177 protein-coding genes, 1 tRNA gene, 4 pseudogenes and 1 riboswitch (1 of these 183 running past the window's edge) are annotated in these 201,503 nt (G+C 69.3%); of the genes and pseudogenes, 85 read left to right on the top strand and 97 right to left on the bottom strand.

The genetic code is table 11. The features are described 5' to 3' along the window. Window positions 1-74 precede the first annotated feature (74 nt). From ACYVLQ_RS19650 to ACYVLQ_RS19635, 4 genes are all read right to left on the bottom strand, one after another. Window positions 75-1,130: a DNA polymerase domain-containing protein gene (locus ACYVLQ_RS19650; RefSeq protein WP_460698941.1), complete on the bottom strand. Its 1,056-nt coding sequence runs from the start codon at window positions 1,128-1,130 to the stop codon at window positions 75-77. After that, window positions 1,127-2,209, bottom strand: a complete 1,083-nt coding sequence (locus tag ACYVLQ_RS19645; RefSeq protein ID WP_460698940.1) for an ATP-dependent DNA ligase — start codon at window positions 2,207-2,209, stop codon at window positions 1,127-1,129. The genes ACYVLQ_RS19650 and ACYVLQ_RS19645 overlap by 4 nt, the downstream gene beginning before the upstream one ends. Window positions 2,210-2,359: 150 nt before the next feature. After that, entirely contained in the window at window positions 2,360-2,740 is a 381-nt protein-coding gene (locus tag ACYVLQ_RS19640; protein ID WP_460698961.1) for a cold-shock protein, read from the bottom strand. 108 nt (window positions 2,741-2,848) lie between these two features. After that, window positions 2,849-4,411, bottom strand: coding sequence for an alpha/beta hydrolase (locus ACYVLQ_RS19635; protein WP_460698939.1), 1,563 nt, complete (start codon window positions 4,409-4,411; stop codon window positions 2,849-2,851). Window positions 4,412-4,605: 194 nt separating this feature from the next. Between ACYVLQ_RS19635 and ACYVLQ_RS19630 the strand changes: the two genes are divergently transcribed. Next, the gene (locus tag ACYVLQ_RS19630; protein ID WP_460698938.1) at window positions 4,606-6,174 is read left to right on the top strand and encodes a DHA2 family efflux MFS transporter permease subunit; all 1,569 of its coding nucleotides are present in this window, start codon (window positions 4,606-4,608) and stop codon (window positions 6,172-6,174) included. Here the strand turns inward: ACYVLQ_RS19630 and ACYVLQ_RS19625 are convergent. Beyond that, entirely contained in the window at window positions 6,158-7,642 is a 1,485-nt protein-coding gene (locus ACYVLQ_RS19625) for an MFS transporter (protein WP_460698937.1), read from the bottom strand. The genes ACYVLQ_RS19630 and ACYVLQ_RS19625 overlap by 17 nt on opposite strands. A 53-nt stretch (window positions 7,643-7,695) precedes the next feature. Between ACYVLQ_RS19625 and ACYVLQ_RS19620 the strand changes: the two genes are divergently transcribed. Further along, window positions 7,696-8,436: a TetR/AcrR family transcriptional regulator C-terminal domain-containing protein gene (locus ACYVLQ_RS19620; RefSeq protein WP_460698936.1), complete on the top strand. Its 741-nt coding sequence runs from the start codon at window positions 7,696-7,698 to the stop codon at window positions 8,434-8,436. Between the two features lie 45 nt (window positions 8,437-8,481). Here ACYVLQ_RS19620 and ACYVLQ_RS19615 read toward each other — a convergent pair whose 3' ends face one another. From ACYVLQ_RS19615 to ACYVLQ_RS19595, 5 genes are all read right to left on the bottom strand, one after another. Beyond that, on the bottom strand, window positions 8,482-9,819 hold the full coding sequence (locus ACYVLQ_RS19615; RefSeq protein WP_460698935.1) for an ABC transporter ATP-binding protein: 1,338 nt from the start codon (window positions 9,817-9,819) through the stop codon (window positions 8,482-8,484). A 14-nt stretch (window positions 9,820-9,833) separates the two neighbouring features. Continuing rightward, a complete protein-coding gene (locus ACYVLQ_RS19610; protein ID WP_460698934.1) occupies window positions 9,834-11,570 on the bottom strand; it encodes an ABC transporter permease in 1,737 nt (578 codons plus the stop codon). Continuing rightward, the gene (locus ACYVLQ_RS19605; RefSeq protein WP_460698933.1) at window positions 11,567-12,322 is read right to left on the bottom strand and encodes an MgtC/SapB family protein; all 756 of its coding nucleotides are present in this window, start codon (window positions 12,320-12,322) and stop codon (window positions 11,567-11,569) included. Before ACYVLQ_RS19605 ends, ACYVLQ_RS19610 begins: the two co-directional genes overlap by 4 nt. Before the next feature lie 191 nt (window positions 12,323-12,513). Further along, a riboswitch (M-box (ykoK) riboswitch) is annotated at window positions 12,514-12,684 on the bottom strand. 71 nt (window positions 12,685-12,755) lie between these two features. After that, entirely contained in the window at window positions 12,756-13,376 is a 621-nt protein-coding gene (locus ACYVLQ_RS19600; RefSeq protein ID WP_460698932.1) for a TetR/AcrR family transcriptional regulator, read from the bottom strand. Window positions 13,377-13,583: 207 nt separating this feature from the next. Further along, window positions 13,584-15,449, bottom strand: coding sequence for a Na+/H+ antiporter (locus ACYVLQ_RS19595; RefSeq protein ID WP_460698931.1), 1,866 nt, complete (start codon window positions 15,447-15,449; stop codon window positions 13,584-13,586). A 99-nt stretch (window positions 15,450-15,548) separates the two neighbouring features. On the opposite strand from ACYVLQ_RS19595, the gene ACYVLQ_RS19590 reads away from it, so the two are divergent. Together ACYVLQ_RS19590 and ACYVLQ_RS19585 are read left to right on the top strand one after the other, a co-directional pair. Then, window positions 15,549-15,842, top strand: coding sequence for a hypothetical protein (locus ACYVLQ_RS19590; protein ID WP_460698930.1), 294 nt, complete (start codon window positions 15,549-15,551; stop codon window positions 15,840-15,842). 52 nt (window positions 15,843-15,894) lie between these two features. Continuing rightward, window positions 15,895-17,361, top strand: coding sequence for an FtsW/RodA/SpoVE family cell cycle protein (locus ACYVLQ_RS19585; protein ID WP_460698929.1), 1,467 nt, complete (start codon window positions 15,895-15,897; stop codon window positions 17,359-17,361). A gap of 3 nt (window positions 17,362-17,364) precedes the next feature. Here the strand turns inward: ACYVLQ_RS19585 and ACYVLQ_RS19580 are convergent, their stop codons facing one another. From ACYVLQ_RS19580 to ACYVLQ_RS19565, 4 genes are read right to left on the bottom strand one after another with little or no spacing between them, the layout of a single operon-like run. Continuing rightward, window positions 17,365-18,693, bottom strand: coding sequence for a pyridoxal-phosphate dependent enzyme (locus tag ACYVLQ_RS19580; RefSeq protein ID WP_460698928.1), 1,329 nt, complete (start codon window positions 18,691-18,693; stop codon window positions 17,365-17,367). Further along, entirely contained in the window at window positions 18,693-20,168 is a 1,476-nt protein-coding gene (locus ACYVLQ_RS19575; RefSeq protein WP_460698927.1) for a type III PLP-dependent enzyme domain-containing protein, read from the bottom strand. Before ACYVLQ_RS19575 ends, ACYVLQ_RS19580 begins: the two co-directional genes overlap by 1 nt. Further along, the gene (locus tag ACYVLQ_RS19570; RefSeq protein ID WP_460698926.1) at window positions 20,165-21,436 is read right to left on the bottom strand and encodes a heavy-metal-associated domain-containing protein; all 1,272 of its coding nucleotides are present in this window, start codon (window positions 21,434-21,436) and stop codon (window positions 20,165-20,167) included. The genes ACYVLQ_RS19575 and ACYVLQ_RS19570 overlap by 4 nt, the downstream gene beginning before the upstream one ends. After that, window positions 21,433-22,737 carry an aminotransferase class V-fold PLP-dependent enzyme gene (locus ACYVLQ_RS19565; RefSeq protein ID WP_460698925.1) on the bottom strand — a complete coding sequence of 435 codons (1,305 nt, stop codon included), beginning with the start codon at window positions 22,735-22,737 and terminating at the stop codon, window positions 21,433-21,435. The genes ACYVLQ_RS19570 and ACYVLQ_RS19565 overlap by 4 nt, the downstream gene beginning before the upstream one ends. A 161-nt stretch (window positions 22,738-22,898) precedes the next feature. Between ACYVLQ_RS19565 and ACYVLQ_RS19560 the strand changes: the two genes are divergently transcribed. Continuing rightward, a complete protein-coding gene (locus tag ACYVLQ_RS19560) occupies window positions 22,899-23,330 on the top strand; it encodes a pyridoxamine 5'-phosphate oxidase family protein (RefSeq protein WP_460698924.1) in 432 nt (143 codons plus the stop codon). A 270-nt stretch (window positions 23,331-23,600) separates the two neighbouring features. Beyond that, window positions 23,601-24,674 (top strand): hypothetical protein, encoded by a 1,074-nt coding sequence (locus ACYVLQ_RS19555; protein WP_460698923.1) that lies wholly within the window; start codon window positions 23,601-23,603, stop codon window positions 24,672-24,674. Between the two features lie 8 nt (window positions 24,675-24,682). On the opposite strand, the gene ACYVLQ_RS19550 is transcribed toward ACYVLQ_RS19555, so the two are convergent. Next, entirely contained in the window at window positions 24,683-25,204 is a 522-nt protein-coding gene (locus ACYVLQ_RS19550; RefSeq protein ID WP_460698922.1) for a DUF2599 domain-containing protein, read from the bottom strand. Between the two features lie 156 nt (window positions 25,205-25,360). Between ACYVLQ_RS19550 and ACYVLQ_RS19545 the strand changes: the two genes are divergently transcribed. Beyond that, window positions 25,361-26,449 (top strand): TerD family protein, encoded by a 1,089-nt coding sequence (locus ACYVLQ_RS19545; RefSeq protein WP_460698921.1) that lies wholly within the window; start codon window positions 25,361-25,363, stop codon window positions 26,447-26,449. A 252-nt stretch (window positions 26,450-26,701) separates the two neighbouring features. Beyond that, entirely contained in the window at window positions 26,702-27,145 is a 444-nt protein-coding gene (locus ACYVLQ_RS19540; RefSeq protein ID WP_460698920.1) for a hypothetical protein, read from the top strand. 114 nt (window positions 27,146-27,259) lie between these two features. Here the strand turns inward: ACYVLQ_RS19540 and ACYVLQ_RS19535 are convergent, their stop codons facing one another. Beyond that, window positions 27,260-28,975: a GMC oxidoreductase gene (locus tag ACYVLQ_RS19535; protein ID WP_460698919.1), complete on the bottom strand. Its 1,716-nt coding sequence runs from the start codon at window positions 28,973-28,975 to the stop codon at window positions 27,260-27,262. Between the two features lie 138 nt (window positions 28,976-29,113). Between ACYVLQ_RS19535 and ACYVLQ_RS19530 the strand changes: the two genes are divergently transcribed. Continuing rightward, window positions 29,114-29,827, top strand: coding sequence for a TetR/AcrR family transcriptional regulator (locus ACYVLQ_RS19530; protein ID WP_460698918.1), 714 nt, complete (start codon window positions 29,114-29,116; stop codon window positions 29,825-29,827). 425 nt (window positions 29,828-30,252) lie between these two features. Further along, window positions 30,253-32,001: an LCP family protein gene (locus tag ACYVLQ_RS19525; RefSeq protein ID WP_460698960.1), complete on the top strand. Its 1,749-nt coding sequence runs from the start codon at window positions 30,253-30,255 to the stop codon at window positions 31,999-32,001. A gap of 54 nt (window positions 32,002-32,055) precedes the next feature. Here ACYVLQ_RS19525 and ACYVLQ_RS19520 read toward each other — a convergent pair whose 3' ends face one another. Then, a complete protein-coding gene (locus ACYVLQ_RS19520) occupies window positions 32,056-32,262 on the bottom strand; it encodes a DUF397 domain-containing protein (protein ID WP_460698917.1) in 207 nt (68 codons plus the stop codon). Further along, a complete protein-coding gene (locus tag ACYVLQ_RS19515) occupies window positions 32,259-32,837 on the bottom strand; it encodes a DUF5753 domain-containing protein (protein WP_460698916.1) in 579 nt (192 codons plus the stop codon). The genes ACYVLQ_RS19520 and ACYVLQ_RS19515 overlap by 4 nt, the downstream gene beginning before the upstream one ends. On the opposite strand from ACYVLQ_RS19515, the gene lexA reads away from it, so the two are divergent. Then, on the top strand, window positions 32,808-33,461 hold the full coding sequence (lexA, locus tag ACYVLQ_RS19510) for a transcriptional repressor LexA (protein WP_460698915.1): 654 nt from the start codon (window positions 32,808-32,810) through the stop codon (window positions 33,459-33,461). The two genes, ACYVLQ_RS19515 and lexA, sit on opposite strands and share 30 nt — an antisense overlap. Before the next feature lie 8 nt (window positions 33,462-33,469). On the opposite strand, the gene ligD is transcribed toward lexA, so the two are convergent. Further along, window positions 33,470-34,432, bottom strand: a complete 963-nt coding sequence (gene ligD / locus ACYVLQ_RS19505) for a non-homologous end-joining DNA ligase (protein ID WP_460698914.1) — start codon at window positions 34,430-34,432, stop codon at window positions 33,470-33,472. A 259-nt stretch (window positions 34,433-34,691) separates the two neighbouring features. Between ligD and ACYVLQ_RS19500 the strand changes: the two genes are divergently transcribed. After that, entirely contained in the window at window positions 34,692-35,717 is a 1,026-nt protein-coding gene (locus ACYVLQ_RS19500; RefSeq protein ID WP_460698959.1) for an alpha/beta hydrolase, read from the top strand. A gap of 76 nt (window positions 35,718-35,793) precedes the next feature. Here the strand turns inward: ACYVLQ_RS19500 and ACYVLQ_RS19495 are convergent, their stop codons facing one another. From ACYVLQ_RS19495 to ACYVLQ_RS19465, 7 genes are all read right to left on the bottom strand, one after another. Next, window positions 35,794-35,928 (bottom strand): hypothetical protein, encoded by a 135-nt coding sequence (locus ACYVLQ_RS19495; protein WP_460698913.1) that lies wholly within the window; start codon window positions 35,926-35,928, stop codon window positions 35,794-35,796. 67 nt (window positions 35,929-35,995) lie between these two features. Continuing rightward, entirely contained in the window at window positions 35,996-37,387 is a 1,392-nt protein-coding gene (locus ACYVLQ_RS19490) for a family 1 glycosylhydrolase (protein ID WP_460698912.1), read from the bottom strand. Window positions 37,388-37,445: 58 nt separating this feature from the next. Continuing rightward, window positions 37,446-38,324: a bile acid:sodium symporter family protein gene (locus ACYVLQ_RS19485; RefSeq protein ID WP_460698911.1), complete on the bottom strand. Its 879-nt coding sequence runs from the start codon at window positions 38,322-38,324 to the stop codon at window positions 37,446-37,448. Window positions 38,325-38,380: 56 nt separating this feature from the next. Continuing rightward, window positions 38,381-39,052, bottom strand: coding sequence for a TetR/AcrR family transcriptional regulator (locus ACYVLQ_RS19480; RefSeq protein ID WP_460698910.1), 672 nt, complete (start codon window positions 39,050-39,052; stop codon window positions 38,381-38,383). Window positions 39,053-39,265: 213 nt separating this feature from the next. Then, entirely contained in the window at window positions 39,266-40,189 is a 924-nt protein-coding gene (locus ACYVLQ_RS19475; protein WP_460698909.1) for a UbiA prenyltransferase family protein, read from the bottom strand. 96 nt (window positions 40,190-40,285) lie between these two features. After that, complete coding sequence (gene idi / locus ACYVLQ_RS19470) at window positions 40,286-40,855, bottom strand: isopentenyl-diphosphate Delta-isomerase (protein ID WP_460698908.1); 570 nt, start codon at window positions 40,853-40,855, stop codon at window positions 40,286-40,288. Further along, window positions 40,855-41,724 carry a geranyl diphosphate 2-C-methyltransferase gene (locus tag ACYVLQ_RS19465; protein WP_460698907.1) on the bottom strand — a complete coding sequence of 290 codons (870 nt, stop codon included), beginning with the start codon at window positions 41,722-41,724 and terminating at the stop codon, window positions 40,855-40,857. Before ACYVLQ_RS19465 ends, idi begins: the two co-directional genes overlap by 1 nt. A gap of 92 nt (window positions 41,725-41,816) precedes the next feature. On the opposite strand from ACYVLQ_RS19465, the gene ACYVLQ_RS19460 reads away from it, so the two are divergent. After that, complete coding sequence (locus tag ACYVLQ_RS19460; protein WP_460698906.1) at window positions 41,817-42,806, top strand: UbiA family prenyltransferase; 990 nt, start codon at window positions 41,817-41,819, stop codon at window positions 42,804-42,806. Window positions 42,807-42,830: 24 nt separating this feature from the next. Here ACYVLQ_RS19460 and ACYVLQ_RS19455 read toward each other — a convergent pair whose 3' ends face one another. Genes ACYVLQ_RS19455 through ACYVLQ_RS19430 form a run of 6 tightly spaced genes read right to left on the bottom strand, consistent with a single transcriptional unit; the run spans window position 42,831 to window position 55,436 of the window. After that, window positions 42,831-43,637 (bottom strand): SDR family NAD(P)-dependent oxidoreductase, encoded by an 807-nt coding sequence (locus ACYVLQ_RS19455; RefSeq protein WP_460698905.1) that lies wholly within the window; start codon window positions 43,635-43,637, stop codon window positions 42,831-42,833. Between the two features lie 5 nt (window positions 43,638-43,642). Next, window positions 43,643-44,602, bottom strand: a complete 960-nt coding sequence (locus ACYVLQ_RS19450) for a DUF1702 family protein (RefSeq protein ID WP_460698904.1) — start codon at window positions 44,600-44,602, stop codon at window positions 43,643-43,645. A 35-nt stretch (window positions 44,603-44,637) separates the two neighbouring features. Further along, window positions 44,638-45,735, bottom strand: coding sequence for an enediyne biosynthesis protein (locus tag ACYVLQ_RS19445; protein WP_460698903.1), 1,098 nt, complete (start codon window positions 45,733-45,735; stop codon window positions 44,638-44,640). Further along, entirely contained in the window at window positions 45,732-47,699 is a 1,968-nt protein-coding gene (locus ACYVLQ_RS19440) for a CRTAC1 family protein (protein ID WP_460698902.1), read from the bottom strand. Before ACYVLQ_RS19440 ends, ACYVLQ_RS19445 begins: the two co-directional genes overlap by 4 nt. 32 nt (window positions 47,700-47,731) lie before the next feature. Further along, window positions 47,732-49,096 carry an aminotransferase class I/II-fold pyridoxal phosphate-dependent enzyme gene (locus tag ACYVLQ_RS19435; protein WP_460698901.1) on the bottom strand — a complete coding sequence of 455 codons (1,365 nt, stop codon included), beginning with the start codon at window positions 49,094-49,096 and terminating at the stop codon, window positions 47,732-47,734. Window positions 49,097-49,106: 10 nt separating this feature from the next. Continuing rightward, a complete protein-coding gene (locus ACYVLQ_RS19430; RefSeq protein ID WP_460698900.1) occupies window positions 49,107-55,436 on the bottom strand; it encodes an SDR family NAD(P)-dependent oxidoreductase in 6,330 nt (2,109 codons plus the stop codon). Window positions 55,437-55,793: 357 nt separating this feature from the next. Here ACYVLQ_RS19430 and ACYVLQ_RS19425 point away from each other — a divergent pair, with 357 nt between their 5' ends. Beyond that, on the top strand, window positions 55,794-56,360 hold the full coding sequence (locus ACYVLQ_RS19425; RefSeq protein WP_460698899.1) for an ester cyclase: 567 nt from the start codon (window positions 55,794-55,796) through the stop codon (window positions 56,358-56,360). A gap of 29 nt (window positions 56,361-56,389) precedes the next feature. Here the strand turns inward: ACYVLQ_RS19425 and ACYVLQ_RS19420 are convergent, their stop codons facing one another. Together ACYVLQ_RS19420 and ACYVLQ_RS19415 are read right to left on the bottom strand one after the other, a co-directional pair. Further along, window positions 56,390-57,097 (bottom strand): TetR/AcrR family transcriptional regulator, encoded by a 708-nt coding sequence (locus ACYVLQ_RS19420; RefSeq protein WP_460698898.1) that lies wholly within the window; start codon window positions 57,095-57,097, stop codon window positions 56,390-56,392. After that, window positions 57,094-58,731: an MFS transporter gene (locus ACYVLQ_RS19415; RefSeq protein WP_460698958.1), complete on the bottom strand. Its 1,638-nt coding sequence runs from the start codon at window positions 58,729-58,731 to the stop codon at window positions 57,094-57,096. The genes ACYVLQ_RS19420 and ACYVLQ_RS19415 overlap by 4 nt, the downstream gene beginning before the upstream one ends. A gap of 265 nt (window positions 58,732-58,996) precedes the next feature. Between ACYVLQ_RS19415 and ACYVLQ_RS19410 the strand changes: the two genes are divergently transcribed. Continuing rightward, window positions 58,997-59,152, top strand: coding sequence for a hypothetical protein (locus tag ACYVLQ_RS19410; protein WP_460698897.1), 156 nt, complete (start codon window positions 58,997-58,999; stop codon window positions 59,150-59,152). A 100-nt stretch (window positions 59,153-59,252) separates the two neighbouring features. Here the strand turns inward: ACYVLQ_RS19410 and ACYVLQ_RS19405 are convergent, their stop codons facing one another. Together ACYVLQ_RS19405 and ACYVLQ_RS19400 are read right to left on the bottom strand one after the other, a co-directional pair. Next, complete coding sequence (locus tag ACYVLQ_RS19405) at window positions 59,253-60,164, bottom strand: cutinase family protein (protein WP_460698896.1); 912 nt, start codon at window positions 60,162-60,164, stop codon at window positions 59,253-59,255. A 157-nt stretch (window positions 60,165-60,321) separates the two neighbouring features. Then, window positions 60,322-61,797, bottom strand: a complete 1,476-nt coding sequence (locus ACYVLQ_RS19400) for an ABC1 kinase family protein (RefSeq protein WP_460698895.1) — start codon at window positions 61,795-61,797, stop codon at window positions 60,322-60,324. 123 nt (window positions 61,798-61,920) lie between these two features. Between ACYVLQ_RS19400 and ACYVLQ_RS19395 the strand changes: the two genes are divergently transcribed. Beyond that, a complete protein-coding gene (locus tag ACYVLQ_RS19395) occupies window positions 61,921-62,694 on the top strand; it encodes a GntR family transcriptional regulator (RefSeq protein ID WP_460698894.1) in 774 nt (257 codons plus the stop codon). 42 nt (window positions 62,695-62,736) lie between these two features. Here the strand turns inward: ACYVLQ_RS19395 and ACYVLQ_RS19390 are convergent, their stop codons facing one another. Next, a complete protein-coding gene (locus ACYVLQ_RS19390) occupies window positions 62,737-63,996 on the bottom strand; it encodes a KasA/KasB family beta-ketoacyl-ACP synthase (protein WP_460698893.1) in 1,260 nt (419 codons plus the stop codon). A gap of 518 nt (window positions 63,997-64,514) precedes the next feature. Here ACYVLQ_RS19390 and ACYVLQ_RS19385 point away from each other — a divergent pair. Then, on the top strand, window positions 64,515-64,694 hold the full coding sequence (locus ACYVLQ_RS19385) for a hypothetical protein (protein ID WP_460698892.1): 180 nt from the start codon (window positions 64,515-64,517) through the stop codon (window positions 64,692-64,694). 36 nt (window positions 64,695-64,730) lie between these two features. On the opposite strand, the gene ACYVLQ_RS19380 is transcribed toward ACYVLQ_RS19385, so the two are convergent. Both ACYVLQ_RS19380 and ACYVLQ_RS19375 read right to left on the bottom strand, forming a co-directional pair. Continuing rightward, window positions 64,731-65,450, bottom strand: a complete 720-nt coding sequence (locus ACYVLQ_RS19380) for a UdgX family uracil-DNA binding protein (protein WP_460698957.1) — start codon at window positions 65,448-65,450, stop codon at window positions 64,731-64,733. Beyond that, on the bottom strand, window positions 65,392-66,501 hold the full coding sequence (locus ACYVLQ_RS19375) for a nitric oxide synthase oxygenase (RefSeq protein ID WP_460698956.1): 1,110 nt from the start codon (window positions 66,499-66,501) through the stop codon (window positions 65,392-65,394). Before ACYVLQ_RS19375 ends, ACYVLQ_RS19380 begins: the two co-directional genes overlap by 59 nt. A 284-nt stretch (window positions 66,502-66,785) precedes the next feature. On the opposite strand from ACYVLQ_RS19375, the gene ACYVLQ_RS19370 reads away from it, so the two are divergent. Continuing rightward, window positions 66,786-68,285 (top strand): flavin-containing monooxygenase, encoded by a 1,500-nt coding sequence (locus ACYVLQ_RS19370; protein ID WP_460698891.1) that lies wholly within the window; start codon window positions 66,786-66,788, stop codon window positions 68,283-68,285. 87 nt (window positions 68,286-68,372) lie between these two features. On the opposite strand, the gene ACYVLQ_RS19365 is transcribed toward ACYVLQ_RS19370, so the two are convergent. After that, a complete protein-coding gene (locus ACYVLQ_RS19365; protein ID WP_460698890.1) occupies window positions 68,373-70,088 on the bottom strand; it encodes a GAF domain-containing sensor histidine kinase in 1,716 nt (571 codons plus the stop codon). A gap of 239 nt (window positions 70,089-70,327) precedes the next feature. On the opposite strand from ACYVLQ_RS19365, the gene ACYVLQ_RS19360 reads away from it, so the two are divergent. Further along, window positions 70,328-70,837, top strand: coding sequence for a hypothetical protein (locus ACYVLQ_RS19360; RefSeq protein WP_460698889.1), 510 nt, complete (start codon window positions 70,328-70,330; stop codon window positions 70,835-70,837). Window positions 70,838-70,843: 6 nt separating this feature from the next. Here the strand turns inward: ACYVLQ_RS19360 and ACYVLQ_RS19355 are convergent, their stop codons facing one another. After that, window positions 70,844-71,512, bottom strand: coding sequence for a response regulator transcription factor (locus ACYVLQ_RS19355; protein ID WP_460698888.1), 669 nt, complete (start codon window positions 71,510-71,512; stop codon window positions 70,844-70,846). A 539-nt stretch (window positions 71,513-72,051) separates the two neighbouring features. Beyond that, a complete protein-coding gene (locus tag ACYVLQ_RS19350) occupies window positions 72,052-73,386 on the bottom strand; it encodes a family 1 glycosylhydrolase (protein WP_460698887.1) in 1,335 nt (444 codons plus the stop codon). Between the two features lie 77 nt (window positions 73,387-73,463). Here ACYVLQ_RS19350 and ACYVLQ_RS19345 point away from each other — a divergent pair, with 77 nt between their 5' ends. The 6 genes from ACYVLQ_RS19345 to ACYVLQ_RS19320 all read left to right on the top strand — a co-directional run bounded on the left by ACYVLQ_RS19345 (window position 73,464) and on the right by ACYVLQ_RS19320 (window position 81,336). Beyond that, window positions 73,464-75,761 (top strand): molybdopterin guanine dinucleotide-containing S/N-oxide reductase, encoded by a 2,298-nt coding sequence (locus ACYVLQ_RS19345; protein WP_460698886.1) that lies wholly within the window; start codon window positions 73,464-73,466, stop codon window positions 75,759-75,761. A 10-nt stretch (window positions 75,762-75,771) separates the two neighbouring features. Further along, entirely contained in the window at window positions 75,772-77,247 is a 1,476-nt protein-coding gene (locus tag ACYVLQ_RS19340) for an AMP nucleosidase (RefSeq protein ID WP_460698885.1), read from the top strand. Between the two features lie 25 nt (window positions 77,248-77,272). Further along, window positions 77,273-77,707, top strand: a complete 435-nt coding sequence (locus tag ACYVLQ_RS19335; RefSeq protein WP_460698884.1) for a helix-turn-helix transcriptional regulator — start codon at window positions 77,273-77,275, stop codon at window positions 77,705-77,707. Between the two features lie 17 nt (window positions 77,708-77,724). After that, window positions 77,725-78,135, top strand: a complete 411-nt coding sequence (locus ACYVLQ_RS19330; RefSeq protein ID WP_460698883.1) for a VOC family protein — start codon at window positions 77,725-77,727, stop codon at window positions 78,133-78,135. 196 nt (window positions 78,136-78,331) lie between these two features. Beyond that, a complete protein-coding gene (locus ACYVLQ_RS19325; RefSeq protein ID WP_460698955.1) occupies window positions 78,332-78,733 on the top strand; it encodes a nitroreductase family deazaflavin-dependent oxidoreductase in 402 nt (133 codons plus the stop codon). A gap of 185 nt (window positions 78,734-78,918) precedes the next feature. Next, window positions 78,919-81,336, top strand: coding sequence for an ATP-binding cassette domain-containing protein (locus tag ACYVLQ_RS19320; RefSeq protein WP_460698882.1), 2,418 nt, complete (start codon window positions 78,919-78,921; stop codon window positions 81,334-81,336). 40 nt (window positions 81,337-81,376) lie between these two features. On the opposite strand, the gene ACYVLQ_RS19315 is transcribed toward ACYVLQ_RS19320, so the two are convergent. Continuing rightward, window positions 81,377-82,600 carry a site-specific integrase gene (locus ACYVLQ_RS19315; protein WP_460698881.1) on the bottom strand — a complete coding sequence of 408 codons (1,224 nt, stop codon included), beginning with the start codon at window positions 82,598-82,600 and terminating at the stop codon, window positions 81,377-81,379. Between the two features lie 141 nt (window positions 82,601-82,741). Continuing rightward, window positions 82,742-83,668 (bottom strand): DMT family transporter, encoded by a 927-nt coding sequence (locus ACYVLQ_RS19310; protein WP_460698880.1) that lies wholly within the window; start codon window positions 83,666-83,668, stop codon window positions 82,742-82,744. 82 nt (window positions 83,669-83,750) lie between these two features. On the opposite strand from ACYVLQ_RS19310, the gene ACYVLQ_RS19305 reads away from it, so the two are divergent. Next, on the top strand, window positions 83,751-84,629 hold the full coding sequence (locus tag ACYVLQ_RS19305) for a LysR family transcriptional regulator (RefSeq protein WP_460698879.1): 879 nt from the start codon (window positions 83,751-83,753) through the stop codon (window positions 84,627-84,629). A 745-nt stretch (window positions 84,630-85,374) separates the two neighbouring features. On the opposite strand, the gene ACYVLQ_RS19300 is transcribed toward ACYVLQ_RS19305, so the two are convergent. The 5 genes from ACYVLQ_RS19300 to ACYVLQ_RS19280 all read right to left on the bottom strand — a co-directional run bounded on the left by ACYVLQ_RS19300 (window position 85,375) and on the right by ACYVLQ_RS19280 (window position 88,128). After that, the gene (locus ACYVLQ_RS19300; RefSeq protein ID WP_460698954.1) at window positions 85,375-86,214 is read right to left on the bottom strand and encodes a class I SAM-dependent methyltransferase; all 840 of its coding nucleotides are present in this window, start codon (window positions 86,212-86,214) and stop codon (window positions 85,375-85,377) included. 18 nt (window positions 86,215-86,232) lie between these two features. After that, the gene (locus tag ACYVLQ_RS19295; RefSeq protein ID WP_460698878.1) at window positions 86,233-86,574 is read right to left on the bottom strand and encodes a VOC family protein; all 342 of its coding nucleotides are present in this window, start codon (window positions 86,572-86,574) and stop codon (window positions 86,233-86,235) included. A gap of 1 nt (window position 86,575) precedes the next feature. Beyond that, the gene (locus tag ACYVLQ_RS19290) at window positions 86,576-86,737 is read right to left on the bottom strand and encodes a ribbon-helix-helix domain-containing protein (protein WP_460698877.1); all 162 of its coding nucleotides are present in this window, start codon (window positions 86,735-86,737) and stop codon (window positions 86,576-86,578) included. Window positions 86,738-86,806: 69 nt separating this feature from the next. Continuing rightward, window positions 86,807-87,439 (bottom strand): hypothetical protein, encoded by a 633-nt coding sequence (locus ACYVLQ_RS19285; RefSeq protein WP_460698876.1) that lies wholly within the window; start codon window positions 87,437-87,439, stop codon window positions 86,807-86,809. A 104-nt stretch (window positions 87,440-87,543) separates the two neighbouring features. Beyond that, window positions 87,544-88,128 carry a hypothetical protein gene (locus ACYVLQ_RS19280; RefSeq protein WP_460698875.1) on the bottom strand — a complete coding sequence of 195 codons (585 nt, stop codon included), beginning with the start codon at window positions 88,126-88,128 and terminating at the stop codon, window positions 87,544-87,546. Between the two features lie 418 nt (window positions 88,129-88,546). Here ACYVLQ_RS19280 and ACYVLQ_RS19275 point away from each other — a divergent pair, with 418 nt between their 5' ends. From ACYVLQ_RS19275 to ACYVLQ_RS19265, 3 genes are all read left to right on the top strand, one after another. After that, window positions 88,547-89,677, top strand: coding sequence for a hypothetical protein (locus ACYVLQ_RS19275; RefSeq protein ID WP_460698874.1), 1,131 nt, complete (start codon window positions 88,547-88,549; stop codon window positions 89,675-89,677). Between the two features lie 51 nt (window positions 89,678-89,728). Continuing rightward, window positions 89,729-91,162 carry a S8 family serine peptidase gene (locus ACYVLQ_RS19270; protein ID WP_460698873.1) on the top strand — a complete coding sequence of 478 codons (1,434 nt, stop codon included), beginning with the start codon at window positions 89,729-89,731 and terminating at the stop codon, window positions 91,160-91,162. Between the two features lie 102 nt (window positions 91,163-91,264). After that, window positions 91,265-91,483, top strand: coding sequence for a hypothetical protein (locus tag ACYVLQ_RS19265; RefSeq protein ID WP_460698872.1), 219 nt, complete (start codon window positions 91,265-91,267; stop codon window positions 91,481-91,483). A gap of 24 nt (window positions 91,484-91,507) precedes the next feature. Here ACYVLQ_RS19265 and ACYVLQ_RS19260 read toward each other — a convergent pair whose 3' ends face one another. After that, the gene (locus ACYVLQ_RS19260; protein WP_460698871.1) at window positions 91,508-92,584 is read right to left on the bottom strand and encodes an esterase-like activity of phytase family protein; all 1,077 of its coding nucleotides are present in this window, start codon (window positions 92,582-92,584) and stop codon (window positions 91,508-91,510) included. A 176-nt stretch (window positions 92,585-92,760) separates the two neighbouring features. Here ACYVLQ_RS19260 and ACYVLQ_RS19255 point away from each other — a divergent pair, with 176 nt between their 5' ends. Both ACYVLQ_RS19255 and ACYVLQ_RS19250 read left to right on the top strand, forming a co-directional pair. Continuing rightward, on the top strand, window positions 92,761-93,558 hold the full coding sequence (locus ACYVLQ_RS19255) for a toxin glutamine deamidase domain-containing protein (protein WP_460698870.1): 798 nt from the start codon (window positions 92,761-92,763) through the stop codon (window positions 93,556-93,558). Further along, window positions 93,555-93,947 (top strand): SDR family oxidoreductase, encoded by a 393-nt coding sequence (locus ACYVLQ_RS19250; RefSeq protein WP_460698869.1) that lies wholly within the window; start codon window positions 93,555-93,557, stop codon window positions 93,945-93,947. Before ACYVLQ_RS19255 ends, ACYVLQ_RS19250 begins: the two co-directional genes overlap by 4 nt. Here ACYVLQ_RS19250 and ACYVLQ_RS19245 read toward each other — a convergent pair. Next, window positions 93,898-94,275 (bottom strand): annotated as a pseudogene (locus ACYVLQ_RS19245) (serine hydrolase); the annotation flags it as partial. The gene ACYVLQ_RS19250 and the pseudogene ACYVLQ_RS19245 overlap by 50 nt on opposite strands. Window positions 94,276-94,309: 34 nt before the next feature. Here ACYVLQ_RS19245 and ACYVLQ_RS19240 point away from each other — a divergent pair. Together ACYVLQ_RS19240 and ACYVLQ_RS19235 are read left to right on the top strand one after the other, a co-directional pair. Continuing rightward, a complete protein-coding gene (locus tag ACYVLQ_RS19240) occupies window positions 94,310-94,921 on the top strand; it encodes a DUF308 domain-containing protein (RefSeq protein WP_460698868.1) in 612 nt (203 codons plus the stop codon). A gap of 292 nt (window positions 94,922-95,213) precedes the next feature. Continuing rightward, window positions 95,214-96,761: an FAD-dependent oxidoreductase gene (locus ACYVLQ_RS19235; protein ID WP_460698867.1), complete on the top strand. Its 1,548-nt coding sequence runs from the start codon at window positions 95,214-95,216 to the stop codon at window positions 96,759-96,761. A gap of 64 nt (window positions 96,762-96,825) precedes the next feature. Here ACYVLQ_RS19235 and ACYVLQ_RS19230 read toward each other — a convergent pair whose 3' ends face one another. Beyond that, entirely contained in the window at window positions 96,826-97,401 is a 576-nt protein-coding gene (locus ACYVLQ_RS19230; RefSeq protein WP_460698866.1) for a hypothetical protein, read from the bottom strand. A gap of 178 nt (window positions 97,402-97,579) precedes the next feature. On the opposite strand from ACYVLQ_RS19230, the gene ACYVLQ_RS19225 reads away from it, so the two are divergent. Then, entirely contained in the window at window positions 97,580-98,071 is a 492-nt protein-coding gene (locus ACYVLQ_RS19225; protein WP_460698865.1) for a peptidylprolyl isomerase, read from the top strand. Window positions 98,072-98,173: 102 nt separating this feature from the next. On the opposite strand, the gene ACYVLQ_RS19220 is transcribed toward ACYVLQ_RS19225, so the two are convergent. Genes ACYVLQ_RS19220 through ACYVLQ_RS19210 form a run of 3 tightly spaced genes read right to left on the bottom strand, consistent with a single transcriptional unit; the run spans window position 98,174 to window position 101,721 of the window. Then, a complete protein-coding gene (locus ACYVLQ_RS19220; RefSeq protein WP_460698864.1) occupies window positions 98,174-98,668 on the bottom strand; it encodes a phosphoribosyltransferase in 495 nt (164 codons plus the stop codon). Window positions 98,669-98,719: 51 nt separating this feature from the next. Then, window positions 98,720-99,430: a metal-dependent hydrolase gene (locus ACYVLQ_RS19215; protein WP_460698863.1), complete on the bottom strand. Its 711-nt coding sequence runs from the start codon at window positions 99,428-99,430 to the stop codon at window positions 98,720-98,722. Window positions 99,431-99,471: 41 nt separating this feature from the next. After that, complete coding sequence (locus ACYVLQ_RS19210; protein WP_460698862.1) at window positions 99,472-101,721, bottom strand: serine/threonine-protein kinase; 2,250 nt, start codon at window positions 101,719-101,721, stop codon at window positions 99,472-99,474. Between the two features lie 255 nt (window positions 101,722-101,976). Between ACYVLQ_RS19210 and ACYVLQ_RS19205 the strand changes: the two genes are divergently transcribed. Continuing rightward, complete coding sequence (locus ACYVLQ_RS19205) at window positions 101,977-102,720, top strand: SCO6745 family protein (RefSeq protein WP_460698861.1); 744 nt, start codon at window positions 101,977-101,979, stop codon at window positions 102,718-102,720. Between the two features lie 163 nt (window positions 102,721-102,883). After that, window positions 102,884-103,744, top strand: coding sequence for a P1 family peptidase (locus ACYVLQ_RS19200; RefSeq protein WP_460698860.1), 861 nt, complete (start codon window positions 102,884-102,886; stop codon window positions 103,742-103,744). Window positions 103,745-104,053: 309 nt separating this feature from the next. Here the strand turns inward: ACYVLQ_RS19200 and katG are convergent, their stop codons facing one another. Then, complete coding sequence (gene katG, locus ACYVLQ_RS19195; protein WP_460698859.1) at window positions 104,054-106,285, bottom strand: catalase/peroxidase HPI; 2,232 nt, start codon at window positions 106,283-106,285, stop codon at window positions 104,054-104,056. Window positions 106,286-106,325: 40 nt separating this feature from the next. Then, window positions 106,326-106,763 (bottom strand): Fur family transcriptional regulator, encoded by a 438-nt coding sequence (locus tag ACYVLQ_RS19190; RefSeq protein ID WP_460698858.1) that lies wholly within the window; start codon window positions 106,761-106,763, stop codon window positions 106,326-106,328. Window positions 106,764-107,359: 596 nt separating this feature from the next. Here ACYVLQ_RS19190 and ACYVLQ_RS19185 point away from each other — a divergent pair. Beyond that, a complete protein-coding gene (locus ACYVLQ_RS19185; RefSeq protein WP_460698857.1) occupies window positions 107,360-107,890 on the top strand; it encodes a L,D-transpeptidase in 531 nt (176 codons plus the stop codon). Between the two features lie 497 nt (window positions 107,891-108,387). Here the strand turns inward: ACYVLQ_RS19185 and ACYVLQ_RS19180 are convergent, their stop codons facing one another. The 5 genes from ACYVLQ_RS19180 to ACYVLQ_RS19160 all read right to left on the bottom strand — a co-directional run bounded on the left by ACYVLQ_RS19180 (window position 108,388) and on the right by ACYVLQ_RS19160 (window position 114,284). Further along, a complete protein-coding gene (locus tag ACYVLQ_RS19180) occupies window positions 108,388-109,305 on the bottom strand; it encodes a TAXI family TRAP transporter solute-binding subunit (protein WP_460698856.1) in 918 nt (305 codons plus the stop codon). After that, a complete protein-coding gene (locus ACYVLQ_RS19175; protein WP_460698855.1) occupies window positions 109,302-110,726 on the bottom strand; it encodes a sensor histidine kinase in 1,425 nt (474 codons plus the stop codon). Before ACYVLQ_RS19175 ends, ACYVLQ_RS19180 begins: the two co-directional genes overlap by 4 nt. A 4-nt stretch (window positions 110,727-110,730) precedes the next feature. Next, on the bottom strand, window positions 110,731-111,390 hold the full coding sequence (locus ACYVLQ_RS19170) for a response regulator transcription factor (protein ID WP_460698953.1): 660 nt from the start codon (window positions 111,388-111,390) through the stop codon (window positions 110,731-110,733). Window positions 111,391-111,519: 129 nt separating this feature from the next. Continuing rightward, window positions 111,520-112,920, bottom strand: a complete 1,401-nt coding sequence (locus ACYVLQ_RS19165; protein WP_460698854.1) for an MFS transporter — start codon at window positions 112,918-112,920, stop codon at window positions 111,520-111,522. A gap of 86 nt (window positions 112,921-113,006) precedes the next feature. After that, entirely contained in the window at window positions 113,007-114,284 is a 1,278-nt protein-coding gene (locus ACYVLQ_RS19160) for an MFS transporter (protein ID WP_460698952.1), read from the bottom strand. Between the two features lie 407 nt (window positions 114,285-114,691). Here ACYVLQ_RS19160 and fadD11 point away from each other — a divergent pair, with 407 nt between their 5' ends. The 4 genes from fadD11 to ACYVLQ_RS19140 all read left to right on the top strand — a co-directional run bounded on the left by fadD11 (window position 114,692) and on the right by ACYVLQ_RS19140 (window position 120,360). Continuing rightward, the gene (fadD11, locus tag ACYVLQ_RS19155; protein ID WP_460698853.1) at window positions 114,692-116,506 is read left to right on the top strand and encodes a fatty acid--CoA ligase FadD11; all 1,815 of its coding nucleotides are present in this window, start codon (window positions 114,692-114,694) and stop codon (window positions 116,504-116,506) included. Window positions 116,507-116,663: 157 nt separating this feature from the next. Further along, window positions 116,664-117,323, top strand: a complete 660-nt coding sequence (locus tag ACYVLQ_RS19150) for a Pr6Pr family membrane protein (RefSeq protein ID WP_460698852.1) — start codon at window positions 116,664-116,666, stop codon at window positions 117,321-117,323. Between the two features lie 297 nt (window positions 117,324-117,620). Further along, window positions 117,621-118,736: a methyltransferase gene (locus tag ACYVLQ_RS19145; protein WP_460698851.1), complete on the top strand. Its 1,116-nt coding sequence runs from the start codon at window positions 117,621-117,623 to the stop codon at window positions 118,734-118,736. A 514-nt stretch (window positions 118,737-119,250) separates the two neighbouring features. Then, window positions 119,251-120,360: a hypothetical protein gene (locus ACYVLQ_RS19140; protein WP_460698850.1), complete on the top strand. Its 1,110-nt coding sequence runs from the start codon at window positions 119,251-119,253 to the stop codon at window positions 120,358-120,360. 94 nt (window positions 120,361-120,454) lie between these two features. On the opposite strand, the gene ACYVLQ_RS19135 is transcribed toward ACYVLQ_RS19140, so the two are convergent. The 6 genes from ACYVLQ_RS19135 to ACYVLQ_RS19110 all read right to left on the bottom strand — a co-directional run bounded on the left by ACYVLQ_RS19135 (window position 120,455) and on the right by ACYVLQ_RS19110 (window position 128,131). Next, window positions 120,455-123,421, bottom strand: a complete 2,967-nt coding sequence (locus tag ACYVLQ_RS19135; protein ID WP_460698849.1) for a crotonase/enoyl-CoA hydratase family protein — start codon at window positions 123,419-123,421, stop codon at window positions 120,455-120,457. A gap of 79 nt (window positions 123,422-123,500) precedes the next feature. Then, window positions 123,501-124,739, bottom strand: a complete 1,239-nt coding sequence (gene mshC, locus ACYVLQ_RS19130; RefSeq protein WP_460698848.1) for a cysteine--1-D-myo-inosityl 2-amino-2-deoxy-alpha-D-glucopyranoside ligase — start codon at window positions 124,737-124,739, stop codon at window positions 123,501-123,503. Window positions 124,740-124,913: 174 nt separating this feature from the next. Further along, entirely contained in the window at window positions 124,914-125,759 is an 846-nt protein-coding gene (locus tag ACYVLQ_RS19125; protein WP_460698847.1) for an SCO1664 family protein, read from the bottom strand. Between the two features lie 4 nt (window positions 125,760-125,763). Further along, entirely contained in the window at window positions 125,764-126,351 is a 588-nt protein-coding gene (locus ACYVLQ_RS19120) for a DUF3090 domain-containing protein (protein ID WP_460698846.1), read from the bottom strand. A gap of 24 nt (window positions 126,352-126,375) precedes the next feature. Then, entirely contained in the window at window positions 126,376-127,137 is a 762-nt protein-coding gene (locus ACYVLQ_RS19115; RefSeq protein ID WP_460698845.1) for a histidine phosphatase family protein, read from the bottom strand. A gap of 55 nt (window positions 127,138-127,192) precedes the next feature. Beyond that, a complete protein-coding gene (locus ACYVLQ_RS19110; protein ID WP_460698844.1) occupies window positions 127,193-128,131 on the bottom strand; it encodes an undecaprenyl-diphosphate phosphatase in 939 nt (312 codons plus the stop codon). A gap of 120 nt (window positions 128,132-128,251) precedes the next feature. Here ACYVLQ_RS19110 and ACYVLQ_RS19105 point away from each other — a divergent pair, with 120 nt between their 5' ends. From ACYVLQ_RS19105 to ACYVLQ_RS19085, 5 genes are all read left to right on the top strand, one after another. Beyond that, complete coding sequence (locus tag ACYVLQ_RS19105) at window positions 128,252-129,214, top strand: aldo/keto reductase (RefSeq protein WP_460698951.1); 963 nt, start codon at window positions 128,252-128,254, stop codon at window positions 129,212-129,214. 119 nt (window positions 129,215-129,333) lie between these two features. Next, window positions 129,334-130,395, top strand: coding sequence for a heme/hemin ABC transporter substrate-binding protein (locus tag ACYVLQ_RS19100; protein WP_460698843.1), 1,062 nt, complete (start codon window positions 129,334-129,336; stop codon window positions 130,393-130,395). Then, window positions 130,392-131,633: a FecCD family ABC transporter permease gene (locus ACYVLQ_RS19095; RefSeq protein WP_460698842.1), complete on the top strand. Its 1,242-nt coding sequence runs from the start codon at window positions 130,392-130,394 to the stop codon at window positions 131,631-131,633. Before ACYVLQ_RS19100 ends, ACYVLQ_RS19095 begins: the two co-directional genes overlap by 4 nt. 157 nt (window positions 131,634-131,790) lie before the next feature. Next, entirely contained in the window at window positions 131,791-132,636 is an 846-nt protein-coding gene (locus tag ACYVLQ_RS19090) for a heme ABC transporter ATP-binding protein (RefSeq protein ID WP_460698841.1), read from the top strand. 250 nt (window positions 132,637-132,886) lie between these two features. Next, the gene (locus tag ACYVLQ_RS19085; RefSeq protein WP_460698840.1) at window positions 132,887-133,399 is read left to right on the top strand and encodes a GNAT family N-acetyltransferase; all 513 of its coding nucleotides are present in this window, start codon (window positions 132,887-132,889) and stop codon (window positions 133,397-133,399) included. A gap of 115 nt (window positions 133,400-133,514) precedes the next feature. Here the strand turns inward: ACYVLQ_RS19085 and ACYVLQ_RS19080 are convergent, their stop codons facing one another. The 4 genes from ACYVLQ_RS19080 to ACYVLQ_RS19065 all read right to left on the bottom strand — a co-directional run bounded on the left by ACYVLQ_RS19080 (window position 133,515) and on the right by ACYVLQ_RS19065 (window position 136,896). Continuing rightward, window positions 133,515-133,679, bottom strand: coding sequence for a hypothetical protein (locus tag ACYVLQ_RS19080; protein WP_460698839.1), 165 nt, complete (start codon window positions 133,677-133,679; stop codon window positions 133,515-133,517). Between the two features lie 49 nt (window positions 133,680-133,728). Then, window positions 133,729-135,822, bottom strand: coding sequence for an MMPL family transporter (locus ACYVLQ_RS19075; protein WP_460698838.1), 2,094 nt, complete (start codon window positions 135,820-135,822; stop codon window positions 133,729-133,731). Window positions 135,823-135,830: 8 nt separating this feature from the next. Then, on the bottom strand, window positions 135,831-136,364 hold the full coding sequence (locus tag ACYVLQ_RS19070; RefSeq protein WP_460698837.1) for a hypothetical protein: 534 nt from the start codon (window positions 136,362-136,364) through the stop codon (window positions 135,831-135,833). A 157-nt stretch (window positions 136,365-136,521) separates the two neighbouring features. After that, window positions 136,522-136,896 (bottom strand): hypothetical protein, encoded by a 375-nt coding sequence (locus ACYVLQ_RS19065; protein ID WP_460698836.1) that lies wholly within the window; start codon window positions 136,894-136,896, stop codon window positions 136,522-136,524. Window positions 136,897-137,173: 277 nt separating this feature from the next. On the opposite strand from ACYVLQ_RS19065, the gene ACYVLQ_RS19060 reads away from it, so the two are divergent. From ACYVLQ_RS19060 to ACYVLQ_RS19050, 3 genes are read left to right on the top strand one after another with little or no spacing between them, the layout of a single operon-like run. Beyond that, entirely contained in the window at window positions 137,174-138,325 is a 1,152-nt protein-coding gene (locus ACYVLQ_RS19060) for a YncE family protein (RefSeq protein ID WP_460698835.1), read from the top strand. After that, complete coding sequence (locus tag ACYVLQ_RS19055) at window positions 138,322-138,588, top strand: DUF5703 family protein (RefSeq protein WP_460698834.1); 267 nt, start codon at window positions 138,322-138,324, stop codon at window positions 138,586-138,588. Before ACYVLQ_RS19060 ends, ACYVLQ_RS19055 begins: the two co-directional genes overlap by 4 nt. Window positions 138,589-138,593: 5 nt before the next feature. Continuing rightward, window positions 138,594-139,673, top strand: coding sequence for a quinone-dependent dihydroorotate dehydrogenase (locus ACYVLQ_RS19050; protein ID WP_460698833.1), 1,080 nt, complete (start codon window positions 138,594-138,596; stop codon window positions 139,671-139,673). A 104-nt stretch (window positions 139,674-139,777) separates the two neighbouring features. Here ACYVLQ_RS19050 and ACYVLQ_RS19045 read toward each other — a convergent pair whose 3' ends face one another. After that, the gene (locus ACYVLQ_RS19045) at window positions 139,778-140,179 is read right to left on the bottom strand and encodes a hypothetical protein (RefSeq protein ID WP_460698832.1); all 402 of its coding nucleotides are present in this window, start codon (window positions 140,177-140,179) and stop codon (window positions 139,778-139,780) included. Between the two features lie 571 nt (window positions 140,180-140,750). Here ACYVLQ_RS19045 and ACYVLQ_RS19040 point away from each other — a divergent pair. The 3 genes from ACYVLQ_RS19040 to ACYVLQ_RS19030 all read left to right on the top strand — a co-directional run bounded on the left by ACYVLQ_RS19040 (window position 140,751) and on the right by ACYVLQ_RS19030 (window position 145,216). Next, the gene (locus ACYVLQ_RS19040; protein WP_460698831.1) at window positions 140,751-142,256 is read left to right on the top strand and encodes a PfkB family carbohydrate kinase; all 1,506 of its coding nucleotides are present in this window, start codon (window positions 140,751-140,753) and stop codon (window positions 142,254-142,256) included. A 174-nt stretch (window positions 142,257-142,430) separates the two neighbouring features. Then, a complete protein-coding gene (gene ribA / locus ACYVLQ_RS19035; RefSeq protein WP_460698830.1) occupies window positions 142,431-143,210 on the top strand; it encodes a GTP cyclohydrolase II RibA in 780 nt (259 codons plus the stop codon). 161 nt (window positions 143,211-143,371) lie between these two features. Continuing rightward, the gene (locus ACYVLQ_RS19030; RefSeq protein WP_460698829.1) at window positions 143,372-145,216 is read left to right on the top strand and encodes an AMP-dependent synthetase/ligase; all 1,845 of its coding nucleotides are present in this window, start codon (window positions 143,372-143,374) and stop codon (window positions 145,214-145,216) included. A 64-nt stretch (window positions 145,217-145,280) separates the two neighbouring features. Here the strand turns inward: ACYVLQ_RS19030 and ACYVLQ_RS19025 are convergent, their stop codons facing one another. The 3 genes from ACYVLQ_RS19025 to ACYVLQ_RS19015 form a co-directional block, all read right to left on the bottom strand. Next, the gene (locus tag ACYVLQ_RS19025; protein WP_460698828.1) at window positions 145,281-145,817 is read right to left on the bottom strand and encodes a YbhB/YbcL family Raf kinase inhibitor-like protein; all 537 of its coding nucleotides are present in this window, start codon (window positions 145,815-145,817) and stop codon (window positions 145,281-145,283) included. A 22-nt stretch (window positions 145,818-145,839) separates the two neighbouring features. After that, window positions 145,840-147,201, bottom strand: coding sequence for a M20/M25/M40 family metallo-hydrolase (locus ACYVLQ_RS19020; RefSeq protein WP_460698827.1), 1,362 nt, complete (start codon window positions 147,199-147,201; stop codon window positions 145,840-145,842). A gap of 149 nt (window positions 147,202-147,350) precedes the next feature. Continuing rightward, on the bottom strand, window positions 147,351-147,707 hold the full coding sequence (locus ACYVLQ_RS19015; RefSeq protein ID WP_460698826.1) for a winged helix-turn-helix transcriptional regulator: 357 nt from the start codon (window positions 147,705-147,707) through the stop codon (window positions 147,351-147,353). A 142-nt stretch (window positions 147,708-147,849) separates the two neighbouring features. On the opposite strand from ACYVLQ_RS19015, the gene ACYVLQ_RS19010 reads away from it, so the two are divergent. The 4 genes from ACYVLQ_RS19010 (at window position 147,850) to ACYVLQ_RS18995 (ending at window position 151,252) form a co-directional block, all read left to right on the top strand. Then, window positions 147,850-148,719, top strand: coding sequence for an NAD(P)-dependent oxidoreductase (locus ACYVLQ_RS19010; RefSeq protein WP_460698825.1), 870 nt, complete (start codon window positions 147,850-147,852; stop codon window positions 148,717-148,719). Window positions 148,720-148,796: 77 nt separating this feature from the next. Beyond that, window positions 148,797-149,588 carry a maleylpyruvate isomerase family mycothiol-dependent enzyme gene (locus ACYVLQ_RS19005; RefSeq protein WP_460698824.1) on the top strand — a complete coding sequence of 264 codons (792 nt, stop codon included), beginning with the start codon at window positions 148,797-148,799 and terminating at the stop codon, window positions 149,586-149,588. 136 nt (window positions 149,589-149,724) lie between these two features. Beyond that, entirely contained in the window at window positions 149,725-150,840 is a 1,116-nt protein-coding gene (locus ACYVLQ_RS19000) for an alpha/beta hydrolase (protein WP_460698823.1), read from the top strand. 34 nt (window positions 150,841-150,874) lie between these two features. Next, on the top strand, window positions 150,875-151,252 hold the full coding sequence (locus ACYVLQ_RS18995; RefSeq protein ID WP_460698822.1) for a hypothetical protein: 378 nt from the start codon (window positions 150,875-150,877) through the stop codon (window positions 151,250-151,252). A gap of 103 nt (window positions 151,253-151,355) precedes the next feature. Here ACYVLQ_RS18995 and ACYVLQ_RS18990 read toward each other — a convergent pair whose 3' ends face one another. Continuing rightward, window positions 151,356-151,577: a hypothetical protein gene (locus ACYVLQ_RS18990; protein WP_460698821.1), complete on the bottom strand. Its 222-nt coding sequence runs from the start codon at window positions 151,575-151,577 to the stop codon at window positions 151,356-151,358. Window positions 151,578-152,062: 485 nt separating this feature from the next. Between ACYVLQ_RS18990 and ACYVLQ_RS18985 the strand changes: the two genes are divergently transcribed. The 4 genes from ACYVLQ_RS18985 (at window position 152,063) to ACYVLQ_RS18970 (ending at window position 155,502) form a co-directional block, all read left to right on the top strand. Then, window positions 152,063-153,001 (top strand): metal ABC transporter substrate-binding protein, encoded by a 939-nt coding sequence (locus tag ACYVLQ_RS18985; protein WP_460698820.1) that lies wholly within the window; start codon window positions 152,063-152,065, stop codon window positions 152,999-153,001. After that, on the top strand, window positions 152,998-153,747 hold the full coding sequence (locus ACYVLQ_RS18980) for a metal ABC transporter ATP-binding protein (protein ID WP_460698819.1): 750 nt from the start codon (window positions 152,998-153,000) through the stop codon (window positions 153,745-153,747). The genes ACYVLQ_RS18985 and ACYVLQ_RS18980 overlap by 4 nt, the downstream gene beginning before the upstream one ends. Window positions 153,748-153,749: 2 nt before the next feature. Beyond that, window positions 153,750-154,616 (top strand): metal ABC transporter permease, encoded by an 867-nt coding sequence (locus ACYVLQ_RS18975; protein ID WP_460698950.1) that lies wholly within the window; start codon window positions 153,750-153,752, stop codon window positions 154,614-154,616. Between the two features lie 109 nt (window positions 154,617-154,725). Then, on the top strand, window positions 154,726-155,502 hold the full coding sequence (locus ACYVLQ_RS18970; protein ID WP_460698818.1) for a glutamine amidotransferase: 777 nt from the start codon (window positions 154,726-154,728) through the stop codon (window positions 155,500-155,502). A 13-nt stretch (window positions 155,503-155,515) separates the two neighbouring features. On the opposite strand, the gene ACYVLQ_RS18965 is transcribed toward ACYVLQ_RS18970, so the two are convergent. The 3 genes from ACYVLQ_RS18965 to ACYVLQ_RS18955 form a co-directional block, all read right to left on the bottom strand. Then, entirely contained in the window at window positions 155,516-155,815 is a 300-nt protein-coding gene (locus ACYVLQ_RS18965; protein ID WP_460698817.1) for a hypothetical protein, read from the bottom strand. Window positions 155,816-155,960: 145 nt separating this feature from the next. Further along, window positions 155,961-156,611 carry an MBL fold metallo-hydrolase gene (locus ACYVLQ_RS18960; RefSeq protein WP_460698816.1) on the bottom strand — a complete coding sequence of 217 codons (651 nt, stop codon included), beginning with the start codon at window positions 156,609-156,611 and terminating at the stop codon, window positions 155,961-155,963. Window positions 156,612-156,690: 79 nt separating this feature from the next. Continuing rightward, a complete protein-coding gene (locus ACYVLQ_RS18955; protein WP_460698815.1) occupies window positions 156,691-159,900 on the bottom strand; it encodes an AAA family ATPase in 3,210 nt (1,069 codons plus the stop codon). A 366-nt stretch (window positions 159,901-160,266) separates the two neighbouring features. On the opposite strand from ACYVLQ_RS18955, the gene ACYVLQ_RS18950 reads away from it, so the two are divergent. The 3 genes from ACYVLQ_RS18950 (at window position 160,267) to ACYVLQ_RS18940 (ending at window position 164,433) form a co-directional block, all read left to right on the top strand. Continuing rightward, window positions 160,267-162,375 carry an amylo-alpha-1,6-glucosidase gene (locus ACYVLQ_RS18950; RefSeq protein WP_460698814.1) on the top strand — a complete coding sequence of 703 codons (2,109 nt, stop codon included), beginning with the start codon at window positions 160,267-160,269 and terminating at the stop codon, window positions 162,373-162,375. 213 nt (window positions 162,376-162,588) lie between these two features. Continuing rightward, window positions 162,589-163,716: an ArsB/NhaD family transporter gene (locus ACYVLQ_RS18945; protein WP_460698813.1), complete on the top strand. Its 1,128-nt coding sequence runs from the start codon at window positions 162,589-162,591 to the stop codon at window positions 163,714-163,716. Window positions 163,717-163,827: 111 nt separating this feature from the next. Continuing rightward, window positions 163,828-164,433: a TenA family protein gene (locus ACYVLQ_RS18940; RefSeq protein WP_460698812.1), complete on the top strand. Its 606-nt coding sequence runs from the start codon at window positions 163,828-163,830 to the stop codon at window positions 164,431-164,433. Here ACYVLQ_RS18940 and ACYVLQ_RS18935 read toward each other — a convergent pair. Continuing rightward, complete coding sequence (locus ACYVLQ_RS18935) at window positions 164,430-164,783, bottom strand: ArsR/SmtB family transcription factor (protein WP_460698811.1); 354 nt, start codon at window positions 164,781-164,783, stop codon at window positions 164,430-164,432. The genes ACYVLQ_RS18940 and ACYVLQ_RS18935 overlap by 4 nt on opposite strands. 79 nt (window positions 164,784-164,862) lie before the next feature. Between ACYVLQ_RS18935 and ACYVLQ_RS18930 the strand changes: the two genes are divergently transcribed. Further along, window positions 164,863-166,842, top strand: coding sequence for a heavy metal translocating P-type ATPase (locus ACYVLQ_RS18930; protein ID WP_460698810.1), 1,980 nt, complete (start codon window positions 164,863-164,865; stop codon window positions 166,840-166,842). Window positions 166,843-166,936: 94 nt separating this feature from the next. Here ACYVLQ_RS18930 and ACYVLQ_RS18925 read toward each other — a convergent pair whose 3' ends face one another. Beyond that, the gene (locus ACYVLQ_RS18925; protein ID WP_460698809.1) at window positions 166,937-167,419 is read right to left on the bottom strand and encodes a cation:proton antiporter regulatory subunit; all 483 of its coding nucleotides are present in this window, start codon (window positions 167,417-167,419) and stop codon (window positions 166,937-166,939) included. Between the two features lie 141 nt (window positions 167,420-167,560). Here ACYVLQ_RS18925 and ACYVLQ_RS18920 point away from each other — a divergent pair, with 141 nt between their 5' ends. From ACYVLQ_RS18920 to ACYVLQ_RS18895, 6 genes and pseudogenes are all read left to right on the top strand, one after another. Beyond that, the gene (locus tag ACYVLQ_RS18920; RefSeq protein ID WP_460698808.1) at window positions 167,561-169,096 is read left to right on the top strand and encodes an aldehyde dehydrogenase family protein; all 1,536 of its coding nucleotides are present in this window, start codon (window positions 167,561-167,563) and stop codon (window positions 169,094-169,096) included. A 282-nt stretch (window positions 169,097-169,378) separates the two neighbouring features. Continuing rightward, a complete protein-coding gene (locus ACYVLQ_RS18915; RefSeq protein WP_460698807.1) occupies window positions 169,379-169,834 on the top strand; it encodes a type II toxin-antitoxin system Rv0910 family toxin in 456 nt (151 codons plus the stop codon). Window positions 169,835-169,875: 41 nt separating this feature from the next. Continuing rightward, window positions 169,876-170,124: pseudogene (locus ACYVLQ_RS18910) on the top strand (DUF952 domain-containing protein); the annotation flags it as partial. Between the two features lie 72 nt (window positions 170,125-170,196). After that, the gene (locus ACYVLQ_RS18905; protein ID WP_460698949.1) at window positions 170,197-170,628 is read left to right on the top strand and encodes a cupin domain-containing protein; all 432 of its coding nucleotides are present in this window, start codon (window positions 170,197-170,199) and stop codon (window positions 170,626-170,628) included. Window positions 170,629-171,834: 1,206 nt separating this feature from the next. After that, the gene (locus ACYVLQ_RS18900) at window positions 171,835-173,460 is read left to right on the top strand and encodes an acyltransferase family protein (RefSeq protein ID WP_460698806.1); all 1,626 of its coding nucleotides are present in this window, start codon (window positions 171,835-171,837) and stop codon (window positions 173,458-173,460) included. Between the two features lie 77 nt (window positions 173,461-173,537). Further along, entirely contained in the window at window positions 173,538-174,494 is a 957-nt protein-coding gene (locus tag ACYVLQ_RS18895; protein ID WP_460698805.1) for an alpha/beta hydrolase family protein, read from the top strand. Here the strand turns inward: ACYVLQ_RS18895 and ACYVLQ_RS18890 are convergent. After that, window positions 174,485-174,622: pseudogene (locus ACYVLQ_RS18890) on the bottom strand (methyltransferase domain-containing protein); the annotation flags it as partial. The gene ACYVLQ_RS18895 and the pseudogene ACYVLQ_RS18890 overlap by 10 nt on opposite strands. A gap of 255 nt (window positions 174,623-174,877) precedes the next feature. On the opposite strand from ACYVLQ_RS18890, the gene ACYVLQ_RS18885 reads away from it, so the two are divergent. Together ACYVLQ_RS18885 and ACYVLQ_RS18880 are read left to right on the top strand one after the other, a co-directional pair. Next, entirely contained in the window at window positions 174,878-175,903 is a 1,026-nt protein-coding gene (locus ACYVLQ_RS18885) for a hypothetical protein (RefSeq protein WP_460698804.1), read from the top strand. 70 nt (window positions 175,904-175,973) lie between these two features. Further along, window positions 175,974-176,663, top strand: coding sequence for a hypothetical protein (locus ACYVLQ_RS18880; protein WP_460698803.1), 690 nt, complete (start codon window positions 175,974-175,976; stop codon window positions 176,661-176,663). A gap of 193 nt (window positions 176,664-176,856) precedes the next feature. Here the strand turns inward: ACYVLQ_RS18880 and ACYVLQ_RS18875 are convergent, their stop codons facing one another. Further along, entirely contained in the window at window positions 176,857-177,441 is a 585-nt protein-coding gene (locus ACYVLQ_RS18875) for a hypothetical protein (protein ID WP_460698802.1), read from the bottom strand. A 655-nt stretch (window positions 177,442-178,096) separates the two neighbouring features. Here ACYVLQ_RS18875 and ACYVLQ_RS18870 point away from each other — a divergent pair. After that, complete coding sequence (locus ACYVLQ_RS18870; RefSeq protein WP_460698801.1) at window positions 178,097-179,440, top strand: uroporphyrinogen decarboxylase/cobalamine-independent methonine synthase family protein; 1,344 nt, start codon at window positions 178,097-178,099, stop codon at window positions 179,438-179,440. 317 nt (window positions 179,441-179,757) lie between these two features. After that, entirely contained in the window at window positions 179,758-180,438 is a 681-nt protein-coding gene (locus ACYVLQ_RS18865; protein WP_460698800.1) for a class I SAM-dependent methyltransferase, read from the top strand. 202 nt (window positions 180,439-180,640) lie between these two features. On the opposite strand, the gene ACYVLQ_RS18860 is transcribed toward ACYVLQ_RS18865, so the two are convergent. Next, the gene (locus tag ACYVLQ_RS18860; protein ID WP_460698799.1) at window positions 180,641-180,778 is read right to left on the bottom strand and encodes a hypothetical protein; all 138 of its coding nucleotides are present in this window, start codon (window positions 180,776-180,778) and stop codon (window positions 180,641-180,643) included. Window positions 180,779-181,767: 989 nt separating this feature from the next. Here ACYVLQ_RS18860 and ACYVLQ_RS18855 point away from each other — a divergent pair. After that, window positions 181,768-182,829 (top strand): dTDP-glucose 4,6-dehydratase, encoded by a 1,062-nt coding sequence (locus tag ACYVLQ_RS18855; RefSeq protein WP_460698798.1) that lies wholly within the window; start codon window positions 181,768-181,770, stop codon window positions 182,827-182,829. 15 nt (window positions 182,830-182,844) lie between these two features. Here the strand turns inward: ACYVLQ_RS18855 and ACYVLQ_RS18850 are convergent, their stop codons facing one another. Genes ACYVLQ_RS18850 through ACYVLQ_RS18840 form a run of 3 tightly spaced genes read right to left on the bottom strand, consistent with a single transcriptional unit; the run spans window position 182,845 to window position 186,177 of the window. Continuing rightward, entirely contained in the window at window positions 182,845-183,936 is a 1,092-nt protein-coding gene (locus ACYVLQ_RS18850) for a DegT/DnrJ/EryC1/StrS family aminotransferase (protein ID WP_460698797.1), read from the bottom strand. After that, window positions 183,933-185,123 carry an NAD(P)/FAD-dependent oxidoreductase gene (locus ACYVLQ_RS18845; RefSeq protein WP_460698796.1) on the bottom strand — a complete coding sequence of 397 codons (1,191 nt, stop codon included), beginning with the start codon at window positions 185,121-185,123 and terminating at the stop codon, window positions 183,933-183,935. The genes ACYVLQ_RS18850 and ACYVLQ_RS18845 overlap by 4 nt, the downstream gene beginning before the upstream one ends. A gap of 49 nt (window positions 185,124-185,172) precedes the next feature. Further along, entirely contained in the window at window positions 185,173-186,177 is a 1,005-nt protein-coding gene (locus ACYVLQ_RS18840) for an NAD-dependent epimerase/dehydratase family protein (RefSeq protein ID WP_460698795.1), read from the bottom strand. A 218-nt stretch (window positions 186,178-186,395) separates the two neighbouring features. On the opposite strand from ACYVLQ_RS18840, the gene ACYVLQ_RS18835 reads away from it, so the two are divergent. After that, on the top strand, window positions 186,396-187,685 hold the full coding sequence (locus tag ACYVLQ_RS18835) for a helix-turn-helix domain-containing protein (protein ID WP_460698794.1): 1,290 nt from the start codon (window positions 186,396-186,398) through the stop codon (window positions 187,683-187,685). On the opposite strand, the gene ACYVLQ_RS18830 is transcribed toward ACYVLQ_RS18835, so the two are convergent. Then, entirely contained in the window at window positions 187,666-188,346 is a 681-nt protein-coding gene (locus ACYVLQ_RS18830) for a Type 1 glutamine amidotransferase-like domain-containing protein (protein ID WP_460698948.1), read from the bottom strand. The two genes, ACYVLQ_RS18835 and ACYVLQ_RS18830, sit on opposite strands and share 20 nt — an antisense overlap. Before the next feature lie 502 nt (window positions 188,347-188,848). Between ACYVLQ_RS18830 and ACYVLQ_RS18825 the strand changes: the two are divergent. After that, window positions 188,849-189,591 (top strand): annotated as a pseudogene (locus tag ACYVLQ_RS18825) (sugar phosphate nucleotidyltransferase). 207 nt (window positions 189,592-189,798) lie between these two features. On the opposite strand, the gene ACYVLQ_RS18820 reads toward ACYVLQ_RS18825, so the two are convergent. The 3 genes from ACYVLQ_RS18820 to mihF all read right to left on the bottom strand — a co-directional run bounded on the left by ACYVLQ_RS18820 (window position 189,799) and on the right by mihF (window position 191,019). Beyond that, complete coding sequence (locus ACYVLQ_RS18820; RefSeq protein ID WP_460698793.1) at window positions 189,799-190,101, bottom strand: hypothetical protein; 303 nt, start codon at window positions 190,099-190,101, stop codon at window positions 189,799-189,801. Window positions 190,102-190,515: 414 nt separating this feature from the next. Beyond that, window positions 190,516-190,601: transfer RNA gene (locus ACYVLQ_RS18815), tRNA-Leu, on the bottom strand. A 103-nt stretch (window positions 190,602-190,704) separates the two neighbouring features. Continuing rightward, the gene (gene mihF / locus ACYVLQ_RS18810) at window positions 190,705-191,019 is read right to left on the bottom strand and encodes an integration host factor, actinobacterial type (protein ID WP_068023498.1); all 315 of its coding nucleotides are present in this window, start codon (window positions 191,017-191,019) and stop codon (window positions 190,705-190,707) included. Between the two features lie 289 nt (window positions 191,020-191,308). On the opposite strand from mihF, the gene ACYVLQ_RS18805 reads away from it, so the two are divergent. Both ACYVLQ_RS18805 and ACYVLQ_RS18800 read left to right on the top strand, forming a co-directional pair. Further along, window positions 191,309-192,301: an LLM class F420-dependent oxidoreductase gene (locus tag ACYVLQ_RS18805; protein WP_460698792.1), complete on the top strand. Its 993-nt coding sequence runs from the start codon at window positions 191,309-191,311 to the stop codon at window positions 192,299-192,301. Window positions 192,302-192,487: 186 nt separating this feature from the next. Beyond that, entirely contained in the window at window positions 192,488-192,688 is a 201-nt protein-coding gene (locus ACYVLQ_RS18800) for a hypothetical protein (protein WP_460698791.1), read from the top strand. 27 nt (window positions 192,689-192,715) lie between these two features. Here the strand turns inward: ACYVLQ_RS18800 and ACYVLQ_RS18795 are convergent, their stop codons facing one another. Further along, window positions 192,716-193,006, bottom strand: a complete 291-nt coding sequence (locus ACYVLQ_RS18795; protein ID WP_460698790.1) for an FAD-dependent oxidoreductase — start codon at window positions 193,004-193,006, stop codon at window positions 192,716-192,718. Window positions 193,007-193,180: 174 nt separating this feature from the next. Here ACYVLQ_RS18795 and ACYVLQ_RS18790 point away from each other — a divergent pair, with 174 nt between their 5' ends. Further along, complete coding sequence (locus ACYVLQ_RS18790; RefSeq protein WP_460698789.1) at window positions 193,181-193,993, top strand: tetratricopeptide repeat protein; 813 nt, start codon at window positions 193,181-193,183, stop codon at window positions 193,991-193,993. Window position 193,994: 1 nt separating this feature from the next. Here ACYVLQ_RS18790 and ACYVLQ_RS18785 read toward each other — a convergent pair whose 3' ends face one another. Continuing rightward, window positions 193,995-194,735: a M50 family metallopeptidase gene (locus tag ACYVLQ_RS18785; protein WP_460698788.1), complete on the bottom strand. Its 741-nt coding sequence runs from the start codon at window positions 194,733-194,735 to the stop codon at window positions 193,995-193,997. A gap of 247 nt (window positions 194,736-194,982) precedes the next feature. Beyond that, window positions 194,983-195,381: a Rossmann-fold NAD(P)-binding domain-containing protein gene (locus tag ACYVLQ_RS18780; protein ID WP_460698787.1), complete on the bottom strand. Its 399-nt coding sequence runs from the start codon at window positions 195,379-195,381 to the stop codon at window positions 194,983-194,985. A 213-nt stretch (window positions 195,382-195,594) separates the two neighbouring features. Between ACYVLQ_RS18780 and ACYVLQ_RS18775 the strand changes: the two genes are divergently transcribed. Both ACYVLQ_RS18775 and ACYVLQ_RS18770 read left to right on the top strand, forming a co-directional pair. After that, window positions 195,595-195,816 (top strand): hypothetical protein, encoded by a 222-nt coding sequence (locus ACYVLQ_RS18775; RefSeq protein WP_460698786.1) that lies wholly within the window; start codon window positions 195,595-195,597, stop codon window positions 195,814-195,816. A gap of 136 nt (window positions 195,817-195,952) precedes the next feature. Then, a complete protein-coding gene (locus tag ACYVLQ_RS18770) occupies window positions 195,953-196,273 on the top strand; it encodes a hypothetical protein (RefSeq protein ID WP_460698785.1) in 321 nt (106 codons plus the stop codon). Window positions 196,274-196,280: 7 nt separating this feature from the next. Here the strand turns inward: ACYVLQ_RS18770 and ACYVLQ_RS18765 are convergent, their stop codons facing one another. After that, window positions 196,281-197,156 (bottom strand): LLM class F420-dependent oxidoreductase, encoded by an 876-nt coding sequence (locus tag ACYVLQ_RS18765; protein WP_460698784.1) that lies wholly within the window; start codon window positions 197,154-197,156, stop codon window positions 196,281-196,283. A 156-nt stretch (window positions 197,157-197,312) separates the two neighbouring features. Here ACYVLQ_RS18765 and ACYVLQ_RS18760 point away from each other — a divergent pair, with 156 nt between their 5' ends. From ACYVLQ_RS18760 to ACYVLQ_RS18750, 3 genes are all read left to right on the top strand, one after another. Further along, the gene (locus ACYVLQ_RS18760) at window positions 197,313-198,530 is read left to right on the top strand and encodes a sigma-54-dependent transcriptional regulator family protein (protein ID WP_460698783.1); all 1,218 of its coding nucleotides are present in this window, start codon (window positions 197,313-197,315) and stop codon (window positions 198,528-198,530) included. A 148-nt stretch (window positions 198,531-198,678) separates the two neighbouring features. Next, window positions 198,679-200,199, top strand: coding sequence for an acetaldehyde dehydrogenase ExaC (gene exaC / locus ACYVLQ_RS18755; RefSeq protein ID WP_460698947.1), 1,521 nt, complete (start codon window positions 198,679-198,681; stop codon window positions 200,197-200,199). Then, window positions 200,199-200,636: a DUF779 domain-containing protein gene (locus tag ACYVLQ_RS18750; RefSeq protein WP_460698782.1), complete on the top strand. Its 438-nt coding sequence runs from the start codon at window positions 200,199-200,201 to the stop codon at window positions 200,634-200,636. Before exaC ends, ACYVLQ_RS18750 begins: the two co-directional genes overlap by 1 nt. Here the strand turns inward: ACYVLQ_RS18750 and ACYVLQ_RS18745 are convergent. Next, window positions 200,603-201,503, bottom strand: partial view of a putative glycoside hydrolase gene (locus tag ACYVLQ_RS18745; RefSeq protein WP_460698781.1) — the 3' portion only. It continues 710 nt past the right edge of the window; only the last 901 of its 1,611 coding nucleotides appear in the window; its start codon lies off the right edge, out of view; the stop codon is at window positions 200,603-200,605. The genes ACYVLQ_RS18750 and ACYVLQ_RS18745 overlap by 34 nt on opposite strands.

Raw genomic sequence — 201,503 nt, 5'->3', positions numbered from 1 at the left:
CCAAACAGGCCCACTACCAGCGCCGACACCGATTACATTACAAAGTGATGCTGGAGTACTAGCCCCGGGGAGGCTTACTCCTTGCGGGCCTTGCTGGGCTGGACGCGCGGGGGCTCGTTGGGCATCTTCGGGTAGACCGGGGGCCACGGGGCGTCCATGAGTCCCGAATCGATGTCCCGGGCGGACATTTTCAGCAGGGGTTCGATGGATTGGGGGGTGCGGTCGGCCCACGGGTCGCCGAGCCGGGCGACGCGGGCGGGGACGGTGGCGATGGTGAGGTCCTCGGGGGCGACGGCGTCGAGTTCGTCCCAGGCGAGGGGCGTGGAGACCTGTGCGCCGACCTTGGGGCGCACGCACCAGGCGCCGAAGACCGTGCGGTGCGGGGCGTTCTGGTTGTAGTCGATGAATACCCGGCTGCCGCGCTCCTCCTTCCACCAGCTCGCGGTGATGAGGTCGCCGTGGCGGCGTTCCAGTTCGCGGGCCAGGGCGATGGAGGCGGCGCGGACCTGGTATCCGTCCCAGCGCGGCTCGAGCAATATGTAGATGTGCAGGCCGCGCGAGCCGGAGGTCTTGATGCGGGCTTCGATGCCGAGTTCGCCGCACAGCTCGCGGGTCAGCACCGCGGCCGCGCGCAGTTCGTCCCAGCCGATTCCGGGGGAAGGGTCCAGGTCGATGCGCAGTTCGTCGGTGACGCCGGTGGGCGGTAGCAGTTGCCCGGCGGCGTCGAAGACGTCGGGGGCCGTGCTCTGTTCGGCCGCGCCCGCGTGGGTGGGCCAGACGTGAAATCCCAAGCAGCCCAGGTTGACCGCCCACAGGATGTGCGCGAGGTCGGCGGCGACGAGCGCATCGCTGGTGGTGCCGTTGGGGGTGGACACGACGGTGGTCTGCAGCCAGTCGGGCACCGATTTCGGTACTCGCTTCTGGAACCAGGACTTTCCGCTCGCCCCGTCCGGATAGCGTTCCAGCAGTACGGGTCTGTCGCGCGCGGTGCGCAGGAAGGGTTCGGCGACGGCCTGGTAGTAGTGCACCAGGTCGAGCTTGGTCTCGCCGCGCTTGCTGAAGTAGACCTTGTCCGGGTTGCTGATCTGGACGGCCTTGCCGTCGACATCCAATTCGATTGCGGCGCTCACTTTTTGGCCTCCGCGAAGATGTCGGCCAGCTCGGCAGGGGCGACCTCGTCGAGCTGGGCGTAGGTGCACGAGGCGGGGGTGCGGTCGTCGCGGAAGCGGACCAGGCGCCCGCCGTGCCGCAGCCGCCCGGCCATCACGTGCTCGTAGCGGACCTCGGCGACCAGTTCGGGCCGCAGCGCTTCCCAGGACAGGTCCTTGCCGCCGGTCCAGCGGCTGAGGCCGCCGGGCATCTTGCCGTCGGCTTTGGCCTGGGCGGCGGCGTCGGCCCACTGCCGCCACGGGTGATCGTCGAGCGCGTTCTCGCGCAGCGGCGCCAGCTCGTCGACCAGTTCCTTGCGGCGGGCGGCGGTGAAGCTCGAGGCCACGCCGACGTGGTGCAGGTTGCCCTCCTCGTCGAACAGTCCCAGCAGCAGCGATCCGACACCCTGGCCGTCCTTGTGCCAGCGGAATCCGGCGATCACGCAGTCGGCGGTGCGCTCGTGCTTGACCTTGACCATGACCCGTTTGTCCTGCTGGTAGGGCACGTCTGTCGCCTTCACCATCACGCCGTCGAACCCGGCGCCCTCGAAGCGGGTGAACCAGTCCTGGGCGACCTGGGGGTCGGAGGTCAGCGGGGTGAGATGCAGTCGCTCGTGGGAATTGCCGACGACCGTTTCCAGGATGCGGCGGCGCTCGGCGAACGGCTGGTCGGTCAGGTCCCGGTCGCCGAGTGCCAGCAGATCGAAGGCGACGAAACTGGCGGGGGTCTCGGCGGCCAGCTTGTTCACCCGGGAGGCCGCGGGGTGCAGGCGCTGCTGCAGGGTGTCGAAGTCCAGGCCCTGCTCGGTGACCATGACGATCTCGCCGTCGATGACGCATTGGTCCGGCAGCGCCTTGGGCAGCAGCTCCACCAGTTCGGGGAAGTAGCGGGTGAGCGGCCGGTCGTTGCGCGATCCGAGTTCCACCTCGTCGCCGTCGCGGAAGACGATGCAGCGGAACCCGTCCCATTTGGGTTCGTAGTACAGGCCCGGATCGTGGGGCAGCGCCGACGCCGATTTCGCCAGCATCGGTTTGACGGGCGGCATGACGGGCAGGTCCACACGATCCTCCTCGGGTCGGTCTCACCCATACCGACGGCGCGGGCCGGCAGGTCCACACGATCCTCCTCGGGTCGGTCTCACCCATACCGACGGCGCGGGCCGGTCGAATTCATCGCCCGCAACCGTCCAGCAAGATCGTAGTCCGATTCGTCAGTTTTCCAGCCATCCGTGCTGTTCGGCGAAGTTTGTCAGGCGGTCGCGGATGGTGAGGATCTCCCCGGCCGTCAGCGCGGGGCTGGCATCGAGCAGCAGTTCGGTGATCAACCGGCGATGTTCGGCGACGGTGAGCGGGCCGGAATTGCGTTCGCGGTTGCGATGGCGCACCGGCGCCGGTGGTGCGGGCTGGCCGCCCACCACGGTGAGATTGACGGCCTTGGGCCCGCGATCGCCCTCGGTCACCTCGAACTCGAACACGCGGCCCTGCCGCAATTCGTCCTCATCCAATCCGATGTCGTTGACGTGCACGAACACATCAGGGCCACCGTCTTCCGGGCGGATGAAACCGAACCCCCGAGAACTATCGAAGGACACCAATTTCCCGATGGACACCTACACCCGCTCCTCGTCGCCGTCCCTGTGCCGGTCACTCTATCCGTCCCGGTGGTCGTTGTCGGGGGGAAAGAACTTTTTGCCTCGCGCTCAACAGACCACGTCCTGTGTGGGCAACCGCAGCGTCACGAGATAGTCGATGACCGGCTGGTCGACGCATAGGGACTTGTCCAGCAGCGCGATCGTGTGCCGGGTGCCCTGATAGGTGATCAGGCGGGCGCGCAGTTGCCGTGCGAGGTCGATCCCGGCCTGATGCGGCGTGGCCGGGTCGAAGGTTGTCGAGACCACCAGCACGGTGGGCAGATCGGGGAGGTTCAAGGTGTGCGGGCGGCCCGTCGGGGGCACCGGCCAGAACGCGCACAGGTCCAGCGGCGCGTGCCCGGTGCCGCGGCCGTCGTCCTGGAACGGGGCGGCCCGGCGCACCTCGACCTCGAGCCTGTCGTTTTCGGCGCGGTCGGTGATGGGTGGCTGGTCGACGCACGTGATCGCGTTGTAGGCGTCGTCGCTGGCGACGAGTTCGGGGTTCGGGTCGCTGCCGAGATGGTCGGCGAGGTCGAGCATCGGGTCCGGGTCGCGGTCGCGCAGCGCGCGCAGGGCCGCGATGAGTCCGTCCCACGATTCGGATTTGTAGAGCGCGACGGCCGTGCGGTTGTAGACGTCGGTGTAGAACAGCTCCCGGGTCGGGTCGCGGGGGGAGCGCAGCGGATCGGTCTGCAGCGGCACGGTGAGGTCGCGCAGGCGCGCCGGCGCCTGGGTGGGATCGGTGCCGAGGGGACAGTCCGACCGGCGGGCGCATTCCATGGCGAAGGAGTCGAATGCCTTCTGGAACGCGCTCTCCTGGTTCAGGGTTCGGGTGTAGGTGTTCTCCTGCGGGGCGACGGCGCCGTCGAGCACCATGGCGCGCACCCGGTGCGGGTAGCGCTCGGCATAGGCCCAGCCGAGCCGGGTGCCGTAGGAGTAGCCGATGTAATTCATCCGCCGGTCGCCGGTCACCGAGCGGATGATGTCCATGTCGCGCACCACCTCCCGGGTGCCGACGTGTGCGAGCAGCTCTGCGCCGCTGTGCTTTTCGCACTGTGCGGCCTGGGTGCGGTTCATCTGCTCGTGTTCGGCGATACCTTCGGGGCTGGTGTCGAAGCGGGGCGCGAAGGGGTCGAAATAGTCCTCGGGGTCGCCGCAGGACACGCGAGGCAGGGAGGCGCCGACGCCGCGGGGATCGAATCCGATGCGGTCGAAGCTCTGCGCCAGCCGAGTGCCGTCGACGCTGTCGACCAGCGACAGCCCGCGCGAGCCCGGACCGCCCGGGTTGAACAGCAGTGCGCCGACGCGGACACCGGTCGCCGGCTTGCGCGACACCGCCAGCTCGACGGTGCGCCCCTCGGGGTGGTCGTAGTCCAGGGGTGCGAGGACCCGGGCGCAGCGGGCCTCCGGACTGGGCCCGGACTGCGGTTCGTCGGTCTGCTCGCAGGCGCCCCAGCGGGGTTTCTGGGTGTAGAAGCGGGCGAGTTCTGCCGGATAGAAGTCGGGCGGCTCCACCACCGGGAGCAGGCCGCAGGCCGTGGCCGCCAGCAGCAGCACCGCGGTCAGTGCGCCGATTCGTCCGGGGGAGAATGCGCGAGATCGACCGAATCCGCGCGCCGTTTGCCCTGCCACGCGCACCTCCCCTCATCCCGGTGCCCGATTCGAGTGTATTTGCGGGCGGGCGGCGGTATCCGGCTTTCGGCGCACCCCGGATGCCGGTGCGGTGCGGAGATTGCGAAACAGTTGCGTTCCGTGGGGCTTTCGCGGCGCGGCGACCCCGGAAAATGGATCTGGTCATTCGGTAGAACAGGTGGCAGGCTGAAGCGGTGACTTCACCTCCGGATACACACACTGGGGCGGATCCGGATCCGACCTCCGACAAGCTCGACGCCGCCGTGTTCAAGGTGGCGGGCGTCGTCGTGCTGGGCGCGATCATGTCGATTCTCGACATCACCGTGGTGATCATCGCCCTGCCCAAGTTCCAGACCGAGTTCCACGCCAGCTACGCCGTCGCCGCCTGGTCGATGACGGGTTACACCTTGGCGCTGGCCAGCGTCATCCCGGTGACCGGGTGGGCGGCGGACCGGTTCGGCACCAAGCGGCTGTACATGATGGCGCTGCTGTTCTTCGTGCTCGGCTCGGTGCTGTGCGCCACCGCCTGGAATATGCAGGCGCTCATCGCGTTCCGGGTGATCCAGGGTCTCGGCGGCGGCATGCTGATGCCGCTGGGCATGACGATCATGACGCATGCGGCCGGACCGCACCGGGTGGGCCGGGTGATGGCGGTGCTCGGGGTGCCGATGCTGCTCGGCCCGATTCTCGGGCCCATCCTGGGTGGCTGGCTGATCGGCATCGATATCGACGGGTTCATCCATCTCGCCGGGTGGCGGCTGATCTTCCTGATCAACGTGCCGATCGGCGTCCTGTCGCTGGCGCTGGCCTTCCTGATGCTCCCGCGGGACCGCCCGGAGCCGTCGCAGTCGTTCGATTTCCTCGGTATGGCGCTGGCCTCGCCGGGGCTGGCGCTGTTCCTCTACGGCGTGTCCACCATTCCGGAGGAGCAGACGGTGCTGGCGGGGAAGGTGCTGATCCCGGCCGCGATCGGGCTGGTGCTGATGGTGGCGTTCGTCTTCCACGCGCTGCGCACCGAACATCCGCTCATCGACCTGCAGCTGTTCCGGAACCGGGCGCTGACCTTCTCGGTGCTGACGATGCTGCTGTTCGCGATCGCGTTCATGGGGTCGGGGCTGTTGCTGCCGAGCTATCTGCAGCAGGTGCGCGGCGAGTCGGCGCTCGACGCCGGATTGCTGCTGGCGCCACAGGGTCTCGGCGCGATGGTGACGATGCCGATCGCCGGGCGCCTGGTGGACAAGATCGGCCCGGGCAAGGTCGTACTGACCGGCGTCGTGGTGATGGCGGTGAGCCTGGCGTTCTTCACGCGGCTGGACGCCGGTACGTCGTATCCGATGATGGGCGCGGCGCTGTTCGTGATGGGTCTCGGTATGGGCTGCACCATGATGCCGACCATGACCGCCGCCATCCAGACGCTGACCCATCAGCAGGTGGCGCGCGGGTCGACGCTGATGAATATCGTGAACCAGGCGGCCGGTTCGATCGGCACCGCGATCATGTCGGTGGTGCTGACGAACCTGCTGAACGACAACGAGCTCGCCGGTGCCGCCATCGCGTCGACCAGCCAGCCGCAGATCGCCGCGCAGTTGCCGCCGGGCGCCCTGGAGACCGGGTTCGACCAGGCCGCCGGGGCGTTCGCCGACACCTACATCATCGCGGTCGTATTGCTGGTCGCGACCCTGGTCCCGGCGGCGTTCCTGCCGCGGACCAGGCCGCGGACCCCCGAGGGGGCGGCGGACGCCCCGGTCATGATGGGGCACTGAGGGTTTCGGGCGCTTGTGTCGCGGTGGGCTTGCGGGTGCGCAGCAGGATCAGGCCGAGCAGGGCGGCGGCGACGGCGAATCCGGCGCTGATCCAGGAGCCGTAGGACATGGCGGCGGTGAAGGCAGCCTTGGCCGGTTCGACGAAGCCGAGCCCGAAGGCGGCCCCGATACTGTCGCGGGCGGCCGCGGGGATGTCGGCAGGCATGTTCTCGGTGAACACCCCGGCCAGCACACTGCCCAGCACGGCGATGCTGATCGCCTGGCCGACCTGCTGCAAGGTGTCGTTCATGGCCGAGCCGACACCCGCGTGCTCGAGCGGGATGGCGCCCATGATCGAGGCGTACGCCGCCGGACCGGCCAGGCCGCCGCCGACGCCCATCACCAGCATCGCGGCCAGCACCCACGGATAGCTGTCGGCGTTGGCCAGGATCGCGAAGGCGCCGCCCATCACCAGCAGGCCCGTGACGATGAGCGTCTTGTTGCTCAGCTTCTTGCCGAGCGTGGCGCCCAGCCCGTTGAACACCGCGGCAGCCACGGCGTACGGGAACAGCGCCCAGCCCGCCTTCATCGGCCCGTAGCCGAGCACGAACTGCAGGTACTGGGTGAGCATCAGCAGCACCGCGCCCATGCCGAACATCATCAGCAGCAATGTCAGGCAGGCGCCGGTGAAGTCGCGGTTGCGGAAGACCACCAGCGGCAGCATCGGATGCGGCGAACGGTATTCCCACCACGCGAATCCGGCCGCGGCGACGACGGCCAGCGCGATCACCGGGATGTTCCACTCCCGCTCGATGATGACGTACACCGTCGAGGTCAGCGCCACGATCGACAGCACGACGCCGACCAGGTCGATCGGCCGCTGCTGGCCGTAGGTCTCGGGCATCAGCGCCAGCGCCGCCACGATCGCGATGATCGCGACGGGGATGTTGAGCAGAAACACCGAGCCCCACCAGAAGTGCTCGAGCAGCAACCCGCCCAGGGTGGGGCCGAGCACGATGCCGACCATCGACACCGTCGACCAGGCGGCGAACGCCTTGCGGCGCTCGTCCTCGGCGAAGGAGGTCATCAGGATCGAGAGGGTCGAGGGCATCAGCAGTGAGCCGCCCACGCCCATGGCCACGCGGGCGGCGATCACCTGCCACGGCTCGGTGGCCAGCACCGCAAGCAGCGACGCCGCGCCGAAGACGGCCAGGCCGGTGATCAGCATCCGGCGGCGGCCGAATCGGTCGGACAGCGCACCGGCGGTGAGCAACAGGCCCGCGAACACCAGGATGTAGCCGTCGAGGATCCACTGGATATCCGATGGGGTGGCGTCGAGCTCTCGGATCAGCGCCGGAATGGCGATATTCAGCACGGTGCCGTCGATCATCAGCACCAGCAGGGACAGGCAGAGCACGCCGAGGATCCACCAGCGCCGCGGGTCGCGGGTGATGTCTCCGGACGGTTCTCGTACATCGTTCGATTCCACTCGCACAGCGTACGATAACCTCGAACGCTGTACCAGTGAATTATGGTGACCCTGTGCCCAAACAGTTCTCCTCGGTGTGGACCCGGCCGCCTCGGCAACCCAAGAGCGCGGGGCTGGGACGCGACCAGATCGTCGCGGCGGCGCTGGAACTGCTGGACGCGGAGGGGATGGAGGCGCTGAGCATGCGCAAGCTCGGCGCCAAGCTGAACGCCGGGGCCACCAGCCTGTACTGGCACGTCGCGAACAAGAACGAGCTGCTCGAGCTCACGCTCGACGAGTTCTGGGGCTGGGTGGAGGTGCCCGAACCGGAGCGGGAGTCGTGGCGGCAGGTGATCACGACCTTCGCCTACAGTCTGCGCGCGACCATGCTGGAACATCCCTGGGTGGCCACACTGGTCGGACAGATGCCGATGGTGGGGCCCAAGGCGTTCGAACTCAGCGACCGGTTGCGGCGGGCGTTCGTGCAGGCCGGATTCACCGGCCTGGACATCTACCTGGCCTCCGGCGCGGTGATCAGTTTCGTGCTGGGCCAGGTGCTTCCGGAGATCAGTCTGAGGCGCGCCTCCGGAGGCGAGGAGTGGGACTACGAGAGCGGGATGGCGGTGTTGGACGAGCTGGCCGCCGACTATCCCGAACTGCTCGCGGACTACCACCGGAGCATGCCCACCAATCCGGAGGCCGCCCGCATGATCGCCTACGACTTCGGCCTGCTGTGCGTATTGGACGGACTGGAGGCGCGGCTGCACGGCCGCCGTCCCGCGATCGAGACGTGGCCGCGCACCGAATCGTCTTGAGGGGATGGGATTCCGGCCGACAGCGTGCCGGAAATGGTGGGTCGTTCAGGTCCAGTTGTCGCGCACGGCCGCGAATTCCTCCGATGCCGGGTCGGCGGTGATCATGTCGTCGTCGGCGTCGTAGTCGTACAGTTCGGCGTAGCGGCCCCAGTCGATGGCGATGTCGAGCTGGCGGCGGGCGTCGTCGGGGGAGAAGCCACGGCGCAGCAGGTCGAGGAAGAACGAGGCGCGGAGTTTGCCGTCGGCGCTGCCCGCCAGGCCCTTGCAGATGGTGCGCACCAGTGGCGCGCGGTGGCGGGCCTGTTCGGCGAAGATCTCCTTGGATTGCTGGATATCGGCGGTGGTGATACCGGTGCCGATGTCGGTGAGGGTGATGTCGCCGGATTCGACGGTGACGAATCCCAGCATGGCGGCGGCGTCCACCAGCGGCAGCAGATCGTCGATCTCGAAGTTCAGCTCGTCGGCGATCTCGGGCAGATCGGCACGGCCGCCGGAGGCGTAGACCAGTTCGACCAGACCGGCGAGTCCGCCCACCGACGCGTCGGGCAGCGGGGTCGCGGTCGGGGTGGCCTTCTCCGGTTCCGGTTGCGCGCGCTGGGTGTCGCGGCCGGTGAGCAATCCGTAGATCTCGTCGACCAGCAGCTCGAAACCCGGGGTGCGGCGGTCGCGCGGGCGCGGCCCGGTGACCGGGATATCGGCGATGATGCGGCCCGGATTGGCGCCCAGCACCACCACCCGGTCGGCGAGCAGCACCGCCTCCTCGATGTTGTGGGTGACAATGCAGATGGACTTGGTGGGGAAATCCGGTGTGTCCCAGAGGTTCACGATCTCTGTGCGCAGGTTCTCCGCGGTCAGCACGTCCAGGGCCGAGAACGGCTCGTCCATCAGCAGCAGATCCGGCCGCAGCACCAGCGCGCGGGCGAATCCGACGCGCTGGCGCATCCCGCCGGAAAGCTCCTTGGGATAGGCGGTTTCGAAGCCGTCGAGGCCGATCATGTCGATCGCGTCGAGGGCCTGCTGCCGGCGTTGGGCCGGGGGCATGCCGCGCGCGGCCAGTCCCAGCTCGACATTGTCCTGCACCGTCAGCCACGGCATCAGTGCGAAGGACTGGAAGACCAGGGCCGCACCGGGATTGGCGCCGTCGAGTTCGGTGCCGCGGTAGCGCACGTGCCCGGAGGTGGGGGCGATGAGACCGGCGATGGTGCGCAGCAGCGTGGACTTGCCGGAGCCGGAACGGCCCAGCAGGGCGACGATTTCGCCGCTGTGCAGGGTGAGGTCGATGTGGTCGAGGACCTGCAGGCGGTCGCCCGCGGCGCCGCGGAAGGACATGCCGACGTCGTCGACCTCGAGCAGTACCTGGCCGATGGTCGTGGTGGTGGTCATCGAATTCTCTCCTGTCACAACGAGTACCGGCGTTCGGCCAGCGCGTAGAGGCGGCGCCAGAACAGGCGGTTGATGCCGACGACGTAGACGCTCATCACCACGACCCCGACGAGCAGCCGCGGCCAGTCCCCGCCCGAGGTGGCCTCGGAGATGTAGGCGCCCAGGCCGACCGCGGTCAGTTCGGTATCGCGGTAGCTGACCACCTCGGCGACGATGGAGGCGTTCCAGGCGCCGCCCGCGGCGGTGAGCGCGCCGGTGACGTAGCTGGGGAAGATGGCGGGCAGAATCAGCCTGCGCCACCACAGGTTTCGCGGCAGTCGCAGGTTGGCGGCCGCCTCGCGCAGATCGTTGGGCACCGCGGAGGCGCCCGCGATGACGTTGAACAGGATGTACCACTGCGAACCCAGGGCCATCAGCAGGATTCCGGCCCAGTTCAGGCTCGCGCCGGTCGCCACCAGCGCGGCGGTGACCAGCGGGAACAGGAAGTTGGCGGGGAAGCTGGCCAGGACCTGCACGACCGGCTGGGCGAAGCGGGATACCCTGGGGTTCAATCCGATCCACACCCCGACCGGCACCCAGACGAGGCTGCACACGATCAGCAGCGCGATCACCCGCAGCAGCGTGACCGCGCCGAGCCCGAAGGCGTGCGCCACCTCGCCGAAGCCGACGGTGTCGGCGATATACCGCACGACGTGGTAGCAGCCGTAGGCGATGATTGCCAGCCAGACCGCCGCGAACACCGCGTCCCCGGCGCGGCGGCGGGCCAACGGCACGTGCAGCGGATGCTCGGCCAGCCCGAAGACCCGCATCGCGCGGTCCAGCGGGTACACCAGCGGCCCGAGTGCCCGGCCGAGCAGATCGGGAATGTGGCTGCGCCGCAACAGGTTCAGCATGACGCTGCGCGGCGCCTCGGCCGGTTCGGAGTCCTCGAACCGGAAACGTTCGGCGAAGGCGGTCAGCGGCCGCCAGAACAGCACGTTCACCCCGATGACCATGACGATCATGACGCCGACGGCGATGAGCACCTTGCCGGTGGCGCCCTCGGAGGTGGCGGCGGCGACGTAGGAGCCGATGCCGGGCAGCGCGTAGTCGTGGTTGTCGACGCTGATCGCCTCCGACGCGGTGAGGAAGAACCAGCCGCCGCCGAAACTCATCATCGCGTTCCACACCAGCGGCACCATGCCGCTGGGAACGTCCACGCGCCAGAACCGTTGCCAGCGCGACAGTCTCAGGTTGCGGGCGGCCTCGTCGAGCTCGCGCGGCTGCGATACCAGCGAATGGTAGAAGGCGAAGGTCATGTTCCATGCCTGCGAGGTGAAGATCGCGAAGATCGACGCGCACTCGAGGCCCAGCTGGGAGCCGGGGAACAGGGCGATGAACGCGGTCACCGTCACCGACAGGAAGCCCAGGATCGGCACCGACTGCAGGATGTCGAGCAGCGGCAGCAGCACCGTGCGGGCGCGGCGCAGCCGGGCCGCGGCGGTCGCGTAGGCGAAGGTGAACGCGATCGCCAGGCCCAGTGCGAGGAACATCCGCAGCAGCGAGCGGGACGCGTAGTAGGGGAGCTGGTCGGCATCGGTGGAGATGTTCGCGCTGGACCGGTTCGGGTGGAAGGGCACGTTCAGTCCGGCCGACAGCCGCACGATCACCCAGATCAGCACCGCGGCGCCGGCGAAGACCGCGGCGTCGGCCCAGCGCGAGCGCGGGCGGTCGAGGGTGCCGCGGGCGGGGAAGGAGCGCAGGGCGGTCATCGGGGCTGTCCCTCCGCCGGTTCCGGAATGCTCCACCCGACGCTGGTCACCGACGGTTCCAGGCTCAGGCGGCTGACCGCGGACTCCATCTGCCGGTCGTCGCGCTGGTCGCCGACCAGTTCGGCGCGGACCTCCACCTGCCCGCGCGGCGGGGCGGTGATCGGCTCGCCGGGCGGGCCGGTGTCGGGCGGAACGATATTGCGGCTCGAGATCGACACCAGCCGAAAGTCGGTGCGCGTCAGCGCCTGCACCAGCAGCGCCCGCACGTGCGCCTCCCCGGCGTCGTCGGTCACGGCGGTGAACAGGTACTCCGCGGCCTGCTCGCGGCCCGATTCGGGCTGCCGATCGACCGCGCGGCCGGCCCAGCGCAGCGCGGTGTTGACCATGACCACCGCGACGGTTCCGGCCGCGGCGGTGTCGTACATACCGGCGCCCGCGAGCGCGCCGACCGCGGCCGAACACCACAGCGTCGCGGCGGTATTGAGCCCGCGCACGCTGAGGCCCTCGCGCATGATCACCCCGGCGCCGAGGAAACCGATGCCCGAGACGATCTGCGCGGCAACGCGTGTCGGATCGGCGGTGCCGCCGGAGAAGCCGTGCGCGGACAGCAACACGAACAGCGTCGCGCCCGCGGACACCAGCGCGTTGGTCCGCAATCCGGCCATTCGGGCGCGGTACTGGCGCTCCAGGCCGATCACCACACCCAGGCCGACACCGGTGGCCAGCCGGAGCAGCATTTCCACAGTCGTCATGACAGCCCTTCCGGAGCTCGTGGCGACCACGTGCCGCAGCAGGCTACCGGGAAATGCGTGGAAAGCCCTGGATTGCGGGGTGGTCGCCAGATGAAGATTCAGCAAACGTGTAGCGATGACTGCCACCGTCGGGCACGACGACCACCTCCCTTCTCACGCGCCAGGGAGTGTTCCGGCTCCGATGGCCGGACAGTTGCCACTCCTCGTAAGACCTTTGGCACTTCGCGGCGTGAACCCAGCGGGTGGGAGCCGATCGGAGTCAACCCTTAATCCGGGAAGACCTGTCCTGACCCGGGGCGTCTCTCGACGTTCGGGGTCGCCGGCCTGTTTCCGCGAAGGAGCCTCAGCGAACGACGGCACCTTGCGTGGGCCAGTAAACACCCGGATGGAAGGGGTTGGCAACCGGGATGTGAGGCGGATCGCTCCGATGCGTTCAGGCGCGGTACATGGACCGGTAGGCCGTGATCACCGCGACCAGGTGCTCGATGATCTGCTCGCGGGTGACCCTCAGTGACCCGTTGAGCCATGCCGAGAACATGCCCGCATTGCCCGACGCCATGGTGACCGCGGCCAGGCGGCGGCGCATCGGATCGTCGATGTGGGTGAACAGGTGGTCCTGGATGAGGCGGGTGAACGTCGGCATCACCGCGATCGTGGTCTGGCCCAGACCGGTGCTCGAGTACGGCTCCACCAGGAACAGCCGCGACTTGCGCGGATCCTCGAGCACCTTGTCGACCAGGGCCTGCGCCAGCTGACGGTCGCGGACCGGATTGTCGAGGGCGGCGAAGGCGGTCATCGGGGTGAGGAATTCGTCGGCCACCTGGCGGTAGAGCACGTCGAGCAGATCGTCGCGGCCGGTGAAACTCTCGTAGAAGTAGCGGTCGGTCAGATTGGCCTTGCGGCACACCGCCCGCATGGTGACCGCGCCCGCCCCGGCCTCCCCGATCAGGTCGAGCGCCGCCTCGAGCAGCGCGGCGCGGCGCGCCTCCCGACGCTCGGTGAGCGTGGTCCCGCCCCAGATGCGTGGTTCGCCGGAGTCCTGGCCAGAATGCACGCGCACAACCCTAACGCCCCGGCGAACCAGGCCCGGAGCACCACCGCCGCCCACCCGCGCCCGCGTCTCCCGCACGTAGGGACGCGCAGACCGTCCGGGTGTCCTCGAGAGCCTCGACGTCACCGGTCGCCTGCGCGATCCGTACGGCGCGGTGGTAGGTCTGGGTGAAGCTGAGCATGCACGGAGTGCGGGTATGCGGGGAGTGCGTCAGCCGAGGAGTTCGTCGACGTAGCACCAGCGCCATTTCTCGCCCGGCTCGACGCTGCGCATGACCGGGTGTCCGGTGTCGCGGAAGTGGTTGGTGGCGTGGTTGCCCGGCGAGGAGTCACAGCAGGCGACGTGCCCGCAGGACAGGCACAGGCGCAGGTGGACCCAGGTGAGGCCCTCCGCGACGCATTCCGAGCACACGTCGGGGGTGTCGGGAGTGCAGGTGTGGGGTGCGGCGCGCAGGTGGTCGCAGTCACCGGCGGCCGGGGCGCGCAGGGGGGCGCTGGAATCGCTGTCTGCCTCGACGATCCGGTCGATGGTCGACTCCTCCATATCCAGCACGGCCATCACGTTCTCGAGCACCTCGTGGTCGACGGTGCCCGAATCCCGCACGCGCAGTACGGTTTCGCGTTCGGCGCGCAGCATCGCCAGCCGCAGTCGCCGATACTCGCCGCTCGGGGTCACGCGCACCGATTCCGAACGGCCCAGTTGTTCCCAGGCGGCGAAGGCGCGGCGCGAGACCCGGTCGCGCAAAGCCGTCACGATCTCCGGCGGGGTCTCGGGGGCGATCTCCGATTCCAGCGCCTCGAGCCCCGCCGCGGTGGCCTGCTGCAGCAGATTCGCTTCCTGCAGCGCGTCCTCGGCGCGGCTGGGCCCGCGCAGCCGCAGCACCCGCACCAGCAGGGGCAGCGAAATGCCTTGCAGCAGCAGGGTTCCGCCGACCACCACCAGTGCCAGCAGCTTCAACGTCGCCAGCTGCGGGGTGTCCTCGGGCAGCAGCAGGGCCGCGGCCAGGGTGACCACGCCGCGCATCCCCGACCACGACACCACCGCCGGACCGGTCCAGGCGGGCTTCGGTTTCCCGCGCGGGCGCGACTCGACGAACCACGCGAAATAGGTGGCCGGGAACACCCACACCGGGCGCACCACGACCACGGTCGCCAGTACCGCCGCGCAGGCGAGCACGATCGTGCCGCGATCGAGGCCGCTGTTCCACGCGTCCTCCACGATATGGCGCACCTGCAGCCCGATCAGCAGGAAAACCGCGCTCTCCAGCAGGAATTGGATGGTGCGCCAGTTGGTGCGTTCGGCGATGCGCGAGGCCGCGGTCTGCCACACCGGGGCGCCCTGGCCCAGGATCAGGCCGCACACCACCACCGACATCACGCCCGAGGCGTGCACGGCCTCGGCGGGCAGATAGGCCGCGAACGGCGCCAGCAGCGACAGGCTGGTATCGAGCACCGGATCGGTGATGCGGCGGCGCAGCACCGCGAGCACCCCGGCCGCCAGCACGCCGATGAGCGCGCCGCCACCGGCCGCGTAGAAGAAGTCGCCGCCCGCCTGCCAGATACTGAAACTCCCGGCCATCGCGGCGATCGCGGTGCGCAGCGACACCAGCGCGGTGGCGTCGTTGAACAGCGACTCGCCCTCGAGCAGCGTCACGATGCGGCGCGGCATGCCGACCCGGCGCGCCACCGCCGTGGCGGCCACCGCATCCGGCGGGGCGACGACCGCGCCGATCGCCACCGCCGCCGCGAACGGCACACCCAGCAGCCACCAGACCACCACGGCCACCGCGAAAGTGGTGAACAGCACCAACCCCACCGACAGCAGCGTGATCGACAGCTTCTTCGGCCGAAACTCGATCAGTGAGGTGTTGATGGCCGCGGTGTACAGCAGCGGCGGCAGCAGACCGAGCAGCACCAGCTCGGGATTGATGTCGACCTGGGGGACCAGCGGCAGGTAGGAGGCGATCACCCCGGCGACGGTGAGCGTCAGGGGTTCGGCCAGGCCCAGCCGTCTCGCCAGCGCCGCCAGCGCGACGGCGACGGCGACCAGGATCACCAATCCCGCTGCGATATGCACTCGCCCATCGTGCCAGGAGGCGTCGCGACCAGCGCAATCGGTTCCGGCCGCGGCGATTCGCGGGGTGCGCGCGCGATGCCGCCGGTCTAAGATCGCTGGATGTCCGCCACTCTCGCCGAACTCGAAGCCCGCGTCGCCGCGCTGGAGGCCGATCGCGCGGATTACAAGGCCGTGCTGTCGATGGTCAACGTGCTGGGCCAACAGACCCGCGAGCGCCTCGCGGTCCTCGACACCACGATCGACGCCGTGGAGCAGCGGCTGTCGGCGCATCTGGACGGGATCGAGGAGCGGCTGGCGGGAAAGCTCGGCGAGACCACTGCCCGCGTGCGCTCCCTCGAGGAGAACGTGGCCGAGATCAAGGACCTGCTGATCCAGGCGCTCGACCACCGCTGAGCGCACCGCCGCCGTCAACGCCCGTTTCACATTCGGACGCATACTGGTTGACGTGAGCGCGTTTCGGGACACCTCGTCGTCGGGGCCGATCGGTGCGATATCCGGGCCGATCGGCCGCCCCCATCCGCGCCGCGCCGAACTGGTGCTCTGCGCGGCCGCGGTGGCGCTGGTGGTGGTCGCCGCGCTCGGTATGTCGGCGGCCGCTGGTGGCGAGGGCGGCGGATCGATGCGGTGGGCGCTGATCGTGTTCGCGGGCCTGGTGTTGCTGGCCCACCTGGCGGTGCGGCAGCTGGCGCCGCGGGCCGATCCGGTGCTGCTGCCGTGCGTGACGCTGCTCAACGGGCTGGGGCTGGTGCTCATCGACCGGCTCGACCGCGCCGAGGCGGCGGCCGCGGTGGCGCTGGGCAAACCGGCGCCCGCACCCGACGCCGCCCACCAACTGATCTGGACCGCGGGCGGAATCGCGCTGTTCGCGCTGGTGCTTGTCGTGGTCCGCAATCACGCCCAGCCCGCCCGCTACGCCTACACCTGCGGGCTCGCGGGCCTGGTGCTGCTGTTGATACCCGCCGTGCTGCCGTCGCGATTCAGTGAGGTCAACGGCGGTAAGAGCTGGATCATGTTCTCCGGGTTCTCGATTCAGCCGGGCGAGTTCGCGAAGGTGCTGCTGCTGGTGTTCGTCGCCGGATTCCTGGTCACCAACCGGGACCTGTTCGGCGCCGCCGGGAAGCGCTTCCTCGGCATGACCGTGCCGCGGCTGCGCGATCTGGGACCGCTGCTGCTGGTGACGTTCGTGTCGGTGCTGGTGCTGGTGTACGAGAAGAACCTGGGATTCTCGCTGCTGGTGTTCGGCACCGTGCTGGCCATGGTGTACATCGCGACGCGGCGCTCGTCGTGGCTGCTGATCGGCGTCGGGATGTTCGCGCTGGGCGCGGTGATCGCCTACAACCTGTTCGGCCACGTGCGGGTGCGGGTGCGGGTGTGGCAGGACCCGATGGACACCTACTACACCAACGGGTATCAGATCGCGCAGGCGCTGTTCGGGCTCGGCACCGGCGGGCTGTCGGGCACGGGGCTGGGGTCCGGCCGCCCGCAGGAGGTGCCGTTCGCCAAGACCGACTTCATCATCTCCACCATCGGTGAGGAGCTGGGGCTGATCGGCCTGGCGGCGGTGATCCTGCTGTTCACCGTTCTCACGCTGCGCGGCTTCACCGCCGCCCTGGCCACCCGCGACTCCTTCGGCAAGCTGCTGGGCGGCGGGCTGGCGTTCTCGCTGGGCTGGCAGCTGTTCGTGGTGGTCGGCGGTGTCACGAAACTGATTCCGCTGACCGGTCTCACCACGCCGTTCATGTCCTACGGTGGTTCGTCGCTGCTGGCCAACTACATGATCGTGGCGCTGCTGATGCGGATCTCCCACGACGCCCGCACCGGTGCGACGCCCGCCCCGCCGCCGGTGGCGCCGATCGCCGAGGCGATGACCGAGCACATCCGGCAGAGCGGGGTCGTGCGCCGCGACCGGTGAGGGTCAGCGCGGCGAGGCCTCCATGTCCAGGCCCGCGTCGCGCCAGGCGACGATGCCGCCGTCGAGGGACGCGGCGTCGTAGCCCGCGCGGCGGGCCAGTGCCGCGAACCGCCGCGACACCTCGCCGACCGGGCACACGAAAACCAGTGGGCGCGAACGGGAGAACGGCACCCCCTGCGCCAGCATGTCGTCGAGCTGGTCGTCGCGGATGTTCAGCGCGCCGGGCACGTGCCCGATCCGGTAGGCCATCGCGCCGCGCGTGTCGACGATCGTCGGCCGCGCCGTGGCGTCCAGGTCGGCCAGCGCCCGCGGCGACAGCGCCGGGACCGCCGCCAGTTCCCGGGTCGTCGGCGGCTCGGCGGCGGCACCGCCGCGACCGAACAGGTCCGGACGGCGTTTCTTGATGTAGGACAGATACGGCTCGAGCCGGTCGCAGACGACGATCACCGCCACCGTCGGGGCATCGACCGTCGAATGGTCCAGGGCGCCGAGGAAATCCAGCGCCGCGGCATAGCTGGCGCCGCTGGTCGGACCGGCGAGGACGCCGTAGCCGGTGGCCAGCTCGAGGGCGGCGTCGATGGCGCGGCCGGACTCGACGGGCAGGATGCGGTCGTAGAAGTCGGGCTGGAACAGGCCCACCTCCCACATCTCGGTCTCCGAGCGGATGCCGGGGATGAAGTCCGACCGTTCCGACACCACCGCCAACGCCCGCAGCTCCGGATTGTGCTTGCGCAGATAGGAGGCCGTGCCGCGGGTCGAACCGGTGGTGCCCAGGCCGCCGACGAGATAGTCGACGCGGTGCACGCCGTCGCGGGCCAGCTCCTCGTGGATCTCGCGGCCGGTGCCGTGGTAGTGCGCCTCGACGTTCTTCTCATTGGTGTACTGCGACGGATGATGGTAGGCGCCAGGGTTTTTCGCCATCGTCGACTCGATCACCGAGTACACGTCGTTGGGGGTGGTGGGGTCCGGGCATTCCGAGAGCCCGGGCAGTTCCTCGATCTCGGTGCCGAACAGCTGCAGCAGTTCGCGCACCTCGCCCACCTTGATCCGGTTGGTGACCGCGCGCAGCCCGACGCCGTGCAGCGCGCCCAGAATGCGCAGCGCCTTGGCGGTATTGCCCGACGACGCCTCGATGAGAGTCTGGCCGCGGGCGGCGACGGCGTCGAGTTCGTCGCGGATCATGCCCCAGGCGACGCGATCCTTCACCGACCCGAACGGGTTGTGGGACTCCAGTTTCGCGTACAGCTCCACGTCGGCCAGTCCGTGCACGGACGGATCCAATCGCAGCAGCGGGGTGTTGCCGATGAGGTCGGTGATGTGGTCGTAGGCCATCACACCATCCTGCGGGGACGCCGATCGGCCGGTGTGTCGGCGGGGGCGAGCGCGGGCTCGTAGTCCGCGTCGCGGCACACCCGGAACGCGCCGGCGCGGTGGGCGACGGCCAGCTTCGGCGGCAGCGGATGCATCGAGGCCGTGGCCGCCGACAGGTCGGTGTGGTAGGCGGCGGTATTCGGGAACACCACCAGGTCGCCGGGATACGGCCGCTCGGCCAGCCATACTTTGTGGTTGGTCACCAGATCGCGTTCCAGGCACAGCCTTCCGGCGAAGAACACCCCGACCGGACCGGGCGGCGGGTCCGGCTCCCGGCGCGCGACGCCGGGCACCACGATCGGGTCCACCATCACCTCCTGATCGGCCGGGGTGACCGTGTCGCGGCTGAGGTCGAGATTGACCAGCACGCTGCCGTCGGCGGCCTGTTTGACGAATTCGACGCGGGCCACGGTGATTCCGGCGTGGTCGACCAGCGCCTTGCCCGGCTCGAGCCACAGCTCCAGCATGTTCTCGACCGCGACTTGGGCGATGGTGCGGCCGCCGTGCGCCTCCAGCGGGGCACCCAGCAGCTCGTCGAGCATCCGGGTGGCGGGCACCGTATTGGCGTACTTGTGGAAGACGGGTGTGCCGTGTACGCCGGTGTCGTCGAGGTGGAAGCCGAAGGTGTTGCCGCCCCAGGCCATCGGCTCGCCGCGGCCCAGCAGCGACTCCCGCAGCGCCGCCACATAGCCGTCGAATCGGTCCGGATCGGCGGTGAACACCTGGCGGAAGCCGCCGCCGATATCGAGCACCGTCGGCGCCAGCCCGTGGCCGTAGGCGCGTTCGATCAGGTCCAGGCAGGCCTCCACGGCACGCACCCGCTCGGCCGGTTCGCCCGAATCCAGGTGGAAGGCGAAGCCGCGCAGCGCGATCCGGTCGCGCTGGGCCGACAGCACCCGCAGCGCCTGCTCGGCCTCGGCCAGCGCGATACCGAATCGGCTCACGGCGCTCGCCTCGAACCCCGAGATGCGCAGCAGCACCGGCACTCTCGCCCGGCCCGCCGCGAGTTCGGCGATGCGTCCCAACTCCCACAGGTTGTCGACGTTGACCGTCACCGCGGCGTCGATCAGCTCGCGCAGGAACGCCTCGCCCTTGGGGCCGGTGACCTCGATGCGCGGCGGCCCGAACCCGGCGTCGACGGCCGAGGCCAGCTCCTGCGCGGACGCCACGTCGATCGCGATACCGGCGTGTTCGGCGGTGCGCAGAAACGCCCGGGACCGATTCACCTTGTGCGCGTAGCAGATCCGGTGCTGGGGCAGCCGCCGGTCCAGGACCGCGCGCAGCCGCCGCAGGTTCTCCGCGAACACCTGCGGGAAGAGGAGGTGGGCCGGGGAGCCGAAGCGGGTCAGCGCGTCCTCGGCGGCGCCGGGGGCATCGAGGTAGGCGCGGACCAGCGGATGGATCTTGGCCGGTAGCGCGGGGGTGGGTGCGGTCATACCGCAGGTTCCGCGGGCCGGGCGGACTCCATGGCGGGCCGGGTCCGCACCGGGTTGTAGCCGCCGTCGCGCAGCGCCTCGAACGCCCGGTGCCGGTTGCGGGGGCTGCGGAATTCGGCGACGACCCGCTTGCTGAGCAGATCGATGTCGTGCACCCGGATCTGCATCGACTCCAGCACGCCGGTGATGGTGCGCACGCAGTGTTTGCAGTTCATGTCGGGGACGTAGAAGACCCGGTCCTCGGCCGCGAGATCGCCCGTGCCCGACTCGGTTTCGCCGGGCGCCTCGGCCACCGTCAGCCGCACCACGGCCGTGCGGAACAACTCCACGAAGCGTTCCACGACCACCGGCAGGATGCTGTAGTGCTCACCCGCGACGTGGTGCGGCATGGCGGCCAGGCAGGCGGGGCGGGTGCCGGGCGGCAGCAGCGCGTACTGGCGGGAGATCAGGTCCAGGTCGTCATGGTACTTCTCGATGGCCGCCTCCACCGACAGCCCTTCGGCGATGGTGGCGCGGCGCATGACGGTGTGGGCCTCGGAGATGGTGGTGTCCTTCATCGCCCGTAGGGTCGCGACGGTGTCGGCGGTGTAGCGGACGGTGCCGTCGGGTTGTGACGCGAAGGTCACCGGGATCATGCCGCGCCGGTAGGTGGAGGCCTGCAGCTCCCAGAACCAGCGCGTGGCGACCGCGCCGAAGATGCCGGAATCGCGCATCCCGCAGGCGAATTCGTCGGGAGTGCGATACGGCGTCCAGCGGGCGAGCAGCGCGTGCTGCGCCAGCGCGCGGCCGCACGCCTCGATGCCGACCCGGAAGATGTCGATCGGCTCGTGGTCGGTGGTGGTCGCGGCCAGCACGGCCCGGTCCCGGGGCGGGACCGCCGATACGCGTTCGGCCAGAGCGGTTTGCGACTCCAGTCCGTGCCACAGGCGCAGCACCGTCTCGCGCATCGCGATGGGCACGATCGGGCCGAGGCCGCCGGAGTGGAAATGGCCGGTGTTGGGGATGCCGTCGGAGTCGGTCCAGGCGATGCGATGGGTGGCGCTGGTGACCTGATCGGCGCGGCACGGGCGCATGAACCGCTCCAGATACAGGCGCTGGGACAGGGTGAGATGGCTGCCGGGTTCGGAATATAAAGGCGCGCAAGTGTATTCGATATGGTTCGGTTCCGGTGGCGGGGGGTCGTCGAACAGTCCGGGCCGGGCCAGTCCGGCCAGGACGCGGGAGGCCGCGCGCCGGTCGTAGCGGGGTGGCGCCTGATCGGTACTCATCGGACCTCCGTGGCAATGGTGGCGAGACGCCGCACGAACCGGTCGATCTCGTCGGCGGTGTTGTACAGGTGAGTGCTTACCCGTACCGAATCATCGTCTGCGGCAGTAGCGTTCGGTGTGTTTGTCGGTTCCGGTACGCAGTGCGCGCCGGTGCGAACCAGGAAGCCGTACTCGGCGAGCACGAATCCCAGATCGGCGGCGGCGATGCCGTCGAGGGTGAACGACACGATGCCGTAACCGGTTTCGCACGGCGCGTAGGCGGGCCCGGGCAGGAATTCCAGGCCCGGCAGCGGGCGCAGGCCGGTGATCAGCTGCTGCGTCAGGGCCCGGTTGTGTGCGGCGACCGCGTCGGGGCCGACCTCGCCGAGGAATTCCAGCGCGGCGCCGAGGGCGAGGATGCCGGGGATGTTGTGGGTGCCGCCCTCGAGCTGTTCGGGCATGCGGGTCGGCAGCAGGCCCGAATCCGACGGCGCCACGCCGGAGTTGCCGCCGGGGAGGAAGGTGCCCAGCTGATCGTGCACGCGGCGACGGCAGTAGAGCACGCCCGTGCCCGGCGCGCCGAACATCTTGTGCGCCGACAGCACGGCGAAGTCGGCGCCCAGTTCGGTGACGTCGACCGGCAGATGACCGGCGCTCTGGCTGCAGTCGAAACACAGCAGCACCCGGGGATCGAGACGTTCGCGCAGCTCCTCGAGGGTGGTGAGCGCGCCGAAGACGTGATGCAGGTGGCTCACGGTGATCAGCCGGGTGCGCGGGGACAGCTTCGCGGCGATGTCGTCGATATCGGCCTCGCCGAGCGCGGTGATCCGGTAGGGGACCAGGCGCAGGCGGCGGCCGAACCTGGCCAGGGTGGCGCGCAGCTGCATCCACGGGTAGACGTTCGACGCGTGATCGCGTGGGCTGTAGAGGATTTCGTCGCCGTCCTCGAGCGCGGCCAGCCCCCACGCCGACGCCACGGCGTTGAGTCCGGCGGTGGCGCCCGCGGTGAAGACCACCTCTTGCGGTGTGGCGCCGAGAAATCCGGCGGTGCGCTCGCGCACGGCTTCCAGCGCGCGGGTGAGGCCGGTGGACCAGGGGTAGCTGCCGCGCCCGGCGTTGGCGGTGCGGCTGCTGTGGTAGCGGTGCACCGCCTCGATGACCGGCGCCGGTTTCTGCGTGGTGGACGCGCTGTCGAGGTAGACGTCGGTGGTCTCGGTCAGTGCGGGGAACCGGGCGCGGACCGCCTCGGGGGAGAACGTCGGCGACGGGTCCGGGACCGCCGGTGGCCCGGCGAGGACAGACCATGGCGCAGGTGACCGCAACGTGACGCTCCCTTCGGGTCGTACGCTCCGACGCCCCCAACGATACGCACTTTTCGTGAGGTGTTCGAAGGTTCTCGCGGACAACGAGTTTCGCCGGGGTATTCGGCGGGCGGCGGAGACGATCGGGCGACGGTGTCGGTACCGCGGAGTACGGTGAGGTCATGGCGTTGACTCCGCGAGAACGTGAAGAGTTCCTGACCGAGGCGCATATCGGTGCGCTGTCGGTCTCCGCAGGCCCCGACCGCGGCCCGCTGACCGTCCCGATCTGGTACGACTACACCCCCGGCGGCGAGGTGTGGCTGCTGACCGGGCCGACGTCGAAGAAGATGGACCTGATCAAGGCCGCCGGGCGATTCAGCCTGATGGTCGACCGCGTGGAACCAACCGTCAGGTATGTCACGGCGGAGGGGCCGGTCACCCGGATCACCGAGTCCACCGACGAACTGCACGAGGCGATGGTGCGCCGCTACCTCGCCCCGGAGAACGTCCCCGGCTACCTGAAGTTCGCCGAGCGCCTCGGCGAGCAGTCCGTGGTCTACATGCGCCCGGAGCATTGGCTGTCGGCGGACCTGGGCGACACACGCGAACTCTGACGAGTCGTACCGCCGCCTGATGCGGGGTGTCGTCGATGCGTGGCGACGGCGTGTGACGTAGCGATCCGGACGTACTCCGAGGGCGCGATGGGGCGCGGCCCCGCATGGCTGGCGGTGCGCGTGCCCAGGTCTCCGCGAGAAGGCGGAGCCGGTCTCGTGAGCTGGCCGACGCACCGATGCGACGGCGTTCGGCGGCCCTCGCGAGGACAGGTCGGCACTGTCGAAACAACTGGGCTGCGCTGTGCAATCGGGCTCGGTACCGTGTGCGCGGTGAGTAACTCGAGCGTGGGGGCGAGGGTGCTGGCGGTCCTCGGCGATCCGCGCCGGGACGGACTGCCCGCGACCGCGCGAGACGATGCCGTCACCGCCGTGCTGTCGGCATGGCTGGTGTGCGGGTTGCTGCTGGATGCCTGGGCGCATGCGAGCGTGCCCGAACCCGAACCGTTCGCCACCCCCTGGCAGGCGGTGTTCTACACCGGAATCCTCGCCCTCGCCGGGTGGACGCTGCTGCTGGCGCGGCTCGGTGCCCGCGGCGGCCTGCGCGGCGCCGCGGCCGTGCCGCTCGGCTACCGCGCCGTCGTGCCCGCGCTGCTCGGCGCCGTGCTGTCGGTGGCGGGGGACCTGCTGTGGCACATCGCCTTCCACGACACCGCCGAGGTCGTGGACGTCCAGTTCGGTCCCGCGCATCTCGGGCTGGCCGCGTCGGTATTCGTCCTGGTCACCACGCCGGTGCGTTCGGCGATGTCGCGCGCCGACATCGGCGCGGCGCCGCCACTGCGGCTGCTGTGGCCCGCGCTGCTGGCCTGCGGGGCGGCGGCCGCGCTGGTGGTGCTGTTCCTCGGCTACGGCAACGCGGCCGCCTACTCCGCGGCGCGGATCGTGGAGGTGCTGTCCCAACCGGGCGGGCCGCCGGTGCGGGCGCTGGCGGCGGCCGTGGTGATCAGCACCGCCGTACTCCTGCTGCCCCTGCTGTTCGCGGCGCGGCGCTGGCGGCTGCCGTTCGGGGCCGCCCTGCTGACCATGCTGCCCGCCGTGGCGATGTCCGCCGCCGAGACCGACGGACGCAACGTGAGCATTCTCGTCGCGTTCGCCGTCGCGGCGGTCGGCGTGGACCTGCTGGCGCTGTGCCTGGATCCGGCCGCGGACCGACCGGCGGCGTATCGGGGTTTCGCCGGCGCCGCCGCGCTGTTCACCTGGGGCCTGTACCTCGGGGTGGCCGCCGCGGCGGCGGGAAGCATGCCCGCCGTGGTCGAACTGTGGACCGGGTTGCCGATCGCCGCCGCCCTGGTCGGCTGGCTGCTGGGCGTGCTGATGCTGCCTGGCCGCGGCGCCGGGGCGCGCTGAATGCGGGTTCAGTTGCCCGCCGGGTCGGGGCCGCCGGGATTGCAGCGCGCCTGCACGGTGCCCTGGTAGTCCAGTGCGGGGCGCCACGGCTCCAGATTCCAGCTCGGCTTGTTCGGGGCGACCAGGCGGGCCCAGTCCCAATGGCATTTGAACTGGTCGTACATCCCCGGGCTGTCGGCGTCGGGGGAGCGGGCGACGACCTCGCCCCATGCCCGGTCCAGGGCGGCCGGGAAGGTGTCGGCACGCCCGGCCGGAGTCGGATAGACGTGCAGGCGTCGCCCGTCGGGATCGTCGGTCCACTCGGTGCGCTCCACCAGCGGGCTGTCGGCGAACTGGTCGACCGTCGGGGTGGCGGCGACCGGCCGCGCCGTCGAGGCAGGGGTGGGCTCCGCGGTGGCTTCCGCGGACGCCGTCGTCGGGGCGGGACCCGCCGCGACCGGCGGGGATCCGTCGGTGCTGCCGCACCCCGCCGCGCCCAGGGCGCCCGCGAGCAGCAGCGCCCCACCGACTCGACTGACGCTCTGCCGCACTCGCCACTCCCTGACCGATCGTGCCTTTCCCAGCGCTCGCCACGCTACCCGGTCGCCCGGCGGGCGACGCAATTCGCTTGCCGCCGAGCCGGATGCGGACAGGCCCGGACGATCGACTCGGCGCCGAGCGGGTTCCGGCCACGTAAAGTAGGACGGGTGGCCGCACAGCTGACCAAGGGGCAGGTCGACCGCTTGAGGGTCGACGACATCGTCGTGTCGGTTCGACACAGCGAATCGGTGGACGTCGCGGCGCTACTGCTCAACGCGGCGGGCCGGGTACGCGGCGAGAACGACCTCGTCTTCTACAACCAGCTCGCGGGCCCCGGCATGCGCCTGGCGCCCGGCCAGTCGACGTTGGCGATCGGGCTGCGCGAACTGCCCACCGACATCGAACACGTGCGGGTGGTCGTCTCGCTCGACGATCCGCAGACCAATTTCGGCGACTTCGCACCACCGCGGGTCCGCATCGAGGACGACGCCGGAAATCCGGTGTACGAGTTCGTGATCGGCGGCCTGGGCCCGACGACGACGGTGATCGCGTTCGATCTGGACCGGGCGGGCGCGGACTGGCAGCTGCGGGTGCAGGGCGAGGGCTATCCGGGCGGATTCCGCGACCTGGTCACCGCGCACGGGGTGCATCTGCGCGGCGCGGAGCCCGAACCGTCCTATATCGGCCCGGCCGTGCTGAACCCCGGCCAGGAGGTGGCGCTCAACGAGATTCGCAAGGGCGAACTGTCGCTGGTGAAGATGGCCGTGGGCTGGGATCCGGTGAAGGTGCACGGCCCGCGCGGGCTGCGCGAACTGGAGATCGACCTGGATGCCTCGGCGCTGCTGTTCGTGGGGCGCAACATTCGTGACGTGGCCTTCCATCAGCAGCTGGCGTCGAAGGACGGCGCGGTGCGGCACTCCGGGGACAATATGACCGGCGAGGGCAAGGGCGACGACGAGGTGATCACCGTCGACCTGGCCCGCCTGTCGCAGGAGGTGTCGGCAGTGGTCTTCGTGGTCACCTCCTACGCCGGGCACACCTTCGAGCGAATCCGAAACGGCTACTGGCGCATGATCGACGGCACCAGCAACGCCGAACTGGCACGGGGCAACCTGCGCGGCGGCGGCCCCCAGACCGCCATGGTGGTGGCGAAGGTGTACCGCGAGGACGGGATCTGGCGGCTGGCCTCGATCGGCGCGCCCATCCAGGCCGGGCATCCGGTGGAGGCGGTGCAGCAGGTGTCGCCGTACCTGTAGCGTCGCTCGGCGGCGCGCGGGTTGCCGGACCGGACATCTCCGGCCGGAATTTGCCGGGACTGGTAGTCGGCGCCCGCCGGGACCTACTATGTGCTGGCGCGAGCACAGGCCCCGGCAGGCGGGCGGCCCTCCGGCGCGCGTTGTCCGGATGGTTGCCGGTGGCCGTGCGTGCGCGGCGGATCGGTGCAGGACAGAGAAGTCGACCGTAGGGGCGAGATGACATCACCGGCTGTGAAATGTCTTGTCTGGGAAGTGGACAACACGCTGTGGGACGGTGTGGTCTGCGATTCGACGAGCGGGGCGCTGCGGCCGGACGCGGTCCGCGCGCTGCGCACGCTGGCGCGGCGCGGCGTGGTGCACGCGGTGGCCAGTCGCGGCGAATGGGCGTGGACCACCGAGAAATTGCACCGGCACGGGCTGGACGCCGCCTTCGCCGCCGTCGAGGTCGGCTGGGGCCGCAAGTCCGCCGCCATCCGGCGCATCGCCGAAGGACTGCGCATCGGTCTCGACGCGGTCGGCTACCTCGACGCCGAACCCCTCGAACGCAGCGAGGTAGGCCACACCCTGCCGCAGGTCCGCTGCTACGCCGCCCGCCACGCCGACATCCTCACCGCCCTCCAGGAATTCCGCCCCACCACGTCCCCCACACCCCCACCCACGTCCCCCATGGGTTTCGCCCACATCTCCGCCCGCTGACCCCCGCACGCACCCCGCGTTGATTCCCGCACCGGCTGCAGCACATGCGGCGAGTGCGAGAACGCGTACGGGGTGCGGGAGGTGGAGGTCGGCACGATGCACTCGCGGGGTGGGTCAGGCTGTGCCGCGGCGGATTTCGACGATGGGGAGGACCAAGGCGGCGGGGGCGTCGGCGGGGACGACCGGGTTGCGCGGTGGGACGGGGGAGATGCGTTCGTAGGGGGCGTGCTGGGGTGGGCGGGTGTCGGTCTCGCCCTTGTTGGGCCACAGGGATGCGGCGCGCTCGGCCTGGGCGGTGATGGTGAGCGACGGGTTGACGCCGAGGTTGGCCGAGACCGCGGCGCCGTCGACGACGCTGAGGGTGGGGTAGCCGTAGACGCGGTGGTAGGGGTCCAGCACGCCGTGCTCCGGATCGGCTCCGATCGGGGCGCCGCCGAGGAAATGCGCCGTGAGCGGGATATTGAAGATCTCGCCCCAACTGCCGCCCGCGGTGCCGCCGATCTTGTCGGCCACCCGCCGGGTGACGTCGTTGCCCGCCGGGATCCAGGTCGGATTGGGTTCGCCGTGGCCCTGTTTCGAGGTGAGCCTGCGCCCGAACAGGCCCCGCTTGGTGTAGGTCGTGATCGAGTTGTCGAGATGCTGCATCACCAGCGAGATGACGGTGCGCTCGCTCCAGTTCCGCACGCTCAGCATCGACACCAGCCGCACCGGGTGGCGCAGCACCTCCAGCAGGAACCGCAGCCAGCGCGGGATGCGCCCGCCGCCGTCGACCATGAGCGTCTGCAGCAGGCCCATGGCGTTGGAGCCCTTGCCGTAGCGCACCGGCTCGACATGGGTGTCGGCGGTGGGATGGATGGAGGAGGTGATGGCGACGCCGCGCGTGAAATCGCGGTCCGGGTCGACCCTGCGGGTCGCGGCGCCGACGATCGACTCGGAATTGGTGCGGGTCAACTCGCCCAGCCGCGGCGACAGCCCGGGCAGAATCCCCTTGTCGCGCATGGCGAACAGCAGCTGCTGGGTACCGCGGGTGCCCGCCGCCAGCACCACCTGACCGGCGGTGAACGATGTCGGCGACTTGCGGAACCAGGCGCCGGTGCGCTCGGTGTCGACCTGCCACGAGCCGCCGTTCAGCGGTCGGATCGCGGTCACCGTCGTCATCGGAATCACCTGCGCCCCGGCCTTTTCCGCCAGATACAGGTAGTTCTTCACGAGGGTGTTCTTGGCGCCGTGGCGACAGCCGGTCATGCACTCGCCGCATTCGAGGCAGCCGGTGCGGTCCGGCCCGACGCCGCCGAAGTACGGATCGGAGACGGTCTCACCCGGCTCGCCGAAGAACACCCCGACCGGCGTCTGCACGAAGGTGTCACCCACGCCCATATCGTCGGCCACCTGCCGGAAGACCTCGTCGGCCGGGGTCATGTGCGGATTGCGCACCACCCCGAGCATCTTGGTGGCCTGCGTGTAGTAGGGCGTGAGCTCGGCGCGCCAATCGGTGATGTCACGCCACTGCGCATCGTGGAAGAACGGGTCCGGCGGCACGTAGAGCGTGTTGGCGTAGTTGAGCGAGCCGCCGCCCACTCCGGCGCCGCCGAGGATCAGCACATCGCGCAGCAGGTGGATGCGCTGGATGCCGTAGCAGCCCAGCTTCGGCGCCCACAGGAATTTGCGCAGATCCCAGCTGGTCTCGGGCAATTGGTCGTCGGCGAACCGGCGCCCGGCCTCGAGCACGCCGACCCGGTACCCCTTCTCCACCAGCCGCAGTGCGGTGACGCTGCCGCCGAACCCCGACCCCACGATGAGGACGTCGAAATCGGTATCGGGCTCGGCCATGTGCAGCTCCTTGCTCGAGGTCGCCGGTGACGTCCGCAACATTACTCCCGAGTACGGGTAGCTGTGTCGCGCGGTACCTCCTACATGATTCCGCCCCGCCTATGGGGAGCGGTGCTCTCGATATGGCAGGGTGGGGGCATGGCCGCCACCACGCCCCGGGCGCGCGCCCGCGCCCGCACCATGGACGACATCGTGCGCATCGGGCGCGAACACCTCGCGGTGCACGGCGCCGCGGCGCTGTCGTTGCGGGCGGTCGCGCGCGATCTGGGCGTGGTCTCCTCGGCGGTCTACCGGTACGTCCGCAGCCGCGACGAACTGCTCACCCTGCTCGTCGTCGACGGCTACACCGAACTCGCCGACGCGGTCGACGCCGAACTCGCCGCCGCGCCCGACGATCCCGCGCGACGGCTGCGGGTCGTCGGGCGCGCCGTGCGGAACTGGGCGCTGGCCGAGCCCGCCCGCTACGGACTGCTGTTCGGCACCCCGGTGCCCGGCTACGAGGCGCCCGCCGAGCAGACCGTGGCGCCGGGCACCCGCGTCATCGGCGCCCTGCTGGCGGTCCTCGAAAGCGCCTATCGCGCGGACCTTCTCACCGCTCCGGACCCGCTGCCGTCCGTATCGGACGCCATGGCAGCGGATTTGGTGCGCATCCGCGGGGAATTCGGTCTGCGACTGCCCGATTGGGTGCTGGTACGGGGCATCGCGGTGTGGACGGGTCTGTTCGGGGCGGTGAGCTTCGACGTCTTCGACATGTACGGGCCGCGCACCTTCGCCGACCGGGCCGAGGTATTCGAGCACCAGCTCGACAGCCTCTGCGCGATGGTGGGATTGGGCGGCGCGCCGAACGGGTAGACACGCAGTGGAATTGTGTTTTCGTCGCGGTCATGGTGCAGGATGTCCGCGATTGTGGTCCAAGATCACAGTCCCGACGACGCGCATTCTCAGCTTCCCCACAGCACGGTGATGTGAAACTGTACGGCGAGATGAACGACGAAACCGATCAGTTCCCGGTGGTGCCCGATCCGCACCGCGGCGGTCGCCATGCCCGCCACGCGGGGCGTGAGCAACCGGACGCCGCTGATCGGCCTGCGCACGCTCGACGCGAGGAGCACGAGGGCAGGATTCGTCGTCGGCGCGACGAGCCGCCGGAATCGGGTGCGCCGGTTCGCCGCCCGCGCGCGGAGGGGGGCGATCCCAGGCCACCGGCCCGTCGCGCAGGTGCGGAGCGGGCCGACGACGAGCGTCCGGCGCGGCGCGGCGCCGCCGAGGGCCGCGCGGTGCGCCGGGGGCGAGTCCGAGGCGCCGGATACCCCGTCCTCGATGTCGGCGACGAGGATTCGGAACATCCTGCCCGCACGGGCCGCCGGGTGGAGACCGGTGAGGCGGTGCCGGCGGCCGGGGGGACTGCGCGGCGCCGCCGCGGAGAGCCGAAGGGCAACGCCGACGGTCCAACCGACCGGTACGTTCCAGCGGCGACGGGGAACCGGCACGCCCGGCGGGCGCGGCGACGCTCCGGCACAGCGGGCCGGGCGGCGCGGATCGGCGGTCGGCTGCTGGCCGCCGCGACGGCCGTGATCGTGGTGTCGGGCACCGGATTCGCCTACTACACCGAGCGCAGCCTCGACCAGGGCTTCACCCGATCCAACGCGATCAGCGCCGAGGACGCCGCGGCGCTGGACGGCGATATGAACCTGCTGCTGATCGGCCTGGACACCCGCAAGGACCAGAACGGCAACGACCTGCCCAAGAACATCCTCGACCAACTGCACGCCGGGGACGGCACCGAGGGCGGCTACAACGCCAATTCGCTGATCCTGGTGCACATTCCGAAGGATCTGAAGAAGATCACCGCCTTTTCCATCCCCCGCGACGACTACGTCGCTGTCAGCGGGATCCCCGGCTACGACCATGCCAAGATCAAGGAGGCGTACGGGCTGAAGAAGGCCCACGTCGAGCAGAAACTCGAGAACCAGGGCGTATCGGACAAGGTCGAGCTGGAACGCAAGGGCCGCGAGGCCGGGCGCGAATCCATCGTGCAGACCGTCAAACAGCTCACCGGGGTCCCGATCAACCGCTTCGCCGAGGTCTCGCTGATCGGCTTCTACGACATCGCCAACATTCTCGGCGGCGTCGACGTCTGCCTCAACGCGCCCGTCGACGACGAGTACTACTCCGGCGCGGTGTTCCCGGCCGGGCCCCAGCATCTCGACGCCGCCAACGCGCTGTCGTTCGTGCGGCAGCGCCACGGCCTGCAGAACGGCGACCTGGACCGGACCCATCGCCAGCAGGCGTTCCTCACCTCGGTTGCCAAGCAGCTCAAGGATTCCGGCACCATGACCAATGTCGGCAAGCTGCAGCAGCTGATCCAGATGGCGCAGGACGACATCGTGCTGTCGCAGGGCTGGAATCTTATCGACTTCGCCCAGACGATGGGCAAGGCGGGCTCCATCCCGATCGAATTCCAGACCCTGCCGGTGAAGGGGTACCAGACCGTCAACGGCCAGGAAGTGAACATCGTCGACCCGGCGCTGATCAAGAAGACCGTGCGCGCCGCGTTCGGCATGCAGGCCCCGCAGCCGGCCGAACCCACCACGACGCCGAGCAGCACCGTGGACGTGGTGAACTCCGGCGGCCCCACCGGGATGGCGGCCAAGGTGTCGGCGGCGTTGTCGGAAAAGGGATTCGCCGAGGGCGAGATCGGCAATGCCGCCTACGGGGACGGATCCAGTTCGGTGGTCTACTACGGTAACGGCGCCGATGTCGACGCCACCCAGGCGGCCGACATGCTCGGCGGGTTGCCCACCGCGCCCTCCAAGACCGTGCGGTCCGGGCACGTGAAGATCGTGATCGGCAGCGATTTCACCATGCCCGACGAATTGAGCACCGGCACAACATCATCCGGGACGTCCACGACATCGGGCAGCTCCGGCTCCGGCGCGTCGACCGCCGCGGCGGGCGATCCACCCCCCGACTCCGGGAAGCCGATGACCACGAGCATCGGGTCCGATATCCCCTGCGTGAACTGACCTTCACGGTGCGGCATCACCCGGACCGGAAGCCGTCCACACGGCCACACTCGATCAGGTACCCCCAGTGACCGCCGCAGTGAACGCATCCCACTCGGAAGCGGAGAAAAGCAGCGCCGCACCCGCCGGATTCTTGGAGTCCCGAACCCCGACCACGCCATCGGGCAGGAAAGCGACCTCCACGCAGTCGCGGCTTGCCGAGCTACGTGTGCTCTTGCGCCATACGGCGGCCGATAGGGCGGTGCTGTTGACATCGATCACGAGATGTACTCCTTGGCGACCCGGCGAATGAGATCCCGGCTCCGAGTCTCATCCAGGGCCGCATGTCGAATGGCCTGGTAAGCCTCATGGTATCGCTGGATGTCCTCTGCGTGCTCGAGATACAAACTGCCAGTGAGGCTCTCGAGGTACACCACGGACGGTTCGACCGGCTGCCCCTTGTTGTCGTACGGGAAGTCGATAATAGTGAACAATCCGACCGGATCCCCGAGTGGAATGCCTGCACGCAATGGAAGAATGCGGATCGAAACATTCGGCAATGTCGAAAGGTCTGCCAGATGGCGCAATTGGGCTGCCATGACCTTCGGATCGCCGACCATTCGGTGCAGGACTGCCTCCAAGAGCACCACGTCCAAGCGGGCGGGATTCCGCTTACGCTTGATGAGCGCTTGACGCTTCTGCTTCAGTGCCACACGCTGTTCGATCTCTTCTGGTGTGCTGTCCGGATAGAAGCTGTGCAGCAGTGTTCGGGTGTAGGCAGGCGGGCGGGGTGTGAAGTACCGAGGGGCAACCTCTACGATTTCCCGGTGACCGGATACGACCATGCGTTCGAGCACCTCGATACCTCGACGCTGCCGCCGCGGCAGCAGCGGATCCTGGCGACCATTCGCGACTGGGTGGTGCGGCACGGGTATCCGCCGAGCACCCGGGAGATCGGGGAGGCGGTGGGGCTGCGGTCCTCGTCGTCGGTGTCCAAACATCTGAAGTCGCTCGAGGACAGGGGTTTCCTGCGGCGCAGCGACAGCATGTCGCGGCCGATCGACGTGCGGCTGTTCCTGCAGTCGGAGGCCCCGGCGCGCGACGAGGAGTCGGTGGCGGTGCCGGTGGTCGGCGATATCGCCGCGGGCGCCCCGATCCTGGCCGAGGAGCACACCGACGACGTCCTCACGCTCTCGCGTCAACTCGTCGGGCGCGGAACGGTTTTCGGCCTGCGCGTGCGCGGCGACTCCATGGTGGACGCCGCGATCTGCGACGGCGACATCGTGGTGGTGCGCCGCCAGCACGAGGCCCACTCGGGCGACATCGTGGCCGCCATGATCGACGAGGAGGCCACCGTGAAGGTCTACCGCCGCCGCGGCGGTCACGTCTACCTCGAGCCCCGCAACCCGGCCTACGACATCATCGACGGCGACCGGGCGGTCGTGCTGGGCAAGGTCGTCTCCGTCATGCGCCGCGTCTGAACGACGCGTCAGGAGGTGGCGTCCGGCTGGGGTTCGCGGGTGACCCGATCCGGTGACTTGTCCGGGCGCAGCCCGCGCCAGGAGGGGTGGCGCAGGCGGCCGTCGCTGGTCCACTCGGTGAAGGCGACCTCGCCGACGAGTTCGGGGGAGACCCAGACCGCGTCGGGGACATCGGCTTTCACCGTCGGCGCGGTGCGGCGCAGCGGGCGCAGATCGGCCGCCAGGTCGTCGAGGACGGCCTCGGTGAACCCGGTGCCGACGCTGCCGGAGTAGACGAGTTTGCCGGTGTCGTCGTGGATTCCGAGCAGTAGCGAGCCGATGCGCCCGGTGCGGCGGCCGGTGCCGGGGCGCCAGCCGACGATCACCACCTCCTGTTCGCGGACGTTCTTCACCTTGGTCCACAGGTCGCTGCGGCGCCCGGGCAGATACCGACTGTCGAGCCGCTTGCAGACGATGCCCTCCAGCCCGCGCCGCCGCGATTCGGCGAGGGCCTCGGCGCCGGTCCCGGACAGCCGCGGCGGCACCTGCCAGTGCGGACCCGCGAGCCCGAGTCCTTCCAGCAGCTCGCGGCGCTGCCGGTACGGCAGGTCGAGCAGCGGCCGATCGCCGATGTGGAGCAGGTCGAAGATCATGTAGGTGACCGGGTCGGCCGCGGCGAGCGCCCGGATCCTGGCCTGATGGCGCAGGTGCATGCGCGGCTGCAGCGCCTCGAAGCTGGTGCGTCCCGCGGCGCCGACGGCCACGATCTCCCCGTCCACGACGAAGCGCGGTACGGCGGGCGCCAGACCGGCCAACTCCGGCCAGGCCGCGGTGATGTCCTTGTCGTTGCGCGACACCAGGCGCAGCGCGTCGTCGATGTATCCGATGGCGCGGATGCCGTCGAACTTGGTTTCGCGGGCCCACCCGTCGTCGTCGGAGGGCAGCGGGCCCGCCACCGCCAGCATCGCCGCGTAGCGCGGCAGCCGACTCATACCCGCCTCCCATCCCTCCCCGAACGCGGATGTTGCTGAAGACTTGCTTGATCATACTCTGTGGTCTTCTTTGTGGCGGGAGCGTCGATCGGCGGTGTTCGGGCACGCGGGGCCGAGATCCGACGCGCACGCCGATCGGGTCGCCAAACGGTAGCTGCTGAATTACAGTCCATGCAGGGCGGAAATGCCCGGTGCGATGGAATCGGCTACGGAGGTGCACGTGGCGGTACGGAATCGGATCGGAACGGCTGTCGCCGCAATGACTTTGGCGGTGCTGTCGACGGCGGTCGTGGCGGGCCCGGCGGCCGCCGATACCGACGACCCCATCATCACCTCGAAAAGCCTGCTCGCGGACCCGCGCGCCGCCGACGGCTCCTACATCACCAAGGCCACCGTCCAGGACGATCGCAATATTCGCCTGTACGTCTATTCGGCGGCCATGAACCAGACGTTCCCGGTCGACGTGCAGCGCCCGCGCGACGCCTCGGCGCCGCGCCCGGTGCTGTACCTGCTCAACGGCGCCGGCGGCGGCGAGGACAGCGCCACCTGGGATCAGCGCGCCCCGGATACGCTGCGGTTCCTGGCCGACAAGGACGTCAACGTGGTGCGGCCGGTGGGCGGCAAGTGGAGCTACTACACCGACTGGCGCGCGCCCGATCCCGTACTGGGCGTGAACAAATGGAAGACGTTCTTCACCGAGGAACTGCCGCCGCTGATCGACGGCGCGCTGGGCGCCAACGGGCTCAATGCCATTGCGGGCCTGTCCACCTCGGGTACCTCCGTGCTGCAGCTGCCCATCGCCAAACCGGGACTGTACAAGTCGGTCGCGGCCTACAGCGGCTGCGCGCAGATCTCCGATCCCACCGGATACACCTTCGTGAATCTGGCGGTCAACCTGTGGGGCGGCGGCAACACCGAGAACATGTACGGGCCCCAGAACGACCCGATGTGGGCCGAGAACGATCCCTATGTGCACGCCGACCAGCTGCGCGGGCTGAATCTGTTCATCTCGAGCGGCTCCGGGCTGCCCGGCCAGTGGGACGGCCTCGACGGCCCCTACACCCTGCCCGGCGTGGGCGGCTGGGCCAACCAGCTCACCATCGGCGGCGTCATCGAGGCGGCGGTCAACTACTGCAGCCACAACATGCAGGCCAAGCTCGATGCCCTCGGCATCCCGGCGACCTACGACTTCCCGCCCACCGGCACCCACTCCTGGGGGTACTGGCACGACGCGCTGATCAAGTCGTGGCCGGTGCTGGCGGCGGGGCTGGAGTTGCCCGCCTGAGCGTGCGGCGAGGCGTGCCGAACAAACCACGGGCGGCCTGCGGGGCACTTGCCGCGGGCCGCCCGTGGTTCGGTACTCAGGCTCCGCAGTGGGTGCCGAACTCCTCCCAGATGTCGTCCTTGATGCGCCCGCCCCAGTCGATGCACTTACCCTCCGCCTCGACCTTGGCGAAGGCGTACTCGGTGAAGGTGCGGTCGTCGTTGATGACCACCCGGTCGCTCGGCGCCCAAACCCCGGACACCCTTGCCGATGCGCGGTGGCGCGGTCGGGGAGGAGGGTCAGGAGCCGGTCGCGGGAGGGTCGACGGTGACCGGCCGGTCGCAGCTCGCGGGCGGGTCCACCTGGGAGCACGGGGCCGGGAGCCGGCTGGGGACGTAATCCGAAGCGACGCCGCCGTTTCCGATGAGCGAGACGTAGGCGTCGACGGCGCCGGTCGGGGTCCGCGTCAGCGTGGGGTCGCTCTCGACGTTCACGGTGTACAGGCCGAAACGCGGTGCGTAACTTCCCCATTCGTAGTTGTCGGTGAGGCTCCAGTAGTTGTAGCCCATGACGTTCATGCCGTCGGCCTTGGCGCGCTGGATCCAGTAGAGGGTGTCGCGCAGGTGGTCGGCGCGGCAGTAGGGCTGCTCGGCCGCGCTCTCGATCGGCGGTTCGTTCGGCGCGCGGCAGGCGCCGTCGGTCCCGTTGTCGGTGGGCATGCCGCTCTCCACCACGTAAATCGGTTTGCCGCCGAGATACTCGTGGTAGTGCCGCAGGGCGTAGTAGATCCCCTCGGTTTGCTGAGGCAGCTCCCACATCTCGGGCGCACCGGCCGAGGTGCCGGTGGCGGCGGCCTGTTCGTCGGGGCCGAAATAGTAGTCGACGCCGACGAAGTCGAGCTTGTCGCGCACCCTGTCGATGAACCCGTGGTTGACCTCGGCCTCCTTGCCGGACACGAAGCCGACGTTGCTGGTGACCAGGGCATCGGGCTGGTTGTTGTGGATGGTGTCGTAGATGTCGTTGTGCGCCTGGGCGAGTCGGTCCACCATGAGGTCCGCCTCCTCGTTGGAGGTGATGGCCCCGATGCGGCGCTCGGCCCCGACATAGGCGAGGGGTTCGTTGATCGTCACCCAGATCGGATCGTAGGTGGCGAAGCGGTTCACGACCTTGCGCGCGCTGGTCAGCCAGTCCTCGACCATGGCCGGATTCAGCCAGCCGCCGCGGTCGGCCGCCCAGCCCGGATACACCCAGTGGTCGAGGGTGATCATCGGCGTCATGCCGTAGGCGTGGATCCGCCTGACCATCTTGTCGTACTTGGCGAATGCCTGCTCGTCCCAGCCGTCGGGACCGGGTTCGGGCTGCACGCGCGCCCACTCCACGCTCATCCGGAACACCTTCACGCCGAGCGCGGCAGCGTGTTTGATGTCGTCCTCGTAGAAGTCGAGGAAACGCACCGAATTCCGGTACTCGTCGACCGCGCCGGAGTCGATGTATCGGGTCCAGTTGCTGTCGGGCGCATAGCCTTCGGACTGGAAGCCGGACGCGGCCACGCCCCACAGGAAGTCGTCGCCGAGCCGCCACGGCCCGCCCGGCCGGTCCGCGGGCGCGGCGGCCACCAGCCCCGGCAGCACCAGGGTCGCTACCGCGGCGGCGCAGGCCGCCAGCGCGTGTCGGCGATTCGACTGTCGCATTCCAGCAAGCGTAGCTGGGCAATTGCTGAAATCCCGGGTGGCGGGCGGCGTGTCGGCGTCAGGCCGTGGTGGCCTCCAGCCCGGCGGCACGGGCGCGCCGGGCGAACAGAGCCGCGGCCACCGCGGCGGGCACGTTCATCAGAACGCCGTAGACCGCGGGTGGCACCGCCATCGCGGAGTTGTGCAGCACCGAGGTCGCCACCGCGATGGCCAGCGCGCCGTTGTGGATGCCGATCTCCATGGCGGCGGCGACGGCCTGATCGGCCGCGATGCCGAACAGTCGGGACACGTAGAAGCCCACCAGAATGCCGATCGTGGCCAGCAGCAGGCACACCGCCGCCAGCGCGCCGACATTGTCGGTGAGGGTGTCGAAATCGCGCGCCACGGCCGCGACCACCACCAGCGCCAGCACGACGATCGACAGCACCTTCACCGCGCCGCCCGCCCGCCGCGACCACTCCGGGAACCGCCGGTGCACCCCCATGCCGAGCGCGACGGGAATCAGCACGATCGCGAAGACCTGCGCGAATTTATCCGGCCGCAGCCCGATGCCGGCGTCCCCGTCGAGGAACAGCGTGTAGGAGAGCCCGACCACCAGCGGCAGGGTGAACACCGCCAGCACCGAATTGACCGCGGTGAGCGTGATGTTGAGCGCCACATCGCCCCCGGCGATGTGGCTGAACAGGTTGGCCGACGGCCCGCCGGGCGAGGCCGCCAGCAGCAGCATGCCCGCCGCCACAGCGCCGTCGAGCCCGAACAGATAGATCAGGCCCAGGCAGACCGCGGGCAGCAGCAGCATCTGGCACACCAGGGCGACCGCGGCCGCCTTCGGATAGCGCAGCACGCGCGCGAAGTCGTCCACCGTCAAGGTGAGCCCGAGGCCGAACATCACCAGGGCCAGCGCGAGCGGCAGGAACACCGCGAACAACGAACCCACTGCAACTCCTCATCTGCGCACCGGCCGACTGCGGTGGTCGGCACCGGCCCTCGACACTAGTGAGTGCGGCGGTGCGCGAGCGAGTCGATATCGGCGCACTCGTGACCAAGAGCACGCGTCGCCGGTTCGGGCGCGGCCGAGATGCGGGCCGCCAGGTCGTCGATGTAGGCGCGGAAAAGTGCTGCCATATCGACGTTTTCGGGGTCGAGCAGCCACTGCAGCTGCAACCCGTCCATCATCGCGGTGACCTGACGGGCGACCGCGGCGGTGTCGGTCGCGGCCGCGACGGTGCCCGCGGCGATGCCCTCGTCGAGCGCCCGCGCGAGCCACGCCCGCAGGCGGCGGTAGCGGTCGACCGCCCAGTCGTGTGCCGGGTGGTCGGCGGTGATCGCCTCGCCGCTGACCACCGTGAACAGCTGCACCAGGCCGGGGATGTGGACGTTGTAGGCGACCAGCGCGGCCAGTCGGTCGAGCGCGGCGGGGCCGCGCAGGTCCTCGGGGGAGCCCAGGCGTTCGTAGTCGACGCGGTCGCGATGTTCGAGCACGGCCGTGAGCAGGGCGGCCTTGCTGGGGAAGTGGTGCAGCAGCCCCGGTTGCGACAATCCGCAGCGGTCGGCGATCTCGGCGATCGAGGCTCCGCGGAAACCGTTGTCGGCGAACGCCTTCAGCGCGACATCGAGAATCCGCTCCTTGCGGGCATCGCCACGGGAACGCCCGGGTGTCGACATGCGCGGAGCGTATCACGAGAATATAACTTCTCCGACCGAGTGCTCGGTTAGCGAGGGGTCGAAGGCGTAATCGGCTGCCGGGGGCCGGTGTGTTCGATCTCCTCGTCCAGCAGCGCCAGCGCGGCCGATGAGGTTCCGGAATCGGCTGCGACATGGACGTATTCGGACAGCGAGTCGAGCAGTCGGCGGTGTCTGATCCCCGCCCCCACGGGGTCAGCGGGCGGCGAACATGGCGGCGGCGGGGAGGACTGTCGTCCAGCCCATGAGGGCCACCATGACGACGAAGAGTTTGGCGCGCGGGCGGACGACGGCCATGGCCTCGTCCAGTGGTTTGCCCCAGACTCCGGCCAGGGTGCTGCCCAGATACCAGAGCACGACCGCCAGCACGGCGGCGTAGGGGATGAGGGTCCAGGTCCAACCCGCCACCGTCACAACGCCTCCGATGACGAGGGCGGCGCCGACGCACACCCGCGTGAAGGACTCGGCGAACGAGGCGCGCAGGCCCAGCGCCCGCACCGAGGTCATGATCCCGTGCTCGGCATCCTCGGGCAGGTCCTCGGCGGTGTTGACCGAGAAGATTCCGGTCAGCGTCAGGCCGAGGCCGAGAATCGCCAGCAGGGCCGGTATCTCGATGGGACGGTCGTAGAGCCGCACGACCACCAGCCCGGGGAAGACCATCGTCGCCACGTAGGTCCACGGGATCTGCCAGAATCCGCCCGCCTTGAAATGCCACGGCGGCAGCGAGTACTGCAGCAGCAGGAAGGTGCCCAGGGGCACGATCAGCAGCAGATCGAAATGTCTTGTCGCCCACGCGAGATAGGCGCCGCCCAGCAGGATGAACGCGGTCATGAGGTAGATCTCCCACGCCACGAACCGCACCCCGAGATCGCGCACCATGCGGGCGAACTTCGATTTGTACTCCATGTCGACCCAGCGGTCGGCCAGGCAGTTGGCGACGTGCAGCACCTGGATGGCCACGGCCAGGATGAGCGCCGCCACCAGCATGGCGACGGTCCAGATCTCGGCGCCGGAGTGCGCGCTGAACAGCACGTCGGCGACCATGACGGCCGCGGACATGGGGGCGATCTCCGGCCGGGTCAGCCACAGCGCGTAGTTGAACCTGGTGCCCAGCGACAACGGCCGTCCTTGTTCGTCAGGGCCGGCCGTGAAGACGCGTCGTAATCGATCGCGTAAGGCGGGGCTCACGCCGTTGTGAGTGGTGGTTGGCAATTGCTATCCGTCCCTTGTCAATTCAGGCCTGGCGACCTCGAGGACCCCGAGCAGCCAGGGGGTGTAGCGGTCGGGTTCGGCCGCGAGCGCGGCGTGCAGGTCGGTGGGGTCGACCCAGGCGCATTCGGACACCTCGGCCGGGTCCGGCCGCAGCGCGCCCTGGGTGAGGGTGCCCACCAGCACGTGGTCCCACTCGTTCTCTTCCTGGTCCTCCAGCGGGTCCAGCGCGCGGTAGCGGTAGACGCCGACCTCGGTGAGGGTGTCGGAGATGGTGCCGAGTTCCTCCTTCAGCCGGATCGTGGCCGCGCCGATCACGTCTTGGCCCGGGGCCGGATGCCCGCAGCACGCATTGGACCACAGTCCGGGAAAGCGTGTCTTGACATCGGCGCGGCGCTGCAGCAGCACCCGCCCCGACGCGTCGTAGAGCAGCACCGAGAACGCGCGATGCAGCCGCCCGGGCCGATGGTGTGCTCGCGCCACCGAACACGAACCGACAGCGAAGCCGTCGCCGTCGACCAGCTCGACGAGCAGCGCCTCGCGATCGGCGTCGAATTGTCCTGTGCCGGAGGCCATCAGGCGACTCGGTCGGCGACGATGAGCAGATACTGGAAGCTGCCCTCGCGGTAGGCGGTGAGGAAGGGCTTCTCCACACCGGTGGCCAGCTCGGAGTGCGAGCGCAGCTCCCAGTACGGGATGGTGGCGGGCGTCAGATCGACGACGCTCACCGGCACCAGCTTGTTCGCGGCCAGTGCCTTGAAGTATTCGCCGCGCGGGTGGATGTTGCAGGTGTAGTGGGCGTCGATCTGGCTGACCGCCGAGGACCTGCCGCCGACGACGTCGTTGGAGCAGCCGGTGATGCACACGTAACGGCCACCGGGCCGCAACAGCCGGGCGAACTCGGCGTAGAGCTCGAACAGGTCGACATACATCGTGGTCTCGTTGGTCCAGATGCCGCGGATCGATCCGGTGTCGAATCCGGTGTCGAGCATATTGCGCAGATGGAAGGCGACCCGATCGGCGATGCCGCGCTGCTCGGCCTGCTCGTTGGCGAAGCCGACCTGGTACTCCGAGATGGAGACTCCGTCGACCCGGCAGCCGAATCGGGCGTGGGCCATGATGCTGGTGCCGCCGCGGCCGGAGCCCGCGTCGACCAGGCGGTCTCCGGGTTCGACGGGCCCGAATTGGTCCAGCAGATAATCGGCCTGCGCGGTTTCCAGCCGATGCATTTCGGTGACGAGGCGCGCCTCGCGAGTCTCGGCGGGGCCGTTCAGTATCTCCGGGTCGTAGTCTCCGATTCCGTAGTGGTGATGGTAGAGGCCGTCGACCTCGCCCAGTCGGACATTGACGCGGTCGTCATTGGGATTGTTATTCCAATAATCGGCGACCGCGCGCTGGTAAGGGGTTCGCAGCACATTGTCTGTTGCCGAGTCGAGCATTGACATTGCCACCATCCTTTCGCACTGTTTTCATCGGCTGGGATTGCTTGTATTATGCGCGGGTGCAGGGGCGTTATCCAGGGATTTGGGAGAATTCGATGTCCATGGGTTCGGTAGCCGAGTTTCGGCGTGTTTTCACGGTTGGCAGGCAGGAGGAGGGACGGAAACTTTCCCGGCGCGAGGTCTTCCGGTTCGGCATGGTCGTCCAGCGAATAGAGGTAATTCCACTGGGCACCGGTGTGATGGTGGCCTCGGTGGTGGTGAGCACGCATTCGTGGGGCGAGGTGTTCTCGATGCGGATGCTCGTCACCATGATCATGCTCACCGCCTATGTGCTGGTCACCAACGTCGTGAATTGCCTTGCCGATCGCTGGCTGGATGTGGAGTTCAAGTCGCGCCTGTCGCAGGCGGTGCACGAGCTCGGGGTGCGGCGGGTGCGCGGATTGATCGGTGCGCGGCTCGCGGTCATCGCGGTGTCCGTGGTCGGGCTGGTGGCCTTGACCGGTCGTCCTGATCTGCTCGTCCTGGTCGGTATCGGGGTCGTCCTGGCGTTTCAGTACTCGCTGCCGCCGCTGCATTTGAAGGGCGCCGGTATCTGGCAGGTTCCGACGGTGCTGCTGATGGTGACGCTCCTTCCCGGAATTATTCTGCTGCGCACTTACGACCGTCCCTTCGAAGGGTTGGCACTGCTGGCGATCGTCGGCATGGCGCTGGCCATCAATTCGGTATTCATCGTGAACGCCGCCGAGGATGTGCCGGAGGATGCCGAACATTCCATCGAGACCGCGCCGCGGGCGCTCGGCCTGATGGCCTCGTTCGCCCTCGGGCTGGCTCAACTGGTGGTCGGAGCCGCCATTTTCGTCGCGGCTACATTTCCCCTGGCGGGATTCTCCTGGACGTACATCCCCTACCTGATCGTGATCGGATTCGCTGCGCACTATTTCCTGCGCCTGTTGGCCGGTATCCGCGGCAAGGAATTGCCGGAGGCGATGGTGGTCGTGCGTGGCGCGAAATCCTGGGCGTTCATGGCCATGCTGCTGGCCTGGATATCGGTGGTCCCCGCTGGGGCGGTATTCGCGGCCCGGTGAATTCGGCCGCCGCCGACGATGCCCTCATGAGGCCGCCCGCGCGGCCCGGCGACGGGCCTGGGCGATATTGCGGCGGAAGAACGGCCGCATGAAATCCTCCGGGAGGTTGGCCCAGCGCATGAGGAAGCTGGTGAGGGGGTCGACCGCGATGTGCGCGCGGCCCCGCTCCAGCCCGCGCACCGCGGCCTCGGCGACCTTGTCGGCGGGCATCGGGTCGATGGAACCCGTGATCGCCTTGGTCTCCGGCGGCTTGCGCAGGTTCTCGCGCACCAGCCCGGGGGTATCGGTATCCGCCGGATACAGCACCGACACCCGCACACCCGCCGGTTCGGCCTCGTACCGCAGGCACAGTCCGAGCTGCCGGATGCTCGCCTTGGTCGGGGCGTAGGCGCCGTATCCGGGGATCCCGAGGAACGCCGAGGTCGAGCTGAGCAGCAGCACATGTCCCGCGCCGCGCTCGAGCATCCCCGGCAGCACGGAGCGGACCGCGTTGACCGAGCCGAGATAGTTGGCGTCGGACTGGACGGCGAACTCGTCGTCGTCCAGTTCGACGAAGAGTCCCGGCAGCGTGAGGCCCGCGCAGCACGCGAGCACCGCGCAGTCGCCGTTGGCGGCCTCCAGTTCCTTGATCGCCGCCGTCAGCGCCGCCCGATCGGTGACGTCGGCGGCGCGATGATCGGCCCCGATGCGAGACGCGGTCTCCCGCAACGGATCCGGGCGCCGGGCGATGATCGACACCCGCGCCCCGCGGCGGGCGCAGGCGGCGGCTACGGCGGCCCCGATGCCCTCGGAGGCGCCGGTAACGATGACATGCTTGCCGGTCCAGTCCATGGCGCTCATTTCGGCGCGGCGAGGACGCCGAGGTGATCGCGCCAGCGCTGATAGGCGGCCGCGGTGCCGTCCTGCGGCACCTCGGCGAAGGCTTGGTCGATGAGTGCGGCCGCCGCGTCGAGGCTGCGGCCGGTGTAGGTGCGCACCGCCGCGTGGGTGTGCGGGATGGCGTTGCCCGCCTGGGTGCGGATCTTGGCGACCATGGCGGACCCGGCGGCCAGCGGCTCCCGGAATTGCGGCACCCGGGTCAGGATCGCCTCCAGGTCACTGGTTTCCACGCCGCCCGCGAACGTGGTCGCGATGCCGATACCGCTCCACAGATCGGCGTGGCGGCTCGCGTCGAACTCCTCGACGAGCTTGGCCACGCCCTCCGGGGAGCCGCCGCTGACGAACCACAGCGCCCGGCCGATGCCCTGGTCGGCCGCGCGCAGCAGCGGTGCGCGATCGCCCATCCAGCGGGGATAGCGCGTGTCGACGTAGTGCCGGCCGACGTACTTCTCGGTGCGGAAGAAGGCGTTGTAGAAGCCGTAGCCGTCGATCGCCAGCCAGCGGTAGGACAGATGCCTGGGCATCACCTTGCGCCAGAACGGCCGCGGGATCCGGCCCATCGCCAGCCCGACGCCGACGTACATGGTCAGGTCGTGCTTGGCGGCGGGCCCGGCGATGAGGTCGTGGACCCGCGTACTGAACGGCGTGATCGAGTCGACCGCGGCCAAACCGGTTGCGGCGCCCTCGAAGGCGAAGCCCTGATACCGCTCGGGGAGCTGGTTGATCGCCGCGATCAGCTCAGTGTTGTCCTTGCTGCGCACCGCGGTGTCGATGCTGTTCGCCAGGTGCGTGGCGACCCGCTCCAGTTCCGCCTTGGTCGCGGGGCTCGGTGTCGCGAATCCCGGACGGCCCAGCGGAGGGACGTCCGCACCGGTTCCCAGGAGTCTCGAGCGTAGTGGTCCGAAGATCGATGGCATAGGTCCTCGATTCTGTTGCGGTGGCGCCGGATCGGTCAGGACGGCGCCGATGCCGGTTCCAGGGGCGCGGGCTCGGCCGCGCGGGCGTCGGCGACCGCTGCCGGTGCGCGATTGTCCAGCCATTCGCGAATATTGCGGTACCACCAGAAGATCCCGCGAGCGGCACAGACGAGCACGAGGGCGAAGAACAGCCCGAACGACACACTGAGCGCGGTCAGAATGCCGTACAGGAGGCCGACCGACGCGCCGAAGGCGATCTGATCCCGCTTCTTGAACGGCGAGGCGGCCGGGTCGGTGATCATGTAGTTGGTGTAGAGCACGAACGCGATCCCCGTCATCGGCACCAGCGCCGCGATGATCGAGATATCCGGGTCCAGCACACCGCGCACGACCGCCTGCAGTACGAAGGCGCCCAGCCACGCCATGATGAGCGGCGTCTTCTTGGTCAGCTTGGCGTTCAACATGGTTCCGGCCATCAACAGGCCGATCACCAGCAGCGCGTCGGCGGCGCCGGAGACGTTCTCCACGAAGTGATACGGGCCGACGACCGCGATCGCGGGGAAGACCAGCAGCGCCACCACGATCCCGAAATTCGAGGGGTTCATGAAGTGCTTCATCTTGCCGTTGATCTTGGCGCGCAGCACCCACTTGGCGCCGACCGCGACGGTGATGCCGAACATCACCGGCCACCACTGGTCCGAGGCGTACACCAGGAAGTTGAACGCGACGCCGGTGATGTGGGCGGGCATCAGGAAGACGAACAGTCCGCGTAATCCGTTGCCGCGGTACGCGGCCGGGCGGCGGTAGGCCCAAGCCGCCAGGGTTTCCAGCACCATTTCGACCACGTAGGCGGTGAAGGCGGACAGGAACGGCCACAGCCACGGCTGCTCGAACCCGAGCCACAGGAAGCCGATGATGTTGAAGAAGGTCAGCGACGCCGCGAAGTTGCGCAGCGCCAAGTAGCGCGGATCGCGTCCTTCCTTGTTGACGCCCAGCCATTTTCGCCGCCAGGCCTGGAACGGGGTCGGGGCAGCGGACTGCTCGTCCGGCGCCGCCCCGTTGCCGTTGGTTTCGGCCGCGGCGACCGCTCTACCGTCGGATTCGGAATGATGGCCGTTGCCTTGGACACTCATTGGTGCACCTCCCGGGCATCGGTGTCGAGAACGAGGGTGTGGGTGCCCGGTTTCAGCCGCAGCTGCTGGGTGTGCGTGGCACCGCGGTTGTCACGCCAGGACAGCTGCACCGGGAGCGGGGTGGCGGGGTCTGTCGCGCCGAGCCCGAGATGGATGTCGGTGGACCGCTTTCCGGCGTGGCCGCTGCCGCCGTCGAGCTGGGCCACGTGCGGTTTGCCGTCGGGGGTGGTGACGGTGACCTGCGCGCCGAGTGCGGGCGAGCCGAGGAGGGGTTTGCCTGCGATCGAGGTGTCATCGGCCGCCGCGGTGGTCGGCGGGGTGAACAGCTGCAGGCCGAGGTACTGGCCGGTGTCCGGGGAATCGTTGCGGTAGTACACCGGAGCGTCCCACTGGCGGGCGACGGCGAAGCCGAGCTTGCCGGTGCCGGTGGAATCGCCCACCGCGACACCGCGGGTGGGCCCGGGCTCGAACACGTCGAGGGCGGGGGAGATGTTGGTGAACTTCCCGTCGTCGTTCTGGGCGAAGAATGCCATCCGGTTGTTTCCGGCGAGGTCACCCTTCTGGGTGAAATTCGGCCAGGCCCAGGGGTATCGAACCAGCAGATCGTTCATCGTGGCCAATTCCTGCATCTGGGGCCAGCGTGTCTTGTCGCCCTTGAACATGCCGTTGGTCTGCACGATCTGCGGGCGGCCGCTGTTGTCGAAGTCGGCGATCTTGGTATCCCAGCACCAGCCGCTCCAGGCCAGGCCCTTCTCCACGGCTCGGTTGTCGAACGGCGCGACGCCCTCGTTCAACTGTGCGGCAGCGTCTTTCGTATCCTTGGCGGTGTTGTAGAAGGCCATGTTGCCTTCGATGATTCCCCACCGCTGCGCGATATTGCTGACGAACAGATCGGGCTTGCCGCTGCCGGTCAGGTCGCCGAAGTCGACACCCATGCCCTTGAACGAATCATGGCCGAGCACAAACGATTTGGGATCTGTCGGACCGCGTTTGCCCTCGGCGAGACCGAAGTTGATGTGGCCGGGGGTGGACTTGTTGACGAACAGCCGGTCCGGGCCCATATCGTTGGCGACATACAGCTCCGGCAGCTGATCTCCGGACAGGTCCTGGGTCGCGGAGGCGAGCGTCCACCCGGTCCTCGCGTGTTCGGGGAACGCGTTGAAGACCTCACGGTATTCCGCCGACGGCTCGGCGCCACCGGTGCTGCGCTGCAGCGACAGCAGGTGCGCGCCACCGGCATTGGTGGCCTTGGAGAACGATTCGTTCAACGTCAGGCTGTGCTTGCCGCCGGGACCGATGAAATCGCTGTCGGGGAAGTAGTTCCCGATGAAGATGTCCGGATTTCCGTCGCCGTCGAAGTCGGCCACCGAGGATGCCAGGGTGAACCAGCGGGCGCCCTGATAGCTTCCGTCCGGCGTGGCCGGGGGCTGCACGGTCTCCGTGGGCCTGAACGCCTTGTTGTCCAGGTGCTCGGCCCCGGCGCGGGGCAGGAACACGATAGGCGTGCGGCCACCGTAGGTGACCATCAGACCGATGCGCCCGGAGTGGTCGAAATCGCCGGGCACACAGGCGGTCGGCGCCATCTCGTTGTCGGTGGGCAGCGGCGCGGGATCCAGGACGAACGGGGCGTAGCGGCGGGTGTCGCTGTCCGGCGCCGGGGTGACGACCACGGTGTCGGAGCGGGAGTCGACCAGGCACAGGTCGTCGGAGCGGCCGTTGCCGTCGATATCGTTGATCGAAACCGCCGCGTTGACCGACGACATCCAGGCGACGACATGCTCGTAGCGCGGCTCGATACTGCGGATCTTGCGCTCCTGCAGGCCCGGTGGCAGCGCGATCGGCATCTCGGTGAACTTGAAACGGCTGGCCAGTGCGCTGCCCGGATCCTTGTCGACCGGCGACACCATCGTCGAGTGCGCGGGAACGAACAGGGCGACCATCATGCCCAGGGATGCCAACGGCACCAATGCTTTTCGGAGAATATTCGGAGGTAGCTTCACGGATGTTGCCCCTGTTCGGTAGTGATGGCGTCGAGCACCTGACGCACGGTGTGCAACGCCTGGTCGAGCTGTTGTTCGGTGTGGCGGCAGTTGATGAAGAACCGCAGCCGGGCCTCGCCCGCCGGGACGACGGGGTGACCGATGGCATTGGCCATCACGTTGTGTTCGAGTAGTTCCATCGACGCCCGCACGGCGGGTTCGTCCGCGCCGGTGATGATCGGGGTGATCGGCGTGCCCTGCCCGTTGCCGGTGTCGAAGCCGAGTTCACCGGCGCGCCGGAAGAAGTACTCCGAGTTGTGCCGCAGCGCCGCAACGCGTTCCGGCTCGTCGTGCAGTACGGCCAGCGCCTCGAGCGCGGCGGCCGCGGCCGAGGGGGCGGGGGAGGCGGTGTACATGCTCAGCCCGGAGGCGGAGTACTTGAAGCCGTCGACCAGTTCCTTGTTGGCGGCCAGGTAGCCGCCGACGCTGCCGACGCCCTTGGACAGCGTGCCCATCCACACGTCGACCGCGTCGCCGGGCAGATCGAAGTGCTCGCGCACGCCGAGCCCGCGCTCGCCGAGCACGCCGAACGAGTGCGCCTCGTCGATCATGATCGAACAGTCGTATTTCCGTGCCACCTCGATGATTTCGGGCAGCCGCACGATATCGCCGTCCATGCTGTACACGCCCTCGACGAGCACCATCGCGCGTTCGAAGCTGCGCCGCGACATGGACAGGATGGCCTCGAGCGATTCGGGATCGTTGTGCCGGAAGGTGACTCGCTTGCACCCGGCCCACTCCGTGCCCTGGATGATGCTGTTGTGGATGAGCGAATCACAGACGGCGATATCGCGCTTGCCGAGCAGGAAACCCACCGCGGCGGCGTTGGTGAGGAAGCCGCTGGCGGTCACGATGGCAGCGTCGGTGTCATAGATCCGGGCGATCTCCGACTCGAGTTCCCCGTACAGCGGCAATTCACCGGCCACCAGCCGGACCGCGGCCGCGGAGGTGCCGTACTGCTCGATGGCCTTGACCGCCGCCGCGTGCACGCGCGGTGCGGCGGCCAGGTCGAGATAGCCGAAACTGCTGAAGTTCAGCATGTCCCGGCCCGCGAACCGGGTCACCGGCCCGCTGATGCCCTCGTGCGGCAGATAGTAGGGATTGATCACCCCGGCCCCGCGGGCCCAGGTGTCGAAGCGCGCCCACTTCTCGGTGGCCTCGACCACGCCGGGATGGTCGCGGAAGGCGGTGTCCAGGGTCGGCCGGGCCGCGGCCGGTGAGTCGGGTGCCGCGGTGGCCGTCGCCGCGGCGGTGGACCCGTTGCCGTCCGGGTCGTGTTTGGACATCAGGGAGCGCGCCAGTGCGCGCGCGTCGGTCGTCATGGGCGATTCCTCACGCTGCCGTCGGTTCGGTCGTCGTAGTTGCTTCTTCCTGTGCGATTTGTGCGGCGATCTTGGCGCCCAGGCCGCCGAGCGAGAGTCCGGCGCCGATCGAGAGCACCGACACCTTGACGCCGAGGCTCTTCACCACGCGGGCGCCGAATTCCATGGCCATCAGCGAATCCAGGCCGAGTTCGCTGGTCGGGGTGTCCAGGTCCACCGTGTCGGCGTCGACGCCCAGCACGGTCGCGAGCTGCTCGGCCAGCAGCCACGCGACCACCTCGCCGCGCTGGTCGCTGTCGATGGTGAGGATCTCGGTGCGCAGCCCCCCGGCGCCGCCGCCACCGGCCGCCGTGACCAACTCCACGAACCGCGGCGACTTCGCCGAGGAGCGGTGGGCGAGGGCCCATTGCGCCCAGTCGATGTCGAGCACCGCGCATTGCGGCACGTCCAGCCGCAGGCACTCCCACAGCAGCACGGTGGCGAAATCCATGTCCAGCGAGCCGTATCCGGTCATCTCCGCATACCGCGACACCGCCTGCGAATCGGCCATGCCGCCGTCGCCGCGCATGAAACCCCAGTCCACCGAGACCGCCGGGCGGCCCTGTGCACGCCGCGTCCAGGCCAGCGCGTCGAGCACGGAATTGGCGGAGGCGTAACCCAATTGGGGCGACAGGCCCGCGATGCCGCTGGCCGAGGCGTACAGCACGAACAGGTCCAGCTCGACCCCGACGTCGGTGGTGGCGCGGTCGAGGTTGAGCGCACCGGCCACCTTGGGCTCGAAGATCTCGCGCAGCGACTCGGCGGTGATCTCCGGGATCTCGGTGTTGTTGACCACGCCCGCGGCGTGCACAACGCCGCGCAGCGGCGCCCCGCTCGCCTGGATGGCGGCCACCAGCGCGGCGACCGCGTCGTAGTCGGCGACGTCGAGGCGCGCCTCGCGTACCGCGACTCCGTCACGGGCGAACTGCGCCAGCTGTTCGCGGGCGGCGTCGGTGGTGGCGCCGCGTCGCCCGGCCAGTACCAGGTTGCGGGCCCCGGCGCGCACCAGGTGCCGCGCGGTGGCCAGACCGAAGGCGCCGAAGCCGCCGGTCACGAGATAGCTTGCGGTCGGGTCGATCTCGACCTCGCGGGGAATGTGGCGCACCGCGGGCTGCGCCTCCCGCAGGTCGAGCACGACGCGGCCGATCTGGGCCGAGCGGGCGACGGTTTCGAAGGCCTCGGTGAGCCGGTCGAGCCCGAACACGGTGTTGGGCAGGGGCGTGTACTCGCCGTGGAACATCGCGTCCACCACCCGGCGGGCGGCGTGGCGCACCTGCTCGGGGCGCCGTGCCAGGATGCGGTCGATATCGACGGCGAAGAACGACAGGTTGCGGTCGAACGGCCGCAGATCGATCGCGCCGGATCCGTAGATGTCGGCCTTGCCGATGTCGACGATGCGCCCGAATTCGCCTGTCACCCGGAAGTTCTGCTGCAGGATCTCCCCGGGCGCCGAGCTGTAGACGACGTCCACGCCCGCCCCGTCGGTCAGCCGCAGGATCTCGTCGACGAAGCTGATCGACCGGGAGTTGAGCACCTCGTGCGCGCCGAGCGCGCGTACCCGGTCACGCCGCTCCGCGGTGCCCGCGGTGGCGATGACGCGCGCGCCCATCCGCAGCGCCACCTGAACCGCCGCCAAGCCCATGCCACCGGCCGCGCCGTGCACCAGCACCGTTTCGCCCGGTCGCACCCGGGCGAGTTCGCCCAGGCCGATCTCGGCGGTGAACAGCGGCATCACCGAGGTGCAGTGCAGCGGGTCGAAGGTGCCGGGCGGGAAGATGTCCATCGCGGTCGTCGCGCCGGTAGCGGGACGCAGCGTGACGTAGCGGCGGACGATTCCCGGTGCGACGACGGAGATTTCGTCGCCGGGGGAAATGCCGGTGACATCGCTGCCGACGCGTTCGACGACGCCGTAGCCGTCCATGCCGATCTCGGTGCCGAAGAAGGTGCCGTCGAGTTCCCGCTCGGTGAGCACACCGAGCACCTTCAGCGTGTCCTTGTAGTTGAGGCCGACCGCCTGCATGCGGATCTCGATCTCGTCCGGCCCGGGGGCGACCCGCTCGGTGGTGCGCAGCGCCAGCTCCGGAAGCAGCCGTGACCGCGGAATATCCAGGCAGAACGAACGATTCGGATCGGTCAGGGGCGCGGGGACGTTCCAGCGGGCGAGGTGGGAGCCCAGGGTGTGGCGCCAGCGGATGGTCCAGCACGCCCCGGCGCGCAGCGCGACCTCGTCGACGAGGGTGTCGGCGCAGACCTGTTCGAGGATGTCCGCGGCGGCCGAGCCCGGCTCGGTGTCGACCAGCCGCCACTGGCCCGAGGGCAGCTCGTTGAGCAGTTCGCGCCGCCCGCCCGCCAGGGCCGCGTGCTCGGGCCGGGCGAAGCGGTCGATGGGCAGGCACAGCGCGTTCTCGGTGACGACGACGGCGCGGATATCCGCGGGTGCGGTGTCGGCGGCATCCTGTGGTTTCGAATCATCCAGGGACAGCAGGCGTTTGACTGCCTGTGCCACCTGGGCGAGGCCGTACACATTATGCGTGCCGTCCAGCTCGGTGCTCGCGACCACGACCACCCGGAGCCGCTGGATGCCCGGCCGCGCGTGGTCGCCGCGCAGCAGTTCGAACAGCTGCTCGCTGTCCAGGGCCGAGGCATGGTCTCCGACGGTCACGAGTTCGCTGGTGCGGGTGCTGGCGATCTCCTTGGCGCGCTGCGAGATCTCGGCGCCGAGGTTGATCACGACCAGCGCCTCGTCCTCGGCGGGCAGGGCCGGTGCCGCGGCATCGGCGGTGTCGGGCACGATCTCCCACACGGGTTCGTAATACAGTTCGTCCAGCTGGTCGGTGAGCGATCGCGGCGGCGTGAGGGCACGGAACTGCACGCCGGCCATCGCCAGCGCGACATCGCCTGTGGTGGACGCGATCCGGATATCCGCGCGCAGCGGGTCGGCCGGGTCGCGGGCGACCACGACCACCGGGTCCGCGGGGATCGGCCCCGTCCACCGGACCCGCGAGATCGCCCCGGGGACCACGACATCCGCGGCGTCCGCACCCTGCTGGGCGGCCGTGCTGGCATAGAGTGCGGCGAAGCACTGCAGGGCCGCGTCGATCACGGCCGGATGCGCCAGATGTCGGCGCCCGGTAGCGGCCGTCGGCGAACCGATATGGGCGACAACGCCGTCCGGTCCGACCCACACCGTGCGCAGCAGCCGGAAGTCGGGGCCGTAGGTCAGTCCGTGCTCGGTCATGCTGTCGTACAGCGCCTCGGCCGGGACGCGCTCCGCGTCGGCCGGTGGTGCGACGTCGACGGTGGCGGCGTCCACATCGGCCTCGATCAGGCGGCCGTAGGCATTGATCGACCAGTCCTGGGCGGTACCCGGCCGGGAACGGACCGTGAACCGCCGCGTCGTCTCCTCCACGGCGATGCGCAGCACGGGCACGTCGTGCTCGTCGACGACGAGGGGGCTGACGAACTCCACCGATTCCAGGCCGAAGGATTCGCGGCCGGTCCGGGTGGCCACCGCGCTGAGCGCCGCGTCCAGGTACGCCGCGCCCGGCAGCACCACGGCGCCGGTGACGACGTGATCGCGCAGCCACGGCAGGTTCGACACCGACAGCTGCGCTTCCCATTCCGGCGCCACCGCGCCGATCCGGTCGCCCAGCATGGCGTACCCGTCCGGCGTGCCCAGCCGGTCGAGGCGCGTCTCGGGCTCCTGGGTCCAGACGTGGCGGCGCTGCCACGGATACCGGGGCAGCGCGATGTGTGGTGCGGCGGTGTGCACCGGTCGGGGGAGTCGCTCACTGTCCAGCGCTCCGGCCCGGTACAGCTCGGCGATCGCGGTCAGCAGGTTCTCGCGGTCGTCGCCGCCGCGCTGCAACGTCGGCACCGAATATCCCGAAACACCTTGCTGCAGCAGGACTTCGCGGATGCTGCCGCTGAGCACCGGATGCGGTCCGACCTCGAGGAACACCCGGTGCCCCGCGCCGAGCAGGGCGTCGATCGTGTCGGCGAACCGGACCGAATCCCGGACATTGCGGCACCAGTAGTCGGCATTCCAGTCCTGTGGCGTCGCGAGATCGGCCGTGACCGTCGAATACGCGGGGACCGTGGTGTCGGCGGCCGCGAGCGGCGCCAGCACCGTCCGCAGCTCGTCGAGGATGGGGTCCATGAGGTGGCTGTGGTAGGGCACTTCGACCCGCAGTAGTCGGGCGAAAACGCCGTCGGCCGTCAGTCTTTCGGCGATCTTCGCAAGCGGATCGGCGGGTCCGGAGAGGGTGACCGCGGAGGGACTGTTGATCGCGGCGACGTCCACGGCGTCGATATCGGTCAGCAGTTCGCGCGCCTCGGTCTGCGATAGCCCCACCGCGAGCATGGCGCCGGTGCCCGCGGTCGTGGCCTGTAGCCGGGAGCGGTGATAGCTGACGGTGACGGCCTCGGTGAGGGTGAGCGCACCGGAGACGTAGGCCGCGGTGACCTCGCCGACGCTGTGCCCCACCACGACCGCGGGCCGGATACCGGATGCGGCCAGTTCCGCGGTGAGCGCCGCCTGCAGCAGGAAGTTCGCCGGTTGCGCGATCTCGGTGCGGGTGATGCGCGAGCCGTCCTCGTCGCGCAGCATCTCGTCGAGAATCGACCAGCCGGACAGCTTCTCGAACTCCCGGTCGACCTCGCGGGCGATATCGGCGCCGGGTCCCGCGACGGTGAGCAGCTCGCGGCCCATGGCCCACCACTGCGGGCCCATGCCGCTGTAGACGAACACCGGATCGGTGCTGCCGTCGGCGACCGCTCGCACGGGCCCCTGGCCGCCACCGGCCGCGAATTCGGCCAGCTGTGAACGCAGGTCGGCGGCATCGGCGTAGCGGAACGCCGTGCGCAGCGGGTGATGCGCCCGCCGCACCCACGCGGCCGAGGTGAGCGCGTCTACCGGAAGTTCTTGCTCGGCAACCAGTTCCGCCGCGAGCGTGCGCAGGGCGGTGTCGTTGCGGGCCGAAAGCGGAAAGATCGGCAGGGTGGGGGCTTGCTGGGACGTGAGGGGTGTGGGGGCGGGGCCGATCAGGGCGTGGGCGTTGGTGCCGCCGTAGCCGAAGCTGTTGACTGCTACCAGCGGTCGGCGTAGGGGCTCGGCGGACATCGGGACGCGTAGTCGCAGGCCCTCGAAGTCGATCTCCGGGTTGGGGTTGTCCAGCCGCAGGTGCGGGGCGATGGTGCCGTGGTGGACGGTCAGGGCGGCCTTGATGACGCCCGCGACGCCGGCCGCGGCCTCGGTGTGGCCGATATTGGCCTTGACCGAGCCGACCGGCAGCGGCTCGTCGCGGCCGTCGACCGCGCCGTAGACGCTGCCGAGCGCGGCCAGTTCGATCGGATCGCCGACGGGGGTGCCGGTGCCGTGCGCCTCGACGTAGCCGACCTCGTGCGCGTCGACCCCGGCGAGGGTCCGCACCCGGCGCGCAAGCCGTTCCTGCGCAACGGGGTTGGGCACCGGTATTGCGAGGGTGCGGCCGTCCTGGTTGACCCCGCTGCCGCGGACCACGGCGTAGATGCGGTCGCCGTCGCGCACGGCCGCCTCCAGCGGCTTGAGAATGACCGCGCCCGCGCCCTCGCCGCGCCCGTAGCCGTCGGCGGCCGCGTCGAAGGACTTGCACCGGCCGTCGACGGCCAGGAAGCGGCCCTTGCACATCGAGATGAACGTCTCCGGCTGCAGCATGGCGTTGGTGCCGCCCACGATGGCCGCGCCGCACTCGCCCGCCGCCAGCGACTGCACGGCCTGGTGCAGCGCCACCAGCGACGAGGAGCACGCGGTGTCGATGGTCATGGTCGGACCGTGCAGATCCAGCAGGAACGCGATGCGGGCCGACAGCAGGGTGTGTGAGGAGCTGGTCGGGGTGTGGCTGTTGATCGCGTGCCGAACCACGTTGCGCCCCACCGCGTTGTCCATCATGAAACCGCCGACGAAGACCCCGGTGTCGCGCCCGGAGATACGCCCGGCCATGCCGCCGTCGTCGAGGGCCTCCCAGGCGACCTCGAGTAGCAGCCGCTGCTGCGGATCCATGATGGACGCCTCGCGCTGCGAGATCCCGAAGAAGTCGGCGTCGAACTCCCACAGCGACTGGGCCAGGAATCCGCCGTGGCGGGTGTACATGCGCCCGGGGGCGTCCGGATCCGGATCGTAGAACTTGTCCAGGCTCCACCGGTCCGGCGGTACCTCGACGATGCCGTCACCCCTACCGATCAGAAAGTCCCAGAACGTGTCCGGGCCGTCGATGCCGCCGGGAAAGCGGCAGCCGATCCCGACGATGGCTACATCGGACATTGCGCGGTCCCCTGAATATCTGCACCGAGCGGTGCGAGGCTGAACAACTGCGTCCCAAAAGTATGTTTCTCCGAACGATATGACAGCATAGATTCGACGATCAGCCTAATGGGCTGAATTGGCAAAAGTCCCTGTCAGATGGGTATTCGAGCGTGGCGGGAGCCAATTACACTGTTATTCCGCGGTGCGCTGACGGTGTTATCGGCAGGTGACATCGTTATTAGTCCACACGGCCGCGGAGACAACCCCTAGCCGAATTTTTCCGATAACATCGTCATAATCCGGATGACGCTGTTATTGCGCCAATGACATCGTTATTGCCGACCATGACATTGTTATGGATGTACCTTCGGCGCCATGAACTCCGGTGAATTCGTCCTCGATCCGGACGCCGAGCCGGTCACCGACCAGGACTGGCTGCGCGGCTTCGTCGACCGCTACATCGCCGGGTGGAACGCCGGTGACGCCGGGGCGGTGGCCGACTGTGTCACCGAGGACACCCGCTGGCTGGACCCGTCGGAGGAGGAGCTGATTGTCGGCCGCGCGGGCGTAACGAAGTTCGTCCGCGACACGTTCCGCTCGTTCCCGAACGTGTCCTACAGCCTGGTGTTCGAGCCGACCCTGACCGCGAACGGCCGCGCGGCGATCGTGCCGTGGCGGATGACGGGCACCCACCTCGGACCGATCGATCCGCCCGGATTCGCCGGTACCGGAAGGAAATTCGACCTGATGGTGGTCGACATCTGGCAGTTCCGCGACGGCCGGATCTGGCGCAGCAAGGCGACCTGGGACCTCAACGAGCTGCTGCTCCAGCTGGGCCTGCTGCCCAAGCGCAACGGGTTCGGCGAGCGGTTCGTGGCACGCTGGCAGCGGATGGGAGTCCGGCTGCGCCGCACGCTCGGCAGGGCGCGGAGGACTCGATGAGTCCTCCGAACCCGTTGCGCAACAGTGCGTTACGGCACCGATGCGGTCCAGAGCACGCGCTGCACGGCCCGCGTGACCGACTCCTGCACCCGCGCGGGGTCGGCGCCCATCCCGATGAGAATGTTGACTATCGAGGGCAGCAGTACCTCGCTCATGCCCGCCTCGCCGTACAGTCCGGCCATATCGAGCTGGATGAAGCCGTAGAGTCCGGTCCAGAACTGGGCGGCCGCCGCGCGGGGATTGGCGCCGTGCAGGAGTCCGGCGTCGAGGGCGCGCTGGGTCGCGCGCACCACATGGTCGAAGCTCTCGACGAAGTTCTCGAAATCGGAGTCGCCGGAGCCGGACAGGATATTGCCACGGTTCAGCTTGACCTCGGCTTTGGGCGAGTCGGTGGTGTACATGAGCCGGAACAGCTCCGGCTTGCGCAGCGCCTCGTCGCGGAAGATGAAGCCCAGCACCAGGATGTCGGTGATCGGGTCATCGCTGATCGCGCACTCCTCCAGGCGCGTATTGAGCTGCGCGAAACCCACCGAGCCGACCGCGCGCAGCAGTCCGGGCATGCCGCTGAAGTTGGAATAAATCGCCATGGTTGACACTTCACAGATCCGCGACACTCGTCGCACCGTCAATGATCCCAGCCCCTCGGACGAGAGGAGCTGAATTGTCGCCTCTATCAGTCGATCTCGTAACGATCCGGGTAGGCCGGGGTCCGGCGCCGACGCTGTTGCTCCAGTCATGCTGTTGCCACCTGCAATTCCTCGGCCGTGATGTCTTCGAGCGAACGGCGGCGGGTCTCGACGATGTAGACCACCGCGGCGGCCGCCGCCAGGGCCACGGGGAGCGCGCTGATGATCGCCATGACGCTGATCGACGGGGTGGCGGAGGCCAGCGCGACCAGCGCAATGACCCCGACGCCGCCGGCCTTGGTCATGCCCGCCGCGGCGCCGCTGCCGCGGGAACGGATCCGGGTCGGGTAGACCTCGGCACCATAGGCGACGATAACAGCAACGATCGAGCTGGAACCCCAAATCGGCACCACGAGAAGAGCATTCAGCAGCAGGCGGTGGTCGGCCACCTGGTCGCCGAACACGATGAACCCGCCCAGGGTGAGCGCGAGCAGCGCGCTGAGCACGATGAGCGTCCACTTGGTCGACCGGTGGTAGCAGTAGGCGACCAGGAAGTTGAGCGGAAATCCCACCAGCGCCGAATCGCGCAGGATGCGGTCGGCGGTCACCCCGCTGAATCCGAGGTCGCGCAGATTGGTCGGCAGCCAGAGCTGAAATCCGTAGGTGACCAACCCCACTCCGAGGCCGAGCAGCGAGAGCACGACGGTCACGCCGAGGAACGGACGGCGCAGCAACTGGTGAAATCCGGCGCGCACCTGGTCTTCCGGCGCCGGGGCGGCCACGTCGGCGGGCACGATCTCGGCGTTGTAGATGCGCAGCACCCGCTCGGCCTCCCGGTGGCGGCCGACGGCGAGCAGGAACCTCGGCGATTCCGGAATCCAGCGGACCAGCAGCGCCAGCAGCAACCCGGTCGGCAGCCCGAGCAGCCACATGCTGCGCCAGCTGTAGGTCTCGCCGATCGTCGACGACAGCCAGCTGGTGAGGACGTAGGCCCCCGCGATGTCGCCGCCGATGAGGACCAGCAGCCAGCCGCGATGGCGGGCCGGAATCGTCTCCGACAGCAGCGTGAACGCGATCGGCAGCATGCCGCCCGCGCTGAGCCCCATGATGAAACACATCGCGACGTTGAGTTCGAAGCTGGGCATGGCCCCACAAATGGCGGTGCCCACGAAGAAGATCCCCGCCAGCAGGATCGCCGCCTTGCGTCCGATTCGGTCGCCCAGCCAGCCCCACAGGAACGAGCCGAGCACCGTCCCGGCGATGCCGGACAGCGGCAGCAGCGCCACCGGCAGCGCGTCCACGTTCGGATTCGCCGGTGTGCGCAGGTGGTATTCGCTGCCGACACCGGGCACCACGAACGACAGCGTGGTCGGCTTCATGACATCGATCGTGATGGCGGCCGCCATCACCAGCATCAGCAGCACGTGCACCTTGTTGATCGGCGCGTCGTCGAGCGCCCGGACCCGCATCCGGGCCACCGTGTCGTGCACCGGTTTACGTGGGAACAGCCCGTAGGTGGTCAGCCCCAGCCCGACCGCGATCAGGACCATTCCGCTGATCATGGCGTTGTCCATCGGCATGCCCGCCATGTGATAGTCTATATCCCGCGCCATCAGATACATCGGAAGATGCAGCGCGGCCCCCGCGACGGTGGCCGCCAGGCCCGACCAGAACGCCCAAGCGCGTCTGCGGCCGACGGGATCCTCCGGCGACTGGGCAACTTCGACAGCATCCATCAGCTGCATCACCGAACCCTCATCCACAAAGCCGCCCCCACTTACGTGTTACCGGTCGGTACCGTACGAGATCCGATCGTTTGGATGGCCCGTTTCACGAGATTCGTTTCGCAATGTTCATATTGGATATCGCTGCCGCGTCTCGAGCTGTGAGAATGCCGAGGTAGGTGGGCTCGGTAGTTGAAAGCTGTTGCACTACAAGGGATTAGGAAGAGCACGGGTCGGCACCCCCTATTGACACGAGCACTCCGCCGTACAGCGGCTCAACGACAGGTTGGTCGAGCGCGGCTATCCCATCGCGTGGCTGGACCCGAAAGGCGCAGGGCGCGAACAGCAGATACACGTGGAGCAGCGGCTGCCCGAACCGGTGCGGCGGTGGGAACACGAATTGTTCGGCGCCGAAGGCACTCTCGCCGATCGCGTCAAGTGACGGTCGCGGGGGAGTGCGGGAGGAGGGGCCGCGCGCCTGACCGTGCGGGCACCGAGCGAACCCTCCCGCACATCCACATCACCTTCGACCAGTGACCCGTTCAGCGCGAGGCGTCGATCAGCCAGCGGCGCAGCCAGGCGGTGGCGGTGATGCCGGAGCCGTCGACGACGTAGGACGCGTAGCTCTGGTGTACGGCCGAATCGTTGAAGTCCTGCAGCTGTTGCATCCGTTGGGCGTTGGCGCTGTCGCTGAACTGCCCCTGCAGCGTCGGGAGCCCGCCCGCCGCCATGAGGTCGTCGATGATCGCCTGGGCCTGCGCCTGATACTTGCCGCTCAGGCCCGGATCGGGAGCCGACATCTGGGCGAAGAACCCGGCGAAGCGCGCGGCGAAATCGTCCGGCGGCGTGGAACAGTAGAGGTCGCCGACGGCGCAGATGCTGCGCACCCGTGGGCTCACCCAGCCGAATCCGCTCAGTCGCGGGCCGCCCGCTCCGGCGCCCGCCACCGCCGGGCCCACCGTGGCGTCGGCGGGTGAGCGCCGGGGGTCGGCGAGCAGGCCGACCGCGGCCACCCGATCCGGCGGCACCACGCCGAGCCCGGTGCCGATCTCCGAGGCCAGGTCGCCGGCGGCGTCGGCGCCCTGGCTGTAGCCGATCAACGCGATCTTGGTCGCGGCGCCGCACTGCCGCGACATATCGCCCACCAGCCAGCGCGCGCCGTCGAACGCCTCCTGCTTGGAGCGGCCGTAAACATCGCCCTCCCAGGGCAATGCGGTGGCCGCGTAGTGCACGTAGTCGGTGCGGATATTGCCCGGCAGGCCGTCGGTGACCGCCGACAGCATGCCCTGCCGGGGCTCCGCGCGCGAGGTCTCCCAGGTGCCGGGGACGGCGACGACATACATATCCGGGCAGCCCGGCGCGGCCTGGGCGGTGGGCGCCGAGGCGGCCGACAAGGTGGCCGCGGTGATCGCTGTCGCCGAAGCGACCGCGCCCCAGTACTTTCGCGTGGACACAGCCGACACCCCCTGGTGTTGAACGGTTCACGAGCGGTCCGCCGTTCGAGCACGGTCACCGTGCGCCCCTGGGCCCCGCCTGCAGATCATAACGGAGTGGACGGTCTGTCTGGGTCGCCATCGTGCCGGTATGGCCGAAACTGTCAATGACGAGACGTCAGCCGACGATCGAGAACCACGGTTCGGGCGGCGGTCCCACGCGCCGCCGCCGGGCGACGGCGAGGTCGGTGGGCTGTGCGTGCAGGCGGTCGTAGCGCGCGATCTCCGAGGCCAGTTCCGGTGAGCCGCGCACGAATTCGTGGCGGATCGGCCCCTCGGTCCCGAGCTGGCAGACCACGCCGAGGGCGGTGAGGATCGCCCGCGCGAACGGCGTGAATTCCGCGGGCATCGTCAACTGGCGGTTCACGTTCGACAGCTGCGGGTTCAGCGCGCGGCGCACGTGGCGGCGCAGCCAGTCGGTGCTGAGCCGGAAGGTGGGGCGCACCATGGGCTCGCAGACCGCCGCCATCGCCTGGTGCGCCGCGTCGACGTCGAAACCCCGGTCGGCGTCGACGAATCCGTGGCGTCGGAACGCGGCCTCGAATTCGGCGGCGTCGCCGTTGACGGCGCCGCCGCAGATATCGCGAACCAGCTCGTCGAACCCGGCGCCCGGCCAGGCCGTGCACGCCCCGAAGTCGAGCACGCCGAGGCGGCCGTCGGGCATGACCCGGAAATTCCCGGGATGCGGATCGGTGTAGAGGAATCCGGTGCGCCGCCACGACGACAGCAGGAAGCGCACGATCAGCAGGCCGACCCGGGTGCGTTCGGACTGTGCGCCGTCGGCGATGAGACGGGAAACCGGTGTGCCCTCGACCCATTCGCCGACCACCACGTCGCCGTCCTGGGCGATCACCCGTGGCACGAAGAAGTCCGGATCGTCGGCGTAGGCCTCGGCGAACACCCGCTGGTACTCGGCCTCGGCCGCGTAGTCCAGCTCGTCGGCCACGCACGCGCAGATCGCCTCCGTCACCGACCTGACGTCCGCGGCGGGCACGAACACGGTGGCCAGCAACGAGATTCGGCGCAACTGCTCGAGATCCGACAGCACCGACGCGCGGGCTCCGGGGAACATCACCTTGACCGCCACCGGCCGCCCGTCGCGCCACACCCCGCGATGCACCTGCCCGATGGACGCGGAGGCGGCGCTGCGGGCGTCGAATTCGCGGAAGTACCACTGCCAGCTGTCGCCGAGACTGGCCGCCATGGCCCGGCGCACCACGTCCGGCAGCATCGTCGGGGTGGAATCCTGCAGCTGGGCGAGCGCCGTGCGGTAGGGCGCGGCCAGCTCCGGCGGCAGCGCCAGCTCGTAGATCGACAGCAGCTGACCGAGTTTCGCCGCACATCCCTTCAGCTCGCCGAGCACCTCGAAGATGTGCTGGGCGGTGCGCACCTGGATGTCGAGTTCGACCTCGGCGGCGGGGCGGCCCAGTGCGCGGCGCCCGGCACCGGCGGCCTGGCGCCCGGCGTAGGCGACCGGGAGCGCGGCGAGCTTGGCATTGCGGAGCGTCCTGCGCACCGGCGGAATTCCGTTGGGGCGCTGGGTGAACGCGCGTCTGCCGCCATCGGAACGGTTGCCGTTCGATGGTTCACCCATGCGTCGGACCGGCATCTAACACCCCATCGTGTGCGCGTCCCCACCGCTGAACGCACGTGCAGTTCGGCACCTGAGAGCTTAGACTGTCTGGGACGTATTCGAAAGTTGTGGAAAGGTGACAGGATGGGTGCCCAGACGGTCGTCGCCGACGTGGCCGATGCGCTTGCTCGTCGCGTCGCGTCCGGGCAGTACGCCCCCGGCGACCTGATGCCGTCTGTTCGCCAGGTCGCCGAGGAGTTCAGCCTCAACAGGGCTACCGCACAGCTCATTCTGGGCCGACTGGAGTCCTACGGCTTCGTCGATGCGCATCGCGGCAAGGGTTTCACGATCCGCGACGTGCGCGCCGAGGGCGGTGTCGACGTGTACCGGCGGCTGTTTCGGATGTCGATGGATACCCCCGAGATCGCGGCGGAGATGTTCGCGAGCATCGTCGAGGAGGAGCGCGGCATCGTCCTGGGCGCGCTGCTGTCCTACACCCACGAGCAGCACGGTCACGACCCGGCCGAGCTGAAGGTCGCCATCGACGAGCTGGAAGCGTTGGCGCGCAGCGAGAATCCGGACCGCCACCGCCTGTTCACCATCGAACTGGGCCTGGTGCGCCGCCTGGTCACGGCGCTGGGCCAGACCATGCAGCGCGCGGTGCTGAACTCCATCGGTGAGATGGTGCTCGAGGTCCCCGAGGCGGTGGAGGCGTTCTACGCCGTATCGCCGGACCTGCACGTGCTGATCTGGCGCGGCCTGACGGCGGTGTGGGAGTCCGACTCCGGGCCGACGGAGGCGCAGCTGGCGCTGTTCGAGGATCTGTTCGCGATGTACCACGCCAAGGTGATCGCCCGCTTCGACGAGCTGGTCGGCGCCGCCGAGCATGCCGACGAGCAGCGCGTCGCCACGGCCTGATCTCCGTCCGCGACGACGCGCCCACTCCGGACGTCTTGTAGCTCAGTACTTTCCGAACAGCACCGCGGCGTTGTGCCCGCCGAAGCCGAACGAGTTGTTCATCGCGAACTCGACATTGCCGTAGCGCGGCTTGTCGTGCACGACGTCGAGGTCGACCTCGGGGTCCTGGTTGTCCAGGTTGAGCGTCGGTGGGATCACCTGGTCGCGCAGGGACAGCACGGAGATGATCGCCTCCAGCGCGCCGACCGCGCCGACGGAGTGGCCCAGCGCCGACTTCGGTGCGTACACCGACGGGTGGTTGCCGATCGCCGCGGCGATGCCCTTGGCCTCCGCCAGGTCGCCGAGACCGGTGCCGGTGGCATGCGCGTTGACGTGGTCGATATCGGAGGCCGAGACACCGGCGGTCTGGATGGCGCGGCGCATGGCGCGCGCGCAGCCCAGGCCCTCGGGATCGGGTGCGACCATGTGGTAGCCGTCGGCGGTCAGCCCGGCGCCGAGCAGCCGCGCCAGCGGCTTCGCCCCGCGTGCCAGCGCATGCTCCTCGGACTCCAGCAGCAGCAGTGCGGCCGCCTCGCCGAAGACGAACCCATCGCGGTCGCGGTCGAACGGGCGGGATGCCTTCTCCGGCTCGTCGATCCGGGAGCTCAGCGCCCGCGCCATCGAGAATCCCGCGATCGCCATCGGGTTGATGTACCCCTCGACGCCGCCCGCGACGATCATGTCGGCCTCGCCGAGCACGATCGAGCGCCATGCGTGCACCAGCGCCTCGTTGCCCGAGGCGCAGGCCGAGACCGGCGTGACCACGCAGGCCCGCGCACCGATCTCCAGGCCGACCACCCCGGAGACACCGTTGGGCATGCTCATCGGCACGGCGAACGGCGACACCTTGCGGTAGCCGCCCGCGCGCATGGCGTCGTTGGCCTCGACGATGGTGTCGGCGCCGCCGAGGCCGGTGCCGATGATGACGCCGAGCCGGTCCTTGTCGACCTCGGGCTCGCCCACGTTCTTCCACAGCCGCGTGCCCATCGCGTACGACATCTGCTGCACGTAGCACATGCGGCGCTTGCGGACGCGTTCCAGATCCTGGGTCGGGTCGTGAATGAGCTTGCCGCCGATGGCATTCGGCAGCTGCTTGTCCACAATTTCCGGATCGGTGAGGGTTTTGATGCCGCTGGCGCCGGAAAGCAGCGCTTCCCAGCTGCTTTCGGTCTCCTTACCGATCGACGTCGTCATCTCGACGGCGGTTACCACGACATTGCGGAAACCTCCGGTGCGAGTGGAGAAACTTTCGAGCTCATGCACGTTGTTCGAATCCTCACTGTCAGTCCACAGACCCGGACACGGGGCGTCGGCGCTACAGGAGCGACATCGTTGTCGAGGCGGCGCCCGACGCCGGCGCCCAATCCGCGGCGAGCAGATTGCGTGCCGGGGCCAGCGTAGCCCGGAAGTCGACGACCAGCAGACTCGACCGGACCGGGCCGTCCCGATTACCGCTGTGCGCTCCGGGTACAGGCGGACACGCCGACGAGTGTGGCCAGGTGGGCGGCGCGCCGGGCCGCCCTTGCCTCGCCTCCGACGGGAGTGGGAGCCGACGGCGCCTTTCGTCCGATCAGCCCGATCCGGCAATTGGTATCTGAGTGTTTGCTATTCGGAGTACGGTGGAATGTCCCCAGTATCACCCGGCCGCGCGGCGGCGGCCGGACGGGCGAGGAAAGGTCGGGCCCGCAATGATACTTACCGCTGCTCAGGACGTAATTCTTGGACAACTGGAGAATCCAGGGACGGAGTCTCCGCCCGGATCGGGTTCGTCCGCCGAACTGTTGCGCCACCTTGTCTGGGTCCACGTGCTGGCCACGGTGGTCGCGGTGCTGTGCTGGGTGCGGCTGGCCCGGGGACGCGGTACGGGCCGTGGCCGCATCGTGGCGGTGGCGGTGGGCACGGTGCTGATCGGCCTGGCCTCGGCGGGGGCCGGCGCGATTCTCGAGGCGGCACTGGTGTGACCCAGCGGCGCGAGGGCTGCCACCGACCACGAGCACTCACCCCATCGCGCCCCGCGCGGTGCGCAGGTCGGCGAGGAACTCCTCGTAGGCCGCATCGCGGTCGGGCGCGCGCAGGACGGCCGAGGGGTGCACGGTCGCGACGGCGCGATAGTCCGCGAGCTCGATCACCTCGCCGCGTTGCCGGGTGACCCGGAACGACGGCCCGAACACCGCCCGCGCGGCCACCGCGCCCAGACACACCACCAGCTCCGGGCGGACCACCGCCAGCTCGGCCTCCAGCCACGGCCCGCAGGCCACGATCTCGGTGCGCCCGGGCTGCTGGTGAATGCGGCGCTTACCGCGCTCCTGGAATTTGAAATGCTTCACCGCATTGGTCAAATAGACCATGCTGCGGTCGATTCCCGCCTCGACGAGCGCCCGGTTCAGCAGCCGCCCGGCCGGGCCGACGAACGGATGTCCCACCACGTCCTCCCGATCACCCGGCTGCTCGCCGATCATGACGACGCGGGCGTCGCCGGGGCCCGCCCCGAACACGGTCTGGGTGGCGTGCCGGTGGAGATCGCAGCCGCGGCACTCGGCCGACGCCTTGCGCAGCGTCTCCAGATCCGCGCCTTCGGGAACGTACGCGCTGGCACTCACTGTCCGCTCCTCCCGTATTGCCGGCTGCTGCGGCGATACCCGGCCGGTAGCGCGCGAATCAGCCCCGGCGGACGAAGTTCGGGCGGATGTCGGGGTCGGGCGGGTCGTAGTACCGATGGAAGGTCGGCGTCAGCGCGGCCGACATCGGCGGATTGACCCACGACCAATCGGTGGGGCATCGACGCCCTTCCGCCTGCTCGCGCTCGACGTGCTCGATGAACTGCTTGGCCGCGGTGTGGTGGTCGGAGATATACACCCCGGCCCGCCGGTAGCTGTGCAGGACGGCGACATTCAGCTCGACCAGCGCGCGGTCGCGCCAGAGCGTGCGTTCGCTGCCGGTGTCCAGGCCCATCCGCTCGGCGATCACCGGCAGCATGTTGTAGCGGTCGGCGTCGGCCAGATTGCGGGCCCCGATCTCGGTGGAGACGTACCAGCCGTTGAAGGGCGCCGCCGGATAGGTGACGCCGCCGATCTCGAGATCCATATTCGACACCGCGGGCAGCGCGGGCCAGCGCAGGCCCAGGTCGGCGAACCAGCGGAAGTCGGGGTGTTCGAGGTGGACCTCGCCGACCAGTTCCCGCGGCACCTCGAACCAGCGCAGCGGTTCGGTGGGGGTGCTGATCAGCACGGGCAGCACGTCGAAGGCCGTCCCCGGGCCCCACCAGCCGAGCTTGCGGGCGAGTTCGGTCAGCGCGACGGTGGACGGGTCGCCGAGCACGCTGCCGTCGGGGCGGCGATATCCGGCGTAGCGGACGAGCTGTGGGCTGATGATTCGAAACGGCAGCCGGTCGGGCTCGGCGGGCGGGCCGACGGTCACCAGGCAGCGCAGCGTGCGGCCGAGCCGGGCCCGGCGCAGATGCTCCCAGCACGCGTCGGCGAGTTCCGCCGCGTTCGCGACCGACCGCGCGTCGATCACGTCGAGCGAGCGCCAGTGCTTGCGACCCACACAGCGGTCGTGGTTGCGCCACGCCAGCCGGGCGCCGATGCAGATCTCGTCCAGGGTCTGCCGATAGCTGCCGAATTCCTGCAGCTGCCACAGCGCGCTGCGGCGGCGCTGTTCGGGTAGGTGGCCGAGTTCGGGTCGCGCGAAGAACTCGTCGCACTCCCGCAGTCGGCGTGACAGTTGCCAACCGGCCGGTCGTTTCGCTGCGAGCGGCGGTACGTCGATGGGATTCAATTGTGCTGCAGGGCAATTCACGACACATCTCCGGACGGGGGCGGGTGTGCTCGGTGGACGCTGAGCGGGCGCCGCGGCGCTTGCTCCAGTGTTGCACCGACCCGACGGCGATGGTGCTCGAATCGTGATGTTCGCGTAATCCGGGACGGGGGATACGGTAGCCGACCGGCGGGCCGGGAGCGCCAGCTAGACGTAACCTGCGATAACACGTACCCTGCGGGTGTGCCCGGTCGCAGACGTCCGGGCCCCGGATCACACACGAAACGAGTACCTCAATGGCGCGGCATGTCGACGTACTGATCATCGGCGCGGGTCTGTCCGGCATCGGAATGGCCTGCCACCTCACCCGCGAGGGAACCGGGCGCAGCTACGCGATCCTGGAGCGGCGGACCGCCATCGGTGGGACGTGGGACCTGTTCCGGTACCCCGGTATTCGATCCGATTCGGACATGCTGACCTTCGGTTACGGCTTCCGACCCTGGCACGGCACCAAGGTGCTGGCAGACGGCCCGCACATCCGCCGCTACATCGCCGAGACCGCCGAGGAATACGGCGTCACCCCGCACATCCGTTTCGGCCGCGCCGTCACCCGGGCGAACTGGTCGAGCGCGCAACGCATCTGGACCGTCACCGCCGTCGACGAGCAGACCGGGCAGAGCGAGACCTACACCAGCAACTTCCTGGTCGGGTGCACCGGCTACTACGACTACGACAACGGCTACCGCCCCACGTTTCCGGGCGAGGAGAAATTCGGCGGGCAGATCGTGCACCCGCAGCACTGGCCGGAGGAGCTGGACTACCGCGGCAAGCGGGTGGTCGTCGTCGGCAGCGGGGCCACCGCCATCACGCTGATCCCGGCGATGAGTGCCGATACCGAGCACATCACGATGTTGCAGCGCTCGCCCACCTACGTCATGTCCCTCCCGTCCGATGATCCGGTCGCCGTCGGCATGAAGCTCGCCAAAATGCCCGCCTCCGTGGCCTATCGGACCGGCCGGGCCCGCAATATCGCGCTGCAGCGGGCCAGTTTTCAGCTCTCCCGCACGAGTCCGAAGCTGTCGCGGCGGCTGCTGCTGGCCTCGGTGCGGGCGCAGGTCGGCTCGGCGGTCGACATGCGGCACTTCAGCCCCACCTACAACCCGTGGGATCAGCGGCTGTGCGTGGTGCCCAACGGCGACCTGTTCAAGGCCCTGCGCAGCGGGCGCGCCTCGATCGTGACCGACGCCATCGACACCTTCACCGAGACCGGGATCCGGCTGGCGTCGGGGGAGGAGCTCGAGGCCGATATCATCATCAGCGCCACGGGGCTCAACGTGCAGATGCTCGGCGGCGCCACACTGGAGCTGGACGGCGAGCCGGTATCGATCCGGGACCGGGTGGCCTACAAGGGTGCCCTGCTGGGCGGCATTCCGAACGCCATGGTGGTGATCGGCTACACCAACGCCTCCTGGACGCTGAAGGCGGATCTGGCGGCGGAGTACTTCTGCCGCCTGCTCAACCATATGCGCGAGCATGACTACGGCACGTTCGAGGTGGTGCCCGAGCCCGGCGACATCTCGTCACAGTCGCTGATGGGCGGCGCCCTGACCTCCGGCTACATCACCCGCGGTGACGCCGTGATGCCGCGGCAGGGCACCCGCGGGCCGTGGAAGGTGATCAACAACTACTTCCGCGACCGGGCGCTGCTGCGCAAGGGCCCGCTGGAGGACGGCGTCATGCGGTTCGCCGAGAACTCCGCGCGGGCCGAGGCGGTACCGGAAACACGTTCGGCCTGAGCGCCTTTCGGGACCGCACGGCATGCGAGCGTGCACGGCATGCACAATCGGCGCTGTATTCGGATGAGCGCGGCGGCGACCGTCGGCTCAGCGCAGCGGTACTGACCACGACAGCACCGTGCCGTGCCGCCCGCCCTCGGACAGGGCCGCCACCGAGAACCGGCCTCCGGCCGATTCTGCACGGTGTGCCAGATTGCGCAGCCCGCTCGGAGTGACGTCGCCCGCAATTCCGCACCCGTCGTCGGTGACGGTGACGGCGAGGTCGTCGGCGATGGTGATCGCGATGTCGACCGTGGTCGCGCCGGAGTGGCGGACGGCGTTGCTGACCGCCTCGCGCACCACGGCCTCCGCGTGATCGCCCAAGTCGGAGCCGACCACCAGCAGCGGACCGGACACGTGCAGTGACGTCCGGATATCACTGTCGTCGGTCTGCTGGGTGATGGCCTGCTGCAGGCGCTGGCGCAGCCGGGTGCCGGATCTGCCGCCGTGCAGGTCGAAGATCGAGGTGCGGATCTCCTGCACCACGTCCTGCAGATCGCTGATGGCGTCGGTCAGCCGGACCCGTACCTCGGGCGGGCGCACCCGCGGCACCGTCCCCTGCAGGCCGAGCCCGATGGCGAACAGCCGCTGGATGACATGGTCGTGCAGGTCGCGGGCGATGCGGTCGCGGTCGGCGAGGATGTCGAGCTCGCGCATCCGGACCTGGGTGTCGGCCAGCTGCATGACCAGCGCCGCCTGATCGGTGAACGCCGAGGCCAGATCCAGCATCTCGTCGCTGTAGGGCTCGGACTCCAGTGCCCGCACCGTGATCAGGACGCCGAACGCGGAGTCCGGCGTGTGCAGCGGCAGCACCAGTTCCGGGCCCGCGTGCGGGATCGCGGACGTCAGCGGCACCGCCCACACGTCATCGATCCGCATGGGCGCCCGCCGCGTGAACGCCTCGCCGATGATGGTGCCGCGCACGTCGACCCGGTCGCCCGGCCTGCCGTCGGCGGGGCCCGCGTACTGGGTGATCGCCAACTCGGTGACCTCGTCGGGGGGTGTATCGCTGTCGGGGACCACGGCCAGCACCACCCGCTCCGAACGGGTCAGCTGCCGGACGTTCTCCACCAGGTGCGACAGCACTTCGTCGGGGTCGGTACCGGCCAGGAACTCGGTGGTGAGATGGCCGATGGCCGCGATCCACCCCTGCCGCGTGCGCGCGGATTCGTAGAGCCGGGCGTTATCGATGGCGACACCGGCGGCCGCGGCCAGCGCCTGCACGATCAGCTCGTCGTCCTCGGTGAACCGGTGCCCGCCGGACTTCTCGGTCAGGTAGAGGTTGCCGTAGATCTCGTCGCGGATGCGGACCGGGACGCCGAGGAAGCTGCGCATCGGCGGGTGGTTGGGCGGGAATCCGACCGAGGCCGGGTGGTCGGCGAGGTCGTCGAGCCGGATGGGCTTGGGCTGGTGGAACAGCAGGCCGAGCACGCCGTGCCCCTCGGGCAGGTCGCCGATCAGCTCCTTGGTGTCGGCGCCGATGCCCTCGTAGATGAACCGGCTGAGCTGCCGGTCGTGGCCGCGCACGCCGAGCACGCCGTACCGGGCGTCCACCAGGCTGGTCGCGGTGTGCACGATGGTGGTCAGGGTGCGGTCCAGGTCCAGGCCCGAGGTGACGGCCAGCATGGCCTCGACCAGGCCGTCCATCCGGTCGCGCAAATCGATGATCTGCTCGACGCGCTCCTTCACCTCGCCGAGCAGTTCGCGCAGGCGCAACTGCGACAAGGTTTCGCGTACCGAATAGGATCCCGATCCCTCGGCCATATCTCCGGTCCCTGATCTCTGCACGGTGCACGGACTCGTCCGGTGCAGTGTATCGGGGCGCCAGTGCGGTATTCGCGGGAAATGGACCGGATTGCGGCGGCGACACACCGGTGCGGCGCGGCCGAACCGACCGACGATCCCCGCGCTAGGGGCCTATGTGCCCTAGCGTTCGGCGGCAATGTGATGGACCCGTGCTCCTCGGGTGCCCGTATTACCTGTGTCCTCGACTGGAGGCGATCATGAACAGCCTGGAACGGCAACTACTTTCGTGCCTGGACGCGCTGCGGGAGTTACCCATCCCCGGCAACGTTCGCAGCGTGCGGCGTGCCGTCCTGGCGTTGCGGACCGCCGCCGACGAACTGGACCCCGCCGATCCCTACGAGCGGGGTGTGGGGGAGCTCTACGAGTACGTCGACAGCTCGAGCCGCGCCGCGGTGGCCGACCGCCCGCACTGGCTGTCGGGATCCCGCGCCGCCTACGAGAACGAACTCGGGTCGGCGCTCGCCGCGGTGCGCCGGGGCGGGTCGGTCTATGCGCTGTCGTGTCAGCGCGACGAACTCGGGCGGCTGGGCGAGCGCATCGAGGTGCTGCCGCCGCGCGATCGGGAGGCGTTGCGTCACTTGCTTTCCTACATATACATGAAGAACCGTCAAGCGCTGGACCTCGCGGTGTGCACCGATTGGGGAGTGCCCGCGCTGCGCTACCGGCTGGAGATGGACCGCGCCGACCTGGCCGGCGCCGGTTCCTGAGCGCGGTCAGTTCGCCGCGCTCTCCGTCCAGTCCGGAGCCAGCTGGCCCGCGCGTAACTTGGACGCGTACACCGCGGCCTGGGTGCGGCGCTCCATGCCGAGCTTGGCCAGCAGACGCGAGACATAGTTCTTCACTGTCTTCTCCGCCAGGAACATTCGCTCGGCGATCTGCCGGTTGGTCAGCCCGTCGCCCAGCAGATCCAGCAGCTTGCGCTCCTGTTCGGTGAGTGAGGCCAGTGGCCCGTCGGGCCGGGTGCTGCGCCGCAGCCGCTCCATCAGCGCGGCGGCGGCGCGGTTGTCCAGCAGCGACCGGCCCGAGCCGACCGCCTTGATCGCCTCCGCCAGCTCCATGCCCTGGATGTCCTTGATGACATAGCCGCTGGCACCGGCCAGGATGGCGTCCAGCATGGCCTGTTCGTCGGTGTAGGAGGTCAGGATCAGGCAGCGCAGACCGTCGAATCGCGACAACAGCTCCCGGCACAGTTCGATGCCGTTGCCGTCGGGCAGCCGGACGTCGAGGACCGCGACGTCCGGGCGCAGCGCCGGGATCCGGGCCAGTGCGTGCGCCACGTCCCCGGCCTCACCGACCACGGTCAGCCCCGGATCCTCCTCGAGGAGATCGATCAGGCCGCGGCGGACGATCTCGTGGTCGTCGACCAGGAACACCTTGATCATGGTGGGTCCAATCCGAGTGCGGCAGGTGAAGTCACGATAGACGCTACGCGGGTGTACGGGGTACGGCCGAAGGTCACATTCCGTGGTCGAGGCGATTTCGACCGTCCCGGTGATCTCATCGGCGAGATACCGTCGTCGGTATGAGAAAGCGGGGCGACGATCAGTCGCCCCTGCCCCGAATCCGCGAACTGGCCGAACGCATGGCCGGCGACCGGTGAATGCCGGCCGCCGCCCGGGTCAGGGTGCGTGCGAGGGTCGAATCCCTTTGGGCAGAAGGGGATCGAGCACCGCCCGGGCCGGCGGCTCGGCGCGCCGGAAAAGTGAGGCCCGATCCGCCCGGGTGGTGCCACCGCCGTCTCGACGAAATGAGACCGGCCAGGCGTGCCGTCCCACTCCGGCGGTAACGCCACCTCGGGCGGGTCGCCGGGGCGCCCCGGCCCATCCAGGATCCCGCGTCGGCCGCCGGATCGGCAGGGGCCGAAAGTCCACGGACGTCCCGCCGAAGGTCCTTCGCCGCGGCGGCGACGATCCGGCAACCGCTACCGCGGCACGGTGACCGGGTCGGTGCAGCTGCCGGGCGTGTCGACCAGCGAGCAGGCAACGGGCCCGCGCGTGGGCCGATAGTCGCCGGGCACGCCGCCGGCGCGGGTCAGGGCGCTGTAGGCGGCGACGGCGTCGGTGGGGCGGCGGGTCAGGGCGGGGTCGGTCACGACGTCCACGGTGTAGAGGCCGAAACGTGGTGTGTAGCTGCCCCATTCGTAGTTGTCGGTGATGCTCCAGTAGTTGTAGCCGATGACGTTCATGCCGTCGGCCTTGGCGCGCTGGATCCAGTAGATGGTGTCGCGCAGATCGTCGGCGCGGGTGTAGCCGTCCGCGCGGGGCGCGCCGTTCTGGGTGGGCATCCCGTTCTCGACGATGTAGAGCGGCATACCCGGGAAGCGCCGCGCGTAGTAGTCGAGCGCGTAGTAGACGCCCTCCGGCTGCAGCGGGTTCTTCCAGAGCTCCTTGATATTCGTCGGCGGGTTCGCCAGGATCGACTGCGGTGTGTAGCCGTAGTAGTAGTCGATGCCGAGGTAGTCGAGCTTGCCCGAGATCGGGTCGACGATCCGGCCGTTGATCAGCGGTTCGGTGACACCGGCGATATAGGCGACATTGCTGGTGACCAGCGCTTCCGGCTGGGCGGCGTGGATGTGGTCGTAGATGGTGTTGTGCGCCTGGACCAGTCGCTGCCGCATCGCCGGTATCGCGGCGGGGGCCAAGCCGCCGTTGGAGGTCTCGTTGAGCACGTAGAAGGTCGGCTCGTTGAACGTCACCCACAGCGGATCCCGGGAAGCGTAGCGGTCCACCACCTTTCGGGCGTTGGCGAGCCAGTCGTCGAGCATCGCGGGATGGCCCCAGCCGCCGCGCTCGGCCGCCCAGCCGGGGTAGACCCAGTGGTCGAGGCTGAGCATCGGCCGGATGCCGCGAGCGGCCATGGCGTCGAGCACGCTGTCGTAGAACTCGAAACCCTCCTCCGACCAGTCGCCCGGCCGCGGCTGCACCCGCGCCCACTCGATGCTGATTCGGTACACGCCGACGCCGAGGCCCGCGGCCAGGCCGATATCGGAGGCGTAGCGGGTGTAGAAGTCGACCGCGTCCCGGTGCCGGTCGTAGTCGGGATGCGCGGCGATGTAGCGGGTCCAATTGCTGTCCGGCGCATGGCCTTCGCACTGGAAGCCCGCGCTGGCCACGCCCCACAGGAAGTCCGTGCCCAAGGGCGGCACGGTCGCGGGCGGGGCCGGGCGGGCGGCGGCGAGCGGCGCGGGTCCGGCGAGCGCGGCGGCGGTCCCGGCCGCGAACAGGCCGAGGGCGTGGCGGCGGCTGAACGGGCGCATCGGACTCCTCGACATCGGGTGGCGGTGCTCACCGCATCGTAGACCGGCTGTCGGCGCCGGGCGTTACGGTGGAGATCATGACAACGCATCTGACGCACTGGGGAGCGTTCGAGGCCGTCGGCGATGGCGAGCGGCTGACGGAGGTGCGGCCGTGGCGCGGCGATCCCGAACCCATGCCGCTGATCGAGAATGTCGCCTCCGCCCAACATCATCCGACCCGGATCGACCGTCCCCATGTGCGTCAGGGCTGGCTCGAGCACGGCCCGGGGGCGCCCCGGCGCGGCGAGGAGCCGTTCGTGCCGGTGTCCTGGGAGAAGGCGCTCGAGCTGCTGTCGGGTGAGCTGCGCCGGGTGTACGACGAGTACGGGGCCGCGGCGGTGTACGCCGGGTCGTACGGCTGGGCCAGCGCCGGTCGCTTCCATCACGCGCAGAGTCAGGTGCATCGCTTCCTGAACTGTCTCGGCGGGTACGTGCGCCATGTCAACAGCTACAGCCTCGGCACCTCCACCGTGCTGATGCCGTATGTCCTGTGCGAGCTGTCCTGGCTGCTGGGCCACGGCACGGCGAAGTCGGTGCTCGCCGAGCACTCCGAGCTGGTGGTCGCCTTCGGCGGGCTGTCGCCGAAGAACGCCGCGGTCTCGCCGGGCGGCGTCTCTCGGCACAATGCCCGCGCCTGGATGGCGCGGGCGAGCGAACGCGGCTGCCGATTCGTGTCGGTCGCGCCGCTGCGCGACGACACCCCCGCCGAGGCGCGCGCCGAGTGGATCGCCCCGCGCCCGAACACCGATGCCGCCCTGATGCTGGCGCTGGCGCAGGTGTTGGACGCGGAAGGCTTGGCGGACAACGATTTTCTCGATCGCTACACCGTCGGTTTCGACCGGTTCGCGCGGTACCTGCGCGGCGCGGCCGACGGGGTCGTGAAGGATCCGGCCTGGGCCGAGACCATCACCGGCGTGCCCGCCGACCGCATTCGCGCGCTGGCGCGCGAGATGGCCGCGCACCGCACCTTCCTCACCGTGAGCTGGTCGCTGCAGCGGGCCCGCCACGGTGAGCAGCCGCTGTGGCTCGGCGTCGTGCTCGCGGCCATGCTCGGCCAGATCGGCCTGCCCGGCGGCGGATTCGGCCACGGCTACGGGTCGGCCGCGAATGTCGGCGAGCCGACGCGGCAGTTGCGGGTGCCGCATCTGCCCCAGGGGGAGAACGGCGTCGACGCGTTCATACCCGTCGCGCGCATCGCCGATATGCTGCTGCATCCCGGCGCGCCTTACCGGTACAACGGTCAGGAGCTGGAGTATCCCGATATCCGGCTGGTCTACTGGGCGGGCGGCAACCCCTTCCACCACCATCAGGACCTGGCACGGCTGCGCGAGGCCTTCGCCCGGCCCGACACCGTCGTGGTGCACGACGCGTTCTGGACCGGAACCACCCGGCACGCCGATATCGTGCTCCCGGCCACGATGACCATCGAACGCGACGATTTCGGCGCGGGCGACAACGACCGGATGTTCTTCCCGATGCCCGCGCTCACCCGCCCGCACGGCGAGGCCCGCGACGACTACGCCATCTTCGCCGACCTGTCCGAAAGGCTCGGCATGGGTAAGGAATACACCGAGGGCCGCACCGCGCAGGAGTGGCTGCGGCACCTGTACGAGCAGTGGCGGGCCGAGTTGGGCGAGCGTGGCGACGCCATACCCGGTTTCGACAAATTCTGGGCGGGTGACGGTCTCGAGCTGCCGGTCGCCGAACCGGCGCAGGTGGCGTTCGCCGACTTCCGCGCCGACCCGCGGGCGCATCCGCTGACCACGCCGACCGGCCGCATCGAGATCTTCTCCGAGACCATCGACGGCTACGGGTACGCCGACTGCCCGGGGCATCCGGTCTGGCTGGAGCCGGAGGAGTGGCTGGGCGGCCCGGAGGCGGACAGGCACCCGATTCAGCTGGTCGCCAATCAGCCGCGCAGCAAGCTGCACAGCCAGCTGGACGTGGGCGCGCACAGCCGAGCCACGAAGGTCGCCGGGCGCGAGCCGGTGCGGCTGCACCCCGACGACGCCGCGGCCCGCGGGGTGCGCGACGGGGATATCGTGCGCCTGTTCAACGACCGCGGCTCCTGCCTGGCCGGGCTCGTCGTCGACGAGGCGGTGCGCCCGGGTGTCGCCCAATTGTCGACCGGAGCCTGGTACGACCCGGACCCGGCGGATCCGAGCTTCTGCCGCCACGGCAACCCGAACGTGCTGACCGCCGACCGGCCGTCGTCGACCCTGAGCCAGGGCTGCACGGGCCAGCTGACGCTCGTGCAGATCGAGGCGTATCGCGAGGCGCCGCCGGACCTTTCGGTGCTGCGGCCGCCGGCCATCGCCGACTCGGCGCGGGGATGAGCGGCCGCCCATGAGTGACACCGAGATGCGGGACCGGTCGAAGGTCACCAGGGTCGCCGTCGAGGCCACGCTGGACGAGTTGGAGGCGCGCTACGGGCGGGCGGTCGGCGCGCTGCGCGCCGCGGTGAAGGATTTCGTCGACAACGGCGTCGTGCCCACCAGTGTCGCCCGCGAGGCCGGTGCGTTCGTCTATCCCGAGTTGCGGATCGGGTGGGACGGCCGGGCGCAGCCGAAGAACCGCTCCCGGGCCTGGGGGCGGCTCACCCGCCCGGGCATCTATAGCACGACGATCACCCGCCCGGCGCTGCTGCGCGGATACCTGGCCGAGCAGCTCGGGGTGATCCTCGACGACTACGACGTCCATATCGAGGTCGGCCCCTCGCAGCAGGAGATCCCGTTCCCGTATGTGATCGACGGCGCCGAACTCGGGCTGGACCGGTCCATGAGCGCCGACCTGGCGAAGTATTTCCCGACCACCGACCTCGCCGATGTCGGCGACGAGATCGCCGACGGCATCATCGACACCAGCGGCGCGCTGCCGCTGAGCCAGTTCGACGCCCTGCGGACCGACTTCTCGCTGGCCCGGCTGCGGCACTACACGGGCACGCCGGTCGAACACTTCCAGTCCTTCGTCATGTTCACCAACTACAGCCGGTATGTGGACGAGTTCGTGCGCTGGGCCTGTGATCTGATCGCCGATCCCGACAGCCCGTACGACCGGCTGTCCTGCGCGGGCGGCACGGTGATCACGGCCGACGTCCGGGACCGAGAGTCGATGGTGGCAGACGGGGCGTGGAAGAAGCACCAGATGCCCGCATGGCACTTGATGTCGTCCACCGGCCACGGGATCACCCTGGTCAATATCGGGGTCGGGCCCGCCAACGCCAAGAACATGTGCGACCACCTGGCGGTGCTGCGGCCGCACGCGTGGCTGATGATCGGCCACTGCGGCGGGCTGCGCGAGAGCCAGGACATCGGCGACTATGTCCTCGCCCACGCCTACCTGCGCGACGACCACGTCCTCGATCCCGTGCTGCCGCCGGATATTCCGATCCCGAGCATCGCCGAGGTGCAGCGCGCGCTGTACGACGCGACCAAGCTCGTCAGCGGCATGCCGGGCGAGGACGTGAAGCAGCGCCTGCGCACCGGCACCGTCGTGACCACCGACGACCGCAACTGGGAGCTGCGCTATTCGGCGTCGGCGCTGCGGTTCAACCTGAGTCGCGCGGTCGCGGTGGATATGGAGAGCGCCACCATCGCGGCCCAGGGCTACCGGTTCCGGGTGCCCTACGGGACGCTGCTGTGCCTCTCCGACAAGCCGCTGCACGGCGAGATCAAGCTGCCCGGCCAGGCCAACCGCTTCTATGAGGGCACGGTGTCCGAACATCTGCAGATCGGCATCCGGGCGGTCGAGCTGCTGCGCGCCGAGGGCGACAGTCTGCACTCGCGCAAGCTGCGCACGTTCGACGAGCCGCCGTTCCGGTGAGTCGGCCCGGGTTACCATCTGACCTGTGACCAGCACTCCCGCGGATCAGCACCTGCACGACCTCGCGCGGCTGCGCCGTGTGCGCGACCGGATCGACCGGGAGTACGCGCAGCCGCTGGACGTGGAGCGGCTCGCCCGCGATGCGCACATGTCGGCCGGGCATCTGAGTCGGCAGTTCAAGCTCGCCTACGGGGAATCGCCGTATGCGTATCTGATGACGCGGCGCATCGAGCGCGCGATGGCGCTGCTGCGCCGCGGCGATCTTTCGGTTACCGAGGTCTGCTTCGCGGTGGGCTGCTCCTCGCTGGGGACCTTCAGCACCCGCTTCGCCGAATTGGTCGGCGTACCGCCCAGCGTCTACCGGCGTGACGCCGCGCTCGAGACGGAGGGGATGCCGTCGTGCGTCGCGAAACAGGTCACCAGACCGATCAGGAATCGAGAAGCGCAGGGCGCGCGGTAACAATTAGCGTGATCAGCATGGAAATCAACATCGAAGCCAGCTTCCTGCCGCAGAACGACCCGGAGGCGGCCACCGCCTTCTACCGCGACATCCTCGGTTTCGAGGTCCGCAAGGACGTCGGATACAACGGGATGCACTGGATCACCGTCGGCCCGGTCGGCCAGCCCGACACCTCCATCGTGCTCTACCCGCCGGAGGCCACCCCCGGTCTCACCGATGAGGAACGCCGCACCATCACCGAGATGATGGCCAAGGGCACCTACGCCAGCATCGTCCTGGCTACCAAGGATGTCGACGCCGCCTTCGATCGGCTGCAGGCCGGTGACGCCGAGGTTGTCCAGGAGCCGACCGACCAGCCCTACGGCGTGCGCGACTGTGCCTTCCGCGACCCCGCGGGAAATATGATCCGCCTTCAGCAGGCAAGCTGAGAAACCTCCCGACATCCCGGCACACACCTGGTCGCGTCACGTCCCGGCGCGACTACAGGCTCCCTCGCCTTCCTGTCGCCAACGGAGGTTGCCGGAAATACAACGGGCCGGAAACACCACTCAACTGGAGGTAGTCGTGGCACAGCAGCCGACAGACAAGCGCAAGCCCGGTACACCCGGTGCATTCTCGCGCTGGATGCAGCAGAAGATGAATACCCGCATGAACCGCAAGATCCGGCGCGGCCGCAGCACGTTCATGGGCATGGACGTGCTGATCCTGCACACGGTGGGGCGTCGCAGCGGGGAGCCGCGGCAGACGCCGCTGGCCTGGTTCGCCGACGGTGAGAACGCCTGGCTGATCGTCGGATCGGGCGGCGGGAGCCAGAATCCGGACTGGCACGCCAACTTGATGGCGCATCCGGACAGGGCGTCGATCGAGTTGCCCGGCCGCGGCGCCCTCGAGGTGACCCCGCAGCAGCTGACCGGCGACCAGCGCGAGCAGGCCTGGCAGCGTATCGCCGACGCCGCGCCGCGTATCGCGAAGTATCAGGAGAAATCCGAGCGCAAATACCCGGTCGTCCGGCTCGCTCCGCGGTGATCCGCGCATACCGGAAGGGGAATCACGACGAGGTGGGGCGCAGGGGATACATGGTCGTCCTGCCGTACCCGGTGACGCGCAACAGCGCTCGCCCAAGCCCGTCCACCGGCATCGATCAGGTTTAATCGACATGCCACGCCGAAGGAGTCCGCTACGGCGTCCCGCGTAGAACAGATGGAGACACGATGACCACGGCCACGAAGAACGGCGCGAAGAAGGTCACGAAAAGAGGGGAAACGTCGCCGGCGACGCCCGCCGCCGACAGCCACGACCTGATCCGCGTGCACGGTGCGCGCGTGAACAACCTGCAGGACGTGAGCATCGAGATCCCGAAGCGTCGGCTGACCGTGTTCACCGGAGTCTCCGGCTCGGGGAAGAGTTCTCTGGTGTTCAGCACGATCGCCGCGGAATCGCAGCGGCTGATCAACGAGACCTACAGCGCCTTCGTACAGGGTTTCATGCCGACGCTGTCCCGGCCCGAGGTCGACGTCCTCGAGGGCCTGACCACCGCCATCATCGTCGATCAGCAGCGGATGGGCGCCGATCCGCGGTCCACGGTCGGCACCGCTACCGACGCCAACGCGATGCTGCGCATCCTGTTCAGCCGAGTCGGCACGCCGCATATCGGCTCGCCGCAGGCCTTCTCGTTCAACGTCGCCTCGATCAGCGGCGCGGGCGCGGTCGCCGTCGAGAAGAACGGGCGGACGGTCAAGGAGCGGCGCAGCTTCAGCATCACCGGCGGCATGTGCCCGCGCTGCGAGGGCCGGGGGTCGGTCAACGATATCGACCTGTCCCAGCTCTACGACGACTCCAAATCCCTGGCGGAGGGCGCGTTCACCATTCCGGGCTGGAAGTCCGACAGTTTCTGGACGGTCCGGGTCTACGCCGAATCCGGCTTCGTGGACCCGAACAAGCCGATCCGCAAGTTCACCAAGCGGGAGATGAACGACTTCCTCTACAAGGAGCCGGTCAAGGTGAAGGTCGACGGCGTCAACCTCACCTACGAGGGTTTGATCCCGAAGATCCAGAAGTCGTTCCTGTCCAAGGACAAGGAGGCGATGCAGCCGCATATCCGGGCGTTCGTGGAGCGCGCGGTCACCTTCACCACCTGTCCCGACTGCGAGGGCACCCGGCTCAGCGAGCTGGCGCGGTCGTCGAAGATCGCGGGCGTCTCCATCGCCGACGCCTGCGCGATGGAGATCCGCGATCTCGCCGAATGGGTGCGCGGGCTCGACGAGCCGTCGGTCGCGCCGCTGCTCACGGCGCTGGGCGCCACCCTGGACTCGTTCGTGGACATCGGGCTCGGCTACCTCTCGCTGGAGCGGCCGTCGGGGACGCTGTCGGGTGGTGAGGCGCAGCGCGTCAAGATGATTCGCCATCTCGGGTCGGCGCTCACCGATGTCACCTACGTGTTCGACGAGCCCACGATCGGGCTGCATCCGCACGATATCCAGCGGATGAACGACCTGCTGCTACAACTGCGCGACAAGGGCAACACGGTGCTGGTCGTGGAGCACAAGCCGGAGGCGATCGCGATCGCCGACCACGTGGTGGACCTCGGCCCCGGCGCCGGAACCCAGGGCGGCACCGTGTGTTTCGAGGGCACCGTCGACGGCTTGCGCGCCAGCGACACCAGCACCGGACGCCATCTCGACGACCGCGCCCAGCTGAAGGAGACGGTGCGCAAACCGAAGGGCGCGTTGGAGATTCGCGGCGCGACGGCGCACAACCTGCAGAATGTCGACGTCGATGTCCCGCTCGGGGTGCTCTGCGTCGTCACCGGCGTCGCCGGGTCGGGGAAGAGTTCGCTGATCCACGGCTCGATTCCGGCCGCGGAGGGGGTGGTGTCGGTCGACCAGGCGCCCATCCGCGGTTCGCGGCGCAGCAATCCGGCGACCTACACCAGCCTGCTGGAGCCGATCCGCAAGGCGTTCGCGAAGGCCAACGGCGTGAAACCGGCGCTGTTCAGCGCCAATTCCGAGGGCGCCTGCCCGAACTGCAACGGCGCGGGCGTCATCTACACCGACCTCGGGATGATGGCGGGCATGGAGACCACGTGCGAGGAGTGCGAGGGCAAGCGATTCCAGGCGTCGGTGCTCGAGTACCAGCTGGGCGGCCGCGATATCAGCGAGGTGCTGGCGATGTCGGTGGCCGAGGCCGAGGAGTTCTTCGGCGCGGGCGAGGCCCGGATTCCGGCCGCGCACGCCATCCTCGAGCGGCTCGCGGACGTCGGGCTCGGCTACCTGAAGCTCGGCCAGCCGCTGACGACGCTGTCCGGTGGTGAGCGGCAGCGGCTGAAGCTGGCCACCCACATGGCCGACAAGGGCGGCGTCTACGTCCTCGACGAGCCGACCACCGGGCTGCACCTGGCCGACGTGGAGAATCTGCTCGCCCTGCTGGACCGCCTGGTCGACTCCGGCAAGTCGGTCATCGTCATCGAGCACCACCAGGCGGTCATGGCGCACGCCGACTGGATCATCGACCTCGGCCCGGGCGCGGGCCACGACGGCGGCAAGATCGTGTTCGAGGGGACCCCCGCCGACCTGGTCGCCGACCGCTCCACCCTCACCGGCGAGCACCTGGCGGAGTACGTCGGCGCGTGAGCGGCGGCATCGCCGAGCAGCGGTGCGTGCAGGCCCGTCCTCACAGCCCCAATTTGGTTACGGCGTTGTCCTCCAACGGATTCGCGGTGCGAATGTAGCCGTGCACGGTGCGGGGATTGGACCAGCGGCCCTGTCGCATGATCTCGCGGTCGCTGGCGCCGCCGAGCGCGGCCTGGGTGGCGAAACCGGCGCGCAGCGAGTGGCCGGAGAACAGCGCCGGGTCCAGGCCGGCGCGCGCGGCGTAGCGTTTGACCAGCTCCGCCACGGCACGGCCGGACATGGCGGCGGCGCCGATCCCGCCGTGCCGGGAGACGGTCGGGAACAGGGGCAGATCGGGGTCGGCGAGGGCGGCGCCGGTGAAGCCGTGGCAGCGGTGGATGCCGGGGTCGACGGTCGCGCCGTTCGCGAGCCAGGCACGCAGTCCGCCGGTGCCGCCCTCGATGTGCTTCTCGCGCAGGCGGATCCAGTCGGCGAAGGCGCAGACGGGACAGGTGTGCGGGTGCTGTCCGCGGGGGAGGACGACCCGCTGGGCGGTGAAGCCGGTCGGGTCGGTCTTGGTGGCGGGGAGCTGGATCAGCAGGACCGGTTCGCCGCTGGCGTGGTCGAGGTCGACCCGCACGTCCGAGATCCGCAGTCCGGCGATCTCGCTGCGGCGCAACGCACCCGCGAATCCGGCCAGGAGTAGGAGGGCGTCGCGGCGGCGTGCGGGTTCGGTCGGCCAGCCGGGCGCGGGCAGGCCGCCGAGCAGCTGTTCGAGGGTGTGCAGCAGGACCGGGCGCTTGCGCTCGGGCTGGGCGCGGCGGGTGCGGCGGATGCCGCGCAGGGTCAGGCGGACGACATCGGACCGGGTGGGCGACGGCAGTCCGTTGGCCGCGTGCACCGCCGCGACGGCGGCACTCTTGCGCTCCAAAGTGGCTGCGCCGAACGCCCATTCGCCCGACGGGCGGCGCGCATCGGCGGCCGCCGCGAGATAGACGGCGACATCCAGCGGATCGGCGGGCAGCGCCTGCCGCCCCTCCGCCGCACACCACGCCGACCACGCGATCCAGTCGGATCGGTACGCGCGCACCGTATTCGGCGACTGCGACGCCTCGAGATACCGGCGCAGCGCCCCGGCCTGCTCGTCGTCGAACCGCTCGCGCACCAGCCGCAGCGCCGCCGCGTCCACGAGCACGCTGCGCACGCCGCGTCGCAACTCGGTATGCACCGCATCGGGCACGGCGATCTGCCCGGCGTCAGCGGTCGACTCGGCTGCTGTGCTCATCGCTGGCCACAGTACCGGGCGCCCATCCATGGACGCCGCATCCCTCGGCGAGGCCCGCGGGCAGGCCGCAGGACCGGCGGTGTGCGGCTCACCGCCCTGGCCGAGGACCTGCTATCGAGATCGACCGCCGACACGGTGTGATCAGGCCCTGGACCGAGTTCTGCGGGAGATGGCCACACCGAGCAGACAGATCGTTCCGCCGAGCAGGCCCCAGGCGGTCGGGATCTCGCCGAGCAGCAACCAGGACAGCAGGATGGAGATCGCGGGGACGGCATAGGTGCTGGCGGTGAGGCGGCCCGCGTCGGTGCGGCCCAACGCGTACGACCAAGTGGTGAATCCTATTGCGGTGGGGAACAATCCGAGGTAGATGACATCGAAGGCGACTCGTCCGGGCGCGGTGGCGAGTTCGCTCACCAACTGCGGCGTCCAGGGCAGCAGGACCACGGTCGCGATCACGCACCCGAGCCAGATCGCGGTGAGCGGATCCACGTAGGCCATCGCGGGCTTCTGGACCAGCACGCCCGCCGCGTAGAGCACGGCGGCCACCAGGCACAGCAGCACGCCGAGCCCGTCGCGGTGCCCGCCGGAGCTGAACGCGATGATCGCGACGCCGCCCAGCGAGACGAGCGCACCGGTCACCAGCGTCGCGGTCAGCCGCTCGTCCAGCAGCGCGGCGGCGCCGAACGCGACCAGCAGCGGCGCGAGGTTCACCAGCAGGGCGGCGGTCCCCGCGTCGACGTGCCGTTCACCGGCGTTGAGCGCCACCGTATATCCGGCGAGCCACAGCACCGCATAGGCCGCTACCAGCAGCAGCGCGCGTTTCGATCGCGGAACGCGGCGCCGGATGCCGCCGCGGAACCAGACCAGCACGGTCAGGGCGACGGCCGCGACGGCCAAGCGCAGCAACGCCATCGGCGCGGGCGACAGCGCCGATCCCGCATCGCGGATCGCGATGAACGCGGAGGCCCACAGCACCACGGTGACCAGGGCGGCGGCCGCGGTGGACAGATCCGGGTTGCGGCGCGGCGACAGGCGAGCGGCCGCGCGGGTGCGAAGGTCGGTAGTCACCCCGACATCGTCGCCACTCTTCATAGGACAGCACAAGCGAATAAAAGACATCGAATGTTCAGCCCAGCTGTACAATTCGGGCATGCTCGACATCATCCGGCTGAATCTGCTGCGCACGGTCATCGCCACCGGGTCGCTGCGGGCCAGTGCGTCCGCGCTGGGCTGCACCCCGTCGGCGGCCAGCCAGCAGTTGGCCGCGCTGCAGCGGCAGACCGGTCTGCGACTGGTCGAGCGGGCGGGGCGGGGCATCGAGCCCACCGCCGCCGGGCGCGCGCTGGCATCGGAGTCGGGCAGGCTGTTCGAGGAGCTGAGCCGCCTGGAGGGCGTGGTCGGGGATCTGCGCGCGGGGCGGGTGGGCAGCCTGTCGATCGGCTATGTCGCGTCGGTGAGTTCCACGTGGCTACCGCCGATCGTCGATGCGCTGCGCACCGAATTCCCCGATCTCCGACTGGAATTGCGGATGTCGGAGGTCGCCGACGGGCAGCGCGATGTGGAGATCGTGGTCGAAGATCCGGACGCCGGTCCGCCTCCGGGGGTGCGGGTGCACCGCCTCGCCACCGACCCGTACCTGGTAGCAGTGCGCTCCGACGATCCGCTGGCGGCGCGGTCCGAGGTGGCGCTGGTCGACCTCGCCGAGAGCACCTGGATCGATAACGAGCCGAGCGACGGTCCGTGCCGCCGGATTCTGCTGAACGCCTGCGCCCAGGCCGGTATCGTCCCGCGGTTCCAGGTGCAGACCCCGGACTACCGCACGGCGCTGTCCATGGTCGCGACGGGTATCGGCGTCACGGCGCTGCCCCGGCTGGCCGCGGTGGACCTGCCCGCCACCGTGGTGGCGCGCCCGCTCGTGGGCCCCACCCCGATTCGCTTCGTCAGCGTCGCCGTTCGCGATTCCGCGGCCAGCCCCGCCACTCGCCGCGCCGTGGAGCTGTTCGCCGCGCTCGCGGCGCGGCCGGAGTAGCGCACCACGTATCCGGTTGTGGCCGTAGTCGTTTCAGCGGGAGGGTGTGGTGACGCCGAACGGCGCCTGCCCGCTGCCCTGACCGGGGGACGTGGTGGAAGGTCGGGAGGCGGTGTCACAGAGCAGGACACACCCGGACGGGGTCGGACTGTAGGTACTCGCCGCGGGCGGTGTGACGGTCATTTGCCCGCTCGCCGTGAAGTCTATCGTCCACTGCCCTGGCGAATCGGATCCGCCTCCGTAGGGCGCGGTCGACGGGGAGTCGCAGAGCATGCTGCAACCGCCGTGCGACGAGACACCTGGCTGTGGGTACCCCGGACCCTGATTCATGGAGAACGTTATCGGCGCTATCACCGTAGCCGTCACGCCGACTCCGGCCGCAATGATCGTGATCATGTCTGAATGGCCTTCCAAGAGTGCGGATCTCGCACTGTCGAGTGTGGCGAAGTTCCGCCGTGACCGTGCCAACCCCGGTAGACGCTCGCGGACCGGGCAGTATCGGTCCTCATGGACGACGAGCCCCAGTGGGAGCAGGCAGATCCGGAGGTCCAGGCGCGGATCGAGGACAGTTTCGAACGCCAGGGCCTGATGCGGTTACGTGCACGCGGGTGCCACCGGCGCGATCGCCGACAGCGCGGGTGGTTACGCCGCGTTCACCGTGTTCCCGGCGGATTCCACGGATACAGGCCGCGATCAATCAGCCCGGGAATGGTGGCAGATCCCTGAGTGGGGTGTCACCGGACGGTCAGGTGGTCGCGAGCAGAATCTGTTCGGATTCGGCCGGGTGCAGTCCGTCGGTGCGATCGGCGAAGTAGCGGGCAGTGATCTCCTCCGACGAGATGTGCCGGGCCGCCGGGAAACCCGCCTGTTTCGCGAGCGCCACCATTTCGGCGGGCCGGAAGAAGCTGATGAACGGGGTGCCGTTGGTGCGGGCGCCCCGCTCGGCGAAGCGGCGTAGTTCCTGTTCGGCGGGGCCGACGAGGTCGATCGGCAGCATGAACGTCGTCGCCAGCGTCGAACCCGGCGCGAGCGACGAAAGCTGTTGCAGGGTGGCGGTATTCGCCTGCCGGGTGAGATACATGGTGACGCCGGTCGAGGCCACGACGGCCGGGCGTCCGGGATCGAAACCCGCGACCGCCAGCCGATCCCACCACGAATCCACCTCGAAGTCGACGGGCACCAGCCGCAACCATTCGGGTATGCCGTACCCGAGTTCGACCAGGCGCCGCCGCTTCCACTCCTGCGGCCCGGGCTGATCGACCTCGAAAACGGTCAGCCTCGCGGCGAGTTCGGGTCGGCGCTGCGCGAGGGTGTCCAACCCGGCGCCGAGCAGAACGTACTGGTCGACTCCGTGGGCAACCTGCTCGGTCAGGAGATCCTCGATGAACCGCGCGCGGGCGAGGACGCCCGCCCGCATCGGCCCGGTGGTCCGCGGATCCATATCCGGGCGGTCCTGCCAGCCCGCGGCGGGCGCCACCAGCCGCAGGCCCACCTCGTCGTCGAAAACGTATGGCGGCGAATCGATCCGCCGGTGCATGGCCCGCCACAGGGCGACGCGGGCCGCGGTGTCCTCGGGCCCATTCATCTCGCTGGTCACGGGGGGTCACGCCTTGCCCGGCGCCTGCAGGCTCCACAGCCGCCCGTCGGGGTCGCGGACGGTCATCTCCTGGGTCCCGTAGTGCGTCTGTTCGAACTCTCTGACGATCTCGACGTCATCGCCGGGCCGGTGCTCGGTACCGGCGACCTTCAGCACCAGTTGCGCGCGCGGCTCCTGGGTCGGCGCCACCTCGGCCACGAATACCCAGGGGCCGTCACTGTTACGAAACTGGCCCGAGTTGTGATCGGTCTCGAACTCGACCTCGAATCCCAGTTCCTGCAGGAATCTGGCGGTCTTACCCCAATTGTGGGTCTCCAGGAAAACGGCCTCGATGCCCTCTGTCTGCATATCAATCCTTTCGGTGCGGGTGCGTGTCGTCGAGGTAGGCGCGCAACGCGGCGGCGACCAGCGCCGACAACGACGTTCCCGACTCGATCGCCCGGATCTTGACCTGCTTGATCAGCCCGATCGGCAGATAGACGTTGAACTGCTTCACATCCTCGTCGCCCACGCTCCTATGCTAGCATGCTAGCAATCTAGATCCGAGTCGGCGACGAGCCGTGCCGTCGGCGGTGGATGCTCAGCGCGGGGCGCCGGGATCGGTTCGCGGACGCGGCGAGATGGCGGTGATGAGGTAGCGATCGTCGATGCGGCGAGTGGTCACCAGCTGCGAGTTGTAGGTCTGCGCGGCATGACCGGGCCGGAACTCGGTCACGGTCACGAGATTCTCGCCGAGTATCGCCGTGGGGGTGATCGTCACGCAATGGGTGGCGCCCGGCGGAATCGAGTCGATGCCCTGCTGCAGGACGGCCGCCGGGGAGACGTCGCCGTCGGCGGCGACCACCGCGCGGGCCCGCTCCCCGGAGCGTTCGACGTAGAACGCGTGCTGGAACGCCAGAATCGCCGCCGCCGCGGAGTCGGTGCCGCCGGATCCGTTGCCCTGCACGCGATCCCCGCCGCGCTCGGCCGGGCACTGTGAGGAGGCCGGGGGAGCGGGCGGCACGGTCGGCGGGGCGGCGGAGTCTCGGTGCTGGCCGATTCGGACCAGAACCGAGACGGTGACCAGCAGGGCCGCGAAGACGCCGACGGGGACCAGCCACCACCTTCTGCTACCGCGCGCCTCCGGCCGCAGCAGATTGTCGAATTCGTCGCGAAACGACTCCCGAGGTCCGGCGTCGGTTCGGTCTTCGGTCCGCGACTCGTTCCGATACATGGCCCCCGCCTTCTGTCCTGGCCCTACACGACGTACCGGACAGTATGAGTTTTCGGCCGAATGTCAACGCCGCCCCGCCCATTTGGCGCTATTGCGCACCCGCGCTATCCGAACATGGCTCGGCGCTGCCAGTACCGCTGTTCGACGGATTCGAGGTAAGTGGGCGAGTCGGCGCTGGTGGCCGTCTCCTCCAACTCGCCGTCATCGGCTACGTAATAGGTCTTGCCGCGCGGCTTTCCGTCCTCGGGGGTGTACACGATCCAGCCGACACTGAACCGCTCGGCCACCAGCCTGCCCGCCGCGGCCTTACCGGAAGCGCCGTGAAGCAGGTGTTTGCGTACCTGCCCGATCGCCTGAGCCTGCGGCACGGGCTCGAGGGGTCGCTCTCGGTCGGGTCCCGCCGCCGGTTCGGGGCTCGGATCCCGCACTCGGCGGCGGGATGACCACGGCGTGGTGAGATCGGCCGATTCCGCGGCCGGCTCGCTCGGCGCACCCGCGGTGGCGGCGGCCTCGGGCGACGACGAGATTCGGCCATGTATGACCCTGGGGTCCTCCACCGAGACTTTCGCCGCCGCGGCCTGCGTGGGCGACACTCGTCCGAAGGGGTAGGAGACGACCGGGTTCTTCGGAACGGCGACCTGCGTCTCGCCGGCTGTCGTGTACTGCCAGCGCTGAGGTCCTTCGGTCATTGCGGGTTCCTCTTCGGGTCATACCGATAGCGCCTGGGGGAGTCTCCACTGTAAATCGGCGCCGCGCCGCGGTTGTGCCCACTGCTGACAAGATCGCCGGGCGCTCGCGCGCCTGTTCGGCCAGGTAGTGCACACACCGATCGGGTGGGTAAACGTGGCGCTGTCGGAGTGGTTCGCATATTGGTACGGGCGTACAGGGGACCCTGGTTTTCGTAGGTTCCGTCGTTGTTTCGTTTCGTTAGCGATGACCAAACGCAAACGGAAAAGAATCGAGGTGAGCGGGTGAGTTCCGAGCGGCTAACCTCCGATAAGGTTCACTTATCGGAGGTCATCACAGGGTGGTTCCTCTTGGGCTACTGTGGATTTCGTTTCGTGTCGTTCCGTTTGATTTGACGAAACCAACGCTACGATTTTTCGGGTGTCGAACGTATGCAGCTATCCGGGATGTTCCCGACCCAGCGCGCGCACCGGCGGACCGGGACGGCCGTCGGAGTACTGCGACCATCCGGACCACACGCGGTGGCGGGCCTGGCGGGAACGGCAGCGGCAACAGCAGGAGACAGACGCTCCGGCCGCCAACGTCACTGTGACGCAACAAGGTCCGGTGACCTTGGCGCGGCTGCGCGCCGATGAGCTGCTGATTCAGTTCCGGACGGTGGCCGAGCAACTGGGCGGCACCCTCACCGCCGCGGTGGCCGAACTGTCCATCCTGGCCGATCCTTCGGTCGCCGAGACGCAGGTCCAGGCGGTGCAGGCGGATGCGGCGCGGCGCATCGCCGAGGCGGAGATGGCGACCGTCGCCGCGGAGCAGGCCCGGCGCGAGGCCGAAGAGGCCAGGGCCGCGGCAGAATCCGCCGCCGAGGACGCGGCGGCCGCGGCGGAGCAGGCCGAGTCGCGCATCGCCGCGGCGGTGGCCGACCGCGACGATGCGCTGCGCGAGGTCGAGCGGGTTACCAAGCAGGCCGCCGACGACGTATTCGCCGCCCGCACCGAGGCGGAGGCCGACATCCGCACCGTGCGGCGGGAGGCCGCCGACGATGTGGAGCGCGCCCGCGACCAGGCCGCGGAGGAGATCGGCCTGGCGCGCCAGAAGGCCAGCACGGACACCGAACGCGCGAAACGCGAGGCCGCCCAGCAGGTCACCGCCGCGGCCGCCGAACGCGATCTGGCCGTGCAGCGCGCCGCCGACGCCGAGCGCGCGATCGAGCGCGCCGAATCCGCGGTCGCCGACCGCACCCAGGCCCTCACCGAGATCCGTGACGAGTTGAACCGGGTGCGGGCCGAACTCGCCACGGCCCGCTCCGAAATCACCGACACGCGCCGGGCCGCGGCGGAGGAGTCCGCCGCGCTGCGCGCCGAACAGGCTTCCACCCTCGAGAAGACGCGGCAGGAATGGGCCGAACGACTCGCCGCGGTCGACGACGCGCGCGCCCAAACACTCACTCGCGCCGAGCGCGCCGAACGTCAGCTCGACGAACTCCTCGCCCGCACCGGAGGGAAGGCTGCACCGAACAAGCGCACGAGCGCAAGGGATCTCGATCCCGCATGACCCCCGACGTTCGGGCTGCGTAGTGCGTGGCGAGCGGGTTGACTTGTCACCATGACTTCCGCACACCGCGACATCCGCTCACCGCACGAGCTGATCGTGATCACCCGCGGCGCCGACGCGCCCATCGACGACATAGCCCTGGTGGCCAACCGCTCCGCCGAGGACCGGATCGCGGCGCTGCTCCCCGAGGGGGCGGAGCTGACCCGAATCTTCGGTACCGCCAACCGTGTTCAGCAGACGGTGGCCGGTGCCCCGGACGAGGGCGCGGGCGCGCAGTATCTGAACTATTTCTGCGTGCGCGGCGCGGCCGAGCGTTCCGCCACGGCGGATCTCGACGAGCTGGCGACGCGGCTGCGGGCCGACGAGGCGGTGGCGGCCGCCTATGTCAAGCCGCCCGCCGAACCGCCGATCGATGTGGAGATCGTCGCGATGCGGTCCACGGTCGCGGTGCCGCCGGTGACACCCGAGTTCACCACGCGCCAAGGCTATCTGGCCGCGGCACCCGACGGGGTCGACGCGCAGTGGGCGTGGACGCGACCGGGCGGGCGCGGCGCCGGGGTGCGCGTGGTGGATGTGGAGGGGGCCTGGCGGTTCACCCACGAGGACCTGCGCGACAATCAGGGCGGCGTGATCGGCGGTCAACCGTCCCCCGATCTGGGCTGGCGCGACCACGGGACCGCGGTGGCGGGCGTCATCAGCGGCGACGTGAACCCCTTCGGCATCACAGGTATCACACCGGAGTCGGGTATCCGGGCGATATCGGTCTTCGGCCCGGGGTCCGCGGCCGCGATCCGCCAGGCGGCGGAGGCGCTGAACGCGGGCGATATCATTCTGCTCGAATTGCACCGTGCGGGACCGCGATTCGACTTCGCCGGTCGACCGGATCAGCGCGGCTACATCGCGATCGAGTGGTGGCCCGACGACTGGGCGGCCATTCGCTACGCGGTCGGGCGCGGCGTGATCGTCGTGGAGGCGAGCGGTAACGGCGGCGAGAACCTCGATGATGCGCTGTATGACACCCGGCCGCCCGGCTTCCCCGAGACATGGAGCAACCCGTTCCGCGGCGGTACCGCGGACTCGGGCGCGATCCTGGTCGGCGCGGGCGCACCGCCGCCGGGCACGCACGGGCGCGACCACGGCCCGGCGCGGTCCCGCCTGGGTTTCTCCAATTTCGGATCGCGGATCGACACGCAGGGCTGGGGCCGCGAGGTGACCACCACGGGCTACGGTGACCTGCAGGGCGGCAGCAACGAAGACCACTGGTACACAGACGTTTTCAGCGGCACCTCGAGCGCCTCGCCGATCGTGGTCGGCGCGGTCGCGAGCTATCAGGGCATCGCCACGGCCGCGGGCGCCCGGCTCACCCCCGACCGGATCCGCAGCCGTCTGCGCGACACCGGATCCGCCCAGACCGACGCCCCGGGCCGTCCCGCCACCCAGCGCATCGGCAACCTCCCGAATATCCGCGCGCTGGTCGGGGAGTAGCGGGATTCGACATCACCACTTCGCGGTGATCGGCCGTCACGGTCCGTGCGCCGCATCTAAGATCAGGCGCTGACTGTCAACTCGATCTCTGAAGGGTACTCGATGACGAAATCTCGCGTGAAATTCTGGGTCTCGACCGTCGGACTCGTTGCGGCGCCACTGGTTTCGAGCGCTCCCGCCGCGGCGGAGGGCCTGGCGTTGACGCCGGAGGTGGTCGAGTCGGCAACCGCCATCGATGCGCCACCGCCGTGCGTCAATTACCCCGGCAACATTCCGTGCAACCTGTCCACATTCTCGAGTTCGCTCGGTATCGGCCGCTGACCACAGGCCCGCGCCGGCCGGGAGCTACCGGATGGCGAGCGCTACGAGCTGGGTGACCTCCTTGTCGGAGAAGTTGTTGTCGCTGACGAGTACCAGCGTGCGCTCGCCGGAGGGCAGGCGCGGGCCCCAGGTCATGCCCTCCACATTGTCCAGCGCGGACAGTCCGACGTCTGCCAGGTCCACCAGTAGCCTCTTGGTGGCCGCGCGGGCAGGCTGCGGCGGCGCGTCGAGAATGTTGGCGGCGTGGGTGATGTCGGCCTCGTAGACGCGCAGCCGGTAACCCGCGTTCTCGACATAACTGCGTTCCAGCACCAGGTATCTCGCCGGATCGAGAGGGTCGGCGGCGAGAATCGAGGCGATGCCGTTGGTGCCGTGCCCCTCCGCGAAGACGGGGTCGAGCGGGTAGGCGTACTGGGCGAGCAGCGGGCCGGACCGGGCCTGCACGGTAATTCGGACGAGCGCGCCGGAGGACGTGGTGGGCTCGGGCCCGTCCTGCACGAGCGGTCCCTCGGCGGAATGCACGAACAGCGTGCCGCCGGCGGCGAAGGTCGCGCCCTCGAATCCGGCGTTGCGCCGCGGGCCCGAATCCGGGCGCATGCGTTCGTTGTCGGGAATGGGCAGCTCACCGGTAGCGGCGCCGTCCGAGCGGGCGATGCGGATCGATGGATCGGCGAGCACCGCGTCGGTGCGCTCGCCCTCCTGCGTCCACACATAGTCGCCGGTCCACGGGTCGAACCGGATTTCCTCGGGGTCGACCGTCATCGGCGCGTAGGTCGTGCCCGCGGCGGTGCGGAGCGGGCGGGTGCCGGTGAACGCGATCGGCCCGATGCCGCTGCCGTCCACCGGGATTCGGGCGGTGTAGAGCCGCGCCGGATTCTTCGCGGACCGGTCGTCGCTGATCATCACGTATTCGCCGGTGCGCTCGGAATAGTCGATGCCGGACAGGCCGCCGACCGTGGTGCCGCCGACATCGAGATCGTGCGCGACGATCTGCTCGCCGAGCAGCCGCACCGGCGGCGCCGTCGTATCCGCCTGCGCCGGAATGGCAGTGCATGCAAGTGCGCATGACGCGCAGATCAAGATCTGTCTCGAACGACCCATAGCTGACAACCTATCCGCCGGTTCGCGGGCGTGCCCGCCCAGCCCGGCCCGATATGGGCGCCGCAGTCGGTGGGTGTGACAAGCGATCTCCAAACAAACGACAAGCCGCCTGCCGGACGGTGGTCGCATGAAAGCCTGGAAGTCGCCGGTTCGGTATGAGTAGGTCACGGTCAGCGATGGAGGAGCTACGCCGGAAGCTCGAGGGGTTGCTCGGCACCGCGGCCGACTCCGCGGACCAGCAGTTGACCGCGGGCAAGGCGATCGATCACAGCTACCGCACGCAAGCGGAAGGCTGGCGCGCGGGTGTCGGCCGCTACACGGAGACGGATGCGGCAGCGGCGCGGACGATCGGTGACATCGATATGCCACAGGGTTCTCGTGCGGTATCCGCGGCAGCAGCACCCGGCCGCGGAGTTGACGTGCCGCTGGCCGAGATCCGTCCGGCTGGAGTGTCCCGGTTGATCCGCAACGTGCAGGAACCGACGCGATCGGAGGCGAGTGCGATGCGGCGCGCCTATGAGGCGCAGATCGCTATCCTGTCCCGGATGGGCGACCGCCCGCCGACTCGTGCCGAGTTGCGCGAACTGTTGCAGCTGGTCAACCCGACCAGGTCCCGATCGGCGGGTAACTGCATGGAGTGCTCGTGGGCGGTGCGCGACATCCTGGCCAGGCGTGCCGCTGTCGCCGGGCCGAGTGGCGCCCAGAAATTCATCGAGCCCTCGACGGAACGCTTCCACGGCGACAGCCACACCGAGATCCACGCAGCGATAGCGGAGCAGCTGAACCGGCCGGGCCGCAACGCCATCATGTCCGGCAACCGGTACTCCGACGCCTTCGGACACCATTACAACGTCGCCAACATCGACAACGAGATCTACTACCTCGACGGTCAAACCGGGACTCTGACAGCGCAGAACATCGTTCCGGACGGCGACTACTATGTGGTGTTCCCGATGCCCAGCCACGAAGTATGACAGCGCCGCCGCGTGTCGGTTCGGTCGAGCGGCATGGCAGGGTCGAGGGCATGGTGTCGCAGAGTCGTGGGGTGTTGGTGACGGGGGCGTCGCGGGGGATCGGGCGGGCGATCGCTGTGGCGTTCGCCGAGAACGGCGATCGGGTCGCGGTGCATTATTCGTCGCGGCGAGCCGAGGCGGAGCGGACGCTGGCGGGGCTGCCGGGGGACGGGCACACACTGGTCGGCGGCGATGTGGGGACGGCCGCGGGGGCGGCGGCGATCGTCGAGGCCGCGGTGGCGGCGCTGGGCACGGTGCACGTGCTGGTGAACAATGCGGCGGTGAATCTGCCGCAGCCGTTGCCGTCGACGGATTTCGAGCACCGGTGGCGGGCAGGTAGGTGCCGGTGAGCCCGAGCGGTGTGAGAATCCGGGCCTGCAGTTCTTCGGCGTAGGAGCGCCCGGTCGTTCGCTCGATGAGGAGTGCGGCAACGAGGAAATTGGTATCGGTGTACTCGTACCGGCTGACGGGCGGGAATTTCGCCGAAAGCCGCAACGCGATGGCAATCTCCTCGCCGGGCGTGAAGGTGCGGCCGGATTTCGCCGCCCGATGTTCCTCGATTTCCGGATTCTCGGATACTTCCGGCAGCCCGCCGCGATGTTGCAGAAAGCTGGCGCACGGTATTTCCGCTCGCGCGGATCTGCGCGGCCCGACTCGGCCGTTCTGTCGCAAATCCATGGTTAATGGTGGGTGCGGGTCATATCATTGCACTATGCCCACACTCCGAGTAGCGGGGCGCACCGACGTTTTCGCCGGTGACGCGTGGCTGGCGGCGCTGGCGATCGGCTGGGCGTCGGTGACCCTGGGGGTGGTGATTCTGCTCTGGCCCGACAAGTCGGTGCGGGTGGCGGGCCTGCTGTTCGGGCTGTGCCTGCTGCTGACGGCGCTGTGGCAGCTGACGATCGCATTCCGCGCCCGCATCGGGTTCGGGCTGCGAGTATTGGAATTCGTCACCGCGATGCTGGCCCTGCTGCTTGCCGTCTGGTGCCTGCAGAGCGGGGACTGGGCGGCGATGCTGGCGCTGTGGGTGGGTATCGGCTGGGCGATTCACGGCATCGTGCAGGCCATCGTGGCGGTGTGGTCCGACGATCTGCCGCACGGCGGCCGTCAGGAGTTCTACGGCGTGCTCACGCTACTGGCGGCGGCGGTCGTGGTGGTCTGGCCGATCGAAACGGTGGGTGCGCTGTCGGGGTTGGTGGGCGTGGTCCTGATCGGGTTGGGCGCCATAGAGATTCAGTCGTCGGTGCGCATGGACCGGCCAGCAGCGCAGGGGGAGACGGTCGGAGTCCGCGGATTGCTGCGTTCCGAGCCCAGGGTTGGCTAACTTCCCGCATTCGCCAGAGACTCATCCCGCAAATGCCGTGCTACGAAGTGACCCTCGGCACCCGCTTTCGGCCGGAATCCACCACCGTCCGACACAACGCAACTATGCAGCCGATGCCGTGATGCACAGCAGGAACCCTGGTTTCGCTACCCCGACACGGGGAACCGCGAGTGCATGCCCGTTGACGGCCGACGCCCCTGGCGGCGTGCGCTTCCCAGCATTCCGCTATTCGAGGGCTACCGTCGACGGCGGTGTACGCGTGTGCCGAGTCGTCCAGTGAGAGGTGCAGCAGGTGCCGTTGTCGCGTCGAGGGTTGTTGGCCGCCGCGGTCGCCGGGGGTGCGGCGGGGACGCTCGGGCGACCGGGGGCCCGCGCGGCCGAAGCGCGGGTCGTGGCGCCGGGCGAGGCCGACTATGCCCGGCTGACGCTGCGCGGATACAACCGGCGATTCGTGGCGCGGCCGCAGCGGATTCACCTGCCCGGCTCGACGAGCGAGGTGCGCGACGCAGTGGCGCGGGCCGTGCGTGAGCGGCTGCCGATCGGGGTGCGTTCCGGCGGGCACTGCTTCGACGATTTCGTCGACAATGCGAGGTCGCGGGCCCTGATCGATCTGGAGCGGATGACCGAGGTCCGGTGGGACGAGCGGTATCGCGCGTTCTCGGTGGCCGCCGGGGCGGAGCTGAGCACTGTGTACGAACAGCTGGGCCGGTGGGGCGTGACCGTTCCGGGCGGCATCTGCAAGGGCGTGGGCGCGGGCGGACATATCAGCGGCGGCGGTTACGGGCCGCTGTCGCGTCGGCACGGGCTGGTCGCCGACCATCTGTACGGGGTGGAGGTGGTCACGGCCGACGCGGCGGTGGTGGTCGCGACGCGCGACGGCCCGCACCGGGACCTGTGGTGGGCGCATACCGGCGGGGGCGGCGGCAATTTCGGTGTGGTGACCCGCTTTCTGCTGCGCTCACCCGAATCCGACGGCGGCGATCCGCACCTCGCGCTGCCGCGCCCGCCCGCGCAGATGCTGTCGGCGCGGCTGGTCCTGCCCCTGGCCACCGAGGAGTCGTTCGTGCGATTCCTCGGCAACTACCTGGATTTCTTCGCGCGCCACCGCGACCCCGGCAACCGGTTCGCGGGCCTGTACGCGCCGCTGAGCGTGCACCCGATCGCCGACGGATCCACCGAGGTGCTCATCCTGATGGATGCCACCCAGCCCGACGCCCAGGCGCGGATGGACGAATTCGTCGCCCATATCGGGGCGGGTGTCGTTCCGGGACCGGTGCTGATGCCGCCCGGCCGGGACTCCTACGCGGGCACCGTGGACCGGATCTACTACGCGAAATCGCCGATGCCGCCGCGGGTGAAGATCAAGGCGGCGTACCTGCGGCAGCCCTATTCGCGGGAGCAACTGCGAATCTGCTACCGCCGCATGGCCGAATTGCGGGCCGACGACGAATCGGTGCTCGAGTTCCTGCCGTTCGGCGGCGCCATCAACGCCGTCGCGCCCGAGGCCACGGCCATGCCCGCACGCGACTGCTGCATGAAGATGCTCATCCACGCGGCCTGGCGCCTACCCGAGGACGACGCCCGCCACGTCGGCTGGGCCCGGCAGATGTACCGCGATCTCTACGCCGACACCGGCGGGGCGCCGGTACCCGGCGACCGCCACGGCGGCAGCTACATCAACTATCCGGACCCCGATCTCGCCGACCCCCAGTGGAACAGCTCCGGGCTGCCGTGGCACGCCTTCTACTACGGCGCGAACTATCCGCGGCTGCAGCGCGTCAAGGCGCGGTGGGATCCGGAAGACGTCTTCCACCACCAGCTTTCGGTCGAGCGGCCGTAGCGCGCTCGACGGTGGTCCGTGGCGCCCGTGACGAGAAACATGGCTCGGCCCGCCCGCTGATTCGCTACTGGTGCGGCCACTGCGGCGGCGGCTGCTGTCCCGGATAGCCCCCGGGTGGTTGTCCCTGGCCCATCGGGGGTTGCGGCCAGGCGTGCGGGGGAGCGAGCGGTTGCTGCGGCCCCCCGGTTCGTGGCTGTCCGTTGTCCGAGAACGTCGCCATGAGCAACGCGACGATCGCCAGCACGACGGCCAGCAGCGCGGGGATCGACAGCCAGCCGCCGTCGTCCCAGGGGCTGAGGCTGCTGCTGCGCGAACTCTGATCGATCGCGTTCAGCACGTAGCCCAGGTTTCCGATCAACAGCATTCCGGCGCTCAGCGCCGCGACCAGACGGGCGATGGGCCTGCCGCCGACGAGCAGCAGGATCGCGCCGACGACGGCGAGCAGGACCGTCACGACGATGTCCAGGTCGCCCCAGAACAGCTTGCTGTACTCGGCGTAGAACCAGATCCGCCGGGCGAGGTACAGGATCGCCGACAGGCCCAGCAGGGCCGCGGCCAGGGGACCGGCCGCGCCGCCGCCGGTCCGCGGTGGCGCCGGATAGCCCGGAAACGGCGGTCCGGGCGGAAACGGTTGGGCCATCTCGTACAACTCCCTCGTTCGAAAACCGACTCGACGCAGCCTAAGTGATCGCGGCGTCGCGGGCCGATCGGCCGCTATTCCCACCAGGCGCATCCATGCCGGGCCGATCGCGCGGTTTGCGCGCCTCGGACGGCGGTGCGGTCGCAACGAGAGTGCGCGGCTCCCATACGATGGCCGAATGACCAAAGTGCTGCTGAACACTTCAGCCGGGGACATCACGCTCGAGCTGGACGAGACCAAGGCGCCGAAGACGGTCGCGAACTTCGTCGACTACGTCAAGGCCGGCCACTACGACGGGACCATCTTCCACCGGGTCATCTCGGGCTTCATGGTGCAGGGCGGCGGGATGACCGCGGACATGCAGCAGAAGCCGGCGCCGAACCGGGTGGAGAACGAGGCGAACAACGGGCTGCGCAACGACAAGTACACGGTGGCCATGGCGCGCACCTCGGACCCGCACTCGGCGAGCGCCCAGTTCTTCATCAACACCTCGAACAACGACTTCCTGAACTACCCGGGCCAGGACGGCTTCGGGTACGCGGTGTTCGGGAAGGTCGTCGACGGCGCCGGTGTGGTGGACGCGATGGACGGCGTGCGCACCGGTTCGCGTGCGGGCCACCAGGATGTGCCGGTGGAGCCGATCACGATCCTGTCCGCTCAGCTGGCCTGAGCGCGTCGCGCGGAGGCGGCGGCACCCGGGGACGGGGCCGCCGCCTCCGTTGCGTTGCCCGGGGCGCGGATCTGTCGCGGTGCAGCCGGTACAGCCGGGTCGTCAGGCGTCGAGTACGCGGGGCTCTCGCGAGACCACCGGCGGCAGCACCGACCAGGGAAAATTGATCCAGCGGTCGGTGGCTTTCCACACGTATTCGCAGTCGACCTCCGAGCGCGGCTTCTGGTAGATGACCGCGCAGCGCACCTCGGCGACCTTGTTCGCGCAGAAGTCGCGCACGAGCCTGAGCGTGGCGCCGGTATCGGCGACATCGTCGGCGACGAGCACGCGCGCTCCGGCGAGATCGACGGCCTGGGGGACCGGCGGCAACATGACCGGCAGGTCGAGCCGCTGATCGACGCCGGTGTAGAACTCCACGTTCATCACGTGCAGATTCTTCACGTCCAGCGCGTAGCCGAGCGCACCCGCGACGAACAGCCCGCCGCGGGCGATCGAGAGAATCAGGTCAGGCTCGAAGCCGTCCGCCGCGACCTGTTCGGCCAGCTCCCGGCTCGCCGCGCCGAACAGCTCCCAGGTGAGTTCTTCCCGATCCGCCATGCGCGGCCCCTTCCGTCGTGGATGGAAAGAACCTAGACCACCGCGCGCCGATCAGGGCTTGTGGGTGAGGATGTACCACAGCACCGCGAGTGTGCCGATCACGAAAAGCGGTGACAGCACCCAGGTTTCGAAGCGGTTGCCGGTGCGGTCGATGATCGGCACGCTGGTGCGCAGCCGCAGCGGCCACAGCAGGCGGCAGCCGCGGTCGGTGAGGCAGTCGCCGATCAGGTGGGCCAGGGCGCCGAGGCCGACGGAAAACGGCAGCCAGGAGGGTTTGTCGGAGATCCAGTGGTCCATCGCGAAGGTGCCCGCGACCGCGAGCACGGTCACGCTGAAGTAGGAGCGGAACCCTTCGCCGGGCGGGCACAGGTTCAGCGCCCGCAGGGCGAGCGCCAGCAGGAAGAAGACGAGCCCGAGGGTGAACCAGCGGCCGATCCAGTGTTCCCCGGCCCAGGTGCCGACGGCCGCCGCGACGACGAAGGCCAGCGAGTGGGTGGCGTGGCGGTGCCCGCCCGAGACCGCGGCGATGATCCGACAGGCGGTGTGCGAGATCGGCCCCAGCACATGCGAAATGGTTCCGTTGGGGTGATCGGCGTCGGGCAGCAGCGCCGCGCCCGCGGTGAGGAAGGTGCCCATCAACAGGTCGACGGTATCGAGGTCACCGTATTGGAGCACGGGGTAGGTCAGAACCGAAAGTGGTAGCACCGCAGCGGCTCCCGCCCAAGCCAGCGCACCACTGGTCGCATGTGAATGTCCTAGCACCGGGGGAAGACTAGCTGATCTTGGTCATGCGGCCGCAACCCTCACGTGTGGGAGTGCGGATCCACGATGCGGTCCAACGCGGTCAGGTCCGACTCCAGCGCGTAGAAGGTGCGCAGCGCGATGACGAACGCGAAAAGCCCACCGACACACAGGGCTACGATGGTGCCGATCACCATCTGCTGCTGTGGCGGCGACAGGAACACCAGCCCGGCGGGGACGCCGATCAGCGGAACCGACGCCGCCACACCGAGATACACGCGACTGCGCCGAACCAGCCGGTGCAGTCGGGCGAGGTCGGCGTCGGTGGTGTGCCCGGCGGCGACCAGTCCCGGATAGTACCAGCGCAGCATGAAGAAGGTGACGGGGAAGTAGGTGTAGACGACGGCGACCGCCGCGGCGACGAGATTGGACGCGACGAGGTGAGCCGTCAGCCCCGGCGGCAGCGTGCCGAGCGAGTACAGCTCGCCGAGGAAGATCGCGCCCGCCGCCATCCAGCCCACGAAGGTGACCACCGCGATGCGGTCGCCGCAGGCGAGGGTGTCGTTGCGGGCCTGCGCCAGCGTCCGCTCGTCGTAGCGGCGGCCGCGCCGCAGGCCGTTGGGCACCAGCAGCACCAGACGACACCAATACAGCAGCACCCCGATGGCGAGCGGATAGGCGACGACGATCACGACGAACCCGAGCTGGATGAGCTGCGAGGCGGCCTCGGCGCCCAGCTCGTCGCGGATCAGGCGAGTATTGTGCACGGCCAGATACAGCCCGGCGAGCAACTGCCCCAACAGGCTCGACAGCGTCACCACCGGCATCGGCCGCATCTTCATCCGGGCGCGCAGGCTGTGCTCGGGCGGATCGACCAGATCACGCGCGGCGCGGTCCAGGCTGAGCTCGAGCTGATGGGCCAGATCGCGGCCGGTGGCGTAGCGGTCGGCGGGATCCGGCGCCAGGGTGGTGAGCAGCGCGTGCCGCAGCACGGCCGGGCAGTCCGGCGGCAGCGCGGCCGCGGCGCTCGCGTCGACGGGGCGGCGCCGCCGCTCGATCATGGCGTGCAGGGACAGTTCGGACTCCCCGGCGCCGGGCCCGTCGTCGAACGGGATGCGGCCGGTGAGTAGTTCCCACAGCATCACCGCCAGCGCGTACAGATCGCTGCGGGTATCGAGATCGCCTGCGGTGGTGGCCAATTGCGGATGGCAGGCCTCGAGCTGTTCGGGCGCCATATACGGCAGCGACCCGCCGAAGTAGGCGACGGGGTTCGCGCCGGGCAGGTGGCGGCTGAAGCTGATGTTGAAGTCGGCCAGCTTGGGCTGGCCATCCGCGGTGAGCAGCACGTTGGCGGGTTTGATGTCACGGTGCAGGACCCCGCGGTGATCGGCGTAGTCCAAGGCGGTGGCGAGGCGGGCGCCGAGCCAGGCGACGGTCTCCGGCCACGACAGCCGCTCCAACTCGGCGCGGGTGGCCGACGGCTGCGGTTCCAGCACGCCGCCGGTGGTCGCCGCGGCGTCGACAGCCTCGAGCAGCAGGCGGCCGCTGCGCCGTTCGAGCGGGGTGCGGCGCAGTATCCGCAGCACCCCCAGCAGGGTGCCGCCGGGGATGTACTGCATATACATCAGCTTGAGATGCTGGTCGGTGATCTGGCGCTGGTCGAAGACGCGGACGATGTGGTCGTGGTCGAGCTGGGCGAGGGTCTGCGGCTCGGTGCCCCGGTCGTGGGAGATCTTCACCGCGACCAGGCGGCTCATGGATCGCTGACGGGCCAGGAACACCCGCGCGAAAGCGCCCTGCCCGAGCGGCAGCAGCAGATCGAAGTCATCGATCGTGGCGCCGGGATTGATGGTATCGAGAGCGTCGAGGGCGGTGGGATCGGCGAGCATCGTGGTACGCAGGCCATCGACGTCGAAACCCTCGGTGATGCGAGCCATCTGAGTAGGGAAGTCGTGCTCGTACTCGCTCAGGTCGATATCGCTGCGGCGGCCGCGGGCGCTGATCTCCTCGTAGATCAGATCCGGCGGCAGCGGCGCGGCGTCCAACTCCGGGAACCGGGCGCTGTAGTCGGCCAGGCGCAGCGCGTCGTCGCTACGCTGCCAGCGCTCGTGCAGGTCCACCTTGATCAACTCGATGAGGGCGGTGCGGCGCAGCGCGGGCTCGGCGGGCAGGTGCGCCGACAGGTCGGGCGGCCTGCCACGAGACTGCCACTGCTCGGCGAACTGCGCGACAAGACTCGTCAACGCGGTTTGCGTCGCCGTCGCGCGGTCGGCACCGGGGTCGGGTGCGGTCGCGCCGAGGTTGTCATCCACCGTCGCTCGCTTCGAACTGGTTGTTCCCGGGCCCGGCCCCGAGAATATTCGATCCCTCCTGCGAGTAATCGACACTTCGCCGATACCGTTACTCCAGGTCGTCATACTCCCCGCCATCATCCGGCCCGTCGCGGGCGTCGTGCAAGCGGATTGTCGCTGCGCACAATGGGCCGGATCGGGCGCGGGCTCTGGCCTTAGTCGATGATAGCGAGATATGCTCCGGCGAGTTCGATTGTCGGAGAAAGGGGTTGGCCCGTGTCGGTGGCTGCCGCGGTGAAGGATCAGATTCAGCAGGTCGGCGCGGGATTCATGTTCTCGCGCGAAACCAAGACATTCGGGGCCGCGACCGGGACCGAAGGATTCCTCGGCCCCTACACCCGCGGCCGCGGCGGCGTCCTGGGCGACGTCGACGCCGACGTCGTGACCGCCGCCTTCGGATTCTTCCGCCCCGACACCGTGCGCGCCGCCTGGGACTCGGTCCCGATGCCCGCCGCCCAGGCCGCCGCCGGATACCTCGGGGCCTGCCAGGACTTCGGTCGGCGCAAACTGGGCACGTTCGACGACGCGGGCCGCCTCGCCGAACTGCTGCAGGCGGTGGCCGAAGCCGCGGACGTGGCCGGGGCGCCGCTGTTCGCCGGGTGGCGCGCCCTGCCCCTGGCCGACGACGCACCGGCGCGGGCGCTGCAACTGGTGCACGTACTGCGGGAACTGCGCGGGGGACTGCATCTGCTCGCGGTGCGGGCCAGCGGCCTGACACCCGAACAAGCCGTACTCATCGGCGGCTCGCCGCGCAACAGCGGCCCCGACCAGGCCCGACTGTTCGGCTGGCCGGAGCCGTTCGAGGAGATCACGCCCGCCCACCGGCAGCGCTGGGAGGCTGCGGAGGCGCTGACCGACACCCTGATCGCGCCCGCCTTCGCGGCGCTCGACGACAAATCCGCGGACGAACTCGTGCGATTGATGGACCAGGCCCAGACCATCGTCTTCGGCGGCCGCTGAGCCCCGAGCCGGCGCGGCCGCACACCGATGAGATGATCGGGCCCCGGCCGAAAGCATGCCGGGGATAACAGGAGGACCACCCTGAGCGCCGGGGTGACTATTCATGTCTCCGGTGGCCAGGTGACAGTGCTCTCGGGCGACCAAGGGCGGGAACGGAGTTCGGGTGAGCATCGGAGTGGCGGGCGTACGCATCGGGCACTGGACCGACGCCGAGGGACAGACCGGCTGCACGGTGCTGATACTGCCGGAGGGCACCACAGCATCGGTCGAGGTGCGCGGCGGGGCCCCGGCGTCCCGCGAACTCGATGCGCTGTCGCCCGACAAGACCGTCGTCACCGTCGACGCCATCCTGCTCACCGGCGGCTCGGCCTTCGGGCTCGCCGCCGCCGACGGCGTCCTGCGCTACCTCGAGGAACACGACCGCGGCGTACCGACACCGGCGGGCAAGGTACCGATCGTCCCCACCCTCGCCCTGTTCGACCTCAGCGCCGGAGACCCCGCCGCCCGACCCACCGCCGACGCGGGATACGCCGCGGCCCAGGCGGTTTCGGGCGAACAGCTCCTGCACGGACGGATCGGCGCCGGGACCGGCGCGCACACCTCCCAGTGGCGCGGCCCCGACGCCCGCCGACCCGGCGGCCTCGCCTACGCCGAACGCCGCCTGGGCGACCTGATCGTCGGCGCCGTCTGCGTCGTCAACGCCTTCGGCGATATCGACGACGGCACCGGCGACATCTCCCTCGACGCGGTCGCCCTGCTCAACCAGCCCTTCGACTTCGCCGGATCGCGCACCCACACCACGATCGGCGCCGTGTTCACCAACGCCCGCCTCGACAAAGCCTCCTGCCACATCGTCGCCCAGGGCGCCCACGACGGCCTCTCGCGCGCCCTCACCCCGCCGCACACCCGATTCGACGGCGACGGCTTCATCGCCGCCGCCACCGGCGAGATCCCCACCCACGTCGACGTCGTCCGCCTGCTGGCACTGGCCGCGGTCACCGACGCGATCCGCTCCGTCACCTGACCGCGGGCCGACTGCGTTCTGACCTTGTACGGCGCACCCGACATCGTCCCTGCCGGGGCCGACGTTCTGTTCAACGCGGGAAGCGCTTATCAAATTCGCTTCGCGAACAGCGCGCTGTCTCGAGACTGTTGAACGGGACCGCCCCCTCGGCCCGAACGGTATTCGCTCACCAGCGACTGCGGTAATCGGAGCGGGCGCCGGATGCTGTCGGCAGCACCCCGCCGACGCAACGGCGCCCGGCGACTACACAGCAGCCACCGGGCGCCGCATGCGCTGTCCACGACCGGCCGCGAGCCGGTCGCACCGCGATCACGCCACGTCGAACCGATCGAGGTTCATCACCTTGTCCCACGCGGCGACGAAGTCACGGACGAACTTCTCCTTCGCATCGTCGGTCGCATACACCTCCGCCAGCGCCCGCAGCTGAGAATTCGAACCGAAGACCAGATCGGCACGGCTACCGGTCCACTTGGTGGCGCCGGTCGCCCGGTCCGTCCCGACATAAGTGCCGTCGTCGGCGGGAGACGGCTCCCACTTCGTCCCCATATCGAGCAGGTTCACGAAGAAATCGTTGGTCAGCGACCCGGGGGAGGAGGTGAACACACCCAGCGGCGACCGCTTGTAGTTCGCGCCCAGCACACGCAGACCACCGACCAGCACCGTCATCTCCGGCGCACTGAGCGTCAGCAGATTCGCCCGATCGACCAGCAGATACTCGGCCGGAAGACGGTGGCCCTTGCCGAGATAGTTGCGGAACCCGTCGGCGGTCGGCTCCAGATAGGAGAAGGACTCCACATCCGTCAGCTCCTGCGCGGCATCGGTCCGCCCCGGCGTGAACGGCACCTCGATATCGTGCCCGGCATTCCTCGCGGCCCGCTCGACCGCCGCCACCCCGCCCAGCACCACGAGATCGGCGAACGACACCCGCACATTCCCGGTCTGCGCGCTGTTGAACGAATCCTGGATACCCTCCAGCACCCGCACCACCTGCGCGAGCTCGTCGGGCTCGTTGACCTCCCAGCCCAGCTGCGGCTGCAGCCGGATGCGACCGCCGTTGGCGCCACCGCGCTTATCGCTGCCGCGGAACGACGAGGCCGCCGCCCACGCGGTCGAAACCAACTGCGGCACAGTCAGTTCCGACGCCAGGATCTGCCGCTTCAACTCGGCGATCTCGGCGGCCCCGACCACCTCGTGGGTCGACGGCGGAATCGGATCCTGCCACAGCAGCGTCTGCTCCGGAACCAACGGACCCAGGTACAGCACCTTCGGCCCCATATCGCGGTGGATCAGCTTGTACCACGCCTTGGCGAACTCCTCGGCGAGTTCCTCCGGATGATCCAGCCAACGCCGCGTGATCTGCTCGTAGATCGGATCGACCCGCATCGACAGGTCCGTCGTCAGCATCACCGGGGGGTGGCTCTTGTTCGGATCGTGGGCGTCGGCCACGGTCCCCGCCCCGGCGCCGTCCTTCGGGATGTACTGCCAGGCACCGGCCGGACTCTTGGTCTTCTCCCACTCGTAGCCGTAGAGGGTCTCCAGGAAACTGTTGTCCCACGTGGTCGGCGTGGGCGTCCAGGTGCCCTCCAGACCACTGGTGATGGCATCCCCGCCGACACCCGTGCCGTTCGCGCTGCGCCAGCCCAGGCCCTGCTCCTCGAGGGGAGCGGCCTCCGGCTCCGGGCCGACCAGCTCGGCGTCGCCGTTGCCGTGCGTCTTGCCGAAGGTGTGGCCGCCGACGATCAGCGCTGCGGTCTCCACATCGTTCATGGCCATGCGGCCGAACGTCTCACGAATATCGATCGCCGCGGCCAGGGGATCGGGATTGCCGTTGGGGCCCTCCGGATTCACGTAGATCAGACCCATCTGGACCGCCGCGAGCGGATTCTCCAGATCACGCTGGCCGGTGTAGCGCTCGTCATCGAGCCACACGTGCTCCGGGCCCCAGTAGACGTCCTCCTCGGGCTCCCACTGGTCGACCCGGCCGAAGGCGAACCCGTAGGTCTTGAATCCCATGTCCTCCAGCGCCACATTGCCCGCGAAGACCAGCAGGTCGGCCCAGGAGAGCTGCTTGCCGTACTTCTTCTTCACCGGCCACAGCAGGCGCCGGGCCTTGTCCAGGCTGGCGTTGTCGGGCCAGCTGTTGAGCGGCGCGAACCGCTGCATCCCGGCGCCGGCTCCGCCGCGGCCGTCGTTGACGCGATAGGTGCCCGCGGCATGCCAGGACATGCGAATGAACAGGGGACCGTAGTGGCCGTAGTCGGCGGGCCACCAGTCCTGCGAGGTCCGCATGACCTCCACGAGATCGCGGCGCACCGCGTCCACGTCGAGGTTGCGCACCTCGGCGGCGTAGTCGAAGTCGGCGTCCATGGGGTTGGCCACGGCCGGGTTCTTCTGCAGGATCTTCAGATTGAGCTGGTTCGGCCACCAGTCACGGTTGCTGCCGCCCTCGGTGGGGTACTTGAGGCGACCGGATACGACGGGACAACCATTCTCGGCGGGCTCCGTCTGGGCCTCTGCGATGGGCGGATGTTCCTGTGGCACGTCATTTCCTTTCCGGAGAGGGGAGTGGATCGGGCTGTGATCACGAAGGTGTGGGCTGGACCGCGGAGCAGTCGGGGCACAGGCCCCAGTAGATGACCTCGGCCTCGTCGAGGACGAAACCGTTGTCGTCGGAGGCCGCCAGGCAGGGCGCCTCGCCGACGGCGCAGTCGACGTCGGCGATGACCCCGCACGAACGGCAGACGACGTGGTGATGGTTGTCGCCGACGCGGGTCTCGTAGCGGGCGACCGACCCCATCGGCTGGATGCGCCGCAGCAGCCCCGCGGCGGTGAGCGCCCGCAGCACGTCGTAGACGGCCTGATGGGAGACCGTGCCGAGGGTCCGGCGGACGCGGTCGATGATCGAATCGGTATCGGAGTGGGGGTTCTCGTGCACCACGGTCAGCACCGCCATGCGCGGCGCCGTCACTCGCAGCGCGGCGTCACGCAGCATGCGCTCGAAGTCCGATGTGGTGGACACGTTCCGAAGTATGACTCATTCCAGTCTCGGTGCGTGTCGGTTCGGGGAACTCTCTCGACGCAGCCTGTGCCGCCACCGTTACTTGACATAATGTAGATTATCGGCGTGGCAACAGGGTGGCTGGAGGAAGGTAAGTTGTGCTGTGCTGCAGCGCATTTCGAGCTTCGTCTTATCCCCGTTGGGCGTTGCCCCTTCGTCTCCCTTACGCACTGGTTGTTGCACGGGTTTCCGGGCTCGAATCCCTGCGATTCCTTGCGGGAAGATTTTCCGGCCATATAGCCGATCGACAGGAAACATTCCCGATCGGGCCATTGCGGCAGATTGCCGGTCCCCTTTATTCGCTAGACCCATCCACGGAAATTCGTCACAGTGACGAAATTGACGCATGTGGACCAAGCGTGGAAAGTCGGCGGATAGCTCGGCCCCGGCCTGGGAAGTACGGTCGTCGCCACGAATATCGTGGTGAAAGCAGCGTCAATTGGGTATACCGGGCATACAGCAGCGGATTACTATTGATACCTCCGGTTTGTCGGAATGCTCGAGACGGTCCTGTCACCCGCCACCCGGCGGGCGCGGCCAGAGAGGTCGGTGGCTCGATGAACGGCAAGCGTTACCTGGGTTGGACGGTCCGGTCGGCCGTATGTATGGGTGTGGCGTCGGCGGGGTTGTTCATTGCGGGGCCCGCGGCGGCGGAACCGCTGTGGCCGGGCGGGCCGGACTTCGGGAGCCCCGCCATCCCGGGCATGCCCGCGATCGTTCCGCCCGCGCCGGTACTGGCCCCGTGCACCAAAGAGGGCGCGAAGGTGTGTATGCGGCTGTCGACCAACGAGGCCTGGCTGCTGGACGGTGACGGCAAGGTGGTGTATGGCCCGACCCCGATTTCGCACGGCAGGCCGGGGTACGAGACTCCCCCGGGCGTTTTCCGCGCGGCATTCAAGAAGGAATACCACTGGAGCACGATGCACCACGCCGAAATGCGCTGGGCCGTCTTCTTCAACGGCGATATAGCCACCCATATCGGCCCCATCGAGGAACAGTCCCACGGCTGTATCCGAATGACCCCCGACGGCGCCAAAGCCCTCTACGACCACGTCAACAACGGAGACATCTTCGAACTCGTGGTGTGAGGTCGAGCGGTCTCGAGCACTCCAACTCGACCTTGATCATTGACGTTTGAATGTACCAACGATGTCGCCGACAACACCAGCCATTCGATAATTGACGGTGCCTTCTGAGGTCAGCCGTAGTGTCGAATCCTGCCCGTCATCCTGACATCCGAGCAGTGACGAGTCGCCGCCGGTAAGACGCGCTCGGAGTGTGATGCTGTCCGAGGTTGCCGCAGTGAGGATTTCGGCACGCGAGCAGGTCTTATGTCTTCGAGGAGGGGCGCAGGCTGTCGGGGACGCCGTCGAGGCGGGGTTCCATCTGGACTTCTGATCCCACACGAGTGCCCTGTCGGTGCGCAACTTTCGAGATGTCTGTGCTGGCCCGTTTCGGTCAGTGCTCTCCCCTCCCCTGGCCCCCTCTCCGCCTCCTAAATTCGTCACAGTGACGTTTCAGGGATGGGTGCGTGCGACCGTCGCGAACGCGAACTATCCTGCCCCCGTGGGCATCTCGGCCGCAGTCACCCGTGGTGGCGACGGTAGACGGTCGCCGCGCCGGGATGCAGGGCCAGCCCGTCCGTGCCGATCAGTGAACGCGCGTCGAGGAACTGGGTCCCGGCGGCCTCGCTGGGCACCAGGCGGTCGGCGCGGGTGATCAGCAGTTCGGTGAGTGCGGCCGCGGCGTCGGCGGGCAGTGTGCGGGTGGTGACGAGCAAGTTCGCGACGCCGATGGTGCGCACGGCGGGCGTCCCGGGGTAGGCGTCGGCGGGGATGACGACGCGGTCGTAGAGGTAGCCGAAGCGGTCGCGCATGGGTTGGGCCAGGTCGCCCAGGTCGATCAGCCGCAGGGTGCGCGGGATGTCGAAGACGGGAGTCGGGACGCCACCGGCCCACAGCAGCGCATCGATCACGCCGTCGGTGAGGGCGGTAACCGCGCCCTGCAGCGGCAGGTGGGTGACGCTGACGTCGGCGGCGGGGTCGAGACCGGCTGCGCGCAGCAGTCTTTCGCCGGTGAAGGTGGCGCCGGAGCCGGGCGCACCGAGGCTGACGCGGGCGCCGCGCAGGTCGGACGCGGTGCGCACGGCGCTGGACTCTCGGACGACGAGCTGGATGTAGTTCTCGTAGACGCGGCCGAGTGCGTAGAGCCGGTCGATGCCCGGGCCGGCTTCGATCGAATCGGCGAGTGCGAGTGCGGCGTCGGCGTCGCCGCAGTCGAGCATGGCCAGGTTGGCGAACGACCCGCTGGTGGTGACCGGTTCGATGTGGACGGTTCCGGCGTCGGCGGCGGTGGCGGCCAGCTGCGTGGCGAAGGCGTGGTAGAAGCCGCCGACCTCGCCGGCGGCCAGGCGCACGGTGGGCGGGCCGTCTTCGCCGCATCCGGCGGTCAGTGCCGCGGTGGCGAATGTGCCTGCCGCGCACAGGAATCCGCGCCGGTTCATCGCGGGGCCGCCGTCGGCAGACTGATGGTGACCGACAGCCCGTGCGGGTGCGCGGATTCGATGGTGAGGCTGCCACCGCGGGCGTTGACCAGGGCGGCGGCGATCGGCAGGCCGAGTCCGGAGCCGCTGGCCGCGGCGGTGGAGCCGCGGAAGAACCGGGTGGTGAGGCGGTGCAGTTCGGCGGCGGGCACGCCGACTCCGTCGTCGGTGACGGTGAGCGTGACGGCGCGGTCGGTGGCGGCGGCGAGCAGCCGGGTGTGGGCGCCGGTTCCGGCGTAGCGGCACGAATTGCTCAGTGCCACATCGAGTATCTGGGCCAGGACGTCGGCGTCGATGGCGGTGTCGAGGCGATCAACGCCGATGTCGGCGGTGAGTGTGAGTCCGGAGTGTTCGAAGGCGCTGTGCCAGGCGTCGACGCGGTCCTGCGCGACCTGCACCGCGTCGCAGGTGGCGGGTGCGGGGTTGCCGCCGGGGTCGAAGTCGGTGCCTTCGGCGACGGCGAGGGTGAGCAGGCCGTCGAGCAGTCCGGTGAGCCGCTCGAGTTCGGCGGTGGCGCCGCGGAAGGTGGCGACGGCGCGTTCGGGGATGGCCGGTTCGAGGGAGTCGAGGCGAATGGTCAAGGCGGCCAGCGGATTGCGCATGGCGTGGGCGGTGTCGGCGACGAGCTGGCGCTGGGCCTCGGTGGAGTCGGCGACGGCCAGGGCCATGGCGTCGAAGGATTCGGCGACGGCGCGGATCTCGGGTGGACCGCCGTGACGGCGGGTCATGGTGGCGTCGCGGGTCTCCTCGCCGGTGCCGGTGCGTGGTTTTGGGAGGCTGGCGGTGAGGTTGGCGACGGCGGTGGACAGGTCGGCCAGCGGGCGCAGCACCCAGCGCGAGAGCACCAGGGCGAGCGCGGTGAACACGGCCATGGCGGCGAGGGCGCCGGTGGCGGCGATGCCCCAGGTGCGGAGGATGTCGGCGCGGGCGCGGTCGGTGGCGGCCTGTATGAGGACGGCGCCGTTGACCTGGACGCCGGTGCCGACGGGGCGGGCGATGAGGACGGTGGCGGGGCTCCACGGCATGAGCTGTCCGACCGGGGTGGGTCGCTGGTTGCGGCGGGCGGCGGCGAGGGCGGCGACGACGGCGGGGCTGGTGGCGTCGACGCCGGCGTTGGCGAGGGTGCCGCCGCGGGCGTCGACGACGAGGACGCGTTCGCCGTAGAGCTCGTAGTAGCGTCCGACCTCGACGGTGAGGGCGCGGTTGTCGCCGGTGGTGGTGGCGGTGTCGGCGAGGGTGGCGAACCAGTCGGCGTCGCCGGTGCGACCGAGGGCCAGTTGCTGGGTGCGGCTGGTGGCGGCGGTGAGGCACAGCGGGACGGCGAAGGCGAGCACCGCGATGGTGGCGAAGACGGTCAGGGCCGCGAGTACGCGTCGCCGCATCGGTTCACTCGCCCCAGCGGTAGCCGTAGCCGCGGATGGTGGTGATGAGGCCGGGCCGGTCGAGTTTCTGGCGTAGTCCGGTCATGTGCACGTCGAGGCTGCGGGAGACGGCGACGAAGGCGTCGCCCCAGATGCGGTCCATCAGCTGCTGGCGGCTGACGGCGGCGCCGGGACGTTCGACCAGTGCCTGGAGGAGTTCGAACTCCTTGGCGGTCAACGAGATCGGCTGGCCGCCGACCTCGACGCGGTGGGCGGCCAGGTCGACGCGGACGTCGCCGGTGGTGATGACCGGGGACGGGGGTTCGGTGGTGGCGGCGGCGCGGCGGGTGATGTTGTCGATGCGGGCGAGCAGTTCGGCGATGCGGGGTGGTTTGACAACGTAGTCGTCGGCGCCGCCGCGCAGTCCGCGCACGATGGAACGTTCGTCGCTGCGCGCGGTGAGGATGACGACGGGGACGGAGCTGACCTCGCGGAGTTGGCGCAGGACCTGCAGGCCGTCGGCGTCGGGCAGGCCGAGGTCGAGGATGACCGCGTCGTAGCCGCGGTGGGCGGTGAGTAGGTCGGCGCCGCGGCGCATGCGCTGGGCGTCGTGGCCGCGCACGCCGAGCGCCTCCACCAGGGCGTCGCCGACGCCGTCGTCATCCTCGACCACTGCCAATCGCACCATGTGATTCTCCAGCACTGAGCGATTCCGGCCAAAAGCACGCCGGAAAATTGTCGTCGGCGTGCCGGGCGCCGGGATCTCTTCGTCGGCGTGCCGGAACCCCTCAGCGATTCCGGCACGCGGTCGTGCTCAGGGGCGTGTCGAGACCTGCTGCGCCTCTGCCGCGTTCTCGTCCGCGTCGATGGGTGAGTCGGCGGAGGTTTCGCGCATGAACCAGTAGGTGGACAGGGAGATGAGGATGGTGGCCGAGACGTACCAGAAGAAGACCGATTCGTGTCCGGCCTGCTTGAGCCACAGCGCGAGGGATTCGGCGGTGCCGCCGAAGATGGCGGCGGTCAGCGCGTACGGGAGGCCGACGCCGAGGGCGCGGACCTTGGTCGGGAACAGTTCGGCCTTCACGATGGCGTTGATCGAGGTGTAGCCGGTGATGATGATCAGCGCGGCCATCATGAGCGCCCAGGCGGCGACCGGGTTGGTGGTGTGGCCGAGGACGGTCATGATCGGCACGGTGCCCAGGGTTCCGGCGACGCCGAAGAAGATCAGCAGTTTGCGGCGGCCGATGCGGTCGGACAGGGCCCCGGCCAGCGGTTGCAGCACGACGAACACCAGCAGGGCGAGGAAGTTGATCCAGGCTACCGTGGACTTGGAGATGCCCGAGGTGTTGATCATGTATTTCTGCATGTAGGTGGTGTAGGTGTAGAACGCGATCGTGCCGCCGAGGGTGAGGCCGACGACGAGCAGGCATTCGCGGGGGTACTGCAGCAGCACGCGCAGGGAGCCGCGGTTGCCGGAGGCCGGTTCGGCGGGGGCACCGATGCTGTTGACCTGCGGGGTCTGTCCGGCCTCGGCGCGGAAGGCGGCCGATTCGTCCATGCCGCGGCGCAGCAGCATGACGATGAGGGCGCCAGCGGCGCCGATGACGAACGGGATCCGCCAGCCCCAGCTGTCGAGCTGGGCGTTGGTGAGGAATTGCTGCAGCACGATCTGCACGGCGAGGGCGACGAGTTGTCCGCCGACGAGGGTGACGTACTGGAAGCTGGAGTAGAATCCGCGTTTGCCCTGGGAGGCGACCTCGGACAGGTAGGTGGCGCTGGTGGCGTACTCGCCGCCGACCGACAGTCCCTGGAGCAGCCGGGCGATCAGCAGCAGGGCGGGGGCGGCCAGTCCGATGGTTTGGTAGCCGGGTGTCAGCGCGATGAGCAGGGAGCCCGCGGCCATCACGGTGACCGAGAGGGTGAGGGCGGCGCGGCGGCCGAAGCGGTCGGCGTAGCGGCCCAGCAGCCAGCCGCCGATCGGGCGCATCAGGAAGCCGACGGCGAATACCGCGGCGGTGGACAGCAGTTGGGCGGTGGAGTCGCCCTTGGGGAAGAACGTCTTGGCGAAGTAGACGCTGAACGCCGCGTAGACGTACCAGTCGTACCACTCGACGAGGTTGCCGATGGAGCCGCGCAGCACGTTGGCGACGACGCGTCGCTCACCTCCGCGGCCCGGACGGGCACTGTCGCCGTTGACCGGCTGTGTCGTTGTCACCTGATCTCCTTCTCGACGCTGCGTTGCATCGTTCGAAGATCACTGTGTCTGCAGTCACAGCCGCGCGACAGTGCCCTGGCCGTTTTCTAACTGTCGCTTAGGACGGTTTGCGCCGACACCTTCGGGATTTCATCGGTGCGGGGCACCTCGGTGCCGCGCAGCGAGGCGCCGACTGTCTCGCGCAGGTAGAACCAGGCGATGAGGCCGATGCCGCAGGCACCGACGGTGTAGTAGGCGGGGAACAGGTCCCAGCCGGTGCGGTCGATGACGAATTCGTTGAGCAGCGGCGCGGTGCCGCCGAACAGCGCGGTGGACACGTTGTAGGCCAGCGCGAAGCCCGCGTAGCGCACCTGGGTCGGGAAGATCGCCGGGAAGGTGGCGGAGATGGTGGACAGCTGCGGTACGTACAGCAGGCCGAGGATGACGAATCCGAGGATGGCCCAGCCGAGCCCCTGTCCCATCAGCCAGTACATGGGGACGGCGAGGATGGCCGTGGCGACCAGGGAGAACAGCCACATCGGTCGGCGGCCGACGAGGTCGGACAGGCCGCCGCACATGGGCAGTACCAGCATCATCACCGTCTGGCCGATGAGCACCATGGCGGTGGTCTGTGCCGGTTCCATGTGGATGGTGTTCTCGAGGTAGGTGGGCATGTACGCCAGCAGCGTGTAGTTGATGACGTTGAGGGCGACGACCAGACCGCCGAGGGTGAGCAGTTCGCGGCGGTAGTTGACGACCAGTTCGCGCAGGCCGGTGGGGGGATGGTCCTTCTCGGCGACCTCGGTGAAGACGTCGGATTCGTCGAGTCGGGCGCGCAGGTACCAGCCGATCAGTCCGAGCGGGACGGCCAGCAGGAACGGGATGCGCCAGCCCCACACGTCCATCTGGGAGTCGGTGAGCAGCACCTGTGTGGCCAGCACGACCGCGGAGCCGCCGACGAAACCGGCGAGGGTGCCGAATTCGAGGAAGCTGCCGAGGAATCCGCGGCGCTTGTCCTCGACGGATTCGGCGAGATAGGTCGCCGCGCCGCCGTATTCGCCGCCGGTGGAGAAGCCCTGGACGACACGCAGCGCGATCAGCAGGATCGGTGCCCAGATCCCGACGCTCGCGTGCGAGGGCAGCAGGCCGATGAGGCCGGTGGCGGCGGCCATCAGCAGAATGGTGGTGGCCAGGACGACCTTGCGGCCGAGCTTGTCGCCGAGCGGGCCCCACACCATGCCGCCGAGCGGGCGTAGCACGAAGGAGATGGCGAAGCCGAGCAGGGTGCCGAGAGTGCCCAGTTCCCCCGGAAAGAAAGCGTTGGTGAGATAACCGGCGGTGGCCGCGTAGACCCCGTAGTCGTACCACTCTGTGGCGTTGCCCATGGCTGCTGCGGCAACGGATTTGCGTTGCTGTGGTTGCGGGTCGGCGCTGGTCACGCGCGCTCCTCTCCCCTGTTTGCGGTTGTTTCCCACCGGTTGGTCGCAACGACACCGGCACGAAGCCCAGGAGTACCCCATGCGGGTTCGCGAAAACAGGGCTGCGGTCGCGGCCGGGTCGTTCGGATGCGCTACGACGTGCGTTGACACTGGCAATCGTGATCGTTGTCACAGTGTAACCGGTGGGGTGGTTGTGGCCGCAAGTGGTCGTGATGGCGCCTTCGCGCCGGGTTCTCGAAATGGTCCCGGTGCGTAAGACGCAGGACCGCAACGAAAATGGCCGAATCGATCCGCTGCGGGCGCCGGGCGGCATACCGTCTGGGAAAGTTCGACGGCAGTGAAGCGAGACCGCGATGAACGACCCGATCACCTCCTGCGCCGCCTTCCAGCGGGTGGCCGCGATCGAGCCGGAGGCCGTGGCGGTCCGCTCGGTCGGCGGCGCGCCCGCGCTGACCTGGCGCGAGTATTCCGATCAGGTGCGCGCGGTGGCGGCGGGCCTGGCGGCGCTGGGGATCGGGCGCGGGGACACGGTCGCGTCGATGATGGCCAACCGGGTGGAGTTCTACCCGCTCGAGGTGGGCGTGCAGCATACGGGCGCCACCTCGTTCTCGGTGTACAACACCCTGTCGGCCGAGCAGCTGAACTACGTGTTCACCAATGCCGGGAATCAGGTGGTGATCTGCGAGGCGCAGTTCGTGGAGGTGGTGCGGGAGGCCGGGGTGCCGATGCGGACCATCGTCTGCGTCGACCGCCCGGTGCCGGGGACGCTGAGCGTGGCGCAGCTGACGGCGTTGGGCCGCAGCGACTTCGACTTCGAGGCGAGCTGGCGGGCGGTGCGCGCGGACGACATCGTCACCCTCTGCTACACCTCCGGCACCACCGGCAACCCGAAGGGGGTGGAGCTGACCCACGCCAATCTGGCCGCCGAGGTCTACTCCTACGCGTCGGTGATGCCGGTGGCATTCGGTGACCGGCAGACGTCGTACCTGCCCACCGCGCATATGGCCGACCGCCTGACCGCGCTGTATCTGCACGAATACTTCGGCGTCCAGATCACGGCGGTGCCTGATCGGGCGCGGTTGCCCGCGGCGCTGGTCGACGTGCGTCCTACCATCTGGGGCGCGGTGCCGCGGGTGTGGGAGAAGTTCAAGGCCGCCATCGAGTTCTCGGTGGCCGCGGAGACCGATCCGGCGCGACGGTCCGCGCTGGACTGGGCGCTGGGGGTGGCCGCGCGCAAGGCGGCCGCACAGCTGGCGGGCGAGCCGATGGATGCGGAGCTGGCGGCGGAGTGGGCGCGCGCCGACGAGCGGGTGCTGTCGGCGTTGCGCGCGAAAATCGGGCTGGACCAACTGAAGTGGGCGTTGTCGGGGGCTGCGCCCATCCCGCCGGAGACGCTGGGATTCTTCTTCGGGCTCGGCATCCCGATCTCGGAGGTGTGGGGCATGTCGGAACTGACGTGCGTGGCCAGCGTCAGCCCGCCCGGCCAGGCGCGGCTGGGCACGGTCGGGCGGCTGCTGCCCGGACTGGAGGGCAAGATCGCCGAGGACGGGGAACTGCTGGTCCGCGGCGCGCTGGTGATGCGCGGGTATCGGCGGGAACCGGAGAAGACCGCCGACGCCCTGGACCCCGAGGGCTGGCTGCACACCGGCGACGTGGTGACCATCGATGACGACGGCTATCTGCGGGTGGTGGACCGCAAGAAGGAACTGATCATCAACGCCGCGGGCAAGAACATGTCGCCCGCCAATATCGAGAACGCCGTCAAGGCGGCGGCGCCGCTGATCGGGGCGCTGGCCACCATCGGCGACGCGCGCCCGTACAACACCGCGCTGGTGGTGCTCGACGCCGAATCCGCCGGACATTACGCCGCTCAGCGCGGACTGCCCGACGCCTCCCCCGCCGCGCTGGCCGCCGACCCGGGCGTGATCGCGGCGATCGGCGCCGGGGTGGCGGCCGGGAACGCGAAACTGTCACGCGTGGAACAGATCAAGCGGTTCACGATCCTGCCTGTGTTCTGGGAGCCGGGCGGCGAGGAGGTCACGCTGACGATGAAGCTGCGGCGCAAGCCGATCGCCGCCAAGTACGCGGCCGAGATCGAGCGGCTGTACGCCGACGCGCCCGGCGACACCGTGCACGAGCCGCCGGTCGCAGTCGCCGACTCGGCGTGAGACTCGAGGCGTCCGGCATACCTGTGGCAATCGTTGCCGGAGCGGTGCGTGCGAGACAGCGTGTGGCCGTATGGCGAGCCCGTACGTGGGTCGGGGTCTCGCAGTGCGGCGGCCGGGCGCCGCGTGCTGTTCTCGAACGGTGAGGCAGGATGCGGGTGTGAGGACGGTGTGGCGCCGACCGGCGCTGTGGTGGCGCTGGCTGATCGTGGCGTCGGCGGCGATGGGGTTGGTGACCGGGCCGAGTTCGCTGATCTATTTCACCGTGATGAGCAATGTGATCGCGCTCGGCTACTTCCTCGGGGCTGTCTACTGGATGCTGGTGCGCGACACCGCCGACGCGCCCGCTCCCCGGCTGCGCGGCGCGGTGGTCCTCTACCTCACCATCACCGGGCTGGTGGCGCATTTCGTCCTCGAGCACGGCAGTAGCCCACTGCCCGGATTGGTGTCGGGACCCGATCGGCTCGGCAACTGGTCGAACTTCTTCCTGCACTACGTCACTCCGACGCTGGTGATCGTGGACTGGCTGGTGCTGCGCCCGCGCGACGCCGCGCGGTGGCGGGATGTGCCGCTGTGGCTGTGCTTCCCCGTCGGATACGCCGCGATGGTCCTGGGGCGCGGCGCGGTGTTCCCGCACTTCCCGAACCGCTACCCGTACCCGTTCCTCGACCCGACCGCCCGCGGTTACAGCGGTGTCGCCGGTGAGATCGTCACGCTCACAGCCGAATTCGTGGTACTCGGCGTGGCGGTGGTCGCCGCCGACCGTGCCGGTACGTGGGTGCGCGACCGCGTGCGCCGCCGTGGGCTCCCGGTGGCCTGAGCGTCGTGGATCGATCACCCGGCGGGCCAGGCGCCCTTCCGGTCCGGTGCCGCGGCGGCTCCTGAGCGATGGGTGGGTCGGTCCGGGAATTCGTCGTCGGGGCGGTGCGCATCGCGTCGCGCGGCCGGGGTAGGCTCGGGCCTCTCGATGAAAGGCACGTCATGACCCTCGGCATGGTCCTGTGGGACCGCTGCCCGCGCTTCGACGCGGGCGCCGACGCCCGGCGGTAACCGCCGGTCACCGTTCCCGCTCCTCGAAGCGTTCGCCCCCATCCGGCAGATCGCGAGGAGACCCGTCGTGTCCACCGTCCACTGGACCGAACAGCACAGCAACCGTTGCGCCCGTTGGCATTCCGAATCCGGCGCACCTCTACCCGACCGCATCGTCGTCGCCGACGACACCCTGCGCGCCGACGCCGCGCTGCGCACCGCCCGCTCCGGGGCGACGCTGCTGTGGCGCGGCGACTACCACAACGGACGACAACTGTTGTCGGCCGTGCGCCGCCGCCTCGAACGCACCCGCCACAGCCCCGCCGCCGATCCGGCCGAACAGTTCCGTCGCTACCGCCGCGGCCGCGCGCGGCAGGCGCAGGTGCTGGCGCGGTTGGTCGTCCTGCTCGACGCCGACTACGCGCTCGATCTGCGCCGCGCGCCGGATGTGCGGCAGGCCTGCCTTGAGGCGTACGGCGGCGGCAGCGGCCCGATGCTGGTGTCGCTGACCGAACTGCTCGGCGTCCTCGGCGCACATCAGTGGCGGGTGCGGGGCGTCGAGGTGCCCGCCCTGGGTGCCCGTGTCCATCCCCACTACGGCGTATTCGCGCCCGTGCGTGGCGAATACGTCGACCTGGTGGCACGCGCGCCGCTGGCGCCGGGCGCCGCGCTCGCCGCCGACCTCGGCACCGGGACCGGAGTCTTGGCCGCGCTGCTGGCCCGGCGCGGCGTCGACCGGGTAATCGCCACGGACCTGTCCGACCGGGCCGTGGCCTGCGCCCGCGACAACCTCGACCGGCTGGGCCTGTCCGATCGCGTCGAAGTCCACCGCACCGACCTGTTCCCGGCCCCGCGCGCCGACCTGATCGTCTGCAACCCGCCGTGGCTGCCCGGCGCCCCGGTCGCGGCCCTGGACCACGGCGTCTACGACCCCGACGGCGCCATGCTGCACTCCTACCTCGACGGCCTCGCCGCCCACCTGCGCCCGGGCGGCGAAGGCTGGCTGGTGCTGTCCGACCTCGCCGAACGAGTCGGCCTGCGCCACCACGGCGACCTCGAAGCCGCCATCGATGCCGCGGGCCTGCATGTCATCGACCGCCTCGACACGACACCCCGCCACTCCCGCGCCGCCGACCCGACCGACCCCCTGCACGCCGCCCGATCCGCCGAAACCGTCAGCCTGTGGCGCCTCACTCCCCGATGACACCGGCACTCACAGTACCTGTACCACCAGGGTCTCCCAGACGTCCGAAACACCTGCCAGCCTGGGTGGGGTTCCGGTAGTAACCGCCGAAAAACCAACGGATATGGCGTAGCCGCAGCTGACTGCCGGTGAGGCCGTGGTGCAGAGGTTAGGACTTACTGCGTGCGAAGAGAATCGCTTGCTGAGCTTTCGCATCCGGGTCGAGCAGCATCTGGGCCTCGACCACGAATCCGGCATCGTGCAGCCAGGATGCCACCTGGCCTAAGCGAGCAGGTGGGTCTGCCGGACCGTGCTCTGCTCGTCGGTGGACACCCGCGTGTAGACGAGTTCGGCCATGTCCGCGGTCCCTTCGCCGATTCCGGATCGTTCCGTTCACGGTTCTATCTGTCGTCAAACCCAGTCGTCAATCGGGAACGGATCGTGCTCGCAGGCGCAGACCGGTCCTCCAGCGGGAGTGTCGCCCGCGATTTCTCGGGGCTTGCAGTGGCGGGCGTCACCGATAGGCTGCGTGGCGATGCTGCCACTGTCGTGGGTCCTGGTGCTGGTGCTGATCGTGGTCGGTGGTGTCGCGTTCGACTTGGCGGCTACCAACCTCATGGTCATTACGTGGAAGGCGATCCACGGTGACCCCGCGCACGGGCGTCCTCGGTTGTACCGGGCGTGGTGGCTGCTGGCGGTGGTGCTGTTCACGAAGAACCTGCTGTCCGGGCCGCTGGCGAAGTGGGCTGGAGGGGGCGGGCACGAGGTCGGCGACCGGTTTCCCTGGGCACATCCCGCCCCCGAAGCATGGTCGATCGCGGGCAAGTTCGCCGTCGATGCCGTCATCATGGCCATCGGGGTGACCATGTGGGTGTGCTGGCCGGCTATTCAACAGTTCAAGGAGACCTTCGGCAAGGCCGAGCCGACACTCGCCGGCCGTGCTGCCGGCCGTGCTGGTGCCGGATTCGCCGGTGGCTTCGTGTGCACGATGAGCGTCGGGCTGCACACGCAGTACACCACTGATAACGCCGTACAGTCGGTCTTTCTGCTGATCACCACCTTCTTCCTGCTGGATTTCCTTCTGTCCCGCAGAATTCGTGAACTCGCGTATCCGCGCGAGCCTCGTCAGCAGGCAACCCTCCGACGGCTCACGCACCGCGAAGTGCTGAGGCGGGGGGTGCTGCTCGGGATCTGCAACAGCCTGGCCGTCGTGATCATGTTGCTGGATGGAAGAGCACAGATCACCGGTAGTGCCGGGCCCATCATCGGGTTCATGATCACCGCCATGCTCATCGAGATGATCCGCACCGCCACGGCGGACCGCGCGGGGGCGTTGACGCGGCCTGCGGCCGGCAGCGATTTCTTCGATCGGATCGCACGGCTGGACAACGTGCTGGGGTGGGACCTGGCCGATGTCGACGACAGCGACGGCGATTACGCGTTGTCGGCGAGCCAGCTGGAAAGAGCGCTCGCCGACACCGGACTGACCGCCTCCCAGATCAGGGCCGGTTTCGCCGAACTCGCCGCTGCCGGACGCATCGTGGTCGACACGGAACGTCCCGGCCTGGACTACACCACCTGGATCCTGGAGGACGGGTTTCCGCGCCGCGTCTACACCTTCCGCGGCCGACGCAAGCGGAACTGATCCCCCAGGGCGCACCGAAGGTGCACGCCTGGCTCCCGAGACTGACCGGCACTCGGGGACGGAGACCTTCTCACATCGTGACGTAATCGGCGGCTCAGCGGCCCGTCCAGACCGGGGCGCGTTTCTGGGCGAAGGCCGCGACGCCCTCGGCCGCGTCCTGGGAGGACAGGGCGCCGCTGGCGATCTCCCCTTGGCGGGTGAAGGCCTGGTCGGTGGGCCAGTCGGGGGATTCGTCGATGATGCGCTTGCTGGCGGCGATGCTCAGCGGGGCGTTCACCGCCACCCGCTGGGCCAGCGCCAGGGCCGCGTCGAGGGCGCCGCCTGGTTCGGCGAGCTGATTGACCAGGCCGAGTTCGGCGGCGCGGGCGGCGGTGATCGGGTCGCCGGTCAGCGCCAGTTCCATGGCGAGCGCGCGGGGCAGCCGCTGCGCCAGCCGCAGCACGCCGCCGCCGACGGCCACCAGCCCGCGCTTGACCTCCGGGATGCCGAAGGTCGAATCCGTCGCCGCGACCACCAGATCCGCCGACAGCGCCAGCTCGCAGCCACCGGCCAGCGCCGGTCCCTCCACGGCGGCGATCAGCGGCTTGCGGGGCGGTTTCGCGGTGATGCCGAGCGGTCCGCGGCCCTCGGTCATCGGCACCTCGCCGCGGGCGGCGGCCTTGAGATCCATTCCGGCGCTGAAGTATCCGCCCGCGCCGGTGAGGATCGCCACCTGCGCGGCCGGATCGGCGTCGAAGGCGTTCAGGGCGCGCTCGATGCCCAGCGCGGCGGCGAGATCGATGGCGTTGCGGACCTGCGGCCGGTTCACGGTGATGATCGTGATCGGGCCGCGCCGCTGCACCAGCACCGGCGGCGGGGGCGGGGCGGGCAGCGCCACGCGTTCGCGGCCCGCCACCTCGATCCGCCCGCCGCTCACCGTCACCGGCAGCCCCAGCAGATCTCCGCCGGTGAGTTCGTCGATAAGGCCGGATTGCTTGCTGCGCAGCAGGATTCGCGCACCGTCGGGGGTGATCAGGCTGACCACCGCGGCCTCGGGCTCCCCGTCGCGGCCGTAGGGGACGGTGTAGGCCTCGACCACCGCCGGTCCCTCGTGGGCGTCGCGGGCGGGGCGCGCGGGCGGGTTGTCGATGATCGGGCGCAGATGCCGGAAGTCCGTGCGCGGCGGTTGCGCGGAGTACACGCCCAGCGCGTGCTTGGTCACATACCAGCCCAGCGACGTCGACAGGCCGTAGGTCTGCGGTTCGGCGCGCAGCCGCTCGACCAGCGTCGCCACCGCGTGGCCGCCGTAATTGTTGCCGGGCCCGCCGCCGAAGGTGAGGCCGCCGGTCACCGACAGCGGCCGCTTCGGATCGTCGGCGGGCAGCCCCAGCTCCCGCGCGGCGATCTGCACCGCCACCGGGAAACAGGCGTACAGGTCGACGTGGGCCAGCTGATCGGCGCCGATCCCGGCGTGCTCGAGGGCCGCGGCGCCCAGGGTCCGGATCGCCGGGGAAGCGGCCAGTTCGGCCCGCTCGCTGGTGAACCATTCGTCGTGGCCGGAAGCGCCCGCGTGCAGGAAAACCCACTTCTCCTGCGCGATCCCGGCCGCCGCGGCCGCCGCGGCGCTGCACACGACGATGCCGCTGGCCATGTCGACGGTGAGGTTGGCGCATTCGAGCTTGGTGTACGGCGTGGACACCAGGCGGTTGTCCGCCGTCACCGCCGCGATGTCGTCGGCGCTGAATTCCTGTGGCTGCCAAGCGTATTCGTTGCCGGCGGCAACGGCCGACAGCCGCGACCACAGCTCGGCGACCGCGCGGTCGTGCTCGGCGGGGGCGCGGCCGAGCCGGTGCCGGTTCGCCGACTCCAGCAGCGCGTACATGTTGATCGGCGCGATCAGCCCCGCCGCGGTCTCGGCGGGATTGTTGGCCGGTTTGTCGACTCCGACCGTGCGGGTCGGGGCGACCTCGGGCCCCTGCTCCGGCCAGGACACCGCCACCCCCGCGCGCTGCGCCGCGGCCTGCGTGGCCCCGGCCTCGGCGCCGGTGACCAGCACGATCTCGTAGTCGCCCGCGGCCACCGCCGCGGCCGCCTCGTTGATTACCAGCTGCCCGCCGTCGCCGCCGAACGGACTGGACTGCACCGTGTCCACGCCGCGCGCGCCCAGCCGCTCGGCGACCACCGCGCCCAGATCGCGGTACTGCCACGAGGTGCACGCGACCGCGAACACCGCGTCCGCCTCCCGCAGCAGCTGCTCGCCGGGCCCGGCGTCGGCGCCCGCGCGGCGCAGCGCCTGTACGGCCAGACCGGCCGGGTCGCCGTAGGACGGATCGGGGGTGCGCCGCACCACCTGCCCCACGCCCACCAGCACCGGCGTATTCGGATCCAGGTCGACGCCGGAGGCGGTGTGGCGCACGGGTTTACGGGCCGCGCGCGCCCGCACCGGTCCCGCCGCGGCGATCGCGGCGGGCAGTTGCGCCAGCGAATCGCGCATCGCGTCGCCGAGGCTGCGGGCCACCGACCCGCCCAGCGGGCCCTCGATGGGCGGGCCCGCCACACCCGCGTCGAAGTACACGGTGGTCTGCGATCCGGTGCCCGCCACGGTGATCCAGTAGCCGATCCGCACCTGCTGCGGCGCCTCACCGCGCAACTCGAATCCCGCATCGCTCACCGCGGCCACCGTCCACCGGATATCGGCGGGCAGGCCCATGACCAGCGCCTGCTGCGTGAACGTCAATCCCTCCCGCATCGCGCCCGGCGGCTGATCACGCCAGCCGGAGTGCAGGGTGAACCATTCACCGAGCCGGTCCAGATCCGACAGATAGGCGACCACGGTGTCGCGCGGCGCCGCGATCTCCTGCGTGGCGTGCGCGGTCTTGGCGAACTCGGTCAGCCCCGCCGGGGCGAGCCGGTCCTCGGCGGGTGCGGGCGGGGCCGGTGTGGTGTCCGCGCGGCCGGTCAGCCCGGCGATCAGATCGCGGGCGATGCGCGGATCGCGGCGGACCGCGCCGAGCAGGGCGCCACCGGCCCGGATCTGCTTGCGTACCGCACGAATCCGATCGCGCCCAGGCACAGGTGCCACCGTTCAACCTCCTCGTCGAGCCTGAGACCATTAATGACCATTTATCTCGCCGAGTCAAAGAGGGGTGGCTCCCGCAGGCTCAGAGCCGGATGCCCAGCAACGCGTCCACCGCATCGGATACCAGCGCGGACGCGGTGCGGTCCGAACCGCCGTAGGACAGCGCCTGCCGTGCCCAGCTGTCCACGGCCGCAAGGGCTTTCGGGGTGTCGAGATCGTCGGCGAGATGCTGGCGCAGGCGGGCGAGGGTGTCGTCGGCGGGCGGCGCCGAGGCCAGCGCCGTGGCCTGCCGCCAGCGGTCCAGCCGCGCCAGCGCCTCGGCGAGCACCTGATCGTTCCACTCCCGGTCCTGCCGGTAGTGCCCGGCGAACAGCCCCAGCCGGATCGCGCCCGGATCCACCTCCCCGCGCCGCAGCTTCGACACGAACACCAGATTGCCGCGCGACTTCGACATCTTCTCCCCGTCCAGCGCGATCAGCCCGGCATGCACGTAGTGCCGGGCGAAACGCCGCCCCGCCACCAGCGCCTCGGCGTGCGCGGCCGAATACTCGTGGTGCGGGTACATCAGGTCGCTGCCGCCGCCCTGAATGTCGAATTCGGCGCCCAGCCGGTTCAGCGCGATCGCCGCGCACTCCACATGCCAGCCCGGGCGGCCCGCGCCGAACGGAGCGGGCCACGACGGCTCACCCGGCCGCGCCACCCGCCACAGCAGCGCATCGATCGGATCCCGCTTACCCGGCCGCCGCGGGTCCCCGCCGCGCTCGGCGAACAACCGGTCCATGGTCGCGCGGTCATATCCCGACTCGTACCCGAACTGCTCGGTCGCGTCGTAGCGGAAGTACACGTCCGGGTACTGCGGATCGTCGACCACATACGCCGCGCCCGACGCCAGTAGCTTGTCCACCAGCTCCACGACCTCGCCGACCGACTCCACCGCGCCGACGTAGTCGCGCGGCGGCAGCACCCGCAGCGCCGCCATATCCTCCCGGAACAGCGCGATCTCCCGGCTGCCCAGCTCCCGCCAGTCGATGCCGTCCCGGTCGGCGCGCTCGAACAACGGATCGTCGACGTCGGTGACGTTCTGCACGTAGTGCACCTCGTGGCCGCCGTCGCGCAGCACCCGGTTCACCAGATCGAAAGTGAGATAGGTGGCCGCGTGGCCGAGATGGGTGGCGTCGTAGGGGGTGATGCCGCAGACGTAGAGGGTGGCGGTCGGTCCCGGCGTCACCGGGCGCACCTGCCGGTCGGCGGTGTCGAACAACCGCAGCGGCGGTCCGGATCCGGGAACGGCGGGGACGGAGATTTCGGACCAGGACTGCATGATTCGAGAGTAAAGGTGTCATCGACACCCGCCCGCGCCGCCCCCGCGCACCGGTGGCCCGCGACACCCGCGCCCACCGTGCACGACCTGCAACGAGGCAGCGAATGCCGAAAGTCAACGGTTGCAATGAGGCAGCGTGAAATCCGAACGCGGGCCCGGGGACGCGGACTCGCGTCAGAACGCGGGCCACGGGATCGGGCGGCTGACCTCGGGCAGCGGCATCACCGGATCGTCCAGCAACCGCCGCGCCCGCGCGCTGAGCGCCTCGATCTCGGCATCGGTCAGATGTTCGGCCAGATCGGCGCCGAGGTCACCGGGCAGCGCCTTGACGAAGGCGCCGATATCGGTGAGCAACTCCTCCGAGACCGGCTCGCCCGCCCACCCCCACAGCACGGTCCGCAGCTTCGGCTCGGCGTGCAGGCAGATGCCGTGATCGACGCCGTACACGCCGCCGTCCAGACCTTCGAGCGCATGCCCGCCCTTGCGGTCGGCGTTGTTGAGCAGCACATCCAGCACCGCCATGCGCCGCAGCCGCGGGTCGTCGGCATGGATCAGCGACACCTCGGCGCCGGTGCCGTCGACCGCGCGCAGGATCTCGCGGAACCCGTCGGGCACCTCGCCCGCCGCCACCAGATCCACCAGGTCCAGCCGGTCCGCGCGGTCGACGTGGTGGTCGACCGATTCCACCCAGCGCTGCACCATGCCCGGGCCGAACGGGCCGTCGCGCAGAATCGTCTCCGGGATCACCCCCCATCCCAGCGCCTGCGACACCCGGAACGACGCGACCTCCCGGCCCGCCAGCGTGCCGTCCGGGAAATCCCACAGCGGCCGCTCCCCGCGCACCGGTTTGTACACCACGCGCACGGACGCATCGACTGTCTCGCTGCCGTCGGTGCGGACACTGCCGTCCGCGGCGATCTCGCACACCAGGGTGACGTTGCTGGCCGTGCTGATCCGCCCGATCACCGACAGCTCCCCGCCGTGGAACCCGTCGCGGGCGCTGCCGTCGGCACTGCTCACCGGATCATTCCTCGTCCAGATCGGCCGCGCCGAAGATGTCGCCGCGCTTGTAGCCGTTGGTGCGCACGCACATATGCCCCTTCTCCGACAGCGGTTCCCCGCACAGCGGGCACGGCGGGCGGCCCGCGGCGATCACCTTCGTCGAGCGCAGCGCGAACTCGCGGGCCTGCGACGGGGTGAGGAACACCCGCACCGCGTCCGGCCCCTCGTCGGTGTCGTCGAGCACCACCGACTCGTCGACCTCGGTCTCGGTGATCGCCAGCAACTCCACCACCACCGCGCCCGCGTCGGCGTCCCAGCCCAGACCCATTGTGCCGACCCGGAACTCGGCATCGAGGGGCATCTGGAGCGGGTCGGTGTCGTTGACCTCGGCCGCCTGCGGGGGCACCTCGGCGCCGAACCGGCGCGCCACCTCGTCCAGCAGCAACCCCATCCGGTCGGCGAGCACCTTCACCTGCTGCTTCTCCAGCAGCACGCTCACCACCCGGGGCTCCTCCACGGCCTGCAGGTAGAAGGCCCGATCGCCCGGTTCACCGACGGTCCCCGCGACGAAACGATCGGGGGTGCGAAACACATGGATTGCTCGGGCCACCTGCACCTCCTGAAACCGACTGCATTACTCACTACGGGAATCGGGCTGTCCCGTATTCCCATTATCCGTACCCGCGGCGGATGTGCCGGTCGGCGCGGCGGGCGTGATCTCGCCGCCGGGCACCGGACCGGCTCGATCACCTGATCGTTGCTCAACGGTTGCCGCCAGCGCGGACAGATCGGCGCCCGTGTCGTTTACCCGCCAGACATGCGGGGCGGTCGGGGCGTACCGCACCACGCTGATCGATGCGGGTTCCACCATGATGCGCTGGAACCCGTCCAGGTGGATCCCGAACGCGTCGGCGAGCACCGACTTGATCACGTCGCCGTGCGTGCAGGCCACCCACAGCACGTCGTGCCCGTGCCGCTCGGCCAGGGCGCGGTCGTGGTCGCGGACGGCGGCCACGGCACGATACTGCACCTGCGCCAAACCCTCCCCGGCCGGGAACACCGCACCGGAGGCGTGCCGCTGCACCACCTTCCACAGCGGCTCGGTCACCAGCTCCGACAGCTTGCGCCCGGTCCACTCGCCGTAATCGACCTCGAGCAGCCGCGGTTCGGGCTCCGGTTCGAGACCCAGCTTGTCGGCCAGCGGCGCCACCGTGCGCACGCAGCGCAGCAGCGGCGAATGCACGATGTGCTCGATCGGCAAGCGCGCCAACCGTTCCGCGACCTGCCGGGCCTGCTCCTGACCGTGGTCGGTGAGATCGACGCCCGGACTGCGCCCGGCCAGGGTCGCGGCGGTGTTGGAGGTCGACACCCCGTGCCGCAACAGGATCACCGTCATGTAATCCACCCTAGTCGGGGGCGCCGGGCGGTCGGGGACGCGCGGTGCGGCAGGCTCACGTCGCCGAGACCACGCCACCGGCGAGCAGGCCCAGCATCAGCAGGCCCAGCGCGATCCGGTAGCCGACGAACCAGTCCAGCGAATGCCGCGCCACGAACCGCAGCAGCCACGCCACCGACGCGTATCCGAGCACGAACGACACCACCGTCGCCACCAACAGCTGCGGCCCGGAGGCGTTGAGCCCCTCACCCGCCGGTTCGAACGCGTCGGGCAGGCTGAACAACCCCGACGCCACCACCGCGGGAATCGCGAGCAGGAACGAAAACCGCACGGCCGCTTCGCGAGTCAGGCCGATGAACAGACCCGCCGACGAGGTGGCGCCCGATCGCGACACACCCGGGATCAGCGCCAGGCACTGCGCGAAACCCATGATCAGCCCGTCGCGGGTGGTGAGCTGCTCGATCGGGCGCTGTTTGCGGCCGTAGTACTCGGCCGCGGCGATGACCAGCGCGAACACGATCAGCATCGTCGACACCAGCCACAGGTTGCGGGCGCCGGTGCGCACCGCGTCCTTGAACAGGAAGCCGAGCAGCCCGATCGGGATGGTGGCGATGATCACATACCAGCCGATCCGGTAGTCGAGTTCGCGCTGTGACCGCGGATCAAGCGCGCCCGGATCGCCGGTGTACACCGGCAGCTGCGTGGTGACCTGCTCGCTGACCGGGACCGGCTGCCGCGCCGCCGCGGTGAGCTTCCCGTACACGGTCGTGAACCAGGCCTGCAGGATGCGCCAGATGTCCTTGGCGAAATACACCACCACCGCGGCCTCGGTGCCCAGCTGCGTCACCGCCGTGAACGACGCGCCGGCGTCGTCGCCGAAGAACACCCCCGACACGATGCGTAGATGCGCCGAGGAGGAGATCGGCAGGAATTCCGTCAGTCCCTGCACCGCTCCCAGTATCAGCGCCTGCATCCACGTCATCGACGCGCCCACTACACCTCCCGAAGTCGTCCGGACAGCGACCCTACCGCCCGCGCCGCACCGGGTCATACCCACGCTCGAACGGCTTGTGGCCCTAGGCTCTTGCAGTGTGACGGAAGTGTGGGCACGGTGATGGAACAGCGGGCGGTGGGGCGCAGCGGCCTGCGGGTCTCTCGAATGGGTCTGGCCACCCACACCTGGAGCAGGGAGACCGACGCCGACGAGGCCGCGGCGCAACTGGTGGCGTTCGTGGAGACCGGCGGCACCCTCGTCGACACCTCTCCCGCCTACCAGGGCGGCGCCGCGCAGCGGGTGCTCGGCGGGCTGATCGACGAGTTGGTGCCGCGCGGCGACCTCGTGCTCAGCGGATGCGCGGGGCTGGCGGCCGTGCCGGGAGTGACCGATCCGGCGGGCGCGCCGTCCACCGAGATCCGCTGGACCGTCGACGCCTCCCGGCGCACCCTGATGCGCCAGCTCGACCGGACCCTCGCCGAACTGGGCACCGACTACCTCGACATCTGGAGCGTGGCGGCCTGGGATCCGCAGACCCCGCTCGAGGAGATAGCCAGCACCGTCGACTACGCGGTCCGCTCCGGGCGGGTGCGCTATGCCGGGGTGCGCGGGCTCAACGCCTGGCAGCTGGCGACGCTGGCCTCCGCGGCGCCGATCACCGCCGCACAGTTGCCGTACTCGCTGCTGGCGCGGGGGCCCGAGCGTGATCTGGTGCCTGCCGCCGAGCATCACGGGGTCGGGCTGATCGCGGTGTCGCCGCTGGCCGGGGGGATCTTGACCGGCAAGTATCGCGATGGGGTTCCGGCCGATTCGCGGGGCGCCGACGAGGATACGGCCGCGGAGATCCGGGATCGGCTCGACGATCATGCCGACCGGGTGGTCGATGCGCTGGTCACCGCCGCCGACGGGCTGGGGACCTCGCCGCTGTCGGTGGCGCTGGCGTGGATTCGGGATCGGCCGGGAGTGGCGAGCATGGTCGTGGGGGCGCGGGACATGGGGCAGCTCACGGGGGTTTTGGCGGCGGAGACGCTGGAGTTGCCGCGCGCTATCGCCGCGGCGTTGGATGATGTCAGCAGTATTTGACGGCGGGGAGTTCGGTTTGCCCCCGGCATGCTCTCGGCCGGGTCGCTCCCACGTCGCGGTGCCGCCGGTAGTGGCGGGCCGGGTGTGGGGTGATCGGGGGACCTCTTAGGCTTGCCTTTATGAGTCGCCTTGTCCGTCGTCGATCGGTCCGTGCCGCGTCCAGGCGGGCGGCGGGCCGGGTTTTGTTGGCCGTGATGGCGGTGGTGCTGGTCGGTGGTGTTACCGCCTGTGAGTCGCCCGGCGGGGCGGACGGGGCGGGGCGGCAGGGTCCGGCGACCGCCACGCTGGCCGATCTGAATCCGGCGCCCATCGGGGCCGCGCCCGCGCCGGCGCTGCCCGCGACGGTGCGGTCCTTCGACGGCGGAGACGTCACCGTTACCGATACCTCCCGGATCATCGCGGTCGATCGGTCCGGCAGCCTGGCGCAGACCGTGTGGGCGCTGGGGCTGGGCGCGAATCTGGTGGGGCGTTCCACCTCCGCCGCGTTCCCGGCCGTGCAGCACGTGCCCAACGTCGCGGGCGGCAACGGCAGCATCAATGTGGAAGCCGTTGCGGCGCAACGGCCCACGGTGTTCCTCACCGATACCGTCAGCGCCACCCCGGCGATGCGTGACCAACTGAAGGCCCTGGGGATCACGGCGGTCTACTTCGATCCCCAGCGCAGCCTCGAGGGTGTCGTGCCGCAGATCGAGGCCGTGGCCGCCGCGCTCGGCGTCCCGGACCAGGGCCGCCAGCTGGCCCGGCGCACCGGCGACGAGATCGCCGCCGCCACCGCCGCGGTACGGCAGCAGGATCCGAAACAGCGGATGGCGCTGCTGTATCTGCGCAGCAGCGCGATCACCTTCATGGCCGGGCCCGGCTCCGGCGCGGACTCGCTGATCACCGCCCTCGGCGGCACCGACGCCGGGACCGCCTCGGGGCTGAGCGAACCGTTCACCGCCATCACCAGCGAAGGCATGATCACCGCCGCCCCCGACGTCTTCCTGGTCATGACCGACGGCCTCCGATCCGTCGGCGGCGTCGACGGACTCGAGAAAATCCCCGGCGTCGCGCAGACCCCCGCGGGCCGCAACAAACGCGTCATCGACATGTCCGACTCGGCGCTGCTCAGCTTCGGCCCCAACACCGGCCATGTGATCGCGGCCCTCGCCGAGGCGATCTACGGCCAGCCCAGCGCATGACCGACCCGAAACCTGACACCCCGCACACGAATTCGAGTGCGCGCGGACCCGGCCCGACCGACCGTGCCGCGCCGCCGGACGGCACGACCGACACCGGATCCGACCCCGCTGCGGTGAGCGCGAAAACGACAGTGCGGGAACAGTATTCGAGCGGCAACCGCGCCGCCGAATCTCGCGCCGAGGCCGCGGTACCCCCGGCGCGGCGGTGGTCGCGGATCTCGATCGTGTTCGCCGTATCGATCGTGCTGCTGGCGCTGCTGGCCATGTACTCCGCGGCGGTGGGGCAGGTGCCGACCACGCCGCCGGAGGTGCTCGGCAGCGTGCTGCACAAGATCGGGCTGGACTGGGGGCCGCTGCCCCGACACCCCGCCGGACAGGTGACGCTGTGGGAGGTGCGGTTCCCGCGGGTGGTGCTGGCGATCCTGGTGGGGGCGGCGCTGGCCACCGCGGGCGCGCTGCTGCAGGGCGTGTTCGCCAATCCGCTCGCCGAACCCGGCGTGATCGGGGTGTCGGCGGGCGCGGCGGTCGGCGCGGGCGTGGTCATCGTCATCGGCGGCGCGTTCGTGGCGGTGTGGTCGGTGGCCGCGGGCGCGTTCGTCGCCGGGCTCGGCACGACCCTGCTGGTGTATCTGCTGTCGCGGTCCGGCGGGCGCACCGAGACCGTGACCCTGGTGCTGACCGGTGTCGCGGTCAACGCCTTCGCCGGCGGGCTGATGGCGTTCCTGCTGTTCACCGCGTCCCCTGCGGCGCGCGATCAGATCGTGTTCTGGCAACTGGGCAGCCTCAACGGCGCCACCTGGCAGGCGGTGTGGGTGGTGGCGCCGCTGACCGCGATCGGTGTGGCGGCCGCCGTCGTGCTGGCCCCGCGGCTGGACCTGCTGGCCCTCGGCGAATCCGCCGCCCGCCACCTCGGGGTGGACGTGGAACGGCTGCGGCGCCACGTGATCGTGATCGTCGCCGTCCTGGCGACCGCGGGCGTCGCGTTCACCGGCATCATCATGTTCGTCGGGCTCATCGTGCCGCACGTGGTGCGGATGCTGGTCGGCCCCGCCCACCGGGTACTCGTCCCCCTGTCGGCGATCCTCGGCGCCACCGTGCTGCTGGCCGCCGACGTCGGCGCCCGCACCCTCGTCGCCAACGCCGACCTCCCGCTGGGCATGCTCACCTCCCTGGTCGGCGGCCCGTTCTTCTTCTGGCTGCTGCGCCGCACCCGAGCCCGCGCGGGAGGCTGGGCATGAACCGGACGTGGCACCGCGAGAACGGTCGCGGCCGAAGGCGACATCCGAGCATCACCGCGCGGCCCGCCGGTCCGCACCGCGCCGTGCCCGGGCCGCCGAACGAGAGGCCGGGAGGTCGCGGCGGTGCAGACCCGAGCGTTCGGGCGGGAGGTCGGTGATGGCGGGCGTATTGCGCGGTGTGGCACAGGCTTTCACCCGATCGCACGGCGTTCCGGCGCGGCCCGCGACGGGGACGGTGACCCTGTCCGCGCGGCAGGTCAGCGTCGACCGCGGCGCCGGGCGGGTACTCGACCACGTGGATCTCGAGGTGGTGGCCGGGCAGATCCTGGCGCTGGTCGGGCCCAACGGGGCCGGGAAATCGACGCTGCTGGCGGCGTTGTCCGGGGAACTGGACCTGGCCACGGGCACCGTCGAACTCGACGGGCGGCCGATCGGCCACTGGGCGCCGGTGGATATGGCGCGCCGCCGCGCCGTGCTGCCGCAGAACCACACCGTCGGCTTCCCGTTCACCGCGCGGGAGGTGGTCACCATGGGCCGATCCCCCTGGGCTCGCACGGCGCGGCAGGACGACGACGCGGCCGCGATCGCCGCCGCCATGGCCGCCACCGATACCGAACACCTTGCCGCACGGCCGTTTCCGGCGTTGTCGGGCGGTGAACGCGCCCGCGTCGCCCTCGCCCGCGTCCTGGCCCAGGACACCCCCACCCTGCTGCTGGACGAACCCACCGCAGCGCTGGACCTCGGCCACCAGGAACAGGTGCTGCGGCTGGCTCGCGCCCGCGCCGCGGACGGCGCGGCGGTCGTCGTGGTCCTGCACGACCTCGGCATCGCCGCCGCCTACGCCGACCGGGTCGCCGTCCTCGACGGCGGCCGCCTCGCCGCCGCCGGACCCCCGCGCGACATCCTCACCACCGACCTGCTCTCCCAGATCTACCAGCACCCGGTCGAGGTCTTCGACCACCCCCGCACCGGCGCCCAACTGGTACTCCCGGTCCGCGGCTGACGGGGGTGTCCGCGCGGGCCGCGCGCCGGTAAGTCGCTGGCGAGGCGGGAGGCGGTCGACTAGGCTGGCGGCGTTCGTGTTCCCCCGGAGAGATCGGATGAGGAGGTGGGGTCGATGACCGCGCTGGTGGCCGTTGCCGCGCATCGTCGGATCTCCCCCGCCGCGGCATCGGCCTGACCGATTCCGGTCCGCTCGGGCGAATTCTCCTCGCCGAGCGGTTGTTTCGAACACGAAAGGGTTCTCACCCGCGATGCATACCCATAATTCCTGGACCACCCGCGTCGAGACGCAGGCCGACGCGCGCACGGTCCGCGCCATCACCCAGGCGGCCTTCGACCGCGACGAGGAGGCCGACCTGGTGGACGCGCTGCGCGGCGATCCGGCCTGGATCGACGGCCTGTCCTGGGTGGTCACCGGCCCGGACGGCGATCCGGTCGGCCACACGCTGCTGACCCGCTGCCATATCGGCGACGTCCCGGCCCTGTGCCTGGCGCCGGTCTCCGTCGCGCCGGACCAGCAGCGGACCGGCGCGGGCACGGCGGTCGTGCGCGCGGCGCTGCGGGCGGCGCGCGAGCACGGCGAGCACTACGTCACCGTGATGGGACACCCGGAGTACTACCCCCGGTTCGGTTTCACTCGCGCCTCGCTGCACGGCATCGGCGTCACCGTCGAGGTGCCCGACGACGCCTTGATGGCGCTGTCGCTGGACGAGCGCCCGCTGCCCGCCGGAACCCTCCGGTACGCGGCGCCGTTCGGCATCTGATCCGGACCCCGGGCGTCCGGCGGTAACGACACAGCATTCCGGGCGGGGCACTGGGTGCCCCGCCCGGAATTCATGTCGTCATGGAAGATGTTGTCGCGTCGCCGATTTCGGCGGTCTACTGCTCCGGCTGCTCGTCCTCGTCCTCATCGGCGCGTGCGTGATCGGGAACGCCGGGGTTCGGGTCCCGGGTGAGATCGATCAGCGGATGCACGCCGGCGCCCTCAGGTGCCGCATGTTTGCCCTGGCTCGTCGTCTGCTGCGTTTCCCCGTCGTTGGTCACGCCCCGCATGGTAACGGAGCCGTATGCTCCGGTTGCAAACGCCACGCGTTCACCGCCACACCAGCTTGAGCACCGCGGGCGTCAGCAGCATGCGAATCACGGTGGCGTCCAGCACCAATGCCGCGATCATCCCGTAGGCGATGTATTTCATCAGCACCAGATCCGAGAACCCGAACGCGCCGGTCACCACGATGAGGATCGCGGCGGCGGAGGTGATCACCCCGCCGGTGTGCGCGATGCCGGAGCGGATGGCCTCCGCGGGCGGCGCGCCGGCGGCGCGGGCCTCGGCCATCCGCGACTGCAGGAACACCTCGTAGTCGGTGGACAGCCCGAACAGCACCGTCACGATCAGCACCAGCACCGCGAACATCAGCGGCCCGGGCGTGAACCGGAACAGCCCGGAGCCGTGCCCCTCGACGAAGATCCAGGTGAGGATCCCGAGGGTGGCGCCGAGGCTGAGCGCGCTCATCACCACCGCCTTCACCGCCAGCACCAGCGACCGGAACGCCGCGTACATCAGCGCGACCGCGGCCAGCACCAGAATCCCCGCCAGCAGGGGCAGCCCGTCGATGAGCCCGCGGATGGCATCGCGTTCCAGCGCGGGCACCCCCGCCACCATCACCCGCACGCCCGGCGGCTCCGCGATGGCGCGCAGCGCCGCGATCGCGGTGTCGGCGTCGCGCTCGTCGACCAGTCCGGTCGACAGCACGTTCACCCCGCCCGTGGTCGGGGCCGACGCCTCGAACGGCCCGGTCAGTCCGGGCACGAAATTGGCCTGGAAGCGGATATCGGACAGCTGCTGCGGATTCGCGCCCACCACCACCAGCTTCAGCGGATCGGTGCGGAACTCGGGAAACAGCGCGTCGAACTGTTCCTGCGCCACCCGCGCCGGATTGTCCTGGGCCAGATAGCGTTCGCTCAGGCCGCCGAATTCGATGTGGCGGAACGGGGTCAGCAGCGCCAGCAGGCCCAGCACCACCGGCACGATCACCCGCGCCGGGCGGCGCATCGCGAACTGCGCGAGTCGGGAGAAGAACCCGCGGTCGATCTGCTCGGCAGTGCGGATGCTCGCGAACCGGCCCCACCCCCACAGGTCGATTCTGCGGCCCACGATGCTCAGCGCCGCGGGCAGCGCCGTCACCGACAGCAGCGCGGCCAGCAGCACCGCGCTGATACCGCCGTAGGGCACCGACCGCAGCACCCCGTTGGGATAGATGAACAGCGCGCCCAGGCTCACCGCGATGATCGCGGCGGAGAACAGCACCGTGCGCCCGGCGGTGGCGACCGTGCGCGCGGTGGCGTTCTCCACGCTGCGCCCCGCCGCCAGCTCCTCCCGGAACCGGGTCACCGCGAACAGTCCGTAGTCGATCGCCAGGCCCAGCGCGACCAGCGTCACCACAGCGCTGGCGAACACGTTGACCTCGATGTAGTCGGTCAGCAGCCGCATCATGCCCTGCGTGCCGAGGATGGTCATGCCGCCGATCAGCACCGGCAGCAGCGCCCCCACCACCCCGCCGAACACGAAGTACAGCAGCACCGCCACGATCGGCAGCGCGATCAGCTCGGCGCGCTGAATATCGTGCTGCATGCCGATATTGATGCCCTCCACCACCGGTTGCAGCCCGGCCAGCTGCACCGACGTGCCGCCCGGCCCGCGCCCCGGCGCCTGCGCGGCCAGATCGTCCTTGATGGCGAGGTAGTTGTTCACCGAATCGGTGTCCTCGCCGCGCAGGCCGATGCTGGCGAAGGCGTGGGTGCGCGAGGCGTCGGCGAACTGGCCCATCATCGGGCCGTCGAAATAGCTGTCGATCTTCTGCACGCGGTCGGGGTACTTCGCCCGCACCTGCGCCAGCGCCGCGGTCACCGCGTCGCGCACCGGCGGATCGTCGACCGTGGCGCCGGGCGGCGCGGTGTAGAGGAGGATGACGTCGGCGTCGCGGTCGCGCCCGAAGGTCTCGTCGGCTACCTTGGACGCCACCACCGACTCGCTGTGCTCGTCGAACCAGCCGCCCTGGGTCAGCCGCGGCCCCAGATCGCGCCCGTAGCAGCCCGACAGCGCGACGATCCCGACGAAGAGCGCGAGCACGAGGTACCGGTGGCGGTGCACGAATCGGCCCCACCGCAGCGAATGCTCCTGCACCATACGGGAATTCAGCCGCAGGCCGGGGTCTTGTAGTCGGCCGAGCGCAGGATCCCGCACAGGTCGGCGCGCGAGATCTTCCAGGTGCCGCCGATATCGACGAAGTGCACGATCGTGGTGCGCACGTTGGTGCCGGTGCCGTCCTTGTCCAGGCGCATGGTGGCGGTGAGGGTGCCGTCGCGGTTGTCGAACACCGGATCGGTGACGCCGTAGACGGCGCGCGGGTTGTCCCGCAGGGCCCGGTACATATCGGGGATGGCATCGGTGAACGCCTCGCCGTCCTCGATCAGCGCGGTGCGGTCGCTGTCGGGCAGCGCCGGGTCCAGTGCGCGTTTGATCTGCGCGTCGAGATCGGCGGCGGTCGGGAGCGGCGGGCGGTTGGCGCTGCTCACCGCCGCGGCCTGTGACGAGGAGGACATCGCGGCGTACGCCGACGAACGCGCCGCGGCCACCGAATCCTCGTCCTGGCCACCGCCGCACGCCGCCGCCAGCACGGCCAGCGCCGCCAGCGGCGGCGCGATGCGGGCCGATCCTCGCAATGCCATCTGCATCCTCACCCGTCGTCGGAAGTAACCGGTAATTCTCCTACAGTCTGTCATGTGTGCCGCTGAACACCGGGCTCGCGCGCGTCCGTCGCCGCAAGCCCGTGCGGCGCAAGCGCTTACCGGCCGTCGGCGACGAGGCGGTATCGGCCGGGCCGTCTCAGCGCCCTTCGATCACCGAGCTGATCCGGCCGAGCAGTGCGCGCACGATCGTGGTCTCGCGGTCCGTCTCCGCGGCGGGGTCCTCCGCCGGGGTCGCGGCCGCGATCAGGTCGCGCACCGTCGCGGTCACGCTGCGCTCGTCGTCGAGGTCGATATCGGTGACGCGGGCCTCGGCGACGGCGACCACGTCCTCCGGGCCGGGTACCGCGGTGCCGGTGGTGTCGATGTCGGCGCGGTAGATCTCGAGGGTGAGCATGGAGCGCACGATGCGGAAGGCGAACGAACGCCCGTCACCGGTGGCGCCGAATCCGTGAGCGAACGGACCAACGGTAATGTCTTCGACGATGAATTCAGACGTATGGTCTGTTTTCAACCGGGACTCCCTGTATCGGCGGCGGTTCGATATCAACGGTAACCCCTGGGGCCGACCCGGTGGAGAGCGCCGATCCGCCGTGTCGCGCGCCGCCGTGCGCCGGGATGTCGGAACCACCCCGGCGCACGGCCCCGTTCCGCGACCATGGTCAGATGAAGAGGTACGCATGAGTCGTCGGCGGTAGTGGCGGTAGTGAGGAGTTCGGTGCATGCACGGTCGCACGCGACGGGATGCGGCGGGTCGCCACGCCAGCGATGGGCCCGGGGGCGGTAGCGAAATGTCACCGCGCAGGGCAACGGGGCCGTCACCGGCCAGCGCCGCCGCGGAGTGTCGGGAGCGTCGCGACCGGACGGTGCGGCAGTGGCGCGCGGGCACGGCTGCTGGTGGGCCACGGAACCGGCGGGGCGCCGGAATCCGGCGGGGATGGGTCGCGATACTCGCGGCCGCGGTCGCCGCGGCCGCTGCGGCGGGATGCTCGTCGTCGGACGGCGACAAGGATCCGAATTCCGCCGCGGCCCCCGCGCACGCCGCCCTCGCCCCCGCGCCGGTCGCCGCGCCCGCCGGGTCGGTGACCGCGTCCGGACCGGTCGCCGCCCTGCTCGCCGAACCCTCCGGCGGCCGCTTGGTGGCGCTCGACCCGGACAGCGTCACGGTACGCATCCTCACCCCCGGCGGCGCCGAACCGGCCCGCACGCTCACCCTCCCCGCCCCCGCGTCGGCGCTGACGCCCGGCGCGCCCGGGCAGGTCCTCGCCGCCGCCGGGCGCCAACTCGTGCACATCGACACCCTCGCCGCCACCACCCGCGCCACCCCGCTCGACGGCGAGGCGCGCGCGGCGGCGCGGCGCGGCGACGGCAGTATCGCGGTCGGCCTCGCCGACGGCCGCGTGGCGGTCATGGCCGCGGATGGCCAAGTGCTGCAGACCGTTTCGGGCCTGTCCGGTGTCGACGCGCTCGCCGCGCCCGGGGACACCGTCGCGGTCCTGGACCGCGCCCAGACCAGCCTCACCCAGCTCGACCTGGGTCGCGGCAAGCCCGGTTTGGCGCTGCGCGCGGGCACCGGCGCCACCAATCTCGCCTCCGACCACTTCGGGCGCATCCTGGTCGCCGACACCGCCGGCGGTGCGCTGCTGGTGTATACGGCCGATCCGCTCGTCCTGCGGCAGCGCTTCCCGGTAGGCTCGTCGCCCTACGCGCTCGCCTACGATCAGCGGTCCGAGACCGTGTGGGTGACGCTGACCGCGAGCAACGAAGTGGCCGGTTTCGACCTGTCGACGGGTATACCGGAGGAAGTGGCACGCTTCGCGACGGTGCGCCAGCCGAATTCGGTGACCATCGACGAACGCACCGGCGACCTGTTCGTGGGGTCCGCGACCGGCGACGGGTTGCAGCGGATCGGCGCGGACGAGAGGAAGAGAGGGCAGCGATGACTCGGGCCTCGGCGCACCGTCCGCAGCGCAGGCGGTCGATCCCGGCGGAATGGGAGGAGACCAGCGAGGAGGGGGAATACGAATACGTGCCGTTACGACTACCGCCCGAGGTCACCCGGGTGACCGCGTCGATGCGGCTGGCCATCCAGGCCGAATTCGGCGGCTGGGAACTGTCGCGGGTACGCGCCTACACCGACGGCAGCCGGCGCGTGCTGCTGCGGCGGCGCAAGACCACCTTCCCCGTCGCGGAAACCGGGATGTGACCGGCATGTACTCCGTGCTGTTGCGGTTGATGTTCCTGCTGCCCCCCGAACGCATCCACCACCTGGTCTTCGCGGCGATGCGGCTGGCGACCCGCTTCGCGCCTACGCGGCGGCTGGTGCGCAGGCTGACCGTGGTCGACGACCCGGTCCTGCGTACCACCGCCTTCGGAGTGGAGTTCCCCGCGCCGCTGGGCTTGGCCGCCGGGTTCGACAAGGACGCCGGGGGCGTGAACGCCTGGGGCCCACTGGGTTTCGGCTACGCCGAGATCGGCACCGTCACCGCGCAGGCGCAACCGGGCAATCCGGCGCCGCGGCTGTTCCGGCTGCCCGCCGACCGCGCCCTGATCAACCGGATGGGGTTCAACAACCACGGCGCGACCGCGGCGGCCGAGCAGCTGCGCGGCCGCCGCCCGGGCGGGGTGCCCATCGGCGCCAATATCGGCAAGACCAAGACCACCCCCGCCGAACACGCCGCCGACGACTACGTCACCAGCGCCACCCTGCTGGGTCCGCTCGCCGACTTCGTCGTCGTCAATGTCAGCTCCCCCAACACCCCCGGCCTGCGCGACCTGCAGGCGGTGGAATCGCTGCGGCCGCTGCTGCGCGCGGTGCTCGACTGTGTCCAGGTGCCGGTGCTGGTGAAGATCGCCCCCGACCTGTCCGACGAGGATGTCGACGCCGCCGCGGATCTGGCCGTGGAGCTCGGCCTGGCCGGGATCGTCGCCACCAACACCACCATCCGCCGCGACGGGCTGGCCACCCCGGTCGCCGAGGTCGACGCCATGGGCGCGGGCGGGCTGTCCGGACCGCCGGTGGCCGACCGGTCGCTCGAGGTGCTGCGCCGCCTCTACGCCCGCGTCGGCGACCAGCTGGTGCTGATCTCCGTCGGCGGGATCGAGAACGCCGACCAGGCCTTCGAACGCATCCTCGCGGGCGCCACCCTGCTGCAGGGCTACACCGGATTCATCTACGGCGGCCCGTTCTGGACCCGGCGCATCCACCGCGGAATCGCGCAGCGGCTGCGCGCGGGCGGTTACGCGAGCATCGCCGACGCCGTCGGCGCCTCCTACAAGACCCGCGCCTGATCACACACGCGGCCGTACTTGCACCTGATGCAACCGTGCATCCGCTGCCGTCGCGGCTCGGTGCGGGTCGAGATTCGGGGCAGCACGCGAGGTCCGCGATGCGGTCAGCCGAAGACCCGCGGCGGCTCCTCGGTGATACCCAGTGGCTGTTGCCGGTAGGTGGGGCCGGACAGCACCGGCTCCGCCTCCCGACGGGTGCGGCCGCCGCAGTGGCGGCGCATCCGCTCGATCATCCGGCGCGACAGCAGGATCACGGCCTCCTCGTACCGCACACCCAGCGCCCCGGCGCGGTCGGCGACCCGCCGATGCACCGAGTCGTCGTCCACCGCGTCGGGATCGCTGAGCAGTTCGTCGAGTTCCATCCCGGCCAGCGCCTGCACCTGGGTCAGGCGATGCTCGGGCAGCCAGCTCAGCCGCCACACCGCCGCTCCGAAACCGTCGATTCGGAAGGCATGCTCGGGGGTCCGGTCACTGATCATCGCCCAGTCGGTCGTTTCGATCGTCACGGCTGTCTCCTCTCGCGTCGCCGCCCACGGCCCAGGATCACTGCGTCGGCGGGGCGGGTACCCAATACATCGGCTCGAGTTGCCGAAGAGTTGCGGATCGCGGTGAATTCGTCCGCAGCATCCGGCTCAGTGAGGGGTCGGGACACGGACGGCCGAATCGGCCCGGTCCCGGGTCGAAGCGCGTCCGGCCGCCCTGCCGGATTCGCGCGGCCGGTACTGTGCCCGGCCCCTGTCGGCGCTGCGCGTACTTTTCCGGTACGCCCACCGAGACGGCCACTGCCGTCGGTCTAGTTCGCGACCCCGACGATGTCGGCGTCGCGCTCGGCGGATCGAGGCATGCGGCGCCGCCGGATTCGCCGCTCGAGGAGAATCGCTCCCACCATCAGAACCTCCTGGACGTCTCGGCGACCGAACGCCGACTCCAGAGCGTCACTTGCCATTCTATTCGGGCAAATGCCGCGATAGGTTATTGGTAGCCGAAATTCCCGGCGGATAAACCGGCAATCCCCGGCGACTTCGCTTATCGTCTGCAGACGATCACTGCGCACCCGAGACGGAGGTGGCTGCCCCGATGGCGGGACAGGACGCGACGGTCACCGCGGTGCGCGCGGTGCTCACCCGGCTGTGCAAACGCGCGGGCCTGAGCCCGGAACGGTTGCGCAGCACCGAAATCGACGTCACCCCGCTGCTCGAGCTCTACGTCATCCGGCGCCAGGCCCAACTGGCGGGCACCGATCCCGCCGAGGCCGTCCCACCGGTGGTGCGCGACCTGTCCCGGCAGCTGCCCCCGGAGCATCGGCTCATCGTCGATGTCGGGTTGGCGCTGGGGTTACTGCGCGACGCGGCGCCCCCCGATATCGAGACGCATCTGCTCTACGCACCGGATCTCGGCAAGCGCCGCCAGTACCTCAGCGATCACTGGCCGCCGCTGCTGCGGGCCGCCGGGGCCGAGACGGTCGCCGACGCGCCCACCACGCGGCAACTGCGCAGCCGTCTCGAGTTCGACGCCTTCACCGTCCTGGCGCAGCGCCTCACCACCGCCTCCGGCTACGCGTCGGTGCTGACCCTGCCACCGCTGACCGGCGCGGTGCCCGATCGGCACACGGGCACGATCACTGTGGTCGGCGACGCGGTCATCGACAATATCTGCAGCATCGATCACTTCCCGGCGGCGAACGACCCGGCCACCGGCACCTTCCTGGACCGGCCCGGCGGGAAGGGACTCAATCGCGCGGTGGCCGCGGCCCGGCTCGGCCTGCGCGTGCGCCTGATCGCCGCGGTCGGCGACGACGACCGCGGCCGCCGCATCCTCGACCATCTGCGCACCGAAGGCGTCGAGACCGATCTGGTGCGCGTCGTGCCCGGCGCCACCACCCCGGTCGCGGTCGTCCTGGTCACCAGCAGCGGTGAACGACGCGATATCGCCTGCCCCAACGAACGCGTCCGGCTCAACCCCGACGACCTGCGCACCCTCGACGCCCGCCACGCGCTGGCCGGATCCGACGCCGTGCTGCTCACCTTCGAACCGCCCTCGGCGGTCGTCGAGGACGCCCTCGACCTCCTCGCGCGGGAGTCGCGGCCGCGGCTGCTGGTGCAGCCGGTGCCCGCGATCGCCCGACCACAGCGGTTCTACCGCCGCTTCGACGCCATCGACTATCTGATCGGGACGCGGGGCGAACTCGACGCCCTCGCGCCGCTGATCCAGACCGTCGACGCCGCCGACGGCGACACCGAACTGGCCCGCCGGTTGCGCATCCTCGGCGCCCGGACGGTGTGCATGGTGGAGGAGTTCGCCGCCAGTGTGCACTCCGACGATCTGGCGATCGATATCGGACGTTTCCCGGCCGCGCTGAAGGACTCCCCCGGCGCCCCGGCCGCCTTCGTCGCCGCCCTCGCGCACCGCGTCGTCACCCGCGGGCATCGCGCCGACGCCGACGACTTCGTCTGGGCCACAGCGGCGATGGCCGCCACCCAGTCCACCGGGGCGGTGTCGGGCGCGATGCCGACCGTCGCCGACGTCGACCGCCTGCTCGACCGCGCCGGACCCCCCGCGGTGGTCCGCACGGAGACCCCGTGACCGCGATCGATTTGCCGGATCCCGACTGTCGCGCCGGGCCCGCCTTCCGAGCGCCGCGCGGCCTGACGCTATCGTCTCCAGCCATCGTGCTCGACCCAGATCTTTCGCCGGGGCCAGATGTCGGATGCCACCGGTTTGCCTGAGGTACTACCTGCGATCCCTTCGGAGGAGCTTTTGACAGCCCTGCATGAGACCGGACACGACGTGCACGCCACTTCTCGCCGCCCGGCCCACACGGCCGAATCGGCCGACGACACCGCGGCGCCGGAGGACGACGACACCGCGCACCGCATCCGCCGCAAAGGCGCGGAGATGTGGGTGCGCGTGCGCGAACTCGGCGATGTACGCGACGGAGGCACGATGCTGATCTTCGGTGACCTCGCCGACGGATGTCTGGTACGCATCCACTCCCGCTGCCTCTACGGCGACGTGCTGCACAGCGAGGACTGCGACTGCGGCCCCGAACTGGACAAGGCGATGGATATGATCCAGGCCGAGGGCGCTGGCGTGCTGGTCTATCTCGAGCAGGAGGGCCGCGGCCACGGCCTGATCGCCAAGGCCCGCGGGCTGCGCTTCAGCGAACTCAACGGCGTGGACACCTTCACCAGCTACCGGAGCCTGCACTACTCGGCCGACTGCCGCTCCTACGAGCGGGCCGCCCAAGCGCTGCGACGGCTCGGGCTGCGGCGCGTGCGGCTGCTGACCAACAATCCGGAGAAGGTCGCCGCCGTGGCCGCCGCGGGAACCACCGTCGAGCGGACACCGCTGATCACCGTGCCGCGCAGCGAGCGGGCCCGGCTCTACATGGAATCCAAACGGGACTACCGCGGCCACCTGCTGCCCGACTTCCGCGCCAGCGCCGCCGGATCGGCGGACGCCGAACGGCCCGAGCCGCCGGGGCCTGGCGACCTGCCGGGGGCCGAGACGCTGTGCGCCTCGGCCGAGCGCGCGTAAGACGCATCACATTTTGCCGAATGCGCGGATAGGATGGGTGAGCCGCGTCACTCGGTGACGCGACGCCAGCCGTTATCCGATCTCTGCCACGGCGAGTTCGCGCAGTCATCTGGCGGAGCGTCCCCGAGGCTACGGTTCGCATACCGATCGGGAACAAGGACATGACGACAGATATCGGCTACACGCATCACACCGGCGTCACGGTACGCACGGCGCCGGAGGCATTCCAGCAGACCATCACATTGCGCCCGCACCAGGTGGCCTTGCGTACGGTCGGCGGCACCCAGCAGATCACCTGGGCCGACTACGACCGCCGCGTGCGCGCCCTGGCCGCGGGACTGGCGAAACTGGGGGTGCGCCACGGTGACACGGTCGGCATCATGCTGACCAACCGGCCCGAGTTCAACCTGGTCGACACCGCCGCGCTGCATCTGGGCGCGGCGCCGTTCTCGGTGTACAACACCAGTTCGCCCGAACAGATCGCGCACGTGTTCGGCAACGCCGGGAACAAGCTCGTGATCACCGAACGCGGATTCCTCGACGTGGTGCAGCGCTCGGGCGCCGGGTACGAGCGGATCGTGGTGGTGGATGCCGCGAGCGGCGGCGCCCCCGAGGGTACTGTGTCGCTGGCCGATGTGGAGGCCGACCCGGCCGCCGACTTCGACTTCGACGCCGCCTGGCAGGCGGTGCGGCCCGGCGACCTCGCCACGCTGATCTACACCTCCGGCACCACCGGGCCCTCCAAGGGCGTGGAGATCACCCACGCCAATATCGTCGCCCAGATCGCGGGCCTGACCCGTAACGGCCCGCTGGTCGTCGGGATCGACGACCGCTCGGTGTCGTATCTGCCCGCCGCCCACGTCGCCGACCGCATCTCCGGGCACTGCGCCAACCTGTTCACCGGTGTCGCCATGACCTGCGTGCCCGATCCGCGCGAGATCGCCGCCGCGCTGCCCGACGCGCGCCCCACCGCGTTCTTCGGCGTGCCGCGGGTCTGGCAGAAGATCAAGGCCGGCATCGAGGCCAAACTCGCCACCGAGGCCAGCCCGGTGAAGAAGGCGCTCGCCCACTGGGCCATCGGCGTCGGCGTCAGCGCCGCCCGGGCGCAGCTGGCGGGCGGCGGGGTGAGCCCGGTGCTCAACGCGCAGCACAAACTGGCCGACGCGCTGGTGCTGTCGAAGCTGCGCGCGGCGCTCGGGCTCGACGAGCTGAAGGTCGCGGCCTCCGGCGCGGCCGCCATCCCGCCGGAGACCCTCGAATACATGCTGGGCCTGGGATTCACCGTGACCGAGGTGTGGGGCATGTCGGAGACTACCGGCGTCGGCACCTTCACCGAACTCGCCGCACCCCGCCCCGGGTCGGTCGGCCGCGCCCTCGACGGGGTCGAGCTGCGCCTGGACAGCGACGGCGAACTGCTGGTGCGCGGCGCGATCGTCACCCCCGGCTACCGGGGCATGCCCGATAAGACCGCCGAGGCCATCGACGGCGACGGCTGGCTGCACACCGGCGACGTCGCCACCATCGACGGCGACGGCTACGTGACGATCGTGGACCGCAAGAAGGAACTGATCATCAACGAGGCCGGGAAGAACATCTCCCCCACCAATATCGAGAACGCCGTAAAGGCGGCCTCCTCGCTGGTCGGGCAGGTGGTGGCGATCGGCGACGCGCGCCCGTACATCACGGCGCTGATCGTGCTCGACCCCGACACCGCGGCGGTGCGGGCCAAGGCGCTGGGCGCCCCCGACGCCGACATCACCGCCCTGGCCACCCGGCCCGAGATCGTCGACGAGGTGCGCGCGGCGGTGGTGTCCGGCAACACCCGCATCTCCCGGGTCGAGCAGATCAAACGGTTCCGGATCCTGCCGAGTGCCTGGGAGCCCGGCGGCGAGGAGATCACCCCCACCCTCAAACTCAAGCGCAACCCCATCGCCGCCAAGTACGGCGCCGAAATCGCCGAACTGTACGGCGCTCCGGCCCCGGAGGGCGTGATCGACCTGGGGTAGGAGCGGGCAAGCGATGCAATCGTGCGCAGAGTGTCGCGTTGCATCCGGTGCCGAAATGCGGGGACTACTTCACTTCGTAGGTGGCGACGATGTGGGCGCGGGCGATGGCGTGGGAGAACAGGTTGAAGCCCAGGAAGGCCGGGCTGGCGCTCGCGTCGAAGCCCAGCGACTCCACATCGACCGCATGCACGGTGACGAAGTACCGGTGGTAGCCGTGCCCGGCGGGCGGCGCCGCGCCGACGTAGCCCGCGAACCCGCCGTCGTTGCGCAACTGGATCGCGCCCGCGGGCAGCGTGCCGCCCTCGCTGCCCGCACCGCTGGGCAGCGAGGTGGTGGCGACCGGGATGTCGGCGACCGCCCAGTGCCAGAAACCCGAGGCGGTCGGCGCGTCCGGATCGAAGACGGTCACCGCGAAACTCTGTGTCCCCTCGGGGAATCCGGACCACGACAGCTGCGGTGAGATATCCTTGCCGCCCGCGCCGAACACACCGCTGACCTGATCGTTGCCGAAGGGCTGACCGTCGATGACGTCCTGCGAGGTGACGGTGAACGTCGGCAGCTGCGGCAGCGCGGCGTAGGGGTCGTAGGAGTAGTCGGGCATCAGGGCCGTCCTTTCGAAATCGTCAGCTGTGCAGGAGAAAATGCTCCAGTACCTGGGTGCCGAATTCCAGCGCGTCCACCGGGACCCGCTCGTCGACGCCGTGGAACAGGGCCGAGAAGTCCAGCTCCGGGGGCAGCCGCAGCGGTGCGAAACCGAAACAGCGAATCCCCAAGGACGCGAACGCTTTGGCATCGGTGCCGCCGGAGAGCATATAGGGCACGGTGCGGCCGTCGGGGTCGTGCGCGAGGATGGCGTTGTTCATCGCGTCGACCAGATCGCCGTCGAAGGTCGTCTCGTAGGAGTTCAGCGCGGTGATCCACTCGCGCTCCACATCCGGGCCGATCAGCTCGTCCACCTCCCGCTCGAACGCTTCGCGGCGGCCGGGCACCACACGGCAGTCCACCACCGCCTCCGCGGTCTGCGGAATGACATTGGCCTTGTAGCCCGCGCGCAGCATCGTCGGATTCGCGGTATCGCGCAGCGTGGCGCCGATGATGCGGGAGATGGTGCCCAGCTTGGCGAGCTGACCCTCGATATCCGGGCTGTCCGGATCGAATTCGATGCCGGTCTCCTCGCTGACCGCGGCCAGGAATTCCGCCACCGAATCCGACAGCACCAGCGGGAAGGTGTGCTTGCCCAGCCGCGCCACCGCGTCGGCCAGGATCGTCACCGCGTTGTCCTCGTGCAGGAACGAGCCGTGCCCGGCGCGGGCCTTGGCGCGCAACCGCATCCAGCCCAGGCCCTTCTCCGCGGTCTCCACCAGATACAGCCGCCGCTCGGTGCCGTCGCGGCGCGGCACGGTCAGGGAGAACCCGCCCACCTCGCCGACCGCCTCGGTGACGCCGTCGAACAGATCGGGGCGATTCTGCACCAGCCACTGCGAACCCCAGCGGCCGCCGTTCTCCTCGTCGGCCAGGAACGCGAACACGATATCGCGCGGCGGCACCGTACCCTCCAGTTTGAACTGGCGGGCCACCGCCAGCATCATGCCGACCATATCCTTCATATCGATCGCGCCGCGGCCCCACACGTAACCGTCGCGGACCGCGCCGGAGAACGGGTGCACGCTCCAGTCGGCGGCCTCGGCGGGAACCACGTCCAGGTGCCCGTGCATCATCAGCGCGCCCCGGCCGGAGTCGGCGCCCGGCAGGCGCGCGAACACATTGCCGCGGCCGGGGGCGCCCGATTCCACGTACTCGGTGACGTACCCGGCCCGCTGCAGCTGATCGGCCACCCACTCGGCGCACTCCCGCTCGCCCTTGGTGGTCTCCAGTTCGCCGGTGTTGGAGGTGTCGAACCGGATCAGCGTGCTGACCAGGTCCACCACCTCCGATACGGCACGGGAGTCGGGCTCGGACAGGGACTTCTCACCGGGTGCAGACACGTACCCCTTCCTACCATTGCGGGCGGATATTGCCCCGGGTTGCCCGCAGCGTGCACGCAAATACCGGAACACCCCGGTTGCCGATGTCTCGCCTGCCTCGGGCAGCGTGGCCACGTTGTCGCTGCGGTCGCACAGCGACGGGCAGGTCGTCAGCCCGCCACCACGACCCTGTCCGCGCCGATGCGGGTGATGCGTTCCTTGCCCCACGCGCCCAGTGGCTCGAGTGCGCGATTGAGTCGGGTGCCCAGCTCTGTGAGGGAGTACTCCACGCGCGGCGGCACCTCGCGATAGACCTCGCGGTGCACGATGCCGTCCTCCTCGAGTTCGCGCAGCTGCTGGATCAGCATCTTCTCCGAGACGCCGGGCAGATGGCGGCGCAGCTCGCCGAACCGGCGCACACCGCCCGCCTCGAGCTCCCACAGGATGAGCGATTTCCACTTGCCGCCGATCACGTCCATCGCCGCGTCGATCCCGCAGAAATAGGGCCCGGATCGCTTATCACCCATCGCCTGACCTCACTACCTGTTCACATACCTATCGGTAAGTACCCCACAAAATAGTAGGTACTTGCCGCGATAAACCGCTGAGCGCATTGTAGGTGTCGGCGCCGACGAACCGATATTCGAAAACGCAAGGAGCTCAACCGCAATGGCTGACAACAAGACCCCCGTCACCGTGCTCGGACTCGGCGCCATGGGCCGCGCGCTGGCGACCGCGCTGCTGCGGGGCGGGCATCCGACCACCGTGTGGAACCGCACCCCCGGCCGCGACACCGAGTTGGTCGCCGCCGGGGCACGCGGGGCCGCCACCGTCGCCGGAGCGGTGCGCGACGGCGACCTCGTGATCGCCGTCCTGCTCGACCACGCCTCGGTGCACGACGCCCTCGACCCGATCGTCGCCGAACTGTCGGGCAAGACGGTGGTGAATCTGACGACCACCACCCCCGAGGAGGCGCGTGAACTGGCGCGGTGGGCAGCCGGGCACGGCATCGTCTACCTCGACGGGGCCATCATCGCCACCCCCGAGATGATCGGACAGCCCGGGTCGTCGTTGCTCTACAGCGGGACGCGGGAGGTGTTCGACGACCACCGCGCGGCCCTCGAATTGCTCGGCACCGCCGAATATTTCGGCGACGACGCAGGCACCGCCTCGCTGTACGACTTCGCCCTGCTGTCGGGCATGTACGTCATGTTTGCCGGGTTCTACCACGGCGCGGCGATGCTCCGATCGGCCGGTGTCTCAGCGGAAACCTTTGCGGCACGGGCTGGTTCGTGGCTCACCGCGATCACGGGAACCCTGTCCGACGCGGGCCGCATCATCGACAGCGGCGACTACACCACCGAAGTGCAGAGCCTGGACTTCAACAAGGCCGCCCTCGACGCCATCGTCCGCGCCAGCCGCGACGCAGGAGTCGGCCTCGACGTGATCGGCCCGGTCAAGTCCCTGATCGACCGCCAGGTAGCCGACGGCCACGGCAAGGAAGCCTTCGCCCGCATCTTCGAGGGCCTCCTGTCCTGAGCGATGCCGAGTTCATCGAGCACCTGCCGCAATTCCCGCGACGCGTCCGGCAACGCCGCGTTTCCTAGGATCGGGGCATGGTTCCGCTGACCTACGACCGACTGTGCGCCGAGATCGAGACGCGCACCCGTGCGGTCACCGCCGTCGTCGAGCATGCCGACCTGGCGGCCCCGGTACCGTCGTGTCCCGGCTGGGATCTCGGCCATCTGTTACAGCACATCGGTGGCGTGCACCGGTGGATGGCCGAGATCGTCGGCAGCCGAGCCACCGCGCCGGTGTCCGGTGAATTCGTCGACGATCCGACCGAGTCCCGGATCGAATCCGGAGAACTGCTGCCGTGGCTGCACGACGGTGCGGAGAAGCTCACCGCGACGCTGCGGGCGGCCGATCCCGAAACGCCGGTATGGTCACCGGGACCTGTTGGGACACCGCGATTCTGGGCGCGCAGGGCCATGCTCGAAACCGCGCTGCACGGACGCGACGCCGCCGAGGCGGTGGGCGCCGCCCTCGACCTGCCGCCGGACCTCGCCGCCGACGGCTTCGAGGAATGGCTCGACAACGCCTCGGTGCCCGAGGCCTACGAGCCCCGGCCCGACCTCCCCGACCTGCTCGGCGCCGGACGCGGGTTGGTCTTCGACGCCACCGAATCCTTCGTCGCCGGCGACGTCGGGTCGTGGGTTGTCGATCTCGGCGGGAAGGCGGCCACCTGGCGGCGCGGGACCGGTGCGGGGTCCGTGTGGGTGGGTGGTGCGGTCGCCGATCTGCTGCTGTACGTCTATCGTCGGCGGCACGGTCCGCTGCGCATCACCGGAGACATCGAGCTGCTCGAGCTCTGGCGCACCCGGTCGGGCTTCTGGCTCAACGCCTGACCCCGCCCTTGTGGCCTTTACCAGCCGAAACCCGGGCGCGCTGCGCACAAACCCCAAATGTCGGCCCATGCCTTGCCGACCCCGACGGCCGCGTCCTAGCGTCTGCCGCAACCGGGTTCCAGCTGGGAGGCGCCGCATGAAAACCCGTGCCGGACACCGCCGCACGTCCCGCACCGGCGCCGGGCGACCGCGCGCCGCCCGGCCCTTCGCCGCGCTGGCGCTCGCCGCCGCGTTGGCCGCGTCGACCGGCCCGGCCGCCGCCGCACCCGGCCCGGCGCCCGGCACCCCGATTCCCGTGCACGCCATGGCCGCCGCCCAACCCTCCGCCAACGGCTCGCGCCTGCTCACCGCGGCCCAGGGCCCCGGCCGCGTCATCGACCTGACCGTGCACTCCGCCGCGATGGGACGTCCGCTGTCGGTGGAAATCCTTCCGGCGGCGGATATTTCGAAACCGGCGCCGACGCTGTATCTGCTCAACGGCGTCGACGGCGGTACCGACACCGGCAACTGGCGCGACGGCAGCAACTGGCTCACCAAGACCGACGTCGCGGAATTCTTTGCCGGACAACAGGTCAACGTCGTGATCCCGATCGGCGGGGCGGGCAGCTTCTTCACCGACTGGCGCGCCGACGACCCCGTACACGGACGGCAGCGCTGGACCACCTTCCTCACCCGCGAACTGCCGCCCGTGATCGACTCGGCGTTCAACGGCAGCGGCGCCAACGCCATCGCCGGACTGTCCATGGCCAGCACCTCGGTGTTCCAACTGGCCCTGGCCGAGCCCGGCCGCTACCGCGCCATCGGCTCCTACAGCGGCTGCGTGCGCACCAGCGATCCCCTGGGGCAGGTCATGGTCGACGCGATCGTCACCGGCCGCCAAGGCAATATTCTCAACATGTGGGGGCCGCCCAACGATCCGGCCTGGGCCGCCAACGACCCTTACCTCAACGCCGCCGGGCTGCGCGGCACCACCGTCTACGTGGCATCCGGCAACGGTGCGCCCGGACCGCTGGACACCCTCGGCGGACCCGGTATCCACGCCAATCCGGTGAAGCTGATCGACCAGCTGGTCATCGGCGGGATTCTGGACGCCGTGGCCGCCCGTTGCACGCAGCAGCTGCGAGACAGGCTGCGGGAGTTGAACATTCCCGCCACGTTCGACCTGCGTCCCAACGGCACGCATTCGTGGGGGTACTGGGAGGAAGACCTGCACAAGTCGTGGCCGGTGCTGAGTGCGGCGCTCGGTGAGTGAGTGCGGGGATCCCGTCGATGGTTGGATAGCGGGTGTGTCGAATCTTCTCCGCCCGCAGGCCGTGGACCTACTCGCGCGGCTGTCGACCGACGGTACGGATGCCGGGGTGTGGACAGATCTGTGGGACGAGCTCTACCACCGGCACAATGGTGAGGACGCCTGCGCGGCGCTGCCCGAACTCGCGGAGCTTGCCTCGAGCGGGACCCCGGCCGACCGGTTCCAAGCCGTCGAACTCGCCGGCGCGCTCATCGCGAGCGCCGAGCCGCACACCGCCGAGATCCGCGACCGATACGCCGGGGGAATCTCCGCGCTGCGGATCAGCAACCACGACACCAGCGCCGTCAGCGTCACGTCGACGCCGAACGTGGAGAGCATGGTCGACTGCATCACCGCCAGCGGCGTCGTGGCGTAGGCCGCCGCGGCCAGCGTCTGCGCGAGCCGACCACCACCGAATTCCCGAGCGAGCAGGGCGCTGAGCACGATCGCGGCGATCGTCATCCCGAGCGCGGGCAACCTCAGCACCACCGTCGAACCGGGGCGACCGTATCGGCCAAGGCCGCCAGCAGCGGCACCACCGGCCCCTGGTCGGCGTAACTCGGCGCCGGGTGATGCCCGGCCGCAATGAAATACAGTTCGTCGCCACCGAATTCGTAACGGCCCAGCCGAATGAGAAACAATATTCCGGCGACAGCGGCGACGGCCGACACCGCACGCCACGCGAAGGGCGGGACATCCACCGCCGGTTCACTATTCGCCGGCCGCCCACCGGAACCGACGGCCATTGCCGCTTCTCGAATTCGAGCGGTGGCCAAGGCACTTTCCGGCATAGCGGACCTCCCCGATGTCATCCCGCGAGAGCTGTTGTGCCGCAACGGGACAGTATTACTCCAACCCGCCGGCAGCGGACGGCGGTGTCGCATGGTGCGCCGATTTCCCGGCCGCGCGGTGCGGATTTCTCCACGGCCGTAACACATTTCACGGTCCGGCCGGATCGCGTCGATCTTATCCATTACGCGGCCACCGACGAACAGCCTGAATCGAATACTCCCCCACCGCACAAGCGGTTTACCGGATCGCCTGTGAATGTGCACCACCGTGAGGTCGGATCATGGTGCGAATAGCGTCCGTACACGACGCGGCCCACGGATTTAGCCCACCTGACCGGTCTGTTCGATTTGCGGGGACTTGAAAGTTAGGGTTGCCGAACTTATCATTCCGGTGCATGAAGGTTTGGCTCCACCGCTCGGCGCGCACTCCCCTGCGCGCCGTCGCCGCGGCGATCGCCGCATGCACCGCCCTCGCGCTCACCGCCTGCGGCGACCTCGGCTCCCGAAACGACGAACCAGTGGTCCTGACCACCTTCACCGTGCTCGCCGATATCGCGCGCAATGTCGCGGGCGACCACCTGACCGTCGAGTCGATCACCAAGGCGGGCGCGGAAATTCACGGCTACGAGCCGACTCCGGGCGATATCCGCAAGGCGGCGCAGGCCGACCTGATCCTCGACAACGGCCTCAACCTCGAGGCCTGGTTCGCACAGTTCGTCGCCGACGCCGACGTCGAACACGTGGTCGTCAGCGACGGAGTGGCGCCCATCGCGATCGGCGAGGACGCCTACCGGGGCAAGCCGAACCCGCACGCCTGGATGTCGCCGCTGAACGTGCAGACCTACGTCGACAACATCGTGCGCGCCTTCGGCGACCTCGACCCCGCGCACGCCGCCGACTTCCGCGCCAACGGCGAGGCATACAAGGCACAGTTGCAGCAGGTGCACACCGACCTCATCACCACGCTCTCGGCGCTGCCGCCCAACGAGCGCGCCCTGGTCACCTGCGAGGGCGCCTTCTCCTATCTCGCCCGCGACGCCGGACTGAGCGAGAAATACATCTGGGCGGTCAACGCCGAACAGCAGGCCACGCCGCAGCAGATCGCGTCGGCCATCGAATTCGTCCGAGACACCCGAGTGCCCGCGGTCTTCTGCGAATCCACCGTCTCCGACGCGCCGATGCAGCGGGTGGTCGAGGCCAGCGGCGCCCGGTTCGGCGGCACCATCTACGTCGACTCGCTCTCGGAGGCGGGCGGCCCGGTGCCCACCTACCTGGATCTGCTCCGCCACGACGCCACCACGATCAGCACCGCGCTCACCGGGCGGCGGCCGTGAACCCCGCGATCGCCGTCGACGACGTCACCGTCCACTACGGCGACGTGCTCGCCCTGGACCGAGTCGAGATCACCGTCACCGCCGGGCACATCTGCGGCCTGGTCGGAATGAACGGATCGGGCAAATCCACGCTGTTCAAGACGATCATGGGACTGGTCCACCCCGACCGCGGCACCGTCCGCGTCGACGGCGGCCCGCCCGCCGCCGCCCGCCGATCCGGCGTCCTCGGCTACGTCCCGCAAAGCGAGGACGTCGACTGGAACTTCCCCCTGTCGGTCCGCGACGTGGTGATGACCGGCCGCTACGGCCATATGGGCTGGACCCGCCGCCCCCGCCGCGCCGACCGCGACGCCGTCGACCACGCCCTGGAGCGGGTGGCGCTGACCGACCTCGCCGACCGACAGATCGGCCGACTGTCCGGCGGCCAGCGCAAACGCGCCTTCGTGGCGCGCGGACTGGCACAGGGTGCAACGATCCTGCTACTCGACGAACCCTTCGCCGGAGTCGACAAGCGCTCCGAGGCCACCCTCACCGCGCTGCTGCGTGAACTCGCCGCCGCCGGAGCCACCGTCCTGATCTCCACCCACGACCTGCACGCGCTGCCCGGCCTCGCCGACGACGCCATCCTGCTGATGCGCGGCGTGCTCGCCCAGGGCGACCCGCGGGAGGTGCTGCGCCCGGAGAACCTGGCCCTCGCCTTCGGGATGGACGTGCTCGACCGCGACGCGCCGCGGAAGGCCGGATGACCATGAGCCCCACCGAACTCCTGCTCGACCCGCTGTCCTACGACTTCATGACCCGCGCGCTGATCACCAGCATCGTCACCGCCGTGGTGTGCGCGGTGCTGTCGTGCTGGCTGGTGCTGATCGGCTGGTCGCTGATGGGCGACGCCGTCTCGCACGCCGTGCTGCCCGGCGTTGTGCTCGCCTACATCGTGGGCGCGCCGTTCGCGGTCGGCGCGGTCGTGTTCGGATTCCTCGCCGTCGCGCTGATCGGCGTCGTCCGCAACACCAGCCGGGTCAAGGAGGACGCCGCCATCGGCATCGTGTTCACCACGCTGTTCGCCGCCGGGCTGGTACTGGTGTCGGTGACACCGAGCCAGACCGACCTCAATCACATCATCTTCGGCAATCTGCTCGGAGTCAGCCGGTCCGAACTGATCCAGGTCGTGGCGCTGGCCGCGATCGTGCTGACCGCGCTTATCGCCAAACGGCGCGACTTCGTGCTCTACGCCTTCGACCCCACCCACGCGCACGCGATCGGGCTGCGGCCGCGGCTGCTGGGCACCGCGCTGCTGGGACTGCTGGCCCTCACCGCCGTGCTCGCCCTGCAAGCGGTCGGGGTGATCCTGGTCGTCGCGATGCTGATCATCCCCGGCGCGACGGCATACCTGCTCACCGACCGGTTCGGGCGGATGCTGCTGATCGCGCCCACAGTGTCGGCGGCGTGCTCGGTCACCGGGCTGTACCTCAGCTACCACCTCGACACCGCGCCGGGCGGGATGGTGGTCGTCGTGCAGGGGGCCGTGTTCACGGCGGTCTACCTGTTCGCGCCCCGGCAAGGGGTCGTCGGCAAGGCGATCGCCGCGGTGAGGCGCCGGGCGGTTGCGGTGTAGTCCTGCACGCCGACGGCTCGAGAGATCCGGCCAAAAAGCGTGCCGGGAATGCGAGATGGAGGCGCGCCGGGATATGGGCTGATGGCAGCCGTGTCGCACAATCGGATTCATGTCCAAGCCTTGCCTGTTGCTGCAGTTGCGGCCCGAGCGAACGGCCGCCGACGACGAATACCACGCCATCGTCCGCATCGCCGAGATGGCCGCCGGCGCGCTGGTGCGGATCCAGATGGATCAGGGCCTGCCCGATGTCGAACTGGACGACTACTCGGCCGTCATCGTCGGCGGCGGCCCCAGCAACATCAGCAACCCCGACGACCAAAAATACGACTACCAGCAGAAGTTCGAACCGACCCTGCGCACACTGGTCACCGAGATCGCGCGGCGGGACTTCCCCTACCTCGGCGCCTGCTACGGCCTGGGCATCCTGGCGGACGCGCTCGGCGGCACGGTGAGCAAGGAGCGCTACGCCGAAACCGCCGGGGCGCAGACCATCGAACTGACCGCTGCGGGCGGTCGGGACCCACTGCTGCGGAACCTCCCGCAGGAGTTCCGCGCGTTCGTCGGACACAAGGAATCCTGCCAGGAAGTTCCACCCGGAGCGGTCCTGCTGGCGCGGTCCGCCGGATGCCCGGTGCAGATGGTCCGGGTCGGCGCGCATGTGTACGCCACCCAGTTCCACCCGGAACTGGATGGCGACGGCTTGGCCCTGCGCATCGAAACCTACCGGCACGCAGGGTATTTCGATCCCGACGAGGCCGACAACCTGATCGCCCTCGGGCGTCGCGAATCTGTTCCGGTGCCGGGCGAGATCCTGCACCGGTTCATCACCCGCTACTGCGGGCAAGCCGCGACCGCCGCACCCGGCCCCGTCACGGACGAGACCTAGGCGGGCGGCCGGATCAGGCGGTCGGCGCGTCGCCGTCCTGGGTGCCCAGGACGAAACTGCTCTGCCCGTTGCCGTCGACTCCGGCGTCGAGGACCTTGTCGTCCAGGAAGGCGGCGGCCTGCTGGTCCAGGAAGATCCGGGAACCCTCCGCGGTCACCACCTGGTCCTGTTCGGCGGGCTCCGCGGCGAGCGCCAACTGCAGCGTCTCGGCGCCGTCGTCGGTGAAGATGCGCAGGCCTGCGCCCTGCGGCGTGCCCTCCGCGGAGGTGATCGTTCGAACGACGTCGATGGCGGTGGGGGTGAGCATCAGCATTGTCGGGTTCCTTCCCGCTGTCGTGGGAGTCTCGGTCGGCAGTGCGTTCTCTCCCGGGTAGCCAACACACGGGCTCCGAAACCAAACAACGGAAATTGATCTCGTCACCGCCGCTCAGGGCGTTCGTCCCGACGTTGCCGCGCCGCTATCCCCACTCCGGAGTCTCGCCCGCGGCGAGCGGCGCGCGGGCCTGGGCCACGCACTCCGACCACACGCGATCCCCCAGTTCGGTGACTCCCGAATCGCCCATGAACGCACTGGAGATCACGACATCGGGGGTCAGCTCCGCCAGCACGGTCAGCGAGGCCAGCAGGGTCTCACGGTCGCTGTGGCCCTCCAGGTACCCCGCCCACCACTTGCCCTCGGGATTGCGGACCAGGGTGTCTCCCGTGAAGAGGTAGGTGCGGCCGGAGATGGTCGCCAGGTAGCAGGCGCTGCCGGGAGTGTGACCGGGTGTGGGAATCACCTCGAACCCCGCGGGCGCGGTGTGGCGGGAGTCGAACGGGTCGTCGACCGTCGTCTGCGTGACATGTTCGGCATCGCCCTTGTGGATGTGCAGCTTCGCGCCGAAACGCTCCCGGATGGCGGCGAGGGTGGGGGTGATCTCGTCCTGATGGCTCAGATACTGGTCCGCGATCCCGCCCAGCTCCCGCATGCGATCCAGCTCCGCGGCGTGGGTGGTGTTGTAGAACAGCACATTGCCCTCGGGGCGCGTCCACAGGTAGGCGCGGGTCGTCAGGCCCGGGAACGGGCTCTCGGTCTCGGTCTCCCACAGATTCGCGGCGATCTGCTTCATGGTGTGCTCCTTTCGCTCGTACCCCGAAGGCGCGAGATCCGATCTCGCGGCGCTGGATCCGGCGGATACGAGACCCGGATCACAGCGCCCAGCGAACCTCGCGGTGCGGGTGGTAGCGGCACAGCACGCCCAGGGAGACCGCGGCGCGCAGATGTTCGGCCAGTTCGGGATGTTCGCGGTCCAGGCGGCGCAGGGTGTCGCGGACCCGGGCGGAGACGGTCTTGCGGGCACGCTCGGCCTCGTCGCCGAGGCGACGAGTGCGCCCCGCCAGACCCGCGGCGCCGCGGAGCTCGGCCAGCAGCGCGGCGCGCTCACGATCCAGATCGGCCGCGCGATCGTCGGCGCCGAGCGCGGTGGCCCGGTCGATCTCCGCGTCCAGGGTGGTGAGGCGGCGGCGATAGGACGCCTTGGCCTCGGCATCGAGCACCGGTGCGGCGCCGAGGGTTCCGGCCGCGCGCAGCGTGGGATCGCCCGGGGTGCCGAGGAGTTCGAGCGAGGGGATGTCGTGCTCCGGATGCGACAGCAGCAGATGCAGGTCCCGCAACCCCTTGGCGTCGGGCAGGTGCACGGTCCGACCGGCGAACCCGATCGTCCACACCGCGCCGTCGCGCCGGAAGACGTTGTCGGGTACCGGATTCTCCGCCGGAACCGCCACCGGCACGGGATGGCCGTGCGCCAGCAGCCGCAACTGACGCTCCGCCGCCTCGACCCACGGCCACGCCCGCAACCGGCGGGCCGTGTCGGCGGCGACACGCAAATCCTCAGCGGCACAATCCTGTTCGCCCGCAGCGACCGCCAGCCGCCCCAGCCAGTACGCGTACGGACCGTAGACGACGCCACCGCCCGCCACCACCGCCCAGTAGTCGCGCAACGGAGTCAGGCGCTCGCGCACCAGTTCCCGCAGACCGGGGTCCTCGAGGGCCAGTGCCGCGTGCGCCTGCGCCACCAAAACTCCGGCGTGGAAATGGCGGGGATAGTCGTCGTAGAGCCGCTGTACATCGGCCAGCCGCAACCGAACCCGCTCCGGATCGCCGCGCAGGGCCGACGTGACGACATCGGTCACCGCCGTATACGAGCCCGCTATCGCGTAATAGCGATCGACGAATTCGGCCGCACCGTCGGTGTCGCCGGTCTGCACCGCCAGCGCCCAGCGCTGCTCCAGCCACAGTGGCCACCGGTCGACCTCTCCCAGGCGCTCCGCCAGCGTGCACGCGCCGTCGATATCCGCCCGAGCCTGGTCGTATCGTCCGGTCAGCAGCGCCAGCGCGCCGGTCCGCGACAGTGCCACGAAACGGAATCGCGGCAGCCGCGATCGATCGGCCCGCAGGGAGAACGCCGCCAGTTCGGCATGCACCCGCGGATCGCCCAGCTCCAGCAGCGCCACGCAGCGCAACAGTCCGCCGGTGAGGTGAATCTCTTCCCGGCGCAACCGGTTTCCGACCGTAACCAGCTCATTCGCGAGTGCCAACCGGTCCGCGGCAGTGCCCGGCCGCCAGATCGCGTCATGCCGGGTCAGCAGGCTCGCCGCCAGGGCGGCATCGTCGCCCGACTCCCGCCCCAACCGCAACACCTCGCGGCTGTCCGCCTCCGTGCGCCCCGCCTGCTCCGGCGACCGCGAACGACCGGTGTGCACCCCGACCCGCAGCGCCGCGGCACGCAGCCGCACATTGAGCCGATGGGTGTCGGAGTGCTCGCCGAGCAGCAGGTGGCGCGCGCGCTCGATGCGCTCGATCTCGCGGTCGGCGTCGAATTCGGCATTCGGGATGCCCAATTCGTTGAGGCCGAGGACGGCCTGCGCGTACAACTCCGGACGGCTCGCGTGCCCGGGGTCGGTCAGCAGCGACTCGAAGGTGTGCCGCGCCTCTGCGAGTTCGCCCGCGTCGGTGAGCGCATGCGCCAGCCCCAAGGCTATCTCCCCGCGCAGTCGACTGTCCTCGGTGGGCACCAGCGCCGCCGCGCGCCGGTAGTGCTGCGCCGCCTCACCTGCCGCCAGTCTCCCGGTGGCATCGCGAGCCGCGTTGAGCAGCAGGCGAATCCGCTCGTCCGCCGCGACGGCATCAGCGGCTAGATAGGCGTGCTGAGCGACGGCGCCAGGCGCCCCGGCGCTCGAGCGCAGGACCGCGACGATAGCCGCGTGCCGTCGCCGCGCCTCCGCCCCGCCGATGCGTTGAGCCAGCGCCTCGTGAATCAAATCGTGCGTGAACCGATACCGGCTGCCGCTCACGGGCGCGATCAGGCGCGCGCCGACGGCCGCGCTCAGCGCCCCGCCGTCCGCGTTCGGTGGAGGGGGCGCGTCGAGCGGAACGGCAGTTTCGGGGATCGCGAGTGCCGCGGTGACACTGGCGAGTACGGCGGTGTCGAACTCGCCGCCCAGCAAGGCGGCGGTGGTGAGCGGGTCCACCACGCCGTCCGGCAGGAGGGCGAGGCGGGTGTCGAGGATGTGCTGTACCGCGGGATCCCGTGCCGCGCTGGGATGCTCGCCGTCGGCTGCCTCCGGTTCGGACTCGAATCGAGTGCCCGCATGCCACAGCCTCGCGGCCTCCTCGGCGGCGAAAGGGTTGCCTCCGGTCAGCGAGTGCAGCATCAGCACAACGGCGTCCGGTGGTCGGTGACCCGTTGCGGCGGCGGCCAATTCGCCGATCTCGTCGACCTCGAGGCCAGTGAGGTCGACGCTGCGGGCGGTATGCCGCAGTTCCGCCACCGCCGCGTGCAGCGGATGCGCGGGCGCGGCGACCTCGTTGTCGCGCAGCGCCGCCACAAGGGTCAGCCGTTCGAACCAGGTGTGCCGCGCTACGAACGCCAGCACCCCGACCGACGCCGGGTCGGCCCGGTGCAGATCGTCGATCACCACGATCACGGGCCGTCGCGCGCAGGCCGCGACCAGGGCCTCCGTCACCGCATCGCCGATCCGGAACAGGCCCGCACCGTCCTCGCCCGCCGCCGTGTCGCCGATCAGGACCGACAGCGCGTTACCCGCCGCATCGTCGAGCGCGGCCCACTGGTCCGGCGTCGCCGCTCGCCGCAGCCCGCGCAGCACCTGCACCCACGGCCAGAATCCGGGCGCCCCGTCCCCGCTCCACGCAGTCGCCGTGAGCACCAGGGCGCATTCCGCGTCCAACTCACCCACCACCTCGGCGACCAGCGTCGTCTTGCCGATCCCCGCCTCGCCGGAGACGAGCACGAGCCCTCCGTGACTCGTGGTGCGCCGCAGCGCGTCTCGCAGCTGCCCGACGGCGTGTTCTCGCCCGATCAGCGCCACGGCCGCCCAACCGGAAGTATGCAGTGACAAGTGGACATATCGGAATCCACCGTACCCGGGCCGGTCAGCCGGGTGCGGCGGCGGTGATGTGGGATGTACCGTCCACCCACTCCCCTCGTCGGGGCTTTTCGGTAAATGGTGAGTGTTGTGGTTCGCTGGATCGAACTTTCAGCAATCTAATGCATAGATGCGCATATTCACGTAAAGGTATTGAATAGCTCTCGCTCGGCGCGGCCGTTTGGGCAACACGGGAGCAACCGTCGTACCGCGTGGTAATCGTTCGGCTACCCTGAGTGAAGTTCGACCCACGGCAGGTCCACCAGTACCCGCAGGAGCGAGCATGCGCCCGGAACACGTGATCGAACAGGCGACCCCCACTCCCCCGGGGTGTCGCGCATGAACGAGATCTTCAACGCCGGTCCGCCCGTACCCGTGAACGGCGGGGGCGGCGGCACCGTGACGCTCGTCGAGGCCAGCACCTTCTGCCTGTCCGACCACCTCGGCGAAATCCACGCCGGTACCTCGCAGGGGCTGTTCTATCGCGACGCCCGGGTCATTTCCCGCTGGGAGCTGCGGCTCGACGGGCATCTGCCCGAACAGCTTTCGGTGCTCACGCCCGAGGCGTTCCGCGCGCGGTTCGTCCTGCGCAAGCTGCCGCGCCAGGGCGTCGCCGACAGCACCGTGCTGGTGCTGCGCCGCCGCATGATCGGCGACGGCATGCGGGAGATCATCGTGGTGCACAACCTCGGCGAGGAGGCCACCGCGATGACGGTGACGCTCACCGCCGACTCCGACTTCGCCGATCTGTTCGCGGTCAAGGCCGGGCAGGTCCAGAACAGCGGGTGCGAACTCGCCGCGGGCGACCACGAGCTACATCTGAGCGACCGCCAGGACCCGGGCCGCGGCCTCACCATCCGCGCCGACGGCAATCCCACCACGCACGCGGGCACGCTGAGCTGGCAGATCGTGGTGCCGCCGCGCGGACACTGGCAGACCACCGTCTGCTGCCAGCCGATCGTCGGGCATCGCGCGGTCGAGACGAATTTCGGCGACGACGACCAGGACAGCCCCACCTTCAAAATCAAGCAGTGGCGCGCCACCGCCACCACCCTCACCGCCAGCGATCCGGGCATCACCTCCATCCTGCAGCGCACCGAGAGCGACCTGGGCGCCCTGCGCATCGACGACCAGGGCCCGGGCTCGCCGACCTACGTGGCCGCGGGGGCGCCGTGGTTCATGACGCTGTTCGGCCGCGACAGCCTGCTCACCTCCTGGATGGCGCTGCCGCTGGATTCCGACCTGGCCATGGGAACGCTGCAGCAGCTGGCGAATCTGCAAGGCACGCAGGTGAATCCGATCACCGAGGAGGAGCCCGGCCGCATCATGCACGAGATGCGCCACGGCCCGGCCGGGGACGAGGTGCTGGGCGGCACCGTCTACTACGGAACCGTCGACGCCACGCCGCTGTTCGTGATGCTGCTGGCCGAATGCTGGCGCTGGGGCGCGGACGAGTCCGCCATCAAGGCGCTGCTGCCCGCCGCCGACGCCGCCCTGTCCTGGATCGACCACTACGGCGACGTCGACAGCGACGGTTTCGTGGAGTATCGCCGCAAAACCGAACAGGGCCTGGCGAATCAGGGCTGGAAGGACAGCTGGGATTCGATCAATTTCGCCGACGGCCGCCTCGCCGATCCGCCCATCGCGCTGTCGGAGGTGCAGGGTTACGCGTACGCCGCCCGGCTGGGCCGCGCCGATATGGCCGAGGCCTTCGGCGACGTCGCCACCGCGAGTCGGCTGCGCGCCCAGGCCGCCGAGCTGAAACAGCGCTTCGACGAGGCGTTCTGGCTGCCGCAGTCGGGGTGGTACGCGCTCGCGCTGGACGGCAAGAAGAACCAGGTCGACTCGCTGTCGAGCAATGTCGCGCACTGCCTGTGGACCGGAATCGTCGACGACGAGCGCGCCGCGATCCTGGTCGACCGGCTGTCCGACGAGGGCATGGACTGCGGCTTCGGCCTGCGCACCCTGTCCTCGCGCATGGGCCGCTACAACCCGATGAGCTATCACAACGGCTCGGTGTGGCCGCACGACACCGCGATCGCCGTGGCGGGGCTGCTGCGCTACCAGCACATCCCCGGCGCGGCCGAACTGGCGGAACGGCTCGCGGGCGGCCTGCTGGAGTCGATTCTGGCATTCGGGGCCCGCCCGCCCGAATTGTTCTGCGGCTTCGAACGTTCCAGCTTCCCGTCGCCGGTGCCGTATCCGACGTCGTGCTCGCCGCAGGCCTGGGCGAGCGCCTCGACCCTGCTGCTCATGCGCTCGTTCCTCGGGCTGCAGCCGGACGTTCCCCGCCGCACCCTGACCCTCGCGCCGCGGCTGCCCGATCGCGCGGGCCGCGTCCGCTTGTCGGAGCTGCGACTGGGCCCGGCCACAGTGAACATCCAGGCCAAGGGCACCACCGTCAAGGTGGACGGCCTGCCGACCGATTGGCAACTGATCCAGCCCTGAGACGGCGGCTTGCCCCCGCGCCATCGAGCGACGAGACATCTTGATCAGCGAGCTTCGGGAATTCGGTCAGGGGTGGCGATGCTGAACTCGTCCTCGGCGGGCGCCGGGGCCTGCCCGTCGACATGAGGGCGCAGCGGAGCATCGTCCATACAACTCGGACGGAACCGGCCCGGGAAAGTCATCGGTCGACCCGGCCATGGCACGCTGGAGCGGGTGTGGTTGGTACTGGCCGGGCTCGGCGCGGCGGTCGTGATCGGCGGATGGCTGCCGCTGGTGGACGCGGTGGATATCGAGATGACCCAGGCGGGCCCGATCCTGGCCTTCCTGATCGCTACCACGGTGCTGGCCGAATTATCCGATGCCGCCGGTGTTTTCGATGTGGCCGCGGCCGCGTGCGCGCGGCTGGCGCATGGCTCCACCGTGGCGCTGTTCGGGCTGGTGGCGATGCTGTCCACGGTCGTCACCGTGGTGATGGGCCTCGACACCACGGCCGTGCTGCTGACCCCCGTGGTGCTCGCGGTCACCGAAGCCGTCGGGGTCGCGGCGCTCCCGTTCGCGATGCTGGTGGTGTGGCTGGCCAATACGGCGAGCCTGCTGCTGCCGGTGTCGAACCTGACCAACCTGCTCGCGGTGCAGCACACCGGCGTCTCGACGATCGGTTTCGCCGGGCGCATGGCGCTGCCCGCGCTCGCGGCCGTCCTGATCACCGTCGCCTATCTCGGCGTACTGTTTCGGCGCCACCTCACCGGCCGCTACCAGGCTCCCCCCGCCGCGCCGCCGCCGGACCGTCCGCGTTTCATCGTCTGCACCGTCGCATGCGGTGCCTTCGCGGCGGCGGTTGCCCTCGGCGCCGTACCGTGGGTGGCCGCCACCGCCGCGGCCGCCGTCGCGGCGGTCCCCTTCGCGCTCCGGGATCGAAAGCGATTGCGGTGGTCGCTGATTCCGTGGCGTCCGGTCGTGGCCGTCGCCGGGCTGCTACTGGTGGTGGGCGCGCTCGGCAGGCACGGCCTGGCCGCGATGCTCAGCGGTTGGCTCGGGCAGTCGGAGCTGCGGGCCGTGGCGGTCGCCGCCGCGATGAGCAACCTCGTCAACAATCTGCCCGCGTACACCGCGATTCAATCCGCGGTGCCGCCGGGCGATCAGGGCCGGTTGGCCGCCGTCCTGATCGGCGTGAACAGCGGGCCGCTCGTCACGATGTGGGGATCGCTGGCGACCCTGCTGTGGGCGCAGCGCTGCCGCGCCCGCGGCGTGCCGATCGCGCCGCTGCGATTCGCGGCCGTGGGTCTGGGCGGCGCTCCCCTGGTACTGCTGGGTGCGTGGGCGGCACTGCACTGGTCCTGACGCGCGAGGTCGCCGCGGAGCGCGCGAAACGCGTTGGCCCAGTACCGAACCTGTCGTCGAGGCGATGGGCGCATGACCGCGCGATCGCGGCGGACCTGATTCACTCGGGACATGAACATTTCGGCGCACCTCGAGGATATCGGTCTCCCGCTGGTCGAGCAGCAACTCGCGCACCCCACGGTCGCCGGGATCGCCCGCGGCGACCTGCCGGAGCCGGTCTTCCGGTCGTGGCTGGAGCAGGACTACCTGTTCCTGCTGGACTATGTGCGGGTCTTCACGCGGCTGGCGTGGCAGGCGCCCGCGGCGCACCTGGGCGACCTGGTGGATCTGGCGCACGCCACGTACCACGACGAGCTGTCGCTGCACCGCTCGCTGGCCGCCGAATTCGACGCCGACCTCGACGGCGCCGCGAAAGGCGCGCCGTGCGTCGCGTATACGAGCTTCCTCCTCGATTCGGCCGCCTCCTACGCCGACGGCCTCGCGGCGCTGTACCCGTGCATGTGGGGCTACTCCACGCTCGGCGCCGTGCTGGCGCGGACGATGCCCGAGGACCCGCGGTACCGACGCTGGGTGCAGACCTACGCCGACCCGGAGTTCGCCGCCCTCACGCGCCGCTGCGCCCAGATGCTCGACGAGGCCGCCGTCGACCCCGCCCGCGCCGAAGGGCTGTTCCTGGAAGGTATGCGGCACGAGCTGGCGTTCTGGGATATTCCCTAGACCGCCGGATCGCTCATTCCCAGGCCGAGGTGTTCGATGTGGTAGACGGCCTCGTCGAGCAGCATCGCGACGTGGTTGTCGTAGAGGGTGTAGATCATGCTGCGGCCATGGCGGGTCGCGGTGACCAGGCCCATCGCGCGCAGCAGCCGCAGTTGGTGGGAGACCGCCGACTGCTCCATCTCCACCGCCTCCACCAGGTCGCCGACCGAGCACGCGCCGTGCCGTAGCCGCGTGAGGATGCGCAGGCGGCTCGGCGTGGCCAGCGCCTGCAGCGTGGCCGCGACGGTGGCGGCCGAGTCGGCATCCAGCTGTGCCGGCGGCGTTGTCCTGCCCTGGACTCCATGTCCCACAGCGGCTACTGTACCCCGTGATTACATGAAGACGTCTTCATGTATTCCTGTATAGTGGCTCGGAGAAATGGAGTTCGGCATGACCGCGTCCCTCGTCGATCGTCCTGTGCGCGGCGGCGCGCACCCGGGCCGCACCCGAGTCCTGGCTCTGCCGGAAGTGCGATGGGCCGTCGCGGCGACCGCCCTGTTCGTCGCCGGACTCCTCGCGCAGTGGGCCGCGGCTCCGCCCTGGCTGTGGTGGGCGGCGTATCTGGCCTGCTATCTCACCGGCGGGTGGGAACCGGCGCTGGCGGGCCTGCGAGCCTTGCGGAACAAGACCCTCGACGTGGACCTGCTGATGATCGTCGCCGCCCTCGGGGCCGCCGCGATCGGGCAGGTGTTCGACGGCGCACTGCTGATCGTCATCTTCGCGACATCGGGCGCGCTGGAGGCGGTGCTGACCCAGCGCACCGCCGACTCCGTGCGCAGCCTGCTCGACCTCGCGCCCGAACGCGCGACGGTGCTCGACGACGCGGGGCGGGAGCGGGTCGTCGACGCGGCCGATCTCACGCCGGGCACGGTGCTCGTGGTGCGGCCCGGGGAACGGATCGGCGCCGACGGCACGGTCGAATCCGGCGACAGCGATGTCGATCAGGCATCCATCACCGGGGAGCCGCTGCCGGTGCCGAAGCTGCCGGGCGACGAGGTGTTCGCGGGCACCTTCAACGGCACCGGGGTGCTGCGGGTACGGGTTGAGCGCGCCGCGTCGGACACCGTCGTGGCCCGCATCGTCGCCATGGTCGAGCAGGCCTCGGCGACCAAGGCCGGGGCGCAGCTGTTCATCGAGAAGGTCGAGCAGTGGTATTCCGCCGCCGTCGTCGTCGCGACCCTGGCGGTTCTGTTCGCACCCTTGGCATTCGGTGCAAACCTGCACGCGGCGCTGCTGCGGGCCATGACCTTCATGATCGTCGCCTCGCCGTGCGCGGTCGTCCTGGCCACCATGCCGCCGCTGCTGGCCGCCATGGCCACCGCCGGGCGGCACGGCGTGCTGGTCAAGTCGGCGGTCGTGATGGAACAGCTCGGCGCGGTCACCGCCGTCGCCTTCGACAAGACGGGCACGCTCACCCGCGGCGAGCCGCACCTGTCCGGCGTGCATCCGCTCGGCGACACCGCCGCCGACCGGATCCTCGCCCTGGCCGCCGCGGCCGAGCATGCCAGCGAGCACCCCGTCGCCCGCGCCGTCGCGGCGGCGGCGCGGCGGCGCGGCCTGGACGTCCCTTCCGCGAGCGAGTTCGAGTCGATGCCCGGCCGCGGGATCCGCGCGATCGTCGACGGCCACGAGATTCGCCTCGGCCGCCCCGCACGCGCGCCGGAATCCGACTGCGACCCGTTGCGCACTCGTCGGGACAGGAACTCCGCGCACGGCGCGCTGGAAGCCCTCATCGCCGCGGCGGAGTCTCGCGGCGAGACCGCGATCGTGGTGTCGGTGGACGGCGAACCGGCCGGGGTGCTCGCCGTCGCCGATCGGCTGCGCCCGGGCGCCGAAACCACGGTGGCGGCGCTGACCCGGCTGACCGGGACGCCACCGGTACTGCTGACCGGCGACAACGCTAGTGCCGCAACCGAACTCGGGAAACAGGTCGGGATCGCCGACATCCGGGCGGGCCTGCTCCCCGAGGACAAGGTCGCGGCCGTCTCCGACCTCGAGAGCGAAGGTCATCGCGTCGCCCTCGTCGGCGACGGAGTCAACGACGCGCCCGCCCTCGCCGCCGCGCACACCGGAATCGCCATGGGCCGCAGCGGATCCGACCTCGCCCTGGAGACCGCGGACACGGTGATCGTCCGCGACGACCTCGCCACCATCCCGGCGGTGATCGCGCTGTCGCGCCGGGCGAAACGCGTCGTCGTGGCCAATCTCGTGATCGCCGGGAGCTTCATCACGGTGCTCGTCGCGTGGGACCTCGCCGGACATCTGCCACTCCCGGTGGGCGTCGCGGGGCACGAGGGGTCCACGGTCATCGTCGGCCTCAACGGGATGCGACTGCTGGCATCTCGCGCCTGGGCGCACGACGGGCGGTGAACGCGGATCCGCGATCGGGCGGAGCCGATCGTGGCGGATCTGGTGGCGGACAGCTGATTCGGGTCTGGTGGCGGACAGCTGATTCGGGCGCGGGTCAGCCGTCGGCGAGAATCCGGGCGGCGGCCTCCAGGCCCTCGGCCGTGCCGACGGCCACCAGCACGTCGCCTGCGGTGAAGGTGAAGTCGGGGCCCGGCGACGGGATGGCGTGCCCGCAGCGCACCACCGCGACGATGGACGTCGTCGTGCGCGTACGCATCCTGGTCTCCCCCAGCGGCTGCCCGGCATAGGGGGAGCCGTCGCGCACCGGGAGTTCGCGAGTCGTCACCCCGTCCAGCTCGCTGTGCTCCTCCCGCAGCTGCGCCACCAACTGCGGTGCGCCGAGCAGATTGGCCAGCACGGTGGCCTCCCGCGCGGACAGCGGGATCTGCTCGGTCGCGTCCGGATTGCCGGGCTTGCTGACGATGAGGTCGATCGTGCCGTCCTTGTGGTCGATCACCCCCACCCGCCGCCGCGCGTTCCCCAGCGAGAACTCCTTGCGCACCCCGATGCCCGGGAGCGGGGTCACCTCAACGTTCACCATTTCACCATAGCCACGCGGGGCACGCCGGAAACCTGGTCGACGGTTCGCGCGGCAGCCGATGCGCGCGGACGTACCGACGCGCCGGAACGCTCGCGCTGGGCAATAATGGAACACGTTTCAATCGAGGAGGAGAGAACCATGGCCATCGTCCACTCGATCCCGGCCGCCGACGGTCGCCGCCGACTCACCCTGGACAGTCCGGTGGATCGGCGGCGCATCGACGAGATCGACGTCGCCACGGCGGCCGAGGTGGACGAGGCCGTCGCGCGAGCGCGTGCGGCGCAGGAGAATTGGGGCGCGCGCGGCGTGGGCGAGCGCGCCGACATCCTGCGCAGGGCGGTGGATGTGCTCGTCGCGCGCCGCGCGGAGATCATGGACACGGTGCAGGCCGAGACCGGCAAACCACGGGTGGAGGCGATGGCGGTGGAGATCGTGCCGTCCTGCGATTTCCTCACCTACTGGACCGGGCGCGCCCGCCGCGATCTGCGCCCGGAGCGCCGCAGGCTGCACGGCTACATCCGGCCGCTGAAGAAGCTGTACGTCAACTACCAGCCGCTGGGCGTGGTCGGTGTGATCACGCCGTGGAACGGGCCGTTCGTCCTGTCGCTCAACCCCGTCGTCCAGGCCCTGCTCGCCGGAAACACCGTGCTGCTCAAGCCCTCCGAGGTGACGCCACGCTCCGGTGAATGGGTGGTGCGGGTCCTGCGCGAGGCCGGCGTCCCCGACGACGTGGTCCAGGTGCTGCACGGCGACGGCGAAACCGGCGCCGCGCTGGTGGAGGCGGATATCGACAAGGTGTGCTTCACCGGCAGCGTGGGCACCGGCCGCAAGATCGCCGCCGCGTGTGCGCAGCGGCTGCGGCCGTACACGCTGGAACTGGGCGGCAAGGACGCCATGATCGTCTGCGCCGACGCCGATCTCGAGCGCGCCGCCGCGGGGGCGGTGTATCTGTCCATGTTCAACACCGGGCAGGTGTGCATGAGCGTAGAGCGGATCTACGTGGTCGACAGCGTCGCCGACGAGTTCGTCCGGCTGGTGTCCCGGCGTGCCGCGGAGATCACCTACGGCCCCGGCGGTGACGCCGATATGGGCCCGCTGTTCTGGGATCACCAGGTCGACGTCGTGACCCGACACGTGAACGACGCCAAGGACAAGGGCGCCGATGTGGTTGTCGGCGGCGCGCCCGCCGCGGGCGACGGCCTGTATTTCCAACCCACCGTCGTCCTCGACGCCACCCACGATATGGACGTGATGACCGAGGAGACGTTCGGGCCGGTGGCGGCGGTCATGCGGGTGCGCGACGAGGAGGAGGCCATTCGACTGGCCAACGACAGCCGCTACGGCCTCAGCGGCTCGGTCTTCACCAAGGATCCCGCCAAGGCCCGCCGCATCGCCGCCCGGATGGCCACCGGATCCGTCGTCCACAACGACGCCGCCGTCATCTACGGGGTGCCCGAGGCGCCGTTCGGCGGCCGCAAGAACAGCGGCGTCGGCCACGTCAACGGCACCGACGCGTTGCGCGGGTTCACCCACGCCCAGCCGATCCTCGTCGACCGGTGGCAGGCGAAGGCCGAGAGCCTCTGGTATCCCTACTCGGACAAGACGATTCGCAACCTCGAGGCGGTGGTCCGGTACGGCTTCGGCAACCGTCTCCTGCGCCGATTCCTGTCGTGAGCGACGACCGGAGCCGGACTATTCCGTTGCACATGTGTGTGCGATTGTTCTTGCATTCGGAATTACAATTGGCCGGTTCGTGGGTATTCGAGGAGATTGGTTCGATCGGCGAGGTTCGACGTGCAATATGCCGTCGTCTCCGGATATGCTCTGCCGCACACAGTTTCCCCGGCCGAACTGCCTGTTTCTCCGGTTCACAGGCAGGTTGGTTTTCCGACCGCGGTGACCGTGTTTTCGCTGCAGTAATCGCGTGTATCTGGAATTTGCTGGGAGGCAACGGTAGTGACGCAAGTGCGGAGCAGCGTTTCCCGTATCGTGAATGCGCCGCGGGCAGAGGTCTGGGCGGCGGTGTCGGATCCGAGCCGTATGGCCGAGTGGGTCCCGACGCACGACCACTGGATCGGACGTACCCCGCCCTCGCTCGAGGCCGGGGCCAAGGTCCGGGCTCAGGTCACGATGTTCAGCATGGTCGGGACGATCGAGATGACCGTCGCCGACTGCCGCGCCCCGAAGACGTTGCAGCTCACCGGCGTCGGCATCGCGGGCACCCACCTGACCTACACGCTGACACTCAGCAGCGAGGATGCCGCGGAGTCGCTGGTGACCCTGGAGACCTGTCTCGACGGCGCGGCCCTGCGCCATGCGGACGCCTCGATCATCGAACACGCGACGACCATGGAAGCCAAGCGCAGCCTGCGTCGGCTCGCGGACGGGTTCGCCGTCTCCTCACACCCGTGAGTGCGTAGGTTGGGTGTGTGTCGACCGATCTGATAGTCCATATGCTGCGCCTGTCGGACCTCCGGGCAGCCGACGGGTCCATCTCGAGCGCGTCCCTGAAGTCCGAAGGTTTCCTGCGGTGCGCCCCCGACGAGGCGACGATGCTGCACATCGCGAACACGTCCCACCGGGACGAGGACGAACCGATGGTGGCGCTGCTGCTGGATCCGTCGAAGCTCGGCGTAGCCGTGCGCTACGAGACGTCGGTGGACGGCGATCTGCCGCGCGTCCACGGACCGATCGAGCGCTCGGCGATCGTCGAAACCCGATACGCGCGCAGGGATGTCACCGGCGCGTACGTCTCGCTCGACCGTCGCTCGCAGCTGGTCGACGCGCTGGATCTGCTGCCGCATCCCGAGGGCGGATGGTTCCGCGAAACCTGGCGCAGCGCACACACGTTCACCCCCGCGGGCTATCCTGGCGCCCGCGCGGCGGGCACCGCGATCTATTACCTGCTCGGGCCCGGCGAGCAGTCCGTGTGGCATCGCGTGCGATCCGACGAGATCTGGCTGTGGCACACCGGTCTCCCGCTCGCCCTGACCCTCGGCGGCGACGGGCCGCGGCCGGACGCCACCGAGCGACACATCCTCGGCGGCGACGTGCTCTCCGGACAGATACCGCAACTGCTGGTCCCGGCGGGCTGGTGGCAGAGCGCCGTGCCACTGGCCGGGGACGCAGACGAGGTCCTCGTCAGCTGCCTCGTCTCCCCCGGCTTCGATTTCGCCGATTTCGACCCGCCGGACGCGGCGTCCTAGGTCACCGGGACCGCGCGGTCCGCGTACGCGTCGCTGCGGAGGCGGCGCAGCTCCGGGAACGGCATGGTGAACCGGCCGACATTCCCGAGCGGGACACCGCCGCGGCGAATTCCTCGTAGAGACGAGCCTTGCCGCCTGTCGTTGCCGAGCAACCGCCCGATTTCTCGATATTGCCGGAACGCCGCGAAATGCCGACCCGGCACTCTTTCCAGCACCCTGATCTGTTCGGACAGGATTCGCAGTATTTCCGCGGAGCGGTCCGGACAGTGGTGCAGGATTCGGCAGCTACCGGATCGTCCGCCGCCGCCAGCGCCTGCGTCGCCGCATCGCGATTCTGTGCCGAGAGGAGCGATCTTTCAGTTGTCTGCCAGAATTCGGTAGGCTCGGAACCGACTACGACCGGCGCAGACGCCAGGCGGTGCGGATCCGGCGGCGGCACCGGAACGAGAAAACCTCCGACCGGAGTCGGAGGTTTATCTGTAACTCTGAGTTACAGATACTGCAGATCCGATGGATGCTCGGCCACTGCGCCACAGACTACATGAGAGGGAGTTGCTTGTCCCGCCGCGTGAGGTCCGCGCGGTCACCGGACAAAGTGGACGGACATTCCGGCCCGTGGTAGGAGGAATGTCGTGTCTCGGCTTCTTCTCGTTCACCTCGCACGGCGCCTTGTTCATCCGGTGCATGTGGTCACCGCACCGGCCCGCCGCGCGATCCGGTGAAGCGGGCAGAGCCGCGTGTGGCCGATGCGGCCATCGACACGCCGAGCCCCGCAATACCCTCGGCCGATCCACGCACCGGCGCCGCTTACCGTTCGGATCTGGACGGCCTGCGCGGGGTGGCGATTGCGCTGGTCGTGGTCTTCCATATCTGGCTCGGCCGGGTCTCCGGCGGCGTCGACGTGTTCCTGGTGCTGTCCGGGTTCTTCTTCACCGGCCTGCTGCTGCGCCGTGCCGAGGGCTCCGGGTCGGTCGGGGTGTGGTTCACGGTGCGCCGCACGGGAAGAAGGTTGCTCCCGGCGATGGCCGTCGTCCTCGCGACCGTGGTGGCCGCGACGGTGGCCCTGCGTCCCTACACGCAGTGGTCCGACGTCGCGGCGCAGACGCTGGCGTCGCTGTTGTACTACCAGAACTGGGCGCTGGCGCTCACCTGGTCGGACTACCTCGCCGCCGATCGTCGGTCAGCCCGCTGCAGCATCTGTGGTCGATGTCGGTGCAGGGCCAGTTCTATCTGGCCGCCCTCCTCGTCGTCGCGACACTGGCGTGGACATGTCGTGCGCTGCATCGCGTTTCGGCATTGCGCCCACTGCTGGGCGTGGTGGCGACCGCGCTGGCGGTGTGGTCGTTCGGGTACGCGGCCGAGGGCGCCGCGACCCAGCAGGGGTGGAACTACTACGACAGCCTGGCCCGCGCCTGGGAGCTCCTGGCCGGTGCCGGGCTCGCGCTCGCGGCGCCGTATCTGTCGCCGCCACGGCTGCTGCGGGCGCTGCTGGCGGCGCTGGGCGCGGTCGGTGTGGTCGCGTGCGGGTGGCTGATCGTCAACGGCGCCAACAGATTCCCGGGGCCTGCGGCCCTGCTGCCGGTTGGGGCGGCGGCAGCGGTGATCGTGGCCGGTGCGAATCTGCCCGCGGCGGCGCGGCCGTGGCCGAACCGGGTGCTGTCCACACGGTTCGCGCGGTGGCTCGGCGACCTCGCCTATCCGCTCTACCTGTGGCACTGGCCGATTCTGATCTTATACCTCGTCGACACCGGACGCCCGCGCGCCGACCTGCTCGGCGGTATAGCCGTCATCGCCCTGTCGGCGCCGCTGGCGTGGGCGACGCACCGGTGGATCGAACAACCCCTGCGGATGGGCCGCACCGGCGCGGTTCCGTCGGCGGCGTATCGGCGCGCGGTCGGGGCAACCGTGGTCGTCACCACCGCCACGGTGATCGGTGTGAGCGGTGCGTGGCAGGTCGCCGTCGCGCACGTCAATCCACCGCGCTCGGTCGACGCACTGAACGAGAGGCTGTATCGGGGCGCCGAAGCGCTCGCCTCGGGCGCGCCGTCTCCCGATGCGCGGATGCGGCCGACGGTGTTCGAGGCGGCCGCCGACATCCCGCCCCCGACCGTCGACGGCTGCATCGCCGACTGGGACACCCGCGACGTGATCACCTGCACCTACGGTGATCCCGTGGGTCCGCGAACCCTTGCGCTGGTCGGCAACTCACACGCCGAGCATTGGCTGCCCGCCCTGCAGGTGCTGGCCGACGAATACCGGTTCCGTATCCAGGTCTACCTGAAAATGGGCTGCCCGCTGACCCTTTCCGACGAGGTGACCTACAAGGGCGAGCCCATCCCCGACTGCCGCGACTGGTCCCGCGAGGTGATCGACCGCCTCCACCTCGACCGTCCGGACTGGGTCTTCACCACCGGCACCCGGCCGCGCGACGAGGTCGGCGACGAGATCCCGGCCGACTACATCGATGTGTGGTCCGCCCTCGCCGACCGCGGCCTCAATGTCGTCGCGATCCGCGACACACCGTGGCTGCGGCGCGACGGCGTCCGCTACAGCGCACCGGATTGTCTGGCCGGCGGCGGCGACCGGATCGGCTGCGGGATGCGACGCGAAGACGCGCTGGACCCGGTGAATCCCGAGATCGAACCGGCGTCGCGGTTCCCGAACGTCTTTCCCGTCGACCTCTCCGACGCTGTCTGCGAACCGCAGATCTGTCCCGTGGCCGCGGGAAACATCCTCATCTACCATGACGAGCACCACTTCACCGCCAGCTACTCACGATCGCTGGCGGGGCCACTCGGCCGCGAACTGGGCCCGCTGCTGAACTGGTGGTAGTTCCGTCGGGCGACGATCGGATCACACCGGCCGCCAATCCTGGTGCGCGCCATACGATGCCGGTAGGTTATCGAATCGTGACTCCCCGGCAGAACGGTCGCCGCGGCGACAGCGCGCGCAGGCGCGGCCGAGCACGCACCCTCGCGTCGGCGGCGGTCCTCGCGTTTGTCGTCGCCGCGGTTTCCTACGCCTCCGTCGAACCCGCCTCCCCGGTCGCGATCATGGCCGAGCCCACGCCCGCCGCTCCCGACACGCCGGCACGGATCCGCTACGGCGACGCCGCGGACACCTTCGGAGATCTCTACCTGCCCAACGGAACCGGGCCGCACCCGGTCGTGGTGCTCATCCACGGCGGCGGGTGGTCGCAACACCGCACCCTCGCCGGATTCGCGCGGCACTCGAGACAGCTGGCCGAACACGGTGTGGCCGTGTGGAATATCGAATACCGCCGGGTCAACGGCGCCGGTGGCTGGCCGACCACCCTGACCGACGTCGACGACGCCGTCACCGCCCTGGCTACCACCGTCCAGCGGCGCAGCGGCAACCGGCTGGATCTGGGACAGGTCCACCTGGCCGGGCATTCCTCCGGCGGCCAACTCGCGGCATGGGCCGCGGCCCGGCGCAGCGCGCCGGCGCCACCCGCCACATCCGCGTCGACGTTGCGTATCCGCAGCGCCACGCTGCTGGCCGCGGTGCTGGACATGCGGTTCGCGGTCGCCAACGGCCGCGACGCCTATGTCCGCGGACTCCTCGGCGGCGGCCCCGACGACGTGCCCGACCGCTACCGCACGGCATCCCCCATCGCCAACCTCCCCACCGGTGTCCACGTCACCGCCGTGCACGGCGACAGCGACAGCGTCGTCGCCCTCGAGCAGAGCCGCCGCTACATCGCCGCGGCCGAGCGCGCCGGGCTCGCCGCCGATCTGCGGATCCTGCCCGGCACCGGGCACGCGGAATTCGTCGACGCCGATTCCGCGGCGTGGACCGCCGCCCGGGCCACGATCGTCAACCACGTCGCCACGGCCCTGCGCTGAGTCGCGGCGCACGCCTGCCGGACGGCCACCTCCGATCGGTCGATGCCCAGCACGTGCCCGTCACCGATCCGGGCGGCGATCGCTCGCGCCGCCGCACCCGGGCCGCAGCCTATCTCCAACACCCGCATCCCCGGCCGCAACGGCAGCGCATCGACAATTCCCGCAGTCGCGCGGACAACCCAGACGCCATACGAACCTCCTCGAGCCGCGCGGACATTGTGCCGTCACCCGCCCGGCAAAGCTCGGGACTGGCGACTGTAACCGGTTCCATGTTGGGCTGCAATGGATTTGCCGTGCACCGAACTCCGTCCTCGAGCAGGGGGATCGTTGTAGTGTGGGGGGCTCGACCCGGCTGCGCGGTCCATTGGAGAAGGGGGAGGCCCATGGCGCCTGCGGATATGCCGAAGCCGGAAGCTCGGTCCAGCAGCCGATCGCCGGATCGAGAGCCGCAGTCACCACCGCCGACCGCGCCGAAGAATCCATCGGCTCAAGCACCACCGGCGGCTTCGGCGCGCCCTCCGGAGATATCGAATTCGGGCGCACGACAACGGTCCACGAAGTCCGCCGCGGGCGAGGTGTGGAATCGCCGCAACGTGCTCATCGCCGGCGCGGCGCTCACCGCCACCGTCGGCGGCACCTATTGGGCGATGCGGTCGGCCCTTGTGGCCGACAAGGCCGAGCGGCGAGAGCAGGACCGCCAAGACTGGGAGCTCCCCGCGATGCGGGGATCGGCCGTCGCATTCAAGGTGCTGGGCGAGAAGGGGTTCGGTGGTGATTTCATGGCTCTCCCGAGCGAAGTGAGAACACCGGACTGGTTCGGCCAACTCCATGAGTCCAAGAAACGACAGAACTGGGTCCTGGACAACGGCGGCGCGTGGGTCGATGGCATTGTATTCAGGCTCATGATCACAAACTTGCGGAGATCGATGGTCATCGAATCGGCATCCGTCCGGTTCTTGCGCCGGAGCAGCCCACTGAACGGAACCGCCATCATGGGTACCGTTCAAGGTGGTTCCGGTGGCGAGATGAGCGAGATCCCCAGGGCGGGAGCCAATCTCGACAGTCAACGACCGGCACTCCGTGAGCTCGATACTGCCACCGGAACATTGGGTGACCCTTTCCCGACGAATCAGATCACGCTCGGCCCACAGGCCGTCCAAGCCGTCGACGTCCGAATCGAATCGAAGCAACCCTGCACCGAATTCGAAATTCTACTAGAACTATTCGTCGACGGGCAGGAGCAGATCGATGTACCCATACGCCCGAGCTCCCGGCCCTTCCGGATCACCGGGCGGCCGACCTCCTACGGTGCGGGGCTGCATGAAACCGGTCCGGACGACAAGGTATCGGCGGGTATGGCCCGCTTGGAACCGATAGATCCGACCAAGATTGTGAGCGGTCATGGTTAAGGCTGGGACGCGTGGGCTCGGCCGAATCCTGGTGCCAGCGCTCACGGTGGGAGTAGTCGTCGGCGTTGTCATGGCCGTCCTGGTCGCCAACAGCGACGACGAGCCGGGTGCAGACGCACGCGAAGGGTCGGCCACGGGCGAGCCCAGCGATAGGTCGGCTGACGAGTCCCGCGGCGTGCAGTTCAGCGCGGCGTACATCGGTCCGGGGCTCGCCGTTGTCGATTCGGCCAATAGCAGTGCCATCGACCGGAATACGCGATGCGCCGATATCGCCAAATCACCCCTTCTATCCGAAACAGTGGCCGCACGGAGCAACGAGTACTCCGTAGGATTCGAGATACGAGCCATCCGCCAGGCCGTCGTGGACGTCAAAATCATCCTGTTCGACACCATCTCGGCCGAGAGCGTGGCCGACGCCCGGACTATCGAGTGCAAAGCGGATTCCTTGCCTGACTCGCCCACGCACAGACAGCCGCAACGCTGGCGAGCTACACTGTCCGACACCCCATCCGAGGGAACGGATTCCCCGGACGCGCTGCCGGATCCTCTCCCCGACGGCGTCGTACCGGGAGGGTTCAGCATCGTACTCGGCCCCGGGGAGGTGCAGCCGGTCGAGCTGCGTGCGAAACACCCAGGAACCGGTGTGGTTCGTTGGCAGATCCGACTGCTCGTCACCATCGACGGTGCGGATCAGGTGATCGAGCTGGATAACCAAGGGATACCTTTCGCCACCGTCGGGGAGGGCGTCGGTATCCGGTGAGCCGGACTGTAAACGAGCCGTGGGACCTTGGGGCACCTCCTGCCGCTCCGCTCCACCGGCAATCGCCTGAGCGCGGAATACTCCTCGGAGTGAGGCGGAAGCGCCACGGCCACAACATGATACGAGTCGGCGATCTCGATGCCGCATTCGCGGGCCCATCCCCTCGTCCACACGGGGTGTGTCGTGCTCGCGATCAGGGTGCCGGTGGGTGGTGTGGAGTGGCCGTCTGAGCCGGCGCGTGAGCGATTCGCGCTGTGGGAGTGGTGATCTCGGTGCTGCTGGCGGTGGCGGCGAGGGCCAGATGATGGGCGCGGCTGAGGTCGTCGAGTACGGCGCGCCAGAGCGGGTGGCTGTCGATATGGCCCGGCTTGCTGTACAGGTACAGCAGGATCTTGATGGCGTCGGTGGCACGAGCGACCGCGGTGAGTAGTTCTCGTCCCGTGTCCGGGGGGCGGGCGTAACCGAGTAGGGCGTCGATGCGGTGTTCGAACCACGCGATGTCGAAGTTCGCGTGATCGGCGATGACGGCCGGGGGCTGGGTGAGGGCGTCCGCGGTGGCCGCGGCCCATCGGCGTGTTGCATGGTCGTCGTCGGGAGCGGAGGCGAGGGTGCGCTGGAGTTCGGCGCCGAGGATGCCGTAGAGCGTTCCGGCGATCAGAACGTGGTCGGTACTGGGGTCGATTGCGCCGTTCCGGCGGCCGGGTACGGAGCGTCCGGCTGAGCAGGATGCGGTGTGCAGAACTGCCAGGGCGGCGCGAAGCTGGGCTGTTGTGGCCACGAAACCCCCTTGCCGTGTTCGATTGCTGCGCGAACGGTCATGGCGACGGCCGGAAGACCACGCCGCGCGCGGGCACGTGGCGCCCGGCCTACATTGCGGCTCGTCTGCGGTGTCGGTCATCGGCTCCGGCGACGTCGGCAGAGCCCGATGTTGTTGCTCTCGTACCGAATTGCGTGGGGTGCACCGTACCTGACCAAGAGTAGCTGAGACGTCGCTCGTTATGGGAGAACCGAACGACAGCCCGGAAATTCGCCACCGTGTCCGTAAGCGCACCGAGACCGTGTGGGGGGCCCGGCGCGGGCCTCGGGCTGTGCGGCACAGGCTCCCAGTTTCCGGTCATCAGTCCACGCATGGCGTTGCTGAAGGCGGTGAGATCGGGGGGTGGGTGAGTGCTCGGCGCGGGGACGACCGACGTCAGTGGCAGGGAGGATCGCGATCGTCGTGGCGTGCATCGCCGGGTTCTCATTCGCGCATTCGCTCCTGTTGCTGGGCGTCACGAGTCCGAGCCGGGAACTGAACGATACTCGGTCCAACGTCAAGTATTTCCATTACTACTTCAACGCCGATGGCACGAGTTATGTCGGTGCCTCCAAGCATGGCGGACTGGCCCAAGACCCGGTGGTAGGCGGCACGATTCCGATTAACTACGTCAGACATGATCCGCACGATTCCGCTCTTTACAGTGCAGTGTGGAGGTGTACCCGCAACCACGGCTGATCCCGCGGCGCCATCCGCAGCCGGTCACCGTCCGTCGCCGCGGCCACCCCGATGCTCGGATCGCAATGCCACGGCTGCCCGGGGACCCTGGCAGAACAATCCACATAGAACCAGCCCTCAGAACGCTGCGGGTTTCCCACATACCCACGGTTGGGAGGATGCTCGAGGTCGACTCGGAGCTGCTCTCGATTTAGAGTCCCGGCATCACATTGATGGAAGGACGCCGATGGCAACCGCGCTTTCATTCCCCACGACGTATCTCGCCGGTAGCGCCAATGCTCCGACTCGGAGTGCGGCCATGGAGAAATTCGAAACACTCTGGCCGTATCTGCAGTCCTTCCCGGACGGCGACACCTCCTTTCCCGGTTGGATCATGCCTCGCCTGCGTGCAACTTTCGGCCTCCCCGGGATGACGAAAGTCGACCACGGGAACATCGAACTCGGCTACAACGGCATGCCGACCTATGAATACCGTGGCAACGGGGAACTCGAAATCTCTCCCGTCCTGCTGGGATACTTCGATCAGGCCGAGGCGGCCAAACCGATCCTGGATCGCATGATCCTGGAGCACGGCGAGAGCAAGCCCTATCAAGCCGACATCATCGATCCGTTCGATCACGCATTCTTCGCCCTCGGGACGGCGGGGATCACGCGGCATTATGAATCGTTTCGGAGACCGGCGCTGAGTGAAATATCGGCCGTCCACCGGTTGTTCGACGGCAACGTGCGATTCCAGCTCGAGAGTCCGGCGCGGATGGTGGTGCTGGAAGGCATCGAATCCGATGAGGAACGCGCGGCGCAGGCGGACGCTATGGCCACCGATCTGGCTGCATTCGTCGGCCGGATGCCGGACGGCGCCCGCGTCACCGTGCACATGTGCCGAGGCGATTGGGAGCACACGACCTGGAAGAAGCGGATCGACGGATACGAGCCGGTCGTCCAGCTCGCCAACGCTATCGTGGCGGCTTGGCCGGAGGGACGCCGACTCGAAGGAATTCACATTCCGCTCGCCGGCGCCGACGTACTGCCCTGCGCGGACGAGGACAAGGCCGACATCTACAGCCCGCTCGAACGATTGACCACCGACGCGCCGATCTACGCGGGGATCGTGCACGAGAACGCGACAGCCGAACATATTCTCACCGCATTGTCTTATGCTCGCCGGTACTATCCGCGACCCTTCGGCGGCCTGGGCACGTCATGCGGCATGGCCCGCATGCCGGAGGCCGCCATGGATCGCGCACTGGCATTGTTGGCTGAGCTCATGAAGCGGGTCCAGTAGTAGCCCAATCCCAAACGCCGCGCGGCGTTTGCGATCACATCGCTATGTAGGACGCCGGCCGGTCCGGTACTCGGGTTACGTCGAAATCATGCCAAGTCGGGTCTCGTCCGTTCGGCTCCATGTCCCGCCAGCACAAGCGTCGTACGGCGTACTTTCCTCCTCGGTGCAGCAATGTAGGCCTACCGCGATCAACTCAACGAATTCCTCGCCGGCCGCCCTGGCCGGATCGACGAACGGCCGGAATTCATCTTGTCGCACACGGCCGCCACGCATTTCGCCTGTCCCCCAGCTCCACCACTGACAGCAGAGGCAACACCATGACCGAACCAGCACATGACCCCAACGCCGCGGCCGAACGCGGCGCGCGCGCCTACAACCCGTTCATGCTCACCATCTACGACACCCTCGTGCTCGGCCTGGTCTGCCGATACGTGTGGCGCGCGCCCCGCACCGACATGCAAGAACTCTACGACCACAACATCAGCGACCGGCATCTCGAACTCGGCCCCGGCACCGGATACTTCCTGCGACACTACAAGCCTCTAACGCGTTTGGCGCTCGTCGATCTCAACCCCCAAGTACTCGCCCACAGCGCCCGCACCCTCACACAGCACCGGCCCGAAACCTACCGGCGCAATGTGCTGCGCCCGCTCGACATCGAACCACCCCGGTTCGACTCCATCGGGCTGAACTTCCTGATGCACTGCATCCCAGGCGATTTCGCCGACAAGGCCGTCGTGTTCGACCACGCCGCCGCCGTCGCCGCACCCGGCTGCCGCATCTTCGGCAGCACCCTACTCGGCCACCGGGAACCACACCCCCGCCGCGCACGCCTGCTGATGGCCACACTCAACAGAGTCGGCGTGCTCGCCAACACCGCCGACACTCTCCACGACCTCGACACACAACTCGCCCGCCGATTCACCGACTACCAACTGACCACCCACGGATCGGTCGCCTTCTTCCAAGCACGATACGAACCCCAGCCAGCAACCTGACACTGGAGCTCCCACCAGGCCCCGACACAACCCACCACCCCGCGGACCCTCTCCGGATCCCGCCCTGCGAGGACACGGCGCGAACACCTGTCGTCCACGCCATCCAGCCGAATCCGGTGCAGGAGCCGGGTTCTGGGCAGCGACACCACCCGACACCTCCGAGCACCCGGGTGTGCCGTCAACTCGCAGCCTGGCGACATCCCTACTCCTTCAAAGGGCTGCTGTTCGCCGTCGCGTGCGCCACGCGTGCCCGCACGGCGTGCTTGACCTCGCAGACGGTCGTGATGGTCACAGCACCGGGAAGCGGGGGCTGGATGTCGATCGGTATGCCGATCGACATCCGAGAGCCTTCGGGATGGAGCTGTCGGCCACCCCGCCCGGCGGGAGTGAGAAGTGCTGAGCCGTAGACGATGTGGGCCCGATTCTCGGGGTCTGCGGCATCGCCTCCAACCGCCTGCCACGAGTTCCGGCGCATATACACGGGTGAAGCCGCGAAGCTGTACGGAGGCAGGAAGCCACCTGGGGAGATGCGGGAAACCGCTGGTAGAAGGAGAATTCGTCGCGTGTTCAAATGCGCTTGAACACGCGACACCAATCTCCGTCTCGGAGGACGGAAAACTGTGTCCGGAGGGGGACTCTGACACCATCCTCCATCCCGGAAGGACCAGGCGTTTTGTACTCACTGAAGCACAAATACGACCATGCTGCTGATTTAATTGAAACACAGCCCTCCTTCGATGCGAGGAGTTTCCGTGGCCTACTACTTTCGATGACGGAAAAAAGACATGGGTCGATATCACGCGGATTCAACGCGATATTCACTCCGGTATGCAACGGATCGATGCCGACCCGGATATCGAGTTCAGCATCGCAGATTTCGCACGTGAGCGGGAAATCTTTACCGTATTCACCGGTATGTTTCTCGGCCCGGTGATTATTGCATCTACATTAGACTCTGTGCGCCAATTACTGTCCGCACGCTATGGGGTGGAGCGGGTTTGCCGACCACTCTCACCGCATTTTGACCTTAATAGCGCAACTGGTCTAAGTGTTTCGTATAGCCGCGAAGCGCATGAACTTGCTCGAGCGCTGATTAACGCAGTACTCGCGGACGGCACCCGATGTCGGGCCGGATTCAGGACCTCCGGTTGCCGAGGTGCTTGCGCAAGCTGTGGGAGTGACTCGTTCACCCTTTAGGCGACACTGCGGCTCAACAGGACGGTCGTCTCGTGCCGTGGCGGTCTTGGCGAGCGGGGTTCGGTGTTTGACGAGGGATCGGCGCGATCATCTCTGCCGAGGAGTAGGGCCTATCGGCTAGGCTCTGACCCCATGGCTGTATACCTGGTGACCGGTGCTGCGGGGTTTATCGGCGCGAACTATGTGCACCTGCTAACACGGTGGGAGCCTGAAGCGCAGATCGTCGCTGTCGACTACATCGGTTTCGCCGGCAACGAGGCCAACCTGGATCCGGTCCAGGACCGCATCAGGTTCGAAAAGGCCGATATCGCCGATTTCGACGCGATGGCCGACATGTACCGCCGCTACCAGCCGGACTACGTGGTGAATTTCGCGGCTGAGTCGCACAACGATCGGGCGATCCTGAGCCCGAGCGCGTTCATGCGGTCCAACGCGTTGGGCGCGCAGGTGATGGCCGAGTGCAGCAGGCTGATGCCGGTCACCTCGCATGTGCACGTGTCGACGATCGAGGTGTACGGGGAGCTGGCCCATGGCGCGCAGTGGTTCCACGAAGGATCGCCGCTGAACGCGAAGACGCCATACTCGGCGGCCAAGGCCGCCGGGGACCAGATGGTGCGCGCCTACATGCAGACCTATCCGGAGATGTCGATCCGGATGACGCACTGCGCCAACAACTATGGGCCATATCAGATGCCGGAGAAGCTGATTCCGCTTGCGGTGACCAACCTGTTGCGTGGCCGGAAGGTACCCATCTACGGCGACGGCCAGCAGTCGCGGGACTGGCTGCACGTCGCCGACCACTGTGCGGCGATCCACCGGGTTCTGAAGGCTCGGCTCGACCCTGTCCCAGCGGCGGCGGCCACCGATCCGGGCCTGCTGCCGATCTTCGATGTGTCCGGGCGCTGCGAGGTCACCAACATGGAGGTGGCCCGCCGGGTGATCACGGAACTGGGGTTGGATCCGGCGGAGTGGATCGAGCACATTCCCGACCGCCCGAACCATGACCGCCGGTATCTCATCGACCCCCGCAAGATCGAGTCCACGCTCAACTGGCGACCCGAGCACGACTTCGAGTCCGGCATCGGCGAGGTCGTGCGCTGGTACCGCGACAACCGCGGCTGGTGGGAGAAGGTCCTGGCGGAGAAGGGCGAACTCGGCTTCGACTGGGCCCGCCCCGACGCGGTGCAGCGGTAACCACCGGCGAGCAGGTCAGGACGGGCTGGCGGTCTGCACGGCGTCTATGACGCGATCGATCGCATCGTCGTCCATGCTGCGCCACAGCGGCAGGCAGATGTGGCTGGCAGCGAACGCGTCCGCGGCAGGAAACTGTCGGCTGTCGGCAAGGTCGGCGAAGACCGGGTGACGGTGCAGCGGCCGTTCATATACCCCTCGTGCCAAGGTGACCTCAGCGGCGAGCATCGCGAGGCGAAACTGTTCCCGGTCCACGTCGGTGTCGAGCAGTGTGACGCATTTGTGCCCACTGACCTGCCCGTTCAGGGGCGGGAAGGTCAGCGCGGATTCGGCCAGGTGGCTCGTGTAGCGGTCGATGATGGCGCGGCGACGCGCGAGGTCATCGTCCAGATGGGAAAGCTGGGCAGTGGCCAGTGCCGCGCCGAGTTCGGTGATCCGCCAGCTGCCGCCGGTGACGATGTGCCGGTCATGTTCGTCTTTGCCCTGGTTGCGATAGATGCAGGCGGACCGGTCCAATGCCGTGTCGTCGGTGGTGACGGCGCCGCCCTCTCCTGCGGCAATCACCTTGGTCGCGAAGAACGAGAACGCCGCTGCGGCACCGAAACTGCCTCCCGCGCCGTGACCGTCGAGCGTGGACCCGTGCGCGTGTGCCGCGTCCTCGATCAACGCCACGCCTGCCCGATCGCACACCGCGGCGATGGCCGGAAGGTCCGGGGACAGATAGCCACCGATGTGGACCACAACCACCGCCGCGACGTCGCTGGTCAGGTTGTGCTGCAAGTCGGCCAGGTCCGGGTACAGGCCCGAGTCGTAGAGCCTGACCTTCGCACCAGCGGCAAGAGCTGAGGCGGCGGTCGCGTAATTGGTGTTCGTCGGCACCAACACGGTGCGACCTGCAACGCCGAGGACCCGGAAGATGATTTCGAGGGCAGCAGATCCGGAGCAGACTGCGGCCGCGTGCCGGGTGCCGGCCATTGCGGCGACCGCGGTCTCGAACGCCTCGGTGTACGGGCCGAGTACCAGCCTGCCGGACCGCAGGATGTCCTCGGCGGCAGCCAGTACTGCCGAAATCTCGTCCGCCGAAAGGGCGGCGGAGAACGGTGGGATCATGCTGCGCTCACCGCCTCGTGCGCTGCCCAGGGTGTGACCGCGACCAGGTGCCCCACTGGTCCCCGACCCCGGCGGGTCGGCTTCGGGAGGTCGAGTTCTGTTCGCGTGCCGGTGATGGCTGCCGCCACACGGCGGGAGGCGTGTAAGGCGAGGGTCATCTTGCCGGGCAGGACGGTCCACCAGCCCGCGACACCATCGCGGGCCTGGTGGTCGATCACGGTGATGCCGGGTGCGGTGCCCCACTGGTCGGAGCCGATGGGGTGCTCGGTCTTCGCGCCGACCCATGCGACCCCGTCGTCTAGGTCGAGCAGGCCGGGACGTAGCCGCGCGCCGAGATCGCTGATCAGCGCGGCGGTTTCGGTGGCTGGGACGGGCCAGTCGGCCTCACTGCGCACGAACCGTTGCGGTGCCCCGTACCGGGACGCCAGTACAGCCCGCCCGGTCGTCGACGGCGCCAGGAATGGCCACCCGAACTCCAAACCGATCACCGCGGTGTCCAGCTGCCCGGGAAACGCCATCATCGTCTCCAGCCGGGACGTCAATTCGCGGGCGACTGCGGACCCGGACCGGTCGAGCACCTCGCGGGTGCCGATCCCGGCACACACCACCACATTCGCCGTCTCGAACATGACGGTCGAGGTCTGCACGCCACGCACCGCGCCGTTCTCGACGACGACACGCGACGCATCCGCGCCCACGACCAGGTCGACACCCGCTGCGGCGGCCCGAGCAGCCAGCTCGGCGATCAACGCGTGGGAATCGATGACCAGCTCCCGGATCGCGTACCCGCCAACCTCATTCGGGTCTACCCCGGCCAGCACCTCACCGAGTTCGAGCGAATCGACCGGGCGCGCGTCCAAGCCAGCCTGCTGCCACAGCGGCCGGTAGATCTCGAGCGTGCCCGGTGATCCTATGTACCAGCAGGTTTCGATGCCGGACAGGCAGCGCGGAAACGAAGATTCGAAGGCAGCTTGCCCGCGGTGGCAGTCCTGCACGATCTCCGGGTGCCAGCGCACATACAGGGCGCCGCTGTGGACCAGTCCGTGATTGTGGGTTGTCGCGCCGGCGCCCAGCAGGTCGCGTTCGATCACCGCGACCCGCACGCCAGGCTCGGCCAAGCGCAGCGCGACCATCAGGCCTGTGACACCGCCACCGACCACAAGGAAATCGTATTGTGTTGCCGTCATTGGTCATCCCCTCGATCTCTTCCGCAGACAAGGTCAGCGACGTGCAGGATCACAAGTTCGACGGGCTGTCCGGGCCACCACTCGCCAGCAGCTTCTCGTACCAGGGCACCGTGTAACCGCGCGGGTCGTTCTCGTCGATCCGGCCGGATGCCAGGCCCTCCACGACCTCGCGGACGCCGTGCTGAATGGTCCGGGCGGGAACGAAGTTCAGGACCTCGGCGATTTTCGAGAAGTCCATGCGATGCGAGCGATCGTCCCTGCCCGGGTAGTGGTCGAACCGATCCACGCCTGTTTCCGAACCCACGATTTCGGCAAGTTCCCGAATGCGGAAGTTCAACGCGTCACCGCCCAGGTTGAAACGTTGCCCGCCGACCACGTCGGATGGTGCGCCAATCAACCGCACGAACGCGTCGGCTACATCGGCGATGTGCACGAACGGCCGCCACTGGCTCCCATCACCCAGCACGGGAATCACCGCACGCCGAACGGCTCGAACGACCATCTGGTGGACGACGAGATCCAGGCGCATGCGCTGCGACAGCCCGAACACGGTCGCCTGCCGGACCGCGACCACCGTGAAGCTATCGGCGGCGAGATCGAGGACCGCCGCCTCGGCGTCGGCGTTCGCGACCGCATAGATGGTCCGTGGCGCGATGACAGCCGACTCGCCCAGCAATCCCTCGCGCTGCCCGTACACACTTGATGAGGACGGCAGAATGTAGCGGCCGACACCCGCTGCCCGCGCCAGCCGTGCGCACCGCACTCGCGCATGAAGATTGATGTCCACGGTCAGCTGCGGGTCGAGTTCGCCCGCGGGATCGTTCGAAATCGCGGCCAGATCGATCACGCAGTCGACATCGTCCAGATCCGAGCTGTTCAGATTACGAACGTCCTTGCAGATCACCTTGAAATCGGAGCCTTCTTCGGGCAACGTGTCCCGCCCGAAGAAGAACCGATCCACAACGACCACGTGAAAACCGTTGGCCAGCAACGTTCTTGTCAACGCCGAGCCGATGTATCCGCCACCTCCGGTGAGCATGATCTTCATGGCCATGTCGGTCACCTTCCATTGGACGAGCCGTTCCCCGGGCGGGCGGACTGCTCGCGTACCGAGCCGCGCGGCGCTCACCTACTGAAATCGTTTGCACAGCAGCAGATTGCGGGCCGCTTCCGCGACTCCTGACCCTACGAGTTTTCGTGCTTCACTGGTTCCAAGCCACAGTGGTAACAGGAACTGTCACAAACCGTCATGTGTAACAAGGAGTTACGGGTATGTCGGGTGATGCTCAGGTCGGGGCGATGCTGCGTGACCTGCGTGAAGCGCGGTCGCTGCCCCGCGCGGCCGTCGCCCGCACGATCGATTGTGATGTGTCATTGCTGGCGCACGTCGAAGCTGGTCGGCGCCGCATTACACCATGGCTCGCCCGCAGTCTCGACGACTACTACGGCACCCCCGGTGTCGTTGCCGCCCTCACCCGATCCCGCCCCACAGGTCCCAGCCCCGTCGCATCCGGCGATATGCTCATCGTGGAGCTACCGCACGGAGGTACACCGATGCCGCTGTCACGGCGGGACGTGCTGATCTCACTCGGAGTCGGCATCACCACAGGCCCATTACTCGCCAGCCTGGAACGAGCCGTCGACGCTCAGCACGTCGACGACGACACGCTGCGCGAGTTCGACGACGCCTACGCCGGATTCCAAACCGCCGCAAGGATAGTCCCGCCGCATCGCCTCATCGATGCGATGATCGGCAAAGTTGCCGTACTCGACGGCCTACGCCGCCGCGCCAGCAGCTCCCGGCGCCACGCGTTGTTCCGCATGCAGGCCCGCTACGCGGAGTCGCTGAGCTGGCTCGCCGAGGAAGCCGGACACCCGAGAGACGCCATGTGGTGGATCGACCGCGCCAGCCAGTGGGGACTCGCCGCCGGTTGGCAGGAGATCGCCGCCTACGGCAGTGTGCGCCGCTCCATGATCGCCATCAGCGCCACCAGCGACGGATTCCGCGCCGTCGACCACGCCCGCACTGTCCACGACATGCCTGGTGCCACACCGAGAATTAAGGGCCTGGCCGCCAAGCAAGCTGCGTTCGGGTACGCATTGTGCGGGGATGCCGACGCCAGTCGCCGAGCCCTGGACGAGGCGATGCAGCTGCTGGCGAAACCCGTGCGCCCTGACGATGCCGTTCTCGGTCAGCGCAGCGTCGTCGACGATGATTTGTACACCATCTTCGCCACGACCTGCGACATCTATCTCGGCAAGGGCCAACACGTCGTGCCTATCGTGGAGCCCCGCCTCTCCGCTCTGAGTCGATCGTCGCTGCGCACCGCCACCATCACCCGCGCCAAACTCGTCCGCGCCTATGTCAACGCCGGCCAACCCGACGAAGCCGCCGCCGTCGCAGGCCCGGCGCTAACCGCGATCGAGCACGTCGGATCGCTGTCGGCGCTCAGTGAACTTCGGCGGGCGCTGCCGATCCTCCAACGCTGGCGCGGACGCGACGACATCGCGGCCATCATCGACCATGTCCGACGGCTAGCACCTACCGCCGCAGCCTCGTAACCTCCAGCGCCTCTTCCCCGGCTGTGCCGTCCGCGCGGCGGAACACCCGGTACGCACCAGCTTTCGGACGATCACTGATCGCCGAAGCCAGCTCGGTCCCCGCGAAATGTAACCCCGTCCCGGCGTCGGTAGCGAACCCATCCGGGAGTACACCCGCTGCCACACACTCCATGAACTGGCGCCGCCGATGTTCGTAGTGCACAGCATTCGAGAACGGCAGAAACCCCAACCCATCGGCTACGGGACGCACCTCACCGAAGCTGTCGGTAGTACCGCCGGTGAACCAGCACAGCGAACCCGCCGACTCCCCCGCCAACACGACCCCGTTCTCCCAACACTCACGCAGGACCCGATCCAGCCCGTGTGCCCGCCACACCGCCAGCAGGTTCACCACGCTGCCGCGGTCCACCCAGATCACATCCTGACTGCGCAGTTGCTTCCCGACATCGGGGACCGACGGCTTATCGAACAACGCCAGATGAGTCGCCGCAACCTCGCTGCCTGCGAATGCGCCGTAGAACGCCGCGATGCTGGCCTCGTTGTCCCCAGTCCCGGTCGACACGAAACACACTCTCGGTCGCGCCGCATCGCCTGCCAGCTCGATTGCGTACCGGAACACCGGCGACGGCTCCCACGGGTCACGCGACCGATTGAAGCCCATCGACGTCGCCACGATCGTCGGGACCTCGGCTACCACAACACCACCACCGACCTCGGTCGAGACCTGCACTGCCAAACGATCACACTGCCAAACGATCACACTACCGACCCCACTCCTTCCGACCACACCTTGAGCACAACGCATTGATGCCGGCTGCTGGCCAACTCCGGACATCAGCACATAAACGATCGATCGGTGATGCCATGGACGCTGTGCAACAACCGCTGTGAGAACGCGATTCCGACGGCTATCGCGCGCATTTGGCCCAGGGCAACACCAGCCAGCCCCGCAAACGTGTCGGCGCCCCTACGTCTGGTCCCACGTTGCCGCGGCTCTCGACGCCCGGACCGCCAGCCGAGTCGGCCTACCTGCACGATGGTCGAAACCCGCACCAGCCCAACACAATCGACTAACACACGCCACCGGATGACTCTCGCGGTCCGCCTGGCGATAGAGTCCACAGCCAACCGCAGCACCCGTCGACGAGGGGAACCACCACCATATGAAGGGCATCGTTCTCGCAGGCGGAACCGGCAGCCGCCTGGCGCCGATTTCCAAGGTCACGAACAAGCACCTGCTCCCGATCGGCACGCAACCGATGATCTGCTACGCCATCGACGCATTCGCCCAGGCCGGAATCTCCGACATCATGCTGGTGACCGGCGGACCTCACGCCGGTTCGTTCTTCCGCCTGTTCGGCTCCGGCCGCGGGCACGGCGTCGACCTGTCCTACGCCTACCAGGAAAGCCTGGCGGAATAGCCGAAGCGCTCTCCCTGACCGAGCACTTCGCCACCGGAGGCCCGATCGCAGTTCTACTGGGCGACAACATCTTTGGATACACGCTCACACCTGTCATCGATCAGTTTCGCAACGACCCGACCGGCGGCATGGTCGTCCTGGCCGAGCTGAAAGACGAACAACATCTCCGCCACCTGGGCGTCGCGGAGTTCAACGGCGCCCGAATCACCCGTATCGTCGAGAAACCCGCGAGCCCACCCAGCGCCTACGCGGCGACCGGCCTCTACTTCTACGACAGCACAGTCTTCGACATCACCAAGACCCTGCAACCGAGCGCTCGGGGCGAGCTCGAGATCAGCGACGTCAACAACCACTACATCGACCGCGGCGAACTGAGACACGCTGTCTTGGACGGATTCTGGGGCGATGCCGGCGAATCTATCGACGCCTACTACACCGTCAACGACTTCGTTCGACAGCACGGAGCCAACAAACAGCCCTGCTGACAAACGATCCGCGGGTCGTTCCCGAGGATCGGCATGATCCTGATCCTCGACGCCATGCTTGAGGCGGTAACGGCGAACGCGTGTTCAGTGGTGTTTGCCAGCCCTGTTCGACGCTCGATATGGCGAACAGCCTCGACCCGAAACGCGCTCGGGGCGAAGCTGTTTCGCACGCGAATAAACGATGGGGCGAGACAGACCCGCGCTGGCTTAGTTGTTGTGGGTCTCGTTAACGATCAGAAGATCGAACTCGCCGTCCGCGACGCCCTTGGTCCACGCGTCGACCTCTTCGACCGTGAACTCGAGCGTGACTGGTTGGCCATGCACATCGGCTCCGCGGAACGTCGCAGCGCCATCGGCATGCAGTTCGATGGCGACCGCGCTGTGAACCTCGCCGGTGGAAGTGCTGAGAGCCAAGTCGCGGACGGCGGGCCAATGCGAATCTGCGAAGACAATCGTCGGCTGGCGGTCCGGGCTGTCGGCTCGGTTCGGCCGAATGGGATCGTTGGGCATCTTCCTGCGCGAGTTGCTTCGGGGTGAGTGCGGATCGTCGTCGCTGTTCGTTGCGGGCGTCCTCGAGTTGCTGCTGGATTCGCGTGATGTCGGAAGACGATCCCAGGGCGATGGAAATCTGGGCAGCGAAGGAATCGGCGCCGCCGCCTTCCGCTGCTGGTGTGGCCATTGCTACGTGTTGGCGCAGGTTGTCGACGAGGGTGTACCCGGTTCTCGGGGGTCTGCGGCATCGCCTCCAACCGCCCGCCACGCGGTTCCGGCCGCGTATACACGGGAGGAGTCGAGGAGCTGTACGGCGGCAGGAAGCCGACCTGGGAAGATGCGGCGAACCCGCTGGTAGGCGGGTTGTCGGGAGTGTGTTCGAGCGCGCTTTGACACGCGCCACGGGAATTCTTACTGGGGTAAGGAAAACTGTGTCCGGAGGGGGACTTGAACCCCCACGTCCATTAATAGGACACTAGCACCTCAAGCTAGCGCGTCTGCCATTCCGCCACCCGGACCGGTGGTGCTCAGCAAGGTTATCGGATCCGTCCGCGAGGTCCAAATTACAGCGGTTGGTGCTGGTCCCGTCGCTGGTACGGATGCTGAGCGCCGCCGCGCGGCCTAGTTCTTGATGGCCTCGAGCAGAGCGGACCGCTGGCGCGAACCCAGGCCGCCGATGCGGCGATCGGCGGGGATCTCCGCCTCGTCCATCAGCTTGGCGGCCTTCACGGGGCCGATGCCGGGCAGCGCCTTGATGACGGCGGCGACCTTGGTCTTTTTGACCAGGTCCTCCTTGTCGGCGCGCTCGAGCACCTTGGCCAGCGAGACCTTGCCCTTGCGGACCTCTTCGATCAGCTCCGAGCGGGCCTTGCGGACCGCGGCCGCTTTGGCCAGCGCGGCGTTCCGTTGCTCGGCGGTCATGGTGGGGAGTGCCATGTCTACTACCTTTCGCTCGTTCGCTGGAACCTCAACGGCACCGATTGAACATCACCGAAGCCCGGGTGGTGGCACGACACACCGCGAGGAAAATCGGGGTTTCCGTGCGTAGCGAGGGCGCCGACGGCTGCGGATGCGGGCGATTTGCCAGTGTTGTGAGCGCTGCTCGCTGCCGAATCGACGCGCCGAGCGCGCAACGGTTGCCGCCGCGCCGCCGAGTCGTGACAGTGGACGACGGCGCCGTGGCGAGTCCCGTCGCGGCCGGTCACACAGCTGAAGGAGACCTCTCGTGCGTTTCGGCATCTTCATCCCGCAGGGCTGGCGGCTGGACCTGGTCGGAATCGATCCCGCGGCGCAGTGGGGGGTGATGCGGGACCTGGCGCGGCGGGTCGACGCGGGAGACGCGTGGGAGTCGCTGTGGGTGTACGACCACTTCCACACGGTGCCGGTGCCGACCGAGGAGGCCACCCATGAGGCCTGGAGCCTGATGTCGGCGTTCGGCGCGGTGACCGAGCGGATCCGCCTGGGACAGATGTGTACCGCGATGAGCTACCGCAACCCGGCGTATTTGGCCAAGGTGGCGGCCACGGTGGACCTGATCTCCGGCGGCCGGGTCGAGATGGGCATCGGCGGCGGCTGGTACGAGCACGAGTGGCGCGCCTACGGATACGGGTTCCCCTCCGCCGGTGAGCGCCTCGGCCGCTTGGACGAGGGCGTGCAGATCTTCCGGCAGGCGTGGACCACCGGGTCGGCCACCCTGGACGGCAAGCACTATCAGGTCGACGGCGCGCTCGTGCGGCCGCTTCCGCTGCAGGAGGGCGGGATCCCGCTGTGGATAGCCGGGGGCGGTGAGAAGAAGACCCTGCGGATCGCCGCGAAGTACGCCGCCTACACCAACTTCAGCGGCGATCCGGAGGGTTTCGCGCACAAATCGGAGATTCTGCGCGCCCACTGCGCCGACGTCGGCGCCGATTTCGACGCGATCGTGCGCTCCTCGAATTTCAATGTGGCCGTCGGCCGGACCGAGTCCGAGGTGGAGGATCGGCTGGCGGCCCTGACGGCGCGCCTGGCCCCGTTCACTGGCGCCGCGCAGGCCGAGGCCCAGGTGCGCGACCTGTTCCGGGCCACGGCCGCCGTCGGCACCCCGGAACAGATCGTCGAGAACCTCGGCCGGGTGCGCGATCTCGGGCTCGATTACGCCATCTTCAACTTCCCGGAGGCGGCGTACGACACCTCCGGAATCGAGCTGTTCGAGCGCGAGGTGATTCCCGCGCTCCGGTGAAACCTCGGCGCACCACCCAGTGCTGGGCGCTGTCGGCGATCCGCCAGCCGGTGCCGAGCAGGTCGAAGAAGGCGTCACCGGTCTTCCCGCCCGGCGGCTCGCCGCCGGATCGACCAGGTGGTCGTGCACCATGCTGGCCGCACGGCGACAATGGCGGGTACCGCCGTATCGAAGGGAGAACGGAGCGTGGCCGAGCGATCCGACGCCGTCGCGATACTGCAGCGCTGGTCCGACTCCGGTGCGGTCTGGCGGGTACTCGGCAGGCGGGGCGGCCGGATCGTCGTCGGACTGTACGACTGCGCGGGCGGCACCGAGGTCGATCGGCTCGTGTCCGCCGATCCGGCCCTGCTGCGATACATCGGCGACCGCGCCGACAGCGAGGGTTAGCGTACGTCGCGACGAATAGCCGCTCGGTCAGCTGTGGCAGCAGGCCGCGCCGGTAGAAGCCTGGGCGGTCGGGACATTGATGGCGCCCGCCTTCACCGTCCGGTCCATCTCGGGCAGCCGCTCCGCGACCAGCACGTCCACACCCGCCAGGCGCAGCTCGCACGCCAGCATCGGTCCCACCGATCCGGCTCCAGCCACCACCACATCGAATGTCTCGGTCATGACGCCCAGGGTGGCGGCCGCCGATTGCACCGTCCTTGCGCGGGCCTTGCGCGAGAACCGGATCGTCGCCGGGCGCCCGTACTGCTCAACGTGCACACCGGCATTCGCTGCGAGTTCGCATTCGGCGCAAACCGGTCGGCTGCGTTTCGTCCGTGTTGTTTGGCGCTGGAATTTTCTGGCAGACTCCCGACGGTTCATCGATTCATCCCGGCAGCCGGTACGACGGTATGCCCGAATCCACCTGAGCGGTTCCGGCGAAAGGCGGACACGATGACCGGGTCGTCCCCGTACGGCGCGTACGACCAGGCGCCCCCGCTCGCCGCGCGGTACAACGGCGCCGAACCGGTCGACGTCGACGGGACGGCGGTGCACCCCCTGTACTCCGAACCGCTCGGGACGGACCCGAGCGTGGTCACGCTCACGCTGCACGCGTCCGCTCCCCCGGCCGGTCTGCTCGGGCTCGGGGTCGGGCTGTCGGTGCTGGGCGGCCATGTGGCACTGCGGGGCCGCCGACTACGCGGCGTCGACGTGTGGACCGATGCGATGACCGGCGGCGTCGCGCTGGAGGTGTGCGCCGCCGGGCCGGATGCCTCGTTCACCCTCACCCCCGTCTGGATGGACGCCGCGGGCGCGGTCGAGTCGTGGACCGGTAACTACGGTATCGTCGTCGACCGCACCGCGGCCGGAAATCCGCTGCTGCACTGCAGTGCCGGGGTCGGCCCCGTGGATTTCACGGATCTGGTCGTCGAGGTCGCCGCCGTCGCCGCGCCGACGGACCAGAGCCGCTATCGCGGCGCGCTCTACGACCTGGGCGTGGCGATGCACGGGCGCGGTGATGTGGACCAGGCGTGTGCGCTGTGGTCGCAGGCCGCCGGGTTCGGCCATGCGGGCGCCGCGTACGACCTGGGTGTGGTGCGGTTCCGGCGGGGCGAGTTCGCCGAGGCCGAGCGCTGGTGGCGCACCGCCGCCGACCACGGCGACGTGCGGGCCATGGCCGGACTGGCGGAGGTGCTGGACCGCCAGGGCAGCGCGAGCGAGGCGCGGGTGTGGCGCGCCTGCGCGAACGGCCTGTACGAACCCTGAGTCAGGCGCCGCTGATCGCGGGCAGCGGCCCCAGCAGCAGGCTGCCGCCCGCGACGAGCGCGGCGAGCGCCGCGGCGCCGAACACGAGCACCCACAGCAGCGATGGCAGCCGGGTGAGGTGCGCGAGCTGATCGGCGTCGGAGCCGTCGCCCCGCACCCTCACCCGCTGCAGTTCCACCACCGCGCGCATCCCGCCGAACAGCAGGAACCAGGCCACCGCGTAGCCGAAGATGCCCTGCCACACCACAGTGCCGTACCACGAGACCCCCAGCGTGACGGCGCCGGTGACGACCACCGCGAGAAACCCGAACAGATTGCGGATGAACAGCAGCAGCACCGCGAGCGCGGCCACGCCCAGCCACAGCATGAGCGTCAGCCGACCGGCTCCCAGCAGCGCCGCGCAGCCCAGGCCCACCGCCGACGGCGCCGGATATCCGGCCAGCGTCGTGAGAATCATGCCCAGTCCGTAGGGCTTTCCGCGCGACACCGTGACGCCCGAGGTGTCCGAGTGCAACCGGATCCCGCTCAGCGTCCGCCCGGTGACCACCGCCACCACCGCGTGGCCGACCTCGTGCGCGATGGTCACCACGGTCCGCAGCACCCGCCACACCGGCGGGTACAGCACCAGCGCCAGCGCCGCCGCCCCGGTCGCCACGACCACCCACAGCGGCGGGTGCTCCGACACCAGGCTCAACCGATCGCTGAACGACGACACCGAACTGGTCCACTCCGACAAATCCACCGCCGCAGAGTAGCGGCGCCCCACCCCCTCCCGCACCCCGTACGTCTTCCCGCACCCGGTGCAGCTGCTGCAGGGCGTGCGGGAAGACGTACGGGGTGCGGAATCTCGGCGGGGTCGCTGTCCAGCCGCGGCAGGCTCTGATCGATCGACCACAGGGTGTATCGCGCCGCGACAAGCCGGATCGCGTGATCGGCTCGCGGGAGCGGAACCCCGACCTCGGTCGCGATGACCACGTCGTCGCAGACATTTATCCGGACCACCCGACCTGTTCCATCGCGGCCGCGCCGTTCCCCTTGGTCCAGCCCAGCTCACGCCGCGCCTTGCCCGCACTGACCTCCTCGCGCTTCCCCGGACGGCTCGACGCGAGCCGCGCGGTCGCGTCGAATCGGGCCGCCAGCCGCAGCACCGCGGCGGGGATGGTGCGTGTCGGCACCCGGTACCGGGTCGCCAGGACGCGCGCCATGTCTGTCATCGAAACATATTCCCCCGCAACGATATAACGGTTGCCCGCCGCCTCCGGAACCTCGAGCGCCCGCCGGTGCGCGACGGCGGCGTCGCGCACGTCGACGGTGGCGAATCCGATCGGCGGCACGGCGGGCATCTCCCGCGCCAGCAGAATCCGCAGCGCCCCAAACGAAGTGCCCACCGCCGTGCCGCACCGGACCCAGGATCATGCCGGGGTTGATCGCCACCAGCGCTCCGCGAGGAACTGCTGCGCACTCCCTGCGGCTGATCGAGTCCGAGGGGCTGCCCACGGTCAGCCTGCGGCGCGTCGCGCGCGAGGCCGGGCGCGCCCTACCACCACTTCGCCGACACCTACACGCGGTTCGCGCGGGAGCAGCCCGCCTACTTCCGGTTGATGTTCCGCCCCGAACTTTCCCAGCCGGAGAAGCATCCGGGCACGATGGCGGCCGGTGATGCCGCGTTCGCGGCGCTGACCGACACGATCGCCGAGGTCACCCGGGCGGGCGCGCTGCCCGCCGCCGAGGCCGACACCGTGGCCATGGCGCTCTGGGCCCTGGCGCACGGGCGGCGGCGCTGGCCGTCGACGGCCAGCTCACCAAGCGCGCGGCCAAGATGAACACCGACGCGGCGGACCTCTCCGAGCGGATCACCCGCATGTTCACCGGGCTCGTCGCTCACTCGACCCTCTAGGCTGGCTCCCGAACGCCCCGTACCGCCGGACAGCTCCGGCACGACACTCGAGGAGAACTCGGATGAAATCGCCGCGCTGGCCCGCCGCAGGTATCGCCGGATTGGCCGTCGCCACCGCGTTGATCGCGGGCTGCAGCGATGTCGAGCGCGCCATCAACAAGGGCGGCGATACCAAGTGCAGCGACTACATCAAGCAGGACCAGGACACCAAGCGCGTGACTATCACCAAATTCGTCAAGCAGCAGAGCGGCAGCGAGAACGAGCCGCCCGGCACCCAGGTCGACCTGTCGATGTCCGCCGTGGAGTTCCTGTGCGGCAATCAGCGCAACGGCGACACGCCCATCAAGAACGCCGATGTGGGGGGAATCTTCTTCAACAAGTGACGGGACGTCAGCGCAGCTGCTCGATCACCGGGGCGAACTTCTCCAGGTTCGGCTCGAGCACGGTGAAATAGCTGATGCCGTAGCGCTTGCGGCGCTCGCGCAGTTGGTCGGCCATCTGCTGCGGGGAGCCGAGCAGCACGACCGGGACGTCCTCCAGGTCGTCGGCAGCGCCCTGCGGCAGGTGGGCCGCGAAGCGCTCGAGGATCTCCGGGCGCTCGGCCGCACTCGCGACACCCTGCAGGAGGAGGTTGAACTCCACCCTGTCGGCGCGGTCGCCGAGCAGGCCGCGCACATACTCCACCCGCTGCTCGGTCGCCTCCGGACCGGCGACGGTGATGTGCCCGCTGTCGGCGGCGGTGCCGCCGGTGAGCGCGACGACGTCCGCGTGCTCGGCGGCCACCCGCAGCAGCCGGTCGCCCCAGCCCGCGATCAGCAGCGGCGGGCCGCCCGCCTGCGCCGGGCGCGGCTGGTATTCGGGGTCGGCGTAGAGCCGCCGCAGCGTCGACGCCGCCTCCGCGACCTGCTCGACCCGGCGGCGCGGGCCCGGGAACGGCATCCCGGCGGCGTCGAACTCCGCCTTCACGTATCCGGCGCCGAGGCCGAGCTCCACCCGCCCCCCGCTGAGCAGATCCACGGTGGCGACATCGCGAGCGAGCAGCACCGGATTGTAGAACGGGGTGTTGAGCACGAAGGTGTTCAGCCGCGCCCGCTCGGTGGCGTCCGCGGCCACCAGCATGGACGGGAACGGCGCGGGCACACCCAGATGATCGGCGATGCCGATCACGTCGTAGCCGAGATCCTCTGCCTTCCGGCACTTTTCGGCCCACTCCGCACGAGAGCCGCTCGTGATCATGTTGACACCGAACCGGAAGGGAGCGCTCATCGCTCCTGTCTACCAGCCGAGTCCGGGCGGGCACGCCCGCGTTCGCGCAGAGCGATCACGACGTGGCGCATCGACGCCGCGAGAATCCGGCCCCGCGGCGCCGCTCGGTGCGCAATCATGAGAGTGCGCAGGGAATTCCCCCGAAGGACGTTGGCGATGCCCGAGATTCGCACCCTGACCCAGCGACGCGCCGCCCTGGAACAGGAGTGGGCCCGCTGGGCGCCCGCGCATGCGGTACCGGCCGGGCGGACCGTGCTGCGCCGCGAGGTGGTGCAGTCGTGGCGGCGCTCGCTGCCCACCGTCGATCCGGCCTGCATCGCCGCCCCGGCCGACGATGCCGAGATCGGGTCGCGCTGGTCCGCATCGCCGCTGCACGCGCCCGTGGTCGAGCTGTCCGGCGAACTGCGCAGCATCGCAGACGATTCCGGCTTCGTCGCCGCCGTCACCGACGAGCACGGCACAATCCTGTGGTCGTGCGGCGGCCGCGTCATGCGCCGCCGCGCCGAGGAGGTCAACTTCGCGCCCGGCGGCCGCTGGGACGAATCCCATATGGGCACCAACGCCTTATCGCTCGCCCTGCGCACCGGCGAGCCCAGTGTGGTCTTCTCCGCCGAGCATCTGGTGGCCGCCCTGCACGGCTGGGTCTGCTATTGCGCGCCGATCCACACTCCCGACGGGCGGCGTCTGGGCGTCCTGGACCTCTCCACCACCTGGGACCGCTCGCACCCGCTCGCGCTGTCGACGGTGCGGGCGCTGGTGTCGGCGATCGAATCGCGGCTGCCGCGGCAACTCGCCGACGAACTCGACCGGCGCGAGATCCGGCTGCGGTGCCTCGGCGGCGCGAGCCTGACCCGGGCCGGGCGCCCGGTTCGGTTGCGGCCCAGGCAGCTCGAGATCCTGACGCTGCTCGCGCTCGAGCCGGAGGGCTACACGCCGCAGCAGCTGCGGGCGGCCGTGTACGGCGACCGGCCGATGTCGGCGTCCACCCTCAAGGCCGATGTGTCCCATCTGCGCACCGCCACCGACGGCGACATCACCAGCCGCCGATACATGCTGGCGCGTCCCCTCTCCTGTGACGCCGTGGACCTGATCGATGCGATCGCCGCGGGAGACGTGTCCGTCGCGCTGCGGCTGTACCGGGGGCCGCTGCTGCCGGGATCGGATACTCCCGCCGTAGCCCAGTGGCGCGAGTATCTGGCGGTGAGCCTGCGCACAGCGGTACTGAACAGCCGATCCCCCACCCACGCTGTCGAATTCGGGGCCCGCTGCCCGGACGACGCGCAGATCCACGAGCACGCGCTGCGGCTGCTGTCACCGGGCGACCCGCGTCGCGCCCCCGTCACCGCTCGCCTGCACGCCGCACGTAACGGTTGATCATCCGATTCCCGCCAACCTCTCGCCAACCGTCGCGTTCCATAGTGTCGCCGTCACCACGGACGAGTCGGCGGGACGGGCGCCGTGCCGCGGAACGGCTGTGCCACCGCATGTCCCACTCACGCCGCCGGTAGAACAGGAAGCGAGCATCATGATCTATGCCAAGCCCGGCACCGAAGGCAGCGTCGTCCAATTCGCCCGGCGCTACGACAATTTCATCGGCGGCGACTGGAAGGCGCCCGTCGAGGGCCGCTATTTCGAGAACCCGTCTCCCGTCGACGGCGAGACCTTCTGCGAGGTGGCCCGTTCCACGGCCGCCGATATCGACGGCGCTCTCGAGGCCGCCCATGCCGCCGCCGAGACCTGGAGCGCCACCTCGGTCACCCAGCGCGCCAACCTGCTCAACCGGATCGCCGACCGGATCGAGGAGCACCTCGAGCGGCTGGCCGTCGCGGAGACCTGGGAGAACGGCAAGCCGGTCCGCGAATCACTGGCCGCCGACATCCCCTTGGCAGTCGACCATTTCCGGTATTTCGCGGGTGTCATCCGCGCTCAGGAGGGCGGCATCTCCGAGGTGGACGCCGATACGGTCGCCTATCACTTCCACGAGCCGCTCGGCGTCGTCGGCCAGATCATCCCCTGGAACTTCCCGATCCTCATGGCCGCCTGGAAGCTGGCGCCCGCGCTGGCGGCGGGCAACTGCGTGGTGATCAAACCCGCCGAGCAGACCCCGGCGTCGCTGCTGCTGGTGATCGAGCTGATCGCCGATCTGCTGCCGCCGGGAGTCGTCAACGTGGTCAACGGATTCGGGGTCGAGGCGGGTAAGCCGCTGGCGTCCAGCCCGCGGGTGGCCAAGGTCGCGTTCACCGGCGAGACCACCACCGGGCGGCTGATCATGCAGTACGCCAGCGAGAACATCATTCCGGTCACCCTGGAGCTGGGTGGCAAGAGTCCCAACATCTTCCTGCCCGACGTCACCGCCGCCGATGACGACTTCCTGGACAAGGCGGTCGAGGGTTTCGTCATGTTCGCCCTCAACCAGGGCGAGGTGTGCACCTGTCCGTCCCGCGCGCTGATCCACGCCTCGATCTACGACGAGTTCCTGTCCCGCTGCATCGAGCGCACGCGAAACATCAAGGGCGGCAACCCTCTCGACGACAGCACCATGATCGGCGCGCAGGCCAGCAACGATCAGTACGAGAAGATCCTGTCCTACATCGACATCGGCCGCAAGGAGGGTGCGCGGGTGCTCACCGGGGGCGAGATGCGCAAGGTCGACGGGTTGCCGGGCGGCTACTACATCGAGCCCACGATCTTCGAGGGGCGCAACGATATGCGCGTCTTCCAGGAGGAGATCTTCGGCCCGGTGGTCGCTGTGACCGAGTACGAGACCGTGGACGAGGCGATCACGCTCGCCAACAACACGCTGTACGGACTCGGCGCCGGTGTGTGGACGCGAGATATGAACACCGCCTACCGGATGGGCCGCGCCATCAAGGCGGGGCGGGTGTGGACCAACTCTTTCCACGCCTACCCGGCGCACGCCGCGTTCGGCGGCTACAAGAAGTCCGGTATCGGCCGCGAGAACCACCGGATGATGCTCGACCACTACCAGCACACCAAGAACCTGCTGGTGAGCTACTCACCGCGGAAACTCGGATTCTTCTGATGGGGACCGAATCGGTGTCGCGGGTCGACATCACCGACGCCGCGGCCGCACTGCTCGGCGAGCTGACCGAGCAGCACGGCCCGGTGATGTTCCACCAGTCGGGCGGCTGCTGTGACGGCAGTTCGCCGATGTGCTACCCGCGCGACGAGTTCCGGGTGGGCGCCGCCGACGTGCTGGTCGCCCGCCTGCCGGACGGCACCCCGTTCTGGATGAGCAGCGACCAGTTCGACTATTGGCGCCACACCCATCTCACCGTGGACGTGGTCCCCGGCCGGGGCAGCGGGTTCTCCCTGGAGGCGCCCGCCGGGGTGCGCTTCCTGATCCGGTCCCGGCTGCTGTCGGACGCGGAAGTCGAAGCACTGGAGTCGGATCCACCCGGCACCGGTGCGGACCTGCCCGCGGCTCAGGGCCCGGGGCTCATCGCCCCTGAGTGGTAGCGCACCGACGGGTTCCACAGGAAGAAGCTGTCGATCCCCGTGGCCGCCGCGGCGTCGATCTGCGCCCGGACCTCACCGTCCCCGTAGTTCACACCCAGGCTGAAGTCCTGCAGCCACGGGATCACCGCGGCGCCGGTGCCCTGGGTCAGCGCGCGGAAGTCCTGCAGCGACCGCTGGACGATGTCGAACGGCTGCGAGTTGGGATCGGCGACGCCGTACTCCCCCGCGCCCCAATGCGACGGATACACCATCGGCGCAACATAATCCACGTGCGGCGCCATCAGGCGGATGTCCTGCGCGATCTGTTCCGGCCGGTTCACCGCGATGCCGAACACCGCGGCGCCCAGGCTCGCGCCCGCGTCGCGCACGGGATCGCGGCTCTCGCGCAGGAATCCGGCGATGGAGGCGCTGGGCGACTCGGTGATGCCGGCGAAGTGCATACCCTCCAGCGGACCGTCGGGGCGGCGGACGTAGTCGTACATCACCCCGTCGAAGCCGAACCGCGCCGCCTCCGCGGCCAGGTCGATGTTGTACCGGCGCACCTCGGGATGAGCGAAGTTGGTGAACGCGATGGCGCCGTAGCCGCTGGAGTAGGGCCCGCCGCCCGGGCCCTGGACCACCCAGTCCTGGCGACCGCCGCCCCACGCCCAGTTCGCCAGCGTCGGATCCCGGAACGCCACGATCCGGCCGTCGACGCGTAATCCCATGTCGTGCAGCGTCTTCAGGGCGGCGCGGGCGTCGTAGATCCCCGCGGCGGCGCCGGACTCCCGGGCGAGCGGGACCTCGGAGGCGTAGCCGACCACGCCGTCCTCGTCCTTGATATCGAGTTCCACGCTGTTGATCCGGCCCTCGCGCGCCATGGCCAGG

Source organism: Nocardia thraciensis, assembly GCF_054782435.1.
The sequence above is the reverse complement of the archived record's forward strand: the minus strand, read 5'-3'. Positions and strand labels throughout refer to the sequence as shown.

Excerpts from the sequence above, each read along its gene's own strand:
- ACYVLQ_RS18970 (WP_460698818.1), top strand. The coding sequence starts at position 154,726 with ATGTCCAAGCCTTGCCTGTTGCTGCAGTTGCGGCCCGAGCGAACGGCC.
- ACYVLQ_RS19605 (WP_460698933.1), bottom strand. The coding sequence starts at position 12,322 with ATGACGACTGTGGAAATGCTGCTCCGGCTGGCCACCGGTGTCGGCCTG.
- ACYVLQ_RS18865 (WP_460698800.1), top strand. The coding sequence starts at position 179,758 with ATGACCGAACCAGCACATGACCCCAACGCCGCGGCCGAACGCGGCGCG.
- ACYVLQ_RS19070 (WP_460698837.1), bottom strand. The coding sequence starts at position 136,364 with ATGGCATTGCGAGGATCGGCCCGCATCGCGCCGCCGCTGGCGGCGCTG.
- ACYVLQ_RS19330 (WP_460698883.1), top strand. The coding sequence starts at position 77,725 with ATGGAAATCAACATCGAAGCCAGCTTCCTGCCGCAGAACGACCCGGAG.
- ACYVLQ_RS19320 (WP_460698882.1), top strand. The coding sequence starts at position 78,919 with ATGACCACGGCCACGAAGAACGGCGCGAAGAAGGTCACGAAAAGAGGG.
- ACYVLQ_RS19610 (WP_460698934.1), bottom strand. The coding sequence starts at position 11,570 with ATGACCGCCCTGCGCTCCTTCCCCGCCCGCGGCACCCTCGACCGCCCG.
- ACYVLQ_RS19160 (WP_460698952.1), bottom strand. The coding sequence starts at position 114,284 with ATGGGCAACGCCACAGAGTGGTACGACTACGGGGTCTACGCGGCCACC.
- ACYVLQ_RS19450 (WP_460698904.1), bottom strand. The coding sequence starts at position 44,602 with ATGCCATCGATCTTCGGACCACTACGCTCGAGACTCCTGGGAACCGGT.
- mshC (WP_460698848.1), bottom strand. The coding sequence starts at position 124,739 with ATGCAGTCCTGGTCCGAAATCTCCGTCCCCGCCGTTCCCGGATCCGGA.
- ACYVLQ_RS18790 (WP_460698789.1), top strand. The coding sequence starts at position 193,181 with ATGACCGGGTCGTCCCCGTACGGCGCGTACGACCAGGCGCCCCCGCTC.
- ACYVLQ_RS19315 (WP_460698881.1), bottom strand. The coding sequence starts at position 82,600 with ATGAGCACAGCAGCCGAGTCGACCGCTGACGCCGGGCAGATCGCCGTG.
- ACYVLQ_RS19490 (WP_460698912.1), bottom strand. The coding sequence starts at position 37,387 with ATGCGACAGTCGAATCGCCGACACGCGCTGGCGGCCTGCGCCGCCGCG.
- ACYVLQ_RS19285 (WP_460698876.1), bottom strand. The coding sequence starts at position 87,439 with ATGTATCGGAACGAGTCGCGGACCGAAGACCGAACCGACGCCGGACCT.
- ACYVLQ_RS19340 (WP_460698885.1), top strand. The coding sequence starts at position 75,772 with ATGAGTGACACCGAGATGCGGGACCGGTCGAAGGTCACCAGGGTCGCC.
- ACYVLQ_RS19090 (WP_460698841.1), top strand. The coding sequence starts at position 131,791 with ATGGCGGGCGTATTGCGCGGTGTGGCACAGGCTTTCACCCGATCGCAC.
- fadD11 (WP_460698853.1), top strand. The coding sequence starts at position 114,692 with ATGAACGACCCGATCACCTCCTGCGCCGCCTTCCAGCGGGTGGCCGCG.
- ACYVLQ_RS19370 (WP_460698891.1), top strand. The coding sequence starts at position 66,786 with ATGGCGCGGCATGTCGACGTACTGATCATCGGCGCGGGTCTGTCCGGC.
- ACYVLQ_RS19530 (WP_460698918.1), top strand. The coding sequence starts at position 29,114 with ATGGCCGCCACCACGCCCCGGGCGCGCGCCCGCGCCCGCACCATGGAC.
- ACYVLQ_RS19010 (WP_460698825.1), top strand. The coding sequence starts at position 147,850 with ATGGCTGACAACAAGACCCCCGTCACCGTGCTCGGACTCGGCGCCATG.
- mihF (WP_068023498.1), bottom strand. The coding sequence starts at position 191,019 with ATGGCACTCCCCACCATGACCGCCGAGCAACGGAACGCCGCGCTGGCC.
- ACYVLQ_RS19015 (WP_460698826.1), bottom strand. The coding sequence starts at position 147,707 with ATGGGTGATAAGCGATCCGGGCCCTATTTCTGCGGGATCGACGCGGCG.
- ACYVLQ_RS18760 (WP_460698783.1), top strand. The coding sequence starts at position 197,313 with ATGCCCGAGATTCGCACCCTGACCCAGCGACGCGCCGCCCTGGAACAG.
- ACYVLQ_RS19000 (WP_460698823.1), top strand. The coding sequence starts at position 149,725 with ATGAAAACCCGTGCCGGACACCGCCGCACGTCCCGCACCGGCGCCGGG.
- ACYVLQ_RS19005 (WP_460698824.1), top strand. The coding sequence starts at position 148,797 with ATGGTTCCGCTGACCTACGACCGACTGTGCGCCGAGATCGAGACGCGC.
- ACYVLQ_RS19030 (WP_460698829.1), top strand. The coding sequence starts at position 143,372 with ATGACGACAGATATCGGCTACACGCATCACACCGGCGTCACGGTACGC.
- ACYVLQ_RS19570 (WP_460698926.1), bottom strand. The coding sequence starts at position 21,436 with ATGAGTACCGATCAGGCGCCACCCCGCTACGACCGGCGCGCGGCCTCC.
- ligD (WP_460698914.1), bottom strand. The coding sequence starts at position 34,432 with ATGAGTCGGCTGCCGCGCTACGCGGCGATGCTGGCGGTGGCGGGCCCG.
- ACYVLQ_RS19115 (WP_460698845.1), bottom strand. The coding sequence starts at position 127,137 with ATGACGGTGATCCTGTTGCGGCACGGGGTGTCGACCTCCAACACCGCC.
- ACYVLQ_RS19105 (WP_460698951.1), top strand. The coding sequence starts at position 128,252 with ATGGAACAGCGGGCGGTGGGGCGCAGCGGCCTGCGGGTCTCTCGAATG.
- ACYVLQ_RS19360 (WP_460698889.1), top strand. The coding sequence starts at position 70,328 with ATGAACAGCCTGGAACGGCAACTACTTTCGTGCCTGGACGCGCTGCGG.
- ACYVLQ_RS18835 (WP_460698794.1), top strand. The coding sequence starts at position 186,396 with ATGTCGGGTGATGCTCAGGTCGGGGCGATGCTGCGTGACCTGCGTGAA.
- ACYVLQ_RS19075 (WP_460698838.1), bottom strand. The coding sequence starts at position 135,822 with ATGGTGCAGGAGCATTCGCTGCGGTGGGGCCGATTCGTGCACCGCCAC.
- ACYVLQ_RS18870 (WP_460698801.1), top strand. The coding sequence starts at position 178,097 with ATGATCCGCACGATTCCGCTCTTTACAGTGCAGTGTGGAGGTGTACCC.
- ACYVLQ_RS19305 (WP_460698879.1), top strand. The coding sequence starts at position 83,751 with ATGCTCGACATCATCCGGCTGAATCTGCTGCGCACGGTCATCGCCACC.
- ACYVLQ_RS19560 (WP_460698924.1), top strand. The coding sequence starts at position 22,899 with ATGGCGTTGACTCCGCGAGAACGTGAAGAGTTCCTGACCGAGGCGCAT.
- ACYVLQ_RS19590 (WP_460698930.1), top strand. The coding sequence starts at position 15,549 with ATGTCCGCCACTCTCGCCGAACTCGAAGCCCGCGTCGCCGCGCTGGAG.
- ACYVLQ_RS19395 (WP_460698894.1), top strand. The coding sequence starts at position 61,921 with ATGGGTGCCCAGACGGTCGTCGCCGACGTGGCCGATGCGCTTGCTCGT.
- ACYVLQ_RS18750 (WP_460698782.1), top strand. The coding sequence starts at position 200,199 with ATGGGGACCGAATCGGTGTCGCGGGTCGACATCACCGACGCCGCGGCC.
- ACYVLQ_RS18930 (WP_460698810.1), top strand. The coding sequence starts at position 164,863 with ATGACCGCGTCCCTCGTCGATCGTCCTGTGCGCGGCGGCGCGCACCCG.
- ACYVLQ_RS19445 (WP_460698903.1), bottom strand. The coding sequence starts at position 45,735 with ATGAGTGTCCAAGGCAACGGCCATCATTCCGAATCCGACGGTAGAGCG.
- ACYVLQ_RS19300 (WP_460698954.1), bottom strand. The coding sequence starts at position 86,214 with ATGAATGGGCCCGAGGACACCGCGGCCCGCGTCGCCCTGTGGCGGGCC.
- ACYVLQ_RS18965 (WP_460698817.1), bottom strand. The coding sequence starts at position 155,815 with ATGCTGATGCTCACCCCCACCGCCATCGACGTCGTTCGAACGATCACC.
- ACYVLQ_RS18940 (WP_460698812.1), top strand. The coding sequence starts at position 163,828 with ATGAACATTTCGGCGCACCTCGAGGATATCGGTCTCCCGCTGGTCGAG.
- ACYVLQ_RS19260 (WP_460698871.1), bottom strand. The coding sequence starts at position 92,584 with ATGGGTCGTTCGAGACAGATCTTGATCTGCGCGTCATGCGCACTTGCA.
- ACYVLQ_RS19420 (WP_460698898.1), bottom strand. The coding sequence starts at position 57,097 with ATGACTGGAGCAACAGCGTCGGCGCCGGACCCCGGCCTACCCGGATCG.
- ACYVLQ_RS18855 (WP_460698798.1), top strand. The coding sequence starts at position 181,768 with ATGGCTGTATACCTGGTGACCGGTGCTGCGGGGTTTATCGGCGCGAAC.
- ACYVLQ_RS18885 (WP_460698804.1), top strand. The coding sequence starts at position 174,878 with ATGGCGCCTGCGGATATGCCGAAGCCGGAAGCTCGGTCCAGCAGCCGA.
- ACYVLQ_RS18830 (WP_460698948.1), bottom strand. The coding sequence starts at position 188,346 with ATGGGCTTCAATCGGTCGCGTGACCCGTGGGAGCCGTCGCCGGTGTTC.
- ACYVLQ_RS19345 (WP_460698886.1), top strand. The coding sequence starts at position 73,464 with ATGACAACGCATCTGACGCACTGGGGAGCGTTCGAGGCCGTCGGCGAT.
- ACYVLQ_RS18840 (WP_460698795.1), bottom strand. The coding sequence starts at position 186,177 with ATGGCCATGAAGATCATGCTCACCGGAGGTGGCGGATACATCGGCTCG.
- ACYVLQ_RS19350 (WP_460698887.1), bottom strand. The coding sequence starts at position 73,386 with ATGCGCCCGTTCAGCCGCCGCCACGCCCTCGGCCTGTTCGCGGCCGGG.
- ACYVLQ_RS19415 (WP_460698958.1), bottom strand. The coding sequence starts at position 58,731 with ATGCAGCTGATGGATGCTGTCGAAGTTGCCCAGTCGCCGGAGGATCCC.
- ACYVLQ_RS19575 (WP_460698927.1), bottom strand. The coding sequence starts at position 20,168 with ATGACCGCACCCACCCCCGCGCTACCGGCCAAGATCCATCCGCTGGTC.
- ACYVLQ_RS18775 (WP_460698786.1), top strand. The coding sequence starts at position 195,595 with ATGTTCCGCCCCGAACTTTCCCAGCCGGAGAAGCATCCGGGCACGATG.
- ACYVLQ_RS19400 (WP_460698895.1), bottom strand. The coding sequence starts at position 61,797 with ATGGGTGAACCATCGAACGGCAACCGTTCCGATGGCGGCAGACGCGCG.
- ACYVLQ_RS19085 (WP_460698840.1), top strand. The coding sequence starts at position 132,887 with ATGCATACCCATAATTCCTGGACCACCCGCGTCGAGACGCAGGCCGAC.
- ACYVLQ_RS19255 (WP_460698870.1), top strand. The coding sequence starts at position 92,761 with ATGGAGGAGCTACGCCGGAAGCTCGAGGGGTTGCTCGGCACCGCGGCC.
- ACYVLQ_RS18770 (WP_460698785.1), top strand. The coding sequence starts at position 195,953 with ATGAAATCGCCGCGCTGGCCCGCCGCAGGTATCGCCGGATTGGCCGTC.
- ACYVLQ_RS19100 (WP_460698843.1), top strand. The coding sequence starts at position 129,334 with ATGAGTCGCCTTGTCCGTCGTCGATCGGTCCGTGCCGCGTCCAGGCGG.
- ACYVLQ_RS19060 (WP_460698835.1), top strand. The coding sequence starts at position 137,174 with ATGTCACCGCGCAGGGCAACGGGGCCGTCACCGGCCAGCGCCGCCGCG.
- ACYVLQ_RS19240 (WP_460698868.1), top strand. The coding sequence starts at position 94,310 with ATGCCCACACTCCGAGTAGCGGGGCGCACCGACGTTTTCGCCGGTGAC.
- ACYVLQ_RS18985 (WP_460698820.1), top strand. The coding sequence starts at position 152,063 with ATGAAGGTTTGGCTCCACCGCTCGGCGCGCACTCCCCTGCGCGCCGTC.
- ACYVLQ_RS19140 (WP_460698850.1), top strand. The coding sequence starts at position 119,251 with ATGCTGCCACTGTCGTGGGTCCTGGTGCTGGTGCTGATCGTGGTCGGT.
- ACYVLQ_RS19040 (WP_460698831.1), top strand. The coding sequence starts at position 140,751 with ATGGCGGGACAGGACGCGACGGTCACCGCGGTGCGCGCGGTGCTCACC.
- ACYVLQ_RS19435 (WP_460698901.1), bottom strand. The coding sequence starts at position 49,096 with ATGACGACCGACGCGCGCGCACTGGCGCGCTCCCTGATGTCCAAACAC.
- ACYVLQ_RS19185 (WP_460698857.1), top strand. The coding sequence starts at position 107,360 with ATGAACGGCAAGCGTTACCTGGGTTGGACGGTCCGGTCGGCCGTATGT.
- ACYVLQ_RS19265 (WP_460698872.1), top strand. The coding sequence starts at position 91,265 with ATGACGAAATCTCGCGTGAAATTCTGGGTCTCGACCGTCGGACTCGTT.
- idi (WP_460698908.1), bottom strand. The coding sequence starts at position 40,855 with ATGGCCTCCGGCACAGGACAATTCGACGCCGATCGCGAGGCGCTGCTC.
- ACYVLQ_RS19535 (WP_460698919.1), bottom strand. The coding sequence starts at position 28,975 with ATGGCCGAGCCCGATACCGATTTCGACGTCCTCATCGTGGGGTCGGGG.
- ACYVLQ_RS19050 (WP_460698833.1), top strand. The coding sequence starts at position 138,594 with ATGTACTCCGTGCTGTTGCGGTTGATGTTCCTGCTGCCCCCCGAACGC.
- ACYVLQ_RS19365 (WP_460698890.1), bottom strand. The coding sequence starts at position 70,088 with ATGGCCGAGGGATCGGGATCCTATTCGGTACGCGAAACCTTGTCGCAG.
- ACYVLQ_RS19455 (WP_460698905.1), bottom strand. The coding sequence starts at position 43,637 with ATGGACTGGACCGGCAAGCATGTCATCGTTACCGGCGCCTCCGAGGGC.
- ACYVLQ_RS19480 (WP_460698910.1), bottom strand. The coding sequence starts at position 39,052 with ATGTCGACACCCGGGCGTTCCCGTGGCGATGCCCGCAAGGAGCGGATT.
- ACYVLQ_RS19460 (WP_460698906.1), top strand. The coding sequence starts at position 41,817 with ATGTCCATGGGTTCGGTAGCCGAGTTTCGGCGTGTTTTCACGGTTGGC.
- ACYVLQ_RS18860 (WP_460698799.1), bottom strand. The coding sequence starts at position 180,778 with ATGTCGATCGGCATACCGATCGACATCCAGCCCCCGCTTCCCGGTGCT.
- ACYVLQ_RS18820 (WP_460698793.1), bottom strand. The coding sequence starts at position 190,101 with ATGCCCAACGATCCCATTCGGCCGAACCGAGCCGACAGCCCGGACCGC.
- ACYVLQ_RS18960 (WP_460698816.1), bottom strand. The coding sequence starts at position 156,611 with ATGAAGCAGATCGCCGCGAATCTGTGGGAGACCGAGACCGAGAGCCCG.
- ACYVLQ_RS19225 (WP_460698865.1), top strand. The coding sequence starts at position 97,580 with ATGACCAAAGTGCTGCTGAACACTTCAGCCGGGGACATCACGCTCGAG.
- ACYVLQ_RS19500 (WP_460698959.1), top strand. The coding sequence starts at position 34,692 with ATGACTTTGGCGGTGCTGTCGACGGCGGTCGTGGCGGGCCCGGCGGCC.
- ACYVLQ_RS19025 (WP_460698828.1), bottom strand. The coding sequence starts at position 145,817 with ATGCCCGACTACTCCTACGACCCCTACGCCGCGCTGCCGCAGCTGCCG.
- ACYVLQ_RS19180 (WP_460698856.1), bottom strand. The coding sequence starts at position 109,305 with ATGAACCGGCGCGGATTCCTGTGCGCGGCAGGCACATTCGCCACCGCG.
- ACYVLQ_RS18900 (WP_460698806.1), top strand. The coding sequence starts at position 171,835 with ATGTCGGTGCAGGGCCAGTTCTATCTGGCCGCCCTCCTCGTCGTCGCG.
- ACYVLQ_RS19230 (WP_460698866.1), bottom strand. The coding sequence starts at position 97,401 with ATGGCCCAACCGTTTCCGCCCGGACCGCCGTTTCCGGGCTATCCGGCG.
- ACYVLQ_RS18975 (WP_460698950.1), top strand. The coding sequence starts at position 153,750 with ATGAGCCCCACCGAACTCCTGCTCGACCCGCTGTCCTACGACTTCATG.
- ACYVLQ_RS18765 (WP_460698784.1), bottom strand. The coding sequence starts at position 197,156 with ATGAGCGCTCCCTTCCGGTTCGGTGTCAACATGATCACGAGCGGCTCT.
- ACYVLQ_RS19465 (WP_460698907.1), bottom strand. The coding sequence starts at position 41,724 with ATGTCAATGCTCGACTCGGCAACAGACAATGTGCTGCGAACCCCTTAC.
- ACYVLQ_RS19580 (WP_460698928.1), bottom strand. The coding sequence starts at position 18,693 with ATGGCCTACGACCACATCACCGACCTCATCGGCAACACCCCGCTGCTG.
- ACYVLQ_RS18845 (WP_460698796.1), bottom strand. The coding sequence starts at position 185,123 with ATGACGGCAACACAATACGATTTCCTTGTGGTCGGTGGCGGTGTCACA.
- ACYVLQ_RS18880 (WP_460698803.1), top strand. The coding sequence starts at position 175,974 with ATGGCCGTCCTGGTCGCCAACAGCGACGACGAGCCGGGTGCAGACGCA.
- ACYVLQ_RS19325 (WP_460698955.1), top strand. The coding sequence starts at position 78,332 with ATGCAGCAGAAGATGAATACCCGCATGAACCGCAAGATCCGGCGCGGC.
- ACYVLQ_RS18920 (WP_460698808.1), top strand. The coding sequence starts at position 167,561 with ATGGCCATCGTCCACTCGATCCCGGCCGCCGACGGTCGCCGCCGACTC.
- ACYVLQ_RS18850 (WP_460698797.1), bottom strand. The coding sequence starts at position 183,936 with ATGATCCCACCGTTCTCCGCCGCCCTTTCGGCGGACGAGATTTCGGCA.
- ACYVLQ_RS19250 (WP_460698869.1), top strand. The coding sequence starts at position 93,555 with ATGACAGCGCCGCCGCGTGTCGGTTCGGTCGAGCGGCATGGCAGGGTC.
- ACYVLQ_RS19055 (WP_460698834.1), top strand. The coding sequence starts at position 138,322 with ATGACTCGGGCCTCGGCGCACCGTCCGCAGCGCAGGCGGTCGATCCCG.
- ACYVLQ_RS19295 (WP_460698878.1), bottom strand. The coding sequence starts at position 86,574 with ATGCAGACAGAGGGCATCGAGGCCGTTTTCCTGGAGACCCACAATTGG.
- ACYVLQ_RS18950 (WP_460698814.1), top strand. The coding sequence starts at position 160,267 with ATGAACGAGATCTTCAACGCCGGTCCGCCCGTACCCGTGAACGGCGGG.
- ACYVLQ_RS19220 (WP_460698864.1), bottom strand. The coding sequence starts at position 98,668 with ATGGCGGATCGGGAAGAACTCACCTGGGAGCTGTTCGGCGCGGCGAGC.
- ACYVLQ_RS19270 (WP_460698873.1), top strand. The coding sequence starts at position 89,729 with ATGACTTCCGCACACCGCGACATCCGCTCACCGCACGAGCTGATCGTG.
- ACYVLQ_RS19430 (WP_460698900.1), bottom strand. The coding sequence starts at position 55,436 with ATGTCCGATGTAGCCATCGTCGGGATCGGCTGCCGCTTTCCCGGCGGC.
- ACYVLQ_RS19095 (WP_460698842.1), top strand. The coding sequence starts at position 130,392 with ATGACCGACCCGAAACCTGACACCCCGCACACGAATTCGAGTGCGCGC.
- ACYVLQ_RS19175 (WP_460698855.1), bottom strand. The coding sequence starts at position 110,726 with ATGCGGCGACGCGTACTCGCGGCCCTGACCGTCTTCGCCACCATCGCG.
- ACYVLQ_RS19615 (WP_460698935.1), bottom strand. The coding sequence starts at position 9,819 with ATGACCACCACCACGACCATCGGCCAGGTACTGCTCGAGGTCGACGAC.
- ACYVLQ_RS19425 (WP_460698899.1), top strand. The coding sequence starts at position 55,794 with ATGAACTCCGGTGAATTCGTCCTCGATCCGGACGCCGAGCCGGTCACC.
- ACYVLQ_RS19355 (WP_460698888.1), bottom strand. The coding sequence starts at position 71,512 with ATGATCAAGGTGTTCCTGGTCGACGACCACGAGATCGTCCGCCGCGGC.
- ACYVLQ_RS19280 (WP_460698875.1), bottom strand. The coding sequence starts at position 88,128 with ATGACCGAAGGACCTCAGCGCTGGCAGTACACGACAGCCGGCGAGACG.